The sequence below is a fragment of the Pseudomonas chlororaphis subsp. aurantiaca genome, from assembly GCF_013466605.1.
Taxonomy (GTDB): Bacteria; Pseudomonadota; Gammaproteobacteria; order Pseudomonadales; family Pseudomonadaceae; genus Aquipseudomonas; species Aquipseudomonas chlororaphis_I.
Map to the genome: position 1 here is coordinate 5,809,613 of NZ_CP059162.1, position 230,686 is coordinate 6,040,298.

Here is a 230,686-nt window from a genome sequence, read left to right on the forward strand (position 1 = left end):
TGTACATGTACTTGCGCACATCCGGCTGGTTGCGCAGCTCGCGCACACGCGCCTGCACCTGTGCGCAAGTTTCGAGTATCGGCACGACCTGCATGCGGGGCTCCTGGTCTGAAACGGATGCCGCACAGCCTAGGGGCAACGGTGCCCGGCGGCAATTCAAAAGATCCCGCTACCCGGCGCGGACTTGCGCCGGCGCAGTACATGCAGGCCCAGGCACACCAGGCTGGTGCCGAACGCCACGATCAATATGCCCTGCGGCGTCTCGCGCTCGCGGCGGCTGTCCAGGCATTCCATGGCATTGGAGCATTGCGCGATGCACAGCTCCTCGCCATCGAGGGTGCAGCTCAGCACCGCATCGCGCAGGTAGGTGAAGTGCAGTGTCCGGCCCCGGAGCGGGTCATGGCCGGAGCGCAGGTAGGTGATGCCACGAACCACCTTGAGCCGGGTGTATTCGCCACTGTCCGCGTCCTCTATCAGCATCCCGCCACGGTCGGCATACAGCACCTTGCCGCTGAGGGATTCGACGTTGGCACCGTCCAGCCCATAGTCGACAACGTTGAAGATCCACAGATGCAGCAGGGTCATGAACAGACCAATGGCGAAGGACAACCACGCCGCCTGCAACAGCGGGGGCAGCGTGGAGAAATCACGCAGGGAACAAAGGACGGACCGGATCAAGGCAGCTCCCGAAAACTGGCGCGTGGACCGCGCGTTTTTTTCGAGAGATTAGCGGGTAAATGGGCCTTGGCTAAGCACAACATTCAACAGCATTGGCCGGGTTAAACCGCAGGCTGGCGGCGAAGGCTCTAGCCCGCGCGCGCCGGCGCCTGCAGGTATTTCCGGAGGTGAAAATTTTTCCCCTGTGGGAGCGCTCGCTTGCTCGCGAAATAACCTCAGGAGCCCGCACAAACCCCAGGCACCGCACTCCCCGTCAGCCTCGGCATGCGCGCCCCGAAATACCCGGCGCTGATGACCCCGACCGCACCCATCACCGCGCAATACATCACGCAGACCCACGGGCTCCAGGGCATCAGGCCGATCAGCAGCAAGGGCGTGGTGCTCGCCCACAGCGCGTAGGCGATGTTGTAGGTAAAGGAGATGCCGGACACCCGGATCCGCGCCGGAAACAGCCCGACCATCACCGACGGCACCGCGCCCACCACGCCGCAGCCGAGGCCGGCGATGGCGTAGGCCAGGCCGACCCAGTCGCCGCCGCTGATCAGGCAGCCGTAGAGCAGGCCGATACCCAGCGGCAGCAACAGGCTGTAGAGCATCACCGTGCGCCAGGCGCCGATGCGGTCGACGACCAGCCCGGCCAGCACGCAACCGATATTCAGGAACACGATGCCCAGGCTGCTCAGGGCGAAGGTGTGGCTGGCGCTCATGCCGAAGGTTTTCTGCATCATGGTCGGGGTGATGACCACGAACACCACCACCGCGGAGGTCAGCACGCAGGTGAGAATCGCCGCTGGCAACAGGGCCAGGCGATGCTCGCGCAGCACGGTGCGCAGCGGCAGCTCGACGGCGCTGTCGCGCTGCTCCTGCATGGCCATGAACACCGGGGTTTCGCTGAGCCAGCGGCGCAGCCAGACGCCGATCACGCCGAACACTCCACCGAGCAGGAACGGATAACGCCAGGCGTGATCGAGGATTTCCGCCGGGGTGAAGAGTTGCGCCAGCAGGGTTGCGGTCAGCGCGCCGATCAGGTAGCCGAACGTCAGCCCGGCCTGCAGAACGCCCAGGGCATAACCGCGATGGCCGGCCGGCGCGTGCTCGGCGACGAACACCCAGGCGCTCGGCACTTCACCGCCTACCGCCGCGCCTTGCAGCACCCGCAGTGCCAGCAGCAACAGCGGCGCGAAATAACCGATCTGCGCGTAGGTCGGCATGATGCCGATCAGCAGGCATGGCAGGGCCATCATCAGGATGCTCAGGCTGAACACCTTCTTGCGCCCCAGGCGGTCGGCGAAGTGCGCCATGAGAATGCCGCCCAGCGGCCGCGCCAGGTAGCCGGTGACAAAGATCCCGAAGCTCTGCAACAGGCGCAGCCACTCAGGCATTTCCGGCGGGAAGAACAGCTGGCTCAGGGTCAGGGCGAAAAATACGAAGATGATGAAATCGTAGATTTCCAGGGCGCCGCCCAGTGCCGCCAGGCCCAGGGTCTTGTAGTCGGACCGGGAAAACGGCGCCGGCCGCGCGTCAGGGATGAAGGACATAAAGCCACTCGGTGTTGGGCAGAATTCAAGGCGCCCATGGTCTACGCAAACGCCGCGAGGGACAACCGCAACACCCTCCTGGGTCGGTTTTTAGGGTTTTCCTGTGCATTGAATCGGCGCCGCGGACGCCAATAATCGGCGACTTTCCCACCCGCAACAGGAAAGCCGCCATGAGCATCCATACCCGCAGCAAACGCCTGACCGTGCCGCAACTGGTGGCCATGAAAGGCCAGCAGAAGATCGTCTCCCTGACCGCCTACACCAGCCACATGGCGCGGCTGATGGACCCGTTCGTCGATTTCGTGCTGATCGGTGACTCCACGGCCATGGTCGGCTACGGCCGCACCTCCACCCTGGACATGAGCCTGGAAGAGATCATCGGCCACACCCGCGCCGTGGTCGCCAGCACCCGGCAGGCCTGCGTGATCGCCGACATGCCGTTCGGCAGTTACCAGGAATCGCCGCAGCAGGCCTACCGCAACTGTGCCGAGGTGCTGGCGCGCACTGGCTGTGATGCGCTCAAGCTCGAAGGCGGGCGGGCCCTGGCGCCGACCGTGGAGTTCCTGGTGCAGCGCGGGATTCCGGTGATGGCCCATATCGGCCTGATGCCCCAGTACGTGAATGTCATGGGCGGCTTCAAGGCCCAGGGCCTGAACGATGCCACCGCCCAGGCCATCGAGGCCGACGCCCGCGCCCATCTCGAAGCCGGGGCGTTCAGCCTGCTGCTGGAAGGGGTGGCGGAAAACCTCGCACGACGCATCAGCGACTTCTCGGCGATGCCGACCATCGGCATCGGCGCCTCCCCCGCCTGCGATGGCCAGGTGCTGGTGACCGAGGACCTGCTGGGCCTGGGCGGGCCCCAGGTGCCGCGCTTCGTCAAACAGTACGCCGATGTCGGCGCGCTGATCAGCCAGGCCTGCGAGCAGTTCGCCGCCGAGGTGCGCGACGGCCGCTTCCCCGAGGCGCGGCACTGCTACGGCGTCTGAGCGATGGTCCGGGCCAGCCGTTGCACGGCGCCGGCGATGTCCTGGCGCCAGTCGAGGGTGAAGCTCAGGCGCAGGTGATGGCGCCAGAGGCCTTGCTGGCTGAACATCTGCCCCGGGGCGATGACGATGCCCTGGGCCAGCAGCTGTTCATAGACCAAGGCCATATCCACCGGGCGCGTGGCCTCGGCCCACAGGGTCGCGCCCCCGGCCGGGGTGACCACGCGCAACTGCTCGGCGGCGTGTTCGGCCAGCAGCGCCTGCATCTGGCCCATGCGTTCGCGCAACAGGCCACGCAACTGAACCAGATGCTGATCGACACGGCCGCTGCCCAGCAGCTTGGCCACGGCCTTCTGGCGGATCGGCGACAGGCGAAACGCGCGCTCGAGAAAATGCCGCTGCAAGCACGCGCCCTGGCCACGGCACAGCACATAGCTGAAGGGCGCCTCGGAACCTATCAGCTTGTCGAAGGTGGAAAACACCAGCAGCCGCTCGGGATCGGCGTAATCGCGATACCGCGCCGGCTCCGAGGTGAAGCAGAACTCGCCATAGCTGTCATTTTCCAACAGCCAGATGCCGCGCTCCCCCAGCCAGCGGCACAGCTGCTGCTTGTCCGCCGCGGGCATCAGGCTGCCGTGGGGCGTGTTCAAGGTCGAGGACAGCAGCGCCAGGCGCACCGGCTCGCGCTGCAGCACCTCATGCAGCCGCTGTCGATCGAAGCGCCCTTCGGCATCCAGCGGCAGCTCGATCACGCGGATCTTCGCCGCCTGCAATTGTCGCAGGATCGCCCAGGAACAGGGCGACTCCACCAGGGCGACGCTGCCGGTCAGCTCCAGGGCATCGAGCGACAGCGCCAGCACCGCGCGCAGGTCGGTGCCGAGAAACACCTGCTCGGCCTGCCAGTAATCCGTGGTCGAACGGGTGTAGCGCTCGGCCAGCGCCGTGCGCAGCTCCGCCTCGCCAAACGGCTGGTACAGCGGCGCCTGGGAGCGCGGGTACTGGCGCACCAGCTCGCGCTCGGTCATCAACAGGGGATTGTCCAGGGACAGCAACATCGCCGGGGCATCGCTGCACAGCGCCAGCATTCCGGGCTGGCGGGCGTAGGCATAGACCCTGTCCGGCAGGTGCGTATCCGACGCCAGCCCTGGCGCCGGCACGGGGCGGCTGAAGTAACCCTGCTTGGGCCGGGCGTAGATCCGCCCTTCGTCTTCGAGCAAAGCGTAGGCGTACTTGGTGGTGGAGACCGAGACCTTGAGGCGCCGGGCCAGGGCGCGCAATGACGGCAGGCGCTGCTCGGCCGCGCTGGCGCCGTCCAGCCATTCCACCAGGTAGCGGTAGACGGCCTGATAGGCGAAAGGCGTTTCGCGGCTCACCGCTTCAGGCGCCCTTGGCCAGGGCGATCGCCGCCTGGATCGCCGCGCGGGCCTGGGGGCTGTTTTTCCAGCAGTTGGAACCGACCAGGGCCGAGGCCTGAGTGACGATATCCAGGGCATCGGCCCGGGCCAGCTGGGCGAGGGAATCGATGCCCAGTTGTTCGAGACGGGCGACCACGGTTTCGCCGACACCCTTGACCTTGAGCAGCGCCTGGCGTTCTTCGAGCGGGAATGGCATGTACTTCAATCCTTTGCAGTGGGTACCAATTGCCGCATTCTTGCACAGTTTTCGGTCGCCCCAGCCTGGGGCGACCGACCTCCTGACAATCATAAAAAGACTTGAGGTATCGACGTGTCCACAGACATTGAAGACAGCCGTTCCGCCCGTTTTGCCCTGCGCTGCTCGAACTGGGCCGAGCGCTGGTTCCCCGACTCCTGGGTGTTCGCCGCGCTGGCGGTCATCATCGTCGCCCTGGCCACCATGGCCATGGGCGCCAAGCCCACCGACACCGCCATGGCCTTCGGCGACGGCTTCTGGAGCCTGATCCCCTTCACCATGCAGATGGCCTTCGTGGTCATCGGCGGTTATGTGGTCGCCAGCTCGCCGCCGGCGGTGAAGCTGATCGACAAGCTGGCGCGCATCCCGAAGAACGGCCGCTCCGCCGTGGCCTGGGTGGCGCTGATCTCCATGGTCGCCTCCTTGCTCAACTGGGGCCTGTCCCTGGTGTTCGGCGGCTTGCTGGTGCGGGCCCTGGCCCGGCGTACCGAGCTGCGCATGGACTACCGCGCCGCCGGCGCCGCGGCCTACCTGGGCCTGGGCGCGGTCTGGGCCCTGGGCCTGTCGTCGTCCGCCGCACAACTGCAGGCCAACCCCGGCAGCCTGCCGCCGTCGATCCTGTCGATCACCGGGGTGATTCCGTTCACCCAGACCATCTTTCTCTGGCAATCCGGCGTGCTGCTGCTGGCCTTGATCGTGGTCTCGCTGGTCATCACCTACGCCACCGCGCCGGGCCCGAACTCGGCGCGCGACGCCAAGGCCTGCGGCATCGATCCGAACTTCAGCATGCCCAAGCCACAACCGCGCACCCGCCCCGGCGAGTGGCTGGAATACAGCCCGCTGCTGACCATTCTGCTGGCCTTGCTGGCGGCCGGCTGGCTCTATCACGAGTTCGCCACCAAGCCGGCGATCACCGCGATTTCCGGGCTCAACACCTATAACTTCCTGTTCCTGATGCTCGGCGCGCTGCTGCACTGGCGCCCGCGCAGCTTCCTCGAAGCGGTGGCCCGCGCCGTGCCGACCACCACCGGGGTGCTGATCCAGTTCCCGCTGTACGGCTCCATCGCGGCCTTGCTGACCGTGGTCAAGGGCGTCGACGGCCAGACCCTGGCCCACCACATCTCGACCTTCTTCGTGCAGATCGCCTCCCACGACACCTACGCGCTGCTGATGGGCATCTACTCGGCGGTGCTGGGCTTCTTCATTCCCTCGGGCGGCGGCAAGTGGATCATCGAGGCGCCCTATGTGATGCAGGTGGCCAATGACCTGCAATATCACCTGGGCTGGGCGGTGCAGATCTACAACGCCGCCGAGGCGCTGCCGAACCTGATCAACCCTTTCTACATGCTGCCGCTGCTGGGGGTGCTGGGGCTCAAGGCGCGGGACCTGATCGGTTTCTCCTTCGTCCAGTTGCTGGTGCATGCGCCGCTGGTGTTGGTGCTGCTGTGGGCGTTGGGCACCACCCTGAGCTATATGCCGCCCGTGGCGCCCTAATCTTTTGCGGGCGGCTCGCTCCCCGGCAGGAGCGAGCTGGCTCGCGCCAGGCCGCCAGGTCGCCAGGTCGCCAGGTCGCCAGGCCGAGGGTGCCCACCATGCCGTCATTGCGGGCAAACCTCGCTCCTACAGAAGCAGTCCTACACGCTTTCCAGCCTCCCCCTACCACCGTCTAAGCCCCGCCCCAGAGCCTTTTCTGTAGTCTTTCCGTCATATTCGGTTGCTACCGTGCAGCCGAAATACTTTGTTACGAATTGATCGAAAGGTAATCAGGGACCCGGCATGAGCGACGAACACTCGAAAGACCCAGAACACCCCCAGGCCATGGAGCCCCCCACCGACACCAGCCGCCGGCGTTTTCTCGGCGGCGTGGCGGTGCTGGGTGTCGGCGCGACGCTCAGCGCCTGTGGCCACAACGACCCGGCGCCGGGCAAACCGGTGGAACGCCCGCTGTCGCCCGCCGAGCTGGACCGGGCGCTGCGCGACAACGTGAAGAACGTGGTGGTGATCTATGCCGAGAACCGCAGCTTCAACAACCTGTTCGCCGACTTCCCGGTCCTGGAAAAGCCGCTCTCGGCCCTCAAGCCCGCCGACTATCAGCAGCGCGACCGTGACGGCAGCCTGTTGCAGGCCCTGCCGCCGGTCTGGGGTGGCGTCGCCCAGGTCGGGCCCCAGGCCCTGGATGGCGTGACCTACCCGGTCGGCACCCAGTACCAGGAACACCTGCCCAACGCGCCCTTCGCCCTCAAGGGCCCGGGTGGCGAAAACCTGCCCCTGGGCCTGGTCACCCGCGACCTGTGGCACGTGTTCTACCAGAACCAGATGCAGATCAACGGCGGCAAGAACGATGGTTTCGTCGCCTGGGCCGACTCCGGCGGCCTGCCCATGGGTCATTACGCCCAGAGCCGCTATGAGCTGCGCCTGTGGGATGTGGCCCGGGAATTCGTGCTGTGCGACAACTTCTTCCAGGGCACCTTCGGCGGCTCGTTTCTCAACCACCAGTACCTGATCAGCGCCGCCGTGCCGTTTTATCCGGATGCGGCCAATTCGGTGGCCAAGCCGCAGATCGCCACCCTGCAGAGCGACGATCCGCTCGACACCCGACTCAAGCCGCTGGAGCAATCCCCGGCCAGCGCCATGAGCGGTCCGCCACAATTCGGCCCGAGCCTGCTGACCCCGGATGGCTACGCGGTCAATACCATGGCCCCGCCATACTGGCCGACCTGGATCCGCGACCCGCAGCGCCCGGCCTATGCCAAGGCCGACCTGCCCAATGTGCTGGTGCCGCAGCGCCACGACACCATCGGCGACAAGCTCTCGCGCAAGGACATCGACTGGGCCTGGTACGCCGGCGCCTGGCAGGTCACGCTGGACGCCTACAAGGATTCGGCGGGGATTCCAAAAATCCCCAACTTCCAATACCACCACCAGCCGTTCAACTACTTCGCGCAGTTCGGTCCCGAGCAGCCGAACGAACGCAACCACCACCTGCGCGATGCGGGCCTGGGCGATGAGTCGAGCAGCAACCGCTTCCTCGCCGATGCCGAGGCCGGCAAGTTGCCGCCGGTGGCGTTCTACAAGCCCCAGGGCAACCTCAACATGCACGCCGGTTATGCCGATGTGGCCGCGGGCGACCGGCATATCGTGCGCGTCCTGAAGGTGCTGCGCGAAAGCCCGCAGTGGCAGAACATGGTGGTGATCGTCACGGTCGATGAAAACGGCGGCTGGTGGGACCACGTCGCCCCGCCCAAGGGCGACCGCTGGGGGCCGGGGACGCGCATCCCGGCGCTGGTGGTGTCGCCGTTCGCCCGCAAGGGCACGGTGGACCATACGGTGTACGACACCGCATCGATCCTGCGGCTGATCACCCGGGTGTTCCAACTAGAACCACTCGACGGCCTCAAGCAACGGGACGCGGCGATGATCGCCCGGGGGCAGGCGCCCATGGGCGACCTGAGCAATGCCCTGCACTTCCCGGCCTGAACCGGCGGCGGCCGCCGCCCGGGCGGCCGTTTGCGGGTGCAGAAATGAAGATTTATTCCACCTTTTTCCTTGTCACCCGCTACTGTTTCAGAGTGGAACTTACCTCGCCCAGACGAGGCCAACGCCGACAAGGAGCCAAGCATGAAACTCGCAGGATTGTCCCTTCCCCTCGCCGCCCTGACCCTGGGCGGCCTGACCCTAAGTAGCCTGACCCTGAGCACCGCAGCCCAGGCCAACGTCGATCTGAAGCTGGGCAACACCCAGCGCGTCACCCAACTCTTCGCCTACCCCAACAACTGCAACGTGATCTGCTTTCGCAACTGGACGCTGGAACAGACCGTCGAGCACTACCTGACCCAAAGCGTGAAGCGCGATGGCTACAGTACCGCCAAGGTCAGTGTGAAAACCGATAACAACGAGCTGTACGCCAACATCAGCGGTGTGCCGAAGGGTTATGGCAAGCCGCTGACCGCCCTGCTGGATGCCGGCGACCTGGCCTACAAGGGCGCCAGCAAACTCAACAGCGACGGCAAATGGACCTACAGCTGGTACCTGTTCCTGCCCCTGGGCATGGCCCTGGAAAACCGCAAGAGCGTCGAGCTGCTGCACTTCCCGCCGGACTATTCGCTGACTCAAGCCCAGGACTACCTGAAATCGGCCACCACCGACCGCTGGGCCACCCTGCTCACCACCAATGGCATTCCCGCCGAGCAGACACCGGGCTACCAGACCATCATCGACATTGCGCCGATCGCCGCCCCAGCCAGCGCCGGCAAGGACCTGGAAGGCGTCTACGGCTACTTCCAGGACTACCAGACCACCATGGTCAAGCAGGTCAGCCAGAACGCCAGCGGCGGCGCCCTGCCGATGGTGGCCTTCGGCGCGCCGGTGCGTAACTGGATCAAGCAACAGTACGGCGCCACCGTGAGTGTGCTGGGCCTGGCGCAGATCAGCCCGAGCGCCGGCCTGAAGGTGCCGGTGCTGGGCTCCAACCACCCGAGTTACATCTGGTACGCGGCGGACCCGGAGAACTACGACGGCGACGAGACCAAGGCCGATGCGGCCGGTTTGAAGGTGATGGGGCAGGACCTGAGCGCCGCCTGCTGGCAGGCCGGGATGGGCAGCAAGCCGGGCAGCGACCCGGCGGCGCAGCTCAAGAGCTGCACGCAGAACTGGCAGGTGACCAACAAGGAGCAGACCTGTGTGCTGTTCTACACCTCGATCCGTGAGCTGACGCCCGAACAGGCCCAGGCCAAGTGCGCCACCCCGCCGGTGCAGACCCAGTTGAAGCAGCTGAAGGCGCCAGCGCCGTCGATGAGTAACGAGGCGCCGCATATCTGACAGGCAGCGCCCGCGGCAATCGCTATCGATCCATCACGGACAAGCCCGCGTCTACAGGAAGGTACATCTCCTGTAGACGCGGGCTTGTTCACGCTCGGTGTTCAGGGCTTCAGAGCGCCCCGACCGGACGCAGGCGATACTGTGGCGGCAGCTGCTCGAAGCCACTGATGGTGGCGTTCAGGCTCTTCCAGCGACCGTCCTTGATGCCATAGATGCAACCGTGGATCGACAGGCTCTGCCCGCGATGCCAGGCGTTTTGCACGATGCTGGTGTGGCCGACGTTGGCCACTTGCTGGATCACGTTCAGCTCACAGAGGCGATCGACCCGTTCTTCCTCGGTGGCCAGTTGCCCCAGCACTTCGCGATGTTCGTAGTACAGGTCGCGAATCGAGCGCAGCCAGCCATCGATCAGGCCCAGCTGGCGATCCTGCATCGAGGCGCGCACGCCGCCACAGCCGTAGTGGCCGGTGACCAGGATGTGTTTGACCTTGAGCACGTCCACCGCGTACTGGATCACCGACAGGCAATTGAGGTCGGTGTGCAGCACCACGTTGGCCACGTTGCGGTGTACGAACAGATCCCCGGGAAGCATGCCAACGATCTCGTTGGCCGGTACACGGGCGTCCGAACAGCCGATCCACAGGTATTCCGGCGTCTGCTGGCGAGCCAGCTTGGAGAAGAAATCAGGATCTTCCTGCTTGATCGCTTCGGCCCAACGCTCGTTGTTATCAATCAGGTCTTGTAGTTCGTTCATGCTGTGAAACCTCAGGATTGATGCGTTGCTATGACAGACGACCGTCTATCGGGGTCACGCGCGTCTATGCAGATACCGCTTATCCACCCCTTTGAATCTTGCAGGGTCTGGTGGGTCCACTCTTTAAGCCCGAAAGTATGAGCAACCGTCATGACTGAATCACGACGTCCCTATGGTGCGCCTCAGCCCGAGCCCATCGACGACAACGAAGACCGCATGGGTTCCATGGAAGAGCTGGACTTCGATGAAGAAGAACCCGGCGCCAGGGTCGGCGACCCTGCTTCCGGCTCTGTGGAGCATCGTACTCCCCACAGGCACATCCATGGCTCCAGCCTGACCGGCAACGCCGAAGACGAACCCAACGACGATGAGCTGACCCCGGAAAACCTGATCCGCGAAGACGGCGCCCGCTCTGCCCATGAAGCCGGTGAAGACCAGCCGGCCGACTGGGACCTGAGCATTGTCGATGAAGACGATATCGGCGGCGGCAATGGCCTGGACGAAGCCGAACTGGCTCAGCGCGACCCGCTGGACGGTAAACGCTGATATCCACCTTCTGACTACTTACTGCTTGTAGGAGCGAGGCTTGCCCGCGATGACGGTGTTTCAGGCAAACCGCTATCGCGGGCAAGCTTCGCTCCTACGATAACGGCTCGATACTCCGTCAATCGACCAGGGTGCAGGCCATCACCAGCGCATCTTCGCGCCCGCCTGTCGCCGGATAGTAATCGCGGCGGCGGCCGACCTCGTTGAAACCGTAACGCTCGTACAGCCGATAGGCGGTCTGGTTGCTGGAACGCACTTCGAGGAAGCACTCGCGCGCGTCTTTCTGGTAGGCGCGCTTCATCAGCTCTTCCAGCAGGCGCAGGCCCAGGCCGCGGCCCTGGTTTTCCGGCTTGACGGTGATATTGAGCAGGTGGGCTTCGTCGATGATCACCTGGATCACCCCGTGGCCGACCTGCTGGCTGCCTTCGAACATCAGCCAGACTTCATAGGATTTCAGGGCATCGGTGAAAATACCGCGGGTCCAGGGATGGCTGAACGCCGCGTATTCGATTTTCAGGATGGCATCCAGATCCGCCTCGGTGGCCTGGCGGAACGATAAAGCGTCACTCATTGCTACTTTTCCAACGCGCCATCAGCCGACGCATGGCTTGCCAGACATCAGCCTTACGCTGTGGCTCTTCCATTAATAGTTCCAGCCCCGGCAGTGCCCAGGCCGAGCCCAGGCCTTCGACCTGGAGTTCACGGTTGTAGGCCTGCGCATCGGCCTCGCCCGCGAAACGCACCGCCGGCAGGCCGATCAGCCACAGGCAGACGCAAGGCTCTTCTTCGACCCGCGCCCCGACAAAAGCCTGGACGAAATCCCGCGCAGCGTCCGGTCCCTGGTCGAGATTGCCGCGGGTCAGCATCGGCCAGCGCACCGGCTCGGCGAGAATCTGCGGGCTGTCCGGCAGGCCGGCAGCGCGCAGCATGTCCTTGAGCAGCAAGTAGGCCGGATCGCGACTCTGGAAGGCTTCGCCTGTGGGTAACTCCACCAGCAGCAGGCAACGACCGGCCCGCAGCAATTGCAGGGCGAAACGCGGTGGCGGCGCGGGTGGGGCCTTGACTGGCGCCGGGGCCTCTTCGGCATCGATCACGGGTTTGCTGACCGGACGAACGGCAGCGCTGCCGGGACGCGGCACTTCGATTTTCGGTCGTTCGGCAGGCTTGGCCACAGGCTCGGCAACCGTTTTGGCCACAGGTGCAGGGGCTGCCGGGGCCTCGACCACGGGCTCGGCAATCACCAGCAACTCGGGACGGGACGGCGCCGCAAAGGGCAATTCGGTACGCGGCAGCCAGCTGACCACCTGCATGGCGGACAGATAAGCGCGACGGCGGGACTCGATAAGCAAAGGTCGGCCACTTGTGGATAACTGAAGTGGGGGGGATTCTACCGCCCTTCGCCGAAGATCGCCCGCAGTTGATTCGTCACAAAAACGCCCGTCCAGCCCATGACAAGACCGAGGGGTGAATCGTCAGCCTTCCGATGCAGTACAATCGCCGCTTTTCATTGCCAACCAGCCGGCCATTCCGATGATCGAACCCAAGCGCGTGTTGCGCGCCCTCGCCGAACACTGGGCACTCCTGGAGCCACTGTGCGAGCACTTCGACCAAGGCACCCTGAGCCTCGCCGAACTGCGTTCACAGCTGGCCGCACAGCAAATTGACAGTACGCCACAGGACATTACCAGCCTGCTGGACGTGTGGATCCGCCTGGATATCCTGGTTCCGGTGGCGAAAAGCCCGAACCGTTTCGAGCTCAACGCGCAGATCCACGACTTCCTCGCCTACCTGCGGCGCGAGCACCGCCTGGGCCTGTGCCTGGAAATCGAAGCCTACCTGCGTCACCTCGAGCGCCTGGCCGGTTATATCCAGGACGCCTTCGATATCCGCGACGGCCATGACCTGGCCCGCCAGCTGCGCCTGCTGGACATGCGCGTGCGCGATGTCCTGAAAAAGCTCGCCAACGACGAACAGGCCCTGGTGGCCGTCGCCGAGCGGGCCAAGACCAGCGACCGGCAGATTCCCCTGCGCCAGCGGTATGCCGAGGTACTGGCCACCTGGGACGAATACGTCGAGCCGATGATCCAGCTGGTGAACGCCGACGGCGCCTTCGAGCAAGGCGTGCGCAAGGTCGAGAATGTCCTGCTGCGCATGCTCACCGAACAGCAGCGCCTGGGCCAGCTGGTGGACGACGACATGCTGCTGCGCACCCACGCGCGGATCCTGGAAATGCAGACCAGCGCCCAGCTGACCCTGCGCCACGCCCGGGAACTGCTGCTGCCGCTGCGTGAAGAAGCCCGCCGGCACAACGCCGTGACCCGTGGCGCGGCCCTGGCCCTGTCGGCCATCCGCCGCAAGGGCATCGACGCCGTGCCGCAAGCGGCCATGCCGCTGTTCACCCGTCCGCAAAGCACCTTCCTCGGCAGCTCCGGCCAGGTCGAGGCCTATGTCTACGCCCTGGCCAGCTTCGAGCCGAAGCCGACGCGCTTCCCCAAGGCGCACAAGAGCCACAAGGGCGGCGATGCGCCACGGGCGCCGCGCACGGTCCGCGAGATGCTCGACCGCTGCGAGGACGCGCTGCCGATGCCAGACCTGATGACCTGGCTGCTGGAACAGGAGCCGGACGGCGCCACCGACGAGCTGCTGTACTGGTTCTCCCGCCTGTCGCGGGAAAAACGCTTCAAGCGCGAGCGTCTGGAACGCCGCGACTACCACACCCACGAGCACCAGGTCAGCCTGCGCTCCTTCGCCCTGCTCTCGGCCCGCGATGATGCAGCCGAGAATTCTGCGAGCACTCCACATGCATCTTGATCTTTCCGAACTGTCCCAGCTGGCGCCGATCTTTCGCGAGCTGTTCAAGGGCTATCACATCAGCCGCCGCGACCCGGAGCTGTACTCCCAACTGTCGAACTTCCAGGACCAGTACCGCACCCTGTTCAAGGCCCTGGGCTTCGAACTGGTGTGCGACACCCGTGGCTTCTACTACTTCGTGCCGGAGAACGCCGCCGCCCAGGTGAACAAGACCGCCCAGCGCCTGGCCCTGTTCACCTTCATCCTGGTGGAACACCTGGCCGACCAGGGCCGCGACCCGGTCGCCGTGCTCGACGGCGGCAGCCTCGGCCGCGACGAGTTGCCGTCGCTGCTGGAGAAGTACCGCGACCTGTTCATCCAGGCCGAAGTACAGACCCATGAAGAACTGGAAGAAAAAATCATGCGGCGCATGACCCAACTGGGTTTTGCCGGCGAGGAGCCGGGTATCTACCGCTTCCTGCCGCCGATGCACCGCTTCCTCGACGTTTGCCTGTCTGTGCAGCAGGACCGTGACCTGGCCGCCAGCCTGCACAGCGTGCTGCCGTTGCCGACGCCGGTACTGATCGACGAAGACAGCGACGAAAAACTGCTGCAGACCGACGACCCGCTGGACCTCAGCGAATTCGTCGAATCGGAAAGTGAAGAGGACGCACTGGCCCGCGCCATTGCCGAAGAACAGGAGCTCGACGCATGAGCAAGGAACGCTACGGCATCCGCCGCTTTGCCCTTTTGAACACCGCCGGCTACAGCCTGGGCCTGTTCCCGCTGGAAGAGCCGCTGTCGGTCTACGGCGCGAACAACCTGGGTAAGTCGGCTTCGATCAACGCCCTGCAATTCCCGATCCTGGCGCGCATGTCGGACATGAGCTTCGGCAAGTACAGCCTGGAACAATCGCGGCGTTTCTACTTCGCCACCGATACCAGCTACATCCTGGTGGAAGTGTCCCTGCCCCATGGCCCGCACGTGATCGGCGTGGCCGGGCGTGGGCCGGGCGGCAGTTTCGGTCACCAGTTCTTCGCCTATGCCGGCTCGCTGGACCTGGCGCATTACCAGAAGGACGACACCTGCCTGCGACTGAAAGAGCTGTTCACCAACCTTGAGCGCCAGGGCCTGAAGGCTTATGAACTCAAGCCGGATGAACTGCGTCGCCTGCTGGTGGGCGGGCATACCTCGATTCCGCTGGACCTGACCCTGATCCCGCTGCGCTCCACCAGCGAACAGAGCCTGAAAACCTTCCGCGCGCTGTTCATCAACCTGCTGCACATGCGCGAAATCACCGCGGCCAAGCTCAAGCAGCTGTTCCTCGATGCCTTCGAGCACAGCCTGCGCTCCGGCAGCGTCGACTACATCGCCGCCTGCGAAGAAGCCTTCCGCGACGTGCGCCGCATGGAGCAGGACTACAACTCGCTGGTGGCCGCGGGGCCCTTGGTGGAAGCCCTGGGCAACGGCGTGAAGCAGCGCGACATCCTGCGCGGCAAACTGCATCGCCTGTCGCCGCTGCTCGATTCGCTGCTGGGCACCTGGTCCGACTACGCCAGTGCGCGCAAGGAAGAGCTGACCATCCAGGCCGAGCACTACCGCAACGAACAGGACGCGCTGCAGAACGACCAGCGCAGCAGCACCCAGGAAATGATGCGCCTGGAGCGGGAAATCACCGGTACCCAGCGCTGGCTCGGCGAGCTGTCGGTGCTCAAGCACCGCTTCGCCCTGGTGGACGACGTCAAGGTCCTGGAGCAGCAACTGCTGGCGGCCAAGGATGCCCACGACGAGCTGGCCGGCGCCCTGGCCCAGTCCCGGCAGTTCTCCGCCGAGGACCTGGAAGAGCGCCTGCGCGACCTGGAAAAACGCCTGAAGTCGGTCAAGCAGCAGCTCGATAACGCCGATAACAACAGCTATGCGCGCCTGCGCGAGGAGTTCTCCCAACAGGATGTCGAGCGCCTGATGCGCCTGTTCAACAGCCAACTGTTCAGCCTGCCGCTGGGCGAACACGGCATCGCCCTGGACGAGAAAGGCGACTGGGTCAAATCCGTGGAGCTGATCCTCGATGGCTTCAAGGGCGAGCGCTTCGAAGTGCCGGGCCTGTCCATCGACATTTCCCACATCGAACCACCGGCCTTGCAGGCCCTGGCGGACCGCGCGGCGCTGCGCGACCAGAAAGAGCGCCTGGACAAAGAACTCAAGCAGCTGAAAACCCAGGCCGCGGTGGCCGCCGACCGCGCCGCGAGCAAGACCCAGACCGAGGCGCTGTACCAGCAGGTGCTGGATGCACAGAAAGCCCTGGAAGACTTCCGCCGCACCCAGACCCTGAGCGCCGAAGAAGGCGAGAAGCTGGAACAGCTGGCGCAGATGGAAGCCGCCCAGGACGAACTCAAGCGCTCCAGCGACGCCTTCACCGAACGCGTCCAGCAGCTGTCGGCCAAGCTGCAACTGGTAGGCCGGCAGATTAGCGACATGGAAGCCAAGCAACGCACCCTCGACGACGCCCTGCGCCGTCGTCAGCTGTTGCCCGCGGACCTGCCGTTCGGCACGCCGTTCATGGAGCCGGTGGACGATTCCATGGACAACCTGCTGCCCCTGCTCAACGACTACCAGGACAGCTGGCAGGGCCTGCAGCGGGTCGATGGCCAGATCGAGGCGCTGTATGCCCAGGTGCGCCTCAAGGGCGTGGCCAAGTTCGACAGCGAAGACGACATGGAGCGCCGCCTGCAACTGCTGATCAACGCCTATGCGCACCGCACCGACGAGGCCCTGACCCTGGGCAAGGCGCGTCGCGCGGCCGTCACCGACATCGCCCGGACCCTGCGCAACATCCGCAGCGACTACGACAGCCTCGAGCACCAGCTGGCGCTGTTCAACCGCGAGATCAACAAACGCCAGGTGTCGAACCTGCAGAGCTTCCGTATCGTCCTCGCGCCGAACAAGGAAGCCCTCAAGCACATCGACCAGATCATCCACAGCGCCGGCCAGTACGAGGAAGGCGAGACCCTGTCGGTGTTCGACCTGAGCCAGAGCGCCGAGCAGGACAACAAGAACGAAGAGGCCAAGGAATACCTGGCGCGCCTGGTAGCGGCCAACCACAACCAATTGGGCCTCAAGGACCTGTTCGAGCTGGCGTTCGAGATCACCAAGGTCAATGGCCAGCCGGTGATCCACACCGATATCGATGGCGCGGCGTCCAACGGCACCACCATGACCATCAAGGCGCTGACCAACATGTACCTGTTGCTGCACTTGATGGATCGCGACCAGGCCGGGCGCATTCGCCTGCCGTACTACCTCGACGAGGCCGCGGACATCGACGAGAAGAACCAGGCAGCGCTGCTGGAAACCAGCCTGCAACTGGGCTTTGTGCCGATCCTGGCCAGTGTGAAGCCGCAGGTGTCGGCCCAGGTCGCCATCGACCTGGAAGGCGGCAGCGGCCCGAACGGTATCTACATCGACGAGGCGGACTGGAAGTACATCCGCCGTCACGATCAGGTCAGGGCCACCCTGAACGTCGAGCCGGAAGCCGAGGCGGAGCTGGACGAGGTGTAACCCGCCCGAAGCCATAAAACAAAAAGGCCGTGATCTTTCGATCACGGCCTTTTTGCTTCTGTAGGAGCGAGCGGACGGCGATCCGGCTTGCCCGCGATAGCGGTGCATCTGTCAGATCGCCATCGCGGGCAAGGCTTCTACCAGGGCTACTTAGCCAATGGAATTTTCGGCGCCCAGGTCAGCCACTCGTCCTCGAATTTGTCGAACAACGGGAAGGTCTGCTCCGGCCGCGCCGGGCTGCCCATGCGCTCGCCATCCGGCGTGGCAAAGGCGATACCGCCCTGGATCAGGGTCTCCAGCGACTCGGTGCGAACCGTTGCGCCCTTGAACAGGCCGATGTCGATACCGAACCCGCTGCTGTTCCAGAAGCGCGTGCCGCCACGCACCAGCGGCGCATACTTCGGCTCGATCAGGATATGGATCAGGACGCGATCGGCGGTCTGGCCCAGCTCGTAGCCCGTGACCTTGCCCACTGTCACTTCACGGTAGGTCACCGGCACGCCGACCTTCAGCGAGCCACGCCGCGCCGCGCTCAGCACCAGGCTCAGGCCGACCTCGGCGACCGCGGCTTCCGGTGGCTGGGGCAAGGCGACAAAGCTGGTTTGCGCGCCGAGGTTCTTCGCCGCCGGCTGTACTTCGATGTACTGCCCGGTCACCAGGGTTTCCAGGTTGGCGGTCTTGATCAACCCAAGCTCCGGCTTGACCACCCAGAACTGGCTGCCGACCCGCGCGATACGCTCCGGCACCTCAGTGATCCGGGCCTTGAGCAGCACCGACTGCAGGTCGCCGCTCAGGTCGACGTCTTCGACCTTGCCGACATCCAGCCCCTTGAAGCGGATAGGCGTGCCCGAGCGCAGGCCATCGGCGCGATCGACCTTGATGCTGATCAGCGTGCCCTTCTGCGTCGCCTGCTCCTTGTCGGCATACAGGCGGAAACGCGGGATGCGCTTTTTCAGCGGCACATTGGGTTCCGGCGTGTCGAAGGCGATACCACCGGCCATCAGGCTTTGCAGCGACTCGCTCTTGACCTGGATGCCGCCGGTCAGGCCACCGGTCAAGGTGACGCCGCTGGCGTTCCAGAAGCGCGTCGAACCGTTCACCAACCCTTCGTATTCCTTCTCGATGTGCACGCCGATGACCAACTGCTTGCGGGTCCGCGAGAATTGGTAGCTCTGCACCGAGCCGACTTTGACCTGCTTGTACAGAATCGGGCTGCCCACCTCCAGCGAACCGAGGTTTTCGGTGAACAGCACCAGGTGCAGGCCGGGGGAGCGCAGGTCCAGCGGCGGCGCCTTGGGCCGCGCCTCGAATTCGCGTTGCGGGGCGCCGCCCTTGTCACCTGGGCGCACCGCGATGTAGTTGCCTTTGACCAGGGCTTCCAGACCGGTGATACCCGCCAGGGAGATCGAAGGCTTGACCACCCAGAACTGGGTACCTTGCACCAGGTAATCCTCGGCCAAGGGGTCCAGGGTCAGCTCTGCCGTGGCGCTGGAAAGATCGGGGTCGACCTTGAGGGCCTTCAGGTTACCGACCTGGATCCCCTTGTACATGACTGGCGTGCGGCCTGCCTGGAGCCCTTCGAAGTCACTCAGTTTGACCTTGACCCGGATGCCCGCCTGCGCCGCGTCGAAGTCTTCGTAGAGACGGAACGGCAGGCTCGGGTCGGTAGGCGGGCTGTCTCGGCGATTCTCCGGGGTAGCGAAGGCGATACCGCCGGCGACGATGCTGGCCAGGGATTCGCTACGCACTTTCACCCCCGACAGATTGGCGTCGATGCTGATGCCGCTGGCGTTCCAGAAACGCGTATGTTTGCGCACCAGGTTGGCGTAGGTCGGCTCGATAAAGACTTTGATCTCGACCGTGTTCTGGTCTTCGGAGAGCAGGTAGCTTTTCACCTGGCCCACCTGGATCTGCTTGTAGAACACCGGGCTGCCACGGTTCAGCGATCCCAGGCGATCCGCCTTGATGGTCAAGTGCAGGCCCGGCTTGGCGTCCGATAGCGGCGGCTCTTCGAGCAGCGCCTTGAACTTGCGCGCAGGCTCGCCCTCACCTGGGCTGATGGCGATGTAGTTACCCGAAACCAGCGTCTCCAGCCCGGTGATCCCGGCCAGGGTCACGCTCGGTTTGACCAGCCAGAAGCGGGTGTTGCTTTTCAGGTATTGCTGGACGTCCTTGTTCATCTCGATGGTGGCAATCACCCCTCTGGTGTTGCCTTCGTCATCCAGGGCCAGGGCCTTGACCTTGCCCACTGACATCCCTTTGTAGACCACCTCGGTCTTGTTGGCCTGGATGCCCTCGCCGTTCTCAAAGCGCACCTGGATCTCGATACCGGTCTGACTGTAGGCACGCCAGCCCAACCATCCGCCAATCAGCAACGCGATCAGGGGCAGGACCCAGATGGCCGACCAGTTCGAAGCCGGACGGATTTTAGCTTTAGGCAAGTCACTCATTGTCGTCGTCCGACTCCGTGTTATCCCAGATCAGTCGGGGATCAAAAGTTACTGCGGCGAGCATCGTCAGAATCACCACGCTGGCAAAGGCTACTGCACCAAGATTGGCCTCGATACTGGCAAGCCTGCCGAAGTTCACCACCGCCACCAGGATGGCGATCACAAAGATATCCAGCATCGACCAGCGGCCGATGAACTCGATAAAGCGGTACATCAAAATACGTTGTTGCGCCGATAACGGCTGGTGGCGCTGGACCGAAAACAGTAACAGGGCAATCCCCACCAGCTTGAAAGTTGGCACCAGGATACTGGCGATGAACACCACTGCGGCAATCGGGATCATGCCGTGCTGCACCAGTACGATCACCCCCGACATGATGGTGCTGGGATCACCCTGGCCCAGCGATGTCACCGTCATGATCGGCAGCACATTGGCAGGGATATACAGGATCGCCGCGGTAATCAGCAGCGCCCAGGTGCGCATGATGCTGTTGGGGCGACGAGCATGCACCAGGGCCCCGCAGCGGGTGCAGGTCTGCTCATCCGTATCGGGTTCCTGCCTGTTCAACTCATGGCATTCGTTACAAACCAGAATGCCCGCATCAATTGCCCTCATGCCCATCCTCCCCGGCCAAGGCATCCCATATCTGATGGGGCGACATGACGACCTCCAGCCATACCTGGACCAATAACAAGCTGACAAAACACACCAGCCCCAGGCCGACCGTCATGGCAGCCAGGTCCGCCAGCTTGACGATGGCGACCAATACGCCCATCAGGTAGACCTCGAGCATGCCCCAGTCCCGCAAGTGGTGATAAATGCGGTACAGCAGCAGGCCGTAACTGCGACCTATGTCCAGGCGAATGCTCAGGAGCACGAGCAGCTGGCAGACCAGCTTGAGCAGTGGAATGCCCATGCTGCAGAGAAACACCACCACAGCCACGCCTTGCATATCGGTATTGAACAAACCGACGACGCCGCTCCACACGGTGTCCTCCGAGGACTGTCCGAGTAGATTGAGCTGCATGATGGGTAAAAAGTTCGCGGGGACATAGAGCAGTAGCGCGGCAATAACCAATGCCAGGCTGCGATCCACGACGTTATGGCGGTGTGCGTATAGCTCGTAACCACAGCGGGGGCACTGGGCTTTTTCTCCGTGGGCCAGCTCTGGCTTGCGCATCAGCAAGTCGCATTCGTGGCAGGCCACCAGGTCATCCAGCGGCAACTCCGACAGCCCGGGGGCGTCAACCGTATCTGACATACAAGGCTCTGGCTCTGAAAAGGCGTGGAGCTATTCTAGAGGTCCGTCCCGAAAATAACTGTGCAAAATTGTTTGGAGATAAGAAGCGTTTTCTGTGCGCCAAAGACAAAACCCCAACTGCTTTCGCAATTGGGGTTTCGGAATTTAATCTTGACGATGACCTACTCTCACATGGGGAAACCCCACACTACCATCGGCGATGCATCGTTTCACTTCTGAGTTCGGGATGGGATCAGGTGGTTCCAATGCTCTATGGTCGTCAAGAAATTCGGTGTGCCGACTCGTCTTTCGACGTTTCAGCAAATTGGGTATGTAATAGCTTTGTGTGTTTTCTCGAACTTTCGGTTCGTTTCGTCTTCACACACCGCAATTCGCTCTTAAGCAAATTGCTTGGGTGTTATATGGTCAAGCCTCACGGGCAATTAGTATTGGTTAGCTCAACGCCTCACAGCGCTTACACACCCAACCTATCAACGTCGTAGTCTTCGACGGCCCTTTAGGGAACTCAAGGTTCCAGTGAGATCTCATCTTGAGGCAAGTTTCCCGCTTAGATGCTTTCAGCGGTTATCTTTTCCGAACATAGCTACCCGGCAATGCCACTGGCGTGACAACCGGAACACCAGAGGTTCGTCCACTCCGGTCCTCTCGTACTAGGAGCAGCCCCTCTCAAATCTCAAACGTCCACGGCAGATAGGGACCGAACTGTCTCACGACGTTCTAAACCCAGCTCGCGTACCACTTTAAATGGCGAACAGCCATACCCTTGGGACCGGCTTCAGCCCCAGGATGTGATGAGCCGACATCGAGGTGCCAAACACCGCCGTCGATATGAACTCTTGGGCGGTATCAGCCTGTTATCCCCGGAGTACCTTTTATCCGTTGAGCGATGGCCCTTCCATACAGAACCACCGGATCACTAAGACCTACTTTCGTACCTGCTCGACGTGTCTGTCTCGCAGTCAAGCGCGCTTTTGCCTTTATACTCTACGACCGATTTCCGACCGGTCTGAGCGCACCTTCGTACTCCTCCGTTACTCTTTAGGAGGAGACCGCCCCAGTCAAACTACCCACCATACACTGTCCTCGATCCGGATGACGGATCTGAGTTAGAACCTCAAAGTTGCCAGGGTGGTATTTCAAGGATGGCTCCACGCGAACTGGCGTCCACGCTTCAAAGCCTCCCACCTATCCTACACAAGCAAATTCAAAGTCCAGTGCAAAGCTATAGTAAAGGTTCACGGGGTCTTTCCGTCTAGCCGCGGATACACTGCATCTTCACAGCGATTTCAATTTCACTGAGTCTCGGGTGGAGACAGCGCCGCCATCGTTACGCCATTCGTGCAGGTCGGAACTTACCCGACAAGGAATTTCGCTACCTTAGGACCGTTATAGTTACGGCCGCCGTTTACCGGGGCTTCGATCAAGAGCTTCGCGTTAGCTAACCCCATCAATTAACCTTCCGGCACCGGGCAGGCGTCACACCCTATACGTCCACTTTCGTGTTTGCAGAGTGCTGTGTTTTTAATAAACAGTCGCAGCGGCCTGGTATCTTCGACCGGCATGGGCTTACGGAGCAAGTCCTTCACCCTCACCGGCGCACCTTCTCCCGAAGTTACGGTGCCATTTTGCCTAGTTCCTTCACCCGAGTTCTCTCAAGCGCCTTGGTATTCTCTACCCAACCACCTGTGTCGGTTTGGGGTACGGTTCCTAGTTATCTGAAGCTTAGAAGCTTTTCTTGGAAGCATGGCATCAACCACTTCGTCACCTGAAAGGTAACTCGTCATCAGCTCTCGGCCTTAGAACCCCGGATTTACCTAAGATTCCAGCCTACCACCTTAAACTTGGACAACCAACGCCAAGCTGGCCTAGCCTTCTCCGTCCCTCCATCGCAATAACTAGAAGTACAGGAATATTAACCTGTTTTCCATCGACTACGCTTTTCAGCCTCGCCTTAGGGACCGACTAACCCTGCGTCGATTAACGTTGCGCAGGAAACCTTGGTCTTTCGGCGTGGGTGTTTTTCACACCCATTGTCGTTACTCATGTCAGCATTCGCACTTCTGATACCTCCAGCAAGCTTCTCAACTCACCTTCACAGGCTTACAGAACGCTCCTCTACCGCATCACTTACGTGATACCCGTAGCTTCGGTGTATGGTTTGAGCCCCGTTACATCTTCCGCGCAGGCCGACTCGACTAGTGAGCTATTACGCTTTCTTTAAAGGGTGGCTGCTTCTAAGCCAACCTCCTAGCTGTCTAAGCCTTCCCACATCGTTTCCCACTTAACCATAACTTTGGGACCTTAGCTGACGGTCTGGGTTGTTTCCCTTTTCACGACGGACGTTAGCACCCGCCGTGTGTCTCCCATGCTCGGCACTTGTAGGTATTCGGAGTTTGCATCGGTTTGGTAAGTCGGGATGACCCCCTAGCCGAAACAGTGCTCTACCCCCTACAGTGATACATGAGGCGCTACCTAAATAGCTTTCGAGGAGAACCAGCTATCTCCGAGCTTGATTAGCCTTTCACTCCGATCCACAGGTCATCCGCTAACTTTTCAACGGTAGTCGGTTCGGTCCTCCAGTCAGTGTTACCTAACCTTCAACCTGCCCATGGATAGATCGCCCGGTTTCGGGTCTATACCCAGCGACTAAACGCCCTATTAAGACTCGCTTTCGCTACGCCTCCCCTATTCGGTTAAGCTCGCCACTGAATATAAGTCGCTGACCCATTATACAAAAGGTACGCAGTCACAGAACAAAGTCTGCTCCCACTGCTTGTACGCATACGGTTTCAGGATCTATTTCACTCCCCTCTCCGGGGTTCTTTTCGCCTTTCCCTCACGGTACTAGTTCACTATCGGTCAGTCAGTAGTATTTAGCCTTGGAGGATGGTCCCCCCATATTCAGACAAAGTTTCTCGTGCTCCGTCCTACTCGATTTCATGACTAAGAGACTTTCGCGTACAGGGCTATCACCCACTATGGCCGCACTTTCCAGAGCGTTCCGCTAATCTCAAAGCCACTTAAGGGCTAGTCCCCGTTCGCTCGCCACTACTAAGGGAATCTCGGTTGATTTCTTTTCCTCAGGGTACTTAGATGTTTCAGTTCCCCTGGTTCGCCTCTTGCACCTATGTATTCAGTACAAGATAACCATCTTATGATGGCTGGGTTCCCCCATTCAGACATCTCCGGATCAAAGTCTGTTTGCCGACTCCCCGAAGCTTTTCGCAGGCTACCACGTCTTTCATCGCCTCTGACTGCCAAGGCATCCACCGTATGCGCTTCTTCACTTGACCATATAACCCCAAGCAATCTGGTTATACTGTGAAGACGACATTCGCCGAAAATTCGCGATTAAACTCACAAATTTTACCTTAGCCTGAATAAACACCAGTGAAAGTGCTATCCAGTCTATCTTTCTATCACATACCCAAATTTTTAAAGAACGATTCTGATAAAGATCAGAAATCAACATTCATCGCCACTTTAGCGGAATGCTCATTTCTAAGCTTTAAACGATGGACACCAATCTGTAATGGTGGAGCCAAGCGGGATCGAACCGCTGACCTCCTGCGTGCAAGGCAGGCGCTCTCCCAGCTGAGCTATGGCCCCGTATCGCTACAGGGTGCACCAGTAATTGGTGGGTCTGGGCAGATTCGAACTGCCGACCTCACCCTTATCAGGGGTGCGCTCTAACCAACTGAGCTACAGACCCAATCGTCTTCTTCAATGAATCAAGCAATTCGTGTGGGAGCTTATGAAGCAGCTGATGTCGTCGATTAAGGAGGTGATCCAGCCGCAGGTTCCCCTACGGCTACCTTGTTACGACTTCACCCCAGTCATGAATCACACCGTGGTAACCGTCCTCCCGAAGGTTAGACTAGCTACTTCTGGTGCAACCCACTCCCATGGTGTGACGGGCGGTGTGTACAAGGCCCGGGAACGTATTCACCGCGACATTCTGATTCGCGATTACTAGCGATTCCGACTTCACGCAGTCGAGTTGCAGACTGCGATCCGGACTACGATCGGTTTTATGGGATTAGCTCCACCTCGCGGCTTGGCAACCCTCTGTACCGACCATTGTAGCACGTGTGTAGCCCAGGCCGTAAGGGCCATGATGACTTGACGTCATCCCCACCTTCCTCCGGTTTGTCACCGGCAGTCTCCTTAGAGTGCCCACCATAACGTGCTGGTAACTAAGGACAAGGGTTGCGCTCGTTACGGGACTTAACCCAACATCTCACGACACGAGCTGACGACAGCCATGCAGCACCTGTCTCAATGTTCCCGAAGGCACCAATCCATCTCTGGAAAGTTCATTGGATGTCAAGGCCTGGTAAGGTTCTTCGCGTTGCTTCGAATTAAACCACATGCTCCACCGCTTGTGCGGGCCCCCGTCAATTCATTTGAGTTTTAACCTTGCGGCCGTACTCCCCAGGCGGTCAACTTAATGCGTTAGCTGCGCCACTAAGAGCTCAAGGCTCCCAACGGCTAGTTGACATCGTTTACGGCGTGGACTACCAGGGTATCTAATCCTGTTTGCTCCCCACGCTTTCGCACCTCAGTGTCAGTATCAGTCCAGGTGGTCGCCTTCGCCACTGGTGTTCCTTCCTATATCTACGCATTTCACCGCTACACAGGAAATTCCACCACCCTCTACCATACTCTAGCTCGCCAGTTTTGGATGCAGTTCCCAGGTTGAGCCCGGGGATTTCACATCCAACTTAACGAACCACCTACGCGCGCTTTACGCCCAGTAATTCCGATTAACGCTTGCACCCTCTGTATTACCGCGGCTGCTGGCACAGAGTTAGCCGGTGCTTATTCTGTCGGTAACGTCAAAATACTCACGTATTAGGTAAGTACCCTTCCTCCCAACTTAAAGTGCTTTACAATCCGAAGACCTTCTTCACACACGCGGCATGGCTGGATCAGGCTTTCGCCCATTGTCCAATATTCCCCACTGCTGCCTCCCGTAGGAGTCTGGACCGTGTCTCAGTTCCAGTGTGACTGATCATCCTCTCAGACCAGTTACGGATCGTCGCCTTGGTGAGCCATTACCTCACCAACTAGCTAATCCGACCTAGGCTCATCTGATAGCGCAAGGCCCGAAGGTCCCCTGCTTTCTCCCGTAGGACGTATGCGGTATTAGCGTCCGTTTCCGGACGTTATCCCCCACTACCAGGCAGATTCCTAGGCATTACTCACCCGTCCGCCGCTCTCAAGAGAAGCAAGCTTCTCTCTACCGCTCGACTTGCATGTGTTAGGCCTGCCGCCAGCGTTCAATCTGAGCCATGATCAAACTCTTCAGTTCAAACATCTTTGGGTTTTGAGAAAACCCTAAACTTGGCTCAGCAATCGTTGGTTACATCTTTGATTTCTCGCGGAGTAACTTGTGATGCTGATAATCTTTTTGACTATCAGTCTGACTCCACAAGCACCCACACGAATTGCTTGATTCAGTTGTTAAAGAGCGGTTGGCTAAGTCTTTCGTCTCAACCGAGGCGCGCATTCTACAGCAGCCCCTGTATCTGTCAAGCGGTTATTTTAAGAAGTTTTCAAAGTTTCCTTTGCAACTTCAACCACTTGCGCTTCCGATCTCTCGTCAGCGGGAGGCGAATTCTACAGCGTTACACACTGCTGTCAACACCTCTTTTTCTCCGCTTTCGACCGAGAAGATCGAACCGTCAATAAGGCGAAAACAAGACACCTTATCAACTCCTTCGGGCTTCGATGAACTGAAGCGCAACCGCTGTCGAAAACTGCGTAACTCATTGAATCTCAAGGAGTTTTCCGTTTCGACTGCGCCGGAAGTGGGGCGAATTATAGACTCCCAGAATCTGCCGTCAACCCCTAATTACGCTTTTGTTGCAGAAGATGGTTTTTTCACCAGTAATCGAGGGATTCGGCGCGTCACTGGCGGTAACCGCAACAGTAATAACAATGCGCCGATAGAAGCATAGATAGCCCACTCTTTAAGATCGGCCCGAACAATCCAGAGCATATGCAGTAAACCCAGCCCAAGAATGACGTAGACCAACCGATGCAATTTCTTCCAACGACTGCCCAGGCGACGCTGACTGTATCTATTGGAAGTCACCGCCAAGGCCAACAACCCGAGGAACCCCAGGCTTCCTACAATAATGTAAGGCCGCTTACGCAACTCCACTCCCAGCTGTGACCAGTCAAGCCCGAGGATAAATACGGCGTAGGCACTTAAATGCAGCACCACATAAGCAAAGCACCACAAACCGAGCTGTCGTCGTACCGCGATCCATCCCGCCCACCCCGTCAGTTTCTGCAGGGGGGTCATGCTCAGGGTGATCAACAAAAAGATCAGCGTCCCCAACCCCAGACGATCAACCAGCACTTTCCCCGGATCGGGCCCGAGAGCGGAGGCCCAAGCCTGGTACAACCAGAGCAAAGGCCAGATAGCCGCAACGATAAAGACGCCAAGGCGCCAGAGTGGATAGCGCATCAGTAATTCTTCCGCAGATCCAGGCCGGTATATAAAGAAGCGACTTCATCTGCGTAGCCGTTGAACATCTGCGTCTCACGCACATTGGGGCTGAACAGGCCACTGGGCAGCCGACGCTCGCGAGCCTGAGTCCAGCGGGGGTGATCAACCGTAGGATTCACGTTCGCGTAAAAGCCGTACTCATTGGCAGCGATGCTTTGCCAGGTGGTTTTCGGCTGCTCCTCCACCAGACTGATGCGTACGATGGACTTGATGCTCTTGAAGCCGTACTTCCAGGGCACTACCAAACGCAACGGTGCACCGTTCTGGTTGGGCAGTTCGCGGCCATACATCCCCACGGCCATAATCGCCAAGGGATGCATCGCTTCATCCAAGCGCAAGCCTTCTACATAAGGCCAGTCGATCAGGGCAAACCCCGAACGCTGACCGGGCATGCTTTTAGGGTCCTGAAGGGTTTCGAAGCGGATGTATTTAGCCTTCGAAGTTGGCTCGACCTGCTTGAGCAGTTCGGAAACCGGGAAACCGATCCAGGGAATCACCATGGACCAGGCCTCGACACAACGCAGCCGGTAGATCCGCTCTTCCAACTGATAAGGCTTCATGAAGCCTTCCAGCGCATAACGCCCTGGTTTACCCACCTCCCCGTCCACCACCACGCTCCAGGGTTCGGTTTTCAGCGCGCCGGCATTGGCAGCCGGGTCGCCCTTGTCGGCACCGAACTCATAGAAGTTGTTGTAGTGGGTGGCATCCTTGAACGGGGTAATCGCCTCATCCTTGACGTTGACCGCCTGCCATTTGGTCGCTGGCAATTTTTGCGCAAACCATGACGGTGCCTTGCCAGGCTCGACATCCGGATAGCGTCCCGCATCTTCGGCACTGGCCCAGCGCGGCAGCGCACTGGCGGCCAAACCGGCAATGGCCCCACCCAACAGGCTACGGCGAGAGATGTAAAGGGATTCAGGCGTGACGTCCGACTCTTTGCAGTCAGACGACTTGGGGACTTTGATCAACATGGCAACTCCGCAGCATTGGAGGACTGATGCACCAATAGACTGCGGAGTATGGGGGAAATTACATTAAGGCAACGTTTTGCGCCGACGAAGATGCAACAAGTACTGAATCGGGCCAGAGGCTGCGTAGGCGAGGAAAACCAGCAGCAGAATCCGCGGTGGATCGCTGAAAACAACGGCGAACACCAGAACCACGGCGAGGATCGCCACGAAAGGTACACGCCCCTTCAGATCCAGCTCCTTGAAGCTGTTGTACTTGATATTACTGACCATCAGCATGCCGGCCGCCGCTACCATCAGCGCCACCAGGAACGACATCTTCGAACCCTGGATACCGTAATCGCTGAATGCCCAGACAATACCGGCCACCACACCCGCCGCAGCCGGACTGGCCAGGCCAATGAAGTAACGCTTGTCGGCAGTACCCACCTGGGTGTTGAAACGAGCCAGACGCAACGCCGCACCAGCTACATAGATGAAGGCGACCATCCAGCCGACCTTGCCCATGTCGCCCAGCGCCCAACCGAATGCCAGCAAGGCAGGCGCAACGCCGAAGGCAACCATGTCGGACAGCGAGTCATACTCGGCGCCAAAAGCGCTCTGGGTATTGGTCATGCGGGCTACGCGCCCGTCCAGGCCATCGAGCACCATGGCGACAAAGATCGCGATGGCCGCGAACGCGAAATACTTGCTCGCTCCTGCCGCGTCACCGGCGCTCAACGCGCTCTGGGCACTCATGGAATTGATGATCGAGTAGAAACCGGCGAACAGGTTCGCGGTGGTGAAAAGATTCGGCAGCAGATAGATACCACGATGCCGGACTTTACGGCCTTCAGCGTCATGCCCTTCTTCGACATGCTCATCGACGGGTAGCAGGCTTTCGGCGTCAGAGGCCTGGTTTGGCTCTTCGGGACGTTCGCTCATGGACATTACCTTGCAACGGTGTGAAAAGTTTCGACGATACCCAGGGTCATGATTGGACCACAAAGGATCCAGCTTTATACCAGAACCTGTCTATCCAAACGAAAAAACGCGGCCTAGGCCGCGTTTTCCCTGACAAGACTCGAACTTAGTTCTTGGCTTTGTCGACGATTTTGTTGGCACCGATCCACGGCATCATCGAGCGCAGTTGCTCACCGATGATTTCGATACCGTGAGCGGCGTTGTTACGACGCTTGGCGGTCATCGATGGGTAGCCGGTAGCACCTTCGCTGATGAACATCTTGGCGTATTCGCCGTCCTGGATGCGCTTCAGGGCGTTGCGCATGGCCTGACGGGATTCGGCGTTGATCACTTCAGGGCCGGTCACGTACTCGCCGTATTCGGCGTTGTTGGAGATCGAGTAGTTCATGTTGGCGATACCGCCTTCGTACATGAGGTCAACGATCAGCTTCAGTTCGTGCAGGCATTCGAAGTAGGCCATTTCTGGCGCGTAGCCAGCTTCGACCAGGGTTTCGAAACCAGCCTTGACCAGCTCGACGGTACCGCCACACAGAACAGCCTGCTCGCCGAACAGGTCGGTTTCAGTTTCGTCCTTGAAGGTGGTTTCGATGATGCCGGTACGGCCGCCGCCCACGCCAGCGGCGTAGGACAGAGCAACGTTCTTGGCGTTGCCGGAAGCGTCCTGGTAGACAGCGATCAGGTCAGGGATACCGCCGCCCTTGACGAACTCGGAACGCACGGTGTGGCCCGGGGCCTTCGGCGCGATCATGATCACATCGAGGTCGGCACGCGGAACGACCTGGTTGTAGTGGATCGCGAAGCCGTGGGAGAAGGCCAGGGTGGCGCCCTTCTTGATGTTCGGCTCGATTTCGTTCTTGTACAGCTGGGACTGGAACTCATCCGGGGTCAGGATCATGACCAGGTCGGCGCCGGCAACAGCCGTGGCAACGTCGGTCACTTTCAGGCCATGGGCTTCAGCCTTGGCAACGGTAGCCGAGCCTTTACGCAGGCCAACGGTAACGTCGACGCCGGAGTCTTTCAGATTGCACGCTTGAGCGTGGCCCTGGGAACCATAACCGATGATGGCGACTTTCTTGCCCTGGATGATCGAGAGGTCGCAGTCTTTATCGTAGAAAACTTTCATGAATTTCCCCTATATCAGGCCGTTCAGGCCGTTCGCTAATTTGAGTTAGATGCTGAGTACTTTATCGCCACGGGCAATGCCGGTGACGCCACTGCGTACGGTTTCCAGAATCGAAGCGGTGCCGATCGACTGGATGAAACTGTCGAGCTTGTCGCTGGTACCGGTCAATTGAACGGTATACACGCTGGCACTGACATCGACGATCTGCCCACGGTAAATATCTGTGGTGCGCTTGACCTCGGCGCGCTGGGCGCCGGTGGCCTTGACCTTGACCAGCATCAGCTCGCGTTCGATGTGAGCGCTTTCCGACAGGTCGACCAGCTTGACCACTTCAACCAGCTTGTTCAGGTTCTTGGTGATCTGCTCGATGATTTCATCGTGCCCCACGGTGGTCAGCGTCAGACGCGACAGGGTCGGGTCTTCGGTCGGAGCCACGGTCAGGCTTTCGATGTTGTAGTTGCGCTGCGAAAACAGGCCAACCACACGAGACAAAGCGCCCGGTTCGTTTTCCAGAAGCAAGGAGATAATGTGCCGCATGATTAAGTACGCTCCGTCTTGCTCAGCCACATATCGCGCATGGAGCCGTCTTTGATCTGCATCGGGTAGACGTGCTCGCTGGTATCGACCTGAATGTCGAGGAAGACCAGACGATCTTTCATGGCGAACGCCTCTTCCATCTTCGGCTTCAGATCCTTCAGGTCCGTGACGCGAATGCCCACGTGCCCATAGGCCTCGGCCAGCTTGACGAAATCAGGCAGCGATTCCATGTAGGAATGCGAGTGACGGCTACCGTAGTTCATATCCTGCCACTGACGCACCATACCCAGCGCACCGTTGTTCAGGTTGATGATCTTGACCGGCAGGTCGTACTGCAGGCAGGTCGACAGTTCCTGAATGTTCATCTGGATACTGCCCTCGCCCGTTACACAGGCAACGTCAGCATCAGGGAAACTCAACTTGACGCCCATGGCCGCAGGGAAACCGAAGCCCATCGTGCCCAGGCCACCGGAGTTGATCCAGCGATTGGGCTTGTTGAACCGGTAGTACTGCGCCGCGAACATCTGGTGCTGGCCCACGTCGGAGGTCACATAGGCGTCGCCCTTGGTCACTTCGCAGAGGGTCTCGATCACGGTCTGCGGCTTGATGCTGCTGCCGTCGCCCTTGTCGTAAGGGAACAGGCCACGATCACCGCGCCACTCCTCGATCTGCTTCCACCAGCTGGCGACGGTGTCCTTGTTCGGGGCTTCGCCGATTTCCTTGAGGGCCGCGACCATTTCGGTCAGGACGCTCTCTACCGGACCCACGATCGGCACGTCTGCCTTGATGGTCTTGGAGATGGACGCCGGGTCGATGTCGACATGGATGATCTTGGCGTTCGGGCAGAATTTCGCCGGGCCGTTGATGACACGGTCGTCGAAACGCGCGCCGACTGCCAGGATCACATCGGCATGGTGCATGGTCAGGTTGGCGGTGTAGCTGCCGTGCATGCCAAGCATGCCGACGAACTGACGATCGGTGCCAGGGTAGGCACCCAAGCCCATCAGGGTATTGGTGACCGGCAGGTTGAGCATTTGTGCCAGCTCGGTCAGCGGCGCGGAGCCGCCACCGAGGATCACGCCGCCGCCTGCGTACAGCACGGGACGCTTGGCCGCCAGCAGCATTTCTGCCGCCTTGCGGATTTGCCCGGAGTGACCGCGCACAGCCGGGCTGTAGGAGCGCAGCTTCGCTTTTTTAGGGAAAACGTATTCGAACTTTTCAGCCGGATTGGTCATGTCCTTAGGGACATCGACCACGACTGGACCCGGACGACCGGATTGCGCCAGGTAGAACGCCTTCTTCATGACCTCCGGGATTTCCGAAGCGTGCTTGATCATGAAGCTGTGCTTCACGATCGGCCGGGAGATACCGATCATGTCGGTTTCCTGGAACGCGTCGGTACCGACCATGGTGCTAGGCACCTGACCGGAAATGATCACCATTGGAATGGAGTCCATATAGGCAGTGGCGATACCGGTGATGGCATTGGTCGCGCCAGGGCCGGAAGTCACCAGTACCACGCCGGCCTTGCCGGTGGCACGGGCGTAGCCGTCAGCCATATGGGTAGCCGCTTGCTCGTGACGAACCAGGATGTGGGTCACTTCCGGTTCTTTGAACAGGGCATCGTAAACATGAAGGAGAGCACCACCTGGGTACCCATAGATATATTTGACGCCTTCGTCACGCAAAAAGCGGACGAGCATCTCACCGCCAGATAAAAGCTCCACGTTGTTCACCTCTAAAACGCCAGAATACCGCCCTCTTGAAAGGGGACGGGTCTTAATAGGTTTACTTCTCAGCAGAGCATGAGCGACGGTGGTCGCCGACTACGTCAGCACTGACTGAGCAAGTATTGGGAGTGCCCCAAGTGTTGCGGGGTTTTCCCACCCAGCGCGAGGTAACGCGTTGCGGGTGTAGCAGGTCGGCGCGGATGTGCGCCTCATGTTCTGCCGAGTGGGTCTGCTTCTGGCAGTCCCTCTACAGCGGACTTTGGATTCTTCTGTTTCGCCCTCTGCAAGTCAAGACGTCAATGTGCTTTATTCGAACTAAGCGCATGAGAACGCAAGAAAAAACCTGTAAACCGCGAGTGTCTGCGCTTCAATTGCGCAATCCTGGATAAGGAATTCAAAAATGCGAACCTTCGCCATGACCGCTGGCCTGCTGCTCGCCATGAGTCTCCCGTGCCAGGCCGGCCAGATTTACAGATGGGTCGATGCCCAGGGAGTCACCCATTTCGACGCCCAGCCACCCCAAGGCGTGGCCAGTACCGCCATCACCCTGCCGAAAAACCCGAAAGGTACGCCCCGTACGCCGCCATCCGACAAGCCGGACACCCAGCAACAGGTCGTGGACAACCAGGACAAGCAACAGCTCGCCAGGCAGGAAGCCGAGCGCAAGCGTTTTTGCACACAGGCACGGGGCAGCCTGGCACAGTTACAGAACAACCCGCGCCTGAGCGAGAACACAGAGGGGGGAACGCGCCGCCTGACCGAGGAACAACGTCAGCAGCGCATCGTGGAAACGCAGAAGGCGATAGACAACCACTGCCGCTAGGCAGCGGTTGCAGAGGGTTTAGCGGGTGGCGACGATCAACTGGTCGAACTCTTTGAGCAGGATCTGCAACTGACGGTCCCGGCCCTGCATCGAGCGACCGGCGAATACCACTTCGGCCATTTCCTGGATGCCCGAGGCGTTGGGCAGCGGCAGGTCTTGCTCGAGAATCGCCTTCATCCGCGGCAGGAAGATCCACTGCAGCCATTGCTCGAACTCCAGTGTGTCCACGGCAAACGGCTCGACACTGGCCAGGGCCTCGGTGCTCGGCGGGGTTTCATCCCACAAACCCTGCAATCGCAGCTCACGCTCGATCAACAGCAACTGCTCGGCGATCTTTGGAAAACGCGCATCCATCACAGAGACACCTTGGCTTTCTGCCGGGCCTGAGCGGCACCGGCGGCATCGCCCTGTTTCTCGCGCGCCTGGGCGATCAATGCCCACAGGCTGGCCTGCAGGTCCGGACGACCGTTGGCGAAGCTCAGGCCGCGACGGGCAAACTGTTCAGCCTGCGCCGCATCGCCCTGGGCCATGCGCACCTGGGCCAGGCGATACAGCACCTGCGGCTCACGCGGGGCTACACGCTGGGCGCGCTCGAGGCTGGAGGAAGCGCCGTTCAGATCGCCACTCGCCTGTTGCTGCTGAGCCGTAGTCAACAGCGCCAGCACTGGACCATCCAGTTGCTCATCGGCGGACAGTCCGCCGGAGCTGGCCGAAGGCACTCCGCTCGGCGTCGGCGGCAGGCTGTAGCTGCCCTGATTGATCGGCGCGGACTGGATCGGCGAGGTATCGATAGGCCCAGGGGTGATCGGGCCCGGGGTAATCGGCGCGCTGCTGATTGGCGCGGCAGTGGCCGCAGCCCCGCCCGGCACCATCACCACCACGCCCGAATCCTGCGGAATACTTTGAGTCTGGGCTTGCGCCGGACGCTTGATGGTCGTCTGACGAAAGCCGCCATTGGCCGAAATGCGCTCGCTGTTGGACACGGCGGTACCGGAGTCCACCACCGGAATCGAGCCACGCTGCACGCTGGCGCAACCATTGAGCAAAGCCAGAGCTGTAATAGCTGGAATCCACCACTTGTTCACGTCAAACCCTCTTCGCTTAATTCATCCAGCCCTTGACCCAATCCATCACCGACTCGCCGGACGCCGGGCTTTCGCCACCGCATGCCGGGCCGGGAGGAGGTTCACTGCCACGAATATACGGCATCTGTACGGCCCCCGGACAGTTGGCATCGGAGCCTTGCCCGGTCCGCGAGTCGACCCAGGCCTGCACCACATTATCCGGTTGCGGCATATCCAATGGCAGCGGATCGGCCTTGCGCATGAAACTGGTCCAGACCTGCAACGCGCCAGTGGCGCCGGTGAACGGTGTCTTGCCGTTGTCATCACGCCCCAGCCAGACCACCGCCAGCAGATCCTGGCTGAAACCGGCGAACCAGCTGTCGCGGGAATCGTTACTGGTACCGGTCTTGCCCGCCAGCGCCAGGGAGCGCGGCAACACGTTATAGACCGAGCTGCCGGTACCTTCGCGCATGACGCGCTGCATCGCGCTCTGGATCAGGTAGATCGAGCCCGGGTCGAAACGTTGCTGGATCTGGAACGGATAACGCTTCAGCGGCTCGCCTTCGGCGGTCAGCACGCTGCGGATCCCGCGCATCGGGGTATTGAAACCGCCGTTGGCCAGGGTCTGGTACATGGTGGCGACCTCCATCGGGCTCAAGCCCCCCGCCCCCAGCAGCATCGAAGGGAACGCCGGGAATTCGCGGGTGACGCCAAGGCGTCCCAGGGTCTTCAGCACGTTCGGCACACCGACTTCCAGGCCCAGGCGCGCGGTCGACAGGTTATAGGAATGGGCCAGCCCCTGATAAAGGAAGACCGTGCCATGGGAACGACGGTCGTAGTTCTGGGGCTTCCACACTTGCCCGTCGCCGCCTTTCACCGAGAAGGCCTCGTCGGAGAGCCAACTGGTCAGGGTGTACTGGCTGGGTCTCTCCAGCGCCGTCAGGTAAACCGCGGGCTTGATCAGGGAGCCGATCGGCCGCACCGCATCCAGCGCCCGGTTGAAACCGGCAAAACCGGCCTGGCGGCTGCCGATCATGGCCTGGACTTCGCCGGTTTCCGGGTTGGTCACCACCATCGCCGCTTCGACCTCATCCGACCCCTTACGTCCGGCTAGACGCTTGAAGGTGTCACCAACCGAAGCCTCGGCCTTCATCTGCAGAATCGGGTCGAAGCTGGTGAAGATCCGCAGGCCTTCCTCGGTCAAGTCTTCGTCGCGGTAATCTTCACGCAGTTGACGCTTCACCAGGTCCAGGAAGCCCGGGAACGAGCTGTCCGCCAGGCTGCCGCGCTTGGTCACGCCCAAGGGCATTTTCTTCGCCGCTTCGACCTGCTCCGGTGTCGCCACACCCTGTTGCGCCAGCAGGTCGAGCACCAGGTTACGCCGCTCCAGCGCACGCTCCGGATAACGACGCGGGTTGTAATAGGACGGCCCCTTGACCATCCCCACCAGCAAGGCGATCTGATGCAACTTCAGTTCGGCCAGCGGCTGGCTGAAGAAGAACTGGCTGGCCAGGCCGAAACCATGCACCGCACGCTGGCCGTCCTGACCGACGAAAACCTCGTTGAGGTACGCCTCAAGGATCTCGCGCTTGTCGTAATGCAGCTCAAGCAGCAGGGCCATCATCGCTTCGGTGAGCTTGCGGCTCAGGCTGCGCTCGTTGGTCAGGTAGAAGTTCTTGACCAACTGCTGGGTCAGGGTACTGCCACCCTGGCGCATGGCACCGGACGAAGTGTTGACCCACACCGCCCGGGCAATCGACTTGGGCGACACGCCAAAGTGGCTGTAGAAATCCCGGTCCTCGACCGCTACCAGGGTTTCCAGCAGATAAGGAGGCACCTGATCGATCTTGATCAGGATCCGGTCTTCGAGATTCTTCGGATACAGGCCGCCGATCAGCAGCGGCTCCAGGCGCACCACGGCCAGTTTCGAGCCTTTGCTGCCCGCCAGCTCGGCCACGTAGTCACCGGAAAAACGCACCCGCACCGGTTGCGCCTGTTCCATGCCTTCATAGAACTGGAAACCGCGGGTATTGAGTTCAACGGTATTGCCACTGACCGACGCGGCACCAGGGCCGTTGACCACGCTTTCGCGGCGATAGCCAAGTGCGTCGAGTTCGGTGAGGAAATCGTCCTTGCTGAGCTTCTGTCCGACGAACAGCTCCAGCGGGCGCGCATAGACCTTGGCCGGAATGGTCCAGCGCTTGCCGGAGAATTTCTCCTGGACCACGGCATCGAGATAAACCGCAAAGCCGGCGAGCACCACCAGAGCGACCAGACCGAGCTTCAAGGCCCAGCCCAGCCAGGGGCGCAGGCCACTAGACGGACGTTTTTTAGCGGAACGAGGGGATCGAGTACGAGTCATGGCGGCGGATTATACGCACTTTATTCATAGTCAACAGGAGCCGCCCGAGGTTTGCGTTAGCCCTGCCAGCGGCCATAATGACGCCCTTGAATTTTCCCCGACTCTGAAGGATCGCCTGTGAGCCAATCCCTGATCGCCGCCCTGCAAAACCCGGCCCTCTACCCGCATCCCGTAGACGGATTCCAGGTCATCGAGACCCATATTTCCTGGGTCCTGCTCACCGGTCCCTATGCCTATAAGCTGAAAAAGCCGGTCAACTTCGGCTTTCTCGATTTCACCGGCCTTGAAGCGCGCGGGCACTTCTGCGGCGAAGAGCTGCGTCTCAACCAGCGCCTGACCGATGATTTGTATCTGGAGGTGTTGCCGATTACCGGCAGTGCCGAAGCGCCGCAGATCGCGGGTGACGGCCCGGTCATCGAATACGCGCTGAAAATGCGCCAGTTCCCGCAAAGCCAGCTGCTCAGCACGCTGCAAGCCAATGGCGAACTGACCACCGCGCACATCGACGAAATGGCCCGGCAGATTGCCAGGTTCCACCTCGACGCCCCGCGGGTCCCGGCGGCCCATGAAGCCGGCACCCCGGAAAGCGTAATGACGCCGGTGCGTCAGAACTTCGAGCAGATCCGCCCGTTCCTCAGCGACAAGGCCGACCTGCAGCAACTTGAAGCCCTGCAAGCCTGGGCCGAAAGCAGCTTCGAACGCCTCAAGCCACTCTTCGCCCAGCGCAAGGCCGAGGGTTTCATCCGCGAATGCCACGGCGACATCCATCTGGGTAACGCCACGCTCATCGACGGCAAGGTGGTGATCTTCGATTGCATCGAGTTCAACGAGCCGTTCCGCTTCACTGATGTCTATGCCGACGCCGGCTTCCTCGCCATGGACCTGGAAGACCGTGGCCTGAAATGCCTGGCACGCCGCTTCATCAGCCAGTACCTGGAACAGACCGGTGACTATCAGGGCCTGGAGCTGCTGAATTTCTACAAAGCCTACCGCGCCCTGGTACGGGCCAAGGTCGCCCTGTTCAGCATGCCGGCCGACGCCAGCCCGATGCAGCGCGCCACGGCCCTGCGCCAGTATCGCAACTACGCCAACCTGGCAGAGAGCTACAGCACCATTCCATCGCGTTTCCTGGCAATTACTTCTGGCGTTTCCGCCGTTGGCAAAAGCCATGTGGCCATGCGCCTGGTGGAAGCTTTGGGCGCCGTTCGCCTGCGCTCCGATGTCGAGCGCAAACGCCTGTTCGGCGAGCAGCAGGTACAGAACGATCCGAATGTCGGCATTTATAATGCCCAGGCCAACACCGCGACCTATGACCGCCTGCATGAACTTGCCGGTATCGTCCTGCGCGCCGGCTTCCCGGTGGTCATCGACGCCACCTACCTCAAGCGCGACCAGCGTGATGCCGCGGCCAAGGTAGCCGAAGCGACCGGCACCCCTTGCCTGATCATCGACTGCAACGCCCCGCAGGCCGTCATCGCCAGCTGGCTGGCGCAACGCCAGGCCGATCGCAACGACCCATCGGACGCGACCCTGGCCGTGATCGACCAGCAGCAAGCCAATCGCGAAGCCCTGAGCGCCGAAGAAGTGCTGCGCAGCAAGCGCGTCGAGACCAATGAAAGCGGGAGCCTCGACGCCCTGGTCGCGAATATTCGCCAGCGTCTCCCAGGTTTGTAATCAACTATTTCAGCCGTGAAACCGCAAAGGCTTCACGGCTGAAAAATAGTGGCACTATAATGGCGTCATAATTCCAGCAGGTGACGCCCCATGAGTCAGCCCAAACTTCTCGACACCCCCCTTTACGCTTTGCTGCACAAAGACGACATCGACGGTTTTAACCGGGAGCGCCCGAAAGACCAGACTGTCGACATGCGCGGCGGCGATTTTCGTGGGCTCGACCTACGTGAACTGAACGCTGACGGCATCGACTTCACCGACGCCTACTTCCGCTCTGCCGACCTGCGCGGCCTCGACCTGCGCAATTCCGCCATGGAAGGCGCCAGCCTGGCCCATGCGCAGATCTCCGGCGCCTACTTTCCGCCCGAACTGACCGCCGATGAAATCCTGATGTCCGTCAATTTCGGCACTCGCCTGCGCTATCGCACCAAGTAATCGCCGCTTTTGCTCCAAGGTCCGGCGCTCTCTGCCTTACGCTGGACTTGGCCTGCGTCCTTCCCTCCCCTCCCTCTGCTTCTGACGTACTTTCCTCTGTCGCCTTAGAAGCTTTTGCGCCAAAGCCGACCAAAGAACAGCGCTTTTCCTACTGAACGCTACACTCCTTTGAGACTTGCCCACGCACCATTCGGCCGTCGCAAGGAGGCTTGATGAATGATGAATTGCAACACCTTAAGAACCTTGGCAAGACGTCGGCACAATGGCTGCATGCGGTGGGCATCCATAGCGCTTCGGACTTGCGCCGCCTGGGGGCGGTGGATGCCTATCGGGCCGTGCGGACCCGAGGTTTTCGAGCCTCGAAGGTGCTGCTGTACGCCATCGAAGGCGCACTGATGGATGTGCACTGGAATGACATTCCGGCAGAACGCAAGGAAGCACTCAATAAACAGCTGGACGCCATTTCTTCACGCCACAAGAACTGACCTGGCAGGCTTTTTATGTATCTACTGGGGGAGCAACCGGCTTACGCCGACGCCTTGATCAATCGGCTGCAGAGCATCCCGCCGCGCCTGCTGGAAGGCCTGCTGCCGTCCGGCGACGTAATGGAAGTGGCCCCTTCCAAGGACCTCTCCAGCAGCCTTGCCGACAGCCAGCTGTTCCTGCTCGAAAGCGGCCAGGTACAAGCCAGCATTGATGAGCGCCCACTGTTTTATCTGCATGAAGGCGATCTGCTCGGGCTACGTCGAGGAGCAGACCTGCCGCGCTGGCAACTCAGCAGCGAGCAGCCGTTGAGCCTGATCCCCTATCAACGCTCCGCGGTGTTCCAGCATCTGTATGCCGACGAACAGCGTTCCGAACTGTTTCTGCAGTACCTGATCGGACAAACCGCCCTGCTCTCCGATGCCGTTGCCCGCATCAAGCAGCCCGAGTTGCGCAACAGCAACGGTTTTCAACGCGTGGCCAAGGGCGAGGTGCTGATCCGCCAGGGCGATGACGCCGATCATGTGTTCGTCATTATCGAAGGGCACGCAGAAGCCTTTGTCGACGGACACAAGGTCGGAGACGTGCCCAAGGACGAGATCTTTGGTGCGATGGCCATTTTCACCGGGGAGAAACGCAACGCCAGCGTGATTGCCAGCGAGCCATGCACCCTGATGCTGATCCCCAAGAGCCAGTTTCTCAGCCTGACCCAGAGCAATCCACGTATCGCCCATAGCCTGATCGAAAGCATGGCGCGGCGGATCGACCTGTTGAACAAGGAAGTCAGCCGCCTGCACAGTCTGAGCGCCAACCTTTAAAGTTCAATGTTTACAGGCAATCCAAACGAGCGTTTGGCAGAATTCGCAGAAACAGGAAAAACCTTGTTGACTTGGAAATGAGAATCGTTATGATTATCACAACTGGTCGCGAGATCAGTCGATAACCTGGAAGACCAGTGGTTCGGACTCTCAGATTATCTCCTCATCAGGCTAATCACGGTTATTTGACCCGGCTCTTGCCGGGTCTTTTTTTGCCTGAAAAAAGCCATCCGCCTACTGGCGCATCTCGGCGCAGTAATCCTTCTCCGGCAGCCGCGCGCTGTACCACACATAATCCGCGCTTTGCGCCGATACCTGCGTGCCCTTCTGCGCCAGCATCAGCACCAGGGTGCCGTTCGATGCATCGAGGTCCTGCAGATGAACCGGCACTCCGACATCCTTGCGCGCATGGAAGGCCCCGGCAAAAAGCAGCGCCGGCGTCGGTGCAACCAGCAAGCGCTCGGCCATGCGTCGGTCACGCTGCTGCTGAACCGCCAACATCGCCGGCATCTGGCTTTCGGGCAGCAGCCCACAATGGGAGTCACGGACTTGCTGCAACAGCTCGTTGCGCACCGACACGGCATTCGAGCGCTCGCCACTCAAGGCCGGTGCCTGACGATAGATAGTGCGAACTTCGGAGCTGTCCAGATTCGCGGCCAGCAACGGATAAGGCTGGAATAACGCATAACGCACGATAGGTCCGTACAGCGCCCAGTCCCAACCCGGCGACCAGGCCAGCGCGCTAGGCAGATCCTCGGGCAAGCCCTGCGTCGCCCGGTGTTGACGGAGCGAATCGACCCGTGGTTGCTGGTCCGGCGTGAGCATCTCCAACAGCAGGCTGCCTTGCGCACGCTGGGTCGCTATCGCCCGCAACAACCACAACTGCAAGGCATGATGTTCGGGGTGGTCATGCTGTTCGCCGACAATCACCCGCGGCGCCCGGGACAGACGAACGACCAGCTCCTCTGGAGTCAGGACTTTTCCAGTGCGCAGATCCTGAATCGCCTCGCTCTCAGCCTGGACCGGAAGTTCAGGCATGACCGGCACGCCCTGGCAGGCGCCCAGCAGCAACACACTCAGGATCAATAGCACACGCATCCGGCATCTCCGCGAATCGCCTCAGCGGGCGATGATCAAAGGGTGGCCGCGCTCGGGATGCGCCTGCACCAACACCTCCAGCCCAAACACCGCCTTGAGCGGTTCGGGGCGCAGCACCTGCGCCGGACTGTCCAGCGAGTGGGGCCGCCCGCCTTCGAGCAGCAACAGGCGATCACAATATCGCGCGGCGAGGTTCAGATCATGCAGGATCACCAGGACCGCGACTCCACGATCGGCAAATTCGCGGATGGCCTGCAAGGTGACATGTTGATGCAAAGGGTCTAGGGCCGAGGTCGGCTCATCGAGCAACAGGGTCTGGCCGGCCGCGCCCGGCCATAGCTGCGCCAACACCCGGGCCAGGTGCACGCGCTGACGTTCGCCACCCGACAAGGCCACATAGCTGCGACTGTGCAGATGCCCGGCATCCGCCGCTTGCAGGGCTTGCATGACGATCTCGTCATCCCGTGCCCGGCCGCTTTGATAAGGCAGGCGGCCCAGGCCGACGACCTCCTCGACCCGGAAGGCGAACTCGAGCGTCGAACTTTGCGGCAGTACCGCCAGCCTTTGCGCCTTTTGTCCGCCGTCCCATCTGCAGAGTTCGCACTGGTCAAGCCAGACCTGGCCATGATCGGGTTTCAGCTCGCCGCACAAGGCCGCCAGCAAGGTGCTTTTACCCGCACCATTGGGCCCCAGCACTCCCAGCACTTCACCGGGCTTGAGTTCGAGGTCGATCCCCTCCAGCACGGTTTTCCTGCCACGGCGCACCGCCAGATTTTCCGCTCGCAGCATCAAGCGCGCCCTCGCAACAACAGAAACAGAAAGAAGGGTGCACCGATAAAGGCGGTCACGATGCCGATGGGCAACTCCGCAGGTGCCAGCGCCAGGCGCGCCACCAAATCGGCCAGCAACAGCAGGCTGGCGCCGGCCAGTATCGACGCCGGCAACAAGGTCCGGTGGTCAGGCCCCGCCAGCAGGCGCACCAGATGGGGTACCACCAGCCCGACAAAACCGATCAGCCCGGCAGCGGCGACAGCCGCACCGACACCCAGCGCGGTACAGAACACCAGTTCTCGCTTCAGCCGTTCAACATCGATCCCCAGATGACCGGCCTCGGACTCGCCCAGCAGCAAGGCATTCAAGGCCTTGGCCCGGCGCGGCAGCCACAACGCCACAGCCGCACTGACCAGCAACAGTGGCCACAATCTCGAATAACTGGCGCCGTTGAGACTGCCCAGGTTCCAGAACGTCAGGGTACGCAAGGTCGCATCGTCGGCCAGGTAGGTGAACAGGCCCACCGCCGAGCTGGCCAGCGCCGTCAACGCAATCCCGGCCAACAGCATGGTCGCCACATGGGTCTGGCCGTTGCGCCGCCCCAGGCGGTAGACCAGCCACGCCACCACCAGACCACCGAGAAAGGCGCAGAACGACAGCAGGTATGGACCAATCGCTTCCGGCACGCCGCCCAGCAGCGCGCCACCGACGATGGCAAAGGCCGCGCCCAGCGCCGCGCCACTCGAGACGCCTACCAGCCCCGGGTCAGCCAAGGGATTGCGAAACAGCCCTTGCATGGCCACGCCGGACAAGGCCAGCACGCCCCCTACCGCCAGCCCCAGCAAGGTGCGAGGCAAGCGAATCTGCCCGAGGATCAGCTCGGCCTGCTCCAGCCCCTGCCCCTCAATAGGCAGGCCCAGCAAACGCAGGGCGGCGCGCAGGGTATCGAGCAGCGGCAGGCTGACCGGCCCGAGCGCCAGGGACAACCAGATCGCCAACAGACACAGCAGGCTCAGGCCAATGAACAACGCACGGGGTTTAAGCAAAGGGGTCATTGGGCGGTGCTGGCCTGGCCCGGCGCGGCTGGGTAGAAATCGGTCGACAGCCTTTTCAGGTTCTGTGGCAGGCGTGGCCCCAGCCCTCCCACCAGCAAGGTCGGATCAATCTCGAAGACCCGGCCGGCCTTCGCCGCAGCGCTGGCGGCAAGGATCGGGTTTTCCGTGAAAAAGGTAATCATATTTACTGTTACACCACCTTAGGCCCAATAAATATTGGATGAGACGTCATGTAACTGAGTTTCTGTTACAGGACGTTCATATTTCAGGATAAACATTTCACTTCTGAGACCCATAGACCGCACGGTGGTCGACCCAATCGAGGTAGGGAATTCTCTTATCGCGCTGTAATTTCAACTGGCCGATTCTGGCCGGTAGATGGAAGTCATATAGCGCTTACATTTTCGTTTGCCTAGTGGCACATTGCATTTGAATGATTCCCTAAAAATTGCAATGGATAGCGTATGCGCCCTCAAGACAACCCTTCTAGCTTTACTGGTTCCTCCTGGAAGCGTTGGGATCCGCACATCCATACCCCTGGCACCTTGCTCAACGACCAATTTGATGGCGATTGGAATCTATACCTCACCGCGCTGGAAGCCGCCGCTCCTTCTATCCAAGCCTTGGGCATAACGGACTATTTTTCTATCGAAAGTTATCGGACGATCCGGCGATGGAAATCGCTGGGTCGGCTATCAGAGGTGGGGTTGATCTTTCCCAACGTGGAAATGAGACTCGACATCAAGACCGAAAAAGCGAAGGGAATCAATCTTCACCTCCTTTTCTCTCCTGAAGAACCCGATCACGTAGAGCATATAGATCGACTTTTATCCAAGCTCACATTCGAATTCAACGATCGAAAGTACGCCTGTACCGAAAGTGAGCTGGCGCAACTTGGACGAGCATTTCATGGGCGGACGATTGACGATGCCGCCGCTCGGCGAATTGGCGCAAACCAATTTAAGACTCAGTTGAGTGATGTGAAGCATTTACTCAAAGATGGATGGGCGCAGGAAAATGTGCTCGTAGCTGTGTCTGGCAGTAGCGTTGACGGCACCGCGGGGTTGCAGGCCGACAGTTCATTTGCTGCCACCCGCCAGGAAATAGAGCGCCTCGCACATATTGTTTTTTCCTCCAATGCAGGCACACGCAAGTACTGGCTTGGGCAGGGTGCGTTGGATCGCAAGGCCATAGAAAAAAAATACCGTTTTTTGAAGCCTTGCCTTCACGGATGTGATGCGCACGCTGATGCGAAGGTGGGGAAGCCTGCTGATGACAGGTATTGCTGGATAAAGGGGGATCTCACATTTGATACCTTGCGGCAAACAGTCTTGGAGCCTGAAGAACGGGTTTGGATTGGTTCGGAGTGTCCGGACACGAGCTTGCCATCTTATTCCATCAGTTCAATGAGCACGTCGGGTACTGAACGAGCCCCATGAAAGACAGGACACTGTTTCCCCCTTACGATAAGGGATAGGCAAACGGTTATGTTTATGACTAACAGCAACGATAAGAGTGGGGAGCTTTTGGGCCAGGAGCGGCGGCGCCGCTGGAGCCCAGAGCAAAAGCTGGCCATGGTTCGCGAGAGCCTTGAGCCAGGACAAAGTGTGTCGGTCGTCGCTCGGCGCAACGGCATCAATGCCAATCAGCTGTTCTTGTGGCGCAAGCTGTATCAGGACGGCAGCCTGTCGGCGGTCAGTGCTGGCGAAGCCGTGGTGCCTGCCTCCGAGCTGAGCGATGCGCTCAAGCAGATCCGTGAACTGCAACGGATGCTGGGCAAGAAAACGATGGAAGCCGAAATCCTCAAAGAGGCCGTGGAGATCGCCCGGTCGCGAAAATGGATTGCGCACTCACCCTTGTTGCCGGGGGACGACCAGTGAAGCTGGTCAGCGAATGTCTCGGTGTGGCGCGCTCGCAATTAACGGTTCGAATCAAGCAATCGGTATCGCCCAAAGTACGGCGAAGTAGGCCTGTGGACGATGCTGCGCTGGTGGTCGAAATCCAGCAACAGGTCAGCGAGCTTCCCAGCTATGGCTACCGTCGTGTCTGGGGATTGCTGCGTCGCGCCCGTGAAACCCAGTCGCTGCCGGCGATCAACGTGAAACGAGTTTACCGGGTCATGCGTGATCACAACTTGCTGTTGGAACGTCGACTCAAACAGCCCGGCGTGCCGCGTCGGCACGAAGGCCGTATTGCGGTGAAAACCAGCGATACGCGTTGGTGCTCGGACGGCTTTGAGTTCCGCTGCGAGGACGGGGCCAAACTGAGCGTGACCTTCGCCCTGGACTGCTGTGATCGCGAGGCCATCGGCTGGGTCGCGAGCCCGACCGGGTACAGCGGCGATGATATCCGCGACTTGATGCTGGAAAGCGTGGAGAAGCGCTTTGGTGATCAACTGCCCGTCACGCCGGTGCAATGGCTAAGCGACAACGGCTCGGCGTACACCGCCGAACAGACACGCCTGTTTGCTCGACAGATCGGCTTGCAGCCGGTGACCACCCCGGTGCGCAGCCCGCAGAGCAACGGCATGGCCGAGAGCTTCGTGAAGACGATCAAGCGTGACTACGTGGCGCACATGCCCAAGCCGGATCGAGAAACGGCGTTGCGTAACTTGGCAATTGCCTTCGAGCATTACAACGAGCAGCATCCGCACAGCGCCTTGAATTACCGTTCACCGAGGGAGTTCAGGCGCTTGGCGCCAGCATCAATTTAACGGGGAGTTGGTGTCCGGTTTTGTAGGGGCAAGTCCAGCTTACGAAGCTGATCTCGACAGGTCGAACGCCACAGATCCAGGCATGAGCCGATCCCTGTCGGCAACGCAGACCTCAGGCTTTCGTCGCATCCGCCTCGGCACAACCGCTCACCGCCCCGATTACCGTTATTCGTAATTCCGGAACACGATCCAAACCCGCGTCGCTTCGTTTAGCGGTTGCCAGCTCACACAGCCCCTGGCAGTTCACGTTGCGGATCGCCGTTCGCAACGGCAGCCGGCGCGGCTCCAGCCAGGCTCATGCCAAGCCAGCGTTTTTACCCGCAAATCGCTTACAGCGATTTCCCGCATTAGATACTGCACAAAGAACTTGCAACTTACCTGTTCAGGCCAGCACATGCGAAAAACCCATGAAACCTTATAACTCCCCGCTGCACCCGACTCACAACGCCGCGTTAACTTACATGCTACGCTATAACCCCAGCATCCTGCTCAGCAGAACTTCAAGTTGATCGGGGTGTTTCGACGTACCGGGGCCAAGCCATAGGAAAAACTTCGAAAACTGTACAACGCATACACCTCCTACAGATAGGCGACGAAAAAATGAAGCATGTTTCATGTTCGCTTTATCCTGTTTACAACCGATAAAAACCGCCTATAGTTCTATCAGCAACACGAAAACAGCAACTTCAGTGATCATTTGCACGCAGCACTAGCTCACTCAATACTTTGGCACAAGCAACCTGCTGAAACAGCCAAGTAAAATTTTAGCTACTTGCCTTTACTGCTATAAGAACTATCACATGCGGGCTAACCGGCCAGTAGGGAGATCGTTAATTGGATACTATGACTGCGGTTATTTTATCGGCTGTGGATAACTCGCCCAACAGTGCCAATCGGTACATCACTGTTATCGAAGAAAATGGTGAAGAGAAACGCATCTCCTATAGCGCATTGGCTCAGCAGGCCCTGGCCGTCTCCTCGGCTCTTGTTGAGCTCGGTGTGCGTCGCAACGATCTGGTTATCCTCGCGTTGCCGGCGTCTATTGATCATCTGATATTACTGGCAGGTTGTGTGTTAATCGCCGCCCTGCCCTGCACGGTGCCCCTGCCTGGCCGGCTTACGGCCGATTCGCCGCGCAATCAGGTTTACCTTGCCTGCCAGGCATTCACACCACGTCTGCTGATCGCCGGGCCCGCCAATACCGCGATGCTCGGGCTCCTGCTGGCGTCCCTGCCAACACGCGTGATTTCGACAGATGAGGTGACCGTAGCGGCCCGCACGGGTTTTCGCCCTCACGTACAGCGCTGTCACGCTAGCAGCGGCCATCATGTGCAATTGACCTCAGGCTCCACCGGCCAGCCCAAAGCAGTGATATTGAGTCATCGCAATGTCATGGCCAATGTTCTGGGGATTGGGGGGGCAATCGGCTATGACCCTGAGCGGGGTGATGCCACGGCCTCGTGGCTGCCCATGTATCACGACATGGGTTTGGTGACGCTATTGTCCAACCTGTACTACCAGGCACCGCTGTTATTGATGCAGCCCGCCAGCTTTATTCGCAATCCTCTGGGCTGGCTCAAACGCATGGCGCACTTTGGCGCCACCACGACGGCATCGCCAACGTTCGGTCTGCAGTATTGCATACGCCGCTATCGCGAAGCGTCAATGTCCGGCGTTGATCTGAGCCAGTTGCGTAATATCTTCGTCGGCGCCGAACGAGTGGATGAGAAGTGCCTGAGCGACTTCTTCCAGACATTTGCTTCCCACGGCCTCTGCCGCTCTGCGCTGCAGCCTTGTTACGGCATGGCAGAATCGACACTGGCCGTGACCATGCATGATACGAACGCCGAGGCACGCAGCGAGTGCTCCTACCTTGTCGCGGACCGTATAGACGCCGACTCGTTGCTTGAGCATTGGCAGGCCCGTCGCGCCAACGCTGATAGCCGCACAGTGGAAACGGTACTGTCGATGGGGCGCCCCATTGCCGGCATGCAGGTGGAGATTCGGGCCCCGGACAATGACCGAGCCAAGGACCGGGAGGTCGGTGAAATATTCATTCGAGGCTCGTCGGTCATGTCCGGTTATATGCCTGCCCAGGGGCAGACCGAGCCTTATCAAGACGGCGACTGGTTCGGCACCGGGGATCTGGGCTATCAGGCCGATGATCATTTGTATGTTCTGGGACGCAAGAAAGAACTCATCATTATCCGGGGCAGCAATTATTTCCCGCATGAAGTCGAGGATATTGTGGCCTCCCGATTTAGCCTGGATAACGAGTCCCCGGCGATCGTAGCAATCGGTGTACACGACAATACGCAAGGTACAGAAAGCTTGCTGATTTTCATCGAGCACGAACAAATCGAAGCGCATGCGCAACTGCGCACTGAACTGCAGGCACAGTTACGCAACAAACTTGGCTTTGCCGCTCATGCCATATTTTTTGTGCCCACCGGCAAGTTGCCACGCACCACCAGCGGCAAACTTCAAAGACTTAAATGCAGGGATTTTTATTTAGACGGAACTCTGCCTCTGCAAAAATCTTCGCCTGCAACGATGCCGGCCTGACGGCAAATATTCAAACTTTGCGGGCCACTTAGAAGTTTATACGTATAAAGGGATCGTTATACATGTCAGTGCTCACTTCCAGCGGTCGGGTTAACTGTTCGCTCACACAACTGGCCGTGCAACCGGTTATTTATCGGCTGTCGACTTACGGTGAACTGCCGACGCATTTACTCGAAATTCTTAGTCGCGCCGCTACACGGCTGCTGGATTCGGACATGCTGATTGCGCAGACCCCGCGACCGTTTGAACAGCATCTGCCTGCCGGTCGAGCGGCTCTCACCCTATCCCTGCCCACACATACGCTGGAAAACAGCCTGGCGCGAATCGAGCAGGAAGGTCTGGCGCGGCACTATCGATTGTTCATGCAAAATTTCGCCCATCTGTTTTCGCTCTTTCTGACACCCCAGCAATACGAGCGAGCCCGGGCCTGTATCGAGAGCGGCAGCCACCTGCGGTTTTTGATGAGTGACGCCGGAGGGCCTAGCCTTTCGAGCTGGCGCACCGTGGCCCATCCTGAAGAGGATGGCTACACGCTTGAGGTTGACAAGGTCTGGGGCATGTATGCCCACCTCGACGGTTTGGCGATTGTGGCCGCCCGCACCAGCGGATCGTTTTTCCCTTCCGCTTTTTTGGTCTGGCCGCAGCAATACCAGACGCTTAAGCGCACTCCTTGCGGAGAGCCTTTTCTGGGTGAAGTCATGCAGCTGGGTAATGTCAGAGGCACGATAAAGGTGGCGCAGGCGGATCGGTTGAAAATCGGTGGCCCCGCGGTACTGAATAAATACCTGACCACCGTTCGACCGTTTCTGGTCCGCGCGCTGATGGCTCATCTCACCTGGCTGGAACGCGAGGGACGCCTGGTGATGACCGCACAAGAACGCGCCTCCCGTGATTTCATTGCCGCCGCTGCGCGCGCCAAGACCCAATCGGACCGTTACGACAGCGAAGACGTGCACCGCGTCCTAGCTCTGAAGTTCGCCTCAAATGAATTGCTTGTCCATCTGGTCGGCGACGATGCGGTCAAGCATTTCGCCGATCAGCGTGACCTGTTGGCGTTTACCAAGATGGAAGGCAGCTCATACCGGTGTTATCACGAACTGCGGGCCGGCATGGGCGTTCATGCGCCTCAAGTGCAACCCGCCTGATTATTTACCAAGGAGAAATACCCATGACCAGCAATAGCGAAACCCTCAACACCCTGGAACTCCTGCAAAAGGAAGCCGCCAAGATTCTCAATATCGAGACCGTCGAACCCCATGTCGGCCTTGGGGAGCTGGGCATCGACTCGCTCAATGTGGTCGAGCTGATCGTGTACTGCGAACAGCTCTACGGCGCGATCGACCCGGAACAGCTCAACATCACGCAATACACCACGCTGGGCCAGATCGATGCCCAGCTTAAGGCACAACAAGCCGCATAAGCGTCCGTTCTGTACAGATCAAAGGCCCCCACATGAACTCGCAGCCCCCCACAGCGCCAATGCCTCCTGCAGCCCGTGCCGCTTTCGAAGTGCATACTCTGGCCTATGAGCGCACTGAGACACCGTTTGTCTCGGCCACGGCCACCTTGGCAGAGGCAGCCCTGGCACTGGGGCTGCGAACGGGTAAACAAGCCCAGCGCTATGCGAGCGAAGCGGGGCCTATTGATGACTATGTGCTTAGTTCTACTGTCTTGTCACAGTTTCTGGCCGACGGCTCGTCCCAGACGCAGAATTTTCAATCGGCCATCGCCGCCACCTGCGGCCGTCGCCCGGACTGGCTCACCAATGCCTACGAGTGCACCGGCTGGGGTTTTATTCTGCGCCATGTGCAGCAAAAAGCCCGGCTTAGTGGCCCTCGCCGTCTATTGCTGCAAATTGTCGACACCGACATCCACAACTTTACCTATTGGCTGGGTACTCACCGCTGGGGCAAATCGGGTTTTGGCATTTGCACCCTGGTCATTGATGTGGCGGCCAGTGACGAAAACACTCCGGCGCTCGGCGCCAGTTCTCCCGAGCAAGGTCTGCTGGCCTTGGGCCGAGGCCTGAGAAACATGATTCAAAGCCGGCCCGGAATGAGCGTGGCCGTACCTTTTTTCCCCCAAATGTCCCGCCGCGCCCTGCTCAAATGCTTCAACAGCGCCTCGGTGCATACCGACCATTATCCGCGCTTCGGGCACTCCTTCGGCAGCGACCCCTGGCTTTCCTTGCTGGCCGAGCTCACGGCAGGCACCGCGCAAGCCGACAGTGACTGCCTAGTCAGCTCGTTGGCGCTCAACGGCTATTTTGCGATCGCTCAGGTCACGTTGGCTCGCGCGCTGCGTTTTTCCCTGGAGGGCGAGGTATGACGAACGTACAAACCTGTTCTTTGCAGCTGCAGCGCAATCCCGACCAAGGCCGGGCCATCCCCTGCTCGGTGCATAACCTGCCATTGCTGGAAGCGAACGACTATGCGCGGCGAGATGCCTATGTTCACTACAACCCTGTGCCGGTGTTGGTCAACCACAGGCAGTACTACGCATTGCTTTCGCAACTGGTGAAACAGGCCTGGGACCGTCTGGGGTCCCAGACCCGCGTTCTGCTGCAGATGCGTCTGCCTTCCCTTGACTTGGCGCTGCCAACCAACCTGCTCGACCCGCGCGTCACCCTGGGCGCCTATCTTTGGGCCGAGGCCCTGCTCTGGGCGCGCCAGGGCACACCAGTGGTCTGGATCAGTACAGAACATATACGGCGTGATCTGTGGGATCGCGGCGACAACCGCCTGCAAATCGCGACGTGGAACACACCGCAGGCACCCTCGGTTGAGGCGCACTTCCTTCCGGTGCTCGCAGATTTCGACGCTACGCGAATCACACGCCCTTCTTCGCATCGGCGTCTCTCGGTGCAGCCATGACCATCCCCCCATCCTCGAGGTGCCCCATGCCGACAATGCCTGCGCATTGCGCTGATGAACGCCAGTCGTTCAAATGGAATTTCTCTGTCGACGCTGCCATGTCCCAGACGTACGACTTCAGTGATCAGCAGCTGCATGCGCTGTATCAGAAAACCAAGGCCTATCAGTGGAATGTCGACACCGATATCGACTGGAGCTACGCGCTTAATCCCGACAATCCCCTGGGCATGCCTGATGGAACCTTGTTGATTTATGGTTCCGATCTGTGGAACAAGATGGATGAAAAAAACCGCGCCGAAGTCCGCCATCACTGGCAAGGCTGGACGTTATCTCAGGTGCTCCACGGCGAACAGGCGGCGATGATTTGCGCTGCGAAACTGGCCGCGGCAGAAGAAAATCTGTCGGCACGCCTTTGCGCCGCCGGTCAGATGATCGATGAAGCGCGCCACATCGAAGCTTTTGGTCGCCTGGTCAATGACAAGCTGCCAGTCAGCTACCCGATCAGTCAGGCGCTTAAGGGGTTGCTGGAAGACACGATTACCAGTCGCCAACTCGACATGACCAACCTGGGCATGCAAGTGCTGGTCGAAGGCATCGCACTGTCATTGTTTCAAAGCATTGTCGCCTACACCCGCGATCCTTTTATCAAAGACCTGGTGACGCGTATTCAGCGGGACGAAGCGCGACACTTTGCCATTGGCCGAATCACATTGTGCCGCGTGTACAAGGAAATGAGCGCCACGGAACGCCGGGAGCGCGAGGAGTTTGTCACCGAAGGCGCTTACACCCTGCACGAGCACCTGTGTGCCGACGATATCTGGGAACCGATGGGCCTGTCGAAAAAGGAATGCAGCCACTTGGTCAGGAACTCCGAAGTTGCCAACGCCATGCGTCGCTCCATTTTCCGCCGGCTGGTGCCGACCATACGTGACATGGGGTTGCTGACACCCCGCGTGCGTGATGCCTTTGAAAAACTCAAAGTGCTCGATTACGCCGCCATGCCGCTGCCGGTCTAGGAGAAATTCGATGACGCGCCCTACCCCCGTCCCCCACAGCGACCCACGCCCCCCGATTGGCATTGACGCCGCGGCTTACGAACTGCCTGGCGAACCTAAGGATATCCGGCAATGGGGGCGCCAGCAGCAATGGTCGTCCGAGCGCATCGAACAGCTGCAGAGGGCCGGCTGCCGCTATTTTCACTCGGCGGCGGACCTGGACGAAGTCGAACTGGCCAAGCGCGCAGTCGCACGGCTGCAAGCCGAACACGGTTTCAGCAGCCGTGACATTGGTGCCTTGATCCATGTGCATACCGGCCTGTTTAGCGTTCCGGCAGCGCCCCGCAGTCTGCCGCTGGAAGTGGCCGCGGCCTTTGGGATCAAGCCGGTCTGGGCAGGCTCGATTGCCCAGCTCAACTGCTCATCGATCAGCGCCGCCATCGGCCTGGCGCAAGCCTTGATAGGCATGCACACCCAGCTGCAGGCAGTGCTGATCGTGTCAGCGGACCGGGTCTTCATCGAACGGTTTCGCATGATGCAGGCCAGCCTCCTCAGCGATGGGGCCGGCTGCTTGCTGATCACTCGTAACAGCCGACGCAATCGGGTCGGCGCAACGGTGGTGCGTAACTATGGACGCTGGTTCCTGGGCGCTGTGACCAATACCACGGTGAAACAGGAAATGTTCAACCTGGAATGGCACTACACCCGCAAGGTCATGCAGGAGGCGGCGACCGAGTGCGGGATGACCCTGAAGGATTTCGCCTGCATCTTGCCCTACAACTCCAATCAGACCGGATGGAATGCCTTCTCCAAGGCATTGGGGCTGCCGGCCACGGCGGTGTTTTGCGACAACATCCGAAAAAAGGGTCATGCCTTTGGTTCGGACCTGGCGATCAATCTGGTCGACATCGGCTTGAAGTCAGTCGATGCCGGCGCGCACCTGATGAACATCACAGAATCGGACAACGGTTCTTTTTCGGCATTGACCCTTCATCCTGTGAATTGACATGAATCCGACCGACATTATTGCGCCGCTGCACGGCGATCTCCCGGCCAGCGACGACTGGCTGATGAGCCTCAAAACACCTTGTTATGTGTATGACCCTTCAGTGGTGCTGGCACGCTTTGCGGCGTTGCGCCAGCGCCTGGCCACATCGTTGATTGTCTCGCTCAAGGCCAACCCAAATCTGGACCTGCTGATCCGTTGCGGCCACGCTTTCGTAGATGGCATCGAGCTGGCCAGTCAAGGTGAACTGGACCTGGTCGCCGGTCGCATCCATGCGCCCAAGTATGTGAACAACCCCTCCATGGACGAGCCTTTCATGCGGGCGGCCCTGGCATCGCGGTGCATCTTTATCATTGACAGCCTGGAACAAGCCCAACGCTTGATTCAGGTCGTCGGTCAGCAACCGCCTCCGCAAACGGTATTGCGCTTGAACGCCTGTGAACTGGTGGGGATGGAGGCGCACCTGGCCGATCATTTTGGAATGAGTCGTCACGATGTGTTATTGACGGCCAAGGCCTTGGCGCACGCCCATATTCCCGTCATGGGGCTGCACGTGTTTGCCGGCTCCCATCATTTTCGGTTAGACAATAGCGGTGCCGATGCGGCCGACCTGGCTCATGCACTGGCGGCTTTTGCCCCGAAGGTCGCCCACGTCACCGGGAAGCCGATCACCTTTCTGAATCTGGGAGGTGGTTTTACCGAGCACAGCGATAGCCAGGAGGCGACGTTTGACACCTACCGACAGCGTCTGGCAAGCCTGCTCCCCTCCTTTACCCTCGCCCATGAGAGCGGACGCGCCATCTTTGCCAGTGCCGGCACCTTCGTCACCCGGATACGTGCGGTCAAAGTGCTGGGTGAGCGCTACGTGGCCATCTGTGATGGCGGCCTGAGCCACAACTTCCTGCTCGCGCGAACCGAATCGCTGCTGAAGAAATACGCACAGCCACGCTTGCTGCGCCAGCGCAAGGCATCTGCCGATGACCAACAGCGACCGATCCAGTTCGTCGGCAGTACTTGCAGCCGTGCTGATGTGATCGGCTGGCAACACCAAGCTTGCGCCGCACCCGATGCGGGCGATCTGGTGATATTCGAAAACTGCGGCGCCTACCACCAGTCGTACAGCGTCAGCGGATTCCTCTCGCACAAGCCCGCCCACTCCTATATCCATCAATCCTGAGGAGGCCAGTATGAGCGCCCAGATCAGTGTGTACGAGCTTTTGCTCGACAGCGCGCAAACACACGCCAGCCGCCCGGCGTTCAGGCAGGCCAGCGGGGACGTAACGTATGCCGCCTTGCTGCACGATGTGCAATGTACAGCGCGCAAGCTGGTGCACAGCGGTATACAACCTGGTGAACGCATCGCCGTGTATGCCGGCAAACACTATGACACCGTGGTCATGTTCCTGGCGATCAATGCGATGGGCGCCGTGCTTGTGCCCATCAACCCCCAGCTCAAGGCACCTCAGGTGCGTCATATTCTGCTCGACAGCGGGGCCTGCCTGTTTGTCAGCACCGGCTCGCGACTCAAGCGTCACGCCGCCGTATACCAGGATCTGCCCATCACCCCCTGGGCGCTGGAGGAGAAGGCGTTGCAGGCGCTGGACTCGCCCCCATCTTCAGCCCCTTTCAGCCGGACAACGACCGCCACCGACAACGATCCAGCCGTCATTTTGTACACCTCAGGCTCCACGGGTCGTCCCAAAGGGGTCGTGCTATCAGAGCGCAACCTGGTTGCGGGCGCCCATAGCGTCGCCGACTACCTGAGCCTGCAGTGCGATGATGTCATTCTGGGGGTATTGCCCTTGAGCTTTGATGCCGGCCTGAGCCAGTTAACCACGGCGCTGGCCTGCGGCGCCTGCTATGTACCGCTGGACTTCCTGCAAGCCAGTGAAGTGCCGCGTTGCTGTCAGGCGCATGGCGTCACCACGATTACCGGCGTGCCTCCATTGTGGGTGCAACTGGCCTCAGTGCCCTGGCCATCGCAGACCGCCGCCCGCATCCGCCGCTTTGCCAATACCGGTGGGCACATGCCGGCGCCGCTGCTGGCCCGACTGCAACAGACCTTCCCCGAGGCGCAGCCTTTTCTGATGTACGGGTTGACCGAAGCCTTTCGTTCCACCTATCTGCCGCCCAGCGCCGTCGCCACACACCCGGACTCCATCGGCAAGGCCGTTCCCAATGCCGCCATCCATGTGGTGCGCGCTGACGGCACGGAATGTGATCCCGGCGAACACGGTGAGCTGGTACACCGCGGCGCCTTTGTCACGCTCGGCTACTGGAATGCGCCCGAGCTGACCGCTCAACGCTTCCGTCCATGGCCAGGAGCCAACCCGCAAGTTTCGCGCACGGAAATAGCCGTCTGGTCGGGCGACATCGTCTATCGCGACCAGGACGATTATTTGTACTTCGTGGCCCGCCAGGATGACCTGATCAAGACCTCGGGTTACCGCGTCAGTCCTACCGAGATTGAGGAGGTGCTGTTTGCGGTCGATCAGGTCATCGAGGCCGCCGCCTATGGCGTTGCGCACCCGCAGCACGGCCAAGCCATCGTGATCAGCGTCGTGACCGCCCCCGACCAGCCCATCACAGCGCAGGCCCTGATCGGATTGTGCCGGGAACAGCTGCCAACCTACATGGTGCCGTTGCATGTGTCGTTCCATGACACGCCTTTGCCGCGCAACCCCAACGGCAAAATCGACCGCCAACAACTGAAGCAGCGTTTTTCAGCGTTTTTCTCAGCCGCCCCTACCGCCACGGAATGACATCATGCTGCACATTCGCGCGACTGCCTCTTGCGTTCCCGACGCCATGACTTTCAGGGCCGTACAGGCTCAGGAAAAAAACATGGGTTATGGCCACCTGCTGTACAAGGCGGCGGCCTTCGCCCTGCCCCGCGGCAGAGGCAAACTGCATAGCGAAGAAGAGCAACGACTCTTACCCAGCGCCAGCATCGCACTGCCCGTCGCGCTGGCCTCGCAAAGCGCCGCCGACATGGCGCTGGCCGCCGTCGCGCAACTGCAGCGACAGGTACCGGATGCCCTGGCCACGGTGACTCACATCGTGGTGACCAATGCTGCGCTCAACCAACGCATCAATGAGTCGGTTGCCGGCCGCATCCAGCACAGCCTCAAGGCCCACCAGGCCTTGCCGTTTGCCATCGGCCAGTCGGGCACGGCCGGGGTGTTCAATGCCCTGATGATCATTGAGGCACTGGTTAAGCAAAACGCCAGGGTTCTGCTGGTGGCTTCGGACAAATGGCTGTATCCGTTTTTTCGCAGTTGGGGGGACCTGGTGGCTTTCGGTGATGGAGCCGCCGCCATACTGCTGGACGGGGATGACGCGACGGTTTCCAGCCAGGGAATGATCCATGCCTGCGCCATGCATTATGGTCCTGCTATCGATAATCCTTGGCAACTCTCGCCTGCGGCGCTGGCAGACAAGCTTCATCCGCTGGCGGTGAACGCCATCCGGGCAGTTCTGGATCGTTGTGGCTACACATCTGGCGATATTGACTGGGTGTTGCCTGCCGGCTTTAGCGACAGCTTTACCCTAGGTGTCAGCCACGCACTGGGCATGACGGCCGAGCAGCACTTCAAACCGAACGTTTGTGCTCATCAGTCCAGCGCCGGCCCTCTACTCGCGCTGCAACACCTGCAGACCTCTCTACCTGCCGGTCAGACGGCCACCGCCTTGCTCTGGGACGCAGCCCTGTGCGGCAGCGCCGGCGCCATGGTGGTCAAGCTCAAGGGCTGCGCTGCCGCGGCCACCGCCCAACTCTCAGGAAAACACCATGTCAGCCTATAAAGTCAGCTTGCGCGAACTTCGCTTTTTCTTGTGGGAGCTGCATGAAACCGACCAGCAGTTTCTCACCAAGGCGCCCTTCGCCCCCGTGAATCGCGCCGACTATGATGCCTTGCTGGAACGGGCTCGTGCATTCGCCTATGAACTCGGCCAGGCCTATCAAGCGTCTGACCGCCAGGGCTGTCGCTTGCTGGAAGACGGCAGTGTGCAGATTCCGGCGCCATTTCACCGGCTCTGGCAACGCTTCAAAGAAGACTGGGTCAATGTGTTGAGCCCTGACAGCCAGGCGCAAGCAGTACCATTGCCGCCATTGATCCGACAGGCCATCCAGGAAATGTTCATGGGTGCCAACCCAGCATTCATGACCTATGGCGGTTTCAATTTACCCGCGATCAAGCTGCTGCAACTGCATGGCAGCGCGCTACAGAAAACCGCCTACCTGAGCAAATTGCAATCTTACGACTGGGATGCCTGTTTCTGCGCCACCGAGGAGCAGGCTGGCAGCGATCTGACAGCTGTTGCCACCCGCGCCACCCCGCTTGAGAACGGAGAGTATTCAGTTACGGGCGAAAAGGTTTATATCTCAGCCGGCATGCACAGCCTGACCGAAAACACCCTGTATTTTGTCTTGGGCCGGATCAACAACACGACCTCGACCGCTTACTCCCTCTCCTGCCTGCTGGTGCCGCGCTTGTGGCCGAATCCACATACCGGAAAACTCGAAGACAACCATGTCGAATGCTCGTCGCTGCTGCAAAAGATGGGGCTGAAGGGATGCGCCAATACCCAACTGCTCTTTGGTCGACGCGGTACCACGCGCGCCGTGCTGCTCGGCGATCGTAAAAACGCCGGCCTGCTGCAATTAGTCCCCCTGATGAACCAGGCGCGAATGAGCACGGCCATCATCGGCCTGGGGCTGTCATCCAGTGCCTACCTTCATGCCGTCGATTTTGCCGGCAAGCGCCTGCAGGGCCGCGCAATCGAATGTGCCTCCGATGCCAGCGCCCCACAGGTACCTATCATCGAACACGGGGATGTGCAGCGCATGCTGCTGGAGATGAAAGCGCGCGTCGAAGGGTGCCGGGGGGTGCTCGGAAAGCTGACCGGCGCCTCGACCCAGGCGCTTGTTCTGGAAGCAACCTCGCCCCGTGACGAAGCCCAGATCGAAAAATATCGCAAACTGGTGCAGCTGTTGACGCCGGTATGCAAAGCGTTTGTTTCCGATCAGGCCTGGAGGATCTGCGAACTGGCGATACAGGTCCACGGGGGGGTTGGTTATACCGATGCCTACCCGGTCGAGCAAAATGCACGTGACGTCAAGATTCTCTCGATCTGGGAAGGCACCAACTATATCCAGGCCCAGGATCTGGTGCGAGATAAGCTCGGATTTGGCCGAAACTCGCGCCTGATCAAATACCTTCGCGAAGAGCTCAATGCCTTTATGAGCCGCGCGCAAGATGTCCAAGCGTCACTCAAGGAGATGTTTTGCTTGTTGGAACAGGCCATGAGTGCCGTCGAAACAGCGCTCGCCCATATCGGCGAGCATGTACGGGCCGGGCGCATGCAGCAAACCAGCCAGTTTTATACCCGCTTTCTGGAAATGATTGGCCTGACAGTCAGCGCCTGGACCCTGCTGGAATCGGCCTGCGTGGCCGAGCAACAGCTCAGTCGGCAACCGGATCCTGCGCAAGCCGCTTTTTATCGCGGCAAGGTCAAGACTGCATTGTACTTTTTTGCCAACCTCCTGCCCGTCGTCCAACAGCATGAACAGGTCATCGAAAATCTATTGCGAGCCAGCCAGCGCATTGCCCTGGATGAATTGGTGCAAGCCGAGCCGCAACCTGACGACCCGAGCTTGCCTGCGATCACCACGTCAGCGGCGCCAAGGAAACTATTTGCCGCGGTGCCTACGCTTTATCGCGGCACCAACATCGACGGCGCCACGATTGAACCCCAGGAAGGGCTATGGGTCAGGGGGTACAACCTCAACCAACTGATCGGTACGTGCGATTTCGCCACCGCCTTGTGGCTGGCGTGGTTTGGCCAGCGACCTACCCCGGCGCAAAGCCAGGCGGTGGATGCCGTTTTGGCGCAGATCGCCCATCACCTGGGGCAGGCACCGACCTTGTGCAGCGCCATCGACGCGGTAGCGGCCAACGGAGGCGCCCTGGTACAAGCCGCCGCCTGCGGATTTCTCGGCGATCTGAACGCACTGAACAGCCTTGCCGCTGACGAAGCGAAGGCCCGCGGCTTGCCGGCGAATCCGGATTTTATTCAAGGACTGGTCTGTGTGGCCTGTGCGCCACACTTCCTGCAGGCGGCGCTCGGGGCGGCGCCCCTTGTAGGGCATGGCGCCACCCAAGGTGCACGGATGGCCATGGCCATGGGCATGAACCCCCACGATGGGCTGGCGATTCGCGTGGTCGATGCACTGTTGGTCGCCTGGCACGCCGGCTTTGGCTATATCACGCCTACCGTGCTTGTCCCGCGCACCGTCATCGGCACCGGCGTCAGCATCGCTCAAGCGATCGCGGCCGGCTTCATGGCGAGCGGTCCCAAACATGTCGGGGCAGCAGAACAGGCGTTCGTCTGGCTGGAAAAAATCAGTCCACACGCCAGTCACACCGATATACGCCAAGCCGTCGACGAGGCGCTGGATCAACCCGGCAGCCTGTTGTTCGGCTTCGGCCACCCGCTGTTTGTCGAGGATCCCCGGGTGCCACACATTCGGGCGTTGTTCGCCGACTGGAGCTTTGCCGGCCGCTACCTGGAAACCTTCGATGTCGTCTGCGCCCAAGCCATGGCCCGCAAGGGACTGCGCCCCAATATCGACTTCATCACCGCCGCCGCGCTGCTCGACCTGGGCGTGAAGGAGGCCCGGTGGGGCGTAGGTCTGGGGCTATGCGCGCGGGTGATAGCCATGGTCGCCCATGCGATCGAACGACGGGACCGTCCAGCCTTTGGGGTGAACAGCAAAGCAGCGCGCAGGTTTCTGGCCGCCGTGCCTGTGGGCTGGTTGTAGACCTGCATGACTGTCCGAGGCAATGGAATCACCGCATCTGCTTACCTATCCAATGAGGGAACAACGACCATGCTACTGAAGAATCTACGCCCTGCCGCCGACTATGATCGCTTCGCCGCCCTGGCGCTGGAACCTTGGGATGCGTTGTTCATTAGCCGCATTCGCCAACTGGCTCGCGACATGACGCCAGGCGTATTGGTGGATATAGGTACCGCCACGGCCGTGGTGCCCGCTCGTCTGGCGTCCGATCCGCTGTTTGCGCACTGGCGCTTTATGGGTGTTGATCTGGATGAGTCCATGCTCGACGGCGGCCGACCGCGGATCGAAGCATTGGGCCTGAGTTCTGTGATTGAACTCAAGGTGGGCGACGCTCAAGCATTGCCCTTTGCCGACAATAGCTACGCGATGGTGGTCGGCCGTGCCACCTTGCACCACTTGCCGGACAAGGTGAAAAGCCTGAGCGAAATGTACCGTGTCCTGCAGCCCGGAGGCGTCGCCCTGGTGCACGACATGCGCCGCGACGTTTCGCCCGAACTGCTCGACAGCTTTACCAAGATGCGCGCCAGCGTCGGTTATCCGCCCACTCATGTAGAGGAAAAGGTCACGCTGCACGAGGCCCGCGAGTTGGTTATCGAGGCCGGTCTGGCGCAGTGCGCCGTGGTGACCAGCCCCGCCTCAGGGCTGGGCGCCTTGGGCTTCGAAATCCTGATCAAAAAACCATTACTGGCTTGATGTTCAACCGCGGAGAATGACCATGGATCCACGCACAGATCTGGCACGACATTACCAACAGATGCTGGGCTCTACCCAAGTGCAATGCAGCTTTCTGCCGACCGGGCGCATGCCACTGGTCATTACACCGCTCGACAGCACCTTGCGCGATGACCGCGCCGCCTTCGCGTCCTGGTATGAGCGCCACAGGTCGGTGTTTGACACGCTCTTGTTAGAATTCGGGAGCCTGCTGTTTCGAGGGTTTGCCTTGCGCGACACCGCCGACTTTCAAAGGATTGCGCAGTGTTATCCCGAACATGCGTTCGGTTACATCGGCGGGGCGACACCCCGCAAAAACATCGAGGGCAAAGTATACGAATCCACGCGCATGCCCCCCAGTCTCAAAATTGGCTTGCACCAGGAAAAAGCCTACATGGCGAACTACCCGCTGAAGCTGGCGTTCTTTTGCCGTCAGCCTAGCCCGCAGGGAGGCGAGACGGTTCTTTGCGACATGCGTGCCGTCACCCGCCGTTTGCCAGTGTCCTTGCTGGAGCGTTTTAGTGAGGCGCGCATCCGCTACGTGCGTAATTTCCGCGCCCCGACCACGCCCCAAAACGAACCACGCAACAGCCTCATGCGCGAATACCATCGCCCTTGGGATGAAGTGTTCCTGACCCAGGATCCGCTCCAGGTGGAACAGCTTTGCCGCGACAACCAGCTTGAATACACGTGGCTGGAGGACGGCAGTATCACCGTCTCGCATACAGGAGCGGCCGTCCTGGCGCATCCGGTCACCGGCGAGGCAATCTGGTTCAACCAGATGTCCACGCAACACAACAATGCCCGTTCGCTCGGCAAGCTGGGTTATGAATACATTCGGCGCGCCTTTGAAGACAAGCCGGCCCGGCCCTATGAGGTGCAACTGGGCGACGGGACGCCGATTGCGACGCGCGAGCTTGAACCTGTGTACGACGCCTTGGAGGCGCACGAGGTGGCCTTTGCGTGGAGCCGCGGCGACTTGCTGTTGATCGATAATATCGCCGTCGCCCATGGCCGCAATCCTTTCACCGGCACCCGCGATGTGCAAGTCGCGTTGTTTGATTGAACATGAACAAGCCACTTCTGTTGACTGAGCAAACCGGCGGCGCGGAGCCGGCGTCAAGGTCACCGTTTGACCTCGACAACCGACAGCCGTACGCGGCGAGCGTGCGCCTGCTGCGGGTCACCTCCGGCCGCTTTTGTCTTGAAGTACGGGACCTGTATGTGCGCCGCGCTCGGGTCACCGCCATCGTGGGTCCCAACGGTGCCGGCAAGACCACCTTAATCGAAGCTCTGCTGGGATTGCGCCCGGCCCTTCTGGAGGACGCACAACTGCTGGGCGTGCCGGCCGCGCAGTTTCACAGTAGCATTCGGCACCGCCAGCGGCTGGGGGTGCAATTGCAGGGGGTCGAGTACACGGACGCCTCGAGCGTCAGCGAAATCCTGGCCTTGCACCGAGCCCTATACCGCCAGCAAGACGCTACCGTGGCGGAAGCGCTCGGCATCGATGAACTGGGGGCTCTCCCCTACTCGGCGCTATCGCGCGGACAGAAACAGCGCTTGGACTTGTTCATGGCCTTGGCCCACCGTCCGGACATCGCAGTGCTCGACGAACCCTTTACCGGCCTGGATCGAGCCTTTATCGAACGTGTCATGCACTTGCTACGCCACGAACTCGCCGGCTTGACCATCCTCATGATCTGTCACTCCGCGGAAGAGCTGGAGACTGCCAGCGACGTGGTCTGGGTTTGCCGGGGCAGGGTTGAGTTTTCTGGCGACAAGGAGACGCTCAAAAGCCAACTGGTCGGCGCCTTCCAGGCCCACCTGCAACTGGATAATGTGGCTCAGCTGGACACCCTTTATCAGCAGCTCAAAAATGACAGCGCCACGCTGCGCCTGGTGCGGCCCTGCGATACGCAACTGCGTATTTATGGCACACAACAACTGGACCAATCGATCCGGGCTCTGGTCGGGAAGTTTGCCTTTCGCCATTTCAGCTTCGGGCCCACCCACTACCTCGACATGCTGTACCTGTGTGCGCAGGGGAGACAGGATGTTTAGCGTATTGGCGCTGTTGACGCGTAACGAGTTGCTGGGTTTTGTGCGCAGCAAGTCGGCGCTATTTTGGGCTTTGGCTTTTCCAGTACTGCTGCTGACGGTGATGTTGATGGCTTTCGGGCAGCGGGCCTCGCTGGGGGTGGTGAATATCGAACTGGTCTCTGGTCCCTCAGATCCACCCGAAAGCCACTGCCAGGCGGCAATCAAGCAAGCCTTTGCTGCGGGCAATCCCGTCCAGGGCCGTTTTACCAGCGCAAGCGTAAGCACTACCGTGCCGATCAATACCGTCAGGGTCGTTGGCGCGGTGGGTGCCGCCCCCCTGTCCATTCAGTTTGATTTTAAAGGTCCGCTGCCAGTGCGTGCCGCCGCGCATATGATCGAGATGGCGGCGCTACGGTGTTCCGCGGCTCGGCAGGGCATTGTGGCGGCAGACCTTGTCCGGTTTGAGGACATGCCCTCGGGGGCGCCCGCTTTCGATTACGGACTGTTTTTTACCACCGGCATCCTCGTCATCGTGCTGATGTCCATGGGCATCATGTCTACCGCGCTATCGATCGCCAGCTTGCGTGAGCACAATGCGCTCAAAGTGTATGCCTGCTTTCCCGTGCCCAAGCTGGTTTTTCTGGCCTCGATTCTGTTGTCGAGAGTCGTGATGATGGGGCTTTCCGCGAGCACCCTGCTGCTGGTAGCGCGCTATGGGTATGGCATACAGATTCCGCTGTGGACGATCCAGACCCTGCACGCTTTGCCGGTCATCCTGCTGGGCGGCGCCATGTTGCTGGGTATGGGGCTGTTACTTGCCAGCCGCGCCAGTTCGGTGAAAGAAACCGAGCTGCTGTGCCACTTGGTTCATTACCCGGCCCTGTTCTTTGGCAATCTGACCATTACCCTGGCGGAGGCGCCCAGCTGGATCAGACATCTGCTCAGCGTGATGCCCATCAACCAGTTTGTCGATGTCTTGCGCCAGGTCTGGCTCGACGGTGCTTCGCTGCCTTCGGTATCGCTGTCTTTGCTGAGCATGGTCGGCTGGACAACGCTTTTTATCACCGCTGCCACCTTACTGTTTCGTTGGCACAAGTCTTAGCCCCTTCCTCACCCAAAGGATGTAACCATGTCAGTCAGCCGTCTGTGTCGTGCCTATTGGTCAAATGTCTGTGCCTTCATTCCGGTCATCGTTTTCCTGGCCTATGGCCGTTTCGGCTTTGGCGAGGCCGCCGGACGCTGGGAAACGGCCTATCTGGTCGGTGGTTTTCTCGGACTTGGGCATCTGTTCTGGTTGCGCAAGCATCGCCCGGGGCACTGGATTGCCTTGGGGGTTGATCTGTATTTGCTGATCGGTGCGCTACTGGCGGTGCTATCGACATCGGCCCTACAGGCTTGGGGGCAGAGTCTTGGTGCAGCGCCCGTGCTGGCATGCACACTCGTGGTTGGCCTGGGCGCGAACGGGTGGTTATCTCTGGGCCTGTCCGGCCACGCACTCGATTCGGCGCCTCGACAATGCTCGCCTATGCTGCTGATGACCAATAGCTTGGCGGTGATCGTCGCATTGTTTTTTCGCCATAGCCTACTGATCGGCGGCGTCCTTCCCATTCTCGCCCTGGTGCTGATGCGCAGTCAGATGCTCAAACGCCAGGCGGCTCAATAGAGGAGACCCATTGTGTCCGGATCTGTATCACAACAGGGCTTCCTGACCGAGGTGAGCGATCGCCTGGGACAGTCCGCCGTCCTGACGGGCGTCGCCTGTGCCCCCTATGAAAGCGATATCGCCAACGGCCGGGGATGCGCCGCTGCGGTTATTCTCCCGGCCAGTACCGAGGCGGTGAGCGAGCTTATGCGCATTGCCGTACACCATGGCATCAGGCTCATCGTCCAAGGCAGTCGTAGCGGCCTGGTCGGCAGCGCCATTCCCGACAACTCCGGCACTCAAGTGGTCGTATGCCTCTCGCGTTTGCATCGTATCCGCGAGATCGACCCTGTTAACCGAACGGTTATCGTCGAAGCGGGCACGCTCTTGTCAGAGCTCAACCGCCAGCTGCAACAGCATGAGCTGTATTTTCCTGTTGATATCGGCAGCGATCCAACGATCGGAGGACTGCTGGGCGCCAATGCCGGTGGCAGCCGCTTGCTCAAGCATGGCGATGTGCGCCATAACGTCCTGGGCGTTGAGGTGGTATTGGCCGATGAACACGGCACGGTAGTTCAGTCGCTGGCCCCTTTGCGCAAGAACAACTCGGGCCTTGATCTAAAGCAGCTGTTTATCGGAACCGGCGGTGCCTTCGGAATCATTACCGTCGTCACGCTTGAACTCAAGTGCCGCGATCAGTCGACGCAAAGCCTGTTTATGGCTTTGCCCAATCAGGCAGCGGCGCTGGACGTACTCCAGGCCTTCGAGCGAGACTTCGGTGACATGCTGTGCGCTTTTGAAGTCATTTCACAGTCGGCGATCGCCATCACCTTGCGCAACTTCCCCACCCTGCGTCATCCACTCGCGCAATCGACAGCCGACTGTTATGCCTTGGTCGAGATCGCCAGCAGCATGCCTGGCTTGCAGGCAATTTTTGCCCAGCGAACGGAACAGTTGCTGGAATCCCTCTATCGCGAGGCGAAGGTGGTGGATGCGACCTTCAGCCACCCGGAAACCTTTTGGCCGTTACGCGACAATCTGCCCTTGGCGATCGCACAAGAGGGCATTCCCCTTTCGTTTGACATCGCCTTTTCACGCTCGCGGTTGGTGGCCTTTTGCGAAGAAGCCGCTCAATGGCTGCGACGCGAGCATCCGCTGTTGCAACTGTATGAGTTTGGCCACTTTGCCGACGGTGGCTGCCATCTGATTGTGTTGCTGCCCCACGCCCATGTGGCTCAGTACGGAATCGCGAAGATCGTGGCGCTACGCAGCGCCATATATCAACGGGTGGCCGAACATCAAGGCTGTTTCAGTGCCGAGCATGGCGTGGGTCCCGTCAACGCCGCTTATTATCGCAAGTACACCCCCCCCAAGGTGCAGGAACTCAGTCGCGCCATCCAGCAGTTGATGGATCCCCAAGCACTGTTGGGACGCTACCGCTACACCTGAAACGACATTGGCTGAACAGGGAAGGGGCGCCGCTGCGTGTACCGTATTCGCAAAATAGCTACACCATGACCAACACATCGACAGATTGCGTCGAACATTTTTCAAGGAGCTTGCATGAAATCAATTTGGGCATTTGGCTTTGCGGGTCTGCTGGGATCACTTCCTCTTTCATCCTACGCAGGGAGTGCTGTCCCCTATCCGGATATCGCCGATATTTCCCATGCCGAGCCGGAGACGGCCAGGCTTTTCAAATCATTCTTTGCATTCAAGAGCCAGAAGAACATCGATAAGACCATGGCTTATTTTTCTTCCCGCTTGCTCACTTATACCGATGCTACTTTTGGCTGGAACCAGGACAGTCCTGATGCCATAAGAAAGGTCTTACCTCACGCAGGCCAAGGGATCTCCTACCCGACTCGGATTCTAGGCGGTTCAATCCGCGGAGCGGGCAGCGCTGTGGTGGAGTTCACGGACACTCCTGAATTGTTCGGCGGAGAATTGAGAATTGTCGGTGCTGTCGACTTTAAAGACGGCAAGATTATTCGCTGGATCGATTATTGGGATAGCAGCAGTTACAACGAGGAACGTTATCATCAATTTCGCAAGTCAGAAGACCAGTTTCCGACCGATTTTAAAGAGTCAGGCATCCCCCAGAACGCCAGCAAACGAATACATGACATCTCGCGCAGGTTACAAAGCGCTTTGGCCAAAGGTGACGCACCCACAGCCGCAGCCCTTTTTAGCAACGATGCCGTGTTCGAGGACTTGGCTGTCCGTACGCAAATACGAGGGCAAGCGGCCATTGAACGCTATTTTGACCGTATTCGATCCGCCGCGCCTTACGCGATGGAATCCCGACTGCGCCATATTGTGGGTAGCGACCTGGGTGGTGGCTTTGAATGGTATGGTCGCGCATCCACTGGGGTAACAACGGGGATTATGGCACTCACCCTCGATCAGAACGGCAAGATTAGCAGGGCGGCGTCGATGTATGACGGCAGATTACTTGGAAAATCCAAAGCCAGTGATCTCAGGTCTTTAGCCGCAGAACTTTGAGTAGCGGCACACTGAGAATTGGCGGCTTTTTCTCGGTCGTCATGGCGATGAAAATCATTCCAGGGCCTTGTGCGACGGGTTCAACCACCGACACTGGAAAGCGTCCATGCTTTTTAGTCAGTGAACGAGCCCCATGAAAGACAGGACACTGTTTCCCCCTTACGATAAGGGATAGGCAAACGGTTATGTTTATGACTAACAGCAACGATAAGAGTGGGGAGCTTTTGGGCCAGGAGCGGCGGCGCCGCTGGAGCCCAGAGCAAAAGCTGGCCATGGTTCGCGAGAGCCTTGAGCCAGGACAAAGTGTGTCGGTCGTCGCTCGGCGCAACGGCATCAATGCCAATCAGCTGTTCTTGTGGCGCAAGCTGTATCAGGACGGCAGCCTGTCGGCGGTCAGTGCTGGCGAAGCCGTGGTGCCTGCCTCCGAGCTGAGCGATGCGCTCAAGCAGATCCGTGAACTGCAACGGATGCTGGGCAAGAAAACGATGGAAGCCGAAATCCTCAAAGAGGCCGTGGAGATCGCCCGGTCGCGAAAATGGATTGCGCACTCACCCTTGTTGCCGGGGGACGACCAGTGAAGCTGGTCAGCGAATGTCTCGGTGTGGCGCGCTCGCAATTAACGGTTCGAATCAAGCAATCGGTATCGCCCAAAGTACGGCGAAGTAGGCCTGTGGACGATGCTGCGCTGGTGGTCGAAATCCAGCAACAGGTCAGCGAGCTTCCCAGCTATGGCTACCGTCGTGTCTGGGGATTGCTGCGTCGCGCCCGTGAAACCCAGTCGCTGTCGGCGATCAACGTGAAACGAGTTTACCGGGTCATGCGTGATCACAACTTGCTGTTGGAACGTCGACTCAAACAGCCCGGCGTGCCGCGTCGGCACGAAGGCCGTATTGCGGTGAAAACCAGCGATACGCGTTGGTGCTCGGACGGCTTTGAGTTCCGCTGCGAGGACGGGGCCAAACTGAGCGTGACCTTCGCCCTGGACTGCTGTGATCGCGAGGCCATCGGCTGGGTCGCGAGCCCGACCGGGTACAGCGGCGATGATATCCGCGACTTGATGCTGGAAAGCGTGGAGAAGCGCTTTGGTGATCAACTGCCCGTCACGCCGGTGCAATGGCTAAGCGACAACGGCTCGGCGTACACCGCCGAACAGACACGCCTGTTTGCTCGACAGATCGGCTTGCAGCCGGTGACCACCCCGGTGCGCAGCCCGCAGAGCAACGGCATGGCCGAGAGCTTCATGAAGACGATCAAGCGTGACTACGTGGCGCACATGCCCAAGCCGGATCGAGAAACGGCGTTGCGTAACTTGGCAATTGCCTTCGAGCATTACAACGAGCAGCATCCGCACAGCGCCTTGAATTACCGTTCACCAAGGGAGTTCAGGCGCTTGGCGCCAGCATCAATTTAACGGGGAGTTGGTGTCCGGTTTTGTAGGGGCAAGTCCAGTCAGTGCTCTGCCTATTCATCTGAGGGCATCACCAGGCTAACGAGGTAATCTACATTTTTTCGCCACACAATGTCGGCAGAAGTGAATCAGCGCCCCCTACTCGGCCAATACCTGAGTATAACCGTTGCGCCAGCAAACCTCCAAGTTCTGAGCCAGAGCCAATGGGAGCACTACCAGAGCGTTACGTGTTGCGAAGCGCAAGCTCACTGTTGCGGTAGTCGTGAGAGGCGGTGCGAACGCGTTCATAGTCGGCGCCAGCACCCAGAAGCCGAGGTAGGCATCAGGGCAAACTGTGTCCTCGTTCTGTTCGCCCTACCCCGACCGCTCGATAAGCTCTGACACCGCCGTCGCCAGCGCACGGGCTAGCTCATCATGACGCTGTTGAGCTGCCATCACACTCAAACAGGCCTGGTGTTCTTGAGGGCTCCCTTTGGCCAATCCAACGTGCACATCGACGGCCTCAAACCAGCCTTGCATTGCCATTTTCTTAGCCTGAGTCAAAGGTATGAGCGGCTCGACATCGATCATCAACGCCATGCGAAAGAATCCTTGGTACGATCAACTATTGTCAGGCGCATACACAGTGTGCCTGCCGTCCTCTGAGGCGCGGGCGCCATTGAACGAACCGTCCTCAATCCCCGTTTAACTGCCAGTTATTCGACAGTGGTTTAACAAGGTAGTTGAATCCGGCTGCGCGCCAGTTCCCTGGTCCGAGAAGGTGCCGGGCAGGTCTGTGAAGCCGCGGGGCAGTCGATCATGTATGGCAGTAAAATGCGTCCGAATGAAACTGGGCTACCGGCAGCTCGCAAGTCGTTGTAAATTCGCGAAACGCCTCTTGGATCATGGCGGGAGAACCGCAGGCATAGACATCGAAGTCTTTCAGACATCCAATCGTGTTTTTGGCACAATCCTGGACATACCCCATTCCACTTTTCCAGCGATCATCTGCCACGGCTCTTGACCATACCGGGGTGAAGCAAAAATGCTCATATCGACTTTCCAGATCTCGGATCACCTCTAGAAAATACAAGTCTTGCGGACATCTTGCGCCCCAGTAAAGATGAATCCTTTTATCGCTTTTGATCAATCCGCACGTAAGCATGGCCTGAATAGGTGCCAGCCCTGTTCCCGTGGCCATAAAAAGCAAATCGCGCCCTGAGCTTTCGTCCAGGATGAAGTCTCCTTGGGGGCCCTTGATCCAGAGCACATCATTGAGCTTGATCACATCCTTTAATCGCTCAGAAAATACACCACCTTGGCGATAGCGGATATGCAGTTCAATAAAACCGTCTCGTTGCGGTACATTGGCGATGGAGTAGGATCGAAAAATATTTTCGCCCGCCTCCACATCGATATATTGACCCGGCGATGCCGCCATCCGGCTATGCCGGGAGAGCTTTAACCGCACAATGAATACGGAACCTCTTCTCTCCTTATAAATAACCACCACCCCCTCTTTGGGATGTTGTTGTGACGTTGCGCCGTAAGCAGTGCCGGCTGAGCAAATGATGTCGCTTCGGGCAATCGCACAGCAGGGCAGAAAATAATTATCACTGACTTCGCGTTCAGTGAGACACACCGTGGAACCAACCAGATAATCGATATCGCCGGATATCAATTTCAACTTGCAAACTCGACAGACACCAGCCACACACCCTTTCTGCAGACTGACGTTATGCTGCTGGGCCGCTTCCAGTATCGTTTGTGCTTCGCTTGTGGAAAAACTGACATTCTGGGGTTCGAGAAGAATGTTATGTCCCATATTTTTACTCTGCGTAGGATACGCCGCGTTCATCAATAGAATGTCCCCAAGGGGGGCCGCGATAACAAAAGCGTGATGCCACGCCAGCCCCGCTGTTTGCCTATGGGCCCGGCGTAACTCAATGGGGGCATGGGGCATTGGTTTTCAACCGGTCGATGTACTCCCGGCCCGCAGTGACAAAATCTTCAGGCGCATACCCACCACCAGACTCTTCAATAATGAAGTTTCCCTGGTAACCCTGCGCATGCATGAACTGAAGAACTTGGTGAAAATCGAAGTTGCCAGATCCAAGCGGAATATGAATATGCTTGCCATCGACCACATCGTTAAAATGCGCATTCCTGATATCCGGAAGAATGTTCTTGAGTTTTTCCAGATAGTCCGCAGACGAAAGGTGATGATAAAACGCGTGAAAATGCACCAGATCCAGCGTCAAGAAAACATTACTGTGCCGGCAGAGCTGATCATGCTGCTCATCGAGCAGGACAATGTATTTTTCCCGATCGGGGCCGGTGTTTTCCAAAAGAATGTCCACGTGGTGCCGGGCCGCAACAGCGGACAACGCATCAAGTGACTTGGCCAGTTGCCCGAACTCAAAGTAACTGAGACCCTGCTGATCCAGCTCGACATAGCCGGGATGAATCGTAATGAACCTGGCGCCAATCTCGGCAGCCCTGGCAATGTATTTACCCAGATAGTCCACGGCGCTGAGCCGGGTGACCTCATCGCCGTTGGAGATATCCGTATCGATGCCAATATAGGGCGCATGGGTCGAATAATGAACCCCGGTTGCTTCCCGCACAGCGTTCAGCCTGTCGCGCTGTTGGCGCCACTGCTGCTCATCGGAATCAATCAACAGCCTGAGGTCTTTCTCGAATTCGATTTCTATCGCAGGAAAGTGTTCAGAAAGATATTCAACCAGCTGTGCAATGTTCGCCGGGTTGTCAAAAATGTTGGTAGAAAAACCAATGTGTTGAAACAGACTCATTTAAACGCTCCTTGAAAAATGGCTTAAAGATCGGCACTGCATTGCTTCAGCTTGCGACTGGATAACCTGTTAATGTGGAATCCTCTTTGCATACCCAGGCTCTCCGGATTGATGAACTCGTACGTTTCCGGATGTTTGAGGATTGCGCTCTGGTGTATGCCGGCACAGGTCAAAAACGCATTTGCGCCAATGATCGGTTTGTTGGTGTTAGGCTCCCTGCCCAGGATCTGGTAAAAGAAACGGCACAGGTCGACGATGTCTTTGAGTGCGGGAATGGTATCCATCTGGCCCTTATAGCCTTCGCAATGCGACAGGATCGCCACCACTTCTTCAAACGAGGCATTGCCACACCGCTCACCGATCCCGCCGAGGGTGACCTGCACTTCATGCACTCCCGCATCAATGGCGCAGATGGTGTTCGCAACCGCCATTCCCAAATCATTATGAAAGTGCGTCGAAAAACGAACGTCCGGGTACGCGCGGATAAAAGTCGAGAAAAATGCATAGGAGCTGGATGGGGTCATCGCCCCGACGGTATCGGCCAGGCAGATATCCTTAATGCCGTGCTTGATCAGCCGCTGGATTTGCTCATGCAATAAGGTTTCGCTGCCCCGGGTCGAATCTTCCAGAATCGCGTAGATATTCCCGGCATATTGCGCGTCCCTGATCGCGGCCAGAGAGTTGTCCAACAGAGCGCCCGCCTCGAAAGCGCTCATGCCCATTTTCTTGTTCAGATGTATTTCCGAACCGATGCACAGAAGATTGAGGGTCGATTGACGGAATTTGCTTAAAGCCTTAACAGCCAACTGGATATCCACTTCATGGAGTCGGCACAACGCAGCAACGTTTTGATCACCGGCGGTATCAATGGCCTGTTCAAAAAGACTTTGGCTGTCTTGATCAGCCGTAACCATGCCGAGCTCAATGACGGCAATATTCAACTGAGAAAGTTTTTGCAGGAGCGTGAGTTTTTGTTGAGTGGTGAGCAAATAGCCGATGCCTTGCTCACCGTCCCTCATGGTCGTGTCAAAAAAGCGAATATTTTTCATGAAGTTATCACCCTTGCGAAAATGTAAACCGACATCGAAACAAACAGACTGATCAGAATTGATCCGGTACCTCTACAGGTAAAGAACGCGATTGCGATGGTAAACAACGCGAGCACGAACTGTATGTTTATCCCGCTGACCAACTGAGCCAGCGTGGCACTGCCAAATGCGACATTAAAAATAATGCTGCCCATGATTAAACACACGGCATATTCAATGGACTTGGCCATCAAGCCAGATGACGCGAGCTGCATCTTTTGCGATAAAAAGGGAAATATTTTCAGGCCGTAGCTCACCAGAGCAATAAATAATAGGGCAATCATGCTGCGCCTCGCTTTTCTACATCCAAGGAAATCCGTGCCAGAACAATGCCGCAGATAACAGGCAAACCGACGGTAAACCATAAACTGTCAACACCATTGAGCAGAGGTGCACATATACCACCGACCAGGGTGGCAATTACCGTGAGCCGATTTCCCACGTTCTTGGCCACCAATGCCGTGAAATGGATGGGCAGTATCATGGTGATGAACGTTTCCCATGAAGTATAGTTAACGTAATCGGAGAGTAGATACCCGGAAATTGTAGCGGCGACGGCCATTACATAACTGGGAACACAAACACCCAGATAATAATAAAACTGTGACTTCCCATCCTTGAGTCGGGAAGATTGTAAATGAGCATGAGTAACGGCAAACGTGCTCGCGCTAAACATCAGCATCGCGATAAAAACTTTTAGCCTCGACACGTTTAAAAAGTACTGGTTCGATACCAGCGACATGAAAAGAAATCTGAAGTTGATCAACAGGGTCAATATCACTCCCGCCACAATATGATTATTTGTAATGGCATCGACACTGGACACCTGCAAGGGGGCTGCGAAGATCAGCAGCGTGCCGAGCAGCGCGCTAATAAAATGAACACCTTTTTCGTGGTACAGTGCCCCCAACGAAGAAAATACGAAAAGAAAGGAAACCGCCACAGGCATGGCATCGACGACGCCCTGCCTAGCGTACCCATTAAGTCTTAACTTGATCTGCGAACCGGGCATGCGAGTTATTTGCACCATTCACTCCTTATGCCGACCCAAACGAGTTCAAGGCATCAAAATATCTAAATTAAAGTTTAAGTTTGCGCATATCGGCTGAGCGAACGAATACCCACGGAGCAAAATTCGCCCACACGACCCTTCACTCCGCAACTGCAAATAATTTAGTCCAGGTGGCGCGCCAGATATACTAAAATTTTATTTAAGCTCGTAGAGCTGTCGAGCCCGCAAAGTGACATGAAACAAAACTGGCATGCAACTGGCCGTCGTGCCATGCAACTTTGCTAAACGCACACTGCCGATATCGACAGCGGGCTGGTTGATTAAGCGCCAGCTGCGTGGCCGGGACAACTCAAAAAGCACGAAGCCCTGTCTAGAAATTAAATAACCGTACAGTTCACTTCGTTCGGCCACCCGGAAAACCCTGTCTAAAGATTAAGTTTTTTTCACCCCGCATCGTCACCCGCGGTAAGCGAATTCGCCCTGCCTGCAGGAGCGGTCATATAGCGTCCAATATACGGGGCAACCGTTAACGGTGTCCGCTGAGGATTTTCATGGGTGTTGTTCCCGATGTTTGCGTTGGCTATAACCAGTGTATTACTTTTACTGTCTTGCGCATTTGCTCTTGTTCACAATGGCAAGCGTTGTCAGTCGTACCGAAGAGACTGCCGAAGATACGCTTAAGTACAGAATTGCAACTGCCTTGGGCAACATGAAAAACCATACGAACGGAGGCCACGGAATGGCTAAACCGCTCCTGATCGATAACGCTCCATATTCCGCAGCACTGCTCCTCAGCCAAATGTTAGGAGTTCCTCATGCACAAACGGAAAAATCTGGTCATCCTGCCGGGCTGGAGCAACGATAGTGATACCTTGTGGCAATATCAGATTCAGCCTCTGACTGACTTCTACGACATTCAAACCCTGGTCATTTCCAGTGAAACCACGGCCGCTGGCATGGCCAAAGAAGTGTTACGGCGGGCGTCGAATAAATTCATCTTGCTGGGGCATTCCTTGGGTGGATATATCGCACAACATGTCGCCCTTCAGGCGCCTGAGCGTGTCGAAAGCCTGATTCTGGTGTCCACCTTTCCAGGTACCCTTTCCGAAGAACAACGAACATTTTTCAAACAAGGCATGCTTGCGCCTTTACTTGAAGGCTCTATCGCCGAGCATTGGCCGGCCCTAAACCGGGCCTGTATTGCCCCTGCGCGAACCGAGGACGAAGCGCTGTTAGCCCTGCTGGTCGCAGGCCAGAAGCTTTCCCGGGAAGAGCTTATCAACCAGACGAATGTGCTGAAAGGCGCACGCGACATTTCCGACAAGTTATCGGCAATCAACGTACCTACGCTCATCATCTATGGCCGCCAAGATCAGTTGTTTACAATGTCCATGCAAGAGCAGTTGTTCGACAAGCTGTCCAACTGCACCGTCAACATTATTGAGAACTGTGGGCATATGCCATCGCTAGAGCAACCGGAGATGACCACCAAGATCTTGAAAACCTGGCTAAGACCACATCAATGCCTCGGCGTTTTTCAAGGTAGTTGTCGCGTCACCGTCTAACTATGCAGCTCGTTTCTCGACCTGTTGCTCTCGATCCGGGTTCAACAACACGGTACCGATTGGCTCCCAGTTACGCGTCCGACCTGACCAGCGCTCAGGTTTGTTCTCCTTGGCTCGCTCGTACAGCTCATGGCGCCGAGCCAAAACCTGATGATCCAGTCCTCTATGCCGCTCGGCCGGCGTGACGAACCGGATACGGCTATGCCGGTGCTCATTGTTGTACCAACGCATGAAATCCCTCACCCAAGCTCGTGCCGCGTCCAAACTGGCAAAACCATCCAGCGGCCATTGCGGGCAGTATTTCAGCGTTCTAAACAGCGACTCCGAGTAAGGATTGTCGTTGCTGACCCGTGGTCGTCCCCGCGACGGCGTGATGCCCAAGTCATGCATTTTACTCAACAGCGTCAGCGATTTCATCGGTGCACCATTGTCCGAGTGCAACACCAGTGGCTCGTGCAAACACTGCTCGCTGACCACGCTACGTTGCAGTAGTGCCGCAGCCTTCTCGCCGCTTTCTTCTTCGTATACCTCCCAGCCCACGGCCTTGCGGCTGTAAATATCCTCGATCAGGTACAGGTAGTAGTACTTGCCTCGTACCGGCGACGGACAATATGTGATGTCCCACGACCACACCTGATTCGGCCCTTTGGCGGCGTGCGTCGTCGGTGCTGCGTGGCGCCGGCGGTGCTGGCTACGACCACGATGCTGTTGTTGATCCGCTGCGTGCAGCACCCGGTAAAACGTCGACTCCGACGCCAGATATCGCTGCTGATCGGCCAGCCTCGGCACGATCTGGCTGGGCGGCAAATGGGCGTACACCGGGCTGTTGCACACGCTTAGGGTCGCTTGCCGTTCGATTTCGCTCAGCGCATTGCGCGGCCTGGGCCGAGCCACCGCGCAAACTCACCCTCGCCCAGGTCCTGTTTGAGCGCCAAGAGGCCAAAGCTCTGTCGGGCCGACTCCGGCGCCAAGTGATGTCCCTTCTAAGTTCATCGACGGAACGGGCAATCGCTCTCCATGCCCGAGTACCCGCCGGGCGATGGAACTGCTCGTATCGGACGTAGTTGCCGGACTCCGAACGTACGTAGTGGTTTTAGTGGACGAAGCACCAACGGTCATAGGTCAGCTGCATCTGAGCCTTTCTCTGGAGGCCGGTTACCTGACCGGCGAGAAACCTGTCTCGGCGGAGCTGGTTGAGTCGGTGCTATCGCGGCAACTGGATGACCTGGAGCCGACTCTGACACGTCATGGATACCGTATTAAAGACTTGGTGGAACAGTTCGATGCCAGGCCAACCGAAATCAAAGCGTTGTTCAGCAACATGCTCGACCCGACACGGGCAACGGAGCTACGTGACAAAATGCTGGCCGCGGGATTACCGATTTGAGTTCCCTCAGTTGCAAATAATGTTGGTCGGCCGCGTTGAATTGCAGGTCGGTGCGGATGAATGCAGGTTCATTCGCAATTAATTCCGGTTTGTGGGCTCGGATAGAAGCAATTAATGTCGGTCGAAAAACGCGCTGATTGCAGGTCGGCGGGTTTTCGATTGCAGGTCGCTACACCTACCCGGTCGATCGTTCCCGCCGCTTCCGATTTAACGCCGTTGATTTCTAACTCGTGTAGTTCGATGACAGTAGATGCGGCAGCGACTCATTAATCTCACTCGCCCGCTGCGTCGGCAAACGTGTCAGCAGTTGCTTTAGATAGGTGAGCTCGCCGGACAGTTACTGACGATCCGCCTAGGCATTCATCGAATCGACTTCACCTGACTTCTAGGACTGTTGATCTTAGATAGCAGATCACGGTTCACGCCTTCCAATTGCTTGTTCTCCTTGGCCAGCAGAGCGTTTTGCTCCTGAAGTGCTTTCTTCTCTGTACAAAGCCGCAGATTCACGATGGCTATCCTCTTCAGATCTGCATCTCGCTCAGCCAGTATGTCACGCAGCTCCTTAATCAGCAGATCTGCCCCCTGAAGGGCTTTCTCCTTCTTGACGAGCTTTTCTCGCGACTCCTTGTTGGTCTTTTGACGAATTAACTCTGCAAGGTCTGGATACCGGTTGTGTATCGTCGCATTGCTTATGCCTGCCTCTTCGGCGACGGAGGCGATACTTAGCTTACGACTCAGCTGAACCTGCTTGGGACGCCCCTTGGTAATCCTTGAGATAGCCAACTCGATTGCACGCCTTGTCTGGTCGTTTCCCATGCTACACCGCCTCTACTGCTGGTATGAGACGCGATGGACGTTCTGGCAAGGGATACGGCTCAACTGGGTCTCCAAGTTCGCCTAGCACCCGCTCTGCCTCTCGCAAGTGCGTTGTGGCTCGCTCCCAGGCCGGATCGCCAAGATCTGGCCATGAGAGCACCTCAGCCTGCTGATCTCTAATGCGCCGCCATATGAGCAAGTGTCCCTGGTCGATGACACCCTCACCGCAGCCAACGCAACGAATCGCATCGTAAAGCCCCTCCCCGCCGCATCCCTTAGTCGTTGCCAAACACCAAGAGTGGCCGGTGCCACGGATAAAAACACCTTCGCCAACAGCCCTGACCAGAGCTTTAGGGTCTTTTGCTGTCTTCACCTCGGATCGCCCTCTGAAGCGCACGATATGGTCAGCCCTGCCGCCAGAGAGCTTCTGGCTTGGAGCTAGCCAGCCAGAGATGATACTTACCTGCAATTCGTCCCTTTTTGACAATACGGATTCAAAAAGCGTGTCATCAAATAGCGGGTCTTTTGCATAGTGCAGAGTCATATCCATTGACCAATGTTTGAAATGGTGTCGCAGATACCGAACATCGCCAAGTACGTTCCTAGCGACAAAGACAGCAAATGTCCTCCGGAACTGGTGTGTTGCGAGGGGCCACAGTTTCCCAGGAACTATAACAGCGCGATCAATAACCTCAGTCAAGTCATCACTCGACACTATCAGTTCAAAACGCTCTGCCACCTTTTTGAGCAGTTTATTTGTTAGTACGTTCTGTAGAAATTCAGGCCTTGTGCCAAGCGCTTTCCAACCAAGAAAAAGGCTGCTCTCCAAAAGAGCGGCGTCATTTATGATTTTCGATTTCACCATTTCGTCTCTGGCTACTTCGGACAGATACAATCTTCTTTTTTCGATGTAGGGCACCAGAGATTTCCGCACCCCGGCTGCCACATTAATAGCCTTTTCGACGACAGGTGGAACCATCCACTTTGCAGGCTTTGGCTGTTCTTCAAGTTTGTATGTGAGCCCATGAATCCAGCAATACTCTTCGCCGTCCATATCAAATGAGCGCTCAAAGCAGTTGTCTTTCAATGAAATAATTTCGGAATCCCGCATACCGCTAAACATGGCAATGACAATGTAGCAGCAAGTACGAAGAATCTTAACCTCATCATCAAGATCAGTAAGATATCGCAGTCCGTTAAGGTCAAGTAATTGCTTGGTTTTTGAAAGTGCCCTTGCCCTCGCAATATCATAAGAGACGGTTTCATGTGTCTGGTGGGAGCCCTTCTCGCCTGCTTTCAGTCTCACCTTCGCATGATATTGAGCAAGCTCAATCTCATGCGAATAAAACGAATGGAAAGTATTCCAGATATGCAAAATTCGATCTGATTCACGCTCTATGAATTCTATTGATTTTCGCCCAAGATCGGCATATAAGCGCTTTGGAATGATTTCAGTTCTAACATCATACATACCATCTGTACGTCGAGCCCCCGCAAGACTGAACGCAGTCTCCTCTGGCCATGGATGCTCATTCATTGGTTTGGGCAGATGCGCTCTAAAAGCGTAAATCAATTCGAGAATTTCTAATTGTGCAACTTTTTGTCTCTGTTTAACAGACTTATCTGCGCTTACATAGGACGCATACGCAGCACATCGCACAGGGGTTAGTTCGTCGAATCCCGTGATGGATTGCCCGCACATCCAGCGAAGAAGTGGCTTCACGCTCGTCCAGCACGAAATTAGTGTTGCGGCTTTTATATGCTTTGTTGATCGCGGCGACTTGGCGAGCCAGCGGGTATATATAAAAGATTTAGCGGCTATCAGCAAACCAGTCTCCGCTTCGTCGGTTGATCTCGTTTCATCGGAAAGCGGGTGGTCGAAATTTATATAGAGGTTTGATGTGTTTTTGTTGAGGACGTACGGGGAAAAGTCCCATATGTTGCTCTCATACCTCGAAAGCGGCATCGATTTACCGTTTTCGCCGGCAATGTATGTAACGGCAAGATCATTTCGATCCTCAACAGCGATATTTCTCAGAACTGCACAAGGCGGCCTGGCTATCGTTGCATTAGCAGCATTCATTCATCACCTCCAAGAAAAGTCCTATCTCGCCACATTGGATGAGGCGTAGCGAGGGCTCGGCGTCTCTCATGCTCAACTACAGCCGGATCAAAACGGGGAGTTATATCGTTGTCGATGACCCGGATCACCCACGCATAGACGGAATTCCAGCGCGATTTGCCAAGCAGCCCGCGCTCTTTGATCAGGAGCCAGTAAAAACTGAACAGACGGTACAGGTCTGATTCGATTACGACCTGATTTGGGCAACGAAAGCAATGGAGAAAGCGCTGACAGTTGGTGGTGCCGTTTCTTGGAGCAAAACGGCCATTGATTGGATCTGAGCAACGCGCAACACCTGTATTTAGTGCGCCGCTCAGTAGCAGATCAACTTTTTCAGGCTCTATGGATAGCTGAGCAGATAAGTCATCGCGAATGCTCTGCTCGTTCACTTGGCCGGTCATGACGCCTTCGAGAATTCGACCAACGAATTTGTGATTGCGCTCCATCTCAGGCGTGACTGCCAAGTAGTGGCTATCAGTCATGCGCGGACTGTTACCCAGGATCTGAGCCGTCTTGAACAAGTTTCCGTTGGTCAATTGCCATATTCGCGTTGCAAAGGTTTTTCGTAGCCTCGATACGTTGACCTTCAGTAGCTCTGGCTGACCGCTCGATGTTTTCCTATCGCTAAAAATTTGATGACGGGCCACGAGTGCAATGGCTTGTTGGTCAATATTGGAGGCGTTGAGGGTCGTCACGCCTTTATCCCTGGCGCGGTAAATCCAGAGACGGTCTTGCATGACCTTCGGCGCGAGTTCTAGCAACGGAAAAGATCGGGCTAGTGCTTCCCTGTACAGGGTGACCACATCGCTCGGTACGGACGCGGACTCATCATCGATAGAGTGGTAGCGAAAGGCTTGGCGGTGAATCTTGAAGCCTCGACGCTTATACAACTGGAGCACGCCCATGTCAGGCTTGAGCGGGTGATCGGTAATCGCATCTCTGCTCATCTCCAGTAGTGGCGTGAGATTGCGACCACTTCTGGCAGCGATCAGCAAAAGGTAGACCGTCATAGCTGCGGCCTCGCTCCCACCAGGCAAATTACCGGAGCGGATCATGTCTAAGTCCTTCAGGAGCGCTATCAGCAAGCGCTCGATCTCGCCCTGCGTGAATGCCTGATGACCAACATACGCTCTGTCTGCGTTCGGAAATGGGATTTGGGGAAACACGCCAATCCCGAGTTGCCCAGCGCGAACACGGTTCATCAAGACTGTTTTTGTTGTGTTGTAGATGGCCCGCGCCGATGTGACTGAGATTGTTCCCTTACCTCTTGCTGGCTGTTTCTTCAGCCATTCCGTGTAGCGTTCAACTGTGCGCGGTATTATGTCGGCGAGGCACCCTATGACGCGCCCCTTACCCGATTCAGCGTCGAGGTACTTGAACCAGTAACGCATACCAGAGGCACAAAGGTTCAGTACGGTCGCTTGGCTGACCCCCGACGATTGGATTTCGTGGACGGCCTCGTACAACTGACGTGAGAGCAATTGTCTTGTGGCTGGCTCGATCGCTCCCGGCACCGATACCCACTGCGCGAAGTCGAACACCCTCGTTCCCACGCAAATCGTCATGTCACCAAGTGGTTTTTTTGCTGTTTCAATCGAGATGATGGTTTCTGGCTGCATGCCATAGCTTTTTCTGGGTCTAGCCATGTGCACTCCCAAGCAAGTCCAACTCTTCCTGATATGTATTCAGTTCCGAGTTTTCCATGAGATCAATACAGTGAAGATAGATGCTAGTCGTTTGGACGCTGCTGTGGCCCAGTCGATCTCGAACCCAGGCAAGCGCTTGCCCCATGGCCGTGCGCTGCGACTGGTGGAGTAGTTCGAAAGTAGCAAAGGTGTGTCTCAGCATGTGCGGGGTAACCTTGAACATTACGCGAGGTTTTTTTCCCGACCAAAGTCGTCTGTACGCATTGTTCAAGCCTTTTTCACTGAAAGGATGACCATCTCTGTTTAAGAAAACGAGTTGAATCCCAGAGCGGCTTGTAGTGCGACCAGCCTTGGCCCTGAATGCTCCCTCAGCGAAGCTCAGATAGTCGAAAAGCTCCCGCATAACGTGCCAACCGATGAAGACTGTCCTAGGTTTTGAATTCTTCAGCAGCATGTCCGATGGGCTGAGATCAACACGAATGCGCTTCCGTACATCGAGCCCTGTCGGGTCAAAAACATACTTGGTAGGAAATGTCCTGCATTCTTCATTGCGAAGGCCAGTTTGAAGCATCAGCACCGTCATCAATCGAAGCGTTTTATTTGTGCATGCCTGAATCAAGAGCTTGGCTTGTTCAAGCGACAGAAGTTTAGGCGGCTCGCGAAAGACCTTCAGCCGAAGGTCGTCGCCATCTGTCACCTTGGCTGCGTGTGCATGCCTCAAGAAGCCCTGATTGTTCCCGGCAACAAATTTCGGTGAGGCATCCCAAGGAACGGAGCTAATGCGGCCTTGTTTATGCGCCCATTGATAGAACCCCATGAGGCATGTCAGGCGCTGATTCACAGTGCTCGGTTTTATGGCCCTCAAGCCCGTTGATGGACTTGTCAGGGAGATTGACCAGTTCCGGTACGCGGCAAGATTGCTTACGGCGGATCGAGCGTGCCCCGCGATAGGGACATGAGCCCAATCGAGGGCGTTTGCCTCCAGCCATGAGAAGTAGTCGTACAGTGCCTCGCCGTGATTTCTCCATGTCTTGGGGCTACGCGTCTTGCCTCGTTCCAGCGCCAGATACATAAGGTAATCGTTTGCCGGCTCTACCAACTCCATTTGCCCGTCCAGCAGGAAAGGAATTCCAATATAAGGCTGTGTTAGCAGAACGAAACTGTTATCGGTGAACAGTAGCCTCATGGTTCATACCACTCATTGAGTACTGAGAGATCCTTTCTCTCTAAGCTAATGAATCATAGGCGCTCTGTCTGTAACAGAAATAGGGTTACCCTGCTTGAACAGCGCGGCGCGGGCCGTCTCACCGCTCAGGCTGCGATCGGCAAACACCAGCACGTCAGGGTTGAGTTCGGCCAACGACTCCGTGGAAAAGGGTTTGTAACCCGTGTGGGTGGCAAGATTGCGTCCACCCGCCTGCTGCAACAGCCAGTCGGCAGCGGTGTCCTTGCCGGCAATCAGAGGTTTGCCACCCGCATGCCCGAGCAACAGCAGCACACCCGGCGGCGCCTGCTTTTTCCGGGCCTGGCTGACCCAGGCCTGCTGCTGATCCAGTTGCTGCTTATATTGCTCGAACAGTTGCGTCGCCTTGTCTTCGCTGCCCAGCAACTTGCCCAGATGCTGCAGGTTGCCCTGCAGGGTCGGCAGGTCGGCCTGGGCCGAGAACAGCTCGACCTGCACCCCGGCGCTGCGCACCTGCCAGAGCACCGGCGGCGGCCCCATCTCTTCGGTACCCACCAGAATCTGCGGACGCAGGCTGAGAATGCCTTCCGCCGACAGCTGGCGCTGATAACCGATACTCGGCAGCTTTTTCAAGGATTCGGGATGCTGGCTGGTGGTGTCCACGCCCACCAGCTTCGACTCGGCGCCCAGCGCGCTCACCCATTCGGACAGGGCGCCGCCGGCGCTTACCCAGCGTTGTGGTAACTCGGCCGCCGCAGCGGCATGACTGGCCAGAAGTCCGACACAGAGCGCGATTGCGCGGGCACTCGAACGCATAAAGGTATTCCTTCAGAGAGTGGGCCCACGGAAGCCGCCGTGCATGTGACATGCCCTGCAACCCAGGCATCGAAATGAGCAAGCGCCCCACGAGCGAAGAGGCTATTTGATAATTGTTTGCATTTGACCGTCAAGCACAGACATGTTTCATCAAGCGCCCGCAGGAAAACTGTGACAGCCTGAGCCCAGAGCCGTCGGTTACGAGGATAGACATGAAGTTTCTTTGCGCCCCCGGCGATCTGCCGGAGGCTTCCAGCCGAGGTTTCAACCTCGAAGGCCAGCCACTTTTCGCGGTGCGCCGCGATCGACAGGTCTACGTCTACACCAACCGCTGCCCCCATCGTGGGGTCGCCCTGGAGTGGCAGCCCGATCAGTTCCTCGATCCCAGCGCCAGCCTGATTCAGTGCGCCACCCACGGCGCGCTGTTTCTGATCGAAAACGGCGAATGCGTGGCCGGCCCTTGTGCCGGGCAATCCCTGACGGCCATCCCCTGCCGGGAAGACAGCCAGGGCGTCTGGGTTCAGATCTAGCCGTTGAGCAATACGTCCAGACGACGGTCGATGCACACTTCCTCGGCGGTCAAGCTTACTCCGTAGGCCAGTACCTCGACCCCGGACGCCACCGCCTCACGCAGCGCTGCGGCATAACCGGGGTCGATCTCTTCGGCCGGTCGCACCGCCTCGACACCCGACAGGTTGACGCAATACAACTGCACCGCCCGGATACCGTCACGCGCCAGGCAGGCCAACTCCCGCAAATGCTTGGCGCCACGCTGGGTCACCGCGTCCGGAAATGCCGCAACCGCGGAGCCGTCGAAGCCCAGGGTGACGCTTTTGACCTCGACAAACGCCGGGACGTCCAGGTAGTCCAGGCGGAAGTCGATACGGCTGTTTTCCTGGCCGTAGGACACTTCCCGCTTGAGCGCGGTAAAACCATTCAACTCAGTGATCACCCCGGCGCGCAGGGCTTCTTCCACCAGCGTGTTGGCCCGCGCCGTGTTGACGCAAGCCAGCCGCCCCTGAGGCGTTTCGCTGATTTCCCAGGTCCCGGGCAATTTGCGCTTGGGGTCATTGGAACGGCTGAACCAGACCTGCCCACCCTCGACCATGCAATTGAACATGGAGCCGGTGTTGGGGCAGTGAATGGTCAGCAACTCGCCGCCAATGGTCTCGATATCGGCGAGAAAACGCTTGTAACGACGGACCAGGCGACCTTCTTCGAGGGGAGGATGAAAACGCATCAGCCTTGCCAGCTCCGCAGGCCACGGGCAATCCGTTCCACCGCTTCCTGCAGGCGTGGCAGGCTCTGGGTGTAGGCGAACCGGACGTGGTGCCCGGCCTGATGGCGACCGAAATCCAGCCCCGGGGTAAAGGCAATATGCTCGGTCTCGAGGAAGTGCCGGCAAAAGGCAAAGGCATCGCCGCCGAAAGCGCTGATATCGGCATACAGATAAAACGCCCCTTCCGGCTCCACGGCGATGCCAAAGCCCAGCTCGCGAAGGGCTGGCAAGAGGAAATCGCGGCGCCGCTGAAACTCGTTGCGGCGCTCTTCCAGGATGCTGATAGTGTCTGGCTCGAAGCAGGCCAGAGCGGCGTACTGGGCCATGCTCGGGGCACTGATATAGAGGTTCTGCGCCAGTTTCTCCAACTCGCCGACCGCCGCCTGCGGCGCCACCAGCCAGCCCAGGCGCCAGCCAGTCATGCCGAAATATTTGGAAAAGCTATTCAGGACAAAGGCGCCGTCATCGACTTCCAGCACGCTGGCGGCATCGCAGCCGTAGGTCAGGCCGTGGTAGATCTCGTCCACCACCAGATGGCCGTTACGCGCCTTCACCGCGGCCGACAACCCCGCCAGTTCGTCGCGGGTGAGCAGGGTCCCGGTGGGGTTGGCCGGCGATGCCACCAGGGCGCCGACGCTGTCCTGATCCCAGTAACGCTCCAGCAGATCCGGCGTCAGTTGATAACGCACGTCCGGTCCGACCGGCACCAATTGCGCCGCGCCTTCCACCAGGCGCAGGAAGTGCCGGTTACAGGGGTAGCCCGGGTCGGCCAGCAGCCAGTGCTTGCCTGGGTCGACCAGCAGGCTACTGGCCAGCAGTAACGCACCGGAACCACCGGGCGTGATCATGATGCGCTCGGGGTCGATGTCCAGCCCGTAGCGCTGTCGATAGAAACCGGAGATGGCCGTGCGCAGCTCAGGGATCCCACGGGCGGCGGTGTAGCGGGTCTTGCCCGCCTCCAGGGCGGCCTGCCCGGCCTTGATGATCGGCTCAGCCGTGGTGAAGTCCGGTTCACCGATTTCCAGGTGAATCACATCGTGCCCGGCCGCTTGCAGCTCATTGGCGCGGGCCAGCAGGGCCATCACGTGGAAAGGTTCGATAGCGCGACTGCGCGCACTGTAGGGCTGAGCCATTAGCCTTCCTTCATTGAAGTGAGCAAAAAACCGATTCTACCCAACCCCGAAGACAAGGGAGAGCCCAAGGCCTTCGAGCACCCGCCATCCCTTCATTAAAGAAGGCCGACAGCAGGCCCAGGCTTGGCTAAAATCATTAATTGACCAGGCCCCCGAACAGACCAGGTCGGGCGGCATCGACCTTTGCAAGCGCCGCGGGACGCGGGCTCGACAACCGGGAGTAGCGCCGTCCGATTTGATCTGGTAAGTTCGCCCGCTTGCAGTCGCAGGGCCGGCATGTGTCGGTGATGGAGCAATCCTGCGCAATGGATTACATGAGTAGAGGCGGTCCATTTCATGCCCACCCAAGCAAAGCAACAGAATCAATCGATCAGCGGCTTCGAGCCCTATGTTGAAACCGCGGGCGAAGAGTACATGGGCAAGCCCATGCGCGAGCACTTCACCAAGATCCTGAACAAGTGGAAACAGGACTTGATGCAGGAAGTCGACCGCACTGTTGATCACATGAAAGACGAAGCAGCCAACTTCCCCGATCCGGCCGACCGTGCCAGCCAGGAAGAAGAATTCAGCCTGGAACTGCGCGCCCGCGACCGTGAGCGCAAGCTGATCAAGAAGATCGACAAGACGCTGCAACTGATCGAAGACGAAGAATACGGCTGGTGCGAATCCTGCGGCGTCGAGATCGGTATTCGCCGCCTGGAAGCCCGTCCTACCGCCGACATGTGTGTCGACTGCAAGACCCTGGCGGAAATCAAGGAAAAACAAGTCGGCAAGTAATCGCCAGCTTGAACGAAAAACGGAGCGTGCGAACGCTCCGTTTTTGTTTCCGCCGTGTAAGCCCCTGAAGTCCTATCGCGAGCAAGCTTCACTCCCAGGGGATCAGACCAAGTAACATCCTGCCCATGAATACCTCGACCTCTTCCTACATCGGGCGCTTCGCCCCAACCCCCAGCGGGCACCTGCATTTCGGCTCGCTGGTCGCCGCCCTGGCCTCCTACCTCGATGCCCGCGCCGTTGGCGGCCGCTGGCTGTTGCGCATGGAAGACCTTGATCCGCCTCGGGAAGAGCCCGGCGCCCAGGCAGCTATCCTCAAGGCCCTGGAAAGCTACGGCTTCGAGTGGGACGGCGAAATGGTCCGTCAAAGCGAGCGGCACGCGGCCTACGCCGAAGTCCTCGACCGCCTGTTCAACCAGGGCCTGGCTTACGCCTGCACCTGCTCGCGCAAGCAACTGGAGCCCTACCACGGCATTTATCCGGGCCTGTGCCGCAATGCCGGACACAGCCAGGAAGATGCCGCCATCCGCTTGCGCGTGCCGGAGCTGGAATATCGCTTCACCGACCGGGTCCAGGGCGAATTCCGCCAGCATCTGGGGCGGGATGTCGGCGACTTCGTGATCCGCCGCCGCGACGGTCTCTACGCCTATCAACTGGCGGTGGTGCTCGACGACGCCTGGCAAGGGGTGACCGATATCGTCCGCGGCGCCGACCTATTGGACTCCACCCCCCGCCAGCTGTACCTGCAGGAGCTGCTCGGCCTGCCGCAGCCGCGTTACCTGCATGTGCCGCTGATCACCCAGCCGGATGGGCATAAACTGGGCAAATCCTACCGTTCCCCGCCGCTGGCCGCGGACCAGGCCACACCACTGCTGCTGCGCGCCTTGCGCGCCCTGGGGCAGAAAACCGACAGCGAAATGGTCCATGCCAGCCCTCGGGAAGTGCTGAGTTGGGGCATCGAACACTGGGATGCTTTACTGATCCCACGCACACTGAGCGTGCCCGAGGCGCAAATACCCTGACGCCCCTTGCAGGTTGGCGCCCATCCGTTACCATCGCCGCACGTTTTCGGGCACGCACACAATAAAGAGAGGCCGAGATGTACATCTATCGCTTGGTCCTGCTGCTGGTAGTGGGGATCTATCTGTTCTCCCCCGCCATCATGGATTGGTGGATCGATGCTACGGGCGCCTGGTATCGCCCGTATCTGCTCTGGCTGATCCTGATCGTCGTGACCTTCATCCTGCAGAGCCAAAAAGATGCCGATGAGCTTTAGCCTGACCCAGATGATCCTGATCAGCGCCGCGTACCTGCTGGTGCTGTTCGGGGTGGCCTGGATCAGCGAACGCGGCATGATCCCGCGCTCGATCATCCGCCACCCGCTGACCTACACCCTGTCCCTCGGGGTCTACGCCAGCGCCTGGGCCTTTTACGGCACGGTTGGCCTGGCCTATCAGTACGGCTACGGTTTTCTTTCCAGTTATCTTGGGGTTTCCGGCGCCTTCCTGCTGGCGCCGGTGCTGCTTTACCCGATCCTGAAAATCACCCGCACCTATCAACTGTCGTCGCTGGCCGACCTGTTCGCCTTCCGTTTTCGCAGCACCTGGGCCGGCGCGCTGACCACGGTGATCATGCTGGTCGGTGTATTGCCCCTTCTGGCCTTGCAGATCCAGGCGGTCGCGGACTCCATCGGCATCCTCACCCGCGAGCCGGTGCAGCACCGGGTTGCCCTGAGTTTCTGTGCACTGATCACTCTGTTCACCATCTTCTTCGGCTCCCGGCACATCGCCACCCGGGAAAAACACGAAGGCCTGGTGTTCGCCATCGCCTTCGAGTCGGTGATCAAGCTGATCGCCATCGGCGGTGTCGGCCTCTATGCCCTGTACGGCGTGTTCGATGGCCCGCAACAGCTGGAACTCTGGCTGCTGCAGAACCAGACCGCCCTCGCCGCCCTGCATACACCGCTGCAGGAAGGACCGTGGCGCACCCTGCTGCTGGTGTTCTTCGCCTCGGCGATCGTGATGCCGCACATGTACCACATGACCTTCACCGAGAACCTCAACCCGCGCTCGCTGGTCAGTGCCAGTTGGGGCCTGCCGCTGTTCCTGTTGCTGATGAGCCTGGCGGTGCCACTGATCCTCTGGGCCGGCCTGAAACTGGGCGCCACCACCAACCCCGAGTACTTCACCCTCGGCATCGGTATCGCCGCCAACAAGCCGGCATTGGCCTTGATGGCCTACATTGGTGGGCTTTCCGCCGCCAGCGGCCTGATCATCGTCACCACCCTGGCGCTGTCGGGGATGGCCCTCAACCATCTGGTGCTGCCGCTGTATCAGCCACCGGCCGAAGGCAACATCTACCGCTGGCTGAAATGGACCCGCCGCGCGCTGATCGTGGCCATCATCATGGCCGGCTATGCCTTTTACCTGCTGCTGGGGGTCGAGCAGGACCTGGCCAACCTCGGCATCGTGGCCTTTGTCGCGACCCTGCAGTTCCTCCCCGGCGTGCTCTCGGTGCTGTACTGGCCGACCGCCAACCGACGCGGCTTCATCGCCGGGCTGATGGCCGGGACACTGGTGTGGCTGGTGACCATGCTACTGCCGTTAATCGGCAACCTGCAGGGCTTCTATATACCGCTGCTGAACATGATCTACGTGCTGGACGACACCAGTTGGCACATGGCGGCCATCGCCTCGCTGGCCGCCAACGTCCTGATGTTCACCCTGATTTCACTGTTCACCAACGCCAGCTCCGAAGAGGCCAGCGCCGCCGAAGCCTGCGCGGTGGACAACGTGCGCCGGCCACAACGTCGCGAACTGCATGCCGCCTCGCCCCAGGAGTTCGCCACCCAGCTGGCCAAGCCCCTGGGCGCCAAGGCCGCGCAGAAGGAAGTCGAGCAGGCGCTGCGCGACCTGTACCTGCCCTTCGACGAGCGTCGCCCCTATGCCCTGCGCCGCTTGCGCGACCGCATCGAAGCCAACCTCTCCGGCCTGATGGGCCCCAGTGTGGCCCAGGACATGGTGGAAACCTTCCTGCCCTACAAGGCCGGCGGCGAAAACTACGTGACCGAAGACATTCACTTCATCGAAAGCCGGCTCGAGGACTACCACTCGCGCCTGACCGGCCTGGCCGCCGAGCTCGATGCCTTGCGCCGCTACCACCGCCAGACCTTGCAAGAACTGCCGATGGGCGTCTGCTCCCTGGCCAAGGACCAGGAAATCCTCATGTGGAACAAGGCCATGGAAGAGCTGACCAGCATTCCGGCGCAGCATGTGGTCGGTTCGCGCCTGAGCACCATCGCCGATCCCTGGAGAGAGCTGCTGCAAGGCTTCATCAACGTCCCCGACGAACATCTGCATAAGCAGCACCTGGCCCTCGACGGCCAGACCCGCTGGCTGAACCTGCACAAGGCCGCCATCGACGAACCCCTGGCCCCGGGCAACAGCGGCCTGGTGCTGCTGGTGGAAGACCTGACCGAAACCCAGATGCTCGAAGACAAGCTGGTGCATTCCGAGCGGTTGGCCAGCATCGGTCGCCTGGCCGCCGGCGTGGCCCACGAAATCGGCAACCCGATCACCGGTATCGCCTGCCTGGCGCAGAACCTGCGCGAAGAGCGCGAAGAGGACGGCGAACTCACCGAAATCAGTGGCCAGATCCTCGAGCAGACCAAGCGCGTGTCGCGCATCGTCCAGTCGCTGATGAGCTTCGCCCACGCCGGCAGCCACCAGCACAACGACGAAGCCGTGTGCCTGGCCGAGGTCGCGCAGGATGCCATTGGCCTGCTGGCGCTGAACCGACGAAATTTCGAAGTGCAGTTCTTTAACCTGTGCGATCCGGACCACTGGGTCGACGGCGACCCGCAGCGGCTCGCCCAGGTACTGATCAACCTGCTATCCAATGCCCGCGACGCCTCACCGGCGGGCAGCGCTGTACGGGTCAAGAGCGAGGCCGGCGAACACACGATCGACCTGATCGTCGAAGACGAAGGCAGCGGCATCCCATCGAGCATCATGGATCGACTGTTCGAACCCTTCTTCACCACCAAGGATCCGGGCGAAGGCACCGGACTGGGCCTTGCACTGGTCTATTCCATCGTTGAAGAGCATTATGGACAAATCACCATCGACAGCCCGGCTGACACCGAAAGCCAACGCGGCACCCGTATCCGGGTGACCTTACCGCGTCATGTCGAAGCGACGTCCGCTGTGAACTGAGACCGTCGAGAGAATCGAATCAATGCCGCACATTTTGATCGTCGAAGACGAAACAATTATCCGCTCCGCCTTGCGCCGCCTGCTGGAACGCAACCAGTACCAAGTCAGCGAAGCCGGTTCCGTGCAGGAAGCACAAGAGCGTTTCAGCATTCCCACGTTCGACCTGATCGTCAGCGACCTGCGCTTGCCAGGCGCCCCCGGCACCGAGCTGATCAAGCTCGGCCAGGGCACCCCGGTGCTGATCATGACCAGCTACGCCAGCCTGCGCTCGGCGGTCGACTCGATGAAGATGGGCGCGGTGGACTACATCGCCAAGCCTTTCGATCACGACGAAATGCTCCAGGCCGTGGCGCGCATCCTGCGCGACCGCCAGACCGCGCAGAGCAGCCCCAACGAGCGGCCGGCCACCAAGTCGGGCAACGGCGCGGACAAGGCCGGTGCTAACGCCAGCAACGGCGAAATCGGCATCATCGGTTCCTGCCCACCGATGCAGGACCTGTACAGCAAGATCCGCAAGGTCGCCCCGACAGACTCCAATGTACTGATCCAAGGCGAATCCGGGACCGGCAAGGAACTGGTGGCCCGCGCCCTGCACAACCTGTCCAAGCGCGCCAAGGCGCCGATGATCTCGGTGAACTGCGCGGCCATTCCGGAAACCCTGATCGAGTCCGAGCTGTTCGGCCACGAAAAAGGCGCCTTCACCGGTGCCAGCGCCGGGCGCGCCGGCCTGGTGGAAGCGGCGGACGGCGGCACCTTGTTCCTCGACGAAATCGGCGAATTGCCGCTCGAAGCCCAGGCCCGCCTGTTGCGCGTGCTGCAGGAAGGCGAGATCCGCCGGGTCGGCTCGGTGCAGTCGCAGAAGGTCGATGTGCGCCTGATCGCCGCGACCCACCGCGACCTCAAGAGCTTGGCCAAGATCGGCCAGTTCCGTGAAGACCTGTATTACCGCCTGCACGTGATTGCCCTGAAACTGCCAGCCCTGCGCGAACGCGGCGCCGACGTCAACGAAATCGCCAATGCCTTCCTCGCCCGCCAGAGCGCACGCGTGGGCCGCACGGACCTGAAGTTCGCCCCGGACGCCGAGCAAGCCATTCGCCATTACTCTTGGCCGGGTAACGTTCGCGAACTGGAAAACGCCGTCGAGCGCTCGGTCATCCTGTGCGAAAGCCCGGAAATCTCCGCGGATCTGCTGGGTATCGATATCGAACTGAGCGATCTGGAAGACGATGAATTCATCGGCCTGGCGCCCCAGGCCGCCAACGCCAACAACAGCAGCCACGAGCCGGCCGAAGACCTGTCGCTGGAAGACTACTTCCAGCATTTCGTCCTCGAACACCAGGACCACATGACCGAGACCGAACTGGCACGCAAACTGGGCGTCAGCCGCAAATGCCTGTGGGAACGTCGCCAGCGCCTGGGTATCCCACGACGCAAGACCGGGGTCGCCAGCGAAAGCTGAAGCCCGGCGGTAACGGGTTGCAGGTAACACGCGACCTTGTGAAAAAACTGTTACCTCAGTCATTTCACGTAACAAAAGCCGGGGCTTACGGTAACGAAGCCCCGGCTTTTTTTCGCCTGGAGAAACCTCCGAACCGCGCCTAACCCCTTGTTTTACTGGGCCTCGCAAAAGTTGGCACGGCACCTGCTATATGTTTTGGTACAAGAACAATAACAAGCAATGCATAAGACAATAAAAATAAGACGAATCGACTCACGCACAATAAAAACAACACGGCGGAGGCGCAGCTAACTGATTCTTTTGGAGAGGCGTTGTCATTGGGGCTTGCCCCACAACCAGGCCGAGAACAACAAAAACTGCCCTAAGGCAGAGCCTGAACTGGTTGGATCATTGATCATCGCAACACAGCGACCAAAGCAATCCGTTTGCTCTTGGCTCCCGATTGGGAGGGTCACTCTGGGTTAACCAGGTGACAAGGGCGTTAAACAAAAACAAGAAGCCCGAAACCAATAATAAAAATAGAGCACGCAAACACTTCTGGGGGAGCTTCGGCTCCCCTTGTGGTTTGCGCGATTACGGTTTTACTCACGCAAAGCCCCGCCAACCCGCGCTCCAAAGCTCCGCGCACGACTCGCCTCAGCTTCCTACACCATCCCCCGACTAAATGCTAGAATCCCCGCCCATCATGCGGTCATTCTTCGTTATGGCCGAACATTCCTTCAAACAGTGCATCCCATGCTGAAGAAGTTGTTCCAGTCATTCCGTTCTCCCATGCGTCGTACGCAACACAAACGCAGCACGCCTGAAGTGCTCAACAGCAGCCAACATTCGCTGCAACGCGCCCAGTTCAGCCGTTATGCGGTGAACATCGTCGAACGCCTGCAGAACGCTGGCTACCAGGCCTACCTGGTCGGCGGTTGCGTGCGCGACATGCTGCTCAATATCACCCCCAAGGATTTCGACGTCGCCACCAGCGCCACGCCGGAACAGGTGCGGGCCGAATTCCGCAACGCCCGGATCATCGGCCGCCGGTTCAAGCTGGTGCATATCCACTTCGGACGCGAAATCATCGAGGTCGCGACCTTCCGCGCCAATCATCCGCAAAACGATGAAGAGGAAGACAGCAACCAGTCCTCGCGCAACGAAAGCGGGCGCATCCTGCGCGACAACGTGTACGGCACCCTCGAAGAGGACGCCCAGCGCCGCGACTTCACCATCAATGCCCTGTATTACGATCCGGTCAGCGAGCGCATCCTCGACTACGCCAACGGCGTACACGACATCCGCAATCATCTGGTCCGCCTGATCGGCGATCCACGCCAGCGCTACCAGGAAGATCCGGTACGCATGCTGCGGGCCGTGCGCTTCGCCGCCAAGCTGGATTTCGGTATCGAGAAACACACCGCCACGCCGATCCGCGACCTGGCCCCTATGCTGCGGGAAATCCCTTCGGCACGTCTGTTCGAGGAAGTGCTCAAGCTATTCCTGTCCGGCCATGCCGCCGACACCTTCGAGATGCTGGTCGACCTGCAACTGTTCGATCCGCTGTTCCCGGCCAGCGCCGAGGCGCTGGAGTACAACCCGACCTACACCCACACGCTGATCAGCGAAGCCCTGATCAATACCGACCTGCGCATCAAGCAGAACAAGCCGGTCACCCCGGCTTTCCTGTTCGCCGCGCTGCTGTGGCCTGCCCTGCCGGCTCGCGTGCTGCGCCTCCAGGAACGCGGCATGCCGCCGATTCCGGCGATGCAGGAAGCTGCTCACGAATTGATCAGCGAACAGTGCCAGCGCATTGCCATTCCAAAACGCTTCACCATGCCGATCCGCGAAATCTGGGACATGCAGGAACGCCTGCCACGTCGCAGCGGCAAGCGCGCCGACCAGTTGCTGGACAACCCGCGGTTCCGCGCCGGTTATGACTTCCTGCTGCTGCGCGAAAGCGCAGGCGAGCAGACCGATGGCCTGGGCGAATGGTGGACCGACTATCAGGACGCCAACGACGCCGGTCGCCGCGACATGATTCGCGACCTGAGCGGCAAGGACGAAGCCGGCACGGGCCCGCGCAAGCGTCGTCGCAGCAGTGGCGCCAAACGCAAGCGCGCCACCGCCGGCGCACCGAGCGCTTCCGGCGAATAACCCGATGGAACGCATCTACATCGGCATGGGCAGCAACCTGGCTGCCCCGGCGGAACAATTGCGCAGCGCGATCGACGCGCTGGCACAATTGCCACACAGCCAACTAGCGGGAGTCTCGGCCTTCTATCAAAGCGACTCCCTGCTGCCCGGCCAACCGCGCTACACCAACGCCGTGGCCGCCCTGGACAGCAGCCTCGCGCCTCTCGAACTGCTGGACGCGCTGCAAGCCATCGAAAACGGCCAAGGCCGCGAGCGCCTCGAGCGCTGGGGGCCGCGCACCCTGGACCTGGATATCCTGCTGTTCGGCGATCGCCTGATCGACGAACCGCGGCTCAAGGTCCCGCATTACCACATGCAGGCCCGGGCCTTCGTCCTCTATCCCCTGGCCGAACTGGCCCCCGCCGACCTGCAATTGGCCGACGGCCGCCACCTGCGCGATCTGCTCGCCGCCTGCCCATTTGTCGGCCTGGAACGTCTGGCCTGACTGCTGAAACGCATCAGTTACGGCGGTAACACTCACGCCGTAACAATGCGGTAACACATGCAATTGACTTCCCGAGTTCTCCTCACGACTATAGGCGTCCCGTTGCCGCCAACACGGCGTTACAGGGCGCAATCCAGGCCTTATAAGCACGACAACAGACCGTGCGCCTGTATAGATAAGAATCACGCGCGTTACTCGCAGCAGTTTCCAGAGCGCCTGAATGAGGACCCTTTTTCATGCCAGACATCACCCTGACCACCCTGCAAGGCCTCAAGCAGAAAGGTGAAAAAATCACCATGCTGACCTGCTATGACGCGACCTTCGCCCACACCTGTTGCCAGGCCGGCGTTGAAGTACTGCTGGTGGGCGACTCCCTCGGCATGGTCTTGCAAGGGCACGACAGCACACTGCCAGTCACTACCGCCGAGATGGCCTACCACGTCGCCGCGGTCAAACGCGGCAACAGTGGCGCCCTGATCCTCGCCGACCTGCCGTTCATGGCCTATGCCACCACCGAGCAGGCCCTGAACAACAGCGCCCAACTGATGCAGGCCGGCGCGCACATGATCAAGGTCGAAGGCGCGCTGTGGCTGGCGGAGTCCATCCGCCTGCTGGCCGAGCGCGGCATACCGGTCTGCGCCCACATGGGTCTGACCCCGCAATCGGTGAACATCCTCGGCGGCTACAAGGTTCAGGGACGTAACGAAAACCAGGCCCGGCAGATGCGTGCCGATGCCATCGCCCTGGAAGCGGCCGGCGCGGCGATGCTGCTGCTCGAATGCGTGCCGAGCGAACTGGCGGCGGAAATCACCCAGGCGGTGAAGATTCCGGTGATCGGCATCGGTGCCGGCAGCGCCACCGACGGTCAGGTGCTGGTTCTGCACGACATGCTGGGCCTGTCCCTGAGCGGTCGTGCGCCGAAGTTCGTGAAGAACTTCATGGCCGGCCAGGAAAGCATCCAGGCGGCCTTGAGCGCCTATGTCAGTGAGGTCAAGGCCGTGACCTTCCCAGGCGCCGAACATGGGTTTTCTGCATGAATACTGTAAAAACCGTACGTGAACTGCGTGCCGCCGTGGCCCGTGCCCGCAGCGAGGGTAAGCGCATCGGCTTCGTACCGACCATGGGCAACCTGCACAGCGGTCATGCGGCCCTGGTGACCAAGGCAGCCCAGCGAGTGGATTTCGTGGTGGCGAGCATTTTCGTCAACCCGCTGCAATTCGGCGCTGGCGAAGACCTCGACAAGTACCCGCGAACCCTGGCCGCTGACCAGGAAAAGCTCCTGCAAGCCGGTTGCCATCTGCTGTTCGCCCCTAGCGTCGAAGAGATGTACCCCGACGGCATGGACGGCCAGACCCGGGTCAGCGTGCCACAACTCTCCGAAGGCCTGTGCGGCGCCAGCCGCCCCGGGCATTTCGAAGGGGTGGCCACGGTGGTCAGCAAGCTGTTCAACATGGTGCAGCCGGACCTTGCGGTCTTCGGCCAGAAGGACTTCCAGCAACTGGCGGTGATCCGCGCCCTGGTGCATGACCTGAACATGCCGATCCAGATCATCGGCGAGCCCACCGTGCGTGCTGCCGACGGCCTCGCGCTGTCGTCGCGCAACGGCTATCTGAGCGAAGAACAACGTGCCATCGCCCCGGCGATCTATCGTGGCCTGACTCAGATCGCCCAGGCCATCAGCCAGGGTGAGCGGGACTATCCAAAACTGCTGGACGAGCAGAAACAAGTGCTCGAAGCCGCCGGCTTCCGCCCGGATTACCTGGAAATCCGCCATGCCCGGACCCTGCGCCCGGCCACTGCGCAAGACCGCGACCTGGTGATCCTGGCAGCGGCCTATCTGGGCGCTACCCGCCTGATCGACAACCTGCATCTGGACCTCGACGCCTAGGTCCCAAAGGCCGATTGCCCGAAGCCCGACCTTCGGGCAAACTGCCGCCGCCCGGGGCCTGCTGCGATGCTGCGGGCCCTGTTCGAGGACCTGACCGAGAGAACCACTCATGCACGCCATCATGCTCAAGGCCAAGCTGCATCGCGCCGAAGTCACCCACGCTGTGCTCGACTACGAAGGCTCCTGCGCCATCGACGGCGAGTGGCTGGACTTGTCCGGTATCCGTGAGTACGAACAGATCCAGATCTACAACGTCGACAATGGCGAACGCTTCACCACCTACGCCATTCGTGGCGAGGAAGGCTCGCGCATGATCTCGGTCAACGGTGCCGCCGCGCACAAGGCCAAGGTTGGCGACCGGGTGATCATCTGCGCTTACGCTCACTACAGCGAAGCCGAACTGCTCAACTTCAAGCCGCGCATGCTCTATATGGCGCCGGGCAACGAGCTGAGCCACACCAGCCACTCCATTCCGGTTCAGGTCGCCTGAGCCCCAGTCATTCTCACCCCTGAAATCCCGCTCGTTGCGCGGCTCTGAGGCGCCGGTATAAAAAGTACCGGTCGCAGGTCAGACAAAGCCAAGACAGATCAGCACGCGAGAGTTACTGTAATCGCCCTGCGTGCTTAATCGTGTCAGCGCAGGTTTGACCGAACGTTATTCTTCAAGCAGGACGTTCCGGGCTTTTCAGTGTCCAACAGGCAGTTCAAGTAAAAGGAAAACCGCAGCGATGGCGTACTACCGCACTCCTCACGACGTTACCGCTCTGCCCGCCTGGCAAGCGTTGAATGACCACCGCCAAGCCATGCAGGATTTCAGCATGCGCGAGGCCTTTAATGCCGACCCGCAGCGCTTTCATCAATTCAGCCTCAGCGGCTGTGGGCTTTTTCTCGATTACTCGAAGAACCTGATCACCTCCGAAACCCGCAACCTGTTGGTGGGCCTGGCCAATGAAGCCGGTCTGCAGGACGCGATCAAGGCGCTGTTCGCCGGTGAGCTGGTCAACTCTTCCGAAGGCCGTCCGGCCCTGCACACCGCCCTGCGCCGTCCAGTGGGCGACAAGCTGTCGGTCAACGGCGTCAACGTGATGCCGGAAGTGCACAAGGTGCTGAACCAGATCACCGAACTGGTCGGGCGTATCCATGACGGCCTGTGGCGTGGCTACACCGAGAAGCCGATCACCGACGTGGTGAACATCGGCATCGGCGGTTCCTTCCTCGGCCCCGAGCTGGTGTCCGAAGCCCTGTTGTCCTACGCCCAGAAAGGCGTGCGTTGCCATTACCTGGCCAATATCGACGGCAGCGAGTTCCACGAACTGTCGTCGAAGATCCGCGCCGAAACCACGCTGTTCATCGTCTCGTCGAAATCCTTCAACACCCTGGAAACCCTGAAGAACGCCCAGGCCGCACGCGCCTGGTACCTGGCTCAGGGCGGTTCCGAGGCCGAGCTGTATCGCCACTTCATCGCGGTATCGAGCAACAACGCCGCGGCCGTGGCCTTCGGCATCCGTGAAGAGAACATTTTCCCGATGTGGGACTGGGTTGGCGGGCGTTACTCGCTGTGGTCAGCCATCGGCCTGCCGATCGCCCTGGCCATCGGCATGTCCAACTTCAAGGAACTGCTGTCCGGCGCCTACACCATGGACCAGCACTTCCAGACCGCGCCGTTCGAGCAGAACATGCCGGTCCTCCTGGCCCTGCTGGGCGTGTGGTACGGCAATTTCTGGGGTGCGCAAAGCCACGCGATCCTGCCGTACGACCACTACCTGCGCAACATCACCAAGCACTTGCAGCAGCTGGACATGGAATCCAACGGCAAGAGCGTGCGCCAGGACGGCACGCCGGTTTCCACCGACACCGGCCCGGTGATCTGGGGTGGCGTGGGCTGCAACGGTCAGCACGCGTACCACCAGTTGTTGCACCAGGGCACCCAGCTGATCCCGGCCGACTTCATCGTGCCTATCGTCAGCTTCAACCCGGTGGCCGACCATCACCAGTGGCTGTACGCCAACTGCCTGTCGCAAAGCCAGGCGCTGATGCTCGGCAAGACCCGCGCCGAGGCCGAGGCCGAGCTGCGTGAAAAAGGCATGAGCGAGGCCGAAGTCCAGAAACTGGCACCGCACAAGGTGATCCCGGGCAACCGTCCGAGCAACACCCTGGTGGTCGAACGCATCAGTCCGCGCCGCCTGGGCGCGCTGGTGGCGATGTACGAACACAAGGTTTTCGTGCAGAGCGTGATCTGGGGCATCAACGCCTTCGACCAATGGGGCGTGGAGCTGGGCAAAGAGCTGGGCAAGGGCGTCTACAACCGCCTGGTCGGCAGCGAAGAAACCCCGGCCGAAGATGCTTCGACCCAGGGCCTGATCAACTACTTCCGCGGTCGCCACCGCGGCTGATAGCCCGCTGAAATCCCCCTTCGCGAACCGGCCCGTTGCTACGCAAACCCCATCCATTGCGTAGCGGCGGGCCGATTCACGATCGGTCGCCCAAGACCGCCCTCCCCTTGAACCCCTTCCGATCAAGGCGCATCTTTATCGCTTGTCGCTAAAACAAGAATAAGGAACCGTCATGTTCGATATCAGCATGTTCCCCCAAGCCGATGCCGTCCGCCGGGCTGCGCAATTGAGTCAGGACGACTACCAGCGGCTGTACCGCGAATCCATCGAGCACCCCAGCACCTTCTGGGCCGAACAGGCCACCCGCTTTCTCGACTGGAGCGCCCCCTGGCAAACCGTGCAGCGCTATGACCTGAAAACCGGCGCCGCCAGCTGGTTCGCCGGCGGCCAGTTGAACGTCAGCTACAACTGCATCGACCGCCACCTGGAAAAACGCGGCGATCAGGTGGCGATCATCTGGGAAGGCGACGACCCCGCCGAGTCGCTGCAAATCACCTACAAAAAACTCCATCACTACGTCTGCCGCCTGGCCAACGTCCTGAAAAGCCGCGGCGTGAAAAAAGGCGATCGGGTCTGCATCTACATGCCGATGATCCCCGAGGCGGCCTACGCCATGCTCGCCTGCACCCGTATCGGCGCGGTGCACTCGGTGGTCTTTGGCGGATTCTCCCCGGACGCGCTGCGCGACCGCATTCTCGACGCCGACTGCCGCACCGTGATCACGGCTGACGAAGGGGTGCGCGGCGGCAAGTTCGTGCCCTTGAAAAACAACGTCGACAAGGCCCTGCAAAGGTGCCCGAACGTCAGCACGGTGGTGGTGGTCGAGCGCACCCAGAACCCGGTGAACTGGGTCGAAGGCCGCGACCTCTGGTATCACCAGGCCCTGCGCGGCGTCGAAGACGACTGCCCGCCGCAACCGATGGACGCCGAAGACCCGCTGTTCATCCTCTACACCTCCGGCAGCACCGGCAAACCCAAAGGCGTGCTGCACACCACCGGCGGTTACCTGCTGCAAGCGGCGATGACCTTCAAATATGTACTGGACTACCGCGAAGGCGAAGTCTTCTGGTGCACCGCCGATGTCGGCTGGGTCACCGGCCACAGTTATATCGTCTACGGCCCGCTGGCCAATGGCGCGACCACCCTGATCTTCGAGGGCGTGCCCAGTTATCCGAGCAGTTCGCGTTTCTGGGAAGTCATCGACAAGCACCGGGTGAACATCTTCTACACCGCCCCTACCGCCTTGCGCGCGCTGATGCGCGAAGGCCCAGAGCCGCTGCAGCACACCTCGCGCAGCAGCCTGCGCCTGCTGGGCAGCGTCGGCGAGCCGATCAACCCGGAAGCCTGGGAGTGGTATTTCAATAGCGTCGGCGAGCAGCGCTGCCCGATCGTCGATACCTGGTGGCAGACCGAAACCGGCGGCATCATGCTCAGCCCGCTGGTCAGCGCCAGCCGGATCAAACCCGGCTGCGCCACCCGCCCGATGTTCGGTGTGCAGCCGGTGCTGCTGGACGAGCACGGCAAGGAAATCAGCGGCGCCGGCAGCGGCATCCTGGCGATCAAGGCCAGTTGGCCGGCGCAGATCCGCAGTGTCTACGGCGACCCGCAGCGCATGGTCGAGACCTATTTCAAACCCTACCCGGGCTACTACTTCACCGGCGACGGCGCGCGGCGCGATGAAGACGGCGATTACTGGATCACCGGGCGCATCGACGACGTGATCAACGTCTCCGGGCATCGCATCGGTACCGCCGAGGTCGAGAGCGCCCTGGTCCTGCATGACAGCATCGCCGAGGCCGCGGTGGTCGGTTATCCCCATGACCTCAAGGGCCAGGGCATCTATGCCTTTGTCACCCCGATGAATGGCGTCGAGCCCAGCGACGAGTTGAAGAAGGAGCTGTTGAGCCTGGTCAGCCGCGAGATCGGCAGTTTCGCCAAGCCGGAGTTGATCCAGTGGGCGCCGGCCTTGCCGAAAACCCGCTCGGGCAAGATCATGCGGCGTATCCTGCGCAAGATCGCCTGCAACGAACTCGACAGCCTGGGCGATACCTCGACCCTGGCCGACCCGAGCGTGGTCGAGGGTCTGATCGATAAACGCCTGAACCTCTGAGCGAGGCCTCGGGCCTCAACCAAGGAACAGCCAAGCGGTATGGAATTCATTCGCAGTCGTATCGAAACCCAGGTCATGAGCCTGGGTGGCCTGTCGCTGGGTCAGCTCGACCTGGACAACCCCAAGGGCGACCCGGGTCTGTTCGGCCCGGACGCTATCTGCTGGCAGGTGCATGGCGATTTCAGCAGCATGCTGATCGGCGGCATCAGCGCCTTGTTGATGCAGGCCCTGCATCCGCTGGCCCTGGCCGGGGTCTGGGATCACTCGAATTTCCGGGAAGACATGATCGGACGCCTGCGGCGTACCGCGCAGTTCATTTCCGGCACCACCTTCGGCTCGCGGCAGGATGCCGAATGGCTGATCGACAAGGTGCGCACCATTCACCTGCAGATCGTCGGCCACGCGCCAGACGGCCGGCCCTATGCCGCCAGCGATCCGCAGTTGCTGACCTGGGTGCATGTGGCCGAAGTCAGCAGCTTTCTGGCGGCGCATCTGCGCTATCGCAATCCGCAGCTGTCGCCTGCCGACCAGGACCGTTACTACGGGGAAGTCGCGCTGATCGCCGAGCGCCTTGGCGCCAGCGATGTGCCGCGCTCGCGCCGGGCCGTGGCGGCGTACCTGGCCGGGATGCGCCCCCAGTTGCTCTGCGATGAACGCAGTCGCGAGGTGCTGCGTTTGCTCTTGGCGGCACCTGCCCCAAGCCGCCTGGCCAAGCCATTTGGCTCATTGATGATGCAGGCCGGCATCGACCTGCTACCCGACTGGGCCAGCGCCATGCTGGGCGTCAACCAGGGTCTGCTGCAACGCCAGCTGATCCGCGCCAGCGTCAACCGCAGTGCGCCGATGCTGCGCTGGGCGGTGCGCAACGGCTCGATACATCGCGCACGCCGGCGCATGGGCCTGTAATACCCGACCGGGCGAACAGAACGCGACCCACCGGTTCGCGATTGGCAGCGTCGCGACCTTCTATGCAACCATTATTTTCCAAGTTCTCGCGCATCGATCACCTTCCCTAGTCGCCGACCGATGCCGCCAATGACAATGAGGATTCGCGCCATGCAAGACGTCGTAATCGTTGCCGCCACCCGCACCGCGGTCGGCAGTTTCCAGGGTTCGCTGGCCAATATCCCCGCGGTCGATCTCGGCGCCGCGGTGATTCGCCAGCTGCTGGCCCAGACCGGCCTGGACGGCGCCCAGGTCGATGAAGTGATCATGGGCCAGGTGCTCACCGCCGGCGCCGGGCAGAACCCCGCGCGCCAGGCCGCGATCAAGGCCGGCCTGCCCCACGCCGTGCCGGCGCTGACCCTGAACAAGGTCTGCGGCTCCGGCCTCAAGGCCCTGCACCTGGGCGCCCAGGCGATCCGCTGCGGCGACGCCGAGGTGATCATCGCCGGCGGCCAGGAGAACATGAGCCTGGCCAACTACGTGCTGCCCGGTGCACGCACCGGCCTGCGCATGGGCCATAGCCAGATCGTCGACACCATGATCAGCGACGGCCTGTGGGACGCCTTCAACGACTATCACATGGGCATCACCGCCGAGAACCTGGTGGAAAAATACGGCATCAGCCGCGAAGCCCAGGACGCCTTTGCCGCCGCCTCGCAGCAGAAGGCCGTGGCCGCCATCGAAGGCGGGCGTTTCGTCGATGAGATCACCCCGATCCTGATTCCCCAGCGCAAGGGCGACCCCGTGGCCTTCGCCACCGACGAGCAGCCGCGCGCCGGCACCACCGCCGAGTCCCTGGGCAAGCTCAAGCCGGCCTTCAAGAAAGACGGCACGGTCACCGCCGGCAACGCCTCGTCGCTGAACGACGGCGCCGCCGCGGTGATCCTGATGAGCGCCGCCAAGGCCAAGGCCCTGGGCCTGCCGGTACTGGCGAAGATCGCCGCCTACGCCAACGCCGGCGTCGACCCGGCGATCATGGGCATCGGCCCGGTGTCGGCCACCCGCCGCTGCCTGGACAAGGCCGGCTGGTCCCTGGAACAACTGGACCTGATCGAAGCCAACGAAGCCTTCGCCGCCCAGTCGCTGTCGGTGGGCAAGGAGCTGGATTGGGACGCGAGCAAGGTCAACGTCAACGGCGGCGCCATCGCCCTCGGCCACCCGATCGGCGCCTCGGGCTGCCGGGTGCTGGTGACCCTGCTGCACGAGATGCTCAAGCGCGACGCCAAAAAAGGCCTGGCGACTTTGTGCATCGGCGGCGGCCAGGGCGTGGCACTGGCCATCGAACGCTGATCTCCTCTCCTCTGTAGGAGTGTCGATCGAGCGCTCCTACAGGGGGTGGGCGAAGCTGGTAGACTGCCCCGCCCAATCATCCGCAAGGCGCCCGCATGTCTTCCTTGAATCAGGCGCTGCGCGCCGCCCTCGATCATCGCCAGGACCTGCTCGCCGAGCTGCATCAGCAAGGCACCGACTGCTATCGGCTGTTCCATGGCAGCCAGGAAGGCGCCGGGGGCCTGACCATCGACCGTTACGGCCCACAGCTGCTGGTGCAGAGCTTTCACCAGACGCTGGAACGCGAGGCCTTGCTGCAATTGCACGAGATCGCCCAGGAGCAGCTGGGCCTGGACACCCTGCTGGTCTACAACGACCGCTCTCAGGGCAATTCACGCATCGACCGCGAAGACCCGGTTTACCGCGCCGAAGAACAGGCGCTGCAAGACCTGGTCGGCCACGAATGGGGCTTGAACTATCGGGTACGCGGTCGCCATGCCGGCCAGGACCCGCTGCTGTTTCTCGACCTGCGCAACGCCCGTGGCTGGGTCAAGGCCCACAGCGCCGGCAAGAGTGTGCTGAACCTGTTCGCCTATACCTGCGGCGTCGGCCTGAGTGCCGCGGCAGGCGGCGCCCGCGAGGTGTGCAACCTGGACTTCGCCGAGGGCAACCTGGCGGTCGGCCGCGAGAACGGCCAGCTCAATCCGCAATTGCCGGCCATGCAGTTCGTGCAATCGGATTACTTCCCGGCGATCCGGCAACTGGCCGGCCTGCCCATCACCCAGCGCCGTGGGCAAAAGCTGCCCAGCTATCCACGCCTGGAACAACGCCAGTACGACCTGGTGCTGCTCGACCCGCCGGCCTGGGCCAAGAGTGCATTCGGCACTGTCGACCTGCTGCGCGACTATCAGAGCCTGCTCAAGCCGGCCCTGCTGGCCACCGCCGACAATGGCGTGCTGATCTGCTGCAACAACCTGGCGAAAGTCACGCTGGAGGACTGGCGCGAACAGGTGCTGCGCTGTGCCGAAAAGGCCGGGCGCCCGGTACGCGAATGGCAGGTGCTGACACCCGGTCGCGACTTCCCTTCCATGGACCAGCAACCGCCGCTCAAGACCCTGATCCTGCATCTCTGATCTCCCGCGAGGAATCTGAACAATCCTGTTTGCGACAGTCATGGGATTGTTTCGGAACCGGAAACGCATGCCATACTCCAACGCACTTCCGATTCAGATAGATGAAGCCTCGCATGTCCAAAGGATTGATCCGCGCTATCGGCGCCTTGTTGACTGCTCTCGCCCTGTACAGCCTGCTGGGCTTTCTGATTTTGCCGGGCATCGCCCTGCGGGTGGCCAATCAACAGTTGGCCAACTACGCGACGGTACCGGCAAAGATCCAGCGCATCGAACTCAACCCGTTCAGTCTCGAACTGACGCTCTGGGGCCTGAACATCGGTGAGCCGGGCAAGGAGCAAGTGGCCTTCGAGCGTCTCTACGCCAACCTGCAACTGGACAGCCTCTGGACCCGCGCGCTGCACCTGGCCGATATCGAGCTGGACAAACCCAAGAGCGAGATCCTGTTCGCCAAGGACGGCAAGCTCAACCTGCTGGGCCTGTTCAACCTGCCCGCCAGCGAACCGACTCCGGACGACCCCGAGGCCAAGCCGTTCCCGCTGCGTATCGAGCGCATCAAACTGGCGGGCGGTTATGTGCACTTCCAGGACGCGCGGCCCAGCGAGCCCATCGATTTCCTCTACGACAAACTCGATCTCGAGCTGAAGAACCTCAGCACCCTGCCCGATGACAGTGCCGACATGACTCTGGTCGCCGCGGGCCCCGCGGGCGGTCAGATCGATTGGAGCGGCAATTTCAGCCTGACCCCGATCGCCTCCGAAGGCACCCTGAAAGTCACCGACGGCCAGATGAAAGCCTGGTGGCCCTATGTCCGCGACGCACTGCCCCTGGTCCTCGAAGACGGCGTACTGAACCTCAACACCCGCTACAAGCTGAACCTGTCCAAGGAAACCGAACTGCTGCTCAGCGATGCTTCGGTAAGCATCGCACCCTTTGCCATCAAGGCCCCGGACGGTCGGCCACTGGCCCGCCTGGAGCGCCTGGACGTCAGTGAGACCACGGTCGACCTGGCCAAGCAGCAAGTGGTGGTCGGCAAGATCCGCAGCCAGAAACTGGAAACCTGGGCAGCCCTGGAAGCCGATGGCCAACTGGACTGGCAGAAACTGTTCGCCAGCCAGCCGGCCAAACCGGTGGCCAAGCCCGCTCCGGCCGCCGCCGATAGCCCGCAGCCGGCGCCCCCGGCGCCAAGCAAACCCTGGCAGGTGCTGCTCAAGGACGTGCAACTGCGCAATTACCAGGTGCACCTGGCGGACCGCCAGGCCAAGCCGGCGGTGGCGCTGGAGGTCGGGCCGCTGAACGTCGACGTGCAGAACTTCGACAGCCTCAACCAGTCGCCTTTCAACCTCAAGCTCGACACCGGGGTGGGCAAGCAGGGCAAGATCCTCGCCAGCGGTGTGGTCAACCTGCAACCGGTCACCGCCAAGCTGGCGGTGCAGACCAAAGACATCGACCTGCGAATCGCGCAGTCCTACATCAGCCCGTTCATTCGCCTGGAGCTGCGCAGCGGCATGCTCGGCAGCGACCTGGCGGTGGACCTGAAAAACATCGATCCCCTGACATTCAGTGTGACCGGCCGCGCCCAGGTCGACCAATTGCATACCCTGGACACCCTGAAAACCCGCGACTTCGTGAAATGGCAGCAACTGGTGCTCGAAGGCCTGAACTATCAGCACGGCGACAGCCTGACGATCAACAAGGTCAACCTGCTGCAGCCCTATGCGCGCTTCATGATCAACGATGACCGCACCACCAACATCGATGACCTGCTGATCCCGCAACCGGCCGACAGCGCGCCGAAAAGCGCCGCCAAGCCGGCCGCCAAGGAAAAACCCCTGGGCATCCATATCGGCCAGATCGCCATCAACGACGGTTCGGCCAACTTCGCCGACTTCAGCCTGACCCCCAACTTCGCCACAGCCGTCCAGCAACTCAACGGCCAGATCGGCACTATCGACAGCCGCCAGGCCAAACCGGCCAGCGTCGATATCAAGGGCAAGGTCGATCGTTATGCACCGGTCACCATCAAGGGCAGCGTGAACCCCTTCGATCCGATGGCCGCGCTGGACATCGCCACCAGTTTCAAACGCGTCGAACTGACCACCCTGACCCCCTACTCCGGCAAGTTCGCCGGCTACCGTATCCGCAAGGGCCGGCTCAACCTCGACCTGCACTACGTCATCACCAACGGCCAGCTCAAGGCCGAAAACAAAGTGGTGGTCGAACAACTGGAACTGGGGGAAAAAGTCGACAGCCCGGATGCCGTGAGCCTGCCCCTGAAACTGGCGGTCGCCCTGCTCAAGGATGTCGACGGCAAGATCTCCATCGAACTGCCGGTGACCGGCGACCTCAACAACCCGCAATTCAGCGTCATGCCGATTGTCTGGCAGACCCTGCGTAACCTGATCGTCAAGGCTGCCGCCGCGCCCTTCAAACTGATTGGCGGGCTGGTCGCGGGCAGTGGTTCGGAAGACCTGGGCAGCGTCTCGTTCGCCCCGGGCTCGAGCGAGTTGAGCCCGGAATCGGAAGCGGCGCTGGTCAAGCTGTCCAACGCGCTCAAGGAGCGTCCGGCCCTGCGCCTGGAGATCGAAGGTACCGCCGCGCAGAGCAGCGATGGCCCGCTGATCGCCGAGCAACGCCTGGAGCGGGAATACCAGTACAACTACTACAAGATGCTCCAGCGTCGCGGCGACAAGGTGCCGGCCCAGGCATCCTTGCTGAAGGTGCCGGAAGGCGAGAAAGGTCCGCTGCTGGAAGGCATCTATCGCACGCGCCTCAAGACCCAGCCACCGGCCGAATGGAAGGATCTGGGCAAGGAAGAACGCACCGCGAAAATGCGTGAAGGCGTGATCCAGTTCTGGAGTGGCAGTGATGCGCTGTTGCGCCAGCTGGGCCAGGAACGGGCCAGCAGCATCAAGGACTTCCTGGTGGACAAGGGCCAACTGGCGGACGACCGGGTCTACTTCATCGACGCCAACCTCGGCCAGGCCGAAAGCGACGGTCGGGTCATTACCCCCATGCACCTGGACGCCGAATAACCACCCTCCCCGCCGACCCGGAAACGGGTCGGCCCTGCGGTTCTCCCCGCCATAAATAGAACAGGCCCCGACACACTGTGCCGGGGCCTGTTCTGTCTACAAAAGGAGCCACCTCCCTGTGGCCATTCGCATGAACCTTCAAGGAAGCGGTAGATGAACCATCTACCGCCTCTTCTCCCTGTCCAGGAAAGACGCTTGCGGCTTACTCGGTTTTCAAACCGTCAGCCGATACCGCCTTCACGCCCTTGATATTCTTGGCGATGTTGACTGCGGTTTCTTTCTGCGCCGCGGTCAGAGCCGTGGTGGAGGACAGGGAAACCACACCCTTGTTGGTTTCGACCTTGATGTCGGTGCCAGGAATGCCTTTTTCAGTTACGAGATCCGCTTTGACTTTGGTGGTGATCCAGGTGTCGGAAGTGGCTTCCTTGGCCTTGGTCACTTCACCCGCCGCGAGCACCATTGGCGCCTGAGTAGCTTGAGTGGTCTGGGCAAATGCAACGTTAGCCATGGTCAGGGTCAGAGCGGTAGCAGTTGCAGCAGCGATAGCGAACTTCTTCATACGAGTAACTCCTGTTCTTCTGGAAAACCTGCTCCACGTCCTGGCAGCAGGGTTACTTAAGTAGATTGCAGGCGTTATGCCAAGTTCAGAAAAACAACAAACCCATTAAATATCAATTACTTATAAAAATAACGAAACACTCGCGATCATGCAAAATGCATGATCGGCAAGTAATCTGCATGCAAGTTGCATTTCCAGTGGCGAGCTAACCTCCTGAATTTCCGACATTTTCCCAGAAGGCGCCGTGGTTCGTGGCGTTTCACGCGCCGAGCAAGCACCGACCTCAACTGCCGCTGGCGGTGCAGCCCTTGGGGGAGTAATCGGCGGGGACAGTGGTGGTGCAGACCCAGCCATCGGCCGTGGTGCGAGTCAGGGTAACGGTCTTGTTCAGCACCGGCGCCGGTGCATTGAGGATGGTGCAGCCAATGCTTCCCGCTCCTGTGGAGGCGGAGCCCGCGGCGGTCATGGTGCAGTTCGACGTCGCCGCCTTGCCCCCCACCAGCTCCAGGGTCGGGTCGCTGCCCTGGTTCAGCACATCCTCGAAGTTGACCTTCAGCGCCGAGGCTTCGGCCAATGCCGCGGTGACCTTGGCCCGCGCCTGGTATTTGGAATACAGCGGCATGGCAAAGGTGGCCAGGATGCCAATGATCGCCACGACGACCAGCAACTCGATCAAGGTAAAACCTTTCTGATACTTCATTTATCTGCTCCAAGCAGGGGATATCCAGGGGTCTGGGCACTCACCAGACAGCCATAGCACAGCCTGTGCCAGCGCCTGCGGCCCCGGGCGAACGGGGTTTTGGCGGCACCGACCTGCGACAGTGAGCGCCAGAAGTCGCACTATCTGACACTTTTTGTCAGCCAAGTGCCCTGGGCCGGTCGTCGTGACGGGCTACGCTGTCACTCGACCCTCGATTGCATTCACTGCCCGCCGCCGTCCAAGGAACGTATCGGGCCATTCAAACTCTATGAGCCGGACACCGCGCCCCGTGCAGCGGTCCACTCGCTAACGCACAGGGCATTGCCGGCCCTGAAGACATCCATCACTACCCGGGACTCGACACCATGGCGGTCAAAGCAGCAAAAGTCAGTGTTTACCTGTGGGAAGGCACCGACAGGCAAGGCAGCAAACTACGCGGCGAATTGAGCGGCCATACCCCCTCGCTGGTCAGGGCCCAGTTGCGCAAGCAAGGCATCAGCCCGGCCAGGGTCAGGAAGAAATCCAGCTCGCTGTTCCAGCGCACGCCCCCGATCAAGGCCCGCGACATCAGCCTGTTCACCCGGCAGTTGGCGACCCTGATCAAGGCCGGCGTACCGCTGCTGCAATCGTTCGACATCATTGCCGAGGGCTTCGATAACCCGAACATGCGCAAACTGCTGGCCGAGCTGAAACAGGACATCGCCGCCGGCAGCAGTTTCACCAGCGCACTGCGCAAGAGGCCGCGGTATTTCGACGAGCTGTACTGCAGCCTGGTGGATGCCGGCGAGCAGGCCGGCGCCCTGGAAACCCTGCTGGAGCGAGTGGCGACCTACAAGGAAAAAAGCGAAAACCTCAAGACCCGAATCCGCAAGGCCATGACCTATCCCCTGGCGGTGATCTGCGTGGCGCTGGTGGTGACAGGGATCCTGCTGGTCAAGGTGGTGCCGCAATTCCAGTCGATGTTCCAAGGCTTCGGCGCGCAACTGCCGATGTTCACCCAACTGGTCATCGCCCTCTCGGAATTCGTGCAGCACTGGTGGTGGCTGCTGGCGGGCGCTCTGTTGCTCAGCGTGTTCGGCCTGCGTCATGCCCACCGGCGCTCACCGCGCTTTCGCCACTGGCTGGACGCGGGCCTGCTGAAACTGCCGTTGGTAGCGCCGCTGCTGTACAAGTCCGCGGCGGCCCGCTACGCCCGCACCTTGTCCACCACCTTCGCCGCCGGGGTACCGCTGGTGGAGGCCCTGGGCTCGGTGGCCGGGGCTACCGGCAATCAGGTGTTCAAGCACGCGGTGAACCGCATCAGGCAGGATGTGGCGACCGGCATGCAGTTGCATTTTTCCATGCGCGCGTCCGGTATTTTTCCCGGCATGGCTATCCAGATGACCGCCATCGGCGAAGAATCCGGGGCCCTGGACGGCATGCTGGAAAAAGTCGCGATTCACTACGAGGAAGAGGTCGATACCCTGGTCGACACCCTGAGCAGTCTCATGGAGCCCGTGATCATGGTAGTTTTGGGCACCCTCGTCGGCGGCCTGGTGGTTGCCATGTACTTACCCATCTTCCAACTCGGCACAGCGATCTGAACATGTCATTGACTGAGGTCCTGGCCAGCTACCCGCTGGTCTTCGTAGCATCGATGCTGGTCCTGGGCCTGATTGTCGGCAGCTTTCTCAATGTGCTGATCTGGCGTCTGCCAAAGATGCTCGAGCGCGACTGGCACGCCCAGGCCCGTGACATCCTGGGGCTGCCCGTCGAACCTGCCGGGCCGACCTATAACCTGTTGCTCCCGCACTCCCAGTGCCCTCACTGCGCGCATTCGATCCGCCCCTGGGAAAACATCCCGGTGTTCAGCTACCTGCTGCTGCGTGGACGCTGTTCCGCGTGCCAGGCACCAATCGGCCGGCGCTACCCGCTGGTGGAACTGACCTGCGGCCTGGCCTCGGCGTTCGTGGCCTGGTATTTCGGCTTTGGCTGGCAGGCCGGCTTGATGCTGCTGCTGAGCTGGGGCCTGTTGGCGATGAGCCTGATCGATGCCGACCATCAACTGTTGCCCGACGTGCTGGTGCTGCCGCTGTTGTGGCTGGGCCTGATCGTCAATGGCTTCGACCTGTTCGTCAGCCTCCACGATGCGCTGTGGGGCGCCGTGGCCGGCTACCTGTGCCTGTGGTCGGTGTACTGGTTGTTCAAGCTGCTGACTGGCAAGGAAGGCATGGGGCACGGCGATTTCAAGCTGTTGGCCATGTTCGGCGCCTGGGGCGGCTGGCAGATTCTGCCGATGACCCTGCTGCTGGCCTCACTGACGGGAGCCCTGGCCGGGATCGCCCTGCTGCGTCGCAACCGTGCGCAAATGTCCACGCCTATCCCTTTCGGTCCCTTTCTGGCCATTGCCGGCTGGATTGCCTTGCTCTGGGGTGGTCAAATAACCAGCTCCTATTTGCAGTTTGTCGGTTTCAGATGACCAAGCCTGTTTTCAAACCCTGGATCCTCGGCCTTACCGGCGGTATCGGCAGTGGCAAAAGTGCTGCGGCCCAGCACTTCATCGACCTGGGTATCCATGTGGTGGATGCCGATCACGCCGCCCGCTGGGTGGTGGAACCCGGCCGTCCGGCCCTGGCCCGCATTGCCGAGCATTTCGGCGACAGCGTGCTGCAGGCCGATGGCCAGTTGGACCGCGCCGCGCTGCGCAAGCTGATCTTCGAGGTGCCGCAACAACGCCTCTGGCTGGAAGCCTTGCTGCATCCGTTGATTGCCGATGAAATCGCCGCGCACCTGGCTCGCGCCGAGTCGCCCTACGCGATTCTGGTATCACCGCTGTTGATCGAATCCGGGCAATACGCGATGACCCAGCGGATCCTGGTGATCGATGTGCCGCAACAACTGCAGATCGAGCGGACCCTGCAACGCGACCGGATCAGCGAACAGCAGATCCAGGCGATTCTCAAGGCCCAGGCGACCCGTGAAGATCGCCTGAGCCATGCCGACGATGTGCTGGTCAACGACCGCGACCTCGCCTGGCTGCACAGCGAGGTCGAACGCCTGCATCACTTTTACCTTACCTTGCGTGGAGGCCAGTCATGAGCCAACCCCTGACCGTGGAATGTCCAACCTGCGGTGCGCCCGTGGAGTGGACCGCGAGCAACGTCAACCGTCCGTTCTGCTCGGACCGCTGCAAACTGATCGACCTCGGCGCCTGGGCCGCCGAAGAACACAAGATTCCGGTCAGCCCGGATGCCGAGGACGATCTGTTTTCCGACGACCTGCCGCCTCGCGCCCACTAAAGCCTCAAGGCCGCATGAAAGCGTAGTCCTGCGTATCGTCGAGGTTCTCCGCGAGAAACTGCAACTCGTCGGCCAGATCCTCGGCGCTGCGCACCCGCCGACTCTCCTGCACCACCGCGCTGAGCAGGGCGCGCAGGCTCAAGCCTGGTTCGAAACCCTCTTCCTGCGCAGTATCCAGACTCCTGCGTATTTCCTGCCGCGCCCATTCATACACACTCATGACCCTGCTCCCGAACGGTTTTTGCCGAGCATGGGACCGCGTCTGCCGAATGTGTTTGATATGGATCAAGAACGCGGATCGTCATCCTTCCAGGGCGCCGAGAGGTAACGGGTGCGGTTGAAGGTTTCCAGCCATTCGGGGCAGAACACCACCAGGGCGCTGATCACCATGCCGTTGATGAAGGCCTCGGGAAAGATGATCAGCCACAGGTAGCCGATGAAGTCTTCCAGCCATTCCGGCATGGCAAAACGCCCGTCGAACCACAGCAGTCCCAAGCCAACCAGCAGGCACAGCAAGGCCGACAGCGCGGCGGCAAAAAAACCGGAACAGAAGATATACACAAAGGGATTACGCGGCTGCGCGCGCTCCACCAGGAGCGCGCAGCATTCGGTGACCAGCACCGGCAGCAGGATCAGCAAGGCGCCGTTGATGCCGACCGCCGCCAGGTCCTGGCGGCCCAGCGCGACCAGGCCCACCTGGGCAATCAGCCCGCCGACGATCGCCAGCGGCCAGTCCAGCAACAGGGTCACCGCCGTCATGCCGATGAAGTGATAGGACACGCCGGTATCGAAATCCCGGCGCACCAACCACAGCAGGAACAAGGCGAACACCGTACCGAACAGCAGATGCTGACGCCGGCTGTCGCTGAACAGTTCGACCCAGGGCGCGCGCCAGGCGGCCCAGAGCAGTACCGACACATAGATCAGCCAGCCGACGCCGAGGGTGAGCGGCGACAGCAGCGCGGCGCTGATCATGGCTGCGCCTGCTCCAGCGCTGCGCGCAGTTCGGCGGCCGTGCCGTACTCCCGTTGAGCAACCAGCCGGCCATTGTCGAGCTGCAGCCACAGGACTTTATCCACCGCCCCGGCGTAGCGCGGCGCTACCCGCCCGTCACGGTCTAGCATGATGCGATAGCCATAATCACGCATCGCCGGCACCGCGAACATCCTGGCGATCACCGCCGGCATGCGCTGGATGTCCGCGACAAATACCGTGTGTCGCGCTTCCAGATAACCCGCAGGACGGTCCTGCAAGGCGGTGTTGACCAGCTTGGCGCCGTCCATGCTGCGCGCCACCAGCAGGGTCCGGGTCTGCCCGTCGAGGCTATAGGCCCGGTCGAATTGATCGAGCAAGGTCCAGGGCGCCAGACGCTCGCCGACTTCCACCGCATGCGTCAGCAAGGGCATGCAACCCAGCAACAGCAATGACCAATACCTCACAGTTTTCTCCCCTTCCTTTGGTTAGTCCGCAAGCGTTCAGTCTACACCGCCAGAGCATCCGCCCGAGGGCTGCGCCAGCTAGCAAGACCCCAGCGATCGCGGGCGAAAAAGGAATAAATCGCCACGGGTTGGACAAGAGTCCCCCCCTGAACAACACTCCATTTTATCCGTCACGCCTCGCTCACGAATGAGCCAACTTCGTGACACATGCCCAGGCTGTCATTCGTCCTGGATGCGCAAAACCGTCAAAAAACCGATAAATAATGCAAAAAAAGGGTTAATCTGCCAGAATTAGTCAATTCATTGACCATCAAAGCAGAAAAATAGTATTGTCTGGCCATCAAAGGCCGCCAAAAAACAGACTTTTTTGCAGTAAGCCTTAGTTTTTTCAGCCTGCCTCTGTAGTGGCTTTACCCTTAACAGAGCTGGGTTTTTACCTGGCAGCGACGGGATTCGATGCTTACGAAATCGATTGATAGCAGGTTTCTGACCCGAACCGGATTCATGGAACTCTTCATTTCGGGGGTGAAACTGACGCATGCCTTGTCCGCCGCCCTGCCTGGAATCCTGCTGCTCCTGAGTCTTGAATCCGCCAGTGCGGATGTCTGGCCAACCGTCCTTGGCCTGCTGCTGTTCTTTGCCGTAATCACCGTCATCCTGTTCCAGGCCCAGGGGGTCTACTCCGAAGAATTCTTCAGCAATCGCCTGCGCCTGCGCACGATGCTGGTGGCCTGGACCTCCGCCTTCTGCATCCTGCTGGTCATGTACCTGGGGCTGCATCTGCTGCCGGTCTTCAGCCTGCAGGACCTGGCTGTCTGGTTCATCGCCAGCCTCGTGCTGTTTGGCATCGAGCGCCTGTTTCTGCTGCGCCTGTTCCACTCGTGGATGGCCAGTGGCAAATACCTGCAACGCACGGTGATCCTCGGTTTCAGCGAGAGCGCGCTGTTCCTTGCCGAACACATGCAGCGTCACGGCGATATCCGCTCCGGCCTGATCGGTTTCATCGATGATCGCAGCGACCGCGTGCCCAAGGCCTTCTGCGACCTGCCCTTTCTGGGCAACACCCAGAACCTGGAAGAGCTGATCCGTTCCGAGCAAGTCAACCAGGTCCTGATCGCCCTGCCCTGGGCCGCGCACGCGCGCATCGGCGGGCTGGTGCAGCGGCTGCGGCAGTTGTCGGTGAATGTCGCCCTGGTGCCCGACATCACCACCCTGCGCTTCGGCCACAACCGCATGACCGATGTCGGCGGCATCCTGATGTTCAACACCTCGGAGCTGCCGTTGCGCGGCTGGGCGCCGCTGATCAAGCGCTGCGAGGACATCATTCTCGCCCTGCTGGGCCTGGTCCTGTTGTCCCCTGTGCTGCTGGCCACCGCCGTGGCGGTGAAACTCGATTCCAAGGGCCCCGTGCTGTTCCGGCAAAAGCGCTACGGCTATAACGACCGGCTGATCCGCGTGTTCAAGTTCCGCTCGATGTATGTCGAGCAGGCGGACCTCAATGCCGAACGGCAGACCACCCGCGAAGACCCTCGCATCACCCGGGTCGGACGCTTCATTCGCAAGACCAGCATCGATGAGCTGCCCCAGCTGTTCAATGTGCTGATGGGCAACATGTCGATTGTCGGGCCTCGCCCACATGCCACCGCCACCAAGGCGGCGGGAGTGCCGTTCGAACAGGCGGTGCGCGAATACAGCTCGCGCCATCGGGTCAAGCCCGGTATCACCGGCTGGGCGCAGATCAATGGCTACCGGGGAGAAACCGACACCCTGCAGAAAATCCAGAAACGAGTGGAGTACGACCTCGATTACATCTCCAAGTGGTCGGTCTGGCTGGATCTGTACATCGTTTTCATGACGGTTCCGGCCGTCCTTTCGACGAAGGAAGTCTACTGATGAGCGCATTCACTGGATTGATCCCTTGCATTGTTTCCGGCGGCTCGGGTTCGCGCCTGTGGCCTGTCTCTCGGCAGAACATGCCCAAGCCGTTCATACGCATGCGCGATGGGCAGAGCCTGCTGCAAAAAACCTTCGTCCGCGCCAGCAGCCTGGCGGACGTCAGCTGCGTGGTCACGGTGACCAACCGCGACCTGCTGTTCCGCTCGCTGGACGAGTACCGCAACGTCAATCAGGGCAAGCTGGGCCTCGACCTGCTGCTCGAGCCGTTCGGGCGCAATACCGCCGTGGCCATTGCCGTGGCGGCCCTGCATGTGCGCGAGTACTGGGGCGACGAGGCGCAGCTGCTGATTCTTCCGGCCGACCACCTGATCCTCGACCAGGATGCCTTCGCCGCAGCCGTGGACAAGGCGCGCAGCCTCGCCGCAGCCGGTTACCTGGCGACCTTCGGCATTCAGCCCGACAAACCCGAGACCGGTTTCGGCTACATCGAACAGGGCCCGGCGCTGAAGGAGGGTTTCCAGGTCGCGCGTTTCGTCGAAAAGCCCAACCTGGCCACCGCCCAGGCCTACGTCGACAGCGGCAACTACCTGTGGAACGCTGGGATGTTCTGCTTCCGTGCCGATACCCTGCTGCAGGAACTGACCCTGCACGCTCCCGAGGTGCTGAGCGCCGCCCAGGCCTGCCTGGAACAAGGCATGACCCTGGACAACAAGCACTGCCGCCAGCGTGAACTCGACGCCGACAGTCTGGCCCGCGCCCCGGACGTTTCGATCGACGTGGCCCTGATGGAACGCTCCGAGCGGGTCGCCGTGGTGCCCTGTGACCTGGGCTGGAGCGACATCGGTTCCTGGGATGCGCTGCGCCAGCTGACCCCGAGCGACGCCGCCGGCAACCAGGTCAACGGCGAAGCCATCCTGCATGACGTGAGCAATTGCTATATCGACTCGCCCAAGCGTGTGCTCGGCGCCGTTGGCGTCAGCGACCTGATCATCGTCGACACCCCGGACGCGCTGCTGGTGGCCGATGCCTCGCGGACCCAGGACGTGCGCCATATCGTCACCGAACTCAAGCGCCTGGGCCACAGCGCCTACAGCCTGCACCGCACGGTCACCCGGCCATGGGGGACCTACACCGTGCTGGAGGAAAGCAGCCGCTTCAAGATCAAGCGCATCATGGTCAAGCCCAAGGAGTCGCTGTCGCTGCAGATGCACCATCACCGCAGCGAGCACTGGATCGTGGTCAGCGGCGCCGCCCTGATCACCAATGGCGACCTGGAGGTCCTGCTCAACAGCAACGAATCCACCTATATCCCCGCCGGCCATAAACACCGCCTGAGCAACCCCGGGATCATCGACCTGGTGATGATCGAAGTGCAAAGCGGCGAGTACCTGGGCGAAGACGACATCGTGCGTTTCGAAGACGTCTACGGCCGTGCCCCGGCGCAGGTAAAACCATGATGAAGGTGGCGCTGATCATTCCCGCCCGCAACGCCGGAGCGCACCTCGATCGGTTGCTGCCGGCGCTGGCCGCCCAGACGCTGCAACCGGACACCGTGCTGGTGGTCGACAGCAGCTCGACGGACGACACCGTCAGCCGCTTCCGGCAGTTCGGTGCCCGGGTGGAGGTCATCGCCGCCCAGCAGTTCAATCATGGCGGCACCCGCCGCTGGGCGAGCGAACAGGTGGACGCCGATGCACTGATCCTGCTGACCCAGGATGCGATTCCGGCCACCCCCCAGACCTTCGCCAACCTGATCCAGGAGCTGGAAGAAGACCCGAGGATCGGCCTCGCCTACGGTCGTCAGCTGCCGCACCCCGGGGCCGGGATTCTCGAGGCGCAGTCGCGCCACTTCAACTACAGCCCCCAGAGCCGCAGCAAAAGCCTGGCCGACGCCGGGGAGCTGGGGATCAAGACCTGCTTCAGTTCGGACTCGTTTTCCGTCTACCGGCGCAGTGCCCTGCAAGCGGTGGGCGGCTTTCCCGAGGACGTCATCGGCAGCGAGGACGCCCACGTCGCCGCGCGCATGCTGCTCAACGGTTATCTGGTGCGCTACGCCGCCAGTGCGTGCGTGCAGCATTCGCACAGCTACAGTCTGATGCAGGAGTTCCGCCGTTATTTCGATATCGGCGTGTTTTATGGCCGCGAGCCCTGGATCCGCGAAGCCTTCGGCAGCGCGGGGGGAGAAGGCAAGCGTTACGTCCAGGCCGAGTTGCGCGCCTTGCGTGACGCCGGCCAGTTGCAACGTGTACCCGAAGTGCTGCTGCGCAGCGCGCTGAAGCTGTTGGGCTATCGCCTCGGCCACGCCGAACAGCATCTGCCGACACCGCTCAAGCGTCGCTTGAGTATGTTCTCAAACTACTGGACCTGAGCTGTCATGATGACTATTAACCGACCTTCCCGGCTTTGTCTGTTGAGCATCCTGACCGCCTCCCTGTGGCTGGGCGGCTGCTCGACCCCCGCCCATGTCGCGCTCCCTGACAGCGACACCCTCAAGGCCCGCCACGCGGCGGCACTGACCCTGGCCGACCTGCCGCCCGCCCAGGTGCTGATCCAGAGCGGCGACACCCTGCGCATCGTGCGCGATGCCCAGGAGCCGGCCGCCACCGACGACATGACGCTGTTCGTGGTGCGCCCGGACGGTTTCATCTCGATGCCCAACATCGGCCGGATCAAGGCCGCGCTGCTGACCCCGGAAGACCTGGGCAAGGAAATCACCAAACGCTACACCCGTGTCTACCGCGAGCCCGAAGTGACCGTGAACATCGCCATTGCCCCGAGCAACCGGGTGTTCATCGGCGGCGCGGTGGCCAACCCGTCGTTCTTCAACCTGGCCGGCACCGTGTCGGTGGAGCAGGCCCTGCTCAGCTCCGGCGGCGTCCTGCCGTCGGCCGACAGCTCCAACATCGCCCTGCTCAGGACCGGCCCCGACGGCAAGTACAAGATGTACTTCGTCGACCTCAGCAGCATGCTCAGCAACCCCAACCATCCGCTGGTCGCCCTGCAGCGCGGCGACCTGATCTACGTGCCGCAATCGACCATCGGCAGCACGGTGGAAGCGGTGGACATGTACTTCACCAAGCTGTTCCCGGTTAACAAGGGGATCGGCCTGGGCTTCAACTACGACTTGAACGACCAGGATGTAAGAAACAGCGGCAACAGCACGACCAACATCGAAAACGTCAATAACATTTCTCAGTAGACCGGAGTGATGCGTTTGATCGGCCTCCATCAGCCACTGCTACAAGTACTTTCAACGGAGTGATCCCGTGATCGAAATACGCTCTCTACGCGACCTGTTGCGCCTGTTCTTCATATTCCGCCGCGAGTTCAAGCTGGCGGTCATCACCACTATCGTGGTCGCGGTGCTGGGCGCCTTCCTGCTGCCGACGCGCTACGAGTCGGACGCGCGCCTGCTGGTCAAGCCCGGGCGCGACAGCACCACGGTGCCGATCGAGGCCGGCAATCGCCAGACGCTGATCTCGCCCAGCACCCAGCACGACCCGATCGTCGATGAGGAGAAGATGCTCACCGGCCGGCCGATCGTGCACATCGTCGCCCAGCGCTACCTGGAACTGAGCGCGGCCGCCGAACCCCAGGGTTTCTGGAAGACCCTCAAGTTCTACGCCAAGAAGGCCATGGGCACGGCCATCGATGCGCTGCGCAGCCTGCTGCAACTGGTCGGCCTGTCGGAGCCGCAGAGCCCGCTGGACCGCCTGGCGACCCGCCTGGAAAAGAACTTCCAGGCCAGCCATGAACCGGGCTCGTCGGTGATCGATATCAGCTTTACCTGGGACGACCCGGAAGTCGCGCAGCAGGTGGTGAAGATCTGGGTCGACACCTTCCTCGAGGAACGCGCCCGGGTGCTCGGTCGCAAGAGCCTCTATGCCTTCTATGAAGGCGAAGGCAACAAGGTGGCCGCGCAGATCCTCAGCCTCAAGGAACAGTTGCAGGGCCGCCTGAAGCAGATCGATTCGATCAGCGTCGATGCCCGCCTGGAAAACCTCACCAGCCAGATCGACCGGCTGACCGATGCCCGGGTCAATGCGCAGAACCAGCTGTCCGGGATCAGCAGCTTCCTGATCAACGCCCGCCAGCAGATCCAGGATCAGCCCGTCGAAGTGGTGACCAGCCGCGAGACCAGCCTCAACCCGACCCAGCTCGACCTCAAGCGCCAGCTCAACACCCTGCAAGTGGAACGCGCGCGCTTGCTGCGCACCTATTTGCCCGAGGCGCCGGCGGTCAAGCAGATCGAACAGAACATCCACGACCTGCAGGCCCTCAGCGAACAGGAAGAGACCCGCCTGGAACGCTCGAAGAACATTGCGCCCAATAGCCTGGTGACCAACGTCAAGCAGCAGGTCATCGATGCCCAGCTGCAACAACGCCGGCTGACCGGACAGATCGAGAACTACGACAAGACCCTGGCCACCCTGCGTGCCGAGCGTGACCGGGTACTGACCGACGAGCCCGAACTCAACCGCCTGACCCAGCAGTTGCGTACCGCTGAAAAGAGCTACGCGCTGTACTCGGAAAACCTGGAACAGGCGCGTATCGACCACGAACTCGACAGTAGCCAGATCAGCAACATCGCAATCATCGAGCACGCCACCTTCAACCCGGCGCGGGTCTTCCCCAAGAGCTTGCTGATCCTGCTGTTCGCCATTCCCGCGGGGATCGCCGTGGGTCTTTTGACCATCTATGTCTGCTACCTGCTGGACCAGCGCATCCACGACGGCTCGCGCCTGCCGGAGCTGTTCCAGGTGCAGCTGTGGGGCAGCGTGCCGGACCTCGAGGACGCCACGCCCGCGGCGATGACCGCGAGCATCTACCGGCTCTACAGCCTGTTGCCCATGGATCGCATCGAAAGCCAGGGCCTGACCCTGGGCCTGACCTCGGCGCGCCATGGCGAAGGTGTGAGTTTCATCCTGGAACGCCTGCGCCGCCTGCTGGAAGAACGCGGCCATCGCGTGCGGGTCAACGACAGCGCGCCGGCCCAGCCCGGTGAAGTGCTGCTACTGGATGCCTCGGCCCTGTTGTCGAACCAGGAGGCGTTCCTGATCCTGCGCCGCGCCGACCTGATCGCCCTGGTGATCGAGGCCCGGACCAGCACCGTGCCGATGATCGAGAATGCGATGTCGCTGCTGACCACCGCCTTCGGCAAGGTCGACGGGCTGATCCTCAACCGTCGCCGCTTCGAAGTACCGTCCAGGGTGCTGGAGCGGATCAACAGCTGGCGCGGTGCCGCCTGATGCGTATCGCCTTGCTGGCCCCGCTGCCGCCGGAACAGACCGGTATCGCCGACTACGCAGCGCATTTCAGCAATGCGCTGCGCGGCCTTGGCATCGAAGTGCTGACGCCGCTGGCCGGCTGTCACGATCCCGCGGAACAGCTGACGCGCCTGCGCGCCTTCGACTGGACGGGCGTCGACCTGGTGCACGCCGAACTCGGGGGTGGCCGCTTCGGCGAATTCCAGGCGCTCGACTACCTGAGCGCCGAACAACCGCGGATCCCGCGCACGGCCACCGTGCATGACCCGGAACGCCTGATCTGGCGACGCGCCCGGCTGTTCTGGCCACTGACCCTGCTCGAACGCCTGCCGCACCCGCTGCCGCAAGCGGCGGCGCTGCTCGCCGACCCGCTGACCCTGCGTGAAGAACGGCGCCTGGCCCGTGGCATGCGCCGGCTGATTACCCTGACCCGGCTGGGCGGCGACTGCCTGCGCCAGCGCATGGGCCTGCAACCGCAGCAGGTGGCGGTGATCGCCCATGGCAACCTGCCGATCCCTGCGGCCGAACTGCCGCCGCTGGTGCCGTTGCGCCTGCTGTACTTCGGTTTCATCTACCGCGGCAAGGGCATCGAGGACCTGATCGAAGCCCTGGCCCGTACCCTGGCGGCCAACCCACAGTGCCGAGGCCAGGTACGCCTGACCCTGGCCGGCGGCACTGCCCCGGAAATGACCTTCGACCCGGCCGGCAACTACCTCGACGGCCTGCGCCAGCGCATTCGCGAACTGCAACTGGACGATGTGGTGGACTGGCAACTGGACCTGCCGTCCGCCGAGATCGCCCGCACCATCCAGGCCCACCACGTGATGGTGCTGCCGTACCGGGAATCGAAAAAGCTCGCCTGGCTCGGCCAGATGCGTGGCACCAGCGGCGCCCTGTCCTGGGCCAATGCCTGCGGTCGCGGGGTCGTCACCTCCAATGCCCGGGCCTTTGCCGAGGAGGTTGCCGGCGGCAATGGCGTGACCTATCAGCAAGGCGATGTCGAAGCGCTGAGCCAGCACCTGAGCCGCCTGGTGCTGGAGCCCGAACTGGCCCGCCAGTGGGCCGCGCGGGCCAGCGAGGCCGGACATCAGCGCGAGTGGAGCGCGACCGCGCGCCGCTTCGCCGAACTGTTCAATGAAGTGTGCAAGGAGCGATCGAAATGAAGACCCGACCTGGCCTTGAACGTCGCCCGCTATTGCGCTATCTGCCGCTGGTGGCCGCGCTGGCGGTAGGCGGCGCCCTGCTGCTCAGCGAACAGGTCGATGCCACGCCGATCAACCTGGCTCCCGATCGCACCCTGGTGTGGAAGGACTACTTGGGGGTCAACGCGCATTTCCTGTGGTTCACCCCGCAGCAATACCGCAAACAGATCGCCGCCTATAAAAAGCTCGGCCTGCAATGGGTGCGGGTCGACCTGCACTGGGACCGGCTCGAGCCTACCGAAGAGGGTTACCAGCTCAGCACCCTCGACGAACTGGACCGGACCCTGAGCGACGCGAAACTCAAGTCGCTGTTCTACCTCGTCGGCTCGGCGCCCTTCGTGACCACCGCTCCCAAGGGCGGGCCCTTCCAGGATCAGTACCCGCCGCGGGATCCGAAAGTCTTCGCCACGCGCATGGCGATGCTGGCCCAGCGTTATCCGAACATCGACGCCTGGCAGGTGTGGAACGAACAGAACATACCCAACAACTGGCGGCCGAAACCCGATGCCAAGGGCTACGGCGAGCTGTTGCTGACGACTCACCAGGCGCTGAACCAGGTAGCACCGGACAAGACCCAGGTCATGGGCGGCATGGCCTACTACAGCCAGATGCCGACCCATCGCAACGCGCTGATGTTCGAAAAGCTCGGCGAACTGGGCGTACAGAGCCTGGGCATGGTCGCCGCCTATCACCCGTATTCGGAAACCCCGGAAAGCGATGAGCCCGGCAAGAACGAAGTGCTGCTGCGCGGCAAGCAGCTCAACGACATGCTGCACGGCGCCGGCCTGAAGAGGATCTGGGCCACTGAATGGGGCTGGTCGAGCTACGCCGGGCCCAAGGAGATGCAGCGGCTGATCGGCGTCGACGGCCAGGCCGACTACACCCTGCGCCGCCTGGCGTTGATGAGCGATCAGGACTACGAGCGGATCTTCCTGTTCGCCCTTTCCGATCTCGACTCGCGCGCCTCGGCCCGCGACCAGCATTACGGCCTGCTCGACCTCAACGGCGAACCCAAGCCGGTGTACAAAGCGCTCGCGCGGTTTCTCGAGATCACCGGCGCGCGCCTCACACCCGGCAAGACGCCCGTGCTGGAAAACCTGCCCGACACCTTCTACAGCGTGTCCTGGACCCGCGACGACGGTAAGCGCCTGCTGATGTTCTGGAGCGCCAAGGGCGGCACCATCCGCTTGCCCCAGGTGCACCAGGCCGAGCTCTACGATCCGCTCAGCGGAACCCGGGCCAGTCTCGACGCCGCGGACGGCATCCAGCCGGCCGTGAAATCGTCCCTGCAGATTCTCGTGTGGTAATCGATCTCGACTTGGAGTGCCGTACGTGAAGATTCTCTGGATTCTCCCCTACCTGCCCTGGCCCATGACCAGCGGAGGCAAGACTCGCCAGTTTCACTTGCTGCGGACCTTGAGCGAGCGGGGTCACCGCATCACCTTGCTGGTGCAGTCGAAGACCGAGGCCGATGCCGCCACCCGCGCCGCCCTCGAGCCCTGGCTGGAGCGCCTGATCGTGGAGCCCCGACGCCCACTGAAACACCCGGTCACGCTGCTGGCCGGGCTGTTCGCGCCCTGGCCGCTGCTGACCACGGTCAACGGCGTGTCGCGCCCGTTGCGCGAGCGCTTCGACAGCCTGCTGCAGGAGCCCTGGGATGTGATCCAGGTCGAACACAGCTACAGCCTGCAACCCTATCTGCAACCACTGCGGCGGGCCGGCCGGGACTTCGTGCTCACCGAGCACAACCTCGAGTCCAGCCTGGGCGGCGCGACCTATGACCGCTTCCCGGCCTGGGCCAGCCTCTTCGTGCGCTACGACCAATGGCGCTGCCGGCAGTGGGAACGCAAGGCGTTCGATTCGGCCCGTCAGGTGGTCGCGGTGACCGAAAGCGACGCCCAGTCCATGCGCCAGCTGACCCGTACCCCGGTCGAGGTGGTGGTCAACGGCGTCGACAGCCGCAGCTTTGCCGAGGTCTCGGCCGACCCGCAGAGCCAGCGGGTGCTGTTTGTCGGCAACTACGAATACGCGCCGAACCTGGACGCCGTGCAGTGGATGCTCGACGAGATCTTCCCGCGGGTCTGGAGCCACTGCCCCGAGGCGCACCTGGCGGTGGCCGGGTATGCCTTGCCTGCCAACTGGCCCGAACGCTGGACCGACAGCCGCATCGAGTGGGTCGGCTTCGTGCCGGACCTGCCTGATCTGCAACGACGTTGCGCGCTGTTCATCGCGCCGTTGCGCCAGGGCGGCGGCTCCAAGCTCAAGGTGCTCGAAGCCATGGCCGCCGGCCTGCCGCTGGTCAGCACCGCGCAAGGCGCCTCGGGTCTGGCCATCCGCCCCGAGGAACATTACCTGGCAGGCGACAATGCCCAGGCCCTGGCCGATGCCGTGATTCGCCTGTTGAGCGAGCCGACCCTGGCCGCCCAACTGGCCGGCGGCGCCCGCCTGTATGCCCGCCAGCATCACGACTGGGCCGTGGCCGGCGACGAGCTGGAACAGATCTACCGGACTCTGCCCTCCACACAGGAGCATCCCGCATGCGTGTAGCCCTCGATTATCGTCCGGCCACGGCCGCTCCCTCCTCCGGTATCGCCCGTCAGGTCAAGGCACTGGAACAGGCCTTGCGCGCCCGTGAAGACATCGAATTGCTGCTGGTGAGCGAAGCGCCACTGGAGCATGAGCAACGCCAGACCGCCTTCTGTCCGGCCTGGCCAAGCCCCCTCGATGGCGTGCAACGCCCCGGCGTGCGCCTGCGCTTCGAACGCAAATTCTTGCCGGCGACCATTCGCGAGCAGTCGGTCGACCTGTACATCGCCACCGCCAACATGGGCCTGCCCATCGGCCACAAGCCGGCGGGTACCCGTTATGTGCTGATCCTGCATGACCTGTTCCAGCTGACCCAGCGTAACTTCCACCGCTCGCCGATCAAGGCCATGGTCTATCGGCTGATCGATGCCGTATCGATCGCCTGGTCGATCTGGATCGCCGATGAAGTCTGGTGCCCTTCGCGGTTTTCCTGCAGCGAAGCGGCCCGGCTGTTTCCCTGGGCACGGCCGAAGTTCCGCGTGCTGAACAACCTGGTGCCGGAGTTCCAGGGCGTCGTCGGCCCGCTGCCGGCGGGCCTGCCCGAGCGTTACTGGCTGGCCGTCGGGACGCGGGAGCCGCGCAAGAACATGCCGTTCTTCATCGAGCAGTGGCAGCGCTGCCGCCAGGAAAACCCGCAAGTACCGGAGCTGGTCCTGGTCGGCCACGCCAGCGACCTGCCGGCGAACCTGAACCAGTTGCCCGGCCTGCATTGGGTCAGTGGTGTCAGCGACGAGCAGCTGCAGGCGCTGTACCAGCATGCCGACTGCCTGTGGCAACCCTCCTACGCCGAAGGCTTCGGCCTGCCGGTGGTCGAGGCGCTGTGGCAGGGTACGCCGGTCGCGGTGGCCAGGGGTTCGGCCCTCGACGAAGTCTCTCCGCCCAGCGCGCGACGCTTCAATGCCCGCGATCGCGCCAGCCTGCGCAACGCACTGATCGAACAGGCCCAGGACAGCAACAGACCGGATCCGGACACCCTGCGCGACTGGGCCCGGCAATTTGCCGAACCGACCTACCGCCAGCGCCTCGACACCTTGCTCACAGGGCTCTTTCACTGATGCTGCCAGGAAAATCCATTGGCCTGACCCTGGGGTTGATCTTCGGGATTCTGTTGTGGGCCCTGCCACCGGCAAAAGTCATCTTCGTGGTGATCGGCCTGGCCGTAGCCCTGACGCTGATCCGCAAGCCGCTGTGGGGCCTGCTGATCTTCGCCGTGCTGGCCACCTGCATTCCTTACACCACGCTGCAACTGGGGATTCGCACCACGGTCAGTGAAGCGGTGCTGGGCCTGACGTGGGTCGGACTGTTCTGGCAATCATTCATCGGCAAGACCCGCAACCTCATGCTCTGGCGCCCCACCGAACGGGCCATGGCCTGGCTGATGCTGTTCAGCGCCATTCCCTTTGTCTGGGGCATGCTGATCATTCATGCCGAGGGCAACGGCCCGGTGAATTGGGTGCGCTGGCTGATGAACCTGTCGCTGCTGTTCATGGTGCCGCTGCTGCTGCGTACCGATGCCGACCGCGACAAAGTGGTGATCGCCCTGCTGCTGGGCACTCTGCTGATGCTGCTGTTGTCGATCGGCATGTTCATCAAGTCGCGCAACGCGATGTCGATGATCCCGATCCTCACCGACCTCAAGTACGCCCACCCGGAAGCGGTGAAGGACATCTTCTCCGCCAACTACCAGCGCATGGCATCGCCCTGGGTTCACCCCAACCTCACGGGCGGCGTGCTGGTGCTGTTCATTCCCCTGGCGCTGCTCTATGGCTGGACCCGCACCGGCGCGCGCCGGGCCCTGGGGCTGGCGGTGGCGATCCTCGGTTGCGCCGGGCTGCTGCTGAGTATTTCCCGCGGGGCGATCCTGGCCCTGGCCCTGGTGCTGATCTGGCTGACCTACAAACGCGTGCCATACAGCGGCCGGATCATTGGCCTCGGGGCGGCTTTCGCGGTGGCCCTGGTGATGTTCTATCCGCCGCTGCAGGAACGCCTGATGACCATGTTCTCGGCGACCAACGCCAGTACCGAAGTGCGTTTCGATGAGTACGCGAAATTCCCCGAGGCGATGATGCGCTACCCGCTGGGCATCGGCTTCAAGGTCGATCCGCCGGTGCCGGGCACCGACCTGCCGGGCATCTCCAACCTGTGGCTGAACTTCATCTACAAGATCGGCATTCCGGGGATGCTGCTGTTCATCGCCGTCACCCTATTGTGGTGGCGCGAGGTGCGCCCGCTGGCGCCGATCCGTCAGGTGACCGCTGACAACGCGCTGTGGCTGGGCTGCATTTCCGGCCTGCTGGCAGCGTTGCTGACGGGTTTGTTCGACCACTACTTCAGCTTCACTTTCGTGCTGATCGGTCTGTTCTGGCTGTTGATGGGCATAAGCCTGCAACAGGTCCGGTTACGCCCGGCCATCACCCTCCCCCTCATCAACCCCAAGGATCGCCAAGCATGAAACACCGTATTTTCCATTCTGCGGATCTGCCGGAACGCCTGCCTGCCCTGGCCTCGGAGCTGGGCGTCAGCCACGATGAACTGCTCGAGGCCTACAGCTGGGGGCTGAACAACGACGTGCTGTTCGTCGAGGGCGACGGCGAGCAGGCGCGCTACAGTGTCTGCTCGGTGGACATCGAACAGATCATCGAACATCCCCTGACACGGCGCCTGTATGGTCGTTTGAAGCAGGACATCCCCACCACCCTGGTGCCGCGCTACGGCAAGAACCTGGCCACCCTCAAGGACCGCTGGTTGCGGGCCTGGGAACAGGCCTACAACATCCTGATCAACAAGATCCCCAGCCATCACGTGCGCATCGCCTGGCTGCGCCTGGGCGGCGCGAAAATCGGCAAGGGCTCGACCATCTGGCGCAACACCGAGGTGCTGGGTGTGGAAAACCTGGTGATCGGCGATGACAGCGTGATCGCCTGGCATTGTCAGGTCGACGCCCGGGCCGGGCTGATCATCGGCGATCATGTAACGATCGCCTCTCACGTGCTGATTCTCGCCGGCGGCCATGACCCGATGAGCCCCGAGTTCTGGTCGGTGTCCGCGCCCATCTATATCGATGACTACGCCTGGATCGCCACCCGGGCGCTGCTCGCCCATGGCTCGCATATCGGTCGCGGGGCGGTAGTGACCGCCAACACCCTCGTGTCCAAGGCTGTTCCCCCCTACAAGATCATCGGTGGCAGCGGTGCCAAACCCATGGGTGAGCGCCCTCACGACCTGAACTACAAGGTGGGTGGCAAAGGCCTGTTCACCCTGTTCTATTGATGCTCGGCAGCACCCTGCTACTGACCCTGGCGACCCTCGCCGGGCTGCTCGCCGGTTTTGCCCGCGAATGGCTGCTGGTGGCGGCCTGGGGCGCGGGCAGCCGCAGCGATGCGTTCCTGGTCGCAGTGTTCATTCCCGAAGCCCTGCGCATGACCCTGGCGGCCGGTATCCTGGCGGCCGCGGCCCTGCCGCTCTATCAGGAGCGCGACGCCCAGCGCCAGCACACCTGGCTGGCGGGCCTGAGTCCGCGCCTGCTGGGCCTGGGCCTGGGGCTGTATGCCCTGCTGGCCTTGAGCGCGCCACTGTGGATCCGCCTGATCGGTCCCGGGCTCGACAGCGCAGCCCAGGCCGAAGCCGCCGTCAACCTGCGCAGCCTGGCCGCCTGTATCCCCGGCCTGCTCCTGCATGCGCTGTTCAGCATTCCGCTGCATGCCCGGCAACGTTTTGTCCTGCCGGGGCTGGGTTCGCTGCTGTTCAACCTGCCACCGGTGCTTTATCTGTTTTTCTACGGCCAGGCGAGCCTGGGCTCCGGCCTTTCGCTGGCGTTTTTTCTCGGCAGCCTGCTGATGTGCCTGTCGCTGGTACCGGCGATCTGGCAAACCGGCTGGCGCCCCTGGCAGGTCCGCGGGGACGCCGGGGCCAGCCGGGAGTTGCTGGTCCGTCTCGGCCCGCTGCTGACCAGCAACCTGGCCAGCCAGGGCCTGGCGCTGGTGGAACGGGTGGTCGCCAGCTACCTGGGCGAAGGCGCGGTGACCTGGGTCAACCTGGCGCGCAAGCTGATCAACCTGCCGTTGATTGCCTTGATGAGCCTGAACCAGGTCCTGCTCGGCCTGATGAGCGGCAAGTCCGGCGATCAACGCCTGGGGCTGCTGCATCGCGGGCTGGACGCCGCGACCCTGCTGAGCCTGCCAGCAGCCCTCGGCCTGGTGGGCGCCAGCCCGGCGCTGATCCACTGGTTGCTGCCCGCCCAGAGCGCCGACGGGCCGCTGCCGGCGCTGCTGGGCTGGTTCGCCGTGTCCCTGGTGTTCGGCGCCTGGAACGCCATGCTCGCGCGCTACGCCTATGCCGCTGGCGATACCCGAACGCCGCTGTACTGCGAACTGCTCGGCAGCCTGCTCAACGCCTTGCTGCTGGCGGGCTTGCCGCTGATTGCGGGGCTGAATGCGATTCCCCTGGCCGCCCTCGGCGGCGTGATCCTGACCAACCTGTTGCTGATGCAGCGCCAACAATTGCTCAGCCTTATCAGCTGGCCGGTGCGCTGGGCCGTCAGCGCCGCTCTGCTGAGTGCCGCAGCGCTGCTGTTGCATCCGCTGCCGAATGCCTGGCTGCAACTGGGGCTCAGCACTGTGGCCGGGCTGCTCCTGCTGATCGCCCTGGGCCTCTGGCTGAAACCCTGGCGGGCGTGAACGAGCGGCAGAGGGTTGACCTGATGTCACACTTATCCGTTATAAGTGCAGTCAGCCCCCGCCGCCGACCCGGCAGAGTGTATTTCTTGGATCAGCGTTTGGACGCTAAGCTTGGACTATGGATGACTCAGATTACCTGCGCCTGCTCACCATTCAGGCCGAACAAGCCAACGCGTTCCTGTCCAATGCGCGCAAATGGGAGCGTGAGCGTTGGGTCTGCCAGCGCCTGCTGCAAGGCTTGAACATCCCCTACCGTGCCGACGAATTCACGCCCGCCGGGCAGGAGCCGCCGGACGTACTGTTTCGCGAAGCCTGTTTCGAGGTGTTCTTCGTGCTGGACGAAGGCCGCCGCCTCAACGACGAATGGCGCGACGAGTTGCAACGGCGCCGTAGCGCCTTTTCTCTCAGCCAACTGGTGCGGCGCGAGGCCAAGCCCAAGCGCATTCCGGCCAACGAACTGTTGCTCAGGCTGGCACCGACCCTGCGCAAGAAAGCCCACAACTACAAAGAACGCGGCATGGACCTGGGGGAACTGGACATCATCGCCTTCGCCAGCCTCAAGCGCGAAGTGCTCGACCTCAACAGCCATTTCCCGCCGCCGACCGAGTATCTGCGTCAGGGTTGGCGCTCGTTGTCGCTGGTCGGGCCGACCTTCGCCCGCGTGCTGTTCGCCCATCCCGATGCGCCGGACTTCCTGCGTGGCAACCTGGGGCGCAGCATCCTCTTCGACGTCGGGATCAGCCTGTAGGCCGCCTGGAGCGGAATTTCCCGGGCCTCTTCAGGCCATTCGTGGCATGGCGCAAACATCGCGTGAGTGTTACAAAGCGCAATCACTCGCGCGATGACAAGGCCCGCATCCGCGAGCAGCTATGCTCCGTTCCATGCCGCATAGCCCGACAAGATGGCACTGCGCTGTAACCTTCATACTTTTCGCAACGTCTAGCTGACGAGGCTTTTTATGACCAGCCGCCTGAACCCCGACGACCAACGCCATGTCGAAGAATACCTGCAACTGGCCCAGCACCGAGTCGAGCGCCGGCCCTTCCGGCCGTGGATGCTCCTCGTAATAGTCGTGGCCATCACCATTGGCCTGGGCCTGCTGAGCCGACTTATCAGTTACCTGACGCTATGAGCTGCATCGCGCTCGCTCGGGTAACCGTACCGATTTCTTTTAGCCTTGCGAGATATCCCCATGACTCATCGTATTGTCATCGTTGGCGGCGGCGCCGGCGGTCTGGAGTTGGCTACCCGTCTGGGTAAGACTCTGGGCAAGCGCGGCACCGCCAGTGTGATGCTGGTCGACGCGAACCTGACCCACATCTGGAAGCCCTTACTGCATGAAGTGGCCGCCGGCTCGCTGAACTCTTCCGAAGACGAACTCAACTATGTCGCCCAAGCCAAATGGAACCACTTCGAGTTCCAGCTGGGCCGCATGAGCGGGCTCGATCGTCAGCAGAAGAAAATCCAGCTGGCCGCCACCTACGACGAAAATGGCGTGGAGCTGCTGCCGGCCCGCGAGCTGGGGTACGACACCCTGGTGATCGCCGTGGGCAGCACCACCAACGACTTCGGCACCCAGGGCGCCGCCCAGCATTGCCTGTTCCTCGACACCCGCAAGCAGGCCGAACGCTTCCATCAGCAACTACTCAACCACTACCTGCGTGCCCACGCCGGGCAGACCGATGTGGTCGAGCAGATCAGCGTGGCTATCGTCGGAGCCGGCGCCACGGGCGTCGAACTGGCCGCCGAGCTGCACAATGCCGCTCACGAACTGGCGGCTTACGGCCTGGACCGGATCAAGCCGGAAAACATGCACATCACCCTGATCGAGGCCGGCCCACGGGTACTGCCGGCCCTGCCGGAGCGGATTGGCGGACCGGTACACAAGACCCTGGAAAAACTCGGGGTCAAGGTGATGACCAATGCCGCGGTCAGCGAAGTGACCGCCGACAGCCTGATCACCGCCGATGGCCAGGTGATTGCCGCCAGCCTGAAAGTCTGGGCCGCCGGGATTCGCGCACCGGGTTTCCTCAAGGACATCGACGGCCTGGAAACCAACCGCATCAACCAGCTGCAAGTCCTGCCGACCCTGCAGACCACTCGCGATGAAAATATCTTCGCCTTTGGCGACTGCGCCGCCTGCCCGCAACCGGGCACCGATCGCAACGTTCCACCGCGGGCCCAGGCGGCTCACCAGCAGGCATCGCTGCTGACCAAGTCGCTGAAACTGCGCATCGAAGGCAAGGCCCTGCCGGAGTACAAATACACCGACTACGGTTCGCTGATCTCGCTGTCGCGTTTTTCCGCCGTGGGCAACCTGATGGGCAACCTGACCGGCAGTGTGATGCTCGAAGGCTGGCTGGCGCGGATGTTCTATGTGTCGCTGTACCGCATGCACCAGATGGCGCTCTACGGCCCGTTCCGGACCGCCATGCTGATGCTCGGCAGCCGGATCGGCCGTGGTACCGAGCCACGACTCAAGCTGCACTGAGTCAGTCGTTCAAGACAGGAATGCCCCGAGCGATCGGGGCATTTTTTTGCATCCTGTGCAAGGTTGGTTCAGGCCTTTGCCCAACTCGGGACCCACAGGGGAATTGCTGGAGATCGAAGAAAAGAAACTTCCCTTAGTTGAGATCAGACTTTTCCGAGCAGTACACAGCCAGCCTCACAGCCAAACTAAAAGACCTGCCCTACTTCATCCTCAGCACTCAAAAGCCCCCCATCTAGTTCGAGCAATGCATATCCATGCTTCTAGTGGCGCCTTTTAAAGCAACATATAGAGAGTTGATCAAATAAGTATTCAAGGTAACAGTCGTGTTCCATCTATTTGTAGATGGCAGTTAGTTTAATCCTCCTCTAGACTCGCCCACCACCCAATGAACTGGCCTTCCTGGGTGCCTCCCCCAAAACGATCGAAGGCGATACAAATCGCTCCCCTGCTTACCAGGCCAGACGGACAATTCTCTTCAAGAAAACCCTAACAGGGCAACATTTTAAGAATCTTCCTATTGAAACCCCACCAACAAACAAAGTATTAGCAGCCATTCAAACCCATAGACTAATCAACAGTTTAAGAATGGTCTTATTGTAACGACCGGAGTGAAGACACAAGATTGCACCTCCCACTTTAGCAGGTACATGAAATGTCCAAACTTCTCAAAAGCATCGTCTCCATGGCCATCGCTGGCGCAGTCAGCACTTCCGCTGTCGCGGCAGACGGTACCATCAACTTCACCGGCGAAATCATCGCCGCATCCTGTGCCATCACCGGCGGTGCCGGCACCAGCGTTGGTGGCAACAAAGGCGGACAGACCATCGATATCGGCCTCGGCAAGGTCAGCAGCGACTCGCTCACCGGCACTGCCGCTGGTGGCATCGTCGGCGGTAAGAGCATCAACCTGAACCTGGATTGCGGCGGTACCGCGGCCGGCCTGAAGTCCGTCAAGCTGCAGTTCGACCCGAACAGTGGCTCCGGCGTCGACAGCAAGAACGTCTCGTTGCTGAAAGTCACCGGTGGTGCAGAAGGCGTGGGCATCGGTCTTTACAACAGCAGCAACAAGCTGGTGAACCTCGGTGCGAACGAAACCATCGATGGCGCGCTGGTATCAACCACCGAAGGTCAAAACACCACCTACACCGCCAATCTGAACCTGCGTGCAGGTTATGTGGCAAACGGCGCACCGATCAAAGCTGGTTCTGCGAACGGCACCCTGCCGTTTACCTTGACCTACGAGTAACCCGCGCCAAAGGGAGGGGCATGCGCCCTTCCCACCGACCTGGAGCCGCTATGAAAACCTCACTATTGACACGTCTTGCCCTCACCAGTGCCATGACGCTCTTTGCGTCGATGGCCAATGCCGGCATTACGCTGGATGGCACCCGCGTCGTCTTTGCCGCGCCAGCCAAGGAAACATCCGTCATCGTCAGGAACCAAGGCTCGGATGACATCATGGTCCAGTCCTGGGTCGAGCCAGATCGCAATGGCCCCTCTGCTGAAGTCCCATTTGTCGTTACTCCTCCTCTCGTTCGTCTTGGAGGCAACAAGCAGCAAACACTGCGCATCCTCTATCAAGGCCAAGGGCTGCCGACCGATAAGGAGTCCGTGCTCTGGCTCGCCGTGCAAGAGATTCCGCAAAAAGCCAAGGACCAGAACACCCTGCAGATCGCCATACGCCAACGCATAAAACTGTTCTACCGCCCGGCCAATCTGCCGGACACCTCGGCCAATGCAGCCAAGAACCTGCAATGGAAGCTGGTGGAACAAGGCGGTAAAACCGCGCTTTCAGTGACCAACCCTTCCGCGTACCACGTGTCCTTTTCCGGTAGCACCGTGAAGCTGCGCAACGGCGCGGACACGGGCAGCGCCACCGCGGAAATGCTGGCGCCAGGGGCGACTCGCGTCGTCGCGATCAAAGGCTCGGCTGGCGTGAGGTCCGGAGCTGCAACGGTGGAATTCGACAGCATCAACGATTACGGCGGGCTGGATCGAATCACCAGCAAACTTTCCAACTAACGAAAGCACAACCGTCATTCGCGCCGCTCGCCAGAGCGCAAAGCTTTACCTATCCGACTTTTTACTCAGGTCAGTGCCTCGGGCATCCGATGCATGATCGAAAGGATTTCGCATGCCCATTTTTCAGAGAGAGCTCAGTTTCAGGATCGCCCGACGGGCGTGCGCGACTTGCCTCATGGCAGTGGGACTGACCTCGAAGCTGTCCGCCGCAGAGGTCGAGTTCAGCGACTCCTTTTTGAAAATGGAGGGTGCTCCGGTGGACCTCAAGTATTTCGAGAAAGGCAGCGCCATTCCGCCAGGCACCTACAGCGTCGACCTCTACTTGAACAACGTGCTGATCAAGCGCCAGGAGATCACCTTCAGTGCCGACGCATCCGGGCAGGCCAAACCCGTCCTCTCGCTCGGGCTGTTCAAAGAGCTCGGGCTCAACGCGGGCAAAGCCCAGCAGGACGGGCTTATCGCCGCCGACGCCAAGGATGAGCTGCCGTTCGACGTCAGCGCCCAGATCGCTGGCGCCGCGGTGGACTTCGACATCACCAACCTGGCCTTGCAGGTCAGCATTCCGCAGGCCTACGTCCAGCGCTATTCCCGTGGTTACGTCGACCCGTCGGTTTGGGACGAAGGCATCACCGCCTTCTACAGCGACTACCAGGCCAACTTCAACCGCAACACCAACCAAGGAACGAAGAGCGACTACCACAACCTGAACCTGCGCAACGGTTTTAACATCGCCGGCTGGCGCTTTCGTAACGAATCCGCCCTGACCGGTGGCACCGGTACAAAAAGCGAGTTCAAGAGCAACCGCACCTATCTGGAACGCGATGTTCGGCGCCTGAAAGGCAAGTTTTCCCTGGGCGAGCTGTACACCCCCGGCGAGATCTTCGACAGCGTGCGTTTTCGCGGCGCCCAGATCGCTTCGGACCTCGGCATGCTGCCTGACAACGAGGTCGGCTACGCACCTGTGATCCGCGGTATCGCTGAAACCAACGCCACCGTCGAAGTACGGCAAAACGGCTACGTGATCTATTCCGCGTCGGTGCCGCCTGGCGCCTTCGAGTTCACTGACATCTATCCCAGCGGCTCCAACGGCGACTTGCAGATCAAGATCATCGAAGCGGACGGTCGTGTGCGCGAATACCAGCAGTCCTATGCCTACCAGCCGGTCATGACCCGCCGCGGCAACCTTCGCTACAGCGTCACTGCCGGTGAATATCGTTCCGCCGACCAGCCATCGCCATCATTCACCCAGGGCACCGCAGTCTACGGTGTGACCGACAACCTGACCGGCTACGGTGGTGCGCTGCTCGCCCAGGACTATCGCGCCGTCAACCTTGGCGCGGGCGTGAACTCCAGCATCGGCGGCATTTCCTTCGACGTCACCAGCAGTGAATCGAAAACCCCGAACGGCAGGAGCAACAAGGGGCACAGTGCACGCTTCCTGTACTCCAAGACGCTGAACGCCACCGATACCACCTTCACCATGGCCGGCTACCGCTACTCCACCGAAGGCTATCGCAGCTTCAGCCAGCATGTGGACGACCTCATGTATCAGGAGCGTGCCGGCTTCAGTGCACAAAAGAGCCGGATCAACCTCCGGGTGAACCAGAACCTGTCGCAACGAGGGTCGCTGTATCTGAGCATGGATGAAACCAGCTACTGGAAACAGCAGGGCCGCACGCGCAACTGGCAATTGGGTTATGGCAGCAGCATCGCCGATGTCAGCTACAGCCTGGCGGTGTCACGCACCCAGAGCGATCCCATGAACGGTGGTTCGGATACACAACTCACCGCCAGCGTCAGCCTACCGCTGGGTGGGAGAGGCAGTTCTCATCGCCTCTCCAGCAACGCCATCAGCTCGAGCAAGGGCGACTCCTCGCTGCAGTCGAACGTATCCGGCTACCTGGACGACCAGGCCACCCTCAGCTACTCGGCACAGGCCGGCCATAGCAAAACAAACGGCAGCACAGCCGGCGCCGGCCTGGACTGGGACACCCCCGTCGCCAAGCTGCGTGGTGGCTATAGCCAGGGGCGCGATGACAAGCATATCGACCTGGGTGCTTCTGGCTCCCTGCTGGTACACAGCGGCGGCATCACCCTTGGCCAGCCGCTTGGCGAGACCTTTGGCTTGCTGGAAGTTCCGGATGTCGATGGCGTCGGGGTATCCGGCTGGAACGGCGTGCGCACCAATGGCAAGGGTTACGCGGTGGTGCCCTATATGCAGCCTTATCGTTACAACTGGCTGAACCTGGACACCCAGACCCTGGGGACCGATACCGAGATCAACGAAACCTCCAAGGTGCTGGTGCCGACCCGTGGCGCCATCGTCAAGACCACCTACGCCGCACAGACCGGTCGCCGCCTGCAGTTCGTCCTGCGTGCGGAGAAAGGCGGCACCATCCCCTTCGGCGCCCAAGGCTACGACGAGCAAGACAAGCCCCTGGGTATGGTCGACAACCTGTCGCGCCTGCTGGTCTTCGGCGTTGCCGACAAGGGCCGACTGGAGATTCGCTGGGCCGAAGGCAGCTGTTTCGTGGATTACACGCTACCGGCAGCCAACAAGGAATTGGCATATGAACGTGTGGATGGCCTTTGCCGGGCCTTGTGAGCACCGTAAACGCCCCTCGCAACGAGGGGCTGGTCACACAGAAACATAAGCCAATCACTCCCACATTGCGTTTATCGGCATGAGCCTGGTCAACCCAGCGGCCAGTACATCCCCCCTACTCACCTCATCTATATCGAATATGCCCGCTAGACAGTGAATGGCAGCGAAACGGGGGCCGGAAAAGGGATATGCACAGAACGACAATGGACAACCCAAATCCCCCCAAAAAAAGCCCCGAATTATCGGGGCTTTTTTTGCTTCACGCCAAAGGAATGAAACTATCTTCGGCGAGCCAGTATGTCCGCCTGCGCTCCAATCCTGCCGACCATGCTTTGTATACAGCCACATCAGAACGGTCGTCTTGCCTTGAATGCTGTAGCGCGCCTGAGCCTCTTTATGACTCAGCTCGCCTTTTCAACATGGTCGACGACCGACAATTTAAAAGTCAGCGTGTAGCCTCACTGACTGCGCCTTTTCCCGCTTCCATCACGCCCTCCTGAGAAGAGATCAGAAGGTGTAAACCTTATTCAGGAAGAGACAGACACAACCGACGCCGAATTCCGGGCAAAAAAAATCCCCGTATCTTTCGATACGAGGATTTTCAGTATGGTCGGGGTAAGGGGATTCGAACTCCTGACATCCTGCTCCCAAAGCAGGCGCGCTACCGGACTGCGCTATACCCCGGTAAAAAAAAGGCACCTTTTAAAGGCGCCTTCTGCGAACAGAGCTTTTGGCGTCTGATCTTAAGATTCGATTCCAGCGAACTGGTCTCAAAAATGGTGGGTCGTGTGGGATTCGAACCTACGACCAATTGGTTAAAAGCCAACTGCTCTACCAACTGAGCTAACGACCCAAATATGGTCGGGGTAAGGGGATTCGAACTCCTGACATCCTGCTCCCAAAGCAGGCGCGCTACCGGACTGCGCTATACCCCGGTTTGAAATTGGCTCCGTGACCAGGACTCGAACCTGGGACCCAATGATTAACAGTCATTTGCTCTACCGACTGAGCTATCACGGAACTGAACATTTCAAGTTTACAACAGGCTTTTATTTCTAGAAGCCTCCTCGTCGACCTGGTCCGTATCGCTACGTTCATGTCTCTGAGGCGCGCTATTCTACAATCTTAAAAACCTCTGTCAACCCCCTAAATTGCTTTCAAGACAATGATTTGCAACTTATTTCAGTTTTTTCCTCAGGGAGGAAAAACCCTTGGGGTGACGTACTGCGGGGCGCACTTTACAAGCCTTTGCCTTACAGTTCAACGCCCTATGCAAAAAAAGGCCTCGCAATGCGAGGCCTCCTTCACAACGACGCCCTATCCGGCTCAGACGAAGACGATTTCGTCGTTTTCCACCTTGGCCGTCACAGTGGCTCCCGGCAGGAAACTGCCAGACAGAATCAACTGCGCCAGCGGGTTCTCGATCCAGCGCTGGATCGCTCGTTTGAGCGGACGCGCGCCATAGACCGGGTCGTAGCCCACGGCAATCAGTTTGTCCAAGGCCTCGCCACTCAGCTCCAGCTTGAGCTCTCGCTCGGCCAGGCGGGCGCGCAGGCGTCCCAGTTGGATCTCGGTGATGCCGGCGATCTGGTCCCGGGCCAATGGCTCGAAGATCACCACTTCGTCGATCCGGTTGATGAACTCCGGACGGAAATGGCTCGACACCGCATCCATCACCGCCGCCCGCTGTGCTTCGCGATCCCCCACCAGCTCCTGGATCTGCACCGAACCCAGGTTGGAGGTCATGACGATCACCGTATTACGGAAATCCACGGTACGCCCGTGGCTGTCCGTCAGGCGGCCGTCTTCCAGCACCTGCAGCAGGATGTTGAACACGTCTGGATGGGCCTTCTCGACCTCGTCCAGCAGGATCACCGAATAAGGCTTACGGCGCACCGCCTCGGTCAGGTAACCGCCCTCCTCGTAGCCGACGTAGCCTGGAGGCGCACCGATCAACCGAGCCACGGAATGTTTCTCCATGAATTCGGACATATCGATCCGTACCATCGCCTCTTCGGTATCGAAAAGGAATTCGGCCAGCGCCTTGCACAGCTCGGTTTTACCCACACCGGTCGGGCCGAGGAACATGAACGAGCCACTTGGCCGGTTCGGATCGGACAATCCAGCACGGGAACGCCGCACGGCATTGGCTACCGCCACCACGGCTTCGTTCTGGCCGATGACACGCTGGTGCAGCAGGCTTTCCATCTTCAGCAGCTTGTCGCGCTCACCTTCGAGCATCTTCGACACCGGAATACCGGTCCACTTGGACACGACTTCGGCGATTTCCTCTTCAGTCACCTTGCTGCGCAACAGCTGGTTCTCGCTTTGGCCATGCTGGTCGACCATCTGCAGGCTGCGCTCCAGGTCCGGGATCACCCCGTACTGCAACTCGGCCATGCGGTTCAGGTCGCCTTTGCGGCGCGCGGCTTCCAGTTCCTGGCGGGACTGCTCGATCTTCTGCTGAATCTGCGCCGAGCCTTGCACCTCGGCCTTCTCCGAAGTCCAGACTTCTTCCAGGTCAGCGTATTCGCGCTCCAGGCGGGTGATTTCCTCCTGGAGTTTCTCCAGGCGCTTGATCGCCGCTTCGTCGTCTTCCTTCTTCAGGGCCTGGGACTCAACCTTCAGTTGAATCAGGCGCCGTTCCAGACGGTCCAGCACTTCCGGCTTGGAGTCGATCTCCATGCGGATACGGCTGGCGGCTTCGTCGATCAGGTCGATCGCCTTGTCCGGCAACTGTCGGTCGGTAATGTAGCGATGGCTGAGCTTGGCCGCGGCAATGATCGCGCCGTCGGTGATCGCCACCTTGTGGTGCACCTCATAACGCTCTTTCAGGCCACGCAGGATGGCGATGGTGTCTTCTTCGCTCGGCTCATCCACCAGGACTTTCTGGAAGCGCCGCTCGAGGGCCGCGTCTTTCTCTATATATTGACGGTACTCGTTGAGCGTGGTGGCGCCGACGCAATGCAACTCGCCCCGGGCCAGGGCCGGCTTGAGCATGTTGCCCGCATCCATCGAGCCTTCGCCCTTGCCGGCGCCAACCATGGTGTGCAGTTCGTCGATGAACAGAATGATCTGCCCTTCCTGCTTGGAGAGCTCGTTGAGCAGGGATTTCAGGCGTTCTTCGAACTCGCCGCGGTACTTGGCGCCCGCGATCAGCGCGCCCATGTCCAGGGACAGCAGGCGCTTGCCTTTCAGGCCGTCCGGCACTTCGCCATTGATGATGCGCTGGGCCAGGCCTTCGGCAATCGCGGTTTTACCCACGCCAGGCTCACCGATCAGCACCGGGTTGTTCTTGGTCCGGCGTTGCAGCACCTGGATGGTCCGGCGAATTTCGTCGTCACGACCGATCACCGGGTCGAGCTTGCCGTCCTCGGCACGCTTGGTCAGGTCGACGGTGTATTTATCCAGGGCCTGGCGCGACTCCTCGACGTTGGCGTCATTCACCGCCTCGCCGCCACGCAGGTTATTGATGGCGTTTTCCAGCGCTTTCTTGCTGACGCCCTGGCCCAGCAGCAATTTGCCGAGCTTGCTGTTTTCGTCCATGGCCGCCAGCAGCACCAGCTCGCTGGAGATGAACTGGTCGCCCTTCTGTTGCGCCAGGCGATCGGCCTGGTTCAGCAGGCGCGCCAGATCCTGCGACATGTTCACGTCGCCGGTGGGGTTCTGGATTTTCGGCAAGTGATCAAGCTCTTTGCTCAACTCCTTGCGCAGGCTGTTCACGTCGAAGCCCACTTGCATCAGCAGCGGCTTGATCGAACCGCCCTGCTGTTCGAGCAGGGCCTGCATCAAGTGCGCCGGCTCGATGGCCGGATGGTCGAGGCCGACCGCCAGGGATTGAGAATCGGATAATGCCAGCTGCAGCTTGCTGGTTAATCGGTCTATACGCATTAGTCACCTTCCTTTTGAGCAGGTCGGAGCGATGGACACACCTAAATAGAGAAACCTGCCAGATACCCCTGTAGATGCGGTCGATTCTGGAAGATTCAAGCCTGTCGAGCTTGACACAGGTCAGAAAAGTCTAGCGTTCGAGCCAGATCAGGGAGGCGAAACGCCCGGTGCGCGGGCTGCGGCGGTAGGAATAGAAACGCGGATCGCTCACGGTGCAGAAACCACCGCCATACACGGCCGTGACGCCGCATGCCGCCAGGCGCAGGCGGGCCAGTGTATAGATGTCAGCCATGAGCTTGCCGGGATTGTGGCTCGGCACAAAGGCCTGCTCGGTTTGCGGCAAGTGGCGGACGAGCGCCTCACGGACTTCCGGCCCGACCTCGAAGGCTTGCGGACCGATGGCCGGCCCCAGCCAGACCAGTACATCCTCAGGCACAACCTTCAGGCTATCGAGTGTCGCCTCCAGCACTCCGGCCGCCAGCCCGCGCCAACCGGCATGGGCCGCTGCCACACGAGTACCGGCGCGGTCGCAGAACAGCGCTGGCAGGCAGTCGGCGGTCATGGCACTACAGGCGATGCCGGGCGTGGCCGTCCAGCTGGCATCGGCGGTGACGACGACGGACGGATCCGCCTCGACCACATCAATACCGTGGACCTGCTTCAGCCAGGCCGGTTGTATGGAGAAACGATCGGTCAGGCGCCGGCGATTTTCGGCTACCGCCTGCGGATCGTCGTCGACATGATCGCCCAGGTTGAGGCTGTCGAACGGCGCCAGACTGACGCCGCCCGCACGGGTGGTGACGCAGGCTTTGACCCCGGCCGGCGCAGGCCAGTCAGGAATCAGCCAGTCATTCATCCGACGAAGGCCTCGCGGTCCTGCTTGAGCAGGGTCAGCAGCCAGACGAAGTCTTCCGGCAGCGGCGATTCCCAGCTCATGCGTTCACCGGTGGTCGGATGATCCAGCTCCAGGAAACGCGCATGCAACGCCTGACGCGGGAAGTGTTTCAGGGATTCGACCATGGTCGGGCTCGCCGCCGGCGGAATACGGAAGCGGCCGCCGTAGGCCGGATCGCCAACCAACGGGAAGTTGATGTGTGCCATGTGCACGCGAATCTGGTGGGTACGACCGGTTTCCAGCTTGACCCGCACATGGGTGTGGGAACGGAAACGCTCGAGCACGCGGTAATGGCTGACGGCCTGCTTGCCACCTTCCATCACGGCCATGCGTTGGCGCTGCTGGCCATGCCGGCCGATCGGCGCATTGATCTTGCCACCGGCGGTGACCACACCGATCACGATGCATTCATAGATGCGGCTGACGCTGCGGCTCTGCAACTGGGCGACCAGCTGGGTCTGCGCCTGGATGGTCTTGGCCACCACCATCAGACCGGTGGTGTCCTTGTCCAGGCGATGGACGATGCCGGCGCGCGGCACGTTGATGATGTCCGGGACATGGTGCAGCAGGGCATTGAGCAGCGTGCCATCGGCGTGACCGGCGGCGGGGTGGACCACCAGGCCGGCAGGCTTGTTGATGACCAGGATATCGTCGTCTTCATAGACGATATCCAGCTCGATGTCCTGAGCGATCCATTCTCCCTGAGCTTCCTGCTCGGCGGTCAGCTCAAGAACCGCGCCGCCATGGACGATGTCTCGCGGGCGGATAACCGCTCCATCCACAGTCAGGCGGCCGTCTTTGATCCAGGCGGAAAGGCGCGAGCGCGAGTGCTCAGCGAATAATTGGGCGGCGACTTGATCGAGGCGTTGGCCGCCCAGTTCGGACGGCACCTCTGCGCGAAGTTCAATTTTATCGGACATGCTCAGACTAGGCGTCGGCACAGCCTTTGGTTTCGGCTGCGCGCTTGTGGTTAAATACGGCGTCTTTTGCCCCGAGGCTTTTTCAACGGGGCGCTCATCATAACAGGACGGCCCCGCCCAAGACAGCGGCCGTCATAGGGACGCAAGCCGCCATGCAAGTGAAACACCTGCTGCTGATCGCCATCCTCGCACTGACCGCTGCTTGCTCATCGAAGGAAGTCGTTGACGAAAACCTGAGCGAGGTCGAGCTGTACCAGCAGGCGCAGACCGACCTGGACAACAACAGCTATACCAGCGCCACAGCCAAGCTCAAGGCCCTGGAGTCGCGCTATCCGTTCGGCCGCTACGCGGATCAGGCACAACTCGAACTGATCTATGCCAACTACAAGAACGCCGAGCCGGAGGCTGCCAAGTCCGCCGCCGAGCGTTTCATCCGCCTGCATCCACAACACCCGAACGTGGACTACGCCTACTACCTCAAGGGCCTGACCTCCTTCGACCAGGACGTCGGCCTGCTGGCGCGCTTCCTGCCGCTGGACATGACCAAGCGTGACCCGGGTGCCGCGCGCGACTCCTACAACGAGTTCGCCCAGCTCACCAGCCGCTTCCCGAACAGCCGCTACGCGCCGGACGCCAAGCAGCGCATGATCTACCTGCGCAACCTGCTGGCCTCCTACGAGATCCACGTGGCCGATTACTACCTGACCCGTCAGGCCTATGTAGCCGCCGCCAACCGTGGCCGTTACGTGGTGGAAAACTTCCAGGAAACCCCGTCGGTGGCCGATGGCCTGGCGGTGATGACCGAGGCTTACCAGCGTCTGCACCTGGACGAACTGGCCGCCACCAGCCTGGAAACCCTGAAGCTCAACTACCCCGATCACCCAAGCCTGGTCGACGGCCAGTTCGTGCCACGGGTCGCCGAGGCGGACAACCGCTCCTGGCTGAGCAAGGCCACCCTGGGCCTGATCGAGTCCCGTCCACCGCTGCCGCCGGGAGAAACCCGCGCCAACCAGGACGTGATGAAGCAATACCAGGACGCCAAGGACGCAATTCCGGCCGAGCTCAAGCCTAAAGACGCCAATGGCGACGCTGTCGAAGAAGAACAGCACGAAGCCGAAGGCAACAACAGCGACCGCTCGTGGTTCAGCTACATGACCTTCGGCGTGTTCGACTGACACCGCCGCGGTTAGCCAAAAGGGAGACTTTCGAGTCTCCCTTTTTTGTCCGCGGATTTCAGCGCTGATTGCACTGTGCGCCTGGCATGACCTTGGCTAAACTGCCGGTTCCTCACTCACATAGCTGGCTACCATGCTTCGTTTACTGTTCTGGATCGCCCTGATTGCCGCTGCGGTATGGCTCTGGCGCAAATTCAAGCAGCCCGCCTCCGGCACCGCTGCTCCCCGCGAACCCAGCACCACGCCCATGGTGCGCTGTGCCCATTGCGGCGTGCACCTGCCCCGTGACCGGGCGCTGAGCCTCGAGCAACAGTGGTATTGCAGCCAGGCCCACCTGGAGCAAGGCCCGATCTCCCGAGATCGCTGAGCCTCAACCGACAGCGGTGCAGATGACGTCGAAAGCGCGTTGTTTGCACCGCTGAATAATTCGCTACAAAAAAGCCTCCAGCCCACTCTCGTCTCGCATCCGGGCGGCAACCCTCGGCAAACCGGGGATATCACCCTGCGCGTCACCTTGAATCCGACCAACAGCCCTGCCCCGCCCGGCTCTGAACGGGGTCAACGATCTCAAGCCTGCCTAGACTTCACGACACGCCAGGATGGCGGGTGCTCTTGCACCTCTTTCGCTCACGGATGAAGCAGTAAGCAGCATGGGCCCACGGCAAAAAATCCTGATCGTCGATGACGATCCAGGCATTCGCGAATATCTGGAAATCAGCCTCGGCCGGATGCAACGCCATACCCGCAGCGCCCGTACCCTGGGCGAAGCGCGTCACTGGCTGGCCCGGGAAGGTTTCGACCTGTGCCTGAGCGACCTGCATCTGCCCGACGGCACGGGTCTGGAATTACTCGAGCATATACAGCGCCATCGGCTGCGAATGCCGCTGGCCATCCTCAGCACCTGCCCCCACCAGGAAACCGCGGTCCAAGCCCTGAAGGCCGGCGCCATCGACTTCCTGAGCAAACCCGTGGCCCTGGCGCGCCTGCGTGAGCTGTTGAATGGCGCCCTGCCCGGATCGGCACCAGCGAACCCTGCTACCGGCCCACTGCTCGGCGATTCGACCTCCATGCATAAACTGCGCGTGCAGATCGGTAAGCTGGCCCAGAGTCAGGCCTCGGTCTATATCAGCGGAGAGTCCGGCAGCGGCAAGGAGCTGGTCGCTCGCGCGATCCACGACCAGGGACCACGGGCCAGCCGGGCCTTCGTGCCGATCAACTGCGGGGCCATTCCACCGGAACTGATGGAGAGCGAGTTTTTCGGCCATCGCAAAGGCAGCTTCAGCGGCGCCATCGAAGACAAGCCCGGCCTGTTCCAGGCAGCGCATGGCGGCACGCTGTTTCTCGATGAGGTGGCCGATCTGCCGCTGGCGATGCAGGTCAAATTGCTCCGTGCGCTCCAGGAGAAAGCGGTGCGCTGTGTCGGCGGGCAGCAGGAGGTCCAGGTCGATGTGCGCATTCTCTGCGCCACCCACAAGACGCTGCAGGCGGAAGTGCATGCCGGGCGCTTTCGCCAGGATCTCTACTACCGCCTCAACGTGATCGAGCTGGCGGTGCCACCGCTACGGGCGCGCAAGGCTGATATCGAACCCTTGGCCACAGCCATCCTCGAGCGCCTGGCGCAGGGCAATGGCCAACAGTTGGCGCGGCTCCAGCCAGGCGCGCTGCTGGCGCTTCAGGGCTACGACTTTCCCGGCAACGTGCGCGAGCTGGAGAACCTGCTCGAACGGGCGCACACCCTGTGCGAGAACCGGCAGATCGAAGCACGCGACCTGCAACTGACACCAAACGGCGCACACCCGGCCATCGCGCCCGGCCCTGCACAGGTGATCGACCTTGAAGGTTATCTGCAGGAAGTCGAGCGCCGGCTGATCCTCCAGGCCCTGGAGCACACCCGCTGGAACCGCACGGCGGCGGCCCAGCGCTTGAGCCTGTCGTTCCGTTCGATGCGCTACAGACTGAAGAAACTCGGCCTGGATTAAATTCGCCCACGGGGCGCATAAGGCGCCGGATCGATGATCGGCTCCCGGCCCAACATCAGGTCGGTGAACAGCTGGCAGGACGCCGGCGCCAGGACCAAGCCATTGCGGTAGTGCCCGCAGTTCAGCCACAGCCCCTCCAGCCCCGGAACCGGGCCGATATAGGGAATGCCCTCGGGCGAGCCCGGACGCAAGCCCGCCCAATGCCCCTCCACCTCGGCCTGCGCCAGCGCCGGGATCAGTTCGATGGCCGAAGCCTTCAGGCTTTCCAGAGCGGACGAAGTAGGGGTCTTGTCGAAGCCTTCGTACTCCAGGGTACTGCCGATCAGGATGTGGCCGTCGCGCCGGGGAATCGCGTAACGCCCCTTGGCCAGGACCATGCAGGAAAGAAAGTCCGAGGCGCACTTGTAGAGGATCATCTGGCCTTTGACCGGTTCCACCGGCAATGCCAGGCCCAGGCTCTTGAGCAATTCGCCGCTCCAGGCCCCTGCCGCCAGCACCATCTGGTCGCCACGGATTTCGCCCAGGGAGGTCTGCACCCCGAGGACTCGCTCACCCTCGCGGATAAACCCGCTGACTTCGCAGTGCTCGTGAATGGTCACCGCCGGCAGGGCCGACAGGGCGGCCTTCAACGACTTGACCAGGCGCGGATTGCGCACGTTGGCCACGTCGGCCATGTAGATCGCCCGCGAAAAACCACCGCCCAGCACCGGCACCGCGTCATGAGCCACCGAGATATCCACAGCGCTCAATGGGCGCTGCTCGCGCCGGGCCCAGGCCAGCGCTTCGGCTTCGTCGTCCAGGTCCAGCCAGTACAGGCCGGTGGTGTGCACCTCGGGATCGACCCCGGTCGTGGCGAAAAGACGCTCGGCCAGCTGTGGATAAAAGTCCTGCGACCAATGCGCCAGCGCCGTGACCGCCGGGCTGTAGCGCCAGGGATACAGCGGCGAGACGATCCCGCCGCCGGCCCAGGAGGATTCCTGGCCGACATTCGAGCGCTCGAGCAGCACCACCTGCTGCCCGGCGGACGCCAGGTTGAACGCAGTCAGCAGGCCGATCACTCCACCGCCGACAATCACCACTTGCTGTTGCTTTGCCATAGTCCAGTCCAGGAAGTAAAAACACCGGGCGCCACCCGCACCCGACAAGGTTGCTCAGCGTCCCCAGCAGTCTTTGCTGGTCACCCCGTCGGCCATATTGTTGTTGCCCATGGCACCGGTGTGGCTAAGGGTGAACTCGCCGCACTTGTCGCCGGCCATCATGCTCTCGCTTTTCGGCGTCGCGGTCAGGGTGAAGCTCTGGTCGGCCAGCACTGGCGTGATGCTGTAGTCGTCGTTGCCGGCGCTGAGGCCCGGAGCGTTGCTGTAGACACCGCCCTTGGAGTGAAAACGCTCGAGGCTCTGTGCCTGCTCCGACAGCAGGCCGGCGATTTGCGTGCGATGGGTTTTCTTCACGTACTCGGTGATGCTGGGAAGGCTCAGGGTGACGACGAGCCCGATGATCGCAATCACGATCATGATTTCGATCAGGGTAAAACCTTGGTTGGATCTACGCATGCCTCACTCTCACTTACTGTATTTGTCGCCACATGATGCGACGGCTGCCACCGCCCGGTTTCTCGACCAGGGAGGTGATGCCGCCGCTGGAATCGCTGACAATTTTGCGGGTAGCGCGGTTAAGCACAGCGCTCAACGCAGGAATGCCGCCGGTGAAGATGACGCCGCTGGAAGGCGTGTCCAGGCCATCGACCACTTCATCGCCATTGGTGTCGAGCACCGCGTCATTGAGCATCTTACCGCTGAATGCCTCCAGCTCGACCAATTTGCCGTTGCCCGCGCTGGAACAAGGGTCATTCGCCTCGACGGCAGCGGTGCTGAAGACAATGCGACCTGCCACCAGCGTCGCTGGGTTGATGACCCGCTCACCGCTCGACGCCTCCCCCAGCGGTAGGTACCAGCCCTGCTCGGCCGGATAATTGACGTCCGCCTGGGTGCTGGTGATATAGGAGCCCGCGCTGCCGGCAAACAGCCCGGTGATTGCTTGCGCCTGCAGATCAGCCACGGTGATCCGACCCTCCCTTTCCGGGGCATCCCAGACCGCGTAGAAGCCCTGGGCATCCTTGCTGCGCTTGTCGGCCAGCTCGCTGAGTTTGCCGGTGCCGAACAGCGCCAGCTTGCCGCCCTCGGGATGATCCACCAGCAATGGCTGCGCGGTGATCGGCTGGGTCGCGCCACCCGGAGCGCTGAACAGCGGAGCACCGCCAAAGGCCAGGCCCCAGCTGTCCGGCGCCGAACCGCTCAAATCGAACTTCCACAGATGGCCCTGGAGGTCGCCACCATAGGCCGCCTGGACCACATTCTGGCTGTCCACCCACAACTTCACCGAAGACAAGCCGTTCTCCTGCCCATTGCCATCGACCGGGATTTTCCTGATCAGCGAGCCATCGCGAATATCCACCACATACAAGGCAGCGACCCCGGAATGGCTGCCATAACCATTGCCGATGAAGGCCGCCCAGCGCCCGTCGGCCAAGCGTGCCACTTCCGGGCGAGCGTAGGCATAACCCAGGTCATTGAACGGGTGATTGATATCGGCTAACGCAGGCGCGGCGATTTCCCATAGCGCCTGGGGCGTATTGCCGGCCTGGCCATACAGCTGCACCGCGTAAAACACCTTGCCGCCGGCCCCCGTGCCCGCCAGCGCCAGGGTTGCCCAGGCCGTGCCGAGCTGGGCATCGACGACCGTCACCGGTCCATCGGCCAGGAACCGGTGACGATCGCCATTGGCATAGCCGGGGTCGGCGATGTGATGCAGCAGCGGCAAGGCACTGGAGGGCATATAAGCGTAGAGGCGCCGGCCATTCTCCGCGTCGATCAGCGAAAGCAGGCCGTCATTGGTGTTGACCAGCAGGCTCGGGGTCATGCCTTGGGCCTTGCTCGCCAGATAGGCGCTGTAGCCGCTATCGCCCTGTAGATCGGCGGCGTCCTGCGCGGTCGGCGCCGCCATGACCAGCGGCGAGTTGACAATGTCCCCCAGTAATCGGGTACGCACCTTGAGCCCTGCCCGGTTAGCCCCCTGGCCCCAGGCCAATAGATCGACTGCGCTGATGCCGGGCGGCAGATCCTGGGAGAGCGCGGCCTGCTGTGCGCCGGACAGCTGGTCATGGCGCAAGGCAACGGCGGTGCGGGTGGCGCTGTTCCAGGTCTGGAAGATCCCCGGCGATGCATCGGGAACCAGGGTCGAGTCCGTGCTCCATAGCGGCGTTCCAGTGTCGACCGCACCAGCAGGGCTGATGCCGTACGCCCTGATGGTGCCGTGCCAATCGGTGGGGTCATAAGACGCCTGGAAATAACTCGAACCGCTGGCCAGCCCTGCGGCCCCCGCCGCGGCGTTCCCCGCCTGGGCCGCGGAAGCCGAAACCTCGCCCAGGGCCGAGGCCAGTGCGGCCTCGAGCCCCACCTTGTCAGTCACCGGGTAGAACTTGCCCCGGCCATAGTTCGCCGCATCCGCCAGCATGGGGTACTGCGCGTTGAGACCGATGGTGTAGGTATTCATATGCTGTTGCGCGAAACCCGCCGAATCCCAGCTTTTCCCCGCGATATCCAGGCCTGCTGCGCGCATGTCGACATCCACCGCCAGCTTGGCGATGTCGTCCAGATACAGGCTGCTGCCCTCCTCGTTACCGCCAGGATCAATGCCGTCATTGGGCACCCCGTCCCAATCGGGCAGGCTGGCCGCCCCTTGCGGCTCACGGGAGGGAAAACTGTGGTCGTAACTGGGCAGGCCATCGGTCACCACCAGGCCGTAATTGCGCTGGCAGCGGTACTGTATCGGGCTGCCATAGGTGGACGGCGTGCTGTTGTAGTAAGGCGTCAGGCCCCGAAAATAACGACTGATCTCGTAATAGGTTTCCGCCAGCGGCGCCTCGGCCGAGGCCCTGAGCCCGCCGATGGCGGACAGCAATGCCTGGTAGTTAGCATCGGCCTGAACCTGGCTGACCTGGTCGCTGAGCGGTGCCAGATCGCTGATGGCGCGCACAATACGCCCGCCCGGCGCCAGATCGCCGCCCGCTGGCGGGTTGAAGCTCGCCAGGCCGATGCGCAGCGCGCGGTTGTCAGCCACCAGCTTGCTGGCGGCCTCACGAACCAGGGTCATCCGGTCCTGAGCGGGAATCGAGCCATCGGTGAAATCCCGGTCGCTGCCGTCGGCCAGGGCAAGCAGATAGGCCAGGTAAGCAGCCGAATAACGGGTGCTGCCACGCCCCGCCGGATCAGGCAGCTTGAGGCACTGCGGCCGGGCATTGTCGCGGTAGAACCCGACATAACCGCTGGCGCAGCCCGCCTGGCTCAGCGTTGAAAGGGCCATCGAATCCGCGCTAGGACTGGCTCCGGGCAGGCATTCGCCGGCCTGCATCCGGCACGGCCTGACCGGCGCCCGCGCCAGCCCGGGATCGAACCCCGGGGCATAGACGATGCTGTTCATGCTCTGCGAGTCGTCGAGCAGCAGCATCACATTCGGCGCCACCGCCGCCGCATTCGCCAACGGGGCCTGGACCGGGGTGAAGCCGTAGGCCGGGGCACTCAGGTACAGGCCCAGCAAAGCGCCAGCCAGCAATCCCCCAGGCTTTTCAGTACTTGGCATAGATGCTCTCCAGCACGCTGCGCGAATGGCCGGCCAGCCCGACGGCGGTCACCCGGTACAGGGTCGCCGAAGTGTTGCTCGGCACATTGACCGCCCCCAGCGTCGTACCAATGTTCTGCACCCCGTAAAAGCCGTTACCGGTGGCGATCCAGGTCACGCCCGAATGGCCGTTGTGGCCCGCGGCGCTGATGACCGTGGATTCGCCGGGCGGTGCGCACTGGCCGCCGGTACAGACCGGCAACGAATAACTGTCCTGCTGCACCGCGCTCTCGCCAATGCGCAGGGCCATCTCCGCCGCCTGGAATGACTGATTGCGCAGCCACAGGCCGCCGGACATCTTTTCCTGCAACGTGGCGTTCTGCATCGACGAGATGCCGATCAAGGTCAGCAGCAACAGGAACACCAGGCTCATCAACAACGCCATGCCGCGCTGCGCCCCGGGAGCCGTTCGGTACGAGGTCATCGGCAACTCACTCACAGCAGGCGATTGCGCAAGGCGGCCACCACATTGAACGTCTGCGGCCGCACGCGCGCCTGGGGATCGCTCAGGGTCAGGCTCAAGCGCACGCTGCGGATCCGCGCCGGGTCGCCTGGATCGCGACTGTAGCGGGAGGCTGCGATATCCGTGGCGGTACTGGCGATGCCGAACGACACATCGAAGGCGCTGACATTGTTCACCAACACCGCCTGACTGGAGCCGGTACCAGTGCCCATCAGCAGTTGATCGTTCTTCAGGCTGTACACCAGGCGCCGCACCGCAAACGCCTGCTGCCCCGTGGGGGCCTTGCGGGCACCGGTGTAGGCGGTGGCGCTGTTGCGGCAGTCGCTCAGCACGGTCCAGGTCGGGGCGCCACCGTTGTCGCCGATATCGGCCGTGACCAGCGTCAGCCGGTGGTTGGCATTGTCCCAGCGGATTGGTGTTTGTGCATGGCCGGCGAAGTCCGAGGCGGTGCTGGCATCGGCGATGCTCTGCAGGCAGCCGAACATGCCCACCATGCGTATTTCCTGGATCATCTTGCTCAGCACGAAACGCGCGTCCTCTTGCAGGCCGGCCGAGGCGTTCTGGCTGAGGTAGGTGTTTTTGGCCGAGATGAAAATCTGCGTCACACCCAAGGCCACGATCAGGCTCAACACCAGCGCCACCAGCATTTCGATCAGGCCGAAACCGCTGTTCCCACACCTCATTGCTTGCCTCCCGGATCCACCGCCACCCGGCTGCTCAGGACAAAACTGCGGGAGCCTTCAGGCTGGGCAGAGGCATGGGCGGCGCGGGAGTCATCCCAGGCGATGCTGATGGTGAACACGCCCTGCTTGAGGCTGATATGGCCCTCGGCGCTCGGCCCGCCGAAACTCTCGACATTGCGCTTGAAGTCATACAGGTCCTGGTCGCGAACCACGCTGAAATTGCCGGTATCGGGCGCCGCCACGGTGTAGTCCGCGGCGCTGTTGGCGCGGATGCGGTCGAGCATGTCATAGGCGATGAAGCTGGCCTGGCTGGTCATCAATGCACTGTCGGTATAACGCAGGGCATTAAGCTGGACCGCCGCCGCACCGAGCAGGCCCACGCCGAGAATCAGCACCGCCACCAGCACCTCGATCAGCGTCATCCCGGCCTGCACGCTCCTGTCCGTCATTGGCACTCCCCGTTTACCGCTAGCCGTCCATTCAGGCACAGCGTGATCGTCCTGTGTTGCCCGCCCAGCACATAGGTCATGACCGGCGGAACCGCTGCCGATACGCCACCCAGCGCGCTGAATCCGATGCTGTCGAATTCAGAGGTTAGCGTCAGCCGGGCGCCGCGACTGACCGCGGGAACAACCCGCAATACATTCGTCGCCGGTCCGTCGCCTTGATAAATCGACAGCCCCCGGCTCCAGTCCGAATCCACGGCGGCCGGGCGCAGATGAATGGGCACGCCACGGTCGATCGCCTCCAGACGCGCGTAATTCAAGCTGTGCAGCAGTTCGCTGATGTCGCTGTCGGCCTTGGCGCGCTGCGCCATCTGACTGAATGCCGGAACCACCAGGGTCAACAAAACCGCCGAAACTGCCAGGGCGACCAGCAATTCGATCAGCGTGAACCCTTCTGTGCGGTAACGCATGCCATCCCCTTGAGCGGCCAGCGGCTATAACTGGCTCTAGCACTTCGAACCTTCATAGACCGAAGGTTCGCGGTTTTGCTCAATGGCCGGACAAGGATTGTCCGGGCCTGCCGCACTCCATGGAGGGAGAACCATGCCGCAGAAGGGTTTCAGCCTGATCGAAATAATCGTGGGCCTGGCGCTTGCCAGCCTGCTGATGCTGTTCGCCACCACCTCATTCGGGGAATTGTTCCAGTCGACACGCCGGCTGGATGCCGCACAGATGCTTGCCAGCGGTATCCGCAATGCGCGCACCGAAGCCATCCTGCGCCAGCAGCGAATCGTCATTCACGGGTTGAACGACGACTGGAGCCAGGGTTGGCGGATCATTCTGGATGTCAGTGGCGAGGGCTCGCAGGACAGCGATAATCCGGTGCTGCTCGAACGCCGGGGAGACGCCCGGGTGGCGATTGTCGGCAATCGCCCGGTGCAGCATTTCGTGCGTTTCAGTGGCCTGGGCGATCCGCTGCTGCCCAGCGGGGCCTTTCAGGCCGGGACGCTGCACATCTGCGGGGCCGATCCAGGAACGAGCCAGCACCAGGTGGTGCTTTCCCGCAGCGGGCGGGTCAGCCTGCGCAGCGACAAGGCCGCGCAGGCGTTATGCGACAGGCAGGGCTGATCAGAGCAGCGAACGAACGCGCAACTCTTTGGGCATGGAGAAGGTGATGTTTTCTTCGCGGCCGGCCAGTTCGTCCGCGCCGGTGGCGCCCCAGGCATGCAGCTGCTCGATCACGCCACGTACCAGCACCTCGGGAGCCGAAGCCCCGGCGGTGATGCCGACGCGCTCGACGCCGTCGAACCAGCTGCGCTGCATATCCTCGGCACCGTCGATCAGGTACGCCGGGGTGGCCATGCGCTCGGCCAGTTCACGCAGGCGGTTGGAGTTGGAGCTGTTCGGGCTGCCCACCACCAGCACCACATCGCACTCGTCGGCCAGTTGCTTGACCGCGTCCTGACGGTTCTGCGTGGCGTAGCAGATATCGTCCTTGCGTGGCCCGCCAATGGCCGGGAAACGCTGGCGCAGGGCATCGATGACCCGGCTGGTGTCGTCCATCGACAAGGTGGTCTGGGTCACGAACGCCAGCTTTTCAGGATTGCGCACCTGCAGTTCGGCGACGTCTTTCTCGTCTTCCACCAGGTAGATCGCGCCGCCATTGCTGGCGTCGTACTGGCCCATGGTGCCTTCGACTTCCGGGTGGCCGGCATGGCCGATCAGGATGCATTCGCGACCGTCGCGGCTGTAGCGCGCCACTTCGATATGCACCTTGGTCACCAGCGGGCAGGTCGCATCGAAGACTTTCAGGCCACGGCCCGCCGCTTCGCTGCGCACGGCCTGGGAAACGCCGTGGGCGCTGAAGATCACGATGACGTCATCCGGCACCTGGTCCAGCTCCTCGACAAAGATCGCTCCACGAGCGCGCAGGTCTTCGACGACAAACTTGTTGTGCACCACTTCATGACGCACGTAGATCGGCGGTCCGAAGACCTCCAGGGCACGATTGACGATTTCGATCGCGCGGTCCACGCCAGCGCAGAAGCCACGGGGGTTGGCGAGTTTGATTTGCATGCTGTGCCTCGTGTCTTGCGGGCAAGGAATATTCGGTGCAACCGCTTCGCGATTGCTCGCTGGCCTGTTCGCGTCTACAGCAACCCTGTGGAGACTGTAGACGCGAGCCGGCTCGCGATGCCTTTAAAGCGCTTTAACGTCGATGATCTCGACATCAAAGGTCAAGGTTTTACCGGCCAACGGATGGTTGAAGTCAACCGTCACCTGGGCGTCGTCAAAGGCTTTGACCACGCCTGGCAGCTCGGTATTCGCCGCATCGTTGAAGATCACCAGCAGGCCTTCGGACAGCTCCATATCCTGGAACTGCGAACGCGGGATGATCTGCACGTTTTGCGGGTTCGGCTGGCCAAAGGCGTTTTCCGGCTCGATGGTCAGGCTGCGCTTGTCGCCCGCCTTGAAACCGAACAGGGCGGCTTCAAAACCTGGCAACAGGTTGCCATCACCGACCTTGAAGGTCGCCGGGGCCTTGTCGAAAGTGCTGTCCACCGTGTCGCCGTTCTCCAGGCGCAATGCGAAATGCAAAGTGACTTCCGTGTTCTGGCCGATGCGTTGTTCAGCCAATACCTGTTCAGTCATGAACGGCTTCTCCGGTTTTCTTGCTTTTGAACATATCCAGCGCAAGCATCACCGCACCCACGCTGATGGCGCTGTCGGCGAAGTTGAACGCCGGGAAATACCAGCGGTCCTGCCAATGCACCAGGATGAAATCGATCACATGGCCCAGGGCGATGCGGTCGTACAGGTTGCCCAGCGCGCCACCCAGCACCAGTGCCAGGGCGACCGCCAGCCAGGTTTCGTTGCGCCCCAGGCGCTTGAGCCAGACCACCAGCACCGCGCTGACCACTACCGCGATCAGGGCGAACAACCAGCGTTGCCAGCCCGAGCTGTCCGCCAGGAAGCTGAACGCCGCGCCGGTGTTATAGGCCAGGGTCCAGCTGAAGTAATCCGGGATCACCACGATCTGCTGGTACATCGACAGCGAGCTTTCGAAGTGCAGCTTGCTGGCCTGGTCGATGACCAGGACCAGCACGCTCAACCACAGCCAGCCCAGACGGCCGAAACGGCCCGTGGCATTAGGCATAGTGACGAACCTCGCCTTCGCCGCTGATGTTGTCGACGCAGCGACCGCAGATTTCCGGGTGCTCAGGGTGCACGCCGACATCTTCACGGCAGTGCCAGCAACGGGCGCACTTGGCGAAGCTCGACTTGACCACTTTCAGCTTGAGGCCGGCGACTTCGGTTTCCACCGCATCCGCCGGTGCCTGCGCGAAAGGCGCGACGCTGGCGGTGGAGGTGATCAGCACGAAGCGCAGCTCGTTGCTCAGCTTGGCCAGGTCGGCGCTCAGCGCGTCTTCGGCATACAGGGTCACTTCGGCTTGCAGGTTGCCACCGACGGCCTTGGCCGCGCGCTGGATCTCCATTTCCTTGTTGACCGCGACCTTGACCGCCATGATCCGCTCCCAGTAGGCACGGTCCAGCTCGAAGCCTTCCGGCAGCTCGCTGAGGCCCTGGTACCAGGTGTTGAGCATTACCGACTCGTTGCGCTCGCCCGGCAGGTACTGCCACAGCTCGTCGGCGGTGAAGGCGAGGATCGGCGCGATCCAGCGCACCAGCGCTTCGGAGATGTGGAACAGCGCGGTCTGGCACGAACGACGGGCCTTGCTGTTGGCGCCGGTGGTGTACTGGCGGTCCTTGATGATGTCCAGGTAGAAACCGCCCAGCTCCTGCACGCAGAAGTTGTGCACCTTGGAGTAGACGTTCCAGAAGCGGTATTCGCCGTAGTGCAGTTCCAGCTCGCGCTGCAGCAGCAGGGTACGGTCCACGGCCCAACGGTCCAGGGCGAGCATTTCTTCGGCCGGCAGGATATCGGTGGCCGGGTTGAAGCCGCTCAGGTTGGAAAGCAGGAAGCGCGCGGTGTTGCGGATACGCCGGTAGGCGTCGGCGCTGCGCTGCAGGATCTGGTCGGAAACCGCCATTTCACCGGAGTAGTCGGTGGCCGAGACCCACAGGCGCATGATGTCGGCGCCCAGGGTGTCGTTGACCTTCTGCGGCGCGATCACGTTGCCCAGGGACTTGGACATCTTGCGGCCGTTCTCGTCGACGGTGAAACCGTGGGTCAGCAGTTCGCGATACGGCGCATTGCCATCGATCGCGCAGCCGGTCAGCAGGGACGAGTGGAACCAGCCGCGGTGCTGGTCGGAACCTTCCAGGTACAGGTCGGCACGCGGACCGCTGGTGTGGCCCATCGGGTGCGAGCCACGCAGTACGTGCCAATGCGTGGTACCGGAGTCGAACCAGACGTCCAGGGTGTCGCTGATCTTGTCGTATTGCGAGGCTTCATCGCCCAGCAACTCGGCCGCGTCCATCTTGAACCAGGCCTCGATGCCTTCCAGCTCGACGCGTTGGGCAACGATCTCCATCAGCTCGACGGTGCGTGGGTGCAGCTCGCCGCTTTCCTTGTGCAGGAAGAACGGGATCGGCACGCCCCAGTTGCGCTGACGGGAGATGCACCAGTCCGGACGGTTGGCGATCATCGAATGCAGGCGCGCCTGGCCCCAGGCCGGAACGAACTGAGTCTCTTCGATGGCCTGCAACGCGCGCTGGCGCAGGGTGTTGCCGCTGGCTGGCTGCTTGTCCATGCCGACGAACCACTGCGCGGTGGCGCGGTAGATCAGCGGGGTCTTGTGACGCCAGCAGTGCATGTAGCTGTGGCTGATGGTTTCGGTGTGCAGCAGCGCACCGACTTCAGTCAGCTTGTCGACGATGGCCGGGTTGGCCTTCCAGATGAACTGACCGCCGAAGAACTCCAGCGAGCTGGCGTACACGCCGTTGCTCTGCACGGGGTTGAGGATGTCGTCGTTGACCATGCCGTAACGCTTGCAGGTCACGAAGTCGTCTTCGCCGTAGGCCGGCGACGAGTGAACCACGCCGGTACCAGCGCCCAGTTCGACGTAGTCAGCCAGGTACACAGGCGACAGGCGATCGTAGAACGGGTGACGGAAGTTGATCAGCTCCAGCGCCGAACCCGGGGCGGTGGCGATCACCGAGCCTTCCAGGTTGTAGCGGGCCAGGCAGGACTCCACCAGCTCTTCGGCCAGGACCAGCAGCTTGTCGCCAGCATCGACCAGGGCGTAGTTGAACTCAGGGTGAACGTTCAAGGCCTGGTTGGCCGGGATGGTCCACGGAGTGGTGGTCCAGATCACGATCGAAGCCGGCTTGCTCAGCTTGGCCAGGCCAAAGGCGGCGGCCAGCTTGTCTGCGTCGGCGATCGGGAAGGCCACGTCGATGGTCGAGGACTTCTTGTCCTGGTACTCGACTTCCGCTTCAGCCAGGGCCGAGCCGCAGTCGAAACACCAGTTCACCGGCTTGAGGCCCTTGAACACGAAACCGCCCTTGACCATTTCCGCCAGGGCACGGATTTCCCCGGCTTCGTTGGCAAAATCCATGGTCTTGTACGGGTTGGCCCAGTCGCCCAGCACACCCAGGCGGATAAACTCGGCCTTCTGGCCTTCGATCTGCTCGGTGGCGTAGGCGCGGCACAGCTCACGGGTCTTGTCCGAGGACAGGTTCTTGCCGTGGGTAACCTCGACCTTGTGCTCGATCGGCAGGCCGTGGCAGTCCCAGCCCGGAACATAAGGCGCGTCGAAGCCCGCCAGGGTCTTCGAGCGGATGATCATGTCCTTGAGAATCTTGTTGACCGCATGACCGATGTGAATCGAGCCGTTGGCGTAGGGCGGGCCGTCGTGAAGAACGAACTTCGGACGATCCTTGCCAATTTCGCGCAACTTACCGTACAGGCCAATGCTGTCCCAGCGCTGCAGAATCTGCGGTTCGCGCTGAGGCAGGCCGGCCTTCATTGGGAAGGCGGTGTCCGGAAGGTTTAGCGTGGCTTTATAGTCGGTCATTTAAGGCTCTTCATTAGCGATTGGCGCTATGGGTACGTGCAACTTCGGCACGGGCGGCGGCGACATCCGCGTTGATCGCCGTCTTCAGCGCCTCCAGAGAGGCGAAACGCTGCTCTTCACGCAGCTTGTGGTGGAAAACCACCGTCAAACGCCGGTCATACAGATCGCCGGCAAAATCTAAAAGATGGACTTCCAGGTGGGCCTTGCCATCACCTGCCACCGTCGGCCGCACGCCAATGTTGGCGACGCCCGGCCAGGTCTTGCCGTCGATGTCGACATTGACCAGGTACACCCCGGACAGCGGTACACGGCGGCGCTTGAGCTGCACATTGATGGTCGGCGTACCTAATTGGCGCGCCAGCTTCTGTCCGTGCAGGACCCGCCCGGCGATGCGGAACGGGCGACCGAGCAGACGCTCGGCCAATACGAAATCGGCAGCCGCCAGGGCATTGCGGACCTGGGTGCTGCTGACGCGCAGGCCATCCAGCTCGACAGTCTGCGCGGCCTCGACGGTAAAACCGTGGGTGATACCGGCCTTTTGCAGGAAGTCGAAGTCACCGACCCGGTCGCAACCAAAACGAAAATCGTCGCCGACTTCCAGATGTTGCACACCCAGGCCATCGACCAGGATGGTCTCGACGAATTCGCTGGCACTGAGCTTGCTCAAGCGCTGGTTGAACGCCAGGCACAAGACCCGGTCGACGCCCTCCTCGGCCAACAGATGCAACTTGTCGCGCAAGCGTGACAGACGGGCCGGAGCGGTATCCGGAGCGAAGAATTCGCGCGGCTGCGGCTCGAATATCACCACGCAGCTGGGCACGCCCAACTCAAGCGCGCGCTCACGCAGCCGGCCCAGGATAGCCTGGTGACCACGGTGAACACCGTCGAAGTTGCCAATAGTGGCGACACAGCCCCGATGCTGGGGGCGCAGGTTGTGGAGGCCTCGGACCAGCTGCATAACGCGCTTCTTGCTCATAAAGTGGTCGATTATAACCACACCCGACGGCCGGTGACAGGCAACAGCACGCGCCAAAGTGATCGAACCGACAAAACCACTGCCTCGCTGGCGTTCAAGCGCCCCTGGACCTTAGTGCAACGCCTTGCGATTGAAGTCGCGCAGGCGGAAACCGAACAAGGCCAGCATGCCGAAATAGGCCACTACGCCCGCCACCACCAGCACGCCCAGACGCAGGAAACGCGCAAGCATATGCCCCTGATCCCAGGCCGGCATGAACTGCATCAGCCCCAACAACACCGCCGACATCACGCTCACCGCAACGACCAGCTTGAGGGCGAACTTGCCCCACCCAGGCTGCGGCAGGAACATCTGCTGTTTGCGCAGTTGATAGAACAGCAGACCGGCGTTGATACAGGCCCCGGCGCTGATCGCCAGCGCCAGGCCCGCATGCTTCAGCGGACCGATGAACGCCAGGTTCAGCAGTTGCGTGACGATCAGCGTGAAAATCGCGATTTTCACCGGAGTACGGATGTTCTGCTGGGCATAGAAGCCCGGCGCCAGCACCTTGATCACAATGATCGCGAGCAAGCCAACCGAATACGCGACCAGCGCCCGCTGGGTCATCGACGCATCGAAGGCGCTGAACTGGCCGTACTGGAACAGCGACACCGTCAACGGCTCGGCCAGAATCCCCAGCGCCAGCGCGCAAGGCAGCACCAGCATGAAGCACAGGCGCAGGCCCCAATCGAGAATCCGCGAATATTCATGCCGGTCCTTGTTGGCGTAAGTCTTGGCCAACGTCGGCAGCAGGATGGTGCCCAGCGCTACCCCCAGAACCCCCGAAGGCAGCTCCATCAGGCGATCGGCGTAGTACATCCAGGACACCGAGCCAGCCACCAGGAACGAGGCAAAGATGGTGTTGATGATCAGCGAAATCTGGCTTACCGAGACCCCGAGAATGGCCGGCAGCATCTGCTTCAGCACCCGCCAGACCCCGGTGTCGCGCAGGCTCAGGCGTGGCAGCACGAGCATGCCGATCTTTTTCAGGTGCGGCAGTTGATACAACAACTGCGCCAGGCCACCTGCCAGCACCGCCCAGCCCAGGGCCATGACCGGCGGATCGAAATAAGGTGTCAGGAACACCGAAAAGACGATCATGGCGACGTTCAACAACGTCGGCACGAACGCCGGAACCGAAAAGCGGTTCCAGGTATTGAGGATCGCCCCCGCCAGGGAGGACAACGAGATCAGCAATATATAAGGAAAGGTCACGCGCAACAGATCGGTGGTCAGCGTGAATTTTTCCGGGGTGTCGACAAAGCCTGGCGCCGTCGCCCAGATCACCCAGGGCGCGGCGATGATCCCCAGCGCCGTCACCAACGCCAGCACCAGGGTCAGCAGGCCGGACACATAGGCAATAAAGGTACGGGTCGCTTCCTCTCCCTGCTGGCCTTTGTATTCCGCCAGGATCGGCACGAAGGCCTGGGAAAAGGCGCCCTCGGCGAAGATGCGGCGCAGCAGGTTGGGTAGCTTGAAGGCGATGAAGAAGGCGTCCGTCGCCATGCCAGCGCCGAACGTACGCGCAATGATGGTATCGCGCACGAACCCCAGAACCCGGGAAAGCATGGTGATAGAGCTGACAGCGGCCAACGACTTGAGCAGGTTCATTGAAAGGTTTTTTGCCTGTAGATAAACAGCAGGCGAACAATGCGCCCACTTGTGCGATACTCCGCGCCGCAACAGCACAGAGCCAAAGCTCGCGAGTTTACAGGTCAAGCGCCGGAAATAAATATCCCGCCTCTTCAGATCCAACCACTCAGCGGAACGCATCAGCTGCCCTTGACAAGCCTTCAACTCATCGGCATGATTCGCGGCCTATTTTGTTTGCTATTTCCCAAAAAGTCTTTCGAGGAGCTCGACGGTGGCCAACTCACCTTCCGCCAAAAAACGTGCAAAACAGGCTGAGAAGCGTCGCAGCCACAACGCCAGCCTGCGTTCCATGGTTCGTACCTACATCAAGAATGTAGTTAAAGCCATCGACGCAAAAGACGCTGAAAAAGCGCAAGCTGCTTATGTTCTGGCCGTGCCAGTTATCGACCGCATGGCCGATAAAGGCATCATCCACAAGAACAAAGCTGCTCGCCATAAAGGCCGCCTGAATGGCCACATCAAGGCTCTGAAGCTCGCTGCTGCAGCCTAAGCGACACGCTTGTTAAAAAACCGACCCCAGGGTCGGTTTTTTATTGCCTGCGATTTGCTGCCTTGACTACCGAACCGCTATCGCCAGCAATCGAGCGTCGACCGGCCACCCCTACAGGAATAACGCAACCTGCAGGAGCAAACCCTAAAAGCCTTTACGGAGTCTGCGCCCAAGGCAGGATAGGAATCGCCGTCACCGCATTCTGCGGACTACCCTCGATCAACCGATCGCTATAGACCAGGTACACCAGGGTATTGCGCTTCTTGTCGAGGAAACGCACCACCTGCATGGTCTTGAACACCAGCGAAGTGCGCTCCTTGAACACCTCGTCACCATCCTTGAGCTCACCCTTGAAGCTGATCGGCCCGACCTGCCGACAGGCGATGGAGGCCTCGGCACGATCCTCCGCCAGACCCAGTCCGCCCTTGACGCCACCGGTCTTGGCACGCGACAGGTAGCAGGTCACGCCTTCCACCTTCGGATCATCGAAAGCCTCGACCACAATGCGGTCGTTGGGCCCGACAAACTTGAACACCGTCGACACTTGGCCGATTTCTTCAGCGGAGGCCAGCAGCGGCATCGCCAGCAGCAACCCCAACAACCCTTTTGCTACACACATTGATTTTTCCTTAGACCAGAATCAGGTTGTCACGGTGAACCAGCTCGGGCTCAGCCATGTACCCCAACAAACCGACAATCGCGTCAGAGGACTGACCGATGATTTTCTGCGCTTCCAGAGCGCTGTAGTTGGCCAGGCCGCGAGCGATTTCACGCCCGTCCGGCGCCACGCACACCACCATTTCGCCACGACGGAAGCTACCCTGAACCAGCTTGACCCCCACCGGCAGCAAGCTCTTGTTACCTTGGGACAAGGCCGACACAGCACCATCATCCAGCACCAGGGTGCCACGGGTTTGCAGGTGCCCAGCCAGCCATTGCTTGCGCGCCGCCAGCATGCCGCGCTCGGGTGACAGCAAGGTACCCAGGCGCTCGCCCGCCTTGAGGCGATCCAGCACCCGCTCCAGACGCCCACCGACAATGATGGTGTGCGCCCCGGAACGGGCCGCCAGACGCGCCGCGCGCAGCTTGGTCTGCATGCCGCCACGCCCCAGCGCACCACCGGTACCGCCCGCCACCGCGTCCAGCGCCGGATCGTCGGCACGCGCCTCGTAAATCAGCTGGGCGTCGGGATTGTTACGCGGATCGGCATCGAACATGCCGTCGCGGTCGGTGAGAATCACCAGCAGATCGGCCTCGACCAGGTTGGCCACCAGGGCCGCCAGGGTGTCGTTGTCGCCGAAGCGGATCTCATCGGTAACCACGGTGTCGTTTTCATTGATGACCGGAATCACCTTGAGCTCCACCAGCGCACGCAAGGTGCTGCGGGCGTTCAGGTAGCGCTTGCGATCGGACAGGTCGTCATGGGTCAGCAGGATCTGCGCGGTGTGCAAGCCGTGCTCGGCAAAGCTCGACTCCCAGGCCTGCACCAGGCCCATCTGGCCAATGGCCGCGGCCGCCTGCAGCTCATGCATCGCACTCGGTCGTGCGGTCCAGCCCAGGCGACTCATGCCGGCGGCGACCGCGCCGGAGGAAACCAATACCAGCTCGACGCCAGCCTCATGCAAGGCCACCATCTGCTCGACCCAAACTCCCATTGCCGCGCGATCCAGCCCTTTGCCGTCCGCCGTCAGCAGCGCGCTGCCGATCTTCACGACCCAGCGCTGCGCACCTGTCACCTTACTCCGCATCTTCTTCAACCTTAGCTTGAGAGCCACGCGACCGAGCGCGCCCATAAGTTATTCGTGGCTACGTTTCTTGATACTAAGCTTCTTGATACTACGTTTCCTGGATACTAAAACGCCGCTCAGTGAGCGGCGCTTGTAGTTTACTGCAACGAATCAGTCGCGGACGTAAATGATTTCCGGACCATCTTCGTCATCCACATCTTCTTCGTCCCAGTCATCGTCGCCGATGTCATGCACGCTCTTCACGCCGCTGCGGCGCAGGGCACGCTGGTCATCCAGAGCCTGCAGCTGGGCACGCGCCTCATCCTCGATGCGCTGATCGAGCTCGGCCAACTCGTCGGCATAAGCCGGGTCGGCGGCCAGACGATCGGCACGATCTTCCAGATAACGCATGATGTCGCGGCTCAGGCGCTCGGTACCGTCCTTGGAAATGGCCGAGATCACGTACACCGGACCGGTCCACTCCAGGCGATCGACGATCTCCTTGACCCGCGCCTCATGCTCCTCCTCGAGGATCTGGTCGCACTTGTTCAGCACCAGCCAGCGATCACGCTCAGCCAGGGACGGGCTGAACTTGGTCAGCTCGTTGACGATCACTTCCGCGGCATCGGCCGGGCTGCTTTCATCCAGCGGCGCCATGTCCACGAGGTGCAGCAGCAGACGGGTACGCGCCAGGTGCTTGAGGAAACGGATACCCAGGCCCGCACCATCCGAAGCGCCCTCGATCAGACCTGGAATGTCGGCGATCACGAAGCTCTTCCAGCGGTCGACACTGACCACGCCCAGGTTCGGCACCAGGGTCGTGAACGGATAGTCGGCCACTTTCGGCTTGGCCGCGGACACCGAACGGATGAAGGTGCTCTTGCCGGCATTCGGCAAGCCCAGCAGACCGACGTCCGCCAGCACTTTCAGCTCCAGCTTGAGGTCACGCTGTTCACCCGGCTTGCCCGGAGTGGTCTGGCGCGGCGCGCGGTTGGTACTGGATTTGAAACGGGTGTTACCCAGACCGTGCCAGCCGCCCTGCACCACCAGCAAACGCTGACCAGCCTTGGTCAGGTCACCGATCACTTCCTGGGTACCGGCGTCGATCACCGTGGTGCCGACCGGTACGCGCAGCTCGAGATCCTCACCTTTCTTGCCAGTGCAATCGGTACTGCCGCCATTGGAGCCGCGCTCGGCATCGAAATGGCGGGTGTAGCGGTAGTCCACCAGAGTGTTGAGGTTTTCGTCGGCGATCATGTAGATCGAGCCGCCGTCACCACCGTCACCACCGTTCGGACCACCGTTTTCGATGAACTTTTCTCGACGGAAACTCATGCAACCATTGCCGCCGTCGCCAGCTTTTACTCGGATCGAAACTTCATCAACGAACTTCATAACAAAACGCCTCTCACCGCATGGGCGAGCCGAAAAACACTAAGATATAAGACTCTTGCAAAAATGAGCGCAGCGACCCCGATCAACGGCCGTAACATCCAGCGCTGGCAGCCCATACAAACAGTTTTGCAAGAGACTCACCCCACAAACGAAAAAGCCCCGTCGCAAGACAGGGCTTTTCCAGCGATCGCGCAATTAAGCTGCGACAACGCTCACGTAACGACGGCCGAAGGCGCCTTTTACTTCAAACTTGATCACGCCTTCGATTTTCGCGAAGAGGGTGTGATCCTTACCCATGCCAACGCCGTAGCCAGCGTGGAATTGGGTGCCGCGCTGACGCACGATGATGTTGCCGGCCTTGATGACCTGGCCGCCATACATCTTCACGCCAAGGCGTTTGGCTTCTGAGTCGCGACCGTTACGGGTACTACCACCAGCTTTTTTGTGTGCCATGAGTTCAATTCTCCTAGTGAGGAATTAGGCTGAAATTAAGCCTGAATACCGGTGATTTTGATCTCGGTGAACCACTGGCGGTGGCCCATACGCTTCATGTGGTGCTTACGGCGACGGAACTTGATGATGCGGACTTTATCGTGACGACCTTGGGAGATCACTTCAGCCTTGACAGTTGCGCCAGCAACAACAGGTGCACCGATGCTCACGTCGTCGCCATTGGCAACCAACAGAACGCGGTCAAAAGTCACGGATTCGCCAGTGGCGATTTCCAGTTTTTCGATCTTCAGGTATTCACCTTCAGCGACCTTGTATTGCTTACCGCCGGTAACGATTACTGCGTACATGGTATTTCTCCGATAATCCTGCTCACCCAGCTCTTTATAAGAAGAGGTATTGGCTGGCATGGCTGCATGGGGCTGGAACGGCCCAAGTGCAATTGCGTAAGGCAGGTGCTGCCCAGGAAGTTCAGGGTGCGCGATTGTACGCAAGCTGTCTTGGCGATGCAAGGGGCCGTCCATCGCGCCTTGACAGCCCCGGACGTGGGTCCTAGCATGCCGCGCAACCCTTCTGGAGCACCTGTCGCTGATGCAACCCCAAGCTTTCTACCGCGCGGTGGCGGACGATTTTAGCGCCGTCGACGGCATCATCAAGAAGCAGCTGACCTCCCGAGTGCCGCTGGTATCGAAAATCGGCGACTACATCACCTCGGCCGGGGGTAAGCGCCTGCGTCCTTTATTGGTGCTGCTGTGTGGCAAGGCCCTGGGTCGCGAAGGCGACGACCTGCGCCTGCTGGCCGCCACCATCGAATTCCTGCACACCGCCACCCTGCTGCATGACGACGTGGTCGACATGTCCGGCATGCGCCGTGGCCGCTCGACCGCCAACGCCATGTGGGGCAATGCCCCGAGCGTGCTGGTGGGCGACTTCCTGTACTCGCGCTCCTTCGAGATGATGGTCGAGCTGGGCTCGATGCCGGTGATGAAGATCCTTTCGCAAGCCACCCGCATCATCGCCGAAGGCGAAGTGTTGCAGCTGTCGAAAGTCCGTGACGCCAGCACCACCGAAGAAACCTACATGGAAGTCATCCGCGGCAAGACCGCGATGCTCTTTGAAGCCTCGACCCACAGCGCCGCCGCCCTGGCCGGCGCCACCGAAGAGCAGAGCGAAGCCCTGCGCACCTTCGGCGATCACCTGGGCGTGGCCTTCCAACTGGTGGACGACCTGCTCGACTACCGTGGCGACGCGGAAACCCTGGGCAAGAACGTCGGCGACGATCTGGCCGAAGGCAAGCCGACCCTGCCGCTGATCTACACCATGCGCGAAGGCACGCCGGAACAGGCTGCCCTGGTACGCCAGGCGATCCAGAAAGGCGGTATCGAAGACCTGGAAAGCATCCGTGCGGCCGTGGAAGCCTCCGGCTCCCTGGACTACACCGCGCAACTGGCCCGCGACTATGTCGCTCGCGCCATCGCCTGCCTGGAAGCCCTGCCGCCGAGCGAATACCGCGACGCGCTGGTGGAACTGAGCGAATTCGCGGTAGCCCGCACCCACTAAGACTCGATTGCACACTAGCCCGCTCCTGCCCTGCGCAGGAGCGGGCTGGCTCGCGATGCTTTCCCCCGCAATCCCCCCGCGATGCCCCTTCCCCGGGCAAAACCCTATATAATGTGCGTTTTTTAGCCTTCCTGAATCCGAGGAGTCTTAGTGAGCACGTTGCCACCCTGCCCGAAATGCAATTCCGAATACACTTATGAAGACGGCGCCCAACTGGTCTGCCCGGAATGCGCCCACGAATGGTCCGCCAACGGCGAAGCCGAGGCCGCATCCGCTGAAACCGTGAAAAAGGACTCTGTCGGCAACGTCCTGCAGGACGGCGACACCATCACCGTGATCAAGGATCTCAAGGTCAAGGGCACCTCGCTGGTGGTCAAGGTCGGCACCAAGGTCAAGAACATCCGCCTGTGCGATGGCGACCACGACATCGATTGCAAGATCGACGGTATCGGCCCGATGAAACTCAAGTCCGAGTTCGTCCGCAAGGTCTGATATTCCGGCTATCGCCCCGTGCCAGCCACGGGGTGAAGCCCTCTCCGCTCCCGCCAAACTCCCCCGCCTCTCCCGCCCCCCCATCAAAAGGCCAGCCCTTTTGACCCACAACAATTTCCACACAGAAAAAAGCAGAAACCGCCAATAGGTACTTGCTATTCATTGAATAAGAATTATTCTCATTGAAACCCATCAAGGAGATGAGACTCATGACTTATTTGATCGACGCATGGCTGGACCGCCCACACCCTTACCTGCGAATCCTGCATCGGGAAACCGGGGAAGTCTGTGCGGTACTGGAAGAAGAAGCCTTGAACGAGCTGCAGGACCAGGGCGACCTGGACCTCAACGGCCTGAGCTCCAGCGAGCCAGTGGTGCTCAAGGAACTGGTGCGCAATCTGTTTCTGTTCTGCTATGCACGGGCCTTGCGCCCCGCCGGAACAGCCGAAGGGCAAGGCCTGAGCGCAAAAATACGTCTATGACCCCACCTAACCCCTCTGCCAAGGCGAACCTGCTCGCGATCCGTACACCGCACACACGGCGTATGGATCGCGAGCACGCTCAGCCCGGCAGCTGAGGCTTACAGAACGTCGAGCAGCTCGACGTCAAACACCAGAACGCTGTGCGGCGGGATGCTGCCAACGCCTTGCGCGCCGTAAGCCAGCTCGCTCGGCACATACAGACGCCATTTGCTACCGGCATTCATCAGTTGCAGCGCCTCGGTCCAGCCAGCGATCACGCCGCCGACCGGGAATTCCGCAGGCTGGCCGCGCTCGTAGGAGCTGTCGAACACAGTGCCGTCGATCAGGGTGCCGTGGTAGTGGGTACGCACGCTGTCTTCACGGGATGGCTTGGCGCCTTCGCCCTGGGTCAGCACTTCGAACTGCAGGCCGGAGGCCAGAGTGGTGATGCCTTCGCGCTTGGCGTTTTCAGCCAGGAAAGCCAGGCCCGCGCCAGCAGCGGCTTCAGCCTTGGCAGCAGCTTCGGCCTGCATGATTTCGCGGATCACCTTGAAGCTGGCAGACATTTCTTCCTGGCCTACACGGCTAGGCTTGCCGGCGAACGCGTCGGTCAGGCCCGCCAGGATGGCGTCCAGGCTCACGCCCGGTGGCGGGTTGTCACGCAGCTGGTCGCCCAGCTGACGGCCGATACCGTAGCTGACGCGGGTTTCGTCGGTGGACAGATTTACTTCGGACATGACACTGCTCCGCTGTGCGGACGGCTCGGAAATCCGCCGTGCGTACACAGCGCATCCCGGGACGCCCGGAACCAAAAGGGCGAGCAGACTAGCACAGATGCCACGGCGATGAACGCACGCCCCGCCTGTCAGGCAGGACGAACGGCGAGGGGCACCCGCAGGCTGTCATCGGTGTTGGCCGAGAGGCCGCACATTTCGTCATGCACTGAAGCGTGGATCAGGTTGAAGGGCAGCTTGGGAAAGGCATGCAGCACTTCGCGGGCATGCTCCACCGAGCGCAGATGCAACATCTGACCGTGGGTGTCGCTCAATGGATAGGCCGTCCCATGCATCCGCGCCTCGAGCAGATAGATACCGCCTTCGAGGGAGATCAGGTTCAGCTCGTCGATTTTTCCGGCGACGGCATAAGCATTCAACTCGTGCAGGTTCATGGGCGCACCTCGCGCAGTTCAAGCCTGTGACCCCTACAGGGATATGCCTCGGCCGGTAAAAGCACAAGCCACAAACGACGCCGCCCGTCCGTTTCACAACGGCCGGGCGGCGCGGCTACAGCGGTGGTCAGGCGATCAGTGCTTGGTCAGCTTGTCCAGATAGCCCATGGCGAAAGCCGAAATCACGAAGGTCATGTGGATGATCACATACCACATCAGGTACTGCGGTTCGATGTTCTTCGCATCCATGAATACCCGCAGCAGATGGATCGAGGAGATCGCGACAATGGACGCGGCCACCTTCATCTTCAGCGAGGAGGAGTCCATCTTGCCCAGCCAGCTGAGCTTTTCCTTGTTCTCGTCGATGTCCAGCTGAGACACGAAGTTCTCGTAGCCGGAAATCATCACCATCACCAGCAGGCCGCCGACCAGCGCCATGTCGATCAACGACAGCAGCACCAGGATCAGGTCGGACTCGGCCATGGTGAACACGTTGGGAATGACGTGGAAGACTTCCTGGAAGAACTTCAGGGCCAGGGCGAGCAGCCCCAGGGACAGACCGAAGTAGATCGGCGCCAGCAGCCAGCGCGAGGCGTACATTGCATTCTCGATAAAGCGTTCCATTGAATCTCACACAGGTCTGAAAACGGCGGTGAGTATATCAGCCGGCCAAAAGCCCATAAACCGCAACGAAATCCATTACCTGCGCGTCTGCCAAAGCGTTTTTCTGCTAGTGTCGGAATCACTTGAACAGCTCAATGACATCGGACAGGAAGCCTGGAGAATGGATTTGCGATTGCCTTTGGCAGGTACCGGCCTGTGCATCGCGGTACTGCTCAGCAGCGGCTGCTCGCCCAGCGACGAGAAGCAGCAAGTCAGCCTGGAACAGAAAACCGCACAATTCGAACAATCCCTGGACGCCATCCAGGATCCCAAGCTCAAGGACGCCATCGCTGACCTGGGCGGTTCGCTGTTACTGCTTGAGCGTGCGCAACTGCGGCTCAAGAGCAAGCCCATCGAGACCGAATACGGCGATGACGCCCTGGCCCTGCTCAAGCACTACCCCAGCCCGCAGGCCCTGGTCGACACCTATCTCAACGGCCTGTTCGTACTGCGCAAGACCTCCAATTCCGACTACCTGACCGACCTGCAGCCGGTGTTTCCCTTCAGCTTCAACATGCCGGCGCAATTCCCCTTCCCCCACGGCCTGGAATGGCAATCCGTAACCCTGAGCAACGGCAAGGTCATCGCCTTCCAGCCCGAATGGTCGGAAACCGATCCCGGCATCCAGTTGAGCCCGTCCAGTTCCAACCTGACCAATCCGGATGACCTGACGGTGACCTACCCGTTCATCGAAGGCGTGGAAGTCGAAAACAAGAACCAGCCCCAACCCGTGACGCTGCAAGGCAAGGCCGAAGTGATCGCGCCACACCAGGTGCTCACCTTCGAACTGGGCAAGGCCGATATCGGCAAGCAACGCAGCGACAAGAATGTCAGCGTGAAGCTGCTGTCCCTGGACAAGAACAGCGCCGAAATCGAGCTGACCAACAGCGCCCCGTTGTCCCCCGAGCTCAGTGAGACGCCGCTCAACCCGTTGCTGGTGCAGGCACGCGACACTACCGGCCAGATCCTTTCGCGCTCCGGCTCGATCAACGAAAACAGCCAACAGATTGCCTTCTACGCCAAACAGCTCGCCGAAATGCAGAAGCAGAAGGCCTGGAGCCAAGCGTTCGAACAGCAGCTTGAAGAGGAGCACAAAACCTTCGAGCGTGAGCAGCGCAGCCATTACACCAAGGTGTATTTCAACGGCCTGATCGACAAGCTCGAAGTCAACGTGCTGGATTTCTCCGCGGCCACCGTCACCCGCAAAGAGCTCAATCTGCCGGTGCGGCGCTTCGACCCTCTGACCACCGACAGCAAGATCCAGCCCCTGCCCATGCCGGTAGTGGTATATGACGACCAGGCACCGAACTACCTCAAGGGCGCCAACCTCGACGAAGAAACCTTGAAAAAAAGCGTGGTCATTCACCAATCCACCGAGGACACCAGCGCGGCGCGGATCGAGTTCGACCACCCAAAAACCTTCAATGACGAGTTGCTGGGCACCTCCTTCTCCACCAGCGACAGCCCGGTGACCTTCTTCACCCAGAACGAAAACGGCAAACGCGGCGAGCCCATCGAGCTGCCATCGGAGGCGGTCGAAGTCGATCCGCTGCGTAGCTCGATCACTTACGACCTGACCCTGTTCCCGGAAACCCCGGCTTACGCCGTCGGTTCGATCCCACTGTTTCTGGCCAGCATCGAGAAGAAGGCCCTGCCCGTCAGCCAGTTGCCCAAAGGGTTGGAGCTGCGGGGCAATGCGCTGATCGTCGACCAGCGCCTGTTCCCGTCCGAGGCCTGGCGCTTCTACGCCAAGGACGGCAGCGGCCAGTATCTGAAGGAGATTCTTGCGGTCAGCCATGAGGCGCCGGCAAACGGTCCGGCCTTGTTCGACGTGCATTACTTCTATGGGCAACCCAGCGAACTGGAAACCTACCAGCGCAGCGAACTCAACACTGTCGAATATGGCTTTGAGGTCAAGCTCGACAAGCTGGAGAACCCACCACCCGCCGAGTAGGACTCAGCGGTAGGGATTAACGGGAGATCGCATCAATGGCGGCAGCGTTCGCCATTGATCTGCCGTAGTTGCGCCTGAAGGTGCAGGCACCAGATCTGCGGATCGTCGGCCAGCTCATAGCCATGGGTGGTCAGGCTTTCGACGATGGAATCAAGGATGGATTCGGCCACGCTGGGACCGCAGAAAGGTCCCTGGGCCTTGATGGCCGAAGGTTGTTCGCCGGCCATTCCGGCCGCGAACAGTAGGGTCCACATTCCGTTATCTCCCGCCAGCGGGCGGATACTGCACTCGATACGGGTGACCAGGCCAAGACACTGGCGAGTAAGGCAGAGGTTGCGCGACATGGCGGCGACCCTCGGTAGATCCGGTATTCAGCCCTCATGTGAAGACTGTTTCGATCCAGTGACGACTGTCGTTCTCCTGCCCTGAGAATAGGAAGAAAAGCCTGATAAGCAAAGTTGACCGGCTGAACAGGCGCCGAATGGTCTACTCGCGAAAATTGACGCCAGCGCACTGGCGCCGCGACGAAGGCCAAGCCCTCGCCGCGGCAGTACTCATGCCGGCTTGGTTTCCGCCAATGCTTCTTGCGCCTGCTCTTTTTCCGCTTCCTTGAGATCCTCCTCGCTGACCATTTCAGCGATGACCCGCAGGCGCTCCACCACCCGCGCGTTGACACTGCCTTCCGGGAACTGGCCATCCGCATCCGGCTCGCCCGCAGGCTCGCCGACCAGCAGGCTCAGGGCTTCGTCTGCCTGGCGCACGGCATACACATGGAATTGCCCGGCGCGGACCGCCGCCAGCACCTTCTCGTCGAGCATCAGGGTGGCGACGTTGGCGTGAGGAATGATCGCGCCTTGCTCGCCCGTCAGGCCCCGCGCTTCGCAGAGGCGGAAGAAACCCTCGATCTTCTCATTGACCCCGCCAACCGCCTGCACCTCACCGAACTGGTTGATCGATCCGGTAATGGCAAAGCATTGCTTGAGCGGGGTTTTCGACAAGGCCGAGATTAGCGTGCACGCCTCACCCAGCGACGCACTGTCGCCATCGACATAACCGTAGGATTGCTCCAGCGCGATGCTCGCTGAGATCGCCAGGGGGAATTCCTGCGCGTAACGGCTGCCCAGGTAGCCGGTGAGGATCATCACGCCCTTGGAGTGAATCGGCTGGCCGAGATTGACCTCACGCTCGATGTCGACGATACCGCTGCCCCCCGGATAGACCGTGGCGGAAATCCGTGCTGGCACGCCAAAGGCCGAGTCGCCCACTTCCAGCACGGTCAGCCCGTTGCACTTGCCCACGGCAGCGCCATCGGTGTCGATCAGAATGATCCCCGCCAGCATGTCGTCGAGAATCCGCGCCGAAACTCGCCCGGTACGGGTGGCCTTGGCTTTGAGCGCCCGTTCGATGTGCCCGGCATCGGTCATCTCGTCCGAGGCCAGGTGACGGATGAAGTCCGCCTCGCTGACCAGCTGGAACAAATCGCCAATACGCGCCGACAAGCGCCCCTGATGCTCCGCCAGCCGGGCGCTATAGGTCGCCAGGCGCGCCACCGCGTCCGCGGTCAGCGGCGCCATACCTTCTTCGGAGGTACGGGTTTTCAGCAGTTGGGCGAACTGTTCGAGGCTCTCGTCCACCATCGGGATGTCTTCGTCGAAGTCCACCAGCACGCGGAACATTTCCTGGAAGTCCGGATCCAGGTCCTGCAGCGTGTAGTACAGCTGGCGGGCACCGATGATCACGACCTTGACCTGCAACGGGATGTGTTGCGGGGTCAGGGTCACGGTGGCCAGGCGCCCCAGTTCGCCCAGCGGCGACTCCATCTTCAGCTTGCGCGATTGCAGGGCCCGCTTGAGGGCATCCCAGACAAAGGGTTCGCTGAGCATCTTCTCGGCTTCGAGAATCAGGAAACCGCCGTTGGCCCGATGCAGGGCACCCGGACGCAGCTGCCGGTAAGTGGTGTAGAGTGCGCCCTGGTCGGTGCTGTATTCGATGCGGCCAAACAGGTTGTCGTAGGTCGGGTGCGGCTCGAACACCACCGGCGCGCCGCCACTGGCCGGATGGCCGACCACCAGGCTCGGACCGTACTGTTCTTCCAGCAGCTTGCGGGCCACCGCGTCGGTCTTGCTGTCGTCCACCAGTTGCTCGACCACGGTCTTGAGCAGGTACACCTGCATGGCTTGCAGGTAGCCACACACACCGGCGTTTTCCGCGTACTTCTCGGACAGCGGCGCCAGCAGCGGCTGCAAGGCCAGGGTGATGGTTTCTTCATTGAGGTGACGCAGCTGGTTGCTCGACTCGCGCTTCCACTGCGGCAGGCTCGCCAGTTCTTCGTTGAGGCGCTCTTCCAGGGCGGAAATGTCCTCATGAAAACGCTCGCGATCGGCCTCGGGTAATTGCGCGAACTCAGCCTCGTCCAGCGCCTTGCCGTCGAGCATCGGGGTGAAGGCGATATTGCTGCTGTCGCGGTACAGCGCGACGTCCTTCTCCAGCGCCAGGCGCTCGATCACATCGAGGGCACGGTCGTAACGCTGGTTGAACGCGCGGTCGATGGCGCTTTTCTTCTGTTGATAGGACGGATGCTCGAAAACCGCCGGAAAGGTCGCCAGCAGGTTGTCGATCAGGCCGTTGATGTCACTGATGAACGCCCCCGCGGCCCCCGAAGGCAGCTCCAGCGCGCGTGGCTCGCGCGGCTCATCGAAATTATTGACGTAGACCCAGTCGGACGGGGTCTGCAGGCGTTTGCCTTCAGCCTTCAGGTAGCGCTTGACGAAAGAGAAGCGGCCAGTGCCGGGCTCGCCCATGACAAAGACGTTGTAACCGGGGCGTGGCATGGCCACACCGAACTGCAAGGCTTCGACCGCACGTTCCTGGCCAAGCACACCGCGAAAGGGCTCCAAATCATTGGTGGTCGAGAAGCTGAACTGTTCAGCGGAAAACGGACGGGTCAGCGCTTCGGGCGCTAGACGCAAGCTGGCAGCAACAGGATCAGGCATCGGGCTTCCTTACATCAGGCGGGGCAGATGGGGCATTCTGGCGCCGGGTACAGCGGCTGGCAAGGCGCGAGGCAGTGAAAGCGCGGACAGATCCCAGGCGCCACGCGGACAGCATAAAAACCGTCTATTTCAAGGAATGTCATGCAAAAAAACACGGAACCCTTGGAATCTGCCTAAACTCCAACCTGCGCGGCTGGACTAATAACCGGCCCACTGGCGCCGACATGGGCCAGAACCCTTGTCCATTGGTTTGCACACAAAGAGAACAAAGCTATGAAACGGATTCTTCTCGGTACTCTCTTCACCGCTGTTTCCATCAATGCAATGGCCCAAGCGCCAGGCGGTCCGGATTGTGGGTGGGGCAACCTGCTGTTCGAAGGGCAGCGCGGCACTCCGGCTCACTTCCTGGCCTCCACCACCAACGGCACCTCCGGTAACGCGACCTTCGGTATGACTTCCGGCACCAACGGCTGCTCGACCAACAGTGCGCTGACTTACGGCGGCAAATCCTGGTTTGCCATGAATGGCATGATGAACGAGCTCTCCGAAGACATGGCCAAAGGTGAAGGCGAAGCGCTGACCACCTATGCCGTGGTTCTGGGCGTCGCTCCCGAAGACCGCGCGCACTTCGCCGCCGTCACCCACGAGCACTTCCAGCAGATCTTCAGCAGAGCCGACGTGACCGCGGAAGATGTGCACACCAACACCCTGGCCGTGCTGAAAAGCGATGCACGCCTGGCCAAATACGCCACCCCGGCTTAATCTCGACCTGCCCGCTCTTTTCGGGGAGCGGGCTTTTGTTTTTCGGACATGACCCCTCCCGGGTCTTTGTTTTTTCCGACTCAAGTTGCCCACCATGCTCAAACGCCTTGCCTCCCTGGCGCTCTGTGTCTGCGCCCCGCTGTCCGCCGCGCCACAAATCGACCATTCACGTTTGCAGCAACTGGCCAACGATCCGTTCTGGATTTCCCTTGGCCACTACGAAACCGCCAAGCTCGGAGGCTGGCGCAGTTATGTCAGCGACCCGAAGTTTTTCCTCGCCAGCGACGGCGCCGAACACCCCGACGCCGAACTCAAGGCCACGCTGAACGCGCTCTACGCCCCCGCCAGCAGCGGCAACCAGCATGCTCAATGCGTGTACCCCGCCCGCACCCGCTGGCTCAAGGCCCAACTGAGCCTGAACGATCTGCCGGCGGTGGACTGCAATGAGTTCAACCAGTGGTTCAAGGACGTCTCGCCCCACAGCACGGTAATGATTTTCCCGGCGGCCTACCTGAACAGCCCGTCGTCGATGTTCGGCCATACCCTGCTGCGCATCGACCAGGCCGACGTACAAAGCAACCACACCGCCCTGCTCAGCTACGCGATCAATTTCGGCGCCTATATCGAAGGCTCGGACAACAGCATTCTCTATGCCTGGAAAGGCCTGATGGGCGGCTACCCCGGGCTGTTCGCCCTGGTGCCCTACCAGGAGAAGCTCTCGGAATACCGCAGCCTGGAAAACCGCGACCTGTGGGAATACCGGTTGAACCTGACCCAGGCGGAAACCGAACGCATGGTCGAGCACGTCTGGGAACTGAAGCAGATCAAGTTCGACTACTTCTTCTTCGACGAGAACTGCTCCTACCGCTTGCTCGAGCTGCTGCAAGTGGCGCGCCCCAGCCTGCGCCTGACCGGACAATTCCCGCTGACGGCGATTCCCACCGACACCGTCAAGGCGGTCAAGGAAGCCGGCCTGGTGGAGAAAATCGAGTACCGCCCGTCCCGCGAACGTGAGCTGCTGGAGCGCGCCAAGCCGCTGAGCAGCGACGAACAGCAATGGGTGCTGAAGGTCAGCGCCGATCAGCAACAGTTGCAGGAGCCGACCTTCAAGGCCCTGCCACGGGACCGCCAGGCACTGATCATCGATGCGGCTTATCGTCTTGAGCGCTACCGGGCCAACGGCCAGGAGCGCGATCCGCAACGGGCGCAGCGCAGCTTCGAGCTGTTGCGGGCGATCAACCGCAACCCGCCGCCCGAACTGTCCATCGAACGCCCAGGCCTGCCGGAAGACGGCCATGAATCGCGCACCTGGCAGGTCGGCGTGGGCACCCGCGGCGACCAGGCTTTTGGCGAGTACGGGCTGCGCATGGCCTATCACGACCTCAACGACAACGCCGAGGGTTTCCCCCTGGGCGCACAGATCGAAATCCTGCAGATGAAGCTGCGCCAGTACGAAGGCAACAATTGGCAGCTGCAGCAACTGGACCTGGCGACCATTCGTTCGCTGACGCCGCGCAACGAACTGCTGCAACCCTGGTCCTGGCAGGTCACCGGCGGCCTGGAGCGGGTGCCGGGCAAACACGACGATGAAACCCTGGTCAGCCATGTCAACGGTGGCGGTGGCGGCACCTGGCAACTCAGCGAGAACATGCTCGGCTTCGCCCTGGGCACCATACGCGTCGAACACAACGCCGATTTCGCCGGTTTCATCACCCCGGCGGCCGGCTTCAACACCGGCCTGCTGTGGAAAAACCCGCTGGGCAATTTCAGCGTCGAAGCCAAGGGCGACTACTTCACCAACGGCGAGGTGCGCCGCAGCCTGAGCCTCAACCAGCAATGGGAACTGTCGCGCAACCTGGGCCTGCGCCTGAGCGCCCAGCGCGAGTTCAGCCACCTGGCCACGGCGGAAAACGAGGTGATGCTGGAGCTGAAGTGGTACCACTACTGACCCCCGGTCGCATTCTCACCACGCTTTCACAAACCACTGACGAATCCCCTTCTAGACTTTCTCTATGAGCTGTTGAGCGGTGTGGGAGTCAGAGATGTGGCGGTATGCGGTGGTGGCATGGCTGGCGTTGCTGAGCGGTTGCGAGACGACCCACGAGCAGTTGCTCAAGCAAGGGTATCCACCGGCCTTCGCCGACGGTTTCGATGATGGTTGCGCCAGCGGTCGCCAGGCCGCCGGGGCGATCAACGGCGAATTTCGCAAGAACGTGCCGCGCTACCTCAAGGACCCGCAATACGCCGAGGGTTGGAGCGATGGTTTTCGCCAGTGCCAGGCCATGCTGGAAAACCAGGACCGCAATGACTATCGGGAGCGTCACTGGGACGAACGCGAACGTGCCTGGCAACAGGAAAAAGACCGCGACGCCGCGCGAGCCTATCGCTCGCAGTAAGTCGCTTTCAGGCATGGCCCGAAACCAAAAGGCTGCGACCATGGCCCAAACCTCCATTACGGGAAAACGCCCATGAGCCGAGCCTTCGTCAATGAGGAACTGACTGCCGCCCAGGCCGATCAACCGGTGGAACGGCAAATCAGCGCGCAGCCCAACTACGTCACCCCACAGGGCCTGAGCGAACTGCAGGCCAAGGTCGCGCTCCTGCAAACCCGGCACAACGAGCAATCGGCGCTGGGCGACCAGGCGGACCCACAGCAACTGGCCGATATCGAACGCGACCTGCGCTACTTCAACCAGCGCCTGCAAAGCGCCCAGGTGGTTCCCCAGGCGACATCGCGCTCGAAGGTGCAGATCGGCAGCCGGGTCATCTTCGCCGACGAGCACGGCACCGAGCAGTGTGTGCAACTGGTGGGAGAGGATCAGGCCGATGTCGCCAAGGGCCTGATCAATTGGGGTTCGCCGCTGGGCCGGGCGCTGCTGGGCACCCAGCTTGGCGATGAAGTGTTGTGGCAGCGTCCGGCGGGCGATCAGTTGATCGAGGTGATCCGCATCGACCCGGCCTAGACCACGCCCTGGGCCAGCATGGCATCGGCGACCTTGACGAAGCCGGCGATGTTCGCCCCTTTGACGTAGTTGATCCGGCCGTTTTCTTCGCCGTAATGCACACAGGCATGGTGGATCGACTGCATGATGCCGTGCAGCTTGCTGTCCACCTCGCCGGCACTCCACAGCAGGCGCATGGCGTTCTGCGACATCTCCAGCCCGCTGACCGCCACGCCACCGGCGTTGGACGCCTTGCCCGGGGCGAACAGAATGCCGGCCTCGATAAAGATATCCACAGCCTCCAGGGTGGTCGGCATGTTCGCCCCTTCAGCCACGCACATGCAGCCATTGCGCAGCAGCGTGCGTGCCGACTCGGCGTCCAGTTCATTCTGGGTGGCGCACGGCAGCGCGATATCGCAAGGCAGCGCCCAGGGGTGCTGGCCGACGAGGAATTCGAGATTGAACTGCGTCGCCAGCTCACTGATACGCCCGCGCTTGACGTTCTTCAGCTCCAGCACTGCCTGCCATTGCTCCTCGGTCAGCCCGGCCTCGCAGTACAGTGTGCCTTCGGAATCCGACAGGGAAATCACCTTGCCACCCAGGTCCATGACCTTGCGCGCCGCGTATTGCGCCACGTTGCCGGAACCGGAGATCGCCACGCGCTTGCCTTCCACCCGCTCGTCACGGCGCTTGAGCATTTCCTCGGCGAAGTACACGCAACCGAAGCCGGTGGCCTCCGGACGGATCAGGCTGCCGCCGTAACTCATGCCCTTGCCGGTCAGCACCGACGTGAACTGGTTGCTCAGGCGCTTGTACTGGCCGAACAGGAAGCCGATTTCCCGGGCGCCCACGCCGATGTCCCCCGCCGGCACGTCCACGTCCGAACCGATATGGCGGTACAACTCGCTCATGAAGGCCTGGCAGAAGCGCATCACCTCGGCGTCGCTCTTGCCCTTCGGATCGAAGTCCGAGCCGCCCTTGCCACCGCCCATGGGCAGCGAAGTCAGGGAGTTCTTGAAGGTCTGCTCGAAGGCGAGGAATTTCAGCACCCCCAGGTTGACCGAAGGGTGGAAACGCAAACCGCCCTTGTATGGGCCGATGGCACTGTTCATCTGGATGCGGAACCCACGATTGACCTGGACCTTGCCCTGATCGTCGACCCACGACACACGGAACACCACCGCCCGCTCCGGTTCGCAGATACGCTCGAGAATGCCCGAGGTCAGGTAATGCGGATGGGCCTCCAGGAACGGCCACAGGCTGCGCAACACCTCTTCCACCGCCTGGTGGAATTCAGGCTGGTCCGGGTCGCGCTTTTTCAGGCGGGCGAGGAAGTCTTCGACGGATTCGATCATGGGAAAGTCTCGGCAAATTTATTGTCTTAACGGAGATTTGCCCGGGACTTTAGCAACTCGAACAGCACCATGACAGAGCAGAATGTCGCAGTTATGAATTTAAATGGTGCAATTGATATAAATTTTTCGCTATTTCGGCCTTTCACGCACCATTAAAGGGATCGTTGTCACACGCAACGCCCCATGTTGGCGAGCCAAAAAACAGGCAAAAAAAACGGAGCCCGAAGGCTCCGTTTCTTTCAAGCAGCCAGCCCGGATCAGGCCAGTTTCTTGTAACGCACGCGGTGCGGCTGGGCCGCCGCGTCGCCGAGGCGCTTCTTGCGATCGGCTTCGTACTCGGTGTAGTTGCCTTCGAAGAACACCGCTTGCGAGTCGTCTTCGTACGCCAGGATGTGGGTCGCGACACGGTCAAGGAACCACCGGTCGTGGGAGATCACAATGGCGGCACCCGGGAAGTCCAGCAGGGCTTCTTCCAGGGAACGCAGGGTTTCGACGTCGAGGTCGTTGGACGGTTCGTCGAGCAGCAGGACGTTGCCGCCCTCTTTCAGGGTCAGTGCCAGGTGCAAGCGACCACGCTCACCACCGGACAGGTCCTTGACGAACTTCTGCTGGTCGCCGCCCTTGAAGTTGAAACGACCGACGTAGGTACGCGACGGAATCTCGTAGTTGCCGATGCGGATCTGGTCGGAACCGTCGGAGATCTGCTGGAACACGGTCTTGCTGCCGTCCAGGTCCTCGCGGCTCTGGTCGACGCAAGCCAGTTGCACGGTTTCACCGATTTCGATGCTGCCCGAGTCCGGCGTTTCCTTGCCCATCAGCATGCGGAACAGGGTGGATTTACCCGCGCCGTTACCGCCGATCACGCCGACGATGGCGCCTTTTGGCATGGAGAACGACAGGTTGTCGATCAATACGCGATCGCCGTAGCCCTTGGTGACGTTCTTGAACTCGATGACCTTGTCGCCCAGGCGCGGACCGGCCGGGATGTAGATCTCGTTGGTCTCGCTGCGCTTCTGGAATTCCTGCGATTGCATTTCTTCGAAGCGGGCCAGGCGGGCCTTGGATTTCGACTGGCGAGCCTTGGCGCCTTTGCGCACCCACTCCAGCTCTTCCTTCATGGCCTTTTCGTGGGCCGACTGCTGCTTGGATTCCTGGGCCAGACGATCGGACTTGGCTTCCAGCCAGCCCGAATAGTTGCCCTCGTAAGGAATACCGGCGCCGCGGTCGAGCTCGAGGATCCAGCCGGCGACGTTGTCCAGGAAGTAACGGTCGTGCGTGATCGCAACCACGGTGCCCGGGAAGTCGTGGAGGAAGTGCTCCAGCCAGGCCACGGAATCGGCGTCCAGGTGGTTGGTCGGTTCGTCGAGCAGCAGCATGTCCGGGGCGGACAGCAGCAGGCGGCACAGGGCCACGCGACGTTTCTCACCACCGGACAGGTGTTCGACCTTGGCGTCCCAGGCCGGCAAGCGCAGCGCATCGGCGGCGACTTCCAGCTGGCGCTCCAGGTTGTGGCCATCGCTGGCCTGCAGGATCGCTTCGAGCTTGGCCTGTTCGGCGGCCAGCTTGTCGAAGTCGGCATCCGGATCGGCGTAGGCCGCGTAGACCTCGTCCAGGCGCGCCTGGGCGTCCTTGATCACGCTGACCGCTTCCTCGACCACTTCACGCACGGTCTTGGTCGGATCCAGCTGAGGTTCCTGGGGCAGGTAGCCGATGTTCAGGTCGGGCATCGGACGGGCTTCGCCCTCGAACTCGGTGTCGACGCCCGCCATGATTTTCAGCAGGGTGGACTTACCCGAACCGTTGAGGCCCAGCACGCCGATCTTGGCGCCCGGGAAGAACGACAAAGAGATGTTTTTCAGGATTTCCCGCTTCGGCGGAACAACTTTTCCCAGCCGATGCATGGTGAAGACGTATTGAGCCATGATGAACCTAGCGTCAGTGACTGATGAATGAAGAGCGGGCGAAGCCCGGGCCAGGCCATGCGCGGCGCCGGCATTTGATCGCGATCAATGCCTGCGTACGGAAAAAGCCTGATTGTCTGGAGCTGGAGCGCTCCCGCGTAACCGGCAAAGCTACCTCAATGGCCGGGCAAGGTCCAGCCAGCCAGGGCTGGCACTTTGCCACAACTCAAGGCATGCTAGCCGCCCTTCGGGCGTCCGGCTTATAGTGCACGTCGCGCCAGTCCAGCCAAACCGCAGGATCACAGTTTGTCCAATGCCACTCCGCCCTCTTCCCTGCGCGCAACTGCGCCTGCGTCCGGCTCGCCCCTGCGCGGTACCCTGAAAGGCGTGCTGGCGACCCTGGTCCTGCTGTTGCTCGCCCTGCTGTTCTGGCAACTGCTCGACCAACTGCAACAGACCCGCAAAGACCAGCGTCAACACGCGATCGACTACAACGCAGACCTGGCCGAACACATCAGCCTCAACCTGGCGCTCAATGCGCAGATCGCCCTCAACCTCCTGCCGATCGTCGAGCCGCCCCAGAATGCCGAACAGCAGCAATTGCTGCTGAAGAAGCTGCAACTGTCCCTGCCCGACCTGCAAAGCATCGCGCTGCTGAATGCCAAGGGCCAGCTCATCAGCGACAGCGACGCCGACGACCAGGACGCCGTATGGCTCGCCGAGCTGACCAGCCGCAGCCGGGGCCAGCGCTACTACTACAGCAACGCCAGCGACGGCGCGCTGGTACAACTGCTGCTGCACCAGCCCAGCGGCGCGCTCAAGAGCTACTGGGTGCTGCGCCTGGCCCCCTCCTTCGTCCAGTCCCTGAGCCCCAGCCCCGACCAGGGTTTTCACCCGACCTGGGTCATTGAAAACCGCCTGGACCAGAAAGCCCTCAGTCGCGAAGACGGCAGCAGCACCCCGGTGACCACCGACGACATAGCCAACAGCGTGCTGGTCGCGCCGCTGGGCAACAGCGACTGGCAATTGCGCGGCCTGTTCGACGATCGCGCGGTGATCGAGCAACTGTTGCCGGCGTTCATCGCCAAGTGCCTGCTGGGGCTGGCGTTTTCCCTGCTGCCGGTGATCGCACTGCTGAACATGCGCCGCCGCCAGCGCCAGCTGCACGAAGGGCGCCGGCGCTACCAGGACATTTTCGAAGGCACCGGAGTCGCCCTCTGCGTCCTGGATATCTCCGGGCTGCCGGCGTTTCTCGACAAGGCACAACTGCACGACAGCGAACAGCTCAAGACCTGGCTGGAGCACAACCCACAGCAGCGCCAGCTGCTGCTTGAAGAACTGCGCGTCACCGAGGTCAATCAGGTGGCCTTGCGGCTACTTAATGTCGGCTCCTGCGAACAGGCCTGGAAACTGCTGATCGAAGGCAGCCCGCTCCACAGCAGCGCCATCGGCAACCAGCTGCTGGAAACCGTGATCAACCAGCACAAACAGCTGGAGCTGGAAATCCGCCTCAGCGACGCCCAGGGCCATGACCAGCACCTGTGGCTGGTGCTGCGCCTGCCGGAGGACCCCGCCGACTATCGGGCGGTGATCCTCAGCATCAGCGACATCACCAGCCGCAAGCTCATCGAGCTGTCGCTGCTGGAGCGCGAAGGCTTCTGGTCGGACGTGGTGCGCACCGTGCCGGACCACCTTTATGTGCAGGACGTCATCAGCCAGCGGATGATCTTCAGCAACCATCATCTGGGCCAGACCCTCGGCTACAACAAGACCGAACTGCACCAGATGGGCGAATACTTCTGGGAAATCCTCCTGCACCCGGAAGACGCCGACCTCTATCACCGCCTGCGCCAGGAACAGCGGCATGCCGGCTATCTGCAATTGCTGCAGTGCCATTTGCGCTTTCGCCACCGCAGCGGCCAATGGCGCTGTTTCGACATCCGCGAACAGGCCCTGGCGCGGGACAAGTACGACCAGGTCACGCGCATCATCGGCGTGGCCAAGGACATCACCGACCAGATCGAGGCCAGCGAATCCCTGCGCGACAGCGAACGGCGCTATCGCATGCTCGCCGAAAGCATCAGCGACGTGATTTTCTCCACCAACAGCCAGATGGCCCTCAACTATGTCAGCCCCTCGGTACAGTCGGTACTGGGCTATGACGCCGAATGGATCTTCCAGAACGGCTGGCAATCGACCATCGCCAACCCGCAACAACTGACCGGCATCTATGCCCTGATGGAACGGGTCGGCAAGGCCCTGGACAAACCCGAGCAACTGGCGCAATTGCGCAACCAGGTGCAGACCCAGTTGTTCCTGTTCGACTGCCTGCGGGCTGACGGACGCAAGATTCCGATCGAGTTGCGCCTGGTGCTGGTGTGGGACGAACACGGCGCCTTCGAAGGCGTGCTCGGGGTCGGCCGCGATATCAGCCAGCAGCGCCGCGCGGAAAAAGACCTGCGCATGGCGGCCACGGTATTCGAGCACTCGACCTCGGCGATCCTGATCACCGACCCGGCGGGCTACATCGTCCAGGCCAATGAGGCGTTCAGCCGGGTCAGCGGCTACGCGGTGTCCCAAGTGCTCGACCAGTTGCCGAACATGCTCACCGTCGACGAACAACAGGAAGCCCACCTGCGCTATGTGCTCAAGCAGCTGCACCAGCACAGCACCTGGGAAGGCGAGGTCTGGCTCAAGCGCCGTAACGGCGAGCACTACCCGGCCTGGGTCGGTATCACCGCGGTGCTCGATGACGAAGGCGACCTGGCCAGCTATGTGTGCTTCTTCACCGACATCAGCGAACGCAAGGCCAGCGAGCAGCGCATTCACCGCCTGGCCTACTACGACGCCCTGACCCACCTGCCCAACCGCACGCTGTTCCAGGACCGCCTGCACACCGCCCTGCAATCGGCGGAGCGGCAGAAGTCCTGGGTGGTGCTGATGTTCCTCGACCTGGACCGTTTCAAGCCGATCAACGACTCCCTGGGCCACGCCGCGGGCGACCGCATGCTCAAGGAAATGGCCACCCGCCTGCTCGACTGCGTCGACGATGACGACACCGTGGCGCGCATGGGGGGCGATGAGTTCACCTTGCTCCTGCAACCGCGGACCAGCCGCGAGATCGCCCTGAACCGGGCGATCCACGTCGCCGAACAGATTCTTGCCAGCCTGGTGAAGCCGTTCGTGCTCGAAGGCCGTGAGTTCTTCGTTACCGCCAGTATCGGCATCGCCCTCAGCCCGCAGGACGGCAACGAACTGAGTCAGCTGATGAAAAACGCCGACACCGCGATGTACCACGCCAAGGAACGCGGCAAGAACAACTTCCAGTTCTACCAGGCCGACATGAACGCCAGCGCCTTGGAGCGCCTGGAACTGGAAAGCGACCTGCGCCATGCCCTGGAACAGCAGGAATTCATTCTCTACTACCAACCGCAGTTCAGCGGCGACGGCAAGCGCCTGACCGGCGCCGAGGCCCTGCTGCGCTGGCGTCATCCGCGGCGTGGGCTGGTGCCGCCGGGGGACTTCATCCCGGTGCTCGAAGAACTGGGGCTGGTGGTGGATGTCGGCGACTGGGTGATCAGCGAAGCCTGCCGCCAGCTCAAGGCCTGGCACCAGGCCAAGGTCCGGGTGCCGAAGGTCTCGGTGAACATCTCGGCCCGCCAGTTCTCCGATGGCCAGCTGGGCATGCGGATCGCCACCATCCTCAAGGACACCGGCCTGCCGCCGGCCTGCCTGGAGCTGGAACTGACCGAAAGTATCCTGATGCGCGAAGTCAGCGAGGCGATGCAGATCCTCGACGGCCTGAAGAACCTCGGCCTGAGCATCGCGGTCGACGACTTCGGCACCGGCTATTCATCGCTGAACTACCTCAAGCAATTCCCCATCGATGTCTTGAAGATCGACCGCACCTTCGTCGACGGCCTGCCGTCCGGCGAGCAGGACGCGCAGATCGCCCGCGCCATCATCGCCATGGCCCACAGCCTGAACCTGGCGGTGATCGCCGAGGGCGTGGAAACCCATGAGCAGCTGGACTTCCTGCGCGAACACGGCTGTGACGAAGTCCAGGGCTACCTGTTCGGCAGGCCGATGCCGGCCAACAGCTTCGAGGGGCAGTTCAGCAACGACGCGCTGTTCATGTTCGATTGATCAACCTCGCCTTCCCTGTAGCCGCTGCCGCAGGCTGCAATAAGGCCGAAGGCCTTCAGTGGCCTCAAGAGCACGACCACTGCGTGGTCGATCGCAGCCTGCGGCAGCGGCTACAGGGTTCAGCCTGGACGGCTCATGAACACCACTTGTCTGCGACATGATGTCCTTTCATATGCCATCTAAAACCCGTTGGGTTAGAATGCCCCCCTTTTCTGCCCCGATCCTTGAGGACCGCCATGTTCAGCCGTGATTTGACTATTGCCAAGTACGACGCCGATCTCTTTGCCGCCATGGAGCAAGAAGCCCAGCGCCAGGAAGAGCACATTGAGCTGATCGCTTCGGAAAACTACACCAGCCCTGCGGTGATGGAAGCTCAAGGCTCGGTACTGACCAACAAGTACGCCGAAGGTTACCCAGGCAAGCGTTACTACGGCGGCTGCGAATACGTCGACGTGGTTGAGCAACTGGCCATCGACCGCGCCAAGGAGCTGTTCGGCGCCGACTACGCCAACGTTCAGCCGCACGCCGGCTCGCAAGCCAACGCCGCCGTTTACCTGGCGCTGCTGTCGGCTGGCGACACCATCCTGGGCATGAGCCTGGCCCACGGCGGTCACCTGACCCACGGCGCCAGCGTTTCCTCCTCCGGCAAGCTGTACAACGCCATCCAGTACGGCATCGATGCCAACGGCCTGATCGACTACGACGAGGTCGAGCGCCTGGCGGTCGAGCACAAGCCGAAAATGATCGTGGCCGGTTTCTCTGCCTACTCGCAGGTCCTGGACTTCCCACGCTTCCGCGCAATCGCCGACAAGGTCGGTGCCTACCTGTTCGTCGACATGGCTCACGTTGCGGGTCTGGTCGCCGCTGGCGTCTACCCGAACCCGGTGCCTTTCGCCGACGTGGTCACCACCACCACCCACAAGACCCTGCGCGGTCCACGTGGCGGCCTGATCCTGGCTCGCGCCAACGCCGACATCGAGAAGAAGCTGAACTCCGCGGTATTCCCGGGCGCCCAGGGCGGCCCGCTGGAGCACGTGATCGCGGCCAAGGCGATCTGCTTCAAGGAAGCGCTGCAGCCTGAGTTCAAGGCCTACCAGCAACAAGTGGTGAAGAACGCCCAGGCCATGGCCGGCGTGTTCATAGAGCGCGGTTTCGACGTGGTTTCCGGTGGTACTCAGAACCACCTGTTCCTGCTGTCGCTGATCAAGCAGGAAATCTCCGGTAAAGACGCCGACGCCGCTCTGGGCAAGGCCTTCATCACCGTGAACAAGAACTCCGTGCCAAACGACCCACGCTCCCCGTTCGTCACCTCCGGCCTGCGCTTCGGTACTCCGGCCGTGACCACTCGCGGCTTCAAGGAAGCCGAGTGCAAGGAACTGGCTGGCTGGATCTGCGACATCCTGGCCGACCTGAACAACGAAGCGGTGATCGACGCCGTTCGTGAGAAAGTCAAAGCCATCTGCAAGAAGCTGCCGGTATACGGCGCCTGATTCGCAGAGCGTTGCATGAAAAGCCCGGCCTTCGCGCCGGGCTTTTTTTCGTCCGCGAATTGTCTGGCCCGGGACCTGTAGCCGCTGCCGCAGGCTGCGATAAGGCCGAAGGCCTTCCTGCGATCTTCAGAGTGTCGCGGCCGTGCCGGCCGATCGCAGCCTGCGGCAGCGACTACAGGACCAGCACCACTGGTCAGACCGGTCATGCCAATTTTCGGATCGGCCCTTGTATTCGCGGGAAAATCGGGCATAGACTGCGCCTGCACTGGACATACCGGTAAGACCACAATAATTAAGTCCCGAATCTGATGCGCTCCGCGCACGGCAGCCGGGACACCGACCAGGATTCCCCTCATGCTCAGATGGTGCTCGCGTTCGATTTTCCTCCAGGTAGTCCTCGGACTGATGCTCGGCATCGTGTGCGGACTGACACTCCCCGAATACTCCTCGCAACTCAAGCCACTGGGCGATGCCTTTATCAAGCTGATCAAGATGCTGATCGGCCTGATCGTCTTCTGTGTGGTGGTCAGTGGCATCTCCGGCGCCGGCGACCTGAAAAAGGTCGGACGCATCGGGATCAAATCTGTCATCTACTTCGAAGTCCTGACCACCATCGCTCTGGTGATCGGCCTGGTCTTCGCCTTCACCACCGGTATTGGTAGCGGCGCCAATATCCACCTGGAGCAACTGTCCGCCGCCGACATGGGCGACATCGCCCAGCGCAGCCAGCACATGCATGGCACCTCCGAGTTCCTGATGGGCCTGATCCCCAACTCGGTACTGGGCGCCTTCGCCGAAAACAACATCCTGCAGGTGCTGCTGTTCTCCGTGCTGTTCGGCAGCGCGCTGAACCTGGTGGGCGAAGCCGCTTCCGGCATCTCGCGGCTGATCAACGAACTCAGCCACATCATCTTCCGCATCATGGGCATGATCGTGCGCCTGGCGCCGATCGGCGTGTTCGGCGCCATCGCCTTCACCACCAGCAAGTACGGCCTGGACTCGCTACAGCACCTGGGCAGCCTGGTGGGCCTGTTCTACCTGACCTGCTTCGCCTTCGTCGCCATCATTCTCGGGGTGGTCATGCGCTGTTCCGGCCTGCGCATGCTGCCCTTCCTCAAATACCTGCGCGAAGAGCTGCTGATCGTCCTTGGTACCGCCTCCTCCGACGCCGTACTGCCACAGATCATGCGCAAACTGGAGCACCTGGGCATCGGTAGCTCCACGGTCGGCCTGGTCATCCCGACGGGCTACTCGTTCAACCTCGACGGTTTCTCGATCTACCTGACCCTGGCCATCGTCTTCATCGCCAATGCCACCGGTACGCCGTTGTCGATGTCCGATTTGCTGACCATTCTGCTGGTGTCGCTGATCACCTCCAAAGGCGCCCACGGGATTCCCGGTTCAGCGCTGGTGATCCTGGCCGCCACCCTGACGGCGATCCCGGCCATCCCGGTGGTGGGCCTGGTGCTGGTGCTGGCGGTGGACTGGTTCATGGGCATCGGCCGGGCGCTGACCAACCTGATCGGCAACTGCGTCGCCACCGTGGCCATTGCCCGCTGGGAAAGAGACATCGATATCCAACGCGCCAACAAAGTCCTGAGCGGCCAGCAGGGCTATGGTTTCCAACCGCGAAAACCGCTGCCCGGCGCACAGCAGCAGGAGTTCTGAAGCATGCCTTGTGCCTGTTGCCGGCAGGCACAACAATCAGCGCCTGCCATGGACCTCATTCGCCATATACCAGGGAGTGAACAGTGATCACCTCGTCAACGGTTGTAAATTCAGTGGTAGAAAAGCTGCGGGCGGCCTTGGCCCGTGGCCAATGGCGCTCCGGCGACATGCTGCCGGGGCAACGTGAATTGGCCGAGCAGCTGGGCATCAGTCGCCCGAGCCTGCGCGAGGCGGTGACTGTTCTGGAAACCCTGGGCCTGGTGCGTTCCATGCCCGGCAAAGGCGTGGTGGTGCTGGAAGCCAGCCTCAACGAACAACCGACAACGGACAGCGGCGTGGCGGGCGCCAGCCTCGAGGACGTGCTGCAACTGCGCTACACCCTCGAGCCGTTCATCGTCGGCCTGGTGGCGCAGTCCATCAGCAGCAAGGAAGTGGGCCAGCTGCGCCTGACCCTGATGGACATGCGCGAGGCCCTGGAGGCCAACGACAGTGAAGCCGGGATGAACGCCTACATCGCCTTCCATGAAGAGCTGTTCACCCTGACCTCCAACCCGATCTTCCAGAACGTGGTGCAGCAGACCAGCAACGCCCTCAAGCAGAGCGCGGAGATCCTGCGCAACTCGCCGGAGCACCTGGCCGAACGCCTGGAAGAAAACGAAGCGGTGGTCCGGGCGATCCGCAACAAGAACAGCGCGCTGGCCAGTGCCGAAATGCGTCGGCACATCATCAAGGAAGGCCAACGCATGGGCATCGAGCTGAACATCCCGGACGACCATCTGGGCAACTAAGCCGCACAACACTTTCGTATCGGTAACCGGACTGGAGACAGGCCATGGCCAGCTACGCCTTGAACAAACTTGCATTCCCCCTCCCCGGAGCCCTGCCACGGCGCCGCACCGGCGAGAAAAAACTGCTGGTCGACGACGTCTATCCGCAGATTTTCGATGCCATTCTCGAACAACGCATCGCCCCCGCCAGCCGTTTCACCGAGGACAGCCTCGGCGAAGTGTTCGGGGTCAGCCGCAGCATCATTCGCCAGGTCCTGGCGCGTTTGTCCCACCAGCAGGTGATCATCCTGCGGCCCAACCACAGGCCCCAGGTGGCGGCACCGGACCACGAACAGACGCGGCAGATCCTGCATGCCCGACGCCTGACGGAAATCACCCTGGTCAGGCTCGCCTGCCAGCAACCGGCGCCGCGCAACCTCAAGCGCCTGCGGGAGCTGATCGCCTCTGAGCGCGACTGCATCGACCGCGGCTTGCGTGGCCCGGCGATCCGCCTGTCCGGCGAGTTCCACCTGCAATTGGCCGAGGTGGCCGGCAACGCGCCGCTGGCGCACTTCCTCGGCAGCCTGGTGCCGCTGACGTCACTGGCGATTGCCCATCATGAAACCCGCGCCTGCAGCCATTGCGCCTGGCAGGAACATGCGGCGATTGTCGACGCCATCGAGGACGGTGACGTCAAGGCCGCGGTCGCATTGATGACCGGGCACCTGGATCACCTGGAGGAAAGGTTGCTCAAGGCCAGCGCGGGTTCGCAGTAACCGGCGTTTCGCGAACCCGCTCGCTCCTGCAGACCGGAGCGGGCGGGTTCGCGATAACCTCACAATAAGGCTGTAACGAAACTACTGCGCCGCCATCCGGGCGAACCCGGCACGGATCTTCTCTTCCGGCAGATCGTCGGCAATGAACACAATCACGCTCTCCCGTGTCTCGCCTTCGGCCCATTCGGTATCCCAGTCGAAACCGTACAGCTTGAGCACGCCCTGGAACACCAGCCGCCGTGGCTCACCGGCAATGTTCAACACGCCCTTGTAGCGCAGCAGCTGCTTGCCGTGTTCTTCCAGCAACTCGTTCATGAACTCGCTGAGCCGGTCGATATCCAGCGGCGCGTCGGTGCGCAGCACCAGGCTGGAAATACGATCGATGGAGGGCGCCTTGCTCACCGGGCTCAGGCTGACACCGCCACCCAGGTCGGCATTCAGGTTAAAGCCACGCACATCCAGCAGCTCGGCCAGATCGATGCGGCCATGCTCGACCACACGGATCGGCGCACGGCGGTTGATCCGGGTCAGGCGCTCGCTCAGCGCATTGAAAGTCTGCTCGTCCACCAGGTCGCGCTTGCTCACCAGTAGGCGGTCGGCGAAGCCGATCTGGGCCTGGGCGATGGTCTGGGTCAGGTGGTGCTCGGCATGCTTGGCGTCCACCAGGGTGATGATGCCGTCGAGGATGTAACGCTCGCGCAGTTCCTCATCGATGAAGAACGTCTGGGTCACGGGCGCGGGGTCGGCCAGCCCGGTGCATTCGATCACCAGCCGGTCGAAGGCGATCTCGCCGCTGTCCAGCCGCTCGAGCAGCAAGAACAGCGCCTTGGTCAGGTCGGTATGGATGGTGCAGCAGACGCAGCCGTTGGACAGCGTCATCACTTGCACCGGCTCGTCGCCCAGTAACTGGGTGTCGATGCCCGCATCGCTGAATTCGTTTTCGATCACGGCGATTTTCAGGCCGTGCTCGGCCTTGAGCAGATGGCGCAGCAAAGTGGTCTTGCCGGCGCCGAGGAAACCGCTGAGAACGGTGACGGGGATTGGGGCTAACAAAACGAAATCTCCCATGGGCAGAAAAGACTGTAGGAGCCGGGACAGTCGGCGAAGCGTCTTGAAGACCGCTACCGCCGACAAGCCGGGCTCCTACAGTAGGGTGTTGCTCAATGGTCGTGCTTCAACAGCATTTCGGCCCGGCTTTGCCGCCGTACCGCGCTTCCTGGCGCTCCCGGAAGAACGCCTCGTACGACATCACCGGTTTGTCCGGGTGCTTGGTCTGCATATGCTCGACGTAGTTGTCGTAGTCGGGCATGCCGACCATCAGGCGCGCGGCCTGACCGAGGTATTTACCGAGGCGACTCAGGTCATTGAACACGATTGCAATCCTCGATTACGCATCCGGCAGTGCATGGAATGGCGATTCTTTATCCGTGCGCTCTTTTTTACCCCAGGCGGAGATACCCACCTTGAGGGCGTAGAACAGGATGCTGAATACCACCAGCAGGAACAGCACCGTCAGCGTGGCGTTGGTGTAGGCGTTGAAGATCACGTGCTGCATCTGCGTGATGTCCTTGGCCGGTGCGAGGATCTGACCATTGGCCAGGGCATCGCTGTACTTCTTGGCCAGGGCCAGGAAACCGACTGCCGGGTTGGCGTCGAACAACTTGATGAGGCCCGCGGTGGTGGTGCAGATCAGCAACCAGGCAGCTGGCAGCAAGGTCACCCAGATGTAGCGTTGACGCTTCATCTTGATCAGCACCACGGTGCCGAGCATCAGCGCGATACCCGCCAGCATCTGGTTGGAGATGCCGAACAGCGGCCACAGGGTGTTGATGCCACCCAGCGGATCGATCACGCCCTGGTACAGCAGGTAACCCCAGAGGGCCACGCAGCCGGCGGTAGCGATCAGGTTGGCGGTCCAGGACTCGGTGCGTTTCAGGGCTGGCACGAAGGAACCCAGCAGGTCCTGCAGCATGAAACGACCGGCACGGGTACCGGCATCCACCGCGGTCAGGATGAACAGCGCTTCGAACAGGATCGCGAAGTGGTACCAGAACGCCATGGTGTTCTCGCCCGGCAGCACCGTGTGCAGGATCTGCGCGATACCGACCGCCAGGGTCGGTGCACCGCCGGCACGGGCCAGGATGGTGGTTTCACCGATGTCCTTGGCCACTGCTTGCAGGGCGTCCGGAGTAATGGCGAAGCCCCAGCTACTGACCGTCTGCGCCACGGTTACCACGTCACCGCCGACGATGGCCGCCGGGCTGTTCATGGCGAAGTACACGCCAGGCTCGATCACCGAAGCGGCGACCATCGCCATGATGGCCACGAAGGACTCCATCAGCATGCCGCCGTAACCGATGTAACGGGCGTTGGTTTCGTTATCCAGCAGCTTCGGCGTGGTCCCGGAAGAGATCAGCGCGTGGAAGCCCGACACCGCGCCACAGGCGATGGTGATGAACAGGAACGGGAACAGGCCGCCTTTCCAGACCGGGCCGGTGCCGTCGGTGAACTGGGTCAGCGCCGGCATTTTCAGCTCGGGCATGGTGATCAGGATGCCGATCGCCAGGGCGATGATGGTACCGATCTTGAGGAAGGTCGACAGGTAGTCGCGCGGCGCCAGGATCAGCCATACCGGCAGTACCGCGGCGACGAAACCGTAGCCGATCAGCATCCAGGTGATCTGTACGCCGGTGAAGGTGAAGGCCTTGGACCACACAGGGTCCGCGGCGATCTGGCCCCCCAGCCAGATCGAGCCCAGCAGCAGGAGCACGCCGATGACGGAGATTTCACCGATGCGGCCCGGGCGGATGTAGCGCATGTAGACGCCCATGAACATCGCGATCGGGATGGTCGCCATCACGGTGAAGATGCCCCACGGGCTTTCGGCCAGGGCCTTGACCACGATCAGCGCCAGCACCGCGAGGATGATGATCATGATCAGGAAGCAGCCGAACAGCGCGATGGTCCCCGGGATCCGGCCCATTTCCTCACGGACCATGTCGCCCAGGGAGCGGCCGTTGCGCCGGGTGGACATGAACAGGACCATGAAGTCCTGCACCGCGCCCGCCAGCACCACCCCGGCAATCAGCCAGAGCGTGCCGGGCAGATAGCCCATCTGCGCCGCCAGTACCGGCCCCACCAGCGGGCCCGCGCCGGCGATGGCCGCGAAGTGGTGACCGAAGAGAATGTGCTTGTTGGTCGGAACATAGTCCAGACCGTCGTTGTTGAGCACGGCGGGGGTGGCCCGGCGCGCATCGAGCTGCATCACGTTGTTAGCGATGAACAGGCTGTAGTAACGGTATGCGACCAGATAGATGGCCACGGCAGCAACCACGATCCACAAGGCGTTGATCGCCTCGCCGCGGCGCAATGCCACTACGCCGAGGGCGCACGCTCCTACGATTGCCAGCACCAGCCAGGGTAAGTGGCGTAGCGGGCTATTATTATTTTTCATTTTATTATTCCAGCCAGGGTGGACAAGAAAGACAGCCATCCGGAGTTTAGCGCTACTGGCCCCAAAGGCCACCCCCCACGTTGGTCTAGAGCGTCCTTTTGAGTTTTTTCTTAGGTTTTGCACCGCCTCGGTGCAACCGCTTCTGGAAGCACTGAACCACCCGGGCGAAAAAGCAGTCGCACCTTTAACGACTCGCCGTCTGGAGTGCCCATGCTCGCGCCGCCCGATGGACCGCCGCTGTCACCGCCGCTGCTGTATCTGCTGTTCCTGATAGCAGCGCTGTTGCTTGCCGACGGTGTGCCCTTGCCGGTCCCGGTCAACGGCTGGCTGCGCACCCTGGCCCTGCTGCTGATCATCGGCGGCCAGAGCCTGTCGTTCTGGGCGATGTGGCGTCTCAGGCAACGGCATACCACCACCAGCAATCGCGGCGAACCCCGGCGCCTGCTGTGCGACGGCCCGTTCGCGATCTCGCGCAACCCCATCAATCTCGGCGACACCCTGGGTTACTGCGCCATTGCCCTGCTGCTCGGCAGCCTGTGGCCGTGGCTGCTGTTGCCACTGCTGATTTACCTGATGAACCTGACGGTGATCCGGCCGGACGAGAACCATCTGCTGGAGTTGTTCGGCGACCGCTACCGTGACTATTGCCGCAGGGTACGCCGCTGGCTGTAGCGGTGGGAGCGCACCCGGGTCTGGTCTATAGTCATTTCACCACGCAGAGGGGCTGCTCATGAGCGAACACCATTTTGATCGTCGCCGTTTCAAACGCATCGCCTTCGATGCCCGCACCGAACTGAGCCAGGGCCCTTATCGCTGGTCCGTGCAGTTGGTCGATCTCTCGCTCAGGGGCATGCTGATCCAGCGTCCCGATCCCTGGCTGGGAGACGAAAGCCAGCCGTTCGAAGCCGATATCCATTTGAGCGATGACGCCGAAGTACGCATGGACGTGCGACTGGCGCACGACGATCAGGGCCAGTTGGGCTTTGTTTGCCTGCATATAGACCTGGAATCGATCGAGCATCTGCGCCGGCTGATCGAACTGAACCTCGCCGATCCGCAGGAGCTGGAGCGTGAGCTGGGGGCGCTGCTGGAGGTTTGAGCGCCCGCCTCTCCCGTCAGCCGCTCAAGGAAATGCCGAGGGCTCGGGGAACTCGCTTTCCATGTCCCAATAACCGGGCTGTTGCCGACTGGCGGCGGTCCACTGCCCGTCCACCCAGCGATAAATCCGGTACGTGGTCACAAAATCGTCACCCTCGCTGGCAGGCGCCGAAGACACCTGGGCAATCGATTCGGTAGCACCCGACGCCGATGGAAGGATCTGCCAGGCCGCCTTGCCGGTCTGGGCCATCACCAGCGGGCGCAGCTCCCCGTCTTCGCCTAGATACTGAACCGGCTCCAGCCGGCTTTGCGTCGGCAGCAGGATCTGCGTGGCCGGGCCGCTGTAGCTGCCCAGCGGAGCCGTCTGATCGACGGTGAGGAAAAACGCCGGGTATGGCAGGCCGCTGAGCGGCGCCTTTTCCACCTTCGCCAGCGGGTAGCCCAGGGATTGCTCGGCAAGCACTTCGCCGCCCTCCGACACCAGGCGCACCCGGGCCTCCAGCTGTGGCTGGTGCTCGCTGTCCGTCGACTCGTCGAAGGTTTCCTCGTCCAGGCCGCTGCCCCAGCTCTGCGCGTGCAATTGCGCGGTGATGCGCCGGTCTTCCAGCACCTCGAGCACCGTGCCGTCGCCGACCAGCAATTCCTGGGCGATCCGATAGCCGCGCGGCGCATCCTCCTGGCTGGCTACCGCCAGGCCGGCGCCCCACGACAATATGAAACCGAGGGCTGCGAAGCCCGCTGCCGTCATCCGCATGAACTGCTTCCTTTCCGTGGCACAAAGGGTCATTCGAACAGCGCATCCAGCGCCTGTTCCAGACGGGTTACCGCAATGATCCGCAAGCCCTGTGGCGGCTCTTTCGGGGCATTGCCCTTGGGCACGATGGCCCGTTTGAAGCCGTGCTTGGCCGCCTCCTTGAGGCGCTCCTGGCCGCTCGGCACCGGGCGTACTTCGCCGGACAGGCCGACTTCGCCGAACACCAGCAGATCGTGGGGCAAGGGCCGGTTGCGCAGGCTGGACATCACCGCCGCCATCAGCGCCAGGTCGGACGCGGTTTCCAGCACCTTGACCCCGCCGACCACGTTGAGGAACACGTCCTGATCGTGGGTCGGAATGCCACCGTGGCGATGCAACACCGCCAGCAGCATTGCCAGGCGGTTCTGGTCCAGGCCCAGGGTGACCCGCCGCGGGTTGGCCAGGTGGCTGTCATCCACCAGCGCCTGGACTTCCACCAGCATCGGCCGGGTGCCTTCCCAGGTGGCCATGACCACGCTGCCCGGGACTTCCTCCTGGGCACGGGTGAGAAAGATCGCCGACGGGTTGGAAACCTCTTTCAGGCCGCGGTCGGTCATGCCGAACACGCCCAGCTCGTTGACCGCGCCGAAGCGGTTCTTCACCGCCCGCAGCAAGCGCAGGCGGCCGTCGGATTCACCTTCGAAATACAGCACGGTGTCGACCATGTGCTCGAGGACCCGCGGCCCGGCCAGCGCGCCCTCTTTGGTCACGTGGCCCACCAGGAAGATCGCCGTGCCGCTCTGCTTGGCGTAGCGCACCAGCAGCGCCGCGCTTTCGCGCACCTGGGAAACACCGCCGGGGGCCGATTGCAGCTGCTCGGTGAAGATGGTCTGGATCGAGTCGATCACCATGACCTTGGGCTTCTCCTGCCGGGCCGTCGCGATGATGGTTTCGATACAGGTTTCGGTCATCACCCGCAGTTGGTCCTGGGGCAGGCCCAGGCGCCGGGCACGCATCGCCACCTGTTGCTGCGATTCTTCGCCTGTGACGTAGAGCGCCGGCATGCGGGTGGCGATGTTGCACAAGGTCTGCAGCAGAATGGTCGACTTGCCGATCCCCGGGTCGCCGCCGATCAGCACCACCGAACCGTCGACCAGGCCGCCGCCGAGCACCCGGTCCAGCTCGCCGGAAGCCGTGGAAAAACGCGGGATCTCTTCGACGCTGACCTCGGCCAGGGTCTTGATCTGCGCCTGCTGCCCGGCCCAGCCGGTGCGACCGCTGGGGGCCGCGGCGCCACCGCTTTCCACCATGGTTTCGGTCAGGGTGTTCCAGGCTCCGCATTCGCCGCACTGGCCGGCCCATTTGGGAAAGGTTGCGCCGCACTCGGTGCAGCCGTACATGCGCTTGGCCTTGGCCATCTGATCCCCCGGCAAAAACCGCGATGATAGCTCAGCTGGAGCGGATCAGCGCGGCGCGGCCGTGTGGATTTCACCGTCGGCCAGACGCGTGGCGCTGTTACCCAGCGGATCTTCGGCATTCAGGTCGGCGCCCTTGGTCGCCAGGGCGTCGAGCAGCTCCACCCGCTTGAACAGCCCGGCATACATGGCCGCGGTCTGGCCGGCGCCGTTGCGCTGGTCGGGGTTGCAGTCGGTGGCCAGCAGGCGTCGGGCGATCTTCACTTCGCCCTTGAAAATGGCGCCCATCAGCGCCGTGTTGCCTCTTTTATCCTGGGCGCAGGCATCGGCACCGGCGGCCAGCAAACGCTCCACCGCCGGCCCCTGGCCGTGATACGCCGCAAGGATCAGGGCGGTGTAGCCCTTCTCGTCCTGGGTATCGAGGGAATAACCGGCCTCGATAAAGGTATTGAGCATCTCGACGTCGCCGCGACGGGCCGCATCGAAGTAGTAACTCTGTAACTGGGCCTTGACCGCCGCCGGGTCCGTGGGCACCGGTTGCTGCGCATAAGCGCCCAGCGAGCAGGCGGCCAGCAGCAGCGAAATGAACAAGCGCATGGTGCGACTCCCTTGTCTCAAAGAATCTGTAGGCGCGAGGCTTGCCCGCTATAACTTCGGCCCGACGTTCGTCAGCTAGAACCCAGTCACCGGTATTGGGGCCGCTGCGCGGCCCATCGCGGGCAAGCCTCGCGCCTACAGAAGAGGAAGCGTCACGCCCGGGGCGTGACGCCGGGTGGATCAATCCGACAGCTTGGCGGCCAGGGCCTTGACCCGGGCCAGGTCGCCCTTGGCGACCTTGGTCACGCCAGTGCCGTACTCAGGGTCAGCCTTGTAGAGGAACGACAGCATGATGTGCCTGCTCTCGTCATCGGTGGTCGCCAGGGAGCCGCCGAAGTTCTCGATCAGGTCCTGGCGCTCCTTCTGGCTCAGCGAGCGATACAGATCGCCGGCCTGCTTGAAGTTCTGCTCGCGCTGGATCTTCGCCTGCTGGGTGTTGCCACTCAGCGCCAGCTGGCTGTAACGCGCGCTTTGCGGTTCTTCACGCGGCATCAGGCGGCTCGGCTGGTAGTTCACCCCGGTGCTGGTGCTGCCGCTGTTCATCGCGCCGTCCTGGTTACCGTTGTTCACCGCGACTTTCGGCGCGTTGATCGGCAGTTGCAGGACGTTGGCGCCCAGGCGGTACAGCTGGGTATCGGCATAGGAGAACACCCGGCCTTGCAGCAGGCGGTCTTCCGACGGCTCGATGCCCGGCACCAGGTTGGCCGGGGCCATGGCTACCTGCTCGGTTTCCTGGAACACGTTGGCCGGGTTGCGGTTGAGCACCATCTGCCCGACCTTGCGCTCAGGCACTCCCGGCCAGATCTTGGTGGCATCCAGTGGGTCGAAATCGAACTTGGCCAGGTCTTCCGGCTTCAGGACCTGGACATACAGGTCCCATTTCGGGAAATCGCCCTTGTTGATATGCGTAACCAGGTCATTGGTCATATGGCTGTAATCACGCCCCTGCACCTCGACCACTTGTTTGGGATCGAGGTTGTTGATGCCCTGCAAACTCTTCCAGTGAAACTTCACGTAATGCACTTCGCCCTTGGCATTGATCAACTTGTAGGCGTGCACGCCATTACCGTCCATTTCCCGGTAACTGGCCGGAGTACCGGAATTGGAATACAGCTCGGTCAGGGTCCGGGTGGCTTCCGGAACATGGGAGAAGAAATCGAAGCGCCGGGAATCGTCATCCAGGTTGGTCCGTGGATCAGGTTTGAATGCATGAACCATGTCCGGGAATTTGATCGCATCGCGAATAAAGAAAGTCGGGAAGTTATTACCGACCAAATCCCAGTTACCGTCGGCGGTATAGAACTTGGTGGCAAAACCGCGCGGGTCACGCAGGGTTTCCGGCGAATGATTGCCGTGCACTACCGCGGAAAAACGCACGAATACCGGCGTGACCTGGCCGGCGGCGAATACCTTGGCCTTGGTCAGGTCGCTCAGGCTGTCGGTCACGGTGAAGGAACCATGGGCACCGGTGCCACGGGCATGCACCACCCGCTCTGGAATGCGCTCGCGATCGAAACGCTGGAGCTTCTGGATCAACTGCACATCCTGCAGCAATACCGGTCCGGTAGCGCCCGCGGTCTGCGAGTTCTGGTTATCGCCCACCGCAGCCCCGTTATCGCGGGTCAGAGTAGCGGCCTGTACGGAAAGAGAAAGCATACTGGCGGCGAGTACGCCCAATACGCGTCGTTGGGAAAAAGTCCCAAGGCCAATGATCATGGTCATGTTTTATTCCTCTGGTTTTAATCAAACGCATCCAGGTGCGTCTGTCAGAGGCTAGTGACCAAAGAGTCGAAAACTAAATAGAAAGGTCGCAACAGCCTGATTGAAAAAATGTTCTGGTATGAAAGAGCAAGCGCGGGTATTTCGCGCGCGATTGATGGCACTTTGTAAACTATTTGCCGTTAACTCGGTCGATAACTCCGAACGCTGTAATCAGTTATTGCAAGCAAGATGCTTTTGGCTGAATTACACTGCGCTCACCAACCTCATCTGTAACAAGGAATAACCTATGGGCGTGCTAAGTGAGTTCAAGGCCTTCGCGGTCAAAGGTAATGTGGTCGACATGGCCGTCGGTATTATCATCGGCGCCGCATTCGGCAAGATCGTTTCGTCGTTTGTTGGTGATGTGGTGATGCCGCCAATCGGCTTGCTGATCGGTGGGGTGGACTTCAGTGATCTGGCGATCACGCTCAAGGATGCTATCGGCGAGACACCGGCCGTGACGCTGGCCTACGGCAAATTCATCCAGAGCCTGATCGACTTCCTCATCGTTGCCTTCGCCATCTTCATGGGCGTGAAGGCGATCAACCGCCTGAAGCGCGAAGAGGCCGTGGCGCCAACCCTGCCGCCGGTCCCGACCAAGGAAGAAGAGCTGCTGGGCGAGATCCGCGACCTGCTCAAGGCGCAGAACAACAAGCCCTGAGGCTTCTGCCGCAACAAAACGGCGCCGCCTGCAAGCCATGCAGGCGACGCCATTTTTTTACCAGTAGTTTTCCACCGCCACCTGCCCGGGTCGCCGGGTCAGGCTCAGGTGCATGTCGCGCTGTTTGAGCAGGGCGCGGGTGTCGTCGATCATCTGCGGGTTGCCGCAGAGCATCACTCGCGAGTGCTCGGCGCTCAGAGGCACGCCAGCGACACGTTCCAGCTCGCCGCTCGCAATCAAATGGGTGATCCGCCCATTGAGGCTGCCCAGATGCTGTTCCCGGGTCACCGTGGTGATGACTTGCAGCTTGTGCGCGACTTCCGCCAGATAATCGCGCTGTTTCAGCTCGGCCAGCAATTGCTGATAAGCCAGCTCCTTGGCTTCGCGCACGCTGTAGACCAGGATGATCCGCTCGAATTTCTCCCAGACTTCGAAGTCCTGCAGGATCGAAACAAAAGGCGCGATCCCGGTGCCGGTGGACAGCAGCCAGAGGTCGCGGCCATCGACGAAACGGTCGAGGGTCAGATAACCGAACGCCTGGCGGTCCACCATCAGGGTATCGCCCTCCCCCAGCCGGCTCAGCTCACTGGTGAACTCGCCGCCGGGCACGACGATGGAGAAGAACTCGAGAAACTCGTCGAAAGGCGAAGACACCATGGAGTACGCGCGCCATACCGTGCTGCCATCGGCCTTGGTCACCCCCAGGCGGGCGAATTGCCCGGCGCGAAAGCGAAAGCCCGCGTCCCGCGTGGCGCGCAGGGTAAACAGGCTGGGAGTCAGGGGCTGGACGTCGAGCAAGGTCTGACGCGTGTATTTTTCTGCACTGGCAGTCATGGCAGGCTCCAATAAGCGAATGCCCTTAGTGTCCCGCAAAGCGCGCGGCAGAAACACCGGCGGTTTGTAATGGCATAGAGCGCGGGCAATCGAGCGCAAAAAAACGTACCATTGGCCCCCTCTTCGGGCACCTGCCACGTGGCCTGCGCGCCACCTGCCCGAACAGTCCAGCCCGCATCGCGCCCCTCCCGCCGGCAGGACATTCACCGATTACCAAGAGTCCGTCCCATGCCCCTGCTCGAAAGCCCCTTCGCCCAGCTCGACCTGATCCGCCAGCCCGAACAACAGAACGAGCCCCTGCAAGCTTTCGACGCGGCGGACGAGTACCTGCTCAATCACCTGGCCGAACAGCAGCCGGCGGCTGATACCCGGGTGCTGGTCCTCAACGACAGCTTCGGCGCGCTGGCGGCCAGCCTGGTCGGGCGCGTGCAGGTGCGCAGCAGCGGCGATTCGTTTCTCGGCGCGCTGGCGCTGGAGAAAAACCTGGTGCGCAATGGCCAGCCATTCGACGCCGTCACAGTGGTGCCGGCCAGCGAGCCGTTGACCGGGCCGTTCGACCGCGTTCTGATCCGCGTGCCCAAGACCCTGGCCCTGCTGGAAGAACAGCTGATCCGCCTGCAAGGCCAACTGGCCCCGGGTGCCCAGGTGGTGGCGGCGGCGATGGTCAAGCACCTGCCACGGGCCGCCGGCGATCTGCTGGAGCGCTACATCGGCCCGGTGCAAGCCTCGCTGGCGGTGAAAAAAGCCCGTTTGCTGACCGCCACGCCGGAGGCGAAAACCCCGGCGGTTTCGCCCTACCCGACCCGCTACAAGCTCGACGAGCCCGCCATCGAGCTGCTCAACCACGCCAACGTATTCTGCCGCGAAGGCCTGGACATCGGCACCCGCGCCTTCCTTCCGCACCTGCCGAAAAACCTCGGCAAGGCCCGGGTCGCGGACCTGGGTTGCGGCAACGGCGTGCTGGCCATCGCCAGCGCCCTGCACAACCCAGACGCCCACTACACCCTGGTGGACGAGTCCTTCATGGCCGTGCAATCGGCCCTGGAGAACTGGCGCGCAACCCTGGGCGAGCGCGAAGTGACCGTGCGCGCCGGCGACGGCCTGGCCGGCCAGGAGCCGCAGTCGCTGGACGTGGTGCTGTGCAACCCGCCCTTCCACCAGCAGCAGGTGGTCGGCGACTTCCTCGCCTGGCGCATGTTCCAGCAGGCCCGCGAAGCCCTGGTGGTGGGCGGCGCGCTGTACATCGTCGGCAACCGTCACCTGGGTTATCACAGCAAGCTGGCGCGGCTGTTCCGTGGCGTCGAGCAAGTGGCCGCCACGCCCAAGTTCGTGATCCTCAAGGCGCGCAAATAATCCCCCCTCTCTGTAGGAGCGAGCTTGCTCGCGATGAACGATAACGCGGTACCTCGGGTATTCCGTGCGGTTTCATCGCGAGCAATCGAGCGTCGACCGGCTGCTCCTACAGAAGAAAAACGTAGCAATCCCAGGCCAAAAAAAAAACCTCCAGAGGAGGGTTATAAAACCGTGCCGCAAGGCAACGGGATGGGATGAGCGGTGGTGAATTTCAGTGCGTGGTCAGGCCCGCGGCGTTCATGAACATGCGCATCAGGCTGGCGACGATAAACAGCGCCAGCACGCTGCCGACCCAAATCCCGGCAAGCCAGCCCAGGCGCTGCCAGAGCGGTTTCTTCTCGGCTTCTTCGATTTCCTGCAACGTGGGTTTACCAGCCATCATCGAATACTCCTCTCGGAATGGGGACTATGGCGTCGCCCGGGCGCCATCGCGAGCACGTCCGCTCCCGCACGGGGAGCGGCGCATTGACTAGTGGTAGCCGTCTTCGTGGGTGACCTTGCCGCGGAACACGTAATAGCTCCAGAAGGTGTAACCCAGGATGAACGGGATGATGAACAGCGTGCCCACCAGCATGAAGCCCTGGCTTTGCGGCGGCGCGGCGGCATCCCAGATCGAGATCGACGGCGGCACGATGTTCGGCCACAGGCTGATGCCCAGGCCGCTGTAGCCGAGGAAGATCAGCACCAGGGTCAGCAGGAACGGCGTGTAGTGCGCGTTGCGGGCCACGGCGCGCAGCAGGCCGTACATGGTCACCAGCACCAGGATCGGCACCGGCAGGAACCAGAACAGGTTCGGCAGGGTGAACCAGCGCGAAGCGATTTCCGGGTGGGCCAGCGGCGTCCAGATACTGACAATGCCGATCACGCCCAGCAGCACGAAGGCCAACGGCCGCGCCAGGTCATGCATCTGCTCCTGCAGCTTGCCTTCGGTCTTCATGATCAACCAGGTGCATCCGAGCAAGGCATAGGCCACCACCAGCGCGACACCGCAGAACAGGGTGAACGGCGTGAACCAGTCCAGCGAACCGCCGGCGTACTGGCGGTCGACCACCGGCAGGCCATCGATGAAGGCCCCCAGGGCCAGGCCCTGGAAGAAGGTCGCCGCCACCGAGCCGCCGATGAAGGCCTTGTCCCAGATATGGCGCTTGGCTTCCTTGGCCTTGAAGCGGAACTCGAAGGCCACGCCGCGGAAGATCAGGCCGATGAGCATCAGGATCAGCGGCATGTACAGCGCCGAGAGCACCACCGAATAGGCCAGCGGGAAGGCGCCGAACAACGCGGCACCGCCCAGGACCAGCCAGGTTTCGTTGCCGTCCCAGACTGGGGCGACGGTGTTCATCATCACGTCACGGTCGCGGGCGTCCTTGACGAACGGGAAGAGAATCCCGATGCCCAGGTCGAACCCGTCCATGACCACGTACATCATGATGCCGAAGATGATGATCACGGCCCAGATCAGCGGAAGATCGATACCCATGACTCAGTTCCCCTTGTTCAGGCTGGTGCCGTTGTCTTCGGCATCGTCGTCGGCGGCCGACAGCGGACGGGCCGGCGTGCGTTTCTGGCCAGGACCACCGTGGCTGGCTTCCGCGCCTTCGTCGGTCTTCGGCCCCTTGCGCACCAGGCGCATCATGTAGCCCAGACCCACGCCGAACAGCGAGAAATACACCACGACAAACAGCGCGAGGGTGATGCTCATCTGCATCAGGCTGTGCCCGGACGAAGCATCCGCGGTGCGCATCAGCCCGTAGACCACCCACGGCTGACGGCCGATCTCGGTGGTGAACCAGCCGGCGAGGATCGCGATCAGGCCGGACGGGCCCATCCACAGCGCCAGGTACAGGAACGCGCGGTTCTGGTAGATGCGGTCACGCTTGCGCAGCCACAGGCTCCACAGGCCGGTGAGGATCATCAGCATGCCCAGGCCGACCATGATCCGGAACGACCAGAACACGATGGTCGAATTCGGCCGGTCCTCTGGCGGAAACTCCTTGAGCGCCGGCACCTGCTTGTCCAGCGAGTGAGTGAGGATGATGCTGCCCAGATAGGGGATCTCGACGGCGAACTTGGTCTTTTCTTCCTGCATGTCCGGCCAGCCGAACAGGATCAGCGGGGTCGGCTCGTTACCGACGTTTTCCCAGTGCCCTTCGATCGCGGCGATTTTCGCCGGCTGGTGCTTGAGGGTGTTGAGGCCGTGGAAGTCGCCGATCACGGCCTGGATCGGCGCCACGATCAGGGCCATCCACATCGCCATCGACAGCATGCGGCGGATTGCCGGGTTGTCACGGCCGCGCAGCAGGTGCCAGGCCGCGGACGAACCCACGAAGAACGCGGTGGCGACAAAGGCGGCCGTGGCCATGTGCGCCAGGCGGTACGGGAACGACGGGTTGAACACCACCGCCAGCCAGTCCACCGGAATCACTCGGCCGTCGATGATTTCGTAGCCTTGCGGGGTCTGCATCCAGCTGTTGGACGAGAGAATCCAGAAGGTCGAAATCAGCGTACCGATGGCCACCATTACCGTGGAGAAGAAGTGCAGGCCGCGCCCCACGCGGTTCCAGCCGAACAGCATGACCCCGAGGAAACCAGCCTCGAGGAAGAACGCGGTGAGCACTTCATAGGTCAGCAGCGGCCCGGTGACGGCGCCGGCAAAATCGGAGAAGCGGCTCCAGTTGGTGCCGAACTGGTAGGCCATGACCAGGCCCGAGACCACCCCCATGCCGAAGTTGACGGCAAAGATCTTCGACCAGAAGTGGTACAGGTCACGGTAGGTATCGTCGCGGGTCTTGAGCCACAAACCTTCGAGCACCGCCAGGTAGCTCGCCAGACCAATGGTGATGGCGGGGAACAGGATGTGGAACGAGATGGTGAACGCGAACTGAATTCGGGCGAGATCTAGTGCCTCCAAACCGAACATAAGCTTTCCTCTGTCAGGTAATACCGGCTGCCGGCTGGAGGCCTGCACCCACTGCCCCCACGGATATGGAGTGTGGCGAATTCGAATTCGTTCTTTTTAAACCCATCGCAACGCAGGGAGTCTGGCCATGTGGCCGCCAGACCTCGCCTTGGAAAAGGTTTTGATCTGGATCAATCGACGCTGAAAGAGTAGTCGCATTTTCATCATTGGTTTGTGTGGTCTTTTGTCGCGTGACAGGTTGCCTCACCACGTCAAGAACGGGGGTTTTCCCGCAATTGTGCGATGCCTGTAGCCGCTGCCGCAGGCTGCGAACGGCCGGAACGGTCGTGGCGATTTCCGCGCCGTCGAAGGCCCTTCGGACCTTATCGCAGCCTGCGGCAGCGGCTACAGGGATTGGGTTATTTCGAACAAGCGGGATAGATGCGGGGCTAACGATTCTGCAACTATTGGTTACATCTTGGTGATAACCTCGCCCTACTCCACGCCCAGACCTGTCTTCAGATGCCCAGCCAAGACCCTCTGCTGCTTCGCCATCACCGTCCGTTCATTGCTTTCTGGCTGGCGCGGATCTTCACCGCCAGCGGCTTCCAGATGCTCACCGTGGCCATCGGCTGGAACCTCTACCAACTGACCGGCAATGTGCTCGACCTGGGCCTGGTCGGGCTGGTGGAGTTCGTGCCGCGCGTGCTGTTCATGCTGCACACCGGGCATGTGGCCGACCGCTACGACCGGCGCAAGGTGGCAGCCATCTGCCAGACGCTGCAGGCGCTGATCGCCCTGTCCCTGGCCATCGGCAGCACCACCCACCATGTCACCCGCGAGATGATCTTCATCCTCGCCTTCCTGCTGGGCGCCGCCCGTTCCTTCGAGATGCCGACTACCCAGGCGCTGCTGCCGAGCATCGTGCCCAGCGCGCTGTTCCCCCGCGCCGTGGCCGCCGCCCAGTCCGCCCAGCAATCGGCGACCATCGTCGCGCCGGCCCTCGGCGGGCTGCTCTACGCCTTTGGCAGCGTATGGGTCTATGGCCCGACCGTGCTGCTGTATGTGATCGCCTGCTGCCTGATGCTCAACCTGCCCGCGCGGCAGACGCCGCCGAACAAGGGCAAGGCCACCCTGGATTCGTTGCTCGCCGGGGTGCGCTTCATTCGCAGCCGACCGGACATTCTCGGGGCGATCTCCCTGGACCTGTTCGCCGTCCTGCTCGGTGGTGCCACCGCGCTGCTGCCGGTGTTCGCCAAGGACATCCTGCTCACCGGCGCCTGGGGCCTGGGCCTGCTGCGCTCGGCGCCGGCGGTGGGAGCCTTGCTGATGTCGCTGTGGCTGGCACGCTTTGCCGTCGACCGTCATGTCGGTCGGGTGATGTTCACCGCCGTCGGCGTGTTCGGCGTCGCCACCATCGCCTTCGGCCTGTCGACCTCGTTCTGGTTCTCGCTTGCGGTGCTGGTGGTGCTGGGCGCGGCGGACATGATCAGCATGGTGATCCGCGCCTCCTTCGTGCAGCTGGAAACTCCGGGTGAAATGCGTGGCCGGGTCAGCGCGGTGAACGGTCTGTTCATCGGCGCCTCCAACCAGCTCGGCGAGTTCGAGTCCGGGCTCACCGCCCACTGGTTCGGCACCGTGCCGGCGGTGGTCCTGGGTGGAGTCGGCACCCTGCTGGTGACCGGGGTGTGGATAAAACTGTTCCCGACCCTGGCCCATCGCGATCGCATGCATGCGCCGGTGGAAGAAGAAGCCAAGGCCTGATTCGAGGCAGACAGGAACCTCACAGGACGTCGCCGTTGATCGTCCGATTCACGCGCTGCAATACATATCCGATGGGAAGAGTGTAAGGTATCGCCTTACACTCACCGCATGATCAAATCCTTTCAGCACAAAGGCCTCAAGGCCTTCTATGAAACGGGATCGACTCGAGGGATCCGAGCCGATCATGCGAGGCGCCTGGCGCGCATGCTGCCTTTCATGGATCACGCGACAGAGCCTGACGACCTCGACCTCCCGGGATGGCGGTTGCATCCGCTCAAGGGCGAGCGTCGCGAATACTGGTCACTGACCGTATCGGGCAATTGGCGAGTGATTTTTCGTTTTACGGGTTCGGATATCGAGCTGGTCGACTATCTGGATTACCACAGAACAGGAGGCAGGATCATGCCCAACCCGCCACACCCCGGTGAAACACTGCGTATGGATATATTGCCCGAGCTGGGAATCAGCGTGACGGAACTGGCCAGGCATCTTGGCTACGCCCGCCCCCATCTCTCCAAGGTGCTGAACGGCCACGCGCCGATCCGGCCGGAACTGGCGGTAAGGCTGGAGCGCGCCGGAATAGGTAAAGCCAAGGTCTGGCTGGCGGTACAGGCTGACTACGATATCTGGCAGACCGAACAAGCCTTGTTACCGCGCATCGAGCCCATTGCCGCTCATGTCTGCTGATCGCTAAACCAGCAACTCCCCCTCCACCGCCGTCCGCCGGCCCCTGCCGCATAGCTGCTCCACCAGGGTCAGGGCGAAACCCAGGGCCGCGCCCGAGCCTTGCGCGGTGATGCAGTTGCCATCCACCACCACCGGCTGGTCGACGAAGTTGCAGCCCGACAGCTGATGGCTGGCGCTGGGCAGGCAGGTCATGCGCCGCTGGCGCAGCACCCCGTAACTCTGCAAGGCCAGGGCCGGCGCTTCGGCAATGCCGGCGAACAGGCGCCCGGCGGCGGCCTGGTCCTTGACCAATTGCATCAGCGGTTGATGGGCCGCCAGGTGCTGCGCGCCAACCGCGCCACCGGGCAGCACGATCAGGTCGAAGCTCTGGGCCAGCACATCCACCAGCATGCCGTCGGCGGTCATCCGGGTGCCGCGGGCGCAGGTGAGCATGCGCCGCCCTTCGATACTGGCCACCAGCACTTCGACTTGAGCACGGCGCAGCACATCGATCAGGGTCACGCTTTGCAGGTCGTCGATGCCCTCGGCGAGGGGAATCAGGGCTCTAAAGGTCATGGGCTGTGTCCGCGGTAGGGTCTTTAAAGCTTAGTCAGCTTTAAAGCCCTCCGCGTTCGGACGCTGCCGTTACTTGATGTAGATCTGCGCGCTCATGCTGTTGCCCGGCGCATTCAGCGAGGTGTTGCTGAAGGTGAAGGTTCCTTCCTGTTTGCCGGCCAGGTCGAAGGTATAGATGTAGCCGACGGTGATCCCGGAGTTGCCGCACGGCACCAGGCTCGAACCTTCTTCGCAGACCGCCGCGCGGGTGCCGTTGACCTCGAAGCCGTCCAGCGCCACGCGGGGCTGGCGGCCATAGCCGACTTCCAGCACATACACCTTGATGTTCGGCCCCTGGTGATCGCAGGCAGTCTTGTCACGCCCGTCCGACACATCCTCCAGGCCGCAGGACGGCGACTCGACCTTGAGGATTTCCACCTGGCTCAAGGGCGGTGCGGAACGCGCCATGGCCGGCGCCGTCCCCAACCACAGGCAGCTGGCCACTACCGCCGAGGTCATCGCTTTTATCGTGCTGTGCATAAGTCCCCCCAAAACGTCGGCGCAGTATGCCCCAGTCGCCACTCGGGCAAAACATCGCCGACGATCGCAGCCATAGCCTTACGCTGCTGGTATGATGCGCGGCTTTTTCCGACCCGCACAAAATCCCCGGATGCTTTTTTATGGTCTGTGCTTTGCTGTCTGGGTCGATACATTCACGGCGCCCAGCGCGCCACGGGGAGCAGACATGCTGGAAAGGCTGTTTCAACTCAAGGCACACAACACCAACGTGCGGACCGAGATTCTTGCGGGCGTCACGACCTTCCTGGCCATGGCCTACATTCTCTTCGTCAATCCGAGCATCCTCGGCGAGACCGGCATGGACAAAGGTGCGGTGTTCGTCGCCACCTGCCTGGCCGCCGCCATCGGCTCGACCGTGATGGGCCTGATCGCCAACTACCCGATCGCCCTGGCTCCGGGCATGGGCCTGAATGCCTTCTTCACCTACACCGTGGTCCTGCACATGGGCCATACCTGGCAAGTGGCGCTGGGCGCGGTGTTCATTTCGGCGGTGCTGTTCTTCCTGCTATCTATCTTCAAGATCCGCGAATGGATCATCAACAGCATCCCGCTGCCGCTGCGCTCGGCGATTGCCGCTGGTATCGGCCTGTTCCTGGCGCTGATCGCCCTGCACAACGCCGGCATTGTGGTCGGCAACCCGGCGACCATGGTCGGCCTCGGGGATCTGAAGCAACCGGCGCCGATCCTCGCGACCCTGGGCTTCGCCCTGATCGTCGCCCTGGAAGCCCTGAAGGTTCGCGGCGCGGTACTGATCGGCATCCTGTCGGTGACCATCGTCTCCATCGCCCTGGGCTTCACCCCGTTCGGTGGCGTGACCTCGATGCCACCTTCGCTGGCCCCGACCTTCCTGCAACTAGACATCAAGGGTGCGCTGGACATCGGCCTGGTCAGCGTGATCTTCGCCTTCCTGTTCGTCGACCTGTTCGACAACTCCGGCACCCTGATCGGCGTCGCCAAGCGCGCCGGCCTGATGGGCAAGGACGGCCACATGCCGAAAATGGGCCGGGCCCTGATCGCCGACAGTACCGCGGCCATGGCCGGTTCCCTGCTGGGCACCTCGACCACCACCAGCTACATCGAATCCGCAGCCGGCGTCAGCGCCGGCGGCCGCACCGGCCTGACTGCCATCGTCGTGGCGATCCTGTTCCTCCTGGCGCTGTTCTTCTCGCCACTGGCGGCCAGCGTCCCGGCCTTCGCCACCGCGCCTGCGCTGCTGTTCGTCGCGGTGCTGATGACTTCGGGCCTGGCGGAAATAGACTGGGACGACATCACCGTCGCCGCGCCCGTGGTAGTCACCGCCCTGGCCATGCCGTTCACCTACTCCATCGCCAACGGCATCGCCTTCGGCTTCATTGCCTGGACCGCGATCAAGCTGCTGTCGGGCCGCGCCCGTGAGTTGAACGCGCCGCTGGTGATTCTCTCGGTACTGTTTGTGATCAAGTTGGGTTGGTTCAACGCATGACTTTCGATTCCAAGGCTTACGCCACCCAGCTCGCCGACAAGGTTGCGCGCCTGCATGAACTGCTGGCGCCGTTCGATGCCCCCGAGCCCCAGGTCTTCGACTCGCCGCTGCAGAACTTCCGCCTGCGCGCGGAGTTCCGCCTGTGGCGCGAAGCCGGCGAGCGCCATTACGCGATGTTTTCCCAGGAAGACAAACGCACGCCGATCCTGATCGAGGAATTCCCGATCGCCAGCCAGCGCATCAATCAGCTGATGCCGCAACTCAAGGCCGCCTGGCAAGCCAGCAGCGCCTTGAGCCACAAGCTGTTCCAGGTCGAGTTCCTCACCACCCTGGCCGGCGACGCGATGATCACCCTGTGTTATCACCGCCCGCTGGACGAACACTGGCACGCCGCGGCGAGCCAGTTGGCGACCGAGCTGAACGTCAGCGTCATCGGCCGCTCCAAGGGCAAGCGCGAAGTGATCGGCCACGATTACGTGGTGGAGAAACTCGAAGTCGGCGGGCGCACCTTCAGCTACCGCCAACCGGAAGGCGCCTTCACCCAGCCCAACGGCACGGTCAACCAGAAGATGCTCGACTGGGCCTACGACGCCCTGGGCGATCGCCCGGACGACCTGCTGGAGCTGTACTGCGGTAACGGCAACTTCACCCTGCCCCTGGCCACCCGGGTGCGCAAGGTGCTGGCCACCGAGATCAGCAAGACCTCGGTCAACGCGGCCCTGAGCAACCTCAGCGAAAACGCGGTGGAGAACGTCACCCTGGTGCGCCTGTCCGCCGAAGAGCTGACCGAAGCGCTGAACGAAGTGCGTCCGTTCCGCCGCCTGCAAGGCGTGGACCTGAAGAGCTACGAATTCGGTAGCGTATTCGTCGACCCGCCGCGCGCCGGCATGGACCCGGACACCTGCGAGCTGACCCGACGCTTCGACAATATCCTGTACATCTCCTGCAACCCACAAACCCTGGCGGCCAACATCGCCCAGTTGCACGACACCCACCGCATCACCCGCTGCGCGATGTTCGACCAGTTCCCGTGGACCCACCACATGGAATCCGGGGTCTTGCTGACCCGGCGTTGATAGCCTGTCGCGGACCACAAAAAAGCCGTCCCTGCGACGGCTTTTTTGTGGCCACTCCCTATCATGCCAACGCCTGCGCCTTCTTTATTGATGAACCGTCGCCTGGCGTGATTGAGGTCGGTTCCGCAAGCTCCGGCAACCCTAGCCAGGTGGCAAGCCATTCTTGCAGTACGGACTTTTATTGCTGGCAGCGGCATGAATATGTTCGATCAGCGAACACTTAATGACAGGACCCGCCGTCCCTCATCCAGCCGCAATTGACCAAATTAACTAGTTAGTACAATTTAGCTCCAGCCGCTGGCCGCTCAAGCCGCGCCCACAATAACAACGGAGAATTCCCCTCATGCGCCCTATCGTTCTGGTGCTCAACGGCCCGAACCTGAACCTGCTCGGCACCCGCGAACCCGCCACTTACGGTCACGAGACCCTGGCCGACATTTCCGCCCTGTGCGGGCGTGCCGCCGAGGAGTTCGGCCTGACCGTGGAGTTTCGCCAGACCAACCACGAAGGCGAACTGCTGGACTGGATTCACGGCGCCCGTGGCCGTTGCGCCGGGATCGTGATCAACCCGGCGGCCTGGACCCACACCTCGGTGGCGATCCGCGATGCCCTGGTGGCCAGCGAGCTGCCGGTGATCGAAGTGCACCTGTCGAACGTCCACGCCCGCGAACCGTTCCGCCATCACTCCTTTGTCTCGGGCATCGCCCTGGCGGTCATGTGCGGTTTCGGCAGCCATGGCTATCGCCTGGCACTGGCGCACTTCAGCCAGCGTTTTCAAGGAGCCCAGGCATGACCCAGCAGAACACAGTACTGGCCGGACTGATCGGCGCCGGCATCCAGGCCTCGCGCACCCCGGCACTGCATGAGCACGAAGGCGATGCCCAGGGCCTGCGTTACCTGTACCGGCTGATCGACCTGGACCAGTTGCAGCTCGACAGCAACGCCCTGCCCGACCTGCTGCTGGCCGCCGAGCGCATGAACTTCACCGGGTTGAACATCACCTTTCCCTGCAAGCAGAGCATCATCCCGTTGCTCGATGAGCTGTCGCCGGAAGCCCGCGGCATCGGCGCGGTGAACACCGTGGTGCTCAAGGACGGCAAGCGCGTCGGCCACAACACCGATTGCCTGGGTTTTGCCGAAGGTTTCCGCCGCGGTTTGCAGGGCGTGGCCCTGGAGCGTGTGGTGCAGATGGGCGCCGGCGGCGCCGGTGCGGCGGTGGCCCATGCGCTGCTCAGCGAAGGCGTGCAGCAACTGAGCATCTTCGATGTGGAAAGCGCCCGCGCCCAGAGCCTGGCGGACAACCTCAACCAGCATTTCGGTCCCGGCCGGGCCAAGGCCGGCGTCGACCTGCCCGCCACCCTGGCCGTCGCCGACGGCCTGGTGAACACCACGCCCATGGGCATGGCCAAGCTGCCGGGCATGCCGGTGCCGGTCGAGTTGCTGCGCCCTGAGCTGTGGGTCGCGGAGATCGTCTACTTCCCGCTGGAAACCGAGTTGCTGCGCAATGCCCGCGCCCTCGGTTGCCGCACCCTGGACGGCGGCAACATGGCGGTGTTTCAGGCGGTGAAGGCGTTCGAGCTGTTCAGCGGCATAACGCCGGATGCCCAACGCATGCTCGCGCATTTCCAGAGCATGAATGGCTGACAATGCATGAGCGGCTCAGGGCGGGGCTGTGATCGGCTCCGCTCTCGACAGATGCCTGCCGCACGGTCAGGCACCCCGTTCTACTCCTCCCCTTGCGACTACGCACGTTCATGATGCCCGACTGGCCGCAGCCGGCCGTGCATCACGCCGTGCGCCAGCAACCCCGCCAGCAAGCCCCAGAATGCGCCGCCCAAACCGAACAAGGTGATATTGGCAGCGGTCGCCAGGAAGGTGATCAAGGCGGTTTCCCGGCCACTCGGCTCGACCAGCGCAGTGGCGAGGCTGCCGCCGATCGCACCCAGCAGGGCCAAGCCCGCCAGGGTGGTGATAAAGGTCGTCGGCAGGACCACGAACAGCGCCGCCAGGGTGCTGCCGAAAATCCCCACCAGCAGATAGAACACCCCACAAGCGAGCCCGGCCAGGTAACGCTTGGCGGGCTCCTCATGCGCCTCCTTGCCCGTACAGATGGCGGCGGTAATCGCGGCGACATTGAATGCATGGGAACCGAACGGCGCCATCAACAAGGAGCCCAGCCCCGTCGTCGTGAGAATCGGATTGGCGCTGGTCTTGAACCCATCATTGCGCAGCACCAGCATGCCGGGCATGTACTGGCCGGTCAGGGTGATCAGGAACAACGGCAGGGCCACGCTCAGCAGCGCATTCAGCGAGAACACCGGCAAGGTCAGCACCGGCACGGCCGGCTTGAGTTCGAGGCTGGCGAAACTGACCTGCCCCAACCCGAGCAACAGCACGATGCCGATCAGCAATACCCCGACAATCGCATAACGCGCGGTAAAGCGGCGTAGCAGCACATAGCTGAGCAGCAGCGCGCCCACCAGCAACGGATCGACCCCGGCCCCGTCGAAAGCGCCAATCCCGAAGCGCAGCAAAATGCCCGCCAGCAGGCCCGCCGCGATTCCCGGCGGGATCAGCTTCACCACCCGCTCGAAATAGCCCGATATCCCCAGCACGACGAAGCCGACGGCCGACAGCATGAAGGCGCCGATCATTTCCGGGTAAGGCGTGCTCGGCAGTACCGCGATCAGGAAGGCCGCGCCCGGTGTCGACCAGGCGGTGATGATCGGCTCGCGGTAGCGATAGCTCAGCCAGGCGCCGGTCAGGCCGACGCCGATCGAGATCGACCAGATCCACGAAGCGGTCTGCTCGGGACTTAACCCGGCCGCCTTGGCCCCCTGGAAAACCAGAATGAAGGTTCCCCCGTAATTGACGATGACCGAAATCAGCGCGGCAACGCTCGGATGCAGCAGGTCAGCGATTCTGATGCTGGCGGTTTTCATCGGAGGAACCCTCAGGATGTGTTGGCAAGGCGAGGGAGTATCGGCAGGTAATGGTCTATATAAAATATCCACTTTCCATCAATATCCCAGACCACTTTTCCAGCTGCCGCGCAGCCCAGCGATCCACAGGCCCCGATGAAAACCCGCAAAACCGCCTATCCCATCTGGAACCGTCTGCAACTGGCCAAGGACGGCCACTTGTCGTTGCGCGAGCAGTTGCTGCTGTTCCTGCGCAAAGGCATCGCCGATGGCAGCGTCAAGGCCGGCATCCGCCTGCCGGCCTCACGCGTGCTGGCGGCCCAGCTGGGGCTGTCACGCATGACCGTGACCGAGGCCTATGGGCAGTTGATCGCCGAGGGGTTCCTCGAGGCCCGGACAGGTTCGGGCACCTATGTCATGGCCCGCATCGCCGAACCAACGGCCTCGCCGCCTGCCCGGGCAGAGGCCACCATCGGCTCCACCCGGGCCCGGGCGCTGATGGGGAACGACTCAATGTCCATGGCCCCCGCCGCCTGGCCGCTAACTCCCGGCCTGCCGGCGCTGGACGCTTTTCCTTATGCCCTGTGGGGGCGCCTGGAAGGTCGGTTCTGGCGACGCCGGCCACTTCCCGACCTGTCCTACGGCGACCCACAGGGTTTCCTGCCATTACGCGAAGCCCTGGCGGCTTACCTGGGCGCGGCACGCGGGGTGGTCTGCCAGGCCCGTCACATCGTGATTACCCCCGGTGCCCAAGCAGCGGTGTCGGTTGCGACACTGGCGCTCACCGACCAGGGAGATCGCGTCTGGGTCGAGAACCCCGGCTACGATGCGGCCTACCGCAGCGTGTTGCTGGCTGGCGTGCAGGCGGTGGGCGTTCCCGTGGACAAAGAAGGGCTGGATGTGCAGGCCGGCCGCCGGCTCGCGCCGGACGCCAGGCTGGCGCTGGTATCACCTTCGCACCAGTATCCCCTGGGGGTCGGCATGAGCCTGGCGCGACGCCTGGCCTTGCTGCAATGGGCCCACGACGCCAATGCCTTCATCCTCGAAGACGATTACGATAGCGAGTTTCGCTACGGCGGCGCGCCAACACCGGCGCTCAAGGCCCTGGACGGCAATCAGGGGCGGGTGATCTATGTGGGGACCTTGAGCAAGCTGCTGGCGCCAGGCCTGCGCCTGGGGTTCCTGGTCGCCCCCGAGGCGGTGGTGGACCTGTTGCGCGACGTGCGCAATGGCAGCGGCCACCGCGTGCCTTTGTCGCTCCAGGCGACGGCGGCGGAGTTCATCGGCAATGGCCACCTCGGCAGCCATATCCGGCGTAGCCAGGCGGTTTATGCGCAACGTCGCGCAGCCTTGCTGGCGGCCATTCACGACGCCGGCAGCGAGCGTATGACGGTAGCCAGCAGCGCTACCGGGTTGCATCTGCTCGCCGAACTGCCCGATGGCCTCGACGACCAGGCTATCTCTGCCGCCGCCCATGCCCGAAAAATCGGCGTCGCGCCACTGTCAGGTTTTTTCGTTGGCGCCCAGGGTCGGCCACGTCCTGGCTTGTTGATGGGCTTTGGCAATACCCGGGCGGAGTCGATGCAGGATGCGGTTGCAACCCTACGCCGTCTGATCGACCGGCAACGGGGTTCAACCTTCTAGGCGATCAGGCCTGCAAGTAACGCAGCACCGACTCGCAGATCATCTCGCGGTGACGCTGCTTGATCGCCTCGTCGGGCAGGTCGATCTGGAAGATCTCGCCGAAGGTGTGGCGGTTGGACACGCGGTAGAAGCAGAACGAACTGATCAGCAAATGCACATCCAGCGCGTCCAGGCCGGCACGGAACACGCCCTCGTCGACCCCACGCTGCAGGATCTCGCCCAGGGCATGGAGGATGGTGTTGTTCATCGCCTTGATCGCCTCGGAGCGCTTCACGTACTCGGCGTTGTGGATGTTTTCGATGCTGACGATGCGCACGAAATCGACGTTGCGATCATGGTGATCGAAGGTGAACTCCACCAGCCGGCGAATCGCATCGCGCGGCGCCAGCTCCGCCAGCTGCAGGCGGCTCTCGGTGCTGCGGATATCGCCGTAGAGCTTCTCCAGCACCTCGACGTACAGTTGCTCCTTGCTGCCAAAGTAGTAATAGATCATGCGCTTGGAGGTGTGGATGCGCTCGGCGATGGCATCCACCCGAGCTCCGGACAGCCCCTGCTGCACAAACTCCACAATGGCTTCTTGAAGAATGTTCTCGCGGGTCTTTTCCGGGTTGTTCTTGCGACTCTTGCGCGGCTCGTTCACGGACTGCTCGGGCGCTACGGAGAGTTCTGTGGTCATTGTCATTCTGGGGCTCACGGCCATCGCTGCACACGCGGGCGATTATGGGCCGCGTCGCGCAACGAAGGAAAGCAGGACGGCGGCCCTTTGCCGCCGCCGTTACGAAACTCCTACAACTTGGCCTGTCGCACCCCGCCACTGCGCGACTTGGCCATGGCCGCCAGGCGCACCGCGACGTTCGCTGCGCCATAACCGACGTAGCCATTCTTGCGCTGGATGATCTCGAAGAAGAAGCGCCCCTCGAACGGTTCGGTGTAGACGTGGAACAGCTCGCCGCCCTGGGCGTCGCGGTCGTAGAGCACGTTGTAGTAGGCCAGTTCGCTGAGGAACTCGTCGTCGAAATCGAAGCGCGCCGCCAGGTCGTCGTAGTAGTTCAGCGGGATGTCCAGCAGCGGCACACCCGCCTCCTTGGCCCGGCTGACTTCGGTAAAGATATCGTCGCAATCGAAGGCGATGTGATGCACACCCGAGCCGCCATAACTGGACAGCGCATGGGAGATCGCGGTCTTGCGGTTCTCGGAAATGTTCAGCGGCAGACGGATGGTGCTGCAACGGCTGCGCAGCGCCCGGCTCTTCACCAGCCCGTAGGGGTCTGGCAGCACCACTTCGTCGTCGGCGGTGAAATCCAGCAGGCTCTTGTAGAACAACACCCAGCTGTCGAGGCTGTCGGCCGGCAGCGCCATGGCCATGTGGTCGATGCGCTTGAGGCCGCCCTTGGCCACTACCCCGGGGAGCATATTGAAATCGGTGTCGTACAGGTTCCCGCCCTGCTCCTGATCCACCAGGTAGATCAGGCTGCCATCCAGCTCGCGCACGGCGGCCAGTTCCAGTTCGTTGGGGCCCACCAGCCCGCGGTACGGCTGGCCCTTGTAGGCCACCGCGCGCTCCAGCGCCTTGGCGCTGTCCTTGACCCGGATCGCCGTGGCGCACACCGAGGGGCCGTGGGCTTCGAAGAAGCTGTGGGCAAAGGAATAAGGTTCGGAGTTGAGGATCAGGTTGATATCGCCCTGGCGCATCAGGCTGACGTTCTTCGAGCGGTGCTGGCCGGCCTTGGCGAACCCCAGGCGTTCCAGCCAGCCGCCGAGCTTGGCGCCCAGCGCTTCGTCCACGGCGAACTCGAGAAACTCGGTGCCGCCGTATTCACTGGCCGGCGGCGGCGCGAACAGCGTATCGATATTGGCCACCGGCGTGGCTTCCAGTGCCAGGCGCTGGCGGGTTTTCTCCTCGAGGTACAGCAGCGAACGCAAGCCGTCCGCGGCGTTGGCCCGCGGCGGTGCGGCGCGGAAACCGTCGTTGAAGATCTCCAGGGACAAAGGCCCGGTGTAGCCGCTCTTGATGATCGGCGCGAGGAACCCCGGCAGGTCGAAATCGCCCTGCCCCGGGAAGCAGCGAAAATGCCGGCTCCACTCCAGCACGTCCATGGCCAGGATCGGCGCGTCGGCCATCTGCACGAAGAAGATCTTGTCCCCCGGAATCTCGGCGATCGCCGCCGGGTCGCCCTTGAGCGACAGGGTGTGGAAGCTGTCGAGCAGTACACCCAGGCTTGGATGGTCGGCCTCGCGGACGATGTCCCAGACCTGTTGATAAGTATTGACGTGCCGGCCCCAGGCCAGGGCTTCGTAGCCGATCCGCAGGCCCCGGCTGCCGGCGCGCTCGGCCAGCAGGCGCAGGTCGTCCACCAGGATCTGCCGGTCGCCGACGCTGTCGGCCGCGGCATTGCTGCACACCAATACCAGGTCGGTGCCCAGTTCCTGCATCAGGTCGAACTTGCGCTCGGCGCGCTCCAGGTTGCGTTGCAGGCGGTCGCGGCGGCAGCCTTCGAAATCGCGAAAGGGTTGGAACAGGGTGATGGCGATGCCCAGGTCCGCGCACATCTGGCGGATTTCCCGGGGGCTGCCGTCGTAGTAGAGCAGGTCGTTCTCGAAAATCTCCACGCCGTCGAAACCGGCGGCGGCAATGGCTTCGAGCTTTTCCGGCAGGGTACCGCTCAAGGAGACGGTGGCAATGGAACGCTGCATGTTTCAACTCCCGGTAATGACCACAGATCGGGCGCCGTGCCTGTAGCCGCTGTCGCAGGTCCTGAAGATCCCGCGCCCGCTTCGCGGACGATCGCAGCCTGCGGCAGCGGCTACAGGGGCACGTTTGTTATTGGATGGGGCGGATTATTGAGCCGGGCATTGCAGACAGCAATTCAAAGTGTACGAACCAGTTAGTTTTTCGTGCGATTATCGAACAAAATGGCCGTTGGCGAATTGACGATTTTTCGTCCACTGCGCACCATCGACAGCACATTGAGCCGGCACCGAACCGCCGGCCTCAATCGCCAAAGACCCAGAACACACCATAAAAATTTCAAAAATCGGGTACACCCTCATGCTTGCACTCAACGCCACACCTCTCTGCCTGGTCCTCCGGCTCTCATCTGGCCAGACCTCCAACAGCCGCCTTCAGACGGACACACTACGGCCCCTGGGCTGAACCGTGCTTGCACGCTGACCCGACCGCTTTCAATCGTCGCGCCCGGTGCGCGTCGACCAAAGCACTCAGCCGATCGATCATCGAGTTCACCCGCGGCCCGGCCGCCCAGCCGACGATCGATCACGCGCCCTTGAGTCCCGACGAGTTGTCCCTCGTCAGTCATTGAACGGATGGCACACATGATTCCTTCTCAAAGCTCCCGCATGGCCCCGAGCCTCGGCACCGCCTCCGGCGGCATCGGCGACAAGATCCGCGGCGCCATGGCGGTCGGCAAGACCCGCTGGGGCATGCTCGCCCTGGTGTTCTTCGCCACCACCCTGAACTACATCGACCGCGCCGCCCTGGGTGTGATGCAGCCGATCCTGGCCAAGGAAATGAGCTGGACGGCGATGGACTACGCCAACATCAACTTCTGGTTCCAGGTCGGCTACGCCGTCGGTTTCGTCCTGCAAGGACGGTTGATCGACCGGGTCGGCGTCAAGCGCGTGTTCTTCTTCGCCGTGCTGCTCTGGAGCCTGGCCACCGGCGCCCATGGCCTGGCCACTTCGGCCGCGGGCTTCATGGTCTGCCGCTTCATCCTCGGGCTGACCGAGGCCGCCAACTACCCGGCCTGCGTGAAGACCACGCGCCTGTGGTTCCCGGCCGGCGAACGCGCGGTGGCCACCGGCATCTTCAACGCCGGGACCAACGTCGGCGCCATGTTCACGCCGATGCTGCTGCCGTTGATCCTGCACGCCTGGGGCTGGCAAGCGGCGTTCCTCTGCATGGCCGCGCTGGGCGGTGTCTGGCTGCTGTTCTGGGGCCTGAAGTACTTCAACCCGGAAGATCACCCGAGCGTCAAACAGTCCGAGCTCGAGTACATCCAGAAAGAAGTCGAACCGGAGCAGACCCGCGTGCCCTTCTCGCGCATCCTGCGCATGCGCGGCACCTGGGCCTTCGCCCTCGCCTACTCGATCACCGCGCCGGTGTTCTGGTTCTACCTGTACTGGCTGCCGCCGTTCCTCAACCAGCAGTACAACCTGGGCATCAACGTGACCCAGATGGGTATCCCGCTGATCATCATCTACCTGACTGCCGACTTCGGTAGCGTCGGCGGTGGCATCCTCTCGTCGTTCCTGATCGGCCGCGGCGTCAACCCGATCAAGGCACGCCTGATGTCCATGCTGCTGTTCGCCTGCTGCATCGTCGGCGTGATCATGGCCGCGGGCGCCAGCAACCTGTGGCTGGCGGTGTTCGCCATCTCCCTGGCCATCGGCGCGCACCAGGCCTGGACCGCCAATATCTGGAGCCTGGTGATGGACTACACGCCCAAGCACATGATGAGCACGGTGTTCGGTTTCGGCGGCATGTGCGCGGCCATCGGCGGCATGTTCATGACCCAGCTGGTGGGCCATATCCTGACCGTCACCAACAACAACTACACCGTGCTGTTCACCCTGATCCCGGCGATGTACTTCATTGCCCTGACCTGGATGTACTTCATGGCCCCCCGCAAGATTCCGAAAGTGGAAGACTGACGCTTACCTCTCGCAGGCCCGGTTCCGGGCCTGCTTTTTTTCTCCCTCCACCCTCTTCTCTCGGTCGATGCCGCCCAACGCCGGCAACTGACATCCCCGTTACGAACTCCGCTCAGCGCCGACGCTGTTGCCAGGCAGCCGCCAAGCCGCTGAGGCAGATCACCGCGATGCCCAGTTGGGTGATCGGCTGCGGCGTATGGCTGAACAACAGCCAGCCCAGCAGCCCGGCGAAAACGATCTGGCAATAGCCGAAGGGCGCCAGCAGCGCCGGTGCCGCGTGGCGGAATGCCTGGGTCAGGAACAGGTGGGCGGTCATGCCACAGGCCCCCAGCGCCAGCATCAGCACGCCATGGATAAAGCTCGGCACCTGCCAGAAGAACGGCACCAGCGCACTCATCACCAGGGTGTTGCACAGACCGGCGAAGAAATTGCTGGTGGTCGGGCTGTCGTGCTCGGCGAGCTTGCGGGTCAGCAGTTGGTAAAAGCAGAAAAACAGCGCCGAGCAGAAAGGCAGCAGCACCGCCGGAGTGAACAGGTCGCCACCCGGGTGAACGATGATCAGCACGCCGATAAAACCGCAGATCACCGCCAGCCACTGGCCCTTCGTGACCCGCTCGCCCAGCAGCGGCACCGACAACGCGGTGACCAGCACCGGCGCCAGGAAGTTGACCGCGGTGGCTTCGGCCAGGGGGATAAACAGCAGCGCCGAGGTGAACAGCAGGCTGGTGCTGAGCAGGCACAAGGCCCGCGCCAGCTGCAGCAACGGCCGCCTGGTGCGCAACACCCGCAGGCCCGATTGCGGCAGGAAGATCCCGGCCATCAGCAGGGTGTGAACCAGGTAACGGGCCCAGACCACCATCACGATCGGATAGAACCCCGAAAGGTATTTCGACAGGGCGTCGTGACTGGCGAACAGGAAGGTCGCCACGACGACCAGCAGGATGCCCTTGAAGGGCTGGTTGACACCGGAAAGGGGTGTGCTGAGGGTCATCCGCGGGCTCTCTCAAGATAGGGTTTGTTTGTAGAAAAACAGCTTCGCGGGCAAGCCTCGCTCCCACAGAAGCCGTGTTCTTCTGTGGGAGCGAGGCTTGCCCGCGATAGGGCCACACGGGCTACCCACTAAATCCGGGCCAACAACGCCCGAGTCTTGTCCAGGGCCATCTGCGCCCGCTCCAGGGCGCCGACGCCCTGCTCGAGCAACTTCACCGTGGGAATCTCCAAGCTCAAGGGCAGGTTGGCCGGCAGACAATGCAAGAGCCCCGCCAGGTCGCAATCGCCATCCCCGGGGAAACGCCGTTCGTTGCGGGCCTGGCGCAGGATCTCCTGCATATCGTCCGGGCGCGGGCCGGCCACGTCGCACAGCTGGGCATAGCGCAGCCGTGACGGCGCGACCTTTGCCAGATCCTCCAGGCGCGAGGCCGAGCGATCGAAGTGGAATGCGTCCACCAGCACCGCGGCGTTGTCGCGACCGGCGTTCTCCACCACCCGCACCGCCTGCTCCAGATTGCATGCATCAGTCCAGGGCATGAACTCCAGGTGCGGGTGCAAGCCGTAGATCGACGCCAGGTCGCAAAGTTCGGCGAAGCGTTCGGTCATACGCGCCTCATCAGGGTCGTTGCCGGCCACCAGCAACTCGCTGGCGCCGAACTCGGCGCCGACCGCCAGCACCGCTTCGAAATCCGCGACCCGGGTTTGCGGCTTGAGCCGCAGGATCTCCACATCCAGCACGCCGATGCCGGTGTCGCGCAGGCGGCTGAGGGTCTGCCGGCGCAGCTCGGCATTGGCCACCAAGGCAAAGTGATGCTCCTGCGGCGTCGCCGGCACCAGGCGCAAACCGACATGGCTGTAACCGGCACGGGCCGCCACCTCGACCATCTGCGGCGGCGAGATCTCCAGCACCGTGAGGCTGGCCAGGGAAAGAATGCGTTCGCTCATGTTCATCCCTCGATCAGCGCCGGGGCACAGGCGCGACCGGTCGCCGCCGCTTCGCGGATCGCCTCGATCAGCGCCAGGGTCCGTGCCGCATCGGCCACGCTGACCAGCGGCTCGACCTCGCGCCGCGCCACTTTGACGAAATGCTGCAACTGCAGGCGCAAGGCCTCGGCGGCGGTGAAAGGCTCCTCGACCGCCAGCAACGGCTGATGCCAGCCAGCACCGGCCTCGGCGTACTGCCAGCGCTTGAGTTGCGGAATGCTCAGGGCGCCAGCGGTGCCGGCCAGCAAATAGCACGGCTGGTCGGCCTGGCGCGGGTACACCGGGTTCTCGCCGGAATCCAGCTCCCAGCTCCAGGGCGCCGCCACTGCGTCGGAGCCAGTCAGGCTGCCCAGGACACCGTTGACGAATTGCAGCAGGACGGCGGCGCAATCTTCGTTGGCGAAACCGCGCACCGCATTGCTGGTGACGGCCTGTACCTGATGCACCTCACCGCACAGGTGGCGCAGCAGGTCGAGGTCGTGAATCAGGTTGGTCAGCAGCATCCCGGCCCCGGGTTCGCGGCGCCAGGGAATCTCGAAATAGCTGTCGGGCTTCTGCAACTGCCAGAGCGCGGTGACCGTGGTCAGCCGGCCCAATGCCCCGCCCTGCACCAGCGCATGGGCGCGGACAATCAGCGGGTTGTGCCGCCGGTGATGGCCCACCAGCACCGGCACACCGCTGCTTTTCACGGCGGCCACCAGTTCACGCGCTTCATCCAGGTGCACGCCGACCGGTTTTTCCAGCAGCACCGGCACCCCGGCCGCCAGGCAGTCCAGCGCAGTGCCTACGTGCAGGTTGTTCGGGTTGGCGACTATCACCGCGTCGGGGCGGGCCTGTTCGAGCATTTGTCGATAGTCAGGGTAATACGCCACCTGCCACTGCGCGGCGATCCCGGCGGCTTGCGGGCCGGGATCGGCCACGGCGCAGAGTGTGGCTTCGGTCAGGGTCTTGAGGTGCTGGTAATGCTGCTGGCCCATGTTGCCGGCGCCGATCAGGGCAATGCGCAAAGGCGAGTCCAAGTCAGGATCCTCTTGTGATTGTTATCGGAACGCGAAATTTCAAATATTTAGAACTCGGTTCCACTTTCACACAAGAGCAAAACAAAATAGTGTCCGATCAGCGAACAGCTTTAAGGCCTGAGATCGTGAAGGCCCTGTGGGGTCTTATCGCTGCCGAGCAGCGCGAGGCTGCGAACGGCTCCGCAGGAGACGCAAAGCAGCCATCGCGGTATGTCAGTTGAAAAGCTCGGAAGCCTGGCTGGCGGCCGAAAGCTCATCGGCAAACTTCAACAGCAGCGGTGCCAGTTCATGCAGGCGCGCCAGCGGCATGCGCGCGCTGGGGCCGGCGATGCTCAGCACCCCGACCACCCGGCCGTCGACCGGGTGACGCACCACCGCGGCCACCGCCGAGGTGCCCACCGCCGAGCTTTCCTCGACCCAGGCGTAACCCTGTTCCCGGGCCAGGCGCAGGCGTTCGAGCAGTTCGATATTCGAGCGCGGCGCGTTCGGGCCTAGGTCCGCGGGAATCTCGGCGGCCTGGCGCTCCACCAGCGACAAGGCCTCGGCATCGCTCAGGCAGGCCAGCCAGGCGTGCCCGGAAGCGGTGTAGAACAGCGGCGCCTCGCGCCCCATGTCGGGGTCGTAGCGCAACCCGGAACGGGCGCCCTGGGACTTGGCGATCCAGGTCTGGCGCTCGTCCTCGATCACCCCGAGGCGCACCAGCTCGCCGGTTTCCTGGGCCAGCCGGTCGAGCACCGGCTGGACGATGTCCGCGCCGCTGCTGGACAGGTAGCGAAAGCCCATCGCCACCAGTTTGGTCGACAGGTGATAACGCAGGCTGTCCGGGTTCTGGCGTACGTAGCCCAGGCGGATCAGCTCCGCCAACAGCCGGTGGGTGGCGCTTTTGGGGATGTCCAACTGCTCGGCCAGGGTCTGCATCGGCAGGCCGCGGGGATCGCTGGTAAGACTTTCCAGAACGCTGAAGACGCGCTCGATTTGACTGCCGGCCATGGTCGGGTCCAGACGAAATTTGGCCGATTCTAGTGACAACCGGCGCAATGGGAAACACACCGCGGCATCGTTCGATAACCGCCCATAAAAACCTCGGCACGGCGCAGATGATCCTGCCCCCGCCTTGCCGCCGACTATTCGACTCCGTATATTTTTTGGAATCAAGTTCCAAAAACAATAACTGTTCGTTTAGCGGAGTTGCTTCTTCCATGCCTGCCACCGCCCCCCTGCACCACCCCGATATCGATTGCGACGTGCTGGTCGTCGGCTCCGGCGCCGCCGGCCTCTCGGCGGCCGTGACCGCGGCCTGGCATGGCCTGAAGGTCATAGTGGTGGAGAAAGACCCGGTGTTCGGCGGCGCCACCGCCTGGTCCGGCGGCTGGGCCTGGGTGCCGTGCAACCCGCTGGCGCGACGGGCCGGCATAGTCGAGGACGTGGAACTGCCGCGCACCTACCTGAAACACGAACTGGGCGAGCGCTACCAGCCAGCACTGATCGACGCCTTCCTCGAAGCCGGTCCGCGCATGGTGTCGTTCTTCGAGCGCCATACCGCGCTGCAATTCGCCGACGGCAACGCCATCGCCGATATCCACGGCGATACGCCGGGCGCCGGCACCGGCGGACGCTCGGTGATCGCCGCGCCCTACGATGGGCGCCAGATCGGCACGCTGCTCAAGCGCCTGCGCAAGACCCTGCGCGAAACCTCGTTCATGGGCATGCCGATCATGGCCGGCGCCGACCTTGCGGCCTTCCTCAACCTGAGCCGTTCGCTGCCGGCGGCCTGGCACGTGAGCAAGCGCTTGGGCCGCCACCTGCGCGACCTCGTCACTCATCGCCGCGCCCTGCAACTGGTCAACGGTGTGGCGCTGGTGGCGCGCCTGGCCAAGTCGGCGCAGGACCTTGGCGTGCTGCTCTGGGAATCGGCGCCGGTCACCGAACTGCTGCGCGACGGCGACGCAGTGACCGGGGCGATTGTCAGCAGCGCCCCCCGGGGGCGTATCCGTATCAAGGCCCGCAAGGCGGTGGTGCTGGCGGCCGGCGGTTTCCCCAATGACATCGAGCGGCGCAAGGCGCTGTTCCCGCGCACACCCACCGGCCACGAGCATCTGGCCCTGCCACCGTTGGCGGTCTCGGGCGACGGCTTGCGCCTGGGGGAAAGCGTCGGCGCCCGGGTCGATACCGACATGGCGTCCCCGGTGGCCTGGGCCCCGGTTTCCGCGGTGCCCTACAAGGACGGCAGCCGCGGGCATTTTCCGCACATCATCGAGCGCGGCAAGCCGGGGATCATTGGCGTCCTGCGTAACGGCCAGCGTTTCGTCAACGAAGCCGACGGTTACTACGACTATGTGCGGGCGATGGTCGCGGCGGCTCCCGAGGGCGAAGAAGTGGCGTCGTGGCTGATCTGCAGCCACGGCTTCCAGCGCCGCTACGGCCTGGGCGTCTCCCGGCCCTTCCCGGTACCGCTGGCGCCCTTTATCCGCAGCGGCTACCTGAAGCGCGGCGACAGTATCGAAGAGCTGGCCCAGGCCTGCGGCATCGATGCGGACGGCTTGCGCGCCACCCTGGCGGAATACAACCGGCATGCCCGACAAGGCCAGGATCCGCAGTTCGGTCGGGGTTCGACGCCCTACAACCGCAAACAGGGCGACCCGCGCCAGCAACCCAACCCGTGCGTGGCGCCCATCGAGCAGGGGCCGTTCTACGCGGTGAAGGTCCAGCCGGGCTGCTTCGGCACGTTCGCCGGGCTCAAGGTCAATCCCCACGCCCAGGTGCTCGACGACCAGGGCCAGGCCATCGCTGGCCTGTACGCTGCCGGCAGCGACATGGCCAGCATCATGGGCGGCCACTACCCCGCCGGCGGTATCAATCTCGGTCCGGCGCTGACCTTCGGCTATATCGCCGGTCGGCACATCGCCGGGGCCAGCGCTTACGAATAAGGCGGCAATCAAGCTCGAAAAGAGTGTGGTTCCTGAGATCGCTTGAAGGCCCTTCGACCAGCGTGGCCCGGACTTATCGCAGGCTGCGATCGGCTGCGCAGGAGACGCAGACCAGCCGCTGCGGCAGACCAGACCGCCCCGGAAGAGCGGTCGCGGATGGCAGATCAGAAATCGAAGAACACCGTCTCGCCTTCCCCCTGGATGCGGATATCGAAGCGGTACGCCCGCTGCCCGTCCACTTCACAGGGATGCGCCAGCAGGGTTTCGCGCCGTTGCGGCTGCTCGATCAGGTTGAGCACCGGGCAGGCGGCGTTGGCTTCCGGCTCGTCGGCGAAATACAGGCGGGTGTGCAGGTGGATGTTGATCCCCCGGGCGAACAGCGCCACGTTGATGTGCGGCGCCATCGGCACCCCGGCGGCATTCTTCACCACGCCCGGCTTGACCGTGTGCAGCGTCCATTCGCCGGCATCGAAGGTGGTGGCCGTGCGCCCGAAGCTGTTGAAGACTTTCTCCGAATCGAACACGGGGTCGTAGACGCCCTCATGGTTGGCTTGCCAGAACTCGAGGAACGAGTCGCGCACCAGATGGCCGTTGCCGTCATACACGTGGCCGATCAGCAGGATCTTTTCCCCCTGGGCCTCGGGCCCGGCCATCCGGTTCCAGATCTCGTCGCTGCGGGTCGGGTTGCCCGCGGCGGCCAGTGCCAGGCCGATGTGCACGTAAGGGCCGGCCGTTTGCGAGGGGGTTTCAGGCAGCAATTGGATAGGCATGGCGGGCTCCTCAGCAATTCTCGAAGTGGGTCTTGCGCTGGCCGCGCAACACGATGTCGAAGCGATAGGCCAGGCAGTCCATCGGGTTGGCGCTGCTCATGTCCAGGCGCGCGATCAGGCTTTGCACCGCGTCCGGGTTGGCGATCGATTTGACGATCGGGCACAGCGGGATCAGCGGGTCGCCCTCGAAATACAGCTGGGTGATCAACCGCGTGGCGATCGAAGGCCCGCTGATGGAGAAGTGGATATGCGCCGGGCGCCAGTCATTCGGGCCGTTGCGCCACGGGTAAGGGCCGGGCTTGATAGTGCGGAAACTGTAGTAGCCGTCACGGTCGGTCAGGGCCCGACCGACGCCGCCGAAGTTCGGGTCCAGGGGCGCCAGGTAGCGGTCGTTCTTGTGCCGGTAGCGGCCACCGGCGTTGGCTTGCCACATCTCCACCAGGGTGTGGGGAATCGGCTGGCCGTACTGATCGCAGACCCGACCGGCGACGATGATTCGCTCGCCCACCGGCAAGCCGCCGTTATTGAAGTTGAGCAGCAGGTCGTTATCGAAACGTCCGGTCTTCAGATGGGAGAAATCGGGGCCGCTGGTTTCGCTCAGCGATTGCGGGATGCTCACCAGCGCTTGACGTGGCGAACGGGCCACGGAGGTCTTGTAGTCGGGAGTCAGGGCCTTGGGATGCCAATTACGGTCACGGATAACGAAACGACTGCTGTCTGCATCAGACATGTCGGTCTCCTGTTGTTTGATTTATGGAGCGCAGCCCGCGCAGTTTCAAACAACGGCAGCCCGACGACTATTGAAAAGGCCCTTCAAGAACATAACCAAAAGGTTATGGATAACACCCCTCGCGATAGGCCTGCCCGACCTCCCGCAGCACCTCGACACACCACTGCGCCGCCAGCGACAGCGGCAGGCTGGCATTGCTGGAGATGCCCACCGAGCCGCCCGGCTCGCGCTGCCCCAGGTCGATCTCGCGCAGCTCGCCGTTGGCCAGATCCAGGCGCACCGCGTCCAACGGGGCGATCCACAGCGCATCGCTGGACAGTACATAGCGCCGACTCAAGGCCACCGAGAGGGTTTCCAGGCGCTGGCGCGACTGGCTGATGCCGCACTGCACGAACAGGCTGTCGGCGAACTTGCGAATGGTGGTGCCGGCCAGCGGCAACACCAGCGGGTACCGCTCCAGCGCATGTCGATCCAGCGGCCCGTGCAGCAACGGATGATCGGGGCGCGCCACCAGGGTCATGGACTCGCTGTACAGATGCTCGAAGCTCAGGCCCTGGATCTGCGGGCTGTCCGTCATGCGCCCGACCACCAGGTCGACATCGCCGACCCGCAACTGCGACAGCAGATAGGCGCTGGGGCCGGTGACCACGCTCACCACCAGCGCCGAATGCCGTTCGTGCAGGCGCCGCACCACCTCCGGTAGCAGCAGGCTTTCGGCGGTCGAGAGCACACCCAGGCGCACCACACCGGCGGCATATTCGCCGCCACGCAAAGTGTTCACCCCTTCGCGCAGGGCCTGCACCGAGGGCCCGGCGTAACGCAGAAAAGCCATGCCGGCCTCGGTCAGGCTGAGCCCGGCCTTGCTCCGGGCGAACAGCCGGGTGTCGAGCAGTTCCTCCAGTTCCTTGAGGGTTTTCGACATCGCCGGCTGGCTCACCGCGAGCACATCCGCCGCCCGAGCCAGGCTGCCCTGGCGAGACATTTCAAGAAAACATACGAGGTGACGGAATTTGATGCGGGTATCGATGTTCAAAGGAGGCCCCGACTGTGTCGCGATAGAATCGATGCGGCTGCGGGCAATGGTAGCGTGCATGCAAAAGGCTGACGACCGGACTGGCGTCGGCCCTGCTCACCAGCAACACTGATCAGCACATTAAAACGAGGATTCACCCATGCTTTGGAAGAAAGGACGGCGCAGCGACAACGTGGTGGATGCTCGCGATGACAGTGGCGGCGGTGGAGGCGGCGGTCTGCGCTTTGGCGGCGGCAAGGGCCTGAGCCTGACCGCCATTATCCTGATCGTCGGCATCGGCTGGGTCACCGGCCAGGACCCGCTGCAGATCCTCGGACAACTCGCCGGGCAGATGGATCAGTCCTCGGCGCCTGCCACCACCCAGCAGACCCGCCAGGCGCCGCCAGCCAATGACGAGCAGGCGGAATTCGTGCGCTCCATCCTCGGCGACACCGAAGACACCTGGGGCCAGATCTTCCAGCAGGCCGGACGCGCCTACCAGCAACCCAAGCTCATCCTGTTCCGCGGCCGGGTGAACTCCGCCTGCGGTTCGGCGACCTCCGCCACCGGTCCGTTCTATTGCCCGGCCGACCAACAGGTGTACCTGGACATGGACTTCTTCCGCGAGATGGACCAGCGCTTCTCGGCCGCCGGCGACTTCGCCCAGGCCTACGTGATCGCCCACGAAATCGGCCACCACGTGCAGACCCTGCTCGGTGTCTCGGCGAAGATCCAGGCCGCCCGCCAACAGGGCCGGCAGATGGAAGGCGACGGCGGCCTGCTGGTGCGCCAGGAACTGCAGGCCGACTGCCTGGCGGGCGTGTGGGCCAACCATGCGCAGAAGCGCCTGAACTGGCTGGAGCCGGGGGATATCGAAGAAGCCCTGAACGCCGCCAACGCCATCGGCGACGACCGCCTGCAACAGCAAGGCCAGGGCCGCGTGGTACCGGACTCCTTCACCCACGGCAGCTCGGCGCAACGGGTGCGCTGGTTCAAGGCCGGTTTCACTCAGGGCCAGGTCGGCCAGTGCGACACCTTCGCGGCGAAAAGCCTGTAATGCGCCAAGTGCTGGCGCTGGTCACCTTATGGCTGATCTGCGCCAGCACACAGGCGGCAGTGCATGGCGTCAAGACGATCAGCCCCGCGCGGCTGAACCTGGAAGGCGGCGAACTGGCCGTCGGCCTGAGCCAGGACTGGCAACAGCCGTTGCCCGAGATCCAGCGGGCACTGATCATCGTCCACGGGCGCCTGCGCAACGCCCAGACCTACCTGCACAGTGCCGAACAGGCCGCCAGCCAGGCCGGGCAAAGCGCGACCACCCTGGTGATCGCGCCGCAGTTTCTCAATCAGAACGATATCGAGCATCACCAGCTACCCGGTTCGCTGCTGCGCTGGCAGGGCAATGACTGGATGGCCGGAGAGCCATCCAGCGGGCCCAAGCCACAAAGCTCTTATGCGGTGCTGGACGCGATCATCACGCGGTTGAGCGATCGCCAGCGGTTTCCGTCCCTGACCGAGATCGTCATCGCCGGCCACTCCGGTGGCGCCCAGGTGGTGCAGCGCTTTGCCCTGCTCGGCCAGCATCATCCGGGCCTGGAGGATGACGGCATCAAGCTGCGCTACGTCATCACCAACCCGTCGTCCTATGCCTATTTCGACGAGCAACGCCCGGTGAAGGTCGACGCCGGCGCGTGCCCCGGTTTCAACCACTGGAAGTACGGCCTGCTCAAGTTGCCGGCCTACGCCGCCGGCCAGACCACGCAGCAACTGGAACAGCGCTACGTCAAACGCGATATCACCTACCTGCTGGGCAAGCAGGACACCGACCCGCACCACCCGGCGCTGGACACCAACTGCGCCGCCGAGGCCCAAGGCGCCTACCGCTTGATTCGCGGGCACAACTATTTCGACTATCTGAAACAGCGCCATCCGCAGGGATTGCAACAGCAGTTGGTCGAAGTGCCCGGGGTCGGGCATGACGGCGACAAGATGTTCACCTCGCCCGAGGGACAGAAGGCGTTGTTCGGCCAATAGACGTAGCGGTGCCAGGAAGGACGCTATCGCGGGCAAACCTCGCTCCTACGAGCTTCTGTAGGAGCGAGGTTTGCCCGCGAAGCTTTTTAAGCCAACACCATCCGCCGTAGTGCGCTGCAATCCTCGGCATGCCAGTCGGCCAGTTCCGGCCACGGGTTATCCGGCAAGTTCACCAGCACCGTGTGGGTGCCCGCCGCGCGACCGCAATCAAGGTCGAAGCGGTAGTCGCCGACCATCACCATCTCGGCCGGCGCCACCTCCCAGGCCTCGGCCAGTTTCAGCAAGCCGCCCGGGTGAGGTTTGGGTGGCGCTTCGTCACGCCCCAGCACGTCCTCGACGGCAAAGCAGTCGGCCAGGCCGATGGCCTCCAGGGTGACATGGGCCAGCTCCCGCGCATTGCGGGTCAGGATGCCCAGGCGATAGCCCCGCGCCGCCAACTCCCGCACCAGCTCCACAGCCCCCGGCGCCGGCCGTGAACCCAGGGCCAGATCGCGTTCGTGCTCCAGCAGCCAGGCGTGTTTCGCCGCGGCTTCGGCGGCGGGCAAAGCCGCGAGGTGGGTCAGGATATCGTGCTCCGGCGGGATCCCCAGCGCTTCGCGGATGGCCGCGAAATCATGCACGGCCACCGTCAGGGTACCGTCCATGTCGAACACCCAATGACGCACCTCGGCCAGGCTCATGCCCAGTCCTTGCGGTGGCGTATCAGGCCTTCCTGGGTCACCGACGCCACCAGCTGGCCGGCGCGGTTGAACACGCTGCCGCGGGAGAAACCACGGGAATTGCCGGCCCACGGGCTGTCCATGGCATACAGCAGCCAGTCGTCGGCGCGCAGGTCGGCATGGAACCACAGCGCGTGGTCGAGGCTGGCGACTTGCATGTCCTTCTGCCACACCGACTTGCCGTGGGGCAGCATCGAGGTGGTCAGCAGGCCGAAGTCCGAGGCGTAGGCCAGCAGGTATTTATGCAGCGCGGGA

201 protein-coding genes, 6 tRNA genes, 3 rRNA genes and 5 pseudogenes (2 of these 215 cut by a window edge) are annotated in these 230,686 nt (G+C 61.4%); 109 read left to right on the forward strand and 106 right to left on the reverse strand.

Annotated features, from left to right (window positions below):
• From pseH to H0I86_RS26555, 3 genes are all read right to left on the reverse strand, one after another.
• On the reverse strand, positions 1-94 hold the 5' end (the start) of the coding sequence (pseH, locus tag H0I86_RS26545; RefSeq protein WP_009050857.1) for a UDP-4-amino-4,6-dideoxy-N-acetyl-beta-L-altrosamine N-acetyltransferase. The gene continues 455 nt to the left of window position 1, outside the view; only the first 94 of its 549 coding nucleotides appear in the window; its start codon is at positions 92-94; its stop codon lies beyond the left edge, outside the window.
• 62 nt (positions 95-156) lie between these two features.
• Complete coding sequence (locus H0I86_RS26550; RefSeq protein ID WP_258019369.1) at positions 157-678, reverse strand: hypothetical protein; 522 nt, start codon at positions 676-678, stop codon at positions 157-159.
• 215 nt (positions 679-893) lie between these two features.
• Complete coding sequence (locus H0I86_RS26555; protein WP_180922765.1) at positions 894-2,216, reverse strand: MFS transporter; 1,323 nt, start codon at positions 2,214-2,216, stop codon at positions 894-896.
• 170 nt (positions 2,217-2,386) lie between these two features.
• Between H0I86_RS26555 and panB (H0I86_RS26560) the strand changes: the two genes are divergently transcribed.
• On the forward strand, positions 2,387-3,202 hold the full coding sequence (gene panB / locus H0I86_RS26560; RefSeq protein ID WP_180922766.1) for a 3-methyl-2-oxobutanoate hydroxymethyltransferase: 816 nt from the start codon (positions 2,387-2,389) through the stop codon (positions 3,200-3,202).
• Here panB (H0I86_RS26560) and H0I86_RS26565 read toward each other — a convergent pair.
• Positions 3,190-4,572, reverse strand: coding sequence for an aminotransferase-like domain-containing protein (locus H0I86_RS26565; protein ID WP_180922767.1), 1,383 nt, complete (start codon positions 4,570-4,572; stop codon positions 3,190-3,192). The genes panB (H0I86_RS26560) and H0I86_RS26565 overlap by 13 nt on opposite strands.
• A gap of 4 nt (positions 4,573-4,576) precedes the next feature.
• Positions 4,577-4,810 (reverse strand): helix-hairpin-helix domain-containing protein, encoded by a 234-nt coding sequence (locus tag H0I86_RS26570; protein WP_124309564.1) that lies wholly within the window; start codon positions 4,808-4,810, stop codon positions 4,577-4,579.
• A 114-nt stretch (positions 4,811-4,924) separates the two neighbouring features.
• On the opposite strand from H0I86_RS26570, the gene H0I86_RS26575 reads away from it, so the two are divergent.
• The 3 genes from H0I86_RS26575 (at position 4,925) to H0I86_RS26585 (ending at position 9,667) form a co-directional block, all read left to right on the forward strand.
• The gene (locus tag H0I86_RS26575; protein ID WP_180922768.1) at positions 4,925-6,343 is read left to right on the forward strand and encodes a short-chain fatty acid transporter; all 1,419 of its coding nucleotides are present in this window, start codon (positions 4,925-4,927) and stop codon (positions 6,341-6,343) included.
• A 282-nt stretch (positions 6,344-6,625) separates the two neighbouring features.
• Positions 6,626-8,326: an acid phosphatase gene (locus tag H0I86_RS26580; RefSeq protein ID WP_180922769.1), complete on the forward strand. Its 1,701-nt coding sequence runs from the start codon at positions 6,626-6,628 to the stop codon at positions 8,324-8,326.
• Between the two features lie 141 nt (positions 8,327-8,467).
• Positions 8,468-9,667: a hypothetical protein gene (locus H0I86_RS26585; protein ID WP_180922770.1), complete on the forward strand. Its 1,200-nt coding sequence runs from the start codon at positions 8,468-8,470 to the stop codon at positions 9,665-9,667.
• Between the two features lie 109 nt (positions 9,668-9,776).
• On the opposite strand, the gene can is transcribed toward H0I86_RS26585, so the two are convergent.
• Positions 9,777-10,421 (reverse strand): carbonate dehydratase, encoded by a 645-nt coding sequence (gene can / locus H0I86_RS26590; RefSeq protein ID WP_009050866.1) that lies wholly within the window; start codon positions 10,419-10,421, stop codon positions 9,777-9,779.
• Positions 10,422-10,571: 150 nt separating this feature from the next.
• Here can and H0I86_RS26595 point away from each other — a divergent pair, with 150 nt between their 5' ends.
• On the forward strand, positions 10,572-10,967 hold the full coding sequence (locus H0I86_RS26595) for a serine kinase/phosphatase (protein WP_180922771.1): 396 nt from the start codon (positions 10,572-10,574) through the stop codon (positions 10,965-10,967).
• A gap of 118 nt (positions 10,968-11,085) precedes the next feature.
• On the opposite strand, the gene rimI is transcribed toward H0I86_RS26595, so the two are convergent.
• Together rimI and H0I86_RS26605 are read right to left on the reverse strand one after the other, a co-directional pair.
• The gene (rimI, locus tag H0I86_RS26600) at positions 11,086-11,538 is read right to left on the reverse strand and encodes a ribosomal protein S18-alanine N-acetyltransferase (protein ID WP_007930137.1); all 453 of its coding nucleotides are present in this window, start codon (positions 11,536-11,538) and stop codon (positions 11,086-11,088) included.
• A complete protein-coding gene (locus H0I86_RS26605; protein ID WP_180922772.1) occupies positions 11,531-12,316 on the reverse strand; it encodes an energy transducer TonB in 786 nt (261 codons plus the stop codon). Before H0I86_RS26605 ends, rimI begins: the two co-directional genes overlap by 8 nt.
• Positions 12,317-12,497: 181 nt before the next feature.
• Here H0I86_RS26605 and mksB point away from each other — a divergent pair, with 181 nt between their 5' ends.
• Genes mksB through mksF form a run of 3 tightly spaced genes read left to right on the forward strand, consistent with a single transcriptional unit; the run spans position 12,498 to position 17,312 of the window.
• Positions 12,498-13,778, forward strand: a complete 1,281-nt coding sequence (mksB, locus tag H0I86_RS26610) for an Mks condensin complex protein MksB (RefSeq protein WP_036985445.1) — start codon at positions 12,498-12,500, stop codon at positions 13,776-13,778.
• Positions 13,768-14,472, forward strand: coding sequence for an Mks condensin complex protein MksE (gene mksE / locus H0I86_RS26615; RefSeq protein ID WP_123572680.1), 705 nt, complete (start codon positions 13,768-13,770; stop codon positions 14,470-14,472). The genes mksB and mksE overlap by 11 nt, the downstream gene beginning before the upstream one ends.
• Positions 14,469-17,312, forward strand: a complete 2,844-nt coding sequence (gene mksF / locus H0I86_RS26620; protein WP_180922773.1) for an Mks condensin complex protein MksF — start codon at positions 14,469-14,471, stop codon at positions 17,310-17,312. The genes mksE and mksF overlap by 4 nt, the downstream gene beginning before the upstream one ends.
• A 146-nt stretch (positions 17,313-17,458) precedes the next feature.
• Here mksF and H0I86_RS26625 read toward each other — a convergent pair whose 3' ends face one another.
• From H0I86_RS26625 to H0I86_RS26690, 14 genes are all read right to left on the reverse strand, one after another.
• The gene (locus tag H0I86_RS26625; RefSeq protein ID WP_180922774.1) at positions 17,459-19,762 is read right to left on the reverse strand and encodes a PqiB family protein; all 2,304 of its coding nucleotides are present in this window, start codon (positions 19,760-19,762) and stop codon (positions 17,459-17,461) included.
• Positions 19,755-20,378, reverse strand: coding sequence for a paraquat-inducible protein A (locus H0I86_RS26630; RefSeq protein ID WP_180922775.1), 624 nt, complete (start codon positions 20,376-20,378; stop codon positions 19,755-19,757). The genes H0I86_RS26625 and H0I86_RS26630 overlap by 8 nt, the downstream gene beginning before the upstream one ends.
• A complete protein-coding gene (locus H0I86_RS26635) occupies positions 20,365-21,024 on the reverse strand; it encodes a paraquat-inducible protein A (RefSeq protein ID WP_180922776.1) in 660 nt (219 codons plus the stop codon). Before H0I86_RS26635 ends, H0I86_RS26630 begins: the two co-directional genes overlap by 14 nt.
• A gap of 148 nt (positions 21,025-21,172) precedes the next feature.
• Positions 21,173-21,288: ribosomal RNA gene (gene rrf / locus H0I86_RS26640) — 5S ribosomal RNA — on the reverse strand.
• A gap of 137 nt (positions 21,289-21,425) precedes the next feature.
• A 23S ribosomal RNA gene (locus H0I86_RS26645) occupies positions 21,426-24,317 on the reverse strand.
• 240 nt (positions 24,318-24,557) lie between these two features.
• A tRNA-Ala gene (locus H0I86_RS26650) sits at positions 24,558-24,633 on the reverse strand.
• Between the two features lie 26 nt (positions 24,634-24,659).
• A tRNA-Ile gene (locus tag H0I86_RS26655) sits at positions 24,660-24,736 on the reverse strand.
• A 65-nt stretch (positions 24,737-24,801) separates the two neighbouring features.
• Positions 24,802-26,338, reverse strand: a 16S ribosomal RNA gene (locus tag H0I86_RS26660).
• Together the 16S, 23S and 5S rRNA genes with 2 tRNA genes alongside form the textbook arrangement of a ribosomal RNA operon.
• 543 nt (positions 26,339-26,881) lie before the next feature.
• Positions 26,882-27,502: a protein-methionine-sulfoxide reductase heme-binding subunit MsrQ gene (gene msrQ / locus H0I86_RS26665; protein ID WP_180922777.1), complete on the reverse strand. Its 621-nt coding sequence runs from the start codon at positions 27,500-27,502 to the stop codon at positions 26,882-26,884.
• Positions 27,502-28,515, reverse strand: coding sequence for a protein-methionine-sulfoxide reductase catalytic subunit MsrP (msrP, locus tag H0I86_RS26670; protein ID WP_180922778.1), 1,014 nt, complete (start codon positions 28,513-28,515; stop codon positions 27,502-27,504). The genes msrQ and msrP overlap by 1 nt, the downstream gene beginning before the upstream one ends.
• Positions 28,516-28,578: 63 nt before the next feature.
• Complete coding sequence (pssA, locus tag H0I86_RS26675) at positions 28,579-29,436, reverse strand: CDP-diacylglycerol--serine O-phosphatidyltransferase (protein WP_180922779.1); 858 nt, start codon at positions 29,434-29,436, stop codon at positions 28,579-28,581.
• Between the two features lie 145 nt (positions 29,437-29,581).
• Entirely contained in the window at positions 29,582-30,598 is a 1,017-nt protein-coding gene (ilvC, locus tag H0I86_RS26680) for a ketol-acid reductoisomerase (protein WP_180922780.1), read from the reverse strand.
• A 45-nt stretch (positions 30,599-30,643) separates the two neighbouring features.
• Entirely contained in the window at positions 30,644-31,135 is a 492-nt protein-coding gene (gene ilvN / locus H0I86_RS26685) for an acetolactate synthase small subunit (RefSeq protein WP_007924620.1), read from the reverse strand.
• Between the two features lie 2 nt (positions 31,136-31,137).
• Complete coding sequence (locus H0I86_RS26690) at positions 31,138-32,862, reverse strand: acetolactate synthase 3 large subunit (RefSeq protein WP_180922781.1); 1,725 nt, start codon at positions 32,860-32,862, stop codon at positions 31,138-31,140.
• Between the two features lie 403 nt (positions 32,863-33,265).
• Between H0I86_RS26690 and H0I86_RS26695 the strand changes: the two genes are divergently transcribed.
• Positions 33,266-33,688, forward strand: a complete 423-nt coding sequence (locus tag H0I86_RS26695; RefSeq protein WP_180922782.1) for a DUF4124 domain-containing protein — start codon at positions 33,266-33,268, stop codon at positions 33,686-33,688.
• Between the two features lie 18 nt (positions 33,689-33,706).
• Here H0I86_RS26695 and H0I86_RS26700 read toward each other — a convergent pair whose 3' ends face one another.
• From H0I86_RS26700 to mrcB, 3 genes are read right to left on the reverse strand one after another with little or no spacing between them, the layout of a single operon-like run.
• Positions 33,707-34,042, reverse strand: a complete 336-nt coding sequence (locus H0I86_RS26700) for a YqcC family protein (protein ID WP_180922783.1) — start codon at positions 34,040-34,042, stop codon at positions 33,707-33,709.
• Entirely contained in the window at positions 34,042-34,773 is a 732-nt protein-coding gene (locus H0I86_RS26705) for a tetratricopeptide repeat protein (RefSeq protein ID WP_016703656.1), read from the reverse strand. The genes H0I86_RS26700 and H0I86_RS26705 overlap by 1 nt, the downstream gene beginning before the upstream one ends.
• A 16-nt stretch (positions 34,774-34,789) precedes the next feature.
• Positions 34,790-37,114 carry a penicillin-binding protein 1B gene (mrcB, locus tag H0I86_RS26710; protein WP_180922784.1) on the reverse strand — a complete coding sequence of 775 codons (2,325 nt, stop codon included), beginning with the start codon at positions 37,112-37,114 and terminating at the stop codon, positions 34,790-34,792.
• Between the two features lie 117 nt (positions 37,115-37,231).
• On the opposite strand from mrcB, the gene H0I86_RS26715 reads away from it, so the two are divergent.
• The 4 genes from H0I86_RS26715 (at position 37,232) to H0I86_RS26730 (ending at position 40,524) form a co-directional block, all read left to right on the forward strand.
• Positions 37,232-38,788, forward strand: a complete 1,557-nt coding sequence (locus H0I86_RS26715) for a bifunctional aminoglycoside phosphotransferase/ATP-binding protein (RefSeq protein ID WP_180922785.1) — start codon at positions 37,232-37,234, stop codon at positions 38,786-38,788.
• 90 nt (positions 38,789-38,878) lie between these two features.
• Positions 38,879-39,223, forward strand: coding sequence for a pentapeptide repeat-containing protein (locus H0I86_RS26720; RefSeq protein WP_009050883.1), 345 nt, complete (start codon positions 38,879-38,881; stop codon positions 39,221-39,223).
• Positions 39,224-39,435: 212 nt separating this feature from the next.
• Positions 39,436-39,708 (forward strand): TfoX/Sxy family protein, encoded by a 273-nt coding sequence (locus H0I86_RS26725; protein ID WP_009050884.1) that lies wholly within the window; start codon positions 39,436-39,438, stop codon positions 39,706-39,708.
• A 15-nt stretch (positions 39,709-39,723) separates the two neighbouring features.
• On the forward strand, positions 39,724-40,524 hold the full coding sequence (locus H0I86_RS26730) for a Crp/Fnr family transcriptional regulator (RefSeq protein ID WP_180922786.1): 801 nt from the start codon (positions 39,724-39,726) through the stop codon (positions 40,522-40,524).
• 234 nt (positions 40,525-40,758) lie between these two features.
• Here H0I86_RS26730 and H0I86_RS26735 read toward each other — a convergent pair whose 3' ends face one another.
• The 4 genes and pseudogenes from H0I86_RS26735 to H0I86_RS26750 all read right to left on the reverse strand — a co-directional run.
• Positions 40,759-41,622: a ChaN family lipoprotein gene (locus H0I86_RS26735; protein ID WP_180922787.1), complete on the reverse strand. Its 864-nt coding sequence runs from the start codon at positions 41,620-41,622 to the stop codon at positions 40,759-40,761.
• 21 nt (positions 41,623-41,643) lie between these two features.
• Positions 41,644-42,411 (reverse strand): heme ABC transporter ATP-binding protein, encoded by a 768-nt coding sequence (locus tag H0I86_RS26740; protein WP_180922788.1) that lies wholly within the window; start codon positions 42,409-42,411, stop codon positions 41,644-41,646.
• Positions 42,411-43,394 (reverse strand): FecCD family ABC transporter permease, encoded by a 984-nt coding sequence (locus H0I86_RS26745; protein WP_164486131.1) that lies wholly within the window; start codon positions 43,392-43,394, stop codon positions 42,411-42,413. Before H0I86_RS26745 ends, H0I86_RS26740 begins: the two co-directional genes overlap by 1 nt.
• 50 nt (positions 43,395-43,444) lie before the next feature.
• Positions 43,445-43,618 (reverse strand): annotated as a pseudogene (locus H0I86_RS26750) (hemin ABC transporter substrate-binding protein); the annotation flags it as partial.
• A gap of 294 nt (positions 43,619-43,912) precedes the next feature.
• Between H0I86_RS26750 and H0I86_RS26755 the strand changes: the two are divergent.
• From H0I86_RS26755 to H0I86_RS26860, 21 genes are all read left to right on the forward strand, one after another.
• On the forward strand, positions 43,913-44,887 hold the full coding sequence (locus H0I86_RS26755) for a hypothetical protein (RefSeq protein ID WP_180922789.1): 975 nt from the start codon (positions 43,913-43,915) through the stop codon (positions 44,885-44,887).
• Between the two features lie 54 nt (positions 44,888-44,941).
• A protein-coding gene (locus H0I86_RS26760; protein WP_373369362.1) for an IS3 family transposase occupies positions 44,942-46,161 on the forward strand; the annotation gives its coding sequence in 2 pieces (ribosomal slippage) (positions 44,942-45,287 and positions 45,287-46,161; 1,221 coding nt in all).
• Between the two features lie 843 nt (positions 46,162-47,004).
• Positions 47,005-48,726, forward strand: a complete 1,722-nt coding sequence (locus H0I86_RS26765; protein ID WP_180925918.1) for an AMP-binding protein — start codon at positions 47,005-47,007, stop codon at positions 48,724-48,726.
• Between the two features lie 62 nt (positions 48,727-48,788).
• On the forward strand, positions 48,789-49,871 hold the full coding sequence (locus tag H0I86_RS26770) for a hypothetical protein (RefSeq protein ID WP_180922790.1): 1,083 nt from the start codon (positions 48,789-48,791) through the stop codon (positions 49,869-49,871).
• Between the two features lie 23 nt (positions 49,872-49,894).
• On the forward strand, positions 49,895-50,146 hold the full coding sequence (locus tag H0I86_RS26775) for an acyl carrier protein (protein WP_180922791.1): 252 nt from the start codon (positions 49,895-49,897) through the stop codon (positions 50,144-50,146).
• Between the two features lie 59 nt (positions 50,147-50,205).
• Positions 50,206-51,054 carry a hypothetical protein gene (locus tag H0I86_RS31960; protein WP_219637300.1) on the forward strand — a complete coding sequence of 283 codons (849 nt, stop codon included), beginning with the start codon at positions 50,206-50,208 and terminating at the stop codon, positions 51,052-51,054.
• Positions 51,051-51,599, forward strand: a complete 549-nt coding sequence (locus H0I86_RS26785; protein ID WP_180922792.1) for a hypothetical protein — start codon at positions 51,051-51,053, stop codon at positions 51,597-51,599. The genes H0I86_RS31960 and H0I86_RS26785 overlap by 4 nt, the downstream gene beginning before the upstream one ends.
• A 26-nt stretch (positions 51,600-51,625) precedes the next feature.
• Positions 51,626-52,615 (forward strand): ferritin-like domain-containing protein, encoded by a 990-nt coding sequence (locus H0I86_RS26790; protein WP_219637301.1) that lies wholly within the window; start codon positions 51,626-51,628, stop codon positions 52,613-52,615.
• Positions 52,560-53,600, forward strand: coding sequence for a beta-ketoacyl-[acyl-carrier-protein] synthase family protein (locus H0I86_RS26795; protein ID WP_180922793.1), 1,041 nt, complete (start codon positions 52,560-52,562; stop codon positions 53,598-53,600). Before H0I86_RS26790 ends, H0I86_RS26795 begins: the two co-directional genes overlap by 56 nt.
• Before the next feature lies 1 nt (position 53,601).
• Entirely contained in the window at positions 53,602-54,777 is a 1,176-nt protein-coding gene (locus H0I86_RS26800; RefSeq protein WP_180922794.1) for a type III PLP-dependent enzyme domain-containing protein, read from the forward strand.
• A gap of 10 nt (positions 54,778-54,787) precedes the next feature.
• Positions 54,788-56,362, forward strand: coding sequence for an acyl-CoA ligase (AMP-forming), exosortase A system-associated (locus tag H0I86_RS26805; protein WP_180922795.1), 1,575 nt, complete (start codon positions 54,788-54,790; stop codon positions 56,360-56,362).
• A gap of 4 nt (positions 56,363-56,366) precedes the next feature.
• The gene (locus H0I86_RS26810; protein WP_180922796.1) at positions 56,367-57,404 is read left to right on the forward strand and encodes a beta-ketoacyl-[acyl-carrier-protein] synthase family protein; all 1,038 of its coding nucleotides are present in this window, start codon (positions 56,367-56,369) and stop codon (positions 57,402-57,404) included.
• Positions 57,391-60,423, forward strand: a complete 3,033-nt coding sequence (locus H0I86_RS31965; RefSeq protein WP_219637302.1) for a citrate/2-methylcitrate synthase — start codon at positions 57,391-57,393, stop codon at positions 60,421-60,423. Before H0I86_RS26810 ends, H0I86_RS31965 begins: the two co-directional genes overlap by 14 nt.
• A 69-nt stretch (positions 60,424-60,492) precedes the next feature.
• A complete protein-coding gene (locus H0I86_RS26825; protein ID WP_180922797.1) occupies positions 60,493-61,155 on the forward strand; it encodes a class I SAM-dependent methyltransferase in 663 nt (220 codons plus the stop codon).
• Positions 61,156-61,177: 22 nt separating this feature from the next.
• Positions 61,178-62,239, forward strand: coding sequence for a TauD/TfdA family dioxygenase (locus H0I86_RS26830; protein ID WP_180922798.1), 1,062 nt, complete (start codon positions 61,178-61,180; stop codon positions 62,237-62,239).
• Between the two features lie 2 nt (positions 62,240-62,241).
• Positions 62,242-63,234, forward strand: coding sequence for an ATP-binding cassette domain-containing protein (locus tag H0I86_RS26835; RefSeq protein WP_180922799.1), 993 nt, complete (start codon positions 62,242-62,244; stop codon positions 63,232-63,234).
• Positions 63,227-64,315 (forward strand): ABC transporter permease, encoded by a 1,089-nt coding sequence (locus tag H0I86_RS26840; protein WP_180922800.1) that lies wholly within the window; start codon positions 63,227-63,229, stop codon positions 64,313-64,315. The genes H0I86_RS26835 and H0I86_RS26840 overlap by 8 nt, the downstream gene beginning before the upstream one ends.
• Positions 64,316-64,342: 27 nt before the next feature.
• The gene (locus tag H0I86_RS26845; protein ID WP_180922801.1) at positions 64,343-64,876 is read left to right on the forward strand and encodes a permease; all 534 of its coding nucleotides are present in this window, start codon (positions 64,343-64,345) and stop codon (positions 64,874-64,876) included.
• A 12-nt stretch (positions 64,877-64,888) separates the two neighbouring features.
• Positions 64,889-66,304: an FAD-binding oxidoreductase gene (locus tag H0I86_RS26850; RefSeq protein ID WP_258019370.1), complete on the forward strand. Its 1,416-nt coding sequence runs from the start codon at positions 64,889-64,891 to the stop codon at positions 66,302-66,304.
• A gap of 114 nt (positions 66,305-66,418) precedes the next feature.
• Positions 66,419-67,360 carry a nuclear transport factor 2 family protein gene (locus tag H0I86_RS26855; protein WP_180922802.1) on the forward strand — a complete coding sequence of 314 codons (942 nt, stop codon included), beginning with the start codon at positions 66,419-66,421 and terminating at the stop codon, positions 67,358-67,360.
• Between the two features lie 191 nt (positions 67,361-67,551).
• Positions 67,552-68,771, forward strand: a protein-coding gene (locus H0I86_RS26860) for an IS3 family transposase (RefSeq protein ID WP_373369379.1) whose coding sequence is annotated in 2 segments (ribosomal slippage) — positions 67,552-67,897 and positions 67,897-68,771 — 1,221 coding nt in all. Because the reading frame shifts where the segments join, the coding sequence is not laid out codon by codon here.
• Between the two features lie 351 nt (positions 68,772-69,122).
• On the opposite strand, the gene H0I86_RS26865 is transcribed toward H0I86_RS26860, so the two are convergent.
• The 6 genes from H0I86_RS26865 to H0I86_RS26890 all read right to left on the reverse strand — a co-directional run bounded on the left by H0I86_RS26865 (position 69,123) and on the right by H0I86_RS26890 (position 73,675).
• On the reverse strand, positions 69,123-69,347 hold the full coding sequence (locus tag H0I86_RS26865) for a hypothetical protein (protein WP_180922804.1): 225 nt from the start codon (positions 69,345-69,347) through the stop codon (positions 69,123-69,125).
• Positions 69,348-69,564: 217 nt separating this feature from the next.
• Complete coding sequence (locus tag H0I86_RS26870) at positions 69,565-70,710, reverse strand: FAD-binding oxidoreductase (RefSeq protein ID WP_180922805.1); 1,146 nt, start codon at positions 70,708-70,710, stop codon at positions 69,565-69,567.
• Positions 70,691-71,560: a sugar phosphate isomerase/epimerase family protein gene (locus tag H0I86_RS26875; RefSeq protein WP_180922806.1), complete on the reverse strand. Its 870-nt coding sequence runs from the start codon at positions 71,558-71,560 to the stop codon at positions 70,691-70,693. The genes H0I86_RS26870 and H0I86_RS26875 overlap by 20 nt, the downstream gene beginning before the upstream one ends.
• Before the next feature lie 23 nt (positions 71,561-71,583).
• Positions 71,584-72,609, reverse strand: a complete 1,026-nt coding sequence (locus H0I86_RS26880; protein ID WP_180922807.1) for a LeuA family protein — start codon at positions 72,607-72,609, stop codon at positions 71,584-71,586.
• On the reverse strand, positions 72,606-72,932 hold the full coding sequence (locus H0I86_RS26885) for a hypothetical protein (protein WP_180922808.1): 327 nt from the start codon (positions 72,930-72,932) through the stop codon (positions 72,606-72,608). The genes H0I86_RS26880 and H0I86_RS26885 overlap by 4 nt, the downstream gene beginning before the upstream one ends.
• Positions 72,929-73,675, reverse strand: a complete 747-nt coding sequence (locus H0I86_RS26890) for an AzlC family ABC transporter permease (RefSeq protein WP_180922809.1) — start codon at positions 73,673-73,675, stop codon at positions 72,929-72,931. The genes H0I86_RS26885 and H0I86_RS26890 overlap by 4 nt, the downstream gene beginning before the upstream one ends.
• A gap of 800 nt (positions 73,676-74,475) precedes the next feature.
• On the opposite strand from H0I86_RS26890, the gene H0I86_RS26895 reads away from it, so the two are divergent.
• Complete coding sequence (locus H0I86_RS26895; RefSeq protein WP_180922810.1) at positions 74,476-75,225, forward strand: alpha/beta fold hydrolase; 750 nt, start codon at positions 74,476-74,478, stop codon at positions 75,223-75,225.
• Here the strand turns inward: H0I86_RS26895 and H0I86_RS26900 are convergent.
• A pseudogene (locus H0I86_RS26900) lies at positions 75,226-76,116 on the reverse strand (IS3 family transposase); the annotation flags it as partial. It lies immediately after the preceding gene.
• A 148-nt stretch (positions 76,117-76,264) separates the two neighbouring features.
• Between H0I86_RS26900 and H0I86_RS26905 the strand changes: the two are divergent.
• Positions 76,265-76,612 (forward strand): phosphoribulokinase, encoded by a 348-nt coding sequence (locus tag H0I86_RS26905; protein ID WP_258019371.1) that lies wholly within the window; start codon positions 76,265-76,267, stop codon positions 76,610-76,612.
• Positions 76,613-76,972: 360 nt separating this feature from the next.
• Here the strand turns inward: H0I86_RS26905 and H0I86_RS26910 are convergent, their stop codons facing one another.
• The 5 genes and pseudogenes from H0I86_RS26910 to H0I86_RS26930 all read right to left on the reverse strand — a co-directional run.
• Positions 76,973-77,428 (reverse strand): TetR family transcriptional regulator, encoded by a 456-nt coding sequence (locus H0I86_RS26910; RefSeq protein WP_180922811.1) that lies wholly within the window; start codon positions 77,426-77,428, stop codon positions 76,973-76,975.
• A gap of 1 nt (position 77,429) precedes the next feature.
• Complete coding sequence (locus tag H0I86_RS26915) at positions 77,430-79,511, reverse strand: site-specific integrase (protein ID WP_180922812.1); 2,082 nt, start codon at positions 79,509-79,511, stop codon at positions 77,430-77,432.
• Complete coding sequence (locus H0I86_RS26920; protein WP_180922813.1) at positions 79,508-81,196, reverse strand: integrase; 1,689 nt, start codon at positions 81,194-81,196, stop codon at positions 79,508-79,510. Before H0I86_RS26920 ends, H0I86_RS26915 begins: the two co-directional genes overlap by 4 nt.
• Positions 81,189-82,382, reverse strand: a complete 1,194-nt coding sequence (locus H0I86_RS26925) for a tyrosine-type recombinase/integrase (protein WP_180922814.1) — start codon at positions 82,380-82,382, stop codon at positions 81,189-81,191. The genes H0I86_RS26920 and H0I86_RS26925 overlap by 8 nt, the downstream gene beginning before the upstream one ends.
• Positions 82,383-82,442: 60 nt before the next feature.
• Positions 82,443-83,195 (reverse strand): annotated as a pseudogene (locus H0I86_RS26930) (heme/hemin ABC transporter substrate-binding protein); the annotation flags it as partial.
• Between the two features lie 212 nt (positions 83,196-83,407).
• Between H0I86_RS26930 and H0I86_RS26935 the strand changes: the two are divergent.
• Complete coding sequence (locus H0I86_RS26935; RefSeq protein WP_180922815.1) at positions 83,408-83,725, forward strand: Rieske (2Fe-2S) protein; 318 nt, start codon at positions 83,408-83,410, stop codon at positions 83,723-83,725.
• On the opposite strand, the gene sfsA is transcribed toward H0I86_RS26935, so the two are convergent.
• Together sfsA and H0I86_RS26945 are read right to left on the reverse strand one after the other, a co-directional pair.
• Positions 83,722-84,435 carry a DNA/RNA nuclease SfsA gene (gene sfsA, locus H0I86_RS26940; protein ID WP_180922816.1) on the reverse strand — a complete coding sequence of 238 codons (714 nt, stop codon included), beginning with the start codon at positions 84,433-84,435 and terminating at the stop codon, positions 83,722-83,724. The genes H0I86_RS26935 and sfsA overlap by 4 nt on opposite strands.
• Complete coding sequence (locus H0I86_RS26945; RefSeq protein WP_180922817.1) at positions 84,435-85,607, reverse strand: pyridoxal phosphate-dependent aminotransferase; 1,173 nt, start codon at positions 85,605-85,607, stop codon at positions 84,435-84,437. Before H0I86_RS26945 ends, sfsA begins: the two co-directional genes overlap by 1 nt.
• Positions 85,608-85,943: 336 nt before the next feature.
• Between H0I86_RS26945 and dksA the strand changes: the two genes are divergently transcribed.
• The 16 genes from dksA to H0I86_RS27025 all read left to right on the forward strand — a co-directional run bounded on the left by dksA (position 85,944) and on the right by H0I86_RS27025 (position 107,447).
• Positions 85,944-86,384, forward strand: coding sequence for an RNA polymerase-binding protein DksA (gene dksA, locus H0I86_RS26950; protein WP_007924645.1), 441 nt, complete (start codon positions 85,944-85,946; stop codon positions 86,382-86,384).
• Positions 86,385-86,509: 125 nt separating this feature from the next.
• Positions 86,510-87,403: a tRNA glutamyl-Q(34) synthetase GluQRS gene (gluQRS, locus tag H0I86_RS26955; protein ID WP_180922818.1), complete on the forward strand. Its 894-nt coding sequence runs from the start codon at positions 86,510-86,512 to the stop codon at positions 87,401-87,403.
• A 77-nt stretch (positions 87,404-87,480) separates the two neighbouring features.
• Positions 87,481-87,657, forward strand: a complete 177-nt coding sequence (locus H0I86_RS26960; RefSeq protein ID WP_003176118.1) for a hypothetical protein — start codon at positions 87,481-87,483, stop codon at positions 87,655-87,657.
• A complete protein-coding gene (locus H0I86_RS26965) occupies positions 87,641-90,595 on the forward strand; it encodes a sensor histidine kinase (RefSeq protein WP_180922819.1) in 2,955 nt (984 codons plus the stop codon). Before H0I86_RS26960 ends, H0I86_RS26965 begins: the two co-directional genes overlap by 17 nt.
• Positions 90,596-90,617: 22 nt before the next feature.
• Positions 90,618-92,054: a sigma-54-dependent transcriptional regulator gene (locus tag H0I86_RS26970; RefSeq protein WP_180922820.1), complete on the forward strand. Its 1,437-nt coding sequence runs from the start codon at positions 90,618-90,620 to the stop codon at positions 92,052-92,054.
• 735 nt (positions 92,055-92,789) lie between these two features.
• Positions 92,790-94,193, forward strand: coding sequence for a polynucleotide adenylyltransferase PcnB (locus tag H0I86_RS26975; RefSeq protein WP_180922821.1), 1,404 nt, complete (start codon positions 92,790-92,792; stop codon positions 94,191-94,193).
• 4 nt (positions 94,194-94,197) lie between these two features.
• Complete coding sequence (folK, locus tag H0I86_RS26980) at positions 94,198-94,677, forward strand: 2-amino-4-hydroxy-6-hydroxymethyldihydropteridine diphosphokinase (RefSeq protein WP_009045658.1); 480 nt, start codon at positions 94,198-94,200, stop codon at positions 94,675-94,677.
• A gap of 236 nt (positions 94,678-94,913) precedes the next feature.
• Positions 94,914-95,714, forward strand: coding sequence for a 3-methyl-2-oxobutanoate hydroxymethyltransferase (gene panB / locus H0I86_RS26985; RefSeq protein WP_063433040.1), 801 nt, complete (start codon positions 94,914-94,916; stop codon positions 95,712-95,714).
• Complete coding sequence (gene panC / locus H0I86_RS26990; protein ID WP_110177029.1) at positions 95,711-96,565, forward strand: pantoate--beta-alanine ligase; 855 nt, start codon at positions 95,711-95,713, stop codon at positions 96,563-96,565. Before panB (H0I86_RS26985) ends, panC begins: the two co-directional genes overlap by 4 nt.
• A 109-nt stretch (positions 96,566-96,674) precedes the next feature.
• The gene (panD, locus tag H0I86_RS26995; protein ID WP_180922822.1) at positions 96,675-97,055 is read left to right on the forward strand and encodes an aspartate 1-decarboxylase; all 381 of its coding nucleotides are present in this window, start codon (positions 96,675-96,677) and stop codon (positions 97,053-97,055) included.
• 238 nt (positions 97,056-97,293) lie between these two features.
• Positions 97,294-98,958 (forward strand): glucose-6-phosphate isomerase, encoded by a 1,665-nt coding sequence (pgi, locus tag H0I86_RS27000; RefSeq protein WP_102677908.1) that lies wholly within the window; start codon positions 97,294-97,296, stop codon positions 98,956-98,958.
• 172 nt (positions 98,959-99,130) lie between these two features.
• Positions 99,131-101,068 (forward strand): acetate--CoA ligase, encoded by a 1,938-nt coding sequence (gene acs, locus H0I86_RS27005; protein WP_180922823.1) that lies wholly within the window; start codon positions 99,131-99,133, stop codon positions 101,066-101,068.
• Between the two features lie 39 nt (positions 101,069-101,107).
• Positions 101,108-101,974, forward strand: coding sequence for an oxygenase MpaB family protein (locus H0I86_RS27010; protein WP_023969383.1), 867 nt, complete (start codon positions 101,108-101,110; stop codon positions 101,972-101,974).
• Between the two features lie 150 nt (positions 101,975-102,124).
• On the forward strand, positions 102,125-103,303 hold the full coding sequence (locus H0I86_RS27015) for an acetyl-CoA C-acetyltransferase (RefSeq protein ID WP_180922824.1): 1,179 nt from the start codon (positions 102,125-102,127) through the stop codon (positions 103,301-103,303).
• A 95-nt stretch (positions 103,304-103,398) separates the two neighbouring features.
• Positions 103,399-104,415, forward strand: a complete 1,017-nt coding sequence (locus H0I86_RS27020) for a class I SAM-dependent rRNA methyltransferase (protein WP_180922825.1) — start codon at positions 103,399-103,401, stop codon at positions 104,413-104,415.
• 113 nt (positions 104,416-104,528) lie between these two features.
• The gene (locus H0I86_RS27025; protein WP_180922826.1) at positions 104,529-107,447 is read left to right on the forward strand and encodes a DUF748 domain-containing protein; all 2,919 of its coding nucleotides are present in this window, start codon (positions 104,529-104,531) and stop codon (positions 107,445-107,447) included.
• A gap of 202 nt (positions 107,448-107,649) precedes the next feature.
• Here the strand turns inward: H0I86_RS27025 and H0I86_RS27030 are convergent, their stop codons facing one another.
• Together H0I86_RS27030 and H0I86_RS27035 are read right to left on the reverse strand one after the other, a co-directional pair.
• Complete coding sequence (locus H0I86_RS27030) at positions 107,650-108,006, reverse strand: BON domain-containing protein (protein ID WP_009050906.1); 357 nt, start codon at positions 108,004-108,006, stop codon at positions 107,650-107,652.
• A gap of 283 nt (positions 108,007-108,289) precedes the next feature.
• A complete protein-coding gene (locus H0I86_RS27035) occupies positions 108,290-108,706 on the reverse strand; it encodes a pilin (protein ID WP_009050907.1) in 417 nt (138 codons plus the stop codon).
• A gap of 365 nt (positions 108,707-109,071) precedes the next feature.
• On the opposite strand from H0I86_RS27035, the gene H0I86_RS27040 reads away from it, so the two are divergent.
• The 4 genes from H0I86_RS27040 to yacG are packed head-to-tail and all read left to right on the forward strand — an operon-like array spanning position 109,072 to position 111,984.
• Positions 109,072-110,289, forward strand: a complete 1,218-nt coding sequence (locus H0I86_RS27040; protein ID WP_180922827.1) for a type II secretion system F family protein — start codon at positions 109,072-109,074, stop codon at positions 110,287-110,289.
• Between the two features lie 2 nt (positions 110,290-110,291).
• Positions 110,292-111,164, forward strand: a complete 873-nt coding sequence (locus H0I86_RS27045; protein WP_180922828.1) for a prepilin peptidase — start codon at positions 110,292-110,294, stop codon at positions 111,162-111,164.
• A complete protein-coding gene (gene coaE / locus H0I86_RS27050; RefSeq protein ID WP_009045669.1) occupies positions 111,161-111,784 on the forward strand; it encodes a dephospho-CoA kinase in 624 nt (207 codons plus the stop codon). Before H0I86_RS27045 ends, coaE begins: the two co-directional genes overlap by 4 nt.
• On the forward strand, positions 111,781-111,984 hold the full coding sequence (gene yacG / locus H0I86_RS27055) for a DNA gyrase inhibitor YacG (RefSeq protein ID WP_009045670.1): 204 nt from the start codon (positions 111,781-111,783) through the stop codon (positions 111,982-111,984). The genes coaE and yacG overlap by 4 nt, the downstream gene beginning before the upstream one ends.
• A gap of 4 nt (positions 111,985-111,988) precedes the next feature.
• Here the strand turns inward: yacG and H0I86_RS27060 are convergent, their stop codons facing one another.
• From H0I86_RS27060 to H0I86_RS27070, 3 genes are all read right to left on the reverse strand, one after another.
• The gene (locus H0I86_RS27060; RefSeq protein WP_124314375.1) at positions 111,989-112,204 is read right to left on the reverse strand and encodes a hypothetical protein; all 216 of its coding nucleotides are present in this window, start codon (positions 112,202-112,204) and stop codon (positions 111,989-111,991) included.
• A gap of 65 nt (positions 112,205-112,269) precedes the next feature.
• Positions 112,270-112,959, reverse strand: coding sequence for an energy-coupling factor ABC transporter permease (locus tag H0I86_RS27065; RefSeq protein ID WP_180922829.1), 690 nt, complete (start codon positions 112,957-112,959; stop codon positions 112,270-112,272).
• A complete protein-coding gene (locus H0I86_RS27070) occupies positions 112,956-113,423 on the reverse strand; it encodes an FAD/FMN-containing dehydrogenase (protein WP_180922830.1) in 468 nt (155 codons plus the stop codon). The genes H0I86_RS27065 and H0I86_RS27070 overlap by 4 nt, the downstream gene beginning before the upstream one ends.
• A 456-nt stretch (positions 113,424-113,879) precedes the next feature.
• Here H0I86_RS27070 and H0I86_RS27075 point away from each other — a divergent pair, with 456 nt between their 5' ends.
• The 18 genes from H0I86_RS27075 to H0I86_RS27160 all read left to right on the forward strand — a co-directional run bounded on the left by H0I86_RS27075 (position 113,880) and on the right by H0I86_RS27160 (position 136,168).
• On the forward strand, positions 113,880-115,316 hold the full coding sequence (locus H0I86_RS27075) for an undecaprenyl-phosphate glucose phosphotransferase (RefSeq protein WP_180922831.1): 1,437 nt from the start codon (positions 113,880-113,882) through the stop codon (positions 115,314-115,316).
• Entirely contained in the window at positions 115,316-116,776 is a 1,461-nt protein-coding gene (locus H0I86_RS27080) for a mannose-1-phosphate guanylyltransferase/mannose-6-phosphate isomerase (RefSeq protein WP_180922832.1), read from the forward strand. Before H0I86_RS27075 ends, H0I86_RS27080 begins: the two co-directional genes overlap by 1 nt.
• Positions 116,776-117,687, forward strand: a complete 912-nt coding sequence (locus H0I86_RS27085; RefSeq protein ID WP_016703673.1) for a glycosyltransferase family 2 protein — start codon at positions 116,776-116,778, stop codon at positions 117,685-117,687. Before H0I86_RS27080 ends, H0I86_RS27085 begins: the two co-directional genes overlap by 1 nt.
• A 6-nt stretch (positions 117,688-117,693) precedes the next feature.
• Entirely contained in the window at positions 117,694-118,518 is an 825-nt protein-coding gene (locus H0I86_RS27090; protein ID WP_180922833.1) for a polysaccharide biosynthesis/export family protein, read from the forward strand.
• Between the two features lie 67 nt (positions 118,519-118,585).
• Entirely contained in the window at positions 118,586-120,568 is a 1,983-nt protein-coding gene (locus H0I86_RS27095; protein ID WP_180922834.1) for a GumC family protein, read from the forward strand.
• A complete protein-coding gene (locus tag H0I86_RS27100; protein WP_180922835.1) occupies positions 120,568-121,749 on the forward strand; it encodes a glycosyltransferase in 1,182 nt (393 codons plus the stop codon). The genes H0I86_RS27095 and H0I86_RS27100 overlap by 1 nt, the downstream gene beginning before the upstream one ends.
• On the forward strand, positions 121,746-123,095 hold the full coding sequence (locus tag H0I86_RS27105) for a glycoside hydrolase 5 family protein (protein WP_180922836.1): 1,350 nt from the start codon (positions 121,746-121,748) through the stop codon (positions 123,093-123,095). Before H0I86_RS27100 ends, H0I86_RS27105 begins: the two co-directional genes overlap by 4 nt.
• A gap of 25 nt (positions 123,096-123,120) precedes the next feature.
• A complete protein-coding gene (locus H0I86_RS27110) occupies positions 123,121-124,335 on the forward strand; it encodes a glycosyltransferase family 4 protein (protein ID WP_180922837.1) in 1,215 nt (404 codons plus the stop codon).
• A complete protein-coding gene (locus H0I86_RS27115; protein ID WP_180922838.1) occupies positions 124,326-125,429 on the forward strand; it encodes a glycosyltransferase family 4 protein in 1,104 nt (367 codons plus the stop codon). The genes H0I86_RS27110 and H0I86_RS27115 overlap by 10 nt, the downstream gene beginning before the upstream one ends.
• Complete coding sequence (locus tag H0I86_RS27120) at positions 125,429-126,826, forward strand: O-antigen ligase family protein (RefSeq protein WP_180922839.1); 1,398 nt, start codon at positions 125,429-125,431, stop codon at positions 126,824-126,826. The genes H0I86_RS27115 and H0I86_RS27120 overlap by 1 nt, the downstream gene beginning before the upstream one ends.
• Entirely contained in the window at positions 126,823-127,644 is an 822-nt protein-coding gene (locus H0I86_RS27125) for an acyltransferase (RefSeq protein ID WP_180922840.1), read from the forward strand. Before H0I86_RS27120 ends, H0I86_RS27125 begins: the two co-directional genes overlap by 4 nt.
• On the forward strand, positions 127,644-129,050 hold the full coding sequence (locus H0I86_RS27130) for a lipid II flippase MurJ (RefSeq protein ID WP_180922841.1): 1,407 nt from the start codon (positions 127,644-127,646) through the stop codon (positions 129,048-129,050). Before H0I86_RS27125 ends, H0I86_RS27130 begins: the two co-directional genes overlap by 1 nt.
• A gap of 118 nt (positions 129,051-129,168) precedes the next feature.
• Positions 129,169-129,798, forward strand: coding sequence for a DUF1780 domain-containing protein (locus tag H0I86_RS27135; RefSeq protein WP_007924708.1), 630 nt, complete (start codon positions 129,169-129,171; stop codon positions 129,796-129,798).
• Between the two features lie 210 nt (positions 129,799-130,008).
• Positions 130,009-130,182, forward strand: coding sequence for a DUF3094 family protein (locus tag H0I86_RS27140; protein ID WP_180922842.1), 174 nt, complete (start codon positions 130,009-130,011; stop codon positions 130,180-130,182).
• 60 nt (positions 130,183-130,242) lie between these two features.
• Positions 130,243-131,541, forward strand: a complete 1,299-nt coding sequence (locus H0I86_RS27145) for an NAD(P)/FAD-dependent oxidoreductase (RefSeq protein WP_009050927.1) — start codon at positions 130,243-130,245, stop codon at positions 131,539-131,541.
• Positions 131,542-132,193: 652 nt separating this feature from the next.
• Complete coding sequence (locus tag H0I86_RS27150) at positions 132,194-132,787, forward strand: fimbrial protein (RefSeq protein ID WP_180922843.1); 594 nt, start codon at positions 132,194-132,196, stop codon at positions 132,785-132,787.
• 50 nt (positions 132,788-132,837) lie between these two features.
• Entirely contained in the window at positions 132,838-133,563 is a 726-nt protein-coding gene (locus tag H0I86_RS27155) for a fimbrial biogenesis chaperone (RefSeq protein WP_180921859.1), read from the forward strand.
• 112 nt (positions 133,564-133,675) lie between these two features.
• Complete coding sequence (locus H0I86_RS27160) at positions 133,676-136,168, forward strand: fimbria/pilus outer membrane usher protein (protein WP_180922844.1); 2,493 nt, start codon at positions 133,676-133,678, stop codon at positions 136,166-136,168.
• Positions 136,169-136,471: 303 nt separating this feature from the next.
• Here the strand turns inward: H0I86_RS27160 and H0I86_RS27165 are convergent.
• The 8 genes and pseudogenes from H0I86_RS27165 to rluD all read right to left on the reverse strand — a co-directional run.
• Positions 136,472-136,617, reverse strand: a pseudogene (locus H0I86_RS27165) (IS3 family transposase); the annotation flags it as partial.
• A gap of 158 nt (positions 136,618-136,775) precedes the next feature.
• Positions 136,776-136,852 (reverse strand) — tRNA-Pro (locus H0I86_RS27170).
• A 93-nt stretch (positions 136,853-136,945) separates the two neighbouring features.
• A tRNA-Lys gene (locus H0I86_RS27175) sits at positions 136,946-137,021 on the reverse strand.
• A gap of 5 nt (positions 137,022-137,026) precedes the next feature.
• Positions 137,027-137,103: transfer RNA gene (locus H0I86_RS27180), tRNA-Pro, on the reverse strand.
• Positions 137,104-137,112: 9 nt separating this feature from the next.
• Positions 137,113-137,188: transfer RNA gene (locus H0I86_RS27185), tRNA-Asn, on the reverse strand.
• A gap of 306 nt (positions 137,189-137,494) precedes the next feature.
• Positions 137,495-140,059, reverse strand: coding sequence for an ATP-dependent chaperone ClpB (gene clpB / locus H0I86_RS27190; protein WP_180922845.1), 2,565 nt, complete (start codon positions 140,057-140,059; stop codon positions 137,495-137,497).
• Between the two features lie 130 nt (positions 140,060-140,189).
• Positions 140,190-140,915: a peptidoglycan editing factor PgeF gene (gene pgeF / locus H0I86_RS27195; RefSeq protein WP_180922846.1), complete on the reverse strand. Its 726-nt coding sequence runs from the start codon at positions 140,913-140,915 to the stop codon at positions 140,190-140,192.
• Positions 140,912-141,874, reverse strand: coding sequence for a 23S rRNA pseudouridine(1911/1915/1917) synthase RluD (gene rluD / locus H0I86_RS27200; RefSeq protein ID WP_009050933.1), 963 nt, complete (start codon positions 141,872-141,874; stop codon positions 140,912-140,914). The genes pgeF and rluD overlap by 4 nt, the downstream gene beginning before the upstream one ends.
• A 152-nt stretch (positions 141,875-142,026) precedes the next feature.
• Here rluD and H0I86_RS27205 point away from each other — a divergent pair, with 152 nt between their 5' ends.
• From H0I86_RS27205 to H0I86_RS27215, 3 genes are all read left to right on the forward strand, one after another.
• Positions 142,027-143,049, forward strand: a complete 1,023-nt coding sequence (locus H0I86_RS27205) for an outer membrane protein assembly factor BamD (protein ID WP_009050934.1) — start codon at positions 142,027-142,029, stop codon at positions 143,047-143,049.
• 133 nt (positions 143,050-143,182) lie between these two features.
• Positions 143,183-143,416: a PP0621 family protein gene (locus H0I86_RS27210; protein WP_007924721.1), complete on the forward strand. Its 234-nt coding sequence runs from the start codon at positions 143,183-143,185 to the stop codon at positions 143,414-143,416.
• Between the two features lie 283 nt (positions 143,417-143,699).
• Entirely contained in the window at positions 143,700-145,028 is a 1,329-nt protein-coding gene (locus H0I86_RS27215; RefSeq protein ID WP_180922847.1) for a sigma-54-dependent transcriptional regulator, read from the forward strand.
• Here H0I86_RS27215 and thiO read toward each other — a convergent pair.
• From thiO to H0I86_RS27250, 7 genes are read right to left on the reverse strand one after another with little or no spacing between them, the layout of a single operon-like run.
• The gene (thiO, locus tag H0I86_RS27220; protein WP_180922848.1) at positions 145,025-146,125 is read right to left on the reverse strand and encodes a glycine oxidase ThiO; all 1,101 of its coding nucleotides are present in this window, start codon (positions 146,123-146,125) and stop codon (positions 145,025-145,027) included. The genes H0I86_RS27215 and thiO overlap by 4 nt on opposite strands.
• A gap of 54 nt (positions 146,126-146,179) precedes the next feature.
• The gene (locus tag H0I86_RS27225) at positions 146,180-146,581 is read right to left on the reverse strand and encodes a type IV pilin protein (RefSeq protein WP_009050937.1); all 402 of its coding nucleotides are present in this window, start codon (positions 146,579-146,581) and stop codon (positions 146,180-146,182) included.
• A gap of 13 nt (positions 146,582-146,594) precedes the next feature.
• Positions 146,595-149,666, reverse strand: coding sequence for a pilus assembly protein (locus tag H0I86_RS27230; protein ID WP_180922849.1), 3,072 nt, complete (start codon positions 149,664-149,666; stop codon positions 146,595-146,597).
• Positions 149,653-150,129 carry a pilus assembly PilX family protein gene (locus tag H0I86_RS27235; RefSeq protein ID WP_238534107.1) on the reverse strand — a complete coding sequence of 159 codons (477 nt, stop codon included), beginning with the start codon at positions 150,127-150,129 and terminating at the stop codon, positions 149,653-149,655. Before H0I86_RS27235 ends, H0I86_RS27230 begins: the two co-directional genes overlap by 14 nt.
• An 11-nt stretch (positions 150,130-150,140) precedes the next feature.
• Positions 150,141-150,851 (reverse strand): PilW family protein, encoded by a 711-nt coding sequence (locus H0I86_RS27240; RefSeq protein WP_180922850.1) that lies wholly within the window; start codon positions 150,849-150,851, stop codon positions 150,141-150,143.
• Positions 150,848-151,300, reverse strand: a complete 453-nt coding sequence (gene pilV / locus H0I86_RS27245; RefSeq protein ID WP_180922851.1) for a type IV pilus modification protein PilV — start codon at positions 151,298-151,300, stop codon at positions 150,848-150,850. The genes H0I86_RS27240 and pilV overlap by 4 nt, the downstream gene beginning before the upstream one ends.
• A complete protein-coding gene (locus H0I86_RS27250; protein WP_180922852.1) occupies positions 151,297-151,767 on the reverse strand; it encodes a GspH/FimT family pseudopilin in 471 nt (156 codons plus the stop codon). The genes pilV and H0I86_RS27250 overlap by 4 nt, the downstream gene beginning before the upstream one ends.
• 133 nt (positions 151,768-151,900) lie before the next feature.
• Here H0I86_RS27250 and H0I86_RS27255 point away from each other — a divergent pair, with 133 nt between their 5' ends.
• On the forward strand, positions 151,901-152,425 hold the full coding sequence (locus tag H0I86_RS27255; RefSeq protein WP_180922853.1) for a GspH/FimT family pseudopilin: 525 nt from the start codon (positions 151,901-151,903) through the stop codon (positions 152,423-152,425).
• Here the strand turns inward: H0I86_RS27255 and ispH are convergent, their stop codons facing one another.
• The 6 genes from ispH to murJ form a co-directional block, all read right to left on the reverse strand.
• A complete protein-coding gene (ispH, locus tag H0I86_RS27260) occupies positions 152,426-153,373 on the reverse strand; it encodes a 4-hydroxy-3-methylbut-2-enyl diphosphate reductase (RefSeq protein WP_180922854.1) in 948 nt (315 codons plus the stop codon).
• A 123-nt stretch (positions 153,374-153,496) separates the two neighbouring features.
• On the reverse strand, positions 153,497-153,934 hold the full coding sequence (gene fkpB, locus H0I86_RS27265) for an FKBP-type peptidyl-prolyl cis-trans isomerase (RefSeq protein ID WP_172834888.1): 438 nt from the start codon (positions 153,932-153,934) through the stop codon (positions 153,497-153,499).
• Positions 153,935-153,941: 7 nt separating this feature from the next.
• Positions 153,942-154,454: a signal peptidase II gene (gene lspA, locus H0I86_RS27270; RefSeq protein ID WP_180922855.1), complete on the reverse strand. Its 513-nt coding sequence runs from the start codon at positions 154,452-154,454 to the stop codon at positions 153,942-153,944.
• Positions 154,447-157,278 (reverse strand): isoleucine--tRNA ligase, encoded by a 2,832-nt coding sequence (gene ileS, locus H0I86_RS27275; protein WP_180922856.1) that lies wholly within the window; start codon positions 157,276-157,278, stop codon positions 154,447-154,449. Before ileS ends, lspA begins: the two co-directional genes overlap by 8 nt.
• 13 nt (positions 157,279-157,291) lie before the next feature.
• Positions 157,292-158,236, reverse strand: a complete 945-nt coding sequence (ribF, locus tag H0I86_RS27280; RefSeq protein ID WP_180922857.1) for a bifunctional riboflavin kinase/FAD synthetase — start codon at positions 158,234-158,236, stop codon at positions 157,292-157,294.
• 129 nt (positions 158,237-158,365) lie between these two features.
• Positions 158,366-159,904: a murein biosynthesis integral membrane protein MurJ gene (gene murJ, locus H0I86_RS27285; RefSeq protein WP_180922858.1), complete on the reverse strand. Its 1,539-nt coding sequence runs from the start codon at positions 159,902-159,904 to the stop codon at positions 158,366-158,368.
• A 253-nt stretch (positions 159,905-160,157) separates the two neighbouring features.
• Here murJ and rpsT point away from each other — a divergent pair, with 253 nt between their 5' ends.
• Positions 160,158-160,436 carry a 30S ribosomal protein S20 gene (rpsT, locus tag H0I86_RS27290; RefSeq protein WP_009050949.1) on the forward strand — a complete coding sequence of 93 codons (279 nt, stop codon included), beginning with the start codon at positions 160,158-160,160 and terminating at the stop codon, positions 160,434-160,436.
• Positions 160,437-160,590: 154 nt separating this feature from the next.
• Here the strand turns inward: rpsT and H0I86_RS27295 are convergent, their stop codons facing one another.
• From H0I86_RS27295 to rplU, 5 genes are all read right to left on the reverse strand, one after another.
• On the reverse strand, positions 160,591-161,055 hold the full coding sequence (locus H0I86_RS27295) for a CreA family protein (protein WP_180922859.1): 465 nt from the start codon (positions 161,053-161,055) through the stop codon (positions 160,591-160,593).
• Positions 161,056-161,065: 10 nt separating this feature from the next.
• On the reverse strand, positions 161,066-162,184 hold the full coding sequence (gene proB, locus H0I86_RS27300) for a glutamate 5-kinase (protein ID WP_007924743.1): 1,119 nt from the start codon (positions 162,182-162,184) through the stop codon (positions 161,066-161,068).
• 150 nt (positions 162,185-162,334) lie between these two features.
• The gene (gene cgtA, locus H0I86_RS27305) at positions 162,335-163,558 is read right to left on the reverse strand and encodes an Obg family GTPase CgtA (RefSeq protein ID WP_007924745.1); all 1,224 of its coding nucleotides are present in this window, start codon (positions 163,556-163,558) and stop codon (positions 162,335-162,337) included.
• A gap of 195 nt (positions 163,559-163,753) precedes the next feature.
• Positions 163,754-164,011: a 50S ribosomal protein L27 gene (gene rpmA / locus H0I86_RS27310; protein ID WP_003228360.1), complete on the reverse strand. Its 258-nt coding sequence runs from the start codon at positions 164,009-164,011 to the stop codon at positions 163,754-163,756.
• 35 nt (positions 164,012-164,046) lie between these two features.
• The gene (rplU, locus tag H0I86_RS27315) at positions 164,047-164,358 is read right to left on the reverse strand and encodes a 50S ribosomal protein L21 (RefSeq protein WP_180925924.1); all 312 of its coding nucleotides are present in this window, start codon (positions 164,356-164,358) and stop codon (positions 164,047-164,049) included.
• Between the two features lie 241 nt (positions 164,359-164,599).
• Here rplU and H0I86_RS27320 point away from each other — a divergent pair, with 241 nt between their 5' ends.
• The 3 genes from H0I86_RS27320 (at position 164,600) to H0I86_RS27330 (ending at position 166,542) form a co-directional block, all read left to right on the forward strand.
• Positions 164,600-165,568 (forward strand): polyprenyl synthetase family protein, encoded by a 969-nt coding sequence (locus tag H0I86_RS27320; protein WP_009045711.1) that lies wholly within the window; start codon positions 164,600-164,602, stop codon positions 165,566-165,568.
• A gap of 150 nt (positions 165,569-165,718) precedes the next feature.
• Positions 165,719-166,060, forward strand: a complete 342-nt coding sequence (locus H0I86_RS27325; protein ID WP_180922860.1) for a zinc ribbon domain-containing protein YjdM — start codon at positions 165,719-165,721, stop codon at positions 166,058-166,060.
• Between the two features lie 209 nt (positions 166,061-166,269).
• On the forward strand, positions 166,270-166,542 hold the full coding sequence (locus H0I86_RS27330; protein ID WP_009045712.1) for a PA4570 family protein: 273 nt from the start codon (positions 166,270-166,272) through the stop codon (positions 166,540-166,542).
• Between the two features lie 98 nt (positions 166,543-166,640).
• Here the strand turns inward: H0I86_RS27330 and bamJ are convergent, their stop codons facing one another.
• The 3 genes from bamJ to H0I86_RS27345 all read right to left on the reverse strand — a co-directional run bounded on the left by bamJ (position 166,641) and on the right by H0I86_RS27345 (position 168,313).
• Positions 166,641-167,258, reverse strand: coding sequence for a BamJ family beta-barrel-assembly machinery protein (gene bamJ, locus H0I86_RS27335; RefSeq protein WP_007924751.1), 618 nt, complete (start codon positions 167,256-167,258; stop codon positions 166,641-166,643).
• Between the two features lie 128 nt (positions 167,259-167,386).
• Entirely contained in the window at positions 167,387-167,689 is a 303-nt protein-coding gene (locus H0I86_RS27340; protein ID WP_180922861.1) for a DUF6482 family protein, read from the reverse strand.
• Between the two features lie 135 nt (positions 167,690-167,824).
• Complete coding sequence (locus H0I86_RS27345; RefSeq protein WP_180922862.1) at positions 167,825-168,313, reverse strand: TIGR00645 family protein; 489 nt, start codon at positions 168,311-168,313, stop codon at positions 167,825-167,827.
• A 160-nt stretch (positions 168,314-168,473) separates the two neighbouring features.
• Between H0I86_RS27345 and H0I86_RS27350 the strand changes: the two genes are divergently transcribed.
• A complete protein-coding gene (locus H0I86_RS27350; protein ID WP_180922863.1) occupies positions 168,474-170,306 on the forward strand; it encodes a hypothetical protein in 1,833 nt (610 codons plus the stop codon).
• Positions 170,307-170,338: 32 nt separating this feature from the next.
• Here H0I86_RS27350 and H0I86_RS27355 read toward each other — a convergent pair whose 3' ends face one another.
• Both H0I86_RS27355 and H0I86_RS27360 read right to left on the reverse strand, forming a co-directional pair.
• Entirely contained in the window at positions 170,339-170,650 is a 312-nt protein-coding gene (locus tag H0I86_RS27355) for a PA4575 family protein (RefSeq protein WP_007924756.1), read from the reverse strand.
• Positions 170,651-170,860: 210 nt separating this feature from the next.
• A complete protein-coding gene (locus tag H0I86_RS27360) occupies positions 170,861-173,299 on the reverse strand; it encodes a Lon protease family protein (protein ID WP_180922864.1) in 2,439 nt (812 codons plus the stop codon).
• Positions 173,300-173,572: 273 nt separating this feature from the next.
• On the opposite strand from H0I86_RS27360, the gene H0I86_RS27365 reads away from it, so the two are divergent.
• The 4 genes from H0I86_RS27365 to H0I86_RS27380 all read left to right on the forward strand — a co-directional run bounded on the left by H0I86_RS27365 (position 173,573) and on the right by H0I86_RS27380 (position 177,024).
• Positions 173,573-174,061, forward strand: a complete 489-nt coding sequence (locus H0I86_RS27365; protein WP_180922865.1) for a DUF3015 domain-containing protein — start codon at positions 173,573-173,575, stop codon at positions 174,059-174,061.
• Positions 174,062-174,155: 94 nt separating this feature from the next.
• A complete protein-coding gene (locus tag H0I86_RS27370; RefSeq protein ID WP_180922866.1) occupies positions 174,156-176,009 on the forward strand; it encodes an Lnb N-terminal periplasmic domain-containing protein in 1,854 nt (617 codons plus the stop codon).
• 94 nt (positions 176,010-176,103) lie between these two features.
• The gene (locus H0I86_RS27375; RefSeq protein ID WP_180922867.1) at positions 176,104-176,457 is read left to right on the forward strand and encodes a hypothetical protein; all 354 of its coding nucleotides are present in this window, start codon (positions 176,104-176,106) and stop codon (positions 176,455-176,457) included.
• A 72-nt stretch (positions 176,458-176,529) separates the two neighbouring features.
• Positions 176,530-177,024: a GreA/GreB family elongation factor gene (locus tag H0I86_RS27380; protein ID WP_023969431.1), complete on the forward strand. Its 495-nt coding sequence runs from the start codon at positions 176,530-176,532 to the stop codon at positions 177,022-177,024.
• On the opposite strand, the gene gdhA is transcribed toward H0I86_RS27380, so the two are convergent.
• Positions 177,021-178,358 carry an NADP-specific glutamate dehydrogenase gene (gene gdhA / locus H0I86_RS27385; protein WP_180922868.1) on the reverse strand — a complete coding sequence of 446 codons (1,338 nt, stop codon included), beginning with the start codon at positions 178,356-178,358 and terminating at the stop codon, positions 177,021-177,023. The genes H0I86_RS27380 and gdhA overlap by 4 nt on opposite strands.
• Positions 178,359-178,615: 257 nt before the next feature.
• Entirely contained in the window at positions 178,616-180,280 is a 1,665-nt protein-coding gene (ettA, locus tag H0I86_RS27390) for an energy-dependent translational throttle protein EttA (RefSeq protein ID WP_180922869.1), read from the reverse strand.
• A gap of 285 nt (positions 180,281-180,565) precedes the next feature.
• On the opposite strand from ettA, the gene H0I86_RS27395 reads away from it, so the two are divergent.
• From H0I86_RS27395 to H0I86_RS27415, 5 genes are all read left to right on the forward strand, one after another.
• Positions 180,566-184,405: a sensor domain-containing protein gene (locus H0I86_RS27395; protein WP_180922870.1), complete on the forward strand. Its 3,840-nt coding sequence runs from the start codon at positions 180,566-180,568 to the stop codon at positions 184,403-184,405.
• 236 nt (positions 184,406-184,641) lie between these two features.
• A complete protein-coding gene (glyA, locus tag H0I86_RS27400) occupies positions 184,642-185,895 on the forward strand; it encodes a serine hydroxymethyltransferase (protein ID WP_007924771.1) in 1,254 nt (417 codons plus the stop codon).
• Between the two features lie 354 nt (positions 185,896-186,249).
• The gene (locus H0I86_RS27405) at positions 186,250-187,563 is read left to right on the forward strand and encodes a C4-dicarboxylate transporter DctA (protein WP_180922871.1); all 1,314 of its coding nucleotides are present in this window, start codon (positions 186,250-186,252) and stop codon (positions 187,561-187,563) included.
• 83 nt (positions 187,564-187,646) lie between these two features.
• Positions 187,647-188,351 carry a FadR/GntR family transcriptional regulator gene (locus tag H0I86_RS27410; protein WP_180922872.1) on the forward strand — a complete coding sequence of 235 codons (705 nt, stop codon included), beginning with the start codon at positions 187,647-187,649 and terminating at the stop codon, positions 188,349-188,351.
• Between the two features lie 44 nt (positions 188,352-188,395).
• Positions 188,396-189,106, forward strand: a complete 711-nt coding sequence (locus H0I86_RS27415) for a GntR family transcriptional regulator (protein WP_180922873.1) — start codon at positions 188,396-188,398, stop codon at positions 189,104-189,106.
• 81 nt (positions 189,107-189,187) lie between these two features.
• Here the strand turns inward: H0I86_RS27415 and yjiA are convergent, their stop codons facing one another.
• The 3 genes from yjiA to H0I86_RS27430 form a co-directional block, all read right to left on the reverse strand.
• Positions 189,188-190,174 carry a GTPase gene (gene yjiA, locus H0I86_RS27420; protein WP_180922874.1) on the reverse strand — a complete coding sequence of 329 codons (987 nt, stop codon included), beginning with the start codon at positions 190,172-190,174 and terminating at the stop codon, positions 189,188-189,190.
• A 106-nt stretch (positions 190,175-190,280) separates the two neighbouring features.
• Entirely contained in the window at positions 190,281-190,478 is a 198-nt protein-coding gene (locus H0I86_RS27425; protein WP_007930039.1) for a YbdD/YjiX family protein, read from the reverse strand.
• A 15-nt stretch (positions 190,479-190,493) separates the two neighbouring features.
• Positions 190,494-192,560, reverse strand: a complete 2,067-nt coding sequence (locus H0I86_RS27430; protein WP_009045728.1) for a carbon starvation CstA family protein — start codon at positions 192,558-192,560, stop codon at positions 190,494-190,496.
• A gap of 210 nt (positions 192,561-192,770) precedes the next feature.
• Here H0I86_RS27430 and H0I86_RS27435 point away from each other — a divergent pair, with 210 nt between their 5' ends.
• Together H0I86_RS27435 and H0I86_RS27440 are read left to right on the forward strand one after the other, a co-directional pair.
• Entirely contained in the window at positions 192,771-193,232 is a 462-nt protein-coding gene (locus H0I86_RS27435) for a methyltransferase family protein (RefSeq protein WP_180922875.1), read from the forward strand.
• Between the two features lie 58 nt (positions 193,233-193,290).
• The gene (locus tag H0I86_RS27440) at positions 193,291-193,659 is read left to right on the forward strand and encodes a PilZ domain-containing protein (RefSeq protein ID WP_180922876.1); all 369 of its coding nucleotides are present in this window, start codon (positions 193,291-193,293) and stop codon (positions 193,657-193,659) included.
• A 24-nt stretch (positions 193,660-193,683) separates the two neighbouring features.
• On the opposite strand, the gene H0I86_RS27445 is transcribed toward H0I86_RS27440, so the two are convergent.
• From H0I86_RS27445 to katB, 4 genes are all read right to left on the reverse strand, one after another.
• Positions 193,684-194,412: a hypothetical protein gene (locus tag H0I86_RS27445; RefSeq protein WP_180922877.1), complete on the reverse strand. Its 729-nt coding sequence runs from the start codon at positions 194,410-194,412 to the stop codon at positions 193,684-193,686.
• Positions 194,413-194,441: 29 nt separating this feature from the next.
• Entirely contained in the window at positions 194,442-195,809 is a 1,368-nt protein-coding gene (radA, locus tag H0I86_RS27450; protein WP_009050968.1) for a DNA repair protein RadA, read from the reverse strand.
• A 45-nt stretch (positions 195,810-195,854) separates the two neighbouring features.
• Positions 195,855-196,403, reverse strand: a complete 549-nt coding sequence (locus tag H0I86_RS27455; protein WP_180922878.1) for an ankyrin repeat domain-containing protein — start codon at positions 196,401-196,403, stop codon at positions 195,855-195,857.
• Between the two features lie 180 nt (positions 196,404-196,583).
• Positions 196,584-198,125: a catalase KatB gene (gene katB / locus H0I86_RS27460; protein WP_180922879.1), complete on the reverse strand. Its 1,542-nt coding sequence runs from the start codon at positions 198,123-198,125 to the stop codon at positions 196,584-196,586.
• Positions 198,126-198,411: 286 nt separating this feature from the next.
• Between katB and mscL the strand changes: the two genes are divergently transcribed.
• On the forward strand, positions 198,412-198,825 hold the full coding sequence (gene mscL, locus H0I86_RS27465) for a large-conductance mechanosensitive channel protein MscL (protein WP_180922880.1): 414 nt from the start codon (positions 198,412-198,414) through the stop codon (positions 198,823-198,825).
• 57 nt (positions 198,826-198,882) lie between these two features.
• Here the strand turns inward: mscL and H0I86_RS27470 are convergent, their stop codons facing one another.
• On the reverse strand, positions 198,883-199,659 hold the full coding sequence (locus tag H0I86_RS27470) for a ferredoxin--NADP reductase (RefSeq protein WP_180922881.1): 777 nt from the start codon (positions 199,657-199,659) through the stop codon (positions 198,883-198,885).
• Positions 199,660-199,887: 228 nt separating this feature from the next.
• Between H0I86_RS27470 and H0I86_RS27475 the strand changes: the two genes are divergently transcribed.
• Entirely contained in the window at positions 199,888-201,012 is a 1,125-nt protein-coding gene (locus H0I86_RS27475; RefSeq protein ID WP_180922882.1) for a methyltransferase, read from the forward strand.
• Between the two features lie 211 nt (positions 201,013-201,223).
• Here H0I86_RS27475 and H0I86_RS27480 read toward each other — a convergent pair whose 3' ends face one another.
• The 3 genes from H0I86_RS27480 to H0I86_RS27490 all read right to left on the reverse strand — a co-directional run bounded on the left by H0I86_RS27480 (position 201,224) and on the right by H0I86_RS27490 (position 203,929).
• Positions 201,224-201,391 (reverse strand): DUF2474 domain-containing protein, encoded by a 168-nt coding sequence (locus H0I86_RS27480; RefSeq protein ID WP_023969448.1) that lies wholly within the window; start codon positions 201,389-201,391, stop codon positions 201,224-201,226.
• 90 nt (positions 201,392-201,481) lie between these two features.
• Positions 201,482-202,489 carry a cytochrome d ubiquinol oxidase subunit II gene (cydB, locus tag H0I86_RS27485; RefSeq protein ID WP_180922883.1) on the reverse strand — a complete coding sequence of 336 codons (1,008 nt, stop codon included), beginning with the start codon at positions 202,487-202,489 and terminating at the stop codon, positions 201,482-201,484.
• A gap of 3 nt (positions 202,490-202,492) precedes the next feature.
• Entirely contained in the window at positions 202,493-203,929 is a 1,437-nt protein-coding gene (locus H0I86_RS27490) for a cytochrome ubiquinol oxidase subunit I (protein ID WP_180922884.1), read from the reverse strand.
• A 501-nt stretch (positions 203,930-204,430) separates the two neighbouring features.
• Here H0I86_RS27490 and H0I86_RS27495 point away from each other — a divergent pair.
• From H0I86_RS27495 to H0I86_RS27505, 3 genes and pseudogenes are all read left to right on the forward strand, one after another.
• Positions 204,431-205,672, forward strand: a complete 1,242-nt coding sequence (locus H0I86_RS27495; RefSeq protein ID WP_180922885.1) for an MFS transporter — start codon at positions 204,431-204,433, stop codon at positions 205,670-205,672.
• A gap of 108 nt (positions 205,673-205,780) precedes the next feature.
• Positions 205,781-206,056: pseudogene (locus tag H0I86_RS27500) on the forward strand (type II toxin-antitoxin system RelE/ParE family toxin); the annotation flags it as partial.
• A gap of 18 nt (positions 206,057-206,074) precedes the next feature.
• Positions 206,075-206,359, forward strand: a complete 285-nt coding sequence (locus H0I86_RS27505; protein ID WP_180925925.1) for a HigA family addiction module antitoxin — start codon at positions 206,075-206,077, stop codon at positions 206,357-206,359.
• A 3-nt stretch (positions 206,360-206,362) separates the two neighbouring features.
• Here the strand turns inward: H0I86_RS27505 and H0I86_RS27510 are convergent, their stop codons facing one another.
• Together H0I86_RS27510 and H0I86_RS27515 are read right to left on the reverse strand one after the other, a co-directional pair.
• Complete coding sequence (locus H0I86_RS27510; RefSeq protein ID WP_180922886.1) at positions 206,363-206,914, reverse strand: DJ-1 family glyoxalase III; 552 nt, start codon at positions 206,912-206,914, stop codon at positions 206,363-206,365.
• 69 nt (positions 206,915-206,983) lie between these two features.
• Positions 206,984-207,433: a DUF4879 domain-containing protein gene (locus tag H0I86_RS27515; protein ID WP_180922887.1), complete on the reverse strand. Its 450-nt coding sequence runs from the start codon at positions 207,431-207,433 to the stop codon at positions 206,984-206,986.
• A 205-nt stretch (positions 207,434-207,638) separates the two neighbouring features.
• On the opposite strand from H0I86_RS27515, the gene H0I86_RS27520 reads away from it, so the two are divergent.
• From H0I86_RS27520 to H0I86_RS27535, 4 genes are all read left to right on the forward strand, one after another.
• On the forward strand, positions 207,639-208,934 hold the full coding sequence (locus H0I86_RS27520) for an NCS2 family permease (protein ID WP_009050980.1): 1,296 nt from the start codon (positions 207,639-207,641) through the stop codon (positions 208,932-208,934).
• Positions 208,931-210,010 (forward strand): tRNA (uridine(54)-C5)-methyltransferase TrmA, encoded by a 1,080-nt coding sequence (gene trmA / locus H0I86_RS27525; RefSeq protein ID WP_180922888.1) that lies wholly within the window; start codon positions 208,931-208,933, stop codon positions 210,008-210,010. Before H0I86_RS27520 ends, trmA begins: the two co-directional genes overlap by 4 nt.
• Before the next feature lie 343 nt (positions 210,011-210,353).
• Complete coding sequence (gene aroQ, locus H0I86_RS27530) at positions 210,354-210,803, forward strand: type II 3-dehydroquinate dehydratase (protein WP_007928871.1); 450 nt, start codon at positions 210,354-210,356, stop codon at positions 210,801-210,803.
• The gene (locus H0I86_RS27535) at positions 210,800-211,654 is read left to right on the forward strand and encodes a shikimate dehydrogenase (RefSeq protein ID WP_180922889.1); all 855 of its coding nucleotides are present in this window, start codon (positions 210,800-210,802) and stop codon (positions 211,652-211,654) included. The genes aroQ and H0I86_RS27535 overlap by 4 nt, the downstream gene beginning before the upstream one ends.
• A 98-nt stretch (positions 211,655-211,752) precedes the next feature.
• On the opposite strand, the gene H0I86_RS27540 is transcribed toward H0I86_RS27535, so the two are convergent.
• The gene (locus H0I86_RS27540; RefSeq protein ID WP_180922890.1) at positions 211,753-212,952 is read right to left on the reverse strand and encodes a benzoate/H(+) symporter BenE family transporter; all 1,200 of its coding nucleotides are present in this window, start codon (positions 212,950-212,952) and stop codon (positions 211,753-211,755) included.
• 135 nt (positions 212,953-213,087) lie between these two features.
• Between H0I86_RS27540 and pdxR the strand changes: the two genes are divergently transcribed.
• The gene (pdxR, locus tag H0I86_RS27545; RefSeq protein ID WP_180922891.1) at positions 213,088-214,575 is read left to right on the forward strand and encodes a MocR-like pyridoxine biosynthesis transcription factor PdxR; all 1,488 of its coding nucleotides are present in this window, start codon (positions 213,088-213,090) and stop codon (positions 214,573-214,575) included.
• Between the two features lie 4 nt (positions 214,576-214,579).
• Here the strand turns inward: pdxR and H0I86_RS27550 are convergent, their stop codons facing one another.
• Together H0I86_RS27550 and quiC are read right to left on the reverse strand one after the other, a co-directional pair.
• Positions 214,580-215,257, reverse strand: coding sequence for a TetR/AcrR family transcriptional regulator (locus H0I86_RS27550; protein WP_180922892.1), 678 nt, complete (start codon positions 215,255-215,257; stop codon positions 214,580-214,582).
• A gap of 104 nt (positions 215,258-215,361) precedes the next feature.
• A complete protein-coding gene (gene quiC, locus H0I86_RS27555) occupies positions 215,362-217,269 on the reverse strand; it encodes a 3-dehydroshikimate dehydratase QuiC (protein ID WP_180922893.1) in 1,908 nt (635 codons plus the stop codon).
• Between the two features lie 639 nt (positions 217,270-217,908).
• On the opposite strand from quiC, the gene H0I86_RS27560 reads away from it, so the two are divergent.
• Positions 217,909-219,246: an MFS transporter gene (locus H0I86_RS27560; RefSeq protein ID WP_180922894.1), complete on the forward strand. Its 1,338-nt coding sequence runs from the start codon at positions 217,909-217,911 to the stop codon at positions 219,244-219,246.
• Positions 219,247-219,358: 112 nt separating this feature from the next.
• Here the strand turns inward: H0I86_RS27560 and H0I86_RS27565 are convergent, their stop codons facing one another.
• The 4 genes from H0I86_RS27565 to H0I86_RS27580 all read right to left on the reverse strand — a co-directional run bounded on the left by H0I86_RS27565 (position 219,359) and on the right by H0I86_RS27580 (position 223,229).
• A complete protein-coding gene (locus tag H0I86_RS27565) occupies positions 219,359-220,237 on the reverse strand; it encodes a DMT family transporter (RefSeq protein WP_180922895.1) in 879 nt (292 codons plus the stop codon).
• A gap of 128 nt (positions 220,238-220,365) precedes the next feature.
• A complete protein-coding gene (locus tag H0I86_RS27570; RefSeq protein WP_180922896.1) occupies positions 220,366-221,181 on the reverse strand; it encodes a sugar phosphate isomerase/epimerase family protein in 816 nt (271 codons plus the stop codon).
• Positions 221,182-221,183: 2 nt separating this feature from the next.
• Positions 221,184-222,239: a Gfo/Idh/MocA family protein gene (locus H0I86_RS27575; RefSeq protein ID WP_180922897.1), complete on the reverse strand. Its 1,056-nt coding sequence runs from the start codon at positions 222,237-222,239 to the stop codon at positions 221,184-221,186.
• A gap of 213 nt (positions 222,240-222,452) precedes the next feature.
• Complete coding sequence (locus H0I86_RS27580) at positions 222,453-223,229, reverse strand: IclR family transcriptional regulator (RefSeq protein WP_124322426.1); 777 nt, start codon at positions 223,227-223,229, stop codon at positions 222,453-222,455.
• Between the two features lie 209 nt (positions 223,230-223,438).
• Between H0I86_RS27580 and H0I86_RS27585 the strand changes: the two genes are divergently transcribed.
• Positions 223,439-225,166: an FAD-dependent oxidoreductase gene (locus H0I86_RS27585; RefSeq protein ID WP_180922898.1), complete on the forward strand. Its 1,728-nt coding sequence runs from the start codon at positions 223,439-223,441 to the stop codon at positions 225,164-225,166.
• 164 nt (positions 225,167-225,330) lie between these two features.
• Here H0I86_RS27585 and pcaG read toward each other — a convergent pair whose 3' ends face one another.
• The 3 genes from pcaG to pcaQ all read right to left on the reverse strand — a co-directional run bounded on the left by pcaG (position 225,331) and on the right by pcaQ (position 227,699).
• Positions 225,331-225,936, reverse strand: a complete 606-nt coding sequence (pcaG, locus tag H0I86_RS27590) for a protocatechuate 3,4-dioxygenase subunit alpha (protein WP_180922899.1) — start codon at positions 225,934-225,936, stop codon at positions 225,331-225,333.
• A gap of 10 nt (positions 225,937-225,946) precedes the next feature.
• Entirely contained in the window at positions 225,947-226,666 is a 720-nt protein-coding gene (gene pcaH / locus H0I86_RS27595) for a protocatechuate 3,4-dioxygenase subunit beta (protein WP_007928900.1), read from the reverse strand.
• Positions 226,667-226,769: 103 nt separating this feature from the next.
• Positions 226,770-227,699 carry a pca operon transcription factor PcaQ gene (gene pcaQ / locus H0I86_RS27600; protein ID WP_180922900.1) on the reverse strand — a complete coding sequence of 310 codons (930 nt, stop codon included), beginning with the start codon at positions 227,697-227,699 and terminating at the stop codon, positions 226,770-226,772.
• Positions 227,700-227,838: 139 nt separating this feature from the next.
• On the opposite strand from pcaQ, the gene ypfJ reads away from it, so the two are divergent.
• Together ypfJ and H0I86_RS27610 are read left to right on the forward strand one after the other, a co-directional pair.
• A complete protein-coding gene (gene ypfJ, locus H0I86_RS27605) occupies positions 227,839-228,735 on the forward strand; it encodes a KPN_02809 family neutral zinc metallopeptidase (RefSeq protein ID WP_007928902.1) in 897 nt (298 codons plus the stop codon).
• Positions 228,735-229,712, forward strand: coding sequence for an alpha/beta hydrolase (locus tag H0I86_RS27610; RefSeq protein WP_180922901.1), 978 nt, complete (start codon positions 228,735-228,737; stop codon positions 229,710-229,712). The genes ypfJ and H0I86_RS27610 overlap by 1 nt, the downstream gene beginning before the upstream one ends.
• A gap of 86 nt (positions 229,713-229,798) precedes the next feature.
• Here the strand turns inward: H0I86_RS27610 and H0I86_RS27615 are convergent, their stop codons facing one another.
• Entirely contained in the window at positions 229,799-230,392 is a 594-nt protein-coding gene (locus tag H0I86_RS27615) for an HAD family hydrolase (RefSeq protein WP_180922902.1), read from the reverse strand.
• Positions 230,389-230,686, reverse strand: the 3' end of a protein-coding gene (tesB, locus tag H0I86_RS27620; protein WP_009050999.1) for an acyl-CoA thioesterase II. Its footprint extends 572 nt past the window's final position; the window shows 298 of its 870 coding nt (coding positions 573-870); its start codon lies beyond the right edge, outside the window; the stop codon is at positions 230,389-230,391. Before tesB ends, H0I86_RS27615 begins: the two co-directional genes overlap by 4 nt.

Excerpts from the sequence above, each read along its gene's own strand:
- H0I86_RS26555 (WP_180922765.1), bottom strand. The coding sequence starts at position 2,216 with ATGTCCTTCATCCCTGACGCGCGGCCGGCGCCGTTTTCCCGGTCCGAC.
- panB (WP_180922766.1), top strand. The coding sequence starts at position 2,387 with ATGAGCATCCATACCCGCAGCAAACGCCTGACCGTGCCGCAACTGGTG.
- H0I86_RS26570 (WP_124309564.1), bottom strand. The coding sequence starts at position 4,810 with ATGCCATTCCCGCTCGAAGAACGCCAGGCGCTGCTCAAGGTCAAGGGT.
- H0I86_RS26580 (WP_180922769.1), top strand. The coding sequence starts at position 6,626 with ATGAGCGACGAACACTCGAAAGACCCAGAACACCCCCAGGCCATGGAG.
- H0I86_RS26585 (WP_180922770.1), top strand. The coding sequence starts at position 8,468 with ATGAAACTCGCAGGATTGTCCCTTCCCCTCGCCGCCCTGACCCTGGGC.
- can (WP_009050866.1), bottom strand. The coding sequence starts at position 10,421 with ATGAACGAACTACAAGACCTGATTGATAACAACGAGCGTTGGGCCGAA.
- H0I86_RS26595 (WP_180922771.1), top strand. The coding sequence starts at position 10,572 with ATGACTGAATCACGACGTCCCTATGGTGCGCCTCAGCCCGAGCCCATC.
- rimI (WP_007930137.1), bottom strand. The coding sequence starts at position 11,538 with ATGAGTGACGCTTTATCGTTCCGCCAGGCCACCGAGGCGGATCTGGAT.
- mksB (WP_036985445.1), top strand. The coding sequence starts at position 12,498 with ATGATCGAACCCAAGCGCGTGTTGCGCGCCCTCGCCGAACACTGGGCA.
- mksE (WP_123572680.1), top strand. The coding sequence starts at position 13,768 with ATGCATCTTGATCTTTCCGAACTGTCCCAGCTGGCGCCGATCTTTCGC.
- mksF (WP_180922773.1), top strand. The coding sequence starts at position 14,469 with ATGAGCAAGGAACGCTACGGCATCCGCCGCTTTGCCCTTTTGAACACC.
- H0I86_RS26625 (WP_180922774.1), bottom strand. The coding sequence starts at position 19,762 with ATGAGTGACTTGCCTAAAGCTAAAATCCGTCCGGCTTCGAACTGGTCG.
- H0I86_RS26630 (WP_180922775.1), bottom strand. The coding sequence starts at position 20,378 with ATGAGGGCAATTGATGCGGGCATTCTGGTTTGTAACGAATGCCATGAG.
- H0I86_RS26635 (WP_180922776.1), bottom strand. The coding sequence starts at position 21,024 with ATGTCAGATACGGTTGACGCCCCCGGGCTGTCGGAGTTGCCGCTGGAT.
- msrQ (WP_180922777.1), bottom strand. The coding sequence starts at position 27,502 with ATGCGCTATCCACTCTGGCGCCTTGGCGTCTTTATCGTTGCGGCTATC.
- msrP (WP_180922778.1), bottom strand. The coding sequence starts at position 28,515 with ATGTTGATCAAAGTCCCCAAGTCGTCTGACTGCAAAGAGTCGGACGTC.
- pssA (WP_180922779.1), bottom strand. The coding sequence starts at position 29,436 with ATGAGCGAACGTCCCGAAGAGCCAAACCAGGCCTCTGACGCCGAAAGC.
- ilvC (WP_180922780.1), bottom strand. The coding sequence starts at position 30,598 with ATGAAAGTTTTCTACGATAAAGACTGCGACCTCTCGATCATCCAGGGC.
- ilvN (WP_007924620.1), bottom strand. The coding sequence starts at position 31,135 with ATGCGGCACATTATCTCCTTGCTTCTGGAAAACGAACCGGGCGCTTTG.
- H0I86_RS26695 (WP_180922782.1), top strand. The coding sequence starts at position 33,266 with ATGCGAACCTTCGCCATGACCGCTGGCCTGCTGCTCGCCATGAGTCTC.
- H0I86_RS26700 (WP_180922783.1), bottom strand. The coding sequence starts at position 34,042 with ATGGATGCGCGTTTTCCAAAGATCGCCGAGCAGTTGCTGTTGATCGAG.
- mrcB (WP_180922784.1), bottom strand. The coding sequence starts at position 37,114 with ATGACTCGTACTCGATCCCCTCGTTCCGCTAAAAAACGTCCGTCTAGT.
- H0I86_RS26720 (WP_009050883.1), top strand. The coding sequence starts at position 38,879 with ATGAGTCAGCCCAAACTTCTCGACACCCCCCTTTACGCTTTGCTGCAC.
- H0I86_RS26725 (WP_009050884.1), top strand. The coding sequence starts at position 39,436 with ATGAATGATGAATTGCAACACCTTAAGAACCTTGGCAAGACGTCGGCA.
- H0I86_RS26730 (WP_180922786.1), top strand. The coding sequence starts at position 39,724 with ATGTATCTACTGGGGGAGCAACCGGCTTACGCCGACGCCTTGATCAAT.
- H0I86_RS26735 (WP_180922787.1), bottom strand. The coding sequence starts at position 41,622 with ATGCGTGTGCTATTGATCCTGAGTGTGTTGCTGCTGGGCGCCTGCCAG.
- H0I86_RS26740 (WP_180922788.1), bottom strand. The coding sequence starts at position 42,411 with ATGCTGCGAGCGGAAAATCTGGCGGTGCGCCGTGGCAGGAAAACCGTG.
- H0I86_RS26755 (WP_180922789.1), top strand. The coding sequence starts at position 43,913 with ATGCGCCCTCAAGACAACCCTTCTAGCTTTACTGGTTCCTCCTGGAAG.
- H0I86_RS26765 (WP_180925918.1), top strand. The coding sequence starts at position 47,005 with ATGACTGCGGTTATTTTATCGGCTGTGGATAACTCGCCCAACAGTGCC.
- H0I86_RS26770 (WP_180922790.1), top strand. The coding sequence starts at position 48,789 with ATGTCAGTGCTCACTTCCAGCGGTCGGGTTAACTGTTCGCTCACACAA.
- H0I86_RS26775 (WP_180922791.1), top strand. The coding sequence starts at position 49,895 with ATGACCAGCAATAGCGAAACCCTCAACACCCTGGAACTCCTGCAAAAG.
- H0I86_RS31960 (WP_219637300.1), top strand. The coding sequence starts at position 50,206 with ATGCCTCCTGCAGCCCGTGCCGCTTTCGAAGTGCATACTCTGGCCTAT.
- H0I86_RS26785 (WP_180922792.1), top strand. The coding sequence starts at position 51,051 with ATGACGAACGTACAAACCTGTTCTTTGCAGCTGCAGCGCAATCCCGAC.
- H0I86_RS26790 (WP_219637301.1), top strand. The coding sequence starts at position 51,626 with ATGCCGACAATGCCTGCGCATTGCGCTGATGAACGCCAGTCGTTCAAA.
- H0I86_RS26795 (WP_180922793.1), top strand. The coding sequence starts at position 52,560 with ATGCCTTTGAAAAACTCAAAGTGCTCGATTACGCCGCCATGCCGCTGC.
- H0I86_RS26800 (WP_180922794.1), top strand. The coding sequence starts at position 53,602 with ATGAATCCGACCGACATTATTGCGCCGCTGCACGGCGATCTCCCGGCC.
- H0I86_RS26805 (WP_180922795.1), top strand. The coding sequence starts at position 54,788 with ATGAGCGCCCAGATCAGTGTGTACGAGCTTTTGCTCGACAGCGCGCAA.
- H0I86_RS26810 (WP_180922796.1), top strand. The coding sequence starts at position 56,367 with ATGCTGCACATTCGCGCGACTGCCTCTTGCGTTCCCGACGCCATGACT.
- H0I86_RS31965 (WP_219637302.1), top strand. The coding sequence starts at position 57,391 with ATGTCAGCCTATAAAGTCAGCTTGCGCGAACTTCGCTTTTTCTTGTGG.
- H0I86_RS26825 (WP_180922797.1), top strand. The coding sequence starts at position 60,493 with ATGCTACTGAAGAATCTACGCCCTGCCGCCGACTATGATCGCTTCGCC.
- H0I86_RS26830 (WP_180922798.1), top strand. The coding sequence starts at position 61,178 with ATGGATCCACGCACAGATCTGGCACGACATTACCAACAGATGCTGGGC.
- H0I86_RS26835 (WP_180922799.1), top strand. The coding sequence starts at position 62,242 with ATGAACAAGCCACTTCTGTTGACTGAGCAAACCGGCGGCGCGGAGCCG.
- H0I86_RS26840 (WP_180922800.1), top strand. The coding sequence starts at position 63,227 with ATGTTTAGCGTATTGGCGCTGTTGACGCGTAACGAGTTGCTGGGTTTT.
- H0I86_RS26845 (WP_180922801.1), top strand. The coding sequence starts at position 64,343 with ATGTCAGTCAGCCGTCTGTGTCGTGCCTATTGGTCAAATGTCTGTGCC.
- H0I86_RS26855 (WP_180922802.1), top strand. The coding sequence starts at position 66,419 with ATGAAATCAATTTGGGCATTTGGCTTTGCGGGTCTGCTGGGATCACTT.
- H0I86_RS26865 (WP_180922804.1), bottom strand. The coding sequence starts at position 69,347 with ATGGCGTTGATGATCGATGTCGAGCCGCTCATACCTTTGACTCAGGCT.
- H0I86_RS26870 (WP_180922805.1), bottom strand. The coding sequence starts at position 70,710 with ATGCCCCATGCCCCCATTGAGTTACGCCGGGCCCATAGGCAAACAGCG.
- H0I86_RS26875 (WP_180922806.1), bottom strand. The coding sequence starts at position 71,560 with ATGAGTCTGTTTCAACACATTGGTTTTTCTACCAACATTTTTGACAAC.
- H0I86_RS26880 (WP_180922807.1), bottom strand. The coding sequence starts at position 72,609 with ATGAAAAATATTCGCTTTTTTGACACGACCATGAGGGACGGTGAGCAA.
- H0I86_RS26885 (WP_180922808.1), bottom strand. The coding sequence starts at position 72,932 with ATGATTGCCCTATTATTTATTGCTCTGGTGAGCTACGGCCTGAAAATA.
- H0I86_RS26895 (WP_180922810.1), top strand. The coding sequence starts at position 74,476 with ATGCACAAACGGAAAAATCTGGTCATCCTGCCGGGCTGGAGCAACGAT.
- H0I86_RS26905 (WP_258019371.1), top strand. The coding sequence starts at position 76,265 with ATGGAACTGCTCGTATCGGACGTAGTTGCCGGACTCCGAACGTACGTA.
- H0I86_RS26910 (WP_180922811.1), bottom strand. The coding sequence starts at position 77,428 with ATGGGAAACGACCAGACAAGGCGTGCAATCGAGTTGGCTATCTCAAGG.
- H0I86_RS26915 (WP_180922812.1), bottom strand. The coding sequence starts at position 79,511 with ATGAATGCTGCTAATGCAACGATAGCCAGGCCGCCTTGTGCAGTTCTG.
- H0I86_RS26920 (WP_180922813.1), bottom strand. The coding sequence starts at position 81,196 with ATGGCTAGACCCAGAAAAAGCTATGGCATGCAGCCAGAAACCATCATC.
- H0I86_RS26925 (WP_180922814.1), bottom strand. The coding sequence starts at position 82,382 with ATGAGGCTACTGTTCACCGATAACAGTTTCGTTCTGCTAACACAGCCT.
- H0I86_RS26935 (WP_180922815.1), top strand. The coding sequence starts at position 83,408 with ATGAAGTTTCTTTGCGCCCCCGGCGATCTGCCGGAGGCTTCCAGCCGA.
- sfsA (WP_180922816.1), bottom strand. The coding sequence starts at position 84,435 with ATGCGTTTTCATCCTCCCCTCGAAGAAGGTCGCCTGGTCCGTCGTTAC.
- H0I86_RS26945 (WP_180922817.1), bottom strand. The coding sequence starts at position 85,607 with ATGGCTCAGCCCTACAGTGCGCGCAGTCGCGCTATCGAACCTTTCCAC.
- dksA (WP_007924645.1), top strand. The coding sequence starts at position 85,944 with ATGCCCACCCAAGCAAAGCAACAGAATCAATCGATCAGCGGCTTCGAG.
- gluQRS (WP_180922818.1), top strand. The coding sequence starts at position 86,510 with ATGAATACCTCGACCTCTTCCTACATCGGGCGCTTCGCCCCAACCCCC.
- H0I86_RS26960 (WP_003176118.1), top strand. The coding sequence starts at position 87,481 with ATGTACATCTATCGCTTGGTCCTGCTGCTGGTAGTGGGGATCTATCTG.
- H0I86_RS26965 (WP_180922819.1), top strand. The coding sequence starts at position 87,641 with ATGCCGATGAGCTTTAGCCTGACCCAGATGATCCTGATCAGCGCCGCG.
- H0I86_RS26970 (WP_180922820.1), top strand. The coding sequence starts at position 90,618 with ATGCCGCACATTTTGATCGTCGAAGACGAAACAATTATCCGCTCCGCC.
- H0I86_RS26975 (WP_180922821.1), top strand. The coding sequence starts at position 92,790 with ATGCTGAAGAAGTTGTTCCAGTCATTCCGTTCTCCCATGCGTCGTACG.
- folK (WP_009045658.1), top strand. The coding sequence starts at position 94,198 with ATGGAACGCATCTACATCGGCATGGGCAGCAACCTGGCTGCCCCGGCG.
- panB (WP_063433040.1), top strand. The coding sequence starts at position 94,914 with ATGCCAGACATCACCCTGACCACCCTGCAAGGCCTCAAGCAGAAAGGT.
- panC (WP_110177029.1), top strand. The coding sequence starts at position 95,711 with ATGAATACTGTAAAAACCGTACGTGAACTGCGTGCCGCCGTGGCCCGT.
- panD (WP_180922822.1), top strand. The coding sequence starts at position 96,675 with ATGCACGCCATCATGCTCAAGGCCAAGCTGCATCGCGCCGAAGTCACC.
- pgi (WP_102677908.1), top strand. The coding sequence starts at position 97,294 with ATGGCGTACTACCGCACTCCTCACGACGTTACCGCTCTGCCCGCCTGG.
- acs (WP_180922823.1), top strand. The coding sequence starts at position 99,131 with ATGTTCGATATCAGCATGTTCCCCCAAGCCGATGCCGTCCGCCGGGCT.
- H0I86_RS27010 (WP_023969383.1), top strand. The coding sequence starts at position 101,108 with ATGGAATTCATTCGCAGTCGTATCGAAACCCAGGTCATGAGCCTGGGT.
- H0I86_RS27015 (WP_180922824.1), top strand. The coding sequence starts at position 102,125 with ATGCAAGACGTCGTAATCGTTGCCGCCACCCGCACCGCGGTCGGCAGT.
- H0I86_RS27020 (WP_180922825.1), top strand. The coding sequence starts at position 103,399 with ATGTCTTCCTTGAATCAGGCGCTGCGCGCCGCCCTCGATCATCGCCAG.
- H0I86_RS27025 (WP_180922826.1), top strand. The coding sequence starts at position 104,529 with ATGTCCAAAGGATTGATCCGCGCTATCGGCGCCTTGTTGACTGCTCTC.
- H0I86_RS27030 (WP_009050906.1), bottom strand. The coding sequence starts at position 108,006 with ATGAAGAAGTTCGCTATCGCTGCTGCAACTGCTACCGCTCTGACCCTG.
- H0I86_RS27035 (WP_009050907.1), bottom strand. The coding sequence starts at position 108,706 with ATGAAGTATCAGAAAGGTTTTACCTTGATCGAGTTGCTGGTCGTCGTG.
- H0I86_RS27040 (WP_180922827.1), top strand. The coding sequence starts at position 109,072 with ATGGCGGTCAAAGCAGCAAAAGTCAGTGTTTACCTGTGGGAAGGCACC.
- H0I86_RS27045 (WP_180922828.1), top strand. The coding sequence starts at position 110,292 with ATGTCATTGACTGAGGTCCTGGCCAGCTACCCGCTGGTCTTCGTAGCA.
- coaE (WP_009045669.1), top strand. The coding sequence starts at position 111,161 with ATGACCAAGCCTGTTTTCAAACCCTGGATCCTCGGCCTTACCGGCGGT.
- yacG (WP_009045670.1), top strand. The coding sequence starts at position 111,781 with ATGAGCCAACCCCTGACCGTGGAATGTCCAACCTGCGGTGCGCCCGTG.
- H0I86_RS27060 (WP_124314375.1), bottom strand. The coding sequence starts at position 112,204 with ATGAGTGTGTATGAATGGGCGCGGCAGGAAATACGCAGGAGTCTGGAT.
- H0I86_RS27065 (WP_180922829.1), bottom strand. The coding sequence starts at position 112,959 with ATGATCAGCGCCGCGCTGCTGTCGCCGCTCACCCTCGGCGTCGGCTGG.
- H0I86_RS27075 (WP_180922831.1), top strand. The coding sequence starts at position 113,880 with ATGCTTACGAAATCGATTGATAGCAGGTTTCTGACCCGAACCGGATTC.
- H0I86_RS27080 (WP_180922832.1), top strand. The coding sequence starts at position 115,316 with ATGAGCGCATTCACTGGATTGATCCCTTGCATTGTTTCCGGCGGCTCG.
- H0I86_RS27085 (WP_016703673.1), top strand. The coding sequence starts at position 116,776 with ATGAAGGTGGCGCTGATCATTCCCGCCCGCAACGCCGGAGCGCACCTC.
- H0I86_RS27090 (WP_180922833.1), top strand. The coding sequence starts at position 117,694 with ATGATGACTATTAACCGACCTTCCCGGCTTTGTCTGTTGAGCATCCTG.
- H0I86_RS27100 (WP_180922835.1), top strand. The coding sequence starts at position 120,568 with ATGCGTATCGCCTTGCTGGCCCCGCTGCCGCCGGAACAGACCGGTATC.
- H0I86_RS27105 (WP_180922836.1), top strand. The coding sequence starts at position 121,746 with ATGAAGACCCGACCTGGCCTTGAACGTCGCCCGCTATTGCGCTATCTG.
- H0I86_RS27115 (WP_180922838.1), top strand. The coding sequence starts at position 124,326 with ATGCGTGTAGCCCTCGATTATCGTCCGGCCACGGCCGCTCCCTCCTCC.
- H0I86_RS27120 (WP_180922839.1), top strand. The coding sequence starts at position 125,429 with ATGCTGCCAGGAAAATCCATTGGCCTGACCCTGGGGTTGATCTTCGGG.
- H0I86_RS27125 (WP_180922840.1), top strand. The coding sequence starts at position 126,823 with ATGAAACACCGTATTTTCCATTCTGCGGATCTGCCGGAACGCCTGCCT.
- H0I86_RS27130 (WP_180922841.1), top strand. The coding sequence starts at position 127,644 with ATGCTCGGCAGCACCCTGCTACTGACCCTGGCGACCCTCGCCGGGCTG.
- H0I86_RS27135 (WP_007924708.1), top strand. The coding sequence starts at position 129,169 with ATGGATGACTCAGATTACCTGCGCCTGCTCACCATTCAGGCCGAACAA.
- H0I86_RS27140 (WP_180922842.1), top strand. The coding sequence starts at position 130,009 with ATGACCAGCCGCCTGAACCCCGACGACCAACGCCATGTCGAAGAATAC.
- H0I86_RS27145 (WP_009050927.1), top strand. The coding sequence starts at position 130,243 with ATGACTCATCGTATTGTCATCGTTGGCGGCGGCGCCGGCGGTCTGGAG.
- H0I86_RS27150 (WP_180922843.1), top strand. The coding sequence starts at position 132,194 with ATGTCCAAACTTCTCAAAAGCATCGTCTCCATGGCCATCGCTGGCGCA.
- H0I86_RS27155 (WP_180921859.1), top strand. The coding sequence starts at position 132,838 with ATGAAAACCTCACTATTGACACGTCTTGCCCTCACCAGTGCCATGACG.
- H0I86_RS27160 (WP_180922844.1), top strand. The coding sequence starts at position 133,676 with ATGCCCATTTTTCAGAGAGAGCTCAGTTTCAGGATCGCCCGACGGGCG.
- clpB (WP_180922845.1), bottom strand. The coding sequence starts at position 140,059 with ATGCGTATAGACCGATTAACCAGCAAGCTGCAGCTGGCATTATCCGAT.
- pgeF (WP_180922846.1), bottom strand. The coding sequence starts at position 140,915 with ATGAATGACTGGCTGATTCCTGACTGGCCTGCGCCGGCCGGGGTCAAA.
- rluD (WP_009050933.1), bottom strand. The coding sequence starts at position 141,874 with ATGTCCGATAAAATTGAACTTCGCGCAGAGGTGCCGTCCGAACTGGGC.
- H0I86_RS27205 (WP_009050934.1), top strand. The coding sequence starts at position 142,027 with ATGCAAGTGAAACACCTGCTGCTGATCGCCATCCTCGCACTGACCGCT.
- H0I86_RS27210 (WP_007924721.1), top strand. The coding sequence starts at position 143,183 with ATGCTTCGTTTACTGTTCTGGATCGCCCTGATTGCCGCTGCGGTATGG.
- H0I86_RS27215 (WP_180922847.1), top strand. The coding sequence starts at position 143,700 with ATGGGCCCACGGCAAAAAATCCTGATCGTCGATGACGATCCAGGCATT.
- thiO (WP_180922848.1), bottom strand. The coding sequence starts at position 146,125 with ATGGCAAAGCAACAGCAAGTGGTGATTGTCGGCGGTGGAGTGATCGGC.
- H0I86_RS27225 (WP_009050937.1), bottom strand. The coding sequence starts at position 146,581 with ATGCGTAGATCCAACCAAGGTTTTACCCTGATCGAAATCATGATCGTG.
- H0I86_RS27230 (WP_180922849.1), bottom strand. The coding sequence starts at position 149,666 with ATGCCAAGTACTGAAAAGCCTGGGGGATTGCTGGCTGGCGCTTTGCTG.
- H0I86_RS27235 (WP_238534107.1), bottom strand. The coding sequence starts at position 150,129 with ATGACCTCGTACCGAACGGCTCCCGGGGCGCAGCGCGGCATGGCGTTG.
- H0I86_RS27240 (WP_180922850.1), bottom strand. The coding sequence starts at position 150,851 with ATGAGGTGTGGGAACAGCGGTTTCGGCCTGATCGAAATGCTGGTGGCG.
- pilV (WP_180922851.1), bottom strand. The coding sequence starts at position 151,300 with ATGACGGACAGGAGCGTGCAGGCCGGGATGACGCTGATCGAGGTGCTG.
- H0I86_RS27250 (WP_180922852.1), bottom strand. The coding sequence starts at position 151,767 with ATGCGTTACCGCACAGAAGGGTTCACGCTGATCGAATTGCTGGTCGCC.
- H0I86_RS27255 (WP_180922853.1), top strand. The coding sequence starts at position 151,901 with ATGCCGCAGAAGGGTTTCAGCCTGATCGAAATAATCGTGGGCCTGGCG.
- ispH (WP_180922854.1), bottom strand. The coding sequence starts at position 153,373 with ATGCAAATCAAACTCGCCAACCCCCGTGGCTTCTGCGCTGGCGTGGAC.
- lspA (WP_180922855.1), bottom strand. The coding sequence starts at position 154,454 with ATGCCTAATGCCACGGGCCGTTTCGGCCGTCTGGGCTGGCTGTGGTTG.
- ileS (WP_180922856.1), bottom strand. The coding sequence starts at position 157,278 with ATGACCGACTATAAAGCCACGCTAAACCTTCCGGACACCGCCTTCCCA.
- ribF (WP_180922857.1), bottom strand. The coding sequence starts at position 158,236 with ATGCAGCTGGTCCGAGGCCTCCACAACCTGCGCCCCCAGCATCGGGGC.
- murJ (WP_180922858.1), bottom strand. The coding sequence starts at position 159,904 with ATGAACCTGCTCAAGTCGTTGGCCGCTGTCAGCTCTATCACCATGCTT.
- H0I86_RS27295 (WP_180922859.1), bottom strand. The coding sequence starts at position 161,055 with ATGTGTGTAGCAAAAGGGTTGTTGGGGTTGCTGCTGGCGATGCCGCTG.
- proB (WP_007924743.1), bottom strand. The coding sequence starts at position 162,184 with ATGCGGAGTAAGGTGACAGGTGCGCAGCGCTGGGTCGTGAAGATCGGC.
- cgtA (WP_007924745.1), bottom strand. The coding sequence starts at position 163,558 with ATGAAGTTCGTTGATGAAGTTTCGATCCGAGTAAAAGCTGGCGACGGC.
- rpmA (WP_003228360.1), bottom strand. The coding sequence starts at position 164,011 with ATGGCACACAAAAAAGCTGGTGGTAGTACCCGTAACGGTCGCGACTCA.
- rplU (WP_180925924.1), bottom strand. The coding sequence starts at position 164,358 with ATGTACGCAGTAATCGTTACCGGCGGTAAGCAATACAAGGTCGCTGAA.
- H0I86_RS27320 (WP_009045711.1), top strand. The coding sequence starts at position 164,600 with ATGCAACCCCAAGCTTTCTACCGCGCGGTGGCGGACGATTTTAGCGCC.
- H0I86_RS27330 (WP_009045712.1), top strand. The coding sequence starts at position 166,270 with ATGACTTATTTGATCGACGCATGGCTGGACCGCCCACACCCTTACCTG.
- bamJ (WP_007924751.1), bottom strand. The coding sequence starts at position 167,258 with ATGTCCGAAGTAAATCTGTCCACCGACGAAACCCGCGTCAGCTACGGT.
- H0I86_RS27340 (WP_180922861.1), bottom strand. The coding sequence starts at position 167,689 with ATGAACCTGCACGAGTTGAATGCTTATGCCGTCGCCGGAAAAATCGAC.
- H0I86_RS27345 (WP_180922862.1), bottom strand. The coding sequence starts at position 168,313 with ATGGAACGCTTTATCGAGAATGCAATGTACGCCTCGCGCTGGCTGCTG.
- H0I86_RS27350 (WP_180922863.1), top strand. The coding sequence starts at position 168,474 with ATGGATTTGCGATTGCCTTTGGCAGGTACCGGCCTGTGCATCGCGGTA.
- H0I86_RS27355 (WP_007924756.1), bottom strand. The coding sequence starts at position 170,650 with ATGTCGCGCAACCTCTGCCTTACTCGCCAGTGTCTTGGCCTGGTCACC.
- H0I86_RS27360 (WP_180922864.1), bottom strand. The coding sequence starts at position 173,299 with ATGCCTGATCCTGTTGCTGCCAGCTTGCGTCTAGCGCCCGAAGCGCTG.
- H0I86_RS27365 (WP_180922865.1), top strand. The coding sequence starts at position 173,573 with ATGAAACGGATTCTTCTCGGTACTCTCTTCACCGCTGTTTCCATCAAT.
- H0I86_RS27370 (WP_180922866.1), top strand. The coding sequence starts at position 174,156 with ATGCTCAAACGCCTTGCCTCCCTGGCGCTCTGTGTCTGCGCCCCGCTG.
- H0I86_RS27375 (WP_180922867.1), top strand. The coding sequence starts at position 176,104 with ATGTGGCGGTATGCGGTGGTGGCATGGCTGGCGTTGCTGAGCGGTTGC.
- H0I86_RS27380 (WP_023969431.1), top strand. The coding sequence starts at position 176,530 with ATGAGCCGAGCCTTCGTCAATGAGGAACTGACTGCCGCCCAGGCCGAT.
- gdhA (WP_180922868.1), bottom strand. The coding sequence starts at position 178,358 with ATGATCGAATCCGTCGAAGACTTCCTCGCCCGCCTGAAAAAGCGCGAC.
- ettA (WP_180922869.1), bottom strand. The coding sequence starts at position 180,280 with ATGGCTCAATACGTCTTCACCATGCATCGGCTGGGAAAAGTTGTTCCG.
- glyA (WP_007924771.1), top strand. The coding sequence starts at position 184,642 with ATGTTCAGCCGTGATTTGACTATTGCCAAGTACGACGCCGATCTCTTT.
- H0I86_RS27405 (WP_180922871.1), top strand. The coding sequence starts at position 186,250 with ATGCTCAGATGGTGCTCGCGTTCGATTTTCCTCCAGGTAGTCCTCGGA.
- H0I86_RS27415 (WP_180922873.1), top strand. The coding sequence starts at position 188,396 with ATGGCCAGCTACGCCTTGAACAAACTTGCATTCCCCCTCCCCGGAGCC.
- yjiA (WP_180922874.1), bottom strand. The coding sequence starts at position 190,174 with ATGGGAGATTTCGTTTTGTTAGCCCCAATCCCCGTCACCGTTCTCAGC.
- H0I86_RS27430 (WP_009045728.1), bottom strand. The coding sequence starts at position 192,560 with ATGAAAAATAATAATAGCCCGCTACGCCACTTACCCTGGCTGGTGCTG.
- H0I86_RS27435 (WP_180922875.1), top strand. The coding sequence starts at position 192,771 with ATGCTCGCGCCGCCCGATGGACCGCCGCTGTCACCGCCGCTGCTGTAT.
- H0I86_RS27440 (WP_180922876.1), top strand. The coding sequence starts at position 193,291 with ATGAGCGAACACCATTTTGATCGTCGCCGTTTCAAACGCATCGCCTTC.
- H0I86_RS27445 (WP_180922877.1), bottom strand. The coding sequence starts at position 194,412 with ATGCGGATGACGGCAGCGGGCTTCGCAGCCCTCGGTTTCATATTGTCG.
- radA (WP_009050968.1), bottom strand. The coding sequence starts at position 195,809 with ATGGCCAAGGCCAAGCGCATGTACGGCTGCACCGAGTGCGGCGCAACC.
- H0I86_RS27455 (WP_180922878.1), bottom strand. The coding sequence starts at position 196,403 with ATGCGCTTGTTCATTTCGCTGCTGCTGGCCGCCTGCTCGCTGGGCGCT.
- katB (WP_180922879.1), bottom strand. The coding sequence starts at position 198,125 with ATGACCATGATCATTGGCCTTGGGACTTTTTCCCAACGACGCGTATTG.
- mscL (WP_180922880.1), top strand. The coding sequence starts at position 198,412 with ATGGGCGTGCTAAGTGAGTTCAAGGCCTTCGCGGTCAAAGGTAATGTG.
- H0I86_RS27470 (WP_180922881.1), bottom strand. The coding sequence starts at position 199,659 with ATGACTGCCAGTGCAGAAAAATACACGCGTCAGACCTTGCTCGACGTC.
- H0I86_RS27475 (WP_180922882.1), top strand. The coding sequence starts at position 199,888 with ATGCCCCTGCTCGAAAGCCCCTTCGCCCAGCTCGACCTGATCCGCCAG.
- H0I86_RS27480 (WP_023969448.1), bottom strand. The coding sequence starts at position 201,391 with ATGGCTGGTAAACCCACGTTGCAGGAAATCGAAGAAGCCGAGAAGAAA.
- cydB (WP_180922883.1), bottom strand. The coding sequence starts at position 202,489 with ATGGGTATCGATCTTCCGCTGATCTGGGCCGTGATCATCATCTTCGGC.
- H0I86_RS27490 (WP_180922884.1), bottom strand. The coding sequence starts at position 203,929 with ATGTTCGGTTTGGAGGCACTAGATCTCGCCCGAATTCAGTTCGCGTTC.
- H0I86_RS27495 (WP_180922885.1), top strand. The coding sequence starts at position 204,431 with ATGCCCAGCCAAGACCCTCTGCTGCTTCGCCATCACCGTCCGTTCATT.
- H0I86_RS27505 (WP_180925925.1), top strand. The coding sequence starts at position 206,075 with ATGCCCAACCCGCCACACCCCGGTGAAACACTGCGTATGGATATATTG.
- H0I86_RS27510 (WP_180922886.1), bottom strand. The coding sequence starts at position 206,914 with ATGACCTTTAGAGCCCTGATTCCCCTCGCCGAGGGCATCGACGACCTG.
- H0I86_RS27515 (WP_180922887.1), bottom strand. The coding sequence starts at position 207,433 with ATGCACAGCACGATAAAAGCGATGACCTCGGCGGTAGTGGCCAGCTGC.
- H0I86_RS27520 (WP_009050980.1), top strand. The coding sequence starts at position 207,639 with ATGCTGGAAAGGCTGTTTCAACTCAAGGCACACAACACCAACGTGCGG.
- trmA (WP_180922888.1), top strand. The coding sequence starts at position 208,931 with ATGACTTTCGATTCCAAGGCTTACGCCACCCAGCTCGCCGACAAGGTT.
- aroQ (WP_007928871.1), top strand. The coding sequence starts at position 210,354 with ATGCGCCCTATCGTTCTGGTGCTCAACGGCCCGAACCTGAACCTGCTC.
- H0I86_RS27535 (WP_180922889.1), top strand. The coding sequence starts at position 210,800 with ATGACCCAGCAGAACACAGTACTGGCCGGACTGATCGGCGCCGGCATC.
- H0I86_RS27540 (WP_180922890.1), bottom strand. The coding sequence starts at position 212,952 with ATGAAAACCGCCAGCATCAGAATCGCTGACCTGCTGCATCCGAGCGTT.
- pdxR (WP_180922891.1), top strand. The coding sequence starts at position 213,088 with ATGAAAACCCGCAAAACCGCCTATCCCATCTGGAACCGTCTGCAACTG.
- H0I86_RS27550 (WP_180922892.1), bottom strand. The coding sequence starts at position 215,257 with ATGACAATGACCACAGAACTCTCCGTAGCGCCCGAGCAGTCCGTGAAC.
- quiC (WP_180922893.1), bottom strand. The coding sequence starts at position 217,269 with ATGCAGCGTTCCATTGCCACCGTCTCCTTGAGCGGTACCCTGCCGGAA.
- H0I86_RS27560 (WP_180922894.1), top strand. The coding sequence starts at position 217,909 with ATGATTCCTTCTCAAAGCTCCCGCATGGCCCCGAGCCTCGGCACCGCC.
- H0I86_RS27565 (WP_180922895.1), bottom strand. The coding sequence starts at position 220,237 with ATGACCCTCAGCACACCCCTTTCCGGTGTCAACCAGCCCTTCAAGGGC.
- H0I86_RS27570 (WP_180922896.1), bottom strand. The coding sequence starts at position 221,181 with ATGAGCGAACGCATTCTTTCCCTGGCCAGCCTCACGGTGCTGGAGATC.
- H0I86_RS27580 (WP_124322426.1), bottom strand. The coding sequence starts at position 223,229 with ATGGCCGGCAGTCAAATCGAGCGCGTCTTCAGCGTTCTGGAAAGTCTT.
- H0I86_RS27585 (WP_180922898.1), top strand. The coding sequence starts at position 223,439 with ATGCCTGCCACCGCCCCCCTGCACCACCCCGATATCGATTGCGACGTG.
- pcaG (WP_180922899.1), bottom strand. The coding sequence starts at position 225,936 with ATGCCTATCCAATTGCTGCCTGAAACCCCCTCGCAAACGGCCGGCCCT.
- pcaH (WP_007928900.1), bottom strand. The coding sequence starts at position 226,666 with ATGTCTGATGCAGACAGCAGTCGTTTCGTTATCCGTGACCGTAATTGG.
- ypfJ (WP_007928902.1), top strand. The coding sequence starts at position 227,839 with ATGCTTTGGAAGAAAGGACGGCGCAGCGACAACGTGGTGGATGCTCGC.
- H0I86_RS27610 (WP_180922901.1), top strand. The coding sequence starts at position 228,735 with ATGCGCCAAGTGCTGGCGCTGGTCACCTTATGGCTGATCTGCGCCAGC.
- H0I86_RS27615 (WP_180922902.1), bottom strand. The coding sequence starts at position 230,392 with ATGAGCCTGGCCGAGGTGCGTCATTGGGTGTTCGACATGGACGGTACC.